The sequence below is a fragment of the Streptomyces sp. KL109B genome (assembly GCF_030766935.1).
Taxonomy (GTDB): domain Bacteria; phylum Actinomycetota; class Actinomycetes; order Streptomycetales; family Streptomycetaceae; genus Streptomyces.
Map to the genome: position 1 here is coordinate 458,094 of NZ_JASERL010000006.1, position 177,946 is coordinate 636,039.

Sequence of the window (177,946 nt, forward strand, 5' to 3'; positions counted from 1 at the left end):
CGTACGGGCGGGTGATGCGCTCGCTGAGCTGTACGACGAGGACCGCGTCGCCGCCCACCATCTGCTGCTGCACCCCGGCCCCCGCCGCCCGCAGCGCGAGCCCCGCCCGGTGCAGACCGGGGCCCGCCGCAGCGGACGACGCCGCGCACAGGAACCGGCCGTCGCCCGCGAATCCGAGGGCGAGCCCCGCGTCGCGCACGACCGTCGGATTGCGGCCCTCGCTCTCCAGGAGCCGCGCGAACCACATCCGCCGCTCGTCCTCCTCGCGGCGCCCCATCTCCAGGACCGTGCGCTGATACGCCGTCATGATCCCGGTGACATGCCCCTCCACCGCCTCCCACACGTGGTACGCGGAACCCGCCAACTCGGCCATGTCCTCCGGCCCTGCCCGGTTCACGAGCGCCTGCCACACCACCCGGAAGTCAAGGCGCGCCGCCTCCAGGAGCGCGTCGAGCGGCACACCCTGCCGGGCCCGTTCCTCGCCCACCCGCTGCGAGACACCCGCGACGTGCGGCGGCACCGGCAGATGCGCCACGGTCCGCAGCAGCAACTCGAAGGCCTGCCACGCCGAACCGCGGAACTGCGCGTCCGGCACCTGCGTCGCGTACGAGGTGCGGACCGGGCCGACCATTTCCAGCCACTCGCCGATCAGGTCGTCGACATTGTCCAGGCACTGCCCGGCGAGCTCGGCGATACGAGGGGACGGGAGCGGCAGGGCGGGGCTCCGGCCTCGGGGATTGTGCATGTGACCAATTCTCCGTGGCACGGTGACGATGTTTCAACGTTGGCCGGCAGCCCGATGCCGAGGATCCTGGTGCGATCCCCTGGGCGGAGCGTCCGGGGCCCACCGACCAGGAGGGCCATCCGACCGTGCACTTGACCCCTCGTGAACAGGAACGGCTCCAGCTGTTCACCGTCGCAGAACTCGCGCGCAGACGGCGCGCCCGCGGCCGTCGCCTCAGCGCCCCCGAGTCCATCGCCCTCATCTGCGACGAAATCCTGGAGGCCGCCTGGGACGGCCTGAGCCTCGACGAGGTGATCGAGGCGGCGCGGCAGGTGCTGACCGTCGACGACGTACTCGAAGGCGTCGCCGACATCGTGACGACCGTGCAGGTGGAGGCGCTGTTCCCGAGCGGTACCTCGCTGGTCGCCGTCGACCGGCCGATCGGCCCCGCGAGCGCCGAGGGCCCGGGAGCCGTCCGCACCGCCGACGTCCCCGTCGAGATCAACGTCGGCCGCCCGCGCACCACCCTCACCATCCGCAACACCGGCGACCGCGTCGTCTACATCTCCTCGCACTACCCGCTGCACGAGGCCAACCAGGCCCTCGAACTCGACCGGGACGCCGCCCGCGGGCTCCGCCTCGACATCGCCGCCGGCACCGCCCTCACCTTCGAACCCGGCGAGAAGCGCGAGGTCGTCGTCATCCCGGCCAGTCACAAGACCCGTACGACCCCTACGCCCCGTACGACCCGTTCGCCCCGTACGCCCGAGGAGCGCGCATGACCAGCCTCGACCGCCGCACGTACCACGCCCTGTACGGGCCCACGACCGGCGACCGCATCCGGCTCGGCGACACCTGCCTGTGGGTGGAGGTCGAGGCCGACGACGGCACCCCGGGCGACGAACTCCTCGGCGGCTGCGGCAAGACGGTCCGCGACGGGCTGCTCGCCTCGCCGCGCTCGGACCGCGAGTCCGCCCTCGACATGGTGGTGGCCGGGGCCGTCCTCATGGACCCGGTGCTCGGTGTGCGCAAGACCGACATCGGCATCAAGGACGGCCGCATCGTTTCCGTCGGCGGCGTCGGCAACCCGGACGTCATGGACGTCGAGTACGCCATCGACTCGCACACCTCCGTCGTGCCGGGGGAGGGGCTCATCGCCACGCCCGGCGTCGTCGACAGCCACGTACACCTCTCCTCACCGGAGGTGGCGCCCGCCGCGCTGTCCGCCGGAGTCACCACGCTGGTGGGCATGGGACTCGGTGGTGTGTGGGAGATCGGCTGCAATCCGACCCACAATCTGCATACGTTGATGAGCGCCTGGCAGGGCACCCCGCTCAACGTCGCCTTCCTGGCCCGGGGTTCGTCGAGTTCGCGGGCGCTGCTCGACGAGATCACCCTCGCCGGGGCCGGCGGCTTCAAGATCCACGAGGACTTCGGGGCGACGCCGCGCATCATCGACACGTGTCTCGACACCGCCGAACAGGCCGACCTCCCGGTCGCGCTGCACACCGACTCCATGAACGAGTCGGGGTATCTGCGGGACACCCTCGGCGCCACCCGTGGCCGCACCGTGCACGCGTACCACGTGGAGGGCGGCGGCGGGCACCCCGACCTCCTGGAGATCCTCTCCGAGCCGAACATCCTGCCCTCGTCGACGACACCCACCGTCCCTTACACCCCCAACACGGTCGGCGAGCTGTTCCCGATGACGATGACCGTGCACCGGCAGAACCACGCCTCCGCGAGCGATGTCGCCATCTCCAAGGGCCGGATCCGCGAGCACGCCATCGCCGCCGAGAACGCCCTGCACGACCTCGGCGCCATCTCCATCGTCAACTCCGACTCCATGGGCATGGGCCGGATCGCCGAGACCGTCCGCAGGACGTGGCAGCTCGCGCACGTGCAGGCGCTCGCGAACGGCGGCGGGGGAGTGGAACGCCCCGACAACACACGGGTGTTGCGCTACCTCGCGAAGATCACCCTCAACCCGGCGCTCGCCCACGGCCTCTCCCACGAGGTCGGCACCGTGCAGGCGGGGCGGATGGCGGACCTGGTGCTGTGGGACCCCAAGTGGTTCGGCGCCAAGCCGGAGTTGGTCATCAAGTCCGGGTTCGTGGCGTGGGGCAACACGGGCTCCGGGTCCGGCTCGACGCGGCTCACCCAACCCCGCGTCTACAAGCCCTACTTCGGCGCGCTCGGCGCCGCGCCCGCCCGGCTCGCCAAGGTCTTCGTCGCCGAGGCCGCGCTCACCGACCGGGCCGCCCGCGCCGCCCTACCGAGCGGACTCACGTACGCCCCGATCCGCGACAGCCGCGGCCTGACCCGCTCCGACATGCTGCACAACACGGCGACACCGCGGGTCGTGGTGCCACGCGAACCCGCGCCCGTCCTCGTCGACGGCGTCGAGACGGGAACGCCGCCCGCCACCGAGGTGCCGCTCGCGCAACTGCACCACTTCGCCTGACCCCGAAGGGCCCGCTCCCATGCAGCTCGACCTGCTCGTCCGCAACGCCCGCATCCGCACCCTCGACCCCGACCACCCCGTGGCCTCGACCCTCGGTGTCCTCAACGGAGCCGTCGTCGGACTCGACGAGGACGTGGCCGGACTCCCCGCGCGCCGGGTCCTCGACGCGGACGGCGCCACCGTCGTCCCCGGCTTCAACGACGCGCACTGCCACACCGCGTGGTTCGGCCTGACCCTCACCCAGCTCGACGTGTCCACGGCCCGCTCGGTCGACGACGTGTACGCCGCCGTCGCCGCGCACGCCGCCCAACTCGCCCCGGACGCCTGGGTACTGGGCGCCGGGCTCGATCACAACAACTGCGGGGGCCAGTGGCCGCACCGCGACGCCCTCGACCGCGCGGCGGGCGGCCGGCCCGTCTGGATCAAGCACACCTCCGGGCACGCCTGCGTCGTCAACACACCCGTACTGCACGCGGCCGGGGCCCTGGCCGACGGCTTCCGGGACCCGGACGGCGGTGTCGTGTCCCGCGACGAACGGGGCCGCCCCGACGGCCTGTTGGAGGAGACCGCGCAACGGCTCGTGCAGCGGCAGGTGCTGCCGTACCCCGTCGAGACCGTCGCCGACGCCGTCGACGCGGCGACCCGGCACTACCTCACCGAAGGCGTCACCAGTTTCACCGAGGCCGGGATCGGCGGCGGCTGGATCGGGCAGACGCCGGTCGAGCTGGCCGCGTACCAACTCGCCCGCGAGAGCGGCAGATTGCACACCCGCGCCCAGCTCATGGCCGCCTCCGACGTGCTGCACCCGCTCACCGCGCACGCCGACGACGACATCACCCTCGGCCTCGACCTCGGCATGCGCACCGGCTTCGGCGACGACAGGCTCTCCCTCGGGCCCGTGAAGATATTCCTCGACGGGTCACTCCTCGGACGTACGGCGGCCGTCACCGAGCCCTTCTGCGGCTGCCCCCACAACGAGGACCGGCCGACGGGGTACTTCCAGGGCGACGCCGACTCCATGACCGACCTCGTCGTCGCCGCCCACCGCTCCGGCTGGACGGTGGCCGCGCACGCCATCGGCGACCGCGCCGTCGATCTGGCCCTGGACGCCTTCGCCCGCGCCCACGAGGAACGGCCGCGGCCCGGCGTCCGCCACCGCGTCGAGCACGCGGGCGTGGTCCGTCCCGAACAGCTCGCCCGCTTCGCCGGACTCGGCGTCGTCCCCGTCCCGCAGCACAACTTCCTGCACACCTTCGGCGACGCCATGGCCGCCGCACTCGGCCCCGAACGCACCGCGTGGTCGTACCGGATGCGCTCCTTCACCGACCTCGGCCTCACCGTCCCCGGCAGCTCCGACCGGCCCGTGGCGCCGGGCGCGCCACTGCCCGCGATCCAGTCCATGGTCGTGCGGCTGACGGAAACAAAGATGCCGTACGGTCCGGACGAAGGCGTTCCGGCCCTCGCCGCGCTGCGCGCCTGGACCGAGGGCTCGGCGCTCGCCACCGGCTTCGGCGGGCGCAAGGGACGGCTCGCCCCCGGCTACCTGGCCGACCTCACCGTCCTGGACGGCGACCCCGTCCGCACGGACCCCGACCGCATCGGCGCGATCGGCGTCCTCGCCACCGTCGTCGGCGGCGACCCCGCCCACGACCCGCACACCCTCACCCGCACCCCCGCACGCTCCGGTCCCCCTTCCGCCCCGGCCACCGCGGCCGCCCCTCCCCAGGAGACCCCGTGAGCACGACACACCAGCCACCGCTCAAGGACATCAGAAGGCTGTTGTTCGCCGCGTTCAGCGGCACCGCCCTGGAGTGGTACGACTACTTCCTCTACGGCACGGCGGCAGCGCTCGTCTTCAACAAGCTCTTCTTCACCGACCTCGACGCCGCCGCGGGCACCCTCGCCTCCTTCGGCACCTTCGCCGTCGGATTCGTGGCCCGCCCCGTCGGCGCCGCCCTCTTCGGCCACATCGGCGACCGCTACGGACGCAAGGTGTCCCTCATCATCACCGTCGTGATGATGGGCGCCACGACGGGCTGCATCGGACTCCTCCCCTCGTACGACACCATCGGCATCTGGGCGCCCGCCCTCCTCACCGCGCTCCGCTTCCTCCAGGGCATCTCCGTCGGCGGCGAATGGTCGGGCGCCATGCTGCTCACCCTCGAACACACCCCGAAGGAGAAGCACGGCAGCTACGCCTCCGTGCCCCAACTCGGCTCGCCGGTCGGCACGTTGATGTCCAGCGGTGCCTTCGCCCTCGTCGGCCTGCTGCCCGACGACGCGTTCTACGCCTGGGGCTGGCGGCTGCCGTTCCTCGCCGCGTTCCCCCTCCTCGGCTTCGCGCTCTACCTGCGCGTACGCATCGAGGAATCGCCCGTGTTCCGCGCCATGCAGGACGACGCGGAGCGCGAAGGGCCGCCGCCCGCGCCGCTCGTCGAGGCGTTCCGCCGCACCTGGGGCCGCATGATCGTCGGAATCGGGGCCGCGCTCCTCGGCGTCGGCGGCTTCTTCCTCATGACCACCTTCATCATCAGCTACGGCACCGGCGAACTCGGCATCGACAAACAGACGATGCTCAACGCCACCGTGGTCGGCGCCGTCGTCGAGATCGTCGTCATCGTCATCGGCGGACGCCTCGCCGACCGCATCGGCTCGTGGAAGGTGTGCGCCATCGGCGCCGCCGTCACCATGGCCGCCGCGTTCCCCGCCTTCTGGCTCGTCGACACCGGGCGGACCCCGCTGGTGTACCTCGGCGTCGCGCTCGGCATCGGCGCGCTCTCCATCCCGTACGGCCCCATCGGCGCGGTCGTCGCCTCGCTCTTCCCCGAGCGGTTCCGGTACAGCGCCGTCGCCATGTCGTACAACCTCGCCGGGGTCCTCGGCGGCTTCATCCCGCTCATCGCGGCCTCGGTCACCGGCGCGGCGGGCGGCGCCTCGTGGGGCGCCGCGCTGCTCCTCGTCGGCGTCGCCGCCTGCACCGTCGCCGGGTCCGTCGCGGCCGGCACGGTGCTGCGTCGGCACGGCTCGCTCCCTTCCAGTGACACCCCGAACGCAAAGGTCCCCGCATGACCTCGCATGCCCATGTGAACCAACCCGCCCGCACCGGTGGCCAGGTCCTCGTCGACCAGCTCCGGGCCCACGGCGTCGACACCGTCCATGGTGTGCCCGGCGAGAGCTACCTCGCCGTCCTCGACGCCCTCTACGACGCGCCCGTCCGCATGGTGGTGTGCCGCCACGAAGGCGGCGCCGGATACATGGCGGAGGCGTACGGCAAGCTCACAGGGCGTCCCGGCGTCTGCCTCACGACGCGCGGGCCCGGCGCCACCAACGCCCTCGTCTCCCTGCACACCGCCCACCAGGACGCCACCCCGCTGGTCCTCTTCGTCGGCCTCGTCCCGCGCGGCCACACCGACCGGCACTCCTTCCAGGAGTTCGACCTGCGGGGCACGTTCGGCGCCCACGCCAAGCTCGTCGAGACGATCGACGACGCGGCCCGCGTCCCCGAATACGTGGCCCGCGCGTTCGCCGTCGCGAGCAGCGGGCGGCCGGGACCCGTGGTCCTCGGCCTGCCGGAGGACATGCTCACCGATGTCGTCGAGGTGGCGGACGCGCGCCCGCTGCCGATACCGGCGGGCGGTGTGACGCCCGATGAACTCGCCGCTTTCGAGCGGCTGTTGGGTGCGGCCGAGCGTCCGCTCCTGCTCCTCGGCGGCAGCCGCTGGACCGACCGGGCACGCGCCGACATACGGGCCTGGGCCGAGGCCTGGTCGCTGCCCGTCGCCGTCGACTTCCGCTGCCAGGACCTCATGGACAACGAGGCCGAGGTCTACGTCGGGAACCTCGGCTACGGTCGCGCCAAGGCGCTCGCCGAGCGGGTGCGGGACGCCGACCTGCTGGTGAGCGTGGGCGCGGCGCCGGGTGATGTGTCGACGGACGGGTTCCGGGCGCTGCCGACCGTGGGGGACGACCGGGCGGAAGGCCCGCAGCTCGTCCAGGTGCTCCCCGAGGCCCAGCCTCCCGGCGTCGTCCACCGCGCCGAACTCACCCTCGTCGCCGCCCCGGAGGCCTTCAGTGCGGCGATACGTGGTGTGTCGCCGGGTGGGCCGGTGCCATGGGCGGAGCGCACCAAACGGGACCGGGCCGCGTACCTGGCCTGGCACACCCCGGAACCGGAAGGCGACCCGCTCGACCTCGGCGCGGTCTTCGCCCACCTCGACACCCGGCTCCCGCAGGACAGCATCATCACGTTCGGCGCCGGCAACCACGCCATCTGGGCGCAACGCTTCCTCACGTACCGCGACGGCATGCGCCAACTCGGCCCGCGCAACGGCTCGATGGGGTACGGCATCCCCGCCGCGGTGTCCGCCGCCCTCACCCACCCGGACCGCCGCGTCGTGTCGGTCGCGGGCGACGGCTGCTTCCTGATGAACGGCCAGGAACTCGCCACCGCCGTCGCCGAGGGCGCCGCCCCGCTGATCCTCGTACTCGACAACGCCCAGTACGGCACGATCCGCGTCCACCAGGAACGCGAGTACCCGGGCCGGGTCAGCGGCACGGCGCTCGGCAATCCGGACTTCGCCGCCTACGCCCACGCCTTCGGCGCGCACGGCGAAACCGTCACCACCACCGAGGAGTTCGCCCCCGCCCTCGACCGCGCCCTGGCCAGTGGCCGCGCGGCGATCATCCAGCTCAAGGTGGCCGAGGGCCGGCTTTCGCCCGGCGTCACCGTCGCCTCCCTGCGCGAGAGGGGACGAGGGCGGGCCTGACGCAGGGCCCGACGCACGGCGTGACCCGGGCCACGAACGAAACGGTTTCGTTTCACGTGGCCCGCGGGTTAGTGTGCCGACGTACGAAACCGTTTCGTTCGGCACACACGCCGTGCGCGAGAGATGTGGACGTGATGCCGCGTGCCCGAGGCCTCCACCGTGCGGCGCAGACGCATGACGGCGGAGCGCGAGGCAGAGCTGTACGACGCCGTGCTCGAACTGCTGCGTGAAGTCGGTTACGACGCGCTGACCATGGACGCCGTCGCGACCCGCACCAGGTCGAGCAAGGCCACGCTCTACCGTCAGTGGGGCGGAAAGGCCGCGCTCGTCGTCAAGGCGATGCGGCACTACAAGCCGGTCGACATCGCCGAGATCGACACCGGCACCCTGCGCGGCGACCTCCACACGCTGGCCCGCCGGCAGGACGACTGCTCGGTGGAGGAGTCGACCGCCCTCATGCGGGGACTCGCCATGGCGATGCACAGCGACCCGCATCTGCTGCGCGCGTTCCGGGAGCTGCTGATCGAACCGGAGCTGGAGGAACTCGATCAGGTCCTCCAGCGGGCCGTCGCCCGGGGTGAGGTCCGCGAGGGCAACCCGGCGATGGGCTTCACGCTGCACATGATGGTCGGCGCCATGGCGACCCGCAGCATGATCGACGAACTGCCGCCCACCCAGGAGTACCTGATCTCATACATCGACGCAGTGGTCCTCCCCGCCCTCTGCGCCTGATTCCCCCCACCACATACATAGATCCAGACACACGCAGACTCTCCCCGCACCTGACGCCACCGCTCACCGTCGTCGGGCCGAAGTCCCCTGCCCAGCACCACATACGACCTGACCGGGAGTACGCCCTCGTGGCACGTTTCCTCTACAAAATGGGCCGATTCGCCTTCCGGCGACGGTACTTCGTCGCCCTCTTCTGGGTGGCGGTCCTCGCCGCCGTGGGAGTGGGTGCCGCACAGGCGCCCACCGCGGCCTCCTCCTCCTTCTCCATCCCGGGCACCGAGGCCCAGAAGGCCTTCGACCTGCTCGAACAGCGCTTCCCCGGCGCCAGCGCCGACGGCGCCACCGCGCGCGTCGTGTTCAAGGCCCCGGACGGCGAGAAGATCACCGCCGCCGACAACCAGAGCGTCGTACGCGACACCGTCAAGGAACTCGGCGACGGCTCCGAAGTGCAGAGCGCCACCGACCCGTTCACCTCCAAGGCCGTCAGCCGTGACGGCACCATCGCGTACAGCCAGGTGTCGTACAAGGTCTCCGGCATGGAGCTGGAGGACTCCTCGCGCGACGCCCTCAAGGACGCCGCGCAGGACGCCCGCGACGAGGGCCTCACCGTCGAGGTCGGCGGCGACGCGCTCCAAGCCGTGCCCGAGACCGGCTCGACCGAGGTCATCGGCGTCGTGGTCGCCGCCGTCGTCCTCGTGATCACCTTGGGTTCGCTGATCGCCGCCGGGCTGCCGCTGCTCTCCGCGCTGTTCGGCGTCGGTATTGGTGTCTCGGCCATCACCGCGCTCGCGAAGCCGCTCGATCTCGACTCCACGACGTCGACGCTCGCGATGATGATCGGCCTCGCCGTCGGCATCGACTACGCGCTGTTCATCGTGTCCCGGTACCGCGCCGAACTCGCCGAGGGGCGCGAGCGCGAGGAGGCCGCGGGGCGGGCCGCGGGCACCGCCGGTTCGGCCGTCGTCTTCGCCGGACTCACCGTCGTCATCGCCCTCGTCGGCCTCGCCGTCGTGAACATCCCGATGCTGACGAAGATGGGCTTCGCCGCGGCCGGGACGGTCGTCGTCGCCGTGCTCGTCGCGCTCACCCTGATCCCCGCGCTGCTCGGCATCGCCAGGCGCCGCGTGCGGCCCGCCGGGGCGAAGAGCAAGCGGAAGCAGCGCAAGGCCGAACGCAAGGCGCAGGAGCAGGGGCCCCACCACGTGCACGGCGAGCACGCCGAGCCCAAGCCCGCCATGGGCACCCGCTGGGCGCGCGTCGTCGTCAAGCACCCGGTCGCCGTGCTGCTGCTCGGTGTGATCGCCCTGGGCGCGGCCGCCGTACCGGCCACCAAGCTCGAACTCGGCCTGCCCGACGACGGTTCGCAGCCGACCAGCACAACCCAGCGCAAGGCATACGACCTCCTGTCGGAGGGCTTCGGGCCCGGGTTCAACGGCCCGCTGATGGTCGTCGTCGACGCCAAGGACAGCGACCGGCCGAAGGACGCGGTCGCCGATGTCACCAAGACGGTCAAGGGACTCGGCGACGTCGCCGTGGTGACTCCGGCGACGTTCAACAAGTCCGGTGACACCGCGATGCTCAGCGTCGTCCCGAAGTCGAAGCCGACCTCGACCGACACCGAGGACCTGGTCCAGAACATCCGCGACGCGGGTGACGGCATCCACTCCGACACCGGCGCCGAACTGATGGTCACCGGCACCACCGCGATGAACATCGACGTGTCGGACAAGCTCAACGACGCGCTCCTGCCGTACCTCGCGCTCGTCGTCGGCCTCGCGTTCCTGCTCCTGATCGTCGTCTTCCGCTCGATCCTGGTGCCCCTGAAGGCCGCCCTCGGCTTCCTGCTGTCCGTCCTCGCCGCGCTCGGCGCCGTCGTCGCCGTCTTCCAATGGGGCTGGCTCGCCGACCTCATGGGCGTCGAGGAGACCGGGCCCGTGATGTCGATGATGCCGATCTTCATGGTGGGTGTCGTCTTCGGCCTCGCGATGGACTACGAGGTCTTCCTCGTGACCCGGATGCGCGAGGCGTACGTCCACGGGGAGAGCGCCAAGGAAGCCATCGTCACCGGATTCCGTTACAGCGCCCGCGTGGTCACGGCCGCAGCCGTCATCATGATGGCCGTCTTCGCCGGCTTCATCGGCTCCACCGAATCCATGATCAAGATGATTGGTTTCGGGCTCGCCATCGCCGTGTTCTTCGACGCGTTCATCGTGCGGATGGCGATCGTGCCCGCCGTGCTCGCGCTCATCGGACGCGGCGCCTGGTGGCTGCCCAAGTGGCTGGACCGCGCGCTGCCGAACGTCGACGTCGAGGGCGAGGGACTGCGCGAACTCGACGAGGCCCGCGCCGCGAGCCCCGCCGACGAGGTGCCGGACGGCGCCGTTCCGCACCCGACCGAGCCGGAGCGCGAGCTCGTCACGGCTTCGGTCGGCGCCGAGGGCTCCGCGGCGCAGCCGCAGAAGCACCTGGTCACGGCGTCCGCCGCCGAAGCCGGGTCCGGCGCCCGCTCGTTCACCCCGAACGGCAACGGCATCCTCGGCACCGTCCGTACGGGCGGCGGCGAGGCCGTGGCCCGCGCCGCGATCACCCTCATCTCGACCGGCGGCCGGCAGATCAGCCGCAACGTCACCGACTCCGGCGGCGCCTACAGCCTGGACGTGCCGGGCGCTGGGACGTACGTACTGATCGTCGCCGCCGACGGGCACCAGCCGCAGGCGTCGACGGTCACTGTGGACGGGGAGCTGCTGTCCCACGACATCCTGCTCACCGGCACCGGCGGCCTCTCCGGACTGGTGCGCGAGGCCGGTGGCCGTCCGGTGCCGGAGGCGATGGTCGTCGTCACCGACGTCCGCGGCGAGGTCGTGGCCACCGCGCGCACCGGACTGCACGGCGACTTCGCCTGCGGCGGCCTGGTCAACGGCCTGTTCACGCTCGCCGTCAACGCGCCGGGCTTCCGGCCGACGGCCCAGCAGGTCGAGACCGGCGCGCAGGGCGTCACCCAGGTCGAGATCGTGCTCGCGGTCGGCCGCCGACTGCGCGGCGTGGTGCGCGCGGGCACGGACGACGGCCCGCTGGCCGACGCCCGGGTCACGCTCGTCGACGCGGCGGGCAATGTCATCGCCTCCACGACGACCGGGGCGGACGGCGCGTACGTCTTCACCGACCTGGACGCGGGCGACTACTCGGTCATCGCGACCGGGTACCCGCCGGCCGCGCAGACGCTGCGCGTCGGCGACGCCGACCCGGGCGAACTCGACATCAGGCTGCGGCACCCGGAGGCGTAGCCACCGTCGATCGCCCGTAGCAGCGAGGGGCGGCACCTGCCGGACCGGCGGGTGCCGCCCCTATGATCTTTCCTCGATCTCCCCGCAAGAGAGAGCGCACTCGATGGACCTGGACACCCGCCGCAGACGGACGGCACTGTTTCTCTTCTTCCTCATACCCGGCCTGTCGGTGGCGTCCTGGGTGACCCGCACCCCCGACGTCCGCGACCAACTGGGCGCGTCGACCGCGCAGATGGGCCTCGTCCTCTTCGGGCTCTCGGTCGGCTCGATGATCGGCATCCTCTGCTCCGGCAGGCTCGTGAGCAGGTTCGGCACCCGGCCCGTCATGGGCGGGGGAACGGTGCTGATCACGGTGAGCGTGGCGGTCATCGGCCTCGGCGCGATGGCCTCCTCCACGCCCCTCGTCACCGCCGGACTCGTCCTCTTCGGCGCCGGAATGGGCGGCGGAGAGGTCGCCATCAACATCGACGGCGCCGAGGTGGAACGCATCACCTCGCGCACGATCCTGCCCACGCTGCACGGCTTCTTCAGCCTCGGCACGGTCGTGGGCGCGGCGATCGGCATCCTGTGCACGGCGGCCGAAGTCCCGGTGCAGTGGCACCTGATCGTCGTCGCCGTGGTCACCACCGTCATGTTCGGGTACGCGATCCGGTCCGTCCCCGCGGGTGTGGGCAAGGCGCCCGGCGGGCCGAAGACGCGGGACACCGCGGACGGCGCGGCGGAGGCGAAGGTGTGGCGGGACCGCCAACTCCTGCTGCTCGGCGGCATCATTCTCGCCATGGCGCTCGCCGAGGGCGCCGCCAACGACTGGCTGCCGCTGCTCATGGTCGACGGCCACGACATGGACCCCGCGCTCGGCTCGGCCGTCTACACCGGCTTCGCCGCCTCCATGACCATCGGCCGGTTCGTCGGGGGCTTCTTCATCGGAAGGCTCGGCCGCAAGCCGGTCGTGCGGGCGAGCGCGATCTCGGCGACGATCGGCATCGCCCTGGTCGTGTTCTCCGACTCCGCCGCGCTCGCCAGTGCGGCCGTGCTGTTCTGGGGACTTGGTGCCTCGCTCGGCTTCCCCGTCGCGCTGTCGGCGGCCGGTGACTCGGGCTCGGGCGAGAACTCGGCGGCGCGGGTCAGCTTGGTGGCGATGCTCGGCTACGTGGCGTTCCTCGTCGGCCCGCCGTGCCTCGGCTTCCTCGGCGACCACTACGGGCTGCGGACGGCCATGGTGGTGGTGCTCGTGTTCACCACGCTGGCGATCTTCCTGGCTCCGGCGGTCGGGTCGCGCTCCTCGTCGAAGGTGGCCGTTCAGCCGGAGGGGGAGCGGTCGCGGGAGCGCTGCGAGTGATGGCCGTGGGCCCCGTCCCGTAGCGGAGACGGGGCCCGTGACGGCGACAGCAGTGCGTGTCGGCCGCTACGGCAGCGTGTGTCCCGCCGCGCGGAACAGGCGGTACCACTCCTCGCGGGTGAGCGGGATCTCCGAGCCCGCCGCGGACTCGGCGACCCGCCCCGGGTTGGTGGTGCCGAGCACGACCTGCATGTCGGCCGGGTGCCGGGTGATCCAGGCGACCGCGATACCGGTCGGTGTCACCTCGTACTTCGCGGCCAACTCCTCCAGCACCGTGTTGAGTTCCGCGTAGTTCTCCAGGTCGCCGATGAAGACGCCGTCGAAGAAGCCCTTCTGGAACGGCGACCACGCCTGCAGCGTCATCCTGTGGAGCCGCGAGTAGTCGAGGAGTCCGTTGTCCCGGCTCACCGACTGGTCGAGGCCCGCCATGTTCGCGGCGACACCGGACGCGATCAACGGGGCGTGCGTGATGCTGAGTTGGACCTGGTTGGCGACGAGCGGCTGGTTCATCGCCGTCTTCAGCAGCTCGACCTGGCCGGGCGTGTGGTTGGAGACACCGAAGTTCACGACCTTCCCGGCCGCGTGCAGCTCGTCGAAGGCCGCCGCGACCTCCTCCGGCTCCACGAGGGTGTCGGGGCGGTGCAGGAGCAGGACGTCGAGGTAGTCGGTGCGCAGCGCCGCGAGCGACTCGTCGACGGTGCGCACGATGTGCTCGCGCGAGAAGTCGAAGAAGCCGGGCCGGATGCCGACCTTGCTCTGGATGACGACCGACTCGCGCTCCGCGGCGCTCAGCGTGACCGCCTGCCCGAACCGCTCCTCGCAGGCGTGCCGGGTCGGCCCGTAGACGTCGGCGTGGTCGAAGGTGTTGATCCCGGCTTCGCGGGCGCTGTCGTAGAGGGTGCGGACGGTCTTGTCGTCGAGCTCGGCGATGCGCATCAGGCCCAGGACGACGTTGGAGGACGGCGTCCTGGCACCGGTGAAGGAGATCGATTTCATGTGCCAATCCTCGCAGAGCGCGCAGGCGTCGCAGGCTCGGCCGTAACGCCTTGCATGAGATTACGTAATTACGTAGTCTCGTGGCATGGATATGGAAGAGCGGGTCGCCGCGCTCGAACGGCGCGTGGCGGATCTTGAGCGCGGGGGCTCCGCCGCGCCACCCGTGGAGGAAGGCGACTTCTGGGCCCTCGACGCGCTCAAGGAGCGGCACCCCGTGACGCCGGAGGCCGACGGCGCCGTCCTGTTCGCCGGAGCGGTGCGTGTGCCGACGGGGCATCGCTACGAGTGGCAGTACGGCCGGCTCACGGAGTCCGTCTTCGAGGAGGACTGGTCGCAGGCCGCCGAGTCGTTCGCCGCGCTCGGCAACCCCGTGCGGCTGAGGCTGCTGCGCGAGATCCTCGGCGGGCTGCGTACCGCGGCCGAACTGACGGCCCTGGAGGGCGTCGGCACGACCGGCCAGATCTACCACCACCTGCGCCAACTGACCGGCGCGGGCTGGCTCCACACACCGGAGCGCGGTCGCTACGAGGTCCCCGCCGGACGCGTGGTGCCCCTGCTCGTGGTGCTCACCGCCGCACGCCCCGTGACCTGACCGCAAGCCATATGCCGTGACCACTGTCCGTACATTCCGTACGTAGGGGGAAACATGTCCGCAGGCCGACGCAAGACAGCCGCCAGGGTGCAGCACGCGCTCTGGGTGATCTTCTTCGTCCAGATCGTCATCGGGTTGTTCACGGAGCTTCCGTACAACTACTGGTTCAGCTGGCTCCCCGCACTCGGCGCGATCGCGATCGGCCTGATGACCTCGCGCTCCGCCCGTACGCGCATCGAGACCCGGCCCCCGGCACCGATCGCGGTCGCGCCCCCGGTCACGGGCCGCTGGACCGCCCTCAACAGCCCGGCGGACAAGGTGCCGAGCCACGGAACGCACAGCCTCGCGCAGACCTACGCCATCGACATCATGGCCGAGCCCGAGAGCGGTCCGACCCGCCCCGCCCCCGTCTGGTTCTGGCCCCCCGCCCACCGCAACCGGGACTACCCCGCCTTCGACGCACCTCTGCACGCGGTCGCCGACGCCACCGTCGTGCACGCCGAGGACGACCAGCGGGACCACCTGAGCCGCAGCTCACTCGCGGGAGTCCTGTACTTCTGGCTGATCGAGGGTGTCTTCCGGACCGTCGGCGGGAGCCGCCGGATCGTGGGCAATCACGTCGTCCTCGACCTGGGCGAGGGGACGTACGCCCTGTACGCGCACGTGCGGCGGGGTTCGCTGGAGGTGCGGGCCGGCGACGCGGTCGTCGCCGGGCAGCCGCTCGCCCGCTGCGGAAACTCAGGCAACTCGACGCAGCCCCATGTGCACTTCCAGCTGATGGACGGCCCGGATCCCGACACCGCGCGCGGACTGCCGTTCAGCTGGCACGGGATCGGGGTGCCGGGCGCCGGTGAGGCGTTCACCGTCCATCCGGGTCCGAAAGCGCGTACAGCTTCGGCAGGTTGACCACGATCGCCTCCTGCGTGCTGCGGGCGATGACGACCACGGCCTCATCGGAGGGGTCGGGGTTCTCCTCGCGGTGCGGCACGTACGGCGGTACGAAGATGTAGTCACCGGGAGAGGTACGCAGCCTGACCTCTTCGCCCTCCTCGCCCTCGCCCGCCGCGTCGAGGAACACGAACTCCGGGTGCCCGCTCACGACGTAGATCGCGGTCTCCGACTCGCCGTGGTGGTGATCGGACGACGAGGTCGACGGGGCGACATGGGTCTGGCCCATCCACAGTTTCTCCGAGCCGACCGTGTTCCCGCTGACGGCGGCGAAGCGCCGCATGCCACCGGACTGCGCGGTGTCACCGTCGAGCCCGTCGGCGCGAATGTGGTGCAGCCGCGAACGCAGCGGCGCGGCCGGGGAGTTCGGGGCGTCGGGGAGGTGGGGGTGGAAGCCCTCACCGGGGGTGGTCAACGGCTCGCTCATGCTCGGACGCTAAAGCGGCGGCCGAAACGGTGTCAAGGGGCGCCCATCGGCTCCCACCTGCGGCAATGTTCCCGCAATACGGCCGCAATTCGGCGCGGTGGGCGGCCTGTTGGGGTCCGTTGACAGTCGAGGAGCGGGCGCGTGAGGATGGGGACATGCTGACGACGCACCCCGACGTGGTGTGCCGCTACGTGGACCTGCGGCGCACGTCCAGCGCACTCTGTCGCTGACGGCCCCCGCCCTCCACGTGTCCCCTTCCGACGCCTGACGTCGCTCCTCGCCCCGGCCCTCCCCGGCCGGGTTCCGCTCCCCGCCCTGCCTTCCGCCCCGCCGCCGGGCGTGCCCGCGCGCACCCGGCGGGGCGACGTGGCGCTCACGAAAGGTCCCACCATGGCCAGCATCCTCTCCGTCTCCGGCAGCCCCTCCGCCACGTCCCGCACCGCCCGCCTGCTGGAACACCTCGACGAACGACTGCGCGGCCACGGGCACGAGGTGACCTCGCTCCAGGTGCGCACACTGCCCGCCGACGCGCTGCTCGGCGCCGAGTTCAAGCACCCGGCCGTCGTCGACGCCGTCGCCCGGTTCGAGCGCGCCGACGGCATCGTCATCGGCACCCCCGTCTACAAGGCCGCCTACTCGGGCCTGTTGAAGTCGCTCCTCGACCTGCTGCCGCAGTACGCGCTGGCCGGAAAGACGGTGCTGCCGCTCGCGACGGGCGGCACCACGGCCCACGTCCTCGCCCTCGACTACGCCCTGCGCCCCGTCCTCAACTCCATGGGCCCGCACCACATCCTGCCGGGCTGGTTCACCCTCGACCGTGACCTCACGGTCGGCGAGAACGGTGAACTCGCCGTGGCGCCCCCGGCCGCCGAGGCGCTCGCCGAGGTCACGGACCGCTTCTCCACGGCGCTCGGCGGGCGGACGGTGGCGCTGGCGCCGGCGGGATGACCCGAAGTCCGGGGCGACTTGAGGCGGCCACCGCCCGATCCGCGGTCGCGCGCACCGGCTAGGGTGAGGCGGCCCCGTACGTGACCGACGAACCGCTGGGAGAGCCGCACCGTGGCCGACAACGCGCAGCCCGACAACCCGCGTTCCCGTATCGACACCAGTAGGCCGCACACCGCCCGGATCTGGAACTACTGGCTGGGCGGCAAGGACTTCTACCCCGTCGACGAGGCCGCGGGCGAACAGATCAGGGCGCTGCACCCGGGCATCGCCGACTACGCCCGCGCGGACCGCGCGTTCCTGGGCCGGGCCGTGCGGTACCTGGCCGATGAGGTGGGGATACGCCAGTTCCTCGACATCGGCACCGGGCTGCCCACGGTCGACAACACCCACGAGGTCGCCCAGCGCATCGCCCCGGAGTCCCGCGTCGTGTACGTCGACAACGACCCGATCGTGCTGCGGCACGCCCAGGCCCTGCTGACCAGCACGCCGGAAGGCCGCACCGCATACCTCGACGCCGACCTGCGCGACGTCGAAGAGATCCTCGAACAGGCGGGAAAGACACTGGACTTGACGCGTCCGGTGGCGCTGATGCTGCTGGGCGTGGTCATCTTCGTCGCCGACGACGAGGACCCGTACGGATTCGTACGACGCCTCCTCGACGCGCTGCCCGCCGGCAGCCACCTCGTCCTCTCGCACACCATCACCAGCCCGGACATGCCGGATGTGGACGAGGCGGTGGCGTTCTGGAACGCGAACGGCACGCCCAGGCTGAACCAGCGCACCCCGGAGCGGATCGGCCGGTTCTTCGAGGGCCTCGAACTGCTGGAGCCCGGCGTCGTCTCCTGTACGCGCTGGCGCCCGGAGGGCGGTGACCCCGCCGCCGTCGCGGAGGTCGCGATGTTCGGCGGGGTCGGCCGGAAGAACTAGGACAGGTCCCGGCTCAGCCGCGCAACTGCCGTACGTACGCGCCGAACTTCTCCAGGCCGTCGACATTGCGGGGCCCGGAGATGCCCTCGTTGTAGTCGAGTACGAAGAAGCGGTCGTTCTTGACGGCGGGCAGGTCGCGGGTGTGCGGGGAGCGCTTCAGGAAGTCGATCTTCTCCTTCGCGGGCTTGTCACCGTAGTCGAGGATCATGACGACCTCGGGCCGCGCCTCGGCGACGGACTCCCAATTCACCTCGGTCCAGCGCTGGTTGAGGTTAGCGAAGATGTTCCTGCCGCCCGCCTTGGAGATGATCTCGTCGGGCGGCACCTGGTTGCCGGCGGTGAACGGCTTGTCGGTGCCGGAGTCGTAGAGGAACACCGGCACCCGCTCGCCGCGCGGCGCCCGCTCGACGACCGCCGCCTCGCGCTTCTTGAGGCCGGCGACGACATCGGCCGCCTTCTTCTCCACGTGGAAGATCCTGCCGAGCCGTTCGAGGTCGGTGTGCAGCGCCTCGAACGGGGCGGTTTTCTCCGGGTACTTGGGGTAGTTGAAGCAGCTCTCGGTGTGCATGAAGCTCTGGACGCCGAGCTTGTCGAGGATCTCCGGGGTGATGCCCCGGTCGTCGGCGAAGCCGGAGTTCCAGCCGGCGAGGACGAAGTCCGACTTGGCGTCCACGACGATCTCCTTGTTGAGGAGGTCGTCGCTGAGCATCTTGACCTTCTTGTACTCCGAGGCCCAAGGGGACTCGCTGACCGGCGGGTTGGCCGGAGGCATCACGTAGCCGTGGACATGGTCGGTGAGGCCGAGCGCGAACAGCTTGTCCGCGCTGCCCGCCTCGTAGGCGACCGCCCGCCGCGGAACGCTGTACTCGACCTTCTCCCCGCAGCGGTCGACGGTGGTCTTCCGCGCCGCCTTGGAGTCCTCGGCGGCGATGTCGGCTCCGCACCCCGTGGTGGCGAGAGCGGTGGCGGCGAGGACGCAGCCGAGGGTGGTGGTGTGTCGGGTCAGGGGCATGACTGGGGGCTTCCTTCTGGGGCCGGAGCGAGGGTGTAGAGCAGTTGGGGGTCGCCGGTGAGGGGGTGCGGGACGACGCTGGCCGGGACACCGAAGACGTCCTCGACGAGCTCTGGTGTGAGGACGTCCTTGGGGGTACCGGAGGCGACCAAGTGGCCCTGGCGCAGCACGCCGAGCCGGTCGCAGGCGGCGGCCGCGAGGTTCAGGTCGTGCAGGACGACCAGGACGGTCGGGCCCGCGCCGCGCAGCAGCGAGAGCAGTTCGACCTGGTGGCGGATGTCGAGGTGGTTCGTCGGCTCGTCGAGGACGAGGATCTCCGGTTCCTGGACGAGGGCACGGGCCACGAGGACGCGCTGGCGCTCCCCGCCGGAGAGCGTGAGGACGCCCCGGTGGGCGAGGTGGCCGATGCCGAGCCGGTCCATGGTGCGGGCGCACAGCTCGTGTTCGTACGCGGAGAGGTGCTGGTTTCCCTTCAGGTGCGGAGTGCGTCCGAGGGCGACGACCTCGGACACGGTGAAGTCCAGGTCCACGGTGCCGTCCTGGGTGAGCGCGGCGACGGCGCGGGCGCCGTCCCGCATCGACAGCCGGGTCAGGTCCTCGCCGCCGACACGGACCGTCCCCCTGGTGGGCCGCAGCGCCCGGTACACGCAGCGCAGGGCGGTGGACTTGCCGCTGCCGTTCGGCCCGACGAGACCCACGACCCGGCCGTCCGGAACGCGCAGGGACAGATCGCGGACCAGGGTGCTGCCGTCGGTGACGACGGTCAGCCCTTCGAGCTCCAGATCCATCTCAACGACCCCCGAACATATAGGACTTGCGGCGCATCAGGGTGATGAAGACGGGCACCCCGATGAGCGCCGTGATGACACCGAGCGGCAGCTCGCGCGGGGCGACGAGCGTCCGCGACGCGAGGTCGACCCAGACCATGAAGACGGCGCCCGCCAGCGGGGCGACCGTGAGCACCAGCCGGTGCGAGGCACCCACCGCCATCCGCACCAGATGCGGCATGACCAGTCCGACGAAGCTGATGGCACCGCTGACGGCGACCAGCACCCCCGTCACCAGCGACACCACGAGCAGCAGCGCCTTGCGGTGCCGGTCCGGGCTGACACCCAGGCTGCCCGCCGTGTCGTCGCCCAGCGCGAGCACATCGAGGGTGCGGCTGCGGCGGTGCAGGACGAGGACGCCGAGCAGCACCGCCGCGACGACGACGGGCAGCACACCCCACGTCGCGGCGCCGAAACCGCCCATCGTCCAGTACAGGACCGTCGACGTGGCCTCGCTGTCCGGCGCCAGATAGACGATGACGCTCATCACCGCCTGGAAGCCGAGCGCGAGCGCGACCCCCGTCAGCACCAGCCGCAGCGGCGAGAGCGCGCCCCGCCGGGAGGCGGCCACGTACACCAGGACGGACGCGGCCACCGCGCCGAGGAACGCCCCGGCCGACATCGCGTACACGCCGAGCGCGGCGAGCGCCCCGGTCACCTTGACGGCGACCGCGCCGACCGACGCCCCCGACGAGACACCAAGCACGAACGGGTCGGCCAGCGCATTGCGCACCAGCGCCTGGATCGCCACACCGACGGCGCTGAGCCCGGCCCCGACGAGCGCCGCGAGCAGCACACGCGGCGTACGGATCTGCCACACGATCTGGTACGTGCTCTCCTCCTCGGCCCCGATCCGCCCGCCGCTCAGCGCCGCCCACAGATAGCGGGCCGTCTCGCCCGGCGCCACCGCCGCCGGGCCGAGCCCGATGGCGACGACGACGGACACGACGAGCGCGGCGAACAGGGCGGCGCAGATGAGCAACAGGCCGGTACGGGAGCCGACGTGACCGGGTCGGCGCGTTACGCCGGAGCCTCGGCGCAGCACGCCGGGGCCTTTACGCATCACTCCGGTTCCTCGACGCCGCACGCCGGGTCCTCCTCGACGGGGCCGCGCCGCGTCACGAGCCACGCCGCCACCAACGCGACCGCGAGCAGCCCCCCGAACGCCGCCGCGATCCCCGGATACCCGGCGACCGCGAGCCCGGCCCCGCCGAGAGCCGCACCCGCGAACACACCAAGGCTCTGCCCCGCCGCGTTCAGGCTCAGCGCGGTGCCTCGCAGCGCGCCGCACCGTCGTACGAGCAGGCTGACGGCGCACGCCGCCACCACCGCGTGGGCGGCCGCGTGCAGGGAGGTCAGCGCCAGGGCCAGCGGCAGCCAGTGCGTGAACCAGAAGCCGACGGCGCTGACCAGCGCGGCCGCCACACCGATGGCGAGGAGCCGTTCGGTCCCGACGCGGGAGCCCTCGGCGTTGGTGACCCGCCCGGTGAGCAGATTGCTGACGAAGAACGAGGCGCCGCTCAACGTCCACACCAGGGAGAACACCTCCGGGTGCAGCCCGAACCGGTCGTCGTAGTACGCCGCCAGATAGGCGAGGTACCCCATGAAGACGGCGGTGCGCAGCACCGAGACGAGGAGGAGGGGCACGGCGCCGGGTACACCGGCGAGGGCCCTGAACGAGGCGAAGTAGCCCGGCAGTTGCTTCCCGTCGGGCCCCTGCGCGCGCCGCACCGAAGGGCCACCCGCCCGGCCACGTACCAGCAGAACGAGCGCGAGCAGCACAGCAAGGCAGGCGACGGCGAGCAGATCGCCCTGCCAGCCCCACACCATCGCGGGCAGCGCGATGAGCGGGGCGGCGAGCATCGACGTCATCGACGTGGTCGCGGACACCAGCGTGGCGGCCCGCCCCGCCGCCCTGCCGTCGCCGAACCGGTCGGCGGCCGCCGTGGCCAGCGCCGGATTGAGCACGGCGGTGGCGGCGCCGGTCAGCAGGCAGAACGCGGCCAGCAGCGGAAAGCCCCCGCCCGCGCCGAGCGCCGCGGCGACGCCGAGCAGGGCGAGGCCCCCGGCCGCGGCCCACGCCCTGGGCACCCGGTCGATCAACGGCGCGAGCGCCGCGCCCACGGCGAGCGCCGCGACACCCCCGAGGCCGCGCAGCCCGCCCACGGTGGCGACGTCCCGCCCGGTCTCCGAGGCGATCGGCACGAGGTACGTACTGAAGACCGTGAACGGCAGCAGCCCGACGGCGGAGGCGAGCAGCAGCGGCCACAGCGCGCGCGTCATGGCGAGGTCGCCGGGTATCGGATCGGAGGAACCGGCCTTCTCCGCAACGGAGTCGGAGGTGTCGGACGCGGTCACGCGGCACCCCCGGCGCGGTACCGGTACATGGGCGTCTCGTCGGCGCTGAACTGCGAGAACGTGAACGGTTCGGCGTTCAGCGCGGTCACTCCCGCGCCGAGGAACGCGCGGGCCACGGCGCTGCCGCTCTGCGCGTACACCACCAGTGGGATGCCGTGGTCGCGGCAGTGGCCGAGGACGAGGTCGAAGGTGCCGTTGCTGAGGGTCATGCCGGTGGCGACGACCGCGTCGGCCTTCTCCAGGACCTCGGTCATGTCGTCGGTGACCGGGTCGCCCCACTGTGTGGACCGCAGGTTGAGGTCGCACGGCAGGCACTCGCCGCCGCGCTCGCGGATCGCCGCGACGAGCGGATTGACGACGCCGATGAGCGCGACCTTCGCGCCTGGTTCGATGTCGAGGAGCCCGGCGATCGACGCGTCGCGGGCCCGCGCCCTGACTTCGGGGGTGCCCGCGGGCAGCACGACGGTCTCGGCGTCCGCCTCGCGGTGCGGGGCGGTGAGCGCGAGATACGCGTCGAGGGCGGCGATCCGCACCGGCGCGGAGTCGCTGCGCAGCAGGGTGTCGAGCGGGTGCCCCGAGGCGTTCTCGCAGAACTCCGGGGCCAGTTCGCCCGCTTCGAAGGAGCAGGCGCCGAAGGCGGCGCCGGCCCGCAGCAGCAGGTAGTGGTTGTGGTACGTCACGGGCCCGCCGGCCAGGCGGGTGGTGTGGTAGAGCCAGAAGGCGCTGGTGACGCTGGTGTCCTTCGGGTCGGGGCCGTGGGCCCCGGCGAGAACGGCATCGGTGAGTTCGGCCACCGTGTGCGGCGCCTGGTGAGACATGACGGTGCTCTCTCGTCTCTCTCGTGGTGAGGTGGTGCGACGGCAGGGGAGTCAGGCGGCCGCGGTGCGGGCGTCGACCGGATCGGCGGGGACCGGCACGCCGGGCCACGACATCGCCGACCACGGCAGGCTCAACTCGCCGAGCGAGCCGATCTCGCGGGGCGCCAGCTCGCTCAACGGGCGGGCGTCACGGTGCCGGGCGTAGGCGTGCTCCACGTACCGGTGGCCGGTGTCGGCGGCGATGAAGACATGATGGCCACCGGCCTCCCCGGCGCCGCCCCGCTCCCGGCTCCGCTCCCAACGGGCCGCCAAATAGGCCGCGCCCGCCGAAAGCCCGGCGAAGATCCCACTGCCGCGCAGCAGGCCGACCGCGCCGGAGAGGGCGGAGTCGAAGTCGATCCAGTGCACGCGGTCGTAGAGCGCGTGCCGCACATTGCGGAACTCGATGGCGCTGCCGATCCCGGCGATGATCATGTCCGGGTCCGAGACATGCTCGGAGCCGAACGTGACACTCCCGAAGGGCTGCACACCGACGAGCCGCACCTGCCGCCCGGCCTCCCGCAGATAGGTGGCCAGCGCTCCCGTGGACGCGCCGGACCCGACGCCGCCCGTCAACGTCACCGCGCCGCCGGGCAGTTCCCTGTCCAGCCGGGCGGCCACGGCCCGGTAGCCGTAGTAGTGGATCTCGTCGTGGTACTGGCGCATCCAGTGGTACGAGGGGTTGGCGTCGAGGATCTCCCCGATGCGCCGCACCCGCAGCTCCTGGTCGAGGCGGAGGCTGCGCGAGGGCCGCACCTGTTCGAGGGTGGCGCCCAGGACCTCCAACTGCACGCGCAGCGTGCGGTCCACGGTCGTCGAACCGACGATGTGACACCTCAGCCCGTAGCGGTGACACGCGAGGGCGAGAGCGTGCGCGTAGATGCCGCTGGAGCTGTCGATGAGCGTGTCACCGGGTCTGACCGTCCCCCTGTCCAGCAGGTGGCGCACGGCGCCGAGCGCCGAGTAGAGCTTCATCGTCTCGAAGCGCAGACAGCTCAAGTCCCCTTCGAGACCGATGAGATGGGGCTCCTTGACCGCTTCCGCTATGTGTTCGTCCACATCGAACCCTTCCCCTGGTTCAGCCCTGCCGGTTCGGCTCTGACAGGGGAGAGACAAACACTAAACGAAAACGATTGTCAATTGCGATAGGGTGCTCGGCGTGATGTTTGATGCGATCGGTGAAACCGTCGGCGCGGGCATGGCCTTCGGAACGTTCGGCGAGCTCCTCCAGGGTCAACTCCCGGAGAAGAACGGCGACTTCCTCGTCACCCTGCCCGTCGCCCGCTGGACCCGCGTGGTCTTCCGTCCCGACCCGCGGCGCGCGGAGCCGCGGGTCTGGCCCGCACACAAGACGAAGGCGCTGCGCCTGCTGCGGATGATCTGCGCGGACGCCGGGCACGCGGCGGGCGGGCAGCTCACCATCCGCAGCGCCATCCCCGAGGGCAAGGGCCTGGCCAGTTCCTCGGCCGACCTCGTCGCCACCGCGCGCGCCGTGGGGCGGGCGCTCGGGATCCCGATGCCGGCCCGCCGGATCGAGAGGTACCTCGCCCGCATCGAACCCACCGACGGCGTGCTCTACCCGGCGATCGTGGCGTACCACCACCGGACGGTGTCCCTGCGCGGCACGCTGGGCTCGCTGCCGAGGATGAGCGTGGTCGGCGTCGACGAGGGCGGCGTCGTCGACACCGTCGACTTCAATCGCGCGCCGAAGCCGTTCACGGGCGCGGACCGGCGCGAGTACGCGCGGCTGCTCGGGGACCTCTCCACGGCGGTACGGCTCGGCGACCTGGCCACCGTCGGTGACATCGCGACCCGCAGCGCGGTCCTCAACCAGCCGGTGAGCCCCAAGCGGTGGCTGGAGCCGATGCGGGAGATCTGCCGCGACGTCGGCGGCCTCGGGATCGCCGTCGGCCACAGCGGCACCACCCTCGGCATCCTGCTCGACGCCTGCGACCCCGCCCACCCGCACCGCGCCGCGGCGGCTTCCCGCGCCTGCGCGGAACTGGCGGGCTCGGCGACGCTCTACCGCACCCTCAGCTTCCGCAGGGGCGAGGCGCGGCCCATAGCAGAGCCCTCCGGCATCGCGCAATCCGTGCGCCGTTGAAGGGCGCGGGCGGGCCTGTGGGGTCCGGCGCCATAGTGACGCGGCGGGCCCGCCCCTACGGTTCCGAAGCACGCCCGGCACTCCGGGTGTGCGTCGAAAACCAAGGAGCATTCGCATGTCGATCCCCCCACAGCATGCGCGGCACCGCAGACGGTGGAGCCGCTGGACCGCCGGTCTCGCCGCCGTCGCCTCGCTCGTACTCGGGGCAGTCCTCATCGGCCCGGCGCCGTCCGCGAGCGCCGCGGTCAGCCTCACACCGGTGAGCAACTTCGGCTCGAACCCCGGCGCGTTGAAGATGTACGTCTACAAACCCGCGTCACTGCCCGACAACGCGCCCGTGGTGGTCGCGCTGCACGGCTGCACACAGAACGCGCAGACGTACGCCGACAACTCGGGCCTGCCCGAGACGGCCGACCGCGACAGGTTCGTGCTCGTCCTCGCCGAGACATCCTCGTCGAACAACATCAACAAGTGTTTCAACTGGTTCCAGTCCGGTGACACCCAACGCGGTCAGGGCGAGGCACTGTCCATCAAGCAGATGGCCGACCACGCGGTGTCGTCGTACGGCGGCGACGCCAAGAAGGTCTATGTGACCGGCCTGTCCGCGGGCGGCGCCATGACCTCGGCCGTGCTGGCCGCCTATCCGGACGTGTTCGAGGCCGGAGCGGTCGTCGCCGGCCTGCCCACCGGCTGCGCCAAGGACGTGATCAGCGCCTACTCCTGCATGAACCCGGGCGTCGACAAGAGCCCGAGCGAATGGGCGAAGCTGGTGCGCGACGCCAATCCCACGTACGCGGGACCGTGGCCGCGCGTCGCCATCTGGTACGGCGATCAGGACACGACCGTCGCACCGCGCAACGCCACCGAACTCCGCGACCAGTGGACACAGGTGCACGGCCTGTCGCAGACACCGACCAGGACCGCGAGCATCGGCCCGAACGCGACCCGGCAGGACCAGTACGCGACCTCCGACGGCACGGTCGCCGTCGAGGTCGACAAGGTGCCGGGCATCAACCACGGCACCCCGGTCGACCCCGGTACCGGAGCCGAACAGTGCGGCAGCACCGGCGCGCCGTACTTCCTGGACTCGATCTGCTCCAGCCACTGGATCAGCACGTTCTTCGGCCTCGCGGGATAGCGCACTGGGGCCTGTCGTTTGGATCAGGCCCCAGGTCCCGGCGCCGTACGGCCCGTTCACACCACGTGACTTGGAGGAGAAGGATGCTCTCGCCCCGAACCCTCGTGGCCCTCTCGCTGGCCGGAGCCTGCTCGCTCGTCATCGCCTCCGCGGCGGCGACGCCCGCGGCGACGCCCGCGGCGACGGCCCCGGCCGGCCACTGCGCGGGCCGCGGCCACCTTCGCGTACCCGGAGCCGAACGCCAACAGGCAGACTGCCTCGGCGAGTTGACGACTGCGGGCACCGTGGGCTCGGGGCACACCGACCCGGCCGACTACAACGGGCTCACCCCGAAGGACCTGCCCACGCCCACGGGCGTCCCCGGCATCCAGATCGACGGCTACTTCCCGGACACGTCCACCACCAACACCAACCACGGCTGGAACCACGACGCCCAGTTCGTGATCCGGCTGCCCGACCACTGGAACGGCGGCCTCGTCGTCGCCGGCACCCCCGCCAACCGCGAGCAGTACGCCAACGACCGCGCCATCGCCGACTGGGTCCTGGGGCGCGGCTACGCGTACGCCGCCACCGACAAGGGCAACACCGGCCTCACCTTCTACCGCGACGGCGAACGCCCCGGCGACGCCATCGCCGAGTGGAACGACCGTGTCACCCAACTCACCCGCGCAGCCAAGGCGGTTGTGGCCCAGCGCTACCACCGCCCGCCCACCCGCACCCTCGCCACCGGCATGTCCAACGGCGGCTACCTGGTGCGCTGGCAACTGGAGAACCACCCCGAGCTGTACGACGGGGGAGTGGACTGGGAAGGCACCCTCTGGCGCCCCGAGGGCCCCCATCTCCTGACCTTCCTGCCGCCCGCCCTGCGCCACTACCCGACGTACGCCGCCGGAGGTGAAGGCGCGGAGGCGGCCAGGCAAGCCATGCGCCGGGCCGGTTTCCCCGCGGGCTCCGAGTTCCTGTGGCCGTACCACCACAAGGTCTACTGGGACCTCACCCAGCGCATCTACCGAGAGGAACTCGACCCGGAGTACGACGGCGCCACCGAAGCCGACTACGACTACGCGAAGCGGCCCGCGCAGGTCCAACAGGCCGTCGACCGCATCGCGTTGACGGGACGTATCGGCAAACCGCTGATCACCCTTCAGGGCACCCTCGACGTCCTCCTCCCCATCAGCCAGGACTCCGACGTCTACGCCGACATGGTCCGCGAGTCCGGCCGCGGCGCCCTCATGAGGTACTACCGCGTCGAGGACGGCACCCACGTCGACTCGCTCGTCGACACCTTCCCCGACAAGCTCCGCCCGATCGTGCCGTGCCACCGCGCGGCCTTCGAGGCGATGGAGAAGTGGGCGGCGGGGGAGGAGCGGCCGCCGGCCGGTCATACGGTGCGGCGCCCGGCCGACGCCGACAGCGCGACGCTGCTCACGCGTTGTCCGCTGGACTGACCGGCGTGTTCCACAGCTCGTCGAGGGTCTCCTGGGTCGGCAGCGGTCCCGCGAGGCGTCCGCCCGGCTGGGCGAGCGCCGGGCCCAGCAATGACGTGAATCGCTGGGTGAGCTGCCCGGCCAGCGGTGCGGCGAGACCGGGCAGCGGGCGCGAGATGAGCGTCAGCAGAAGCAGTACGTCGACGTGGTTCACGTCGGCCTGCAACGCGCCCTCGGCGCGGGCCCGTTCGAGAAGCCGCGTCAGGGCGGCGAGGTACGCGTCGCGCGTGGCGTGCACCTCGTCCGTGGCGCGGAAGCGGCCCGCCGCGACGGGGAGCAGCCCCGCCGAGTGCGTGTCCACGCAGTGGTGCAGGACCCGGACGAGCGCCGTGTACGCGTCCGGCTCCTCGCGCAGCGCCGCCTCGACGGTGTCGGTGACCTCCCGCATGACGTCGAGACAGACCTCGCGGATCAGGTCCTCGCGGGACGGGAAGCGCCGGTAGAGCGTGGCGATGCCCACTCCCGCCCGTTGCACGACGAGGTCGAGCGGGGCCTCTGGGCCCACTTCCTGGAAGACGACCCTGGCCGCCGACAGCAGTCGCTGCCGCGCCTCCTCGCGGTAGCGCGGACCGTGGGTCTTGCCGATCTCAGAACGCGAAGCGGGCATGGGAGGGCTCCCGGTGTCGGAGGGGCGGCCTTGTATCGAAGGGCAGCCCTCCGATACTCTCCCGGAGTGTGATCGGAGGGAAGTCCTCCGATCCAATTCGGTGTGCATGGCGCGGCCGTGCCCGTCCAAGTACCAAGGAGTCACACGACCATGAGTACCTCCGCCGGCCGTCTTCTCGACGGCCGTACCGCCCTGGTCACCGGCGCCAGCCGAGGCATCGGCGCCGCGTGCGCGCGGGCGCTCGGCCGCGCCGGAGCCGCGGTCGCCGTCAACTACCTGAACAGCGCGGGCCCGGCCGGGCAAGTGGTCCGCGACATCGAGGAGTCGGGGTCCAAGGCGATCGCCGTGCGCGGCGACGCCAGTGACGCGGAGGCGGCGACCGCGCTCCACGAGGAGGTCGTCACCATGCTCGGCGACATCGACGTCCTGGTCTGCAATGCCGCCGGGTCCGCGGCCGCCGTGCACGGGTCCGTGGTCGAGGCGGGCGACATCATCGAGGGGCAGATCGTCACCCAGTTCCGCTCGACGATGCTGCTGTGCCGCCTCGTCGTCCCCGCCATGCGGGCCCGCAAGAGCGGCAGCATCGTGTTCATCGGCTCCACCGAGTCCCGGAGCAGCGCCCCGGCCGTCCCGCACGTGGCGGTCGCCAAGGCGACGCAGGACGCCCTGATGCGGGTGCTCGCCGCCGAACTCGGGCCCGAGGGCATCCGGGTGAACACCGTCGCGCCGGGGCTCGTCCCCACGGACGGCAGCTCCGCCGCGATCACCCCGAGCGTCGTCGAGGCCGTCACCGGCAGCACGGCGCTGCGCCGGCTCGGTCAGGCCGAGGACGTGGGCGACGCGGTGCTTGCCCTCGCGAGCGACCTGAGCCGGCACATCACCGGGGCGTACGTGCCGGTCGACGGCGGCCTCGCGATGCACTGAGTTGATGAGTTAAGGACTGGCAAAGTCCGTTCCGGGCGAGCGGAGTTGGCTGCACACTGAATGCGCAGAATGCGACAGGTTCAGCCAATTTCGGACACCCTTGATCGGGTGTCGTCCACGGGGAGGCATGGCTGTGAGTTCGGGTGCTGTCTCGCAAGAAGCCGTTGTGCGGCGCGATGTCCGTCCGGCCGGGGCCCAGCCCCGCTTGTCCACCGCACGCGCGCTGGTCGATGTCATCTCCGGCAAGTGGGACCTCGCCGTCATGATCGAACTGTGGCCGGAGAGCCGCAGGCACGCCGAACTCGGGCGTGCGACCGGCGTCGAGCGCAAGCAACTGACGCGGGTGCTGCGCCGGTTGGAGAGCTCCGGCCTGGTCGACCGCACGGTCGAGGCCGACAGCTCTCCCGTGCGGGTGCGCTACGGGCTGACCACCCGAGGGCGTGAACTCCTGCGCGGCATAGACGAGGTGGCGCGCTGGTGGGCCGCCGGTGGCGGGGTGTCCGGGGGCGCGGTTCCCGGAGTCGGGGGCGCGGTTCCCGGGGTGGGGGCGGCGGCGAAGCTCTGCGGGTAGGCGGCGCGGCGGTCGGCCGGTCACTCCCGGCCGGTTACTCCCTGCCGGTTACTCCCTGCCGGTCACTCCTTGGGTGCGGCCCGGGCTGACCGCCTCGCCGCGTCCTTGCCCGTGCTCCCGCCCCGCGCCGCCGTCTTCCTCGGCGCCGCCTTGCCCGCCGCTGTCTTCTTCGGCGCCGCCTTGCTCCGGGCGCCGCGCGGCGGCTGCGCCCCGCCCGCCGCTGCCGTGACGTCACCGCCGTTCCACAGCGCGTCCAACGCGTCCTGGTCCAGGCGCGGTTCGGCGAGCTCCGCCGCGGCCTCCGCGCCCAACGCCGGTACGAGCAGGTCGAGATAGCGGTGGGCGAGCCGCTGGGCGAGGTCGGTGTCCGCGCCGGGCAGCGGGCGGGAGATCAGCGCCAGCATCAGCAGGATGTCCACGTGGTTGACCTGCGCCCGCAACGCCCCCTCGGCCCGTGCGCCGTCGAGGAGGCCGGAGAGCGCGTCGACGTACTCCGTCCGCGCCCGCAGCACCTCCTCCGTTTTCAGGAAGCGGCCCGCGGCCACGGGCAGCATGCCGGCCGCGTGCGTCGACACGCAGTAGTGCAGCACGCGCACGAGGGCGCTCCACGCGTCGGCCTCCTCCCGCCCGGCGAGCGCCGCCTCCTCGGTGACATCGCGCATCACGTCGAGACACACCTCGCGCAACAGGTCCTCACGGGTCGGGAAGCGCCGGTAAAGCGTCGCGATGCCCACGCCCGCGCGGCGCGCGATGACCTCCAGGCGGGCGTCGTGCCCGTCCTCCTGGAAGACGAGCCGGGCGGCGTCGAGAATCCCCTGGCGCGCCTCGGCCCGGAACCGCGGGCCGCTCTGGGCGGCCGTGTCGTCGGCCGCGGGCGCGCCCGAGCGCGCTGCTGACGTGTGTGCATCGGTCGGCATGCTGGAACCCCTTGTTCGGAGGGTGCCCCTCCGATAGTCTGGCGGCAGAGTTCGGAGGACAACCCTCCGATCGTTTGACTCTACCGTGTCCGCGCCCCGAAGAGGAGATCGCGGGGGAGCGGACCTTCCCGGAATGAGGACTGTGGTCATGGTGACTGTGGGGTCCGGAGCGCCGCGACGGGAGACATTCGCCCGTACCGAGCCGATTCAAGTGGACGCCGAATTGGGTGTGGGCGAGATCCGCGCCCGGCTGGCCGATGTCTCCGAGGTGCTCGTCGAGGTGTGGGCCGGAGCGGGCTGGTACGCGGCGGCCCAGCCCGGCTGCCCGAACGGGGGCGTGTGGCCGCGCGGCGGCTATCAGTGGGGCTGGCACCCGGGACACACGCCGGTGCCGCCGGTCCCCGGCGTTCCCGCGGTGCCGCCCGTGCCGTACGTTCCCGGGGTTCCGCCGGTGCCCGGGAGCGCGGGTGCGGCGGGCGCGCCCGGGGCGGCGGCGGGCTGGGCGTGGGCTCCGGGGCACGGCCCCATACCGCCGGGGCACGGCTACGCCCCCGGCTACGGCGCGATCCCGCCCGGCCACGGCTACGTGCCCGGGTACGGGGCGGTGCCCGGCGGAGCCGTCCCCGCCGGGGAGACGGTGGCCGGGCTCGCGGATCTCGCCGTCTCCTTCGACGAGGCGGGCGGCCGCCTCCTGATCGGCGTACCGCAGGGGCATCCCCTGTGGAGCACCGCGCTCGCCGTCGACATCACCGTCCCGGCCCGCTCCCGCCTCAACCTCCGTACGGGAAGCGGCTCCATCGCCGTCGCGGGCACGGCCGCCGCCGCGTCGCTCACCACCGGGTCCGGCTCCCTCGACGTCGAGCGGTCCGAGGGGGACACGGCCTTGGACACCGGATCGGGCTCCATCGCGGCAGGCCATCTCCTCGGCAACGGCAGGCTGCGCACCGGCAGCGGTTCCGTGGGCGTCGGCACCGTGGAGGGCGAGGTCTCGGTGCAGGCCGGCACCGGTCAGATCGCCGTGGGCCGCCTGGCGTCCGGCGCCCTCGACGCGTTCACCTCCTCCGGGGAGATCCGGATCGGCGTGCGGGCCGGCGTCGCCGCCGAGGTCGACGCCCACTCCGGCTCCGGCGGCGTCCGCAACGACCTGGCCGACGCCCCCGCCCCGGCGGCCGGGACGCCGCCCGTGCGGGTGCGGGCCCGGACCGGTTCCGGGCGCGTCTGGATCGCCCGCGCCGCGTGACGCGAAGCCCCCGCACACCCCGGCGAAGCGTCGGCGGGGCCTCACCCGCCACCGCTCAAGACACCCTCCGTTCAAGAAACCCACCGCTCAAGAATGGGAGCCCTTCGGTGAACGACACTGTCGGCCGCCTCCTCGAAGGCCGTACCGCCCTCGTGACCGGCGGCAGCCGCGGCATCGGTGCCGCGACCGCCCGCGCCCTGGGCCGCAACGGCGCCTCGGTGGCCGTCAACTACCTCTCCAACCGGCAGGCCGCGACCGATGTCGTGCACAGCATCGAGCTCGACGGATCCAAGGCGGTGGCCGTGCAGGGCGACGTCTGCGATCCGCACCAGGCCGCCGAACTCGTCTGGCAGGCGGGCGAGTTGCTCGGCGACATCGAGATCCTGGTGTGCAACGCGGTCGGCGGTCCGCCGGTCTTCCGCGGCACCGCGCTCGACTCCGGACACGAGATCCAGGCCAGGGCCGACGCCCAGCTCCGCGCCACCCTGAACGTGTGCCGGCTCGTCGCCCCCGCGATGCGCGCCGCGCGCAGCGGCAGCATCGTCTTCGTCGGCTCCAGCGAGTCCCGCAGCAGCGGACCCGTCGTCGCCGACATCGCCGTCGCCAAAGCGGCGCAGGACGCCCTGATGTGCGTACTCGCCGCCGAGTTGGGGCCCGCGGGGGTGCGGGTCAACACCGTGGCGCCCGGCTTCGTCCCGACCGACGGCAGCGCCGCCTCCGGGCGGCCCGCCCTGCTCGACGCGCTCATCGAGGCGACGCCGCTGCGCCGCATCGCCCAGGCCGAGGACGTCGCCGATGCCATCGTGGCGCTCTCCAGCGATCTGACCCGCCACATCACCGGTGCCTATCTGCCCGTGGACGGAGGCCAGATCATGCACTGACACGTCGGCCCTTTTGGGCGATCCTTTCCCGTCACCGGAATTTAATGAGCGCGGAGGAGCGGCTGCGGCATGCCTTTTCCGGTGGGGTGTGCCGCTATACCGTACCGATGTTTTCCCCGCCGTAATGTGCGTGTAGTCAAAGGTGGCACGGCGGACAGTCGATGTCCCCTGGTGGCATCAAGTTCCCCCTTGCGGGCCTCCTTTGACGTTTGTTTCGCTAAGGCCACGGACGGACCGATCAAGGAGACTGTCTTGGCCACCATTTGCAGGCCGGCGATAGCGGTGCCGGAGAATGTCATCACCATGGAAGAAACACTGGAGATGGCAGAAGAAGTCCATGCCGGAAGCCGGCATCTGCCGCTCGCACTCCGCCTCATCACCAACACCGGAGTACGTAAACGGCACATCGTCCAGCCACTCGAACGCACCCTGGAACACCCCGGGTTCGAGACCCGGAACAAGATCTACGAGCGCGAGGCCAAGCGCCGGGTGCCGCCGGTGATCCAACAGGCCCTCGCCAACGCCGAACTCACCGCGCGCGACATCGACGCGATCATCTACGTGTCGTGCACGGGCTTCATGATGCCGTCCATGACGGCCTGGCTCATCAACACGATGGGCTTTCGCACCGACACCCGCCAGATCCCCATCGCGCAGCTCGGCTGCGCGGCGGGGGCGGCCGCCATCAACCGCGCGCACGACTTCTGCACCGCCCACCCGCGCTCCAACGTCCTCATCGTGGCCTGCGAGTTCTGCTCCCTGTGCTACCAGCCGACCGACGGCGACGTGGGCTCCCTGCTCTCCGACGGGCTCTTCGGCGACGCCGTCGGCGCGACCGTCGTGCGCGGCGAGGGCGGCACCGGGATCCGTGTGGAGCGCAACGAGGCGTACCTCATCCCGGACACCGAGGAATGGATCTCGTACGACGTCAAGAACACCGGCTTCCACTTCCGCCTCGACAAGCGGGTGCCCGGCACGATGGAACCCCTCGCGCCCGTCCTCAAGGAGGTCGTGCAACGGCAGAACTGGGACGTGCGGAACCTCGACTTCTACATCATCCACGCGGGCGGACCCCGCATTCTCGACGACCTCTGCAAGTACCTCGGAGTCGCCCCGGAAGAATTCCGCTTCAGCCGCACCACGCTCACCGAGTACGGAAACATAGCGAGCGCGGTGGTGCTCGATTCGCTGGCCCGGATGTTCGCCGAGAATGCCGTCACCGAAGGGGCCCGCGGGATCATCGCCGGATTCGGCCCCGGTATCACCGCGGAAGTCGCCACGGGTTCCTGGACGGTGCACGAGCCGGAATTCCAATTCGGCGCCACCCTGCCCGAGGTGGCGGCCGTATGAGCGTAGAAGGGCTCATCGTCCCGCCGGGGCAGGGAAAGAAACTCGTCACCAAGGCGCACGAGGTCACATTCAAAGTGACCGGCGAACATTCCAGGGCGGGATCCAGTTTCGAGGTCATCGTGCCGCCCGGATTCGACGTCGGCGCACACACGCACACGCGCAGCGAGGAACTCTTCTACGTCGTGGAGGGCGAGCTCGACATCCTCGCGTTCGAGCCGCGCGAGCGCGCAGGCCACTGGAGCACCTGGCAGTCGCCCTCCGGCGCCGAACCGGTCAGGGCGGGCGCGGGCAGCGTGCTCTTCGTGCCGCCCGGCTGCCCGCACGCCTTCGCCAACCGCACCGACACTCCGGTGAAGATGTTCTTCCAGGCCGCGCCGCCGCCCGACCACGAGGCGTACTTCGAGCAACTCCTGGAGATCTTCGCGGCCGGCGGCGAGATCGACGCCGACGCCGTGCAGCGGCTGCGCGAGAAGTACGACATCCAACAGATCACGCCGCTGACCTACGGCTGATCCGCGGGCCGGACTCTCCGAAGGGCCACGTCATGCCCCGTATCCTCGCGGTCTCCGGGTCCCTGCGCAGGGACTCCTTCAACACCCGTCTGCTCAAGGCCATCGAGCCCCTCGCCCCCGAGGGCATGGAGCTGGAGCGCTACGAAGGCCTCGCCGAAGTCCCCCTGTTCAACGAGGATGTGGACACGGATCCGGCGCTGCCCGCCGTGGCCCGCTGGCGCGAGGCGATCCGCCGCGCGGACGGAATCGTCATCGCCACGCCCGAGTACAACAACTCGATACCCGGCGTCCTCAAGAACGCCGTCGACTGGGCGTCCCGCCCGCACGGCCGTGGCACGCTCACCGGCAAGGGTGTCTGCGTGCTCGTCGCCACCCTGGGCCGCGTGAAGGGGTTCCGCTGCCTCAGCGACACCAGCAGGATCCTGTCCGGACTCGGCAACCTGGTGATCGCCGAACCCGAAGTCGTGGTGTCCTCGGCGCCCAGCGCCCTGGTCACAAGACCCGACGGGGGAGTACGGCTCACCGACGGGACGGCCGCCGCGCTCATCACCATCCAGCTCGAAGCCCTCGCCGACGTCATCAAGACGCAGGCCGCGACCGCGGCACGCGAAAGCATCGAGCGCAACCAACTCCTGCTGCACCGGCTGCAGTTCTACCCGTACGTCGTCCGTGCCCTCGCCGAGGGCGCCACCGACCGCACGGTCGTGGAACGGCTCACCGCGGCGGGCCTCGCGCCCGGCATCGTCACCGAATGGCTCGCCGAGGCACGCGACGCGCGGCGGCACTGACCGGCGTACGCACCACACCGCGACACACCACACCGCGACACACCACACCGCGACACACCGCACTCCAACGGCATCGACAGCGAAGGACACTCCCCACATGCCCAGCACCACGCACACCCGCGGCCTGCACGACCCCGCCGTCCGCAAGGTCCTCGACCGGCTCTTCGCCGAGGCCGTGGCCGACGAGACGAAGACGCCGAGCGTGGCCGGCACGCTGACCGCCTGGAAGGGCGAGCCCAGCGCGGACGAGCTGCGCCGGATCTCGGACGACGTCGCCCACGACGCGCTGCTGCCCGTACCGCCCGAGGTCGGCACCCTCCTCTACCAGCTGGTGCGGGCCACCGGCGCCACCACGGTCGTCGAGTACGGCACCTCGTACGGCATCTCCGCCATCCACCTCGCGGCGGCGGTCCGCGACAACGGCGGCGGCCGCGTCATCGGCTCCGAACTCAACGAGACCAAGGCGAAGATCGCCACCGCGAACATCGCGGAGGCCGGGCTCGCCGAGTACGTCGAGGTGCGCGTCGGCGACGCCCGCGAGACGCTGCCCCAAGTCGAGGGACCCATCGGCCTGTTGCTCCTCGACGGCTGGACCCCGCTCTTCCACGGCGTCCTGAGGCTCCTCGAACCGAAGCTGACCGTCGGCTCCGTGGTGGTCGCCGACGACACCAGCCTGTTCCCGGAGAAGCTCACGGACTACTTCGCCCACGTCCGGGGCGCCGACAGCGGCTACACCTCGACGCCGCTGCCGATCGGCGACGGACTCGAACTCTCCGTCCGCACCAGCTGACCGCCCCCGCACCACCCCCGGCCGGAGGGCGCCGCCACTCCCCGCGGCGCCCTCCGCGCCCCCGCCCGAGCCAGCAGCCGCTGCGACCCAAGGGAGCACCGTGTCCCGCCGCCTGTTCACCTCCGAATCGGTCACCGAAGGCCACCCCGACAAGATCGCCGACCGGATCAGCGACACCGTCCTCGACGCCCTCCTGCGCGACGACCCCACCTCCCGCGTCGCCGTGGAGACCCTCGTCACCACCGGCCAGGTGCACCTGGCCGGAGAGGTCACGACCACGAGCCGCGCACCCCTCGCCCAACTCGTCCGCGACGCCGTCCTCGACATCGGCTACGACACGTCGGCCAAGGGCTTCGACGGTGCCTCCTGCGGCGTCTCGGTCTCCATCGGCGCCCAGTCGCCGGACATCGCGCGGGGCATCGACACCGCGTACGAGAAGCGGGTGCACGGCGAGGACGACGCACTGGCCGAACAGGGCGCCGGAGACCAGGGGTTGATGTTCGGCTACGCCTGCGACGAGACACCCGAGCTGATGCCGCTGCCGATCCACCTGGCCCACCGGCTCGCGCGCCGCCTCACCGAAGTGCGCAAGGACGGCACGGTCCCCTACCTGCGCCCGGACGGCAAGACCCAGGTCACCATCGAGTACCAGGGCAGCCGGCCCACCCGCCTTGACACCGTCGTCGTCTCCAGCCAGCACGCCGCCGGCATCGACCTGCCCGGACTCCTCGAACCTGACCTGCGACGGCACGTCGTGGACCACGTCCTCGCCGAACTCGCCTACGAAGGCGTCAAGTTGGAGGACGAGGAGTACCGGCTGCTCGTCAACCCCACCGGCCGCTTCGAGACCGGCGGCCCCGCGGGCGACGCCGGACTCACCGGACGCAAGATCATCATCGATACGTACGGGGGCATGGCCCGGCACGGCGGCGGCGCGTTCTCCGGCAAGGACCCCTCCAAGGTGGACCGCAGCGCCGCGTACGCCATGCGCTGGGTCGCCAAGAACGTCGTCGCCGCGGGGCTCGCCGAGCGCTGTGAGGTCCAGGTCGCGTACGCCATCGGAAAGGCGGAGCCGGTCGGCCTGTTCATCGAGACCTTCGGCACCGCGACCGTCGCCCACCATGTCATCGAGAAGGCCGTCCGTGAGGTCTTCGACCTGCGCCCCGCCGCGATCGTCCGCGACCTCGACCTGCTCCGCCCCAGCTACGCCCGGACCGCCGCGTACGGTCACTTCGGCCGCGAACTCCCCGAATTCACCTGGGAGAAGACGGACCGCGTGACCGCGCTGCGCGCCGCCGCGGGGGTGCGGCCGTGAGCTTCGCCGTCACCGGATCCGTCGCGAGCGACCACCTGATGACCTTCCCCGGCCGCTTCACCGACCAGCTCCTGCCCGACCAGCTCGCCCACGTCTCCCTGTCGTTCCTCGTGGACAGCCTCGACGTGCGGCACGGCGGCGTCGCCGCCAACATCGCCTACGGCCTCGCCCGGCTCGGCCACCGGCCGCTGCTCGTCGGTGCCGTCGGTGCGGACTTCGAGCGCCGAGGCGCCGAACTCGCCGCGCTCGGCGTCGACATGACGGCGGTCCGGGTGTCACGCACCCGGCACACGGCCCGCTTCATGTGCACCACCGACACGTCCGGCAATCAGCTCGCGTCCTTCTGCACCGGTGCCATGGCGGAGGCGGCGGACATCGACCTGGAGGGCGTGCTCCGCGGGCACGGAGGCGTCGACCTGGTGCACATCGGCGCCGACGACCCCGACGCCATGGCGCGGCACACCCGCGCCTGCCGAGCCCTCGGCGTGCCGTTCGCCGCCGACCCCGCGCAGCAACTGGCCCGCCTGGACGGGGCCGCGATCCGTCAACTCGTCGACGGTGCCCGGCTGTTGTTCACGAACGGGTACGAGCGTGCGCTGCTTGTGAAGAAGACCGGGTGGCGCGAGCGGGACGTTCTCGAACGCGTCGGTACGTGGGTCACGACGCGGGGCGCCGAAGGCAGCGTCGTCGAACGGCTCGGCCGGCCCGCCGTGCCGGTCGCCGCGGTGGCCGTCGCCGATGCCATGGACCCGACCGGTGTCGGGGACGCGTACCGGGCGGGGTTCCTGGCCGCCACCGCTGACGGCCACGACGCCGTGGCAGCCGCGCGGCACGGCTCCGCCCTGGCGGCGCTCGCGCTGCGACACATCGGTACCCAGACCTACGCGCCCACGGCGGAGGACCTCGACGCGGTGGTCGTCGCGGCCCATGGGGCGCGCGCGAAGGCATCGGCGTCGGCTGCTGGGGTGTCCGGATGACGACGACCGCCGCAGCGCTCGGACGGGCCGCCCGGGCGACACCCGGACCGGCCTCCGCGGCGCGGGCCGGCGCGGGCACCCTCGCCGACACACTGGCCGCCGGAGTGCCCACCGTGTCCTTCGAGTTCTTCCCGCCCAAGACGGCGAAGGGGGAACGCCTCCTCTGGGACACGATCCGCCGGGTCGAAGCCGTGCGCCCCACCTTCGTGTCCGTCACCTACGGTGCCGGCGGCTCCTCGCGGGACCGCACCGTGCGGATCACCCGGCGGATCGCCGCGGAGACCACTCTGCGCCCGGTCGCCCACCTCACCGCCGTCGGCCACTCGGTCGCCGAGCTGCGACACATCATCGGCGCCTACGCGGACGCCGGCATCCGGGACATCCTCGCCGTCCGCGGCGATCCGCCGGGAGACCCGCGCGGCGCGTGGGTCGCGCACCCCGAAGGGCTCACGTACGCCGCCGAGTTGGTGCGTCTGATCCGTTCCTGCGGAGACTTCTCCGTCGGCGTCGCCGCCTTCCCGGAACGCCACCCGCGGTCGGTCGGCTGGGACGACGACATCCGGCATCTGGCAGCCAAGTGCCGGGCCGGGGCCGACTACGCCATCACGCAGATGTTCTTCCGCGCGGAGGACTACTTCAGGCTGCGCGACCGCCTGTCGGCCGCGGGCTGCGACACCCCGGTCATCCCGGAGATCATGCCCGCCACGGACGCCCGCCAGATCCAGCGCTTCGCCGAACTCAGCGACGCCACCTTCCCGCCGGACCTCGCCGAGCGTCTGCACGCGGCCCGGGACACCCCCGCCACCGCCCACCGGATCGGCGTCGACCACGCCACCGGCCTGGCCCAACGCCTCCTGGACGCCGAGGCGCCCGGCCTGCACTACATCACCCTCAACCACTCCACGGCCGCCCTCGACATCCACCGGGGACTGCGCCTGCCCACCGCCCCTTCCCGCCCGGAGGCCGCACGGTGAACGCACCACCACTCCCGGTCCGCGCACGCGAGGCCGCCGCGACCGCCGCAACACACCGCCGCCACGCGGACGAGACGCGGAACCTGCACCCCGACGTGGCCCGAGCCCTCGTGGCGGCCGGCTTCGCCCGCCACTTCGTGCCCGAACGCCGGGGCGGCTGCGCCGGAAGCCACCGGGACACCGTCGAAGGTGTGATCGCCGTGGGCACGGAGTGCGCGTCGGCTGCCTGGTGCGCGGCCATCTTCGCGTACGGCGGCCGAATGGCAGGTCGGCTGCCCGAGCGGGGGCAGGACGAGCTGTGGTCGGCGGGCCCGGACGCCGTGACCGTCGCGGCGTTGCAGCCGACGGGCCGCACCGGGGCCGTGCCGGGCGGGTGGCGGATCACCGGGCGCTGGTCCTACGTCAGCGGCGCCGCGCACGCCGACTGGGCGCTCGTCCAGGCGCCGGTGGACGCGGACGGCGGGGGCGAACCCCGGCGGCGCTTCTTCGCCGTGCCCCGCGCGGAGTTCGACGTCGAGGACACCTGGCACACGCTCGGGATGCGCGGCACGGGCAGCAACACCGTCGCCGTCGACGACGTCCTCGTACCGGCCCATCGCACGTTCGGCGCCGAGGAGTTGGACCACGCGCCCGTGCCGCTGCGCACGACGGCGGGACTCACCTTCGCGCCGCCCTTGGTCGGCGCGGCCCGTGCGGCCCTCGCGGTCTGCGCGCGGGAGCTGCCACCGAGTGTGGACCTGGTGCGGGCGGCGGGTGACACGGAACTCGCGCGCGACGTACTCCTCCGGGTCGCCTCCGCCGCCGACCGGCACGCGGACACCGAACGCCGCGACTGGCAGACCTGGGCACCCTGGGACTGCGCCCGAGCCGCGGAATTGGTCAAGGCCGCGGCCGACCGGCTGATGGAGGCCGCGGGTACCCGGGCCTACGCAGAGGGTCATCCCGTCCAGCGCGCCTGGCGCGACATCCGTACCGGCGCCAGCCATGTCCGCCTCCGGCCCGAACTCGCCGCCGCCCCTTGCCTGGTGGCCCTGAAGGAGCTCCATGACGAGCACTGAGACAGAGCACGGCGACCGCACCCCCGGCGGCGTGGCCGCCCTGCGGGAGGTGCGGGCGCGCGCCGTGGCCGGGCCGAGCGAGCGGGCCACGCGGGCTCAGCACGCCAAGGGGAAGCTGACCGCGCGCGAGCGGATCGAGCTGCTCCTCGACCCGGGCTCGTTCCGGGAGGTCGAGCAGCTGCGGAGGCACCGCGCGCGGGGCTTCGGACTCGAGGCGAAGAAGCCCCATACCGACGGTGTGGTCACGGGCTGGGGCACCGTCGAGGGCCGCACGGTCTTCGTCTACGCGAACGACTTCCGGATCTTCGGGGGCGCGCTCGGCGAGGCCCACGCCACGAAGATCCACAAACTCATGGACATGGCCCTCACCACGCCTCGTACTTCACCATCACGGCCGTGTGCGGCATCGGCATCGGGGCCGGGCTGTTCGCGAGGCGCAGGCCGCTGGGGCGGCTGCCGCACTCGGGGCTCGAGGACTGAGGCGGCGCTCAGGTCAGTTCCTCGGCCAGCAGGTCCATCAGCAGTCCGTCCTGCCAGGCCCCCGTCCGCGGGTCGCGCGCGTACGCCCGCATGATCCCCACCGGCTTGAACCCGACCTTGCGGTAGCTGCGGATCGCGGCGGTGTTGGCCGCGGCGGGGTCGATGGTCAGGCGGTGGTGTCCGCGCTCGTGCACCAGCCACCTGGCCAGCGTGCGCACCGCGTCCGTGCCGAGGCCCTTCCCGTGGTGTCGCTCCGTCAGGAAGACGTCGATGCCGGCGTGGCGGAACTCCGGGTCGGTCTCCTCCTCGTACTGGATCGCCCCGACGACCTCCCCGTCCAGGACCACGGCGAGCATGTCCGCGTAGCCCTCCGGGGGTGACCACCAGGCCGCCACGCCCGGTTCGCGCACGATCCGGTGCAGGATCTCGTCCTCGTCGTCGGCGACGGGGCGCAGGACGACGGTGGCCCCGCGGAGTTCCATGTCCGGCTCCAGGTCCGGCTCCGAGTTCGGTTCCAAGTTCGCCTCCATGCCCCGTATTTTCCCTCCGCCGCCATCGCTCGGTGTGGACTCACTCCCGCGCTTCGGGGGCGTGCTCGTCCAGGAGCTGGAGGAAGGCGCGGGCCGCGGGGGAGGGGGCCGAGGCGCGCCACAGGGCCCGGACCGTGCGGGGTGGCACACCGGTCGTCGGGACGGCGGTCACCCCCGGCATCCGGGCCGCCGTCGCCGCGGAGACGAGGCCGAGGCCGAGGCCGCGGGTGACGAGTTGTTCCAGGAGCGCCATGGTGTCCGCCTCGAAGGCGACCGTGCGGGCGGCGCCGGCCGCGGCGAACGCGGCGTCGTTGTGCTGCCGGATGCCGGAACCCTGGGGCATGTCGACCATGTCCTCGGCGGCGAGGCGGGCGGGGGCGATGTCTGTGGCCGTGGCCAGGCGGTGTCCGTGCGGCACGATCGCCACCATGTCGTCGCGCGCCAGCACCCGCCCCGTCAGACCGCTGGGCGGCGGCCCCGGAGGTGTGTCGACGAAGGCGATGTCGCAGGCGTGCTCCCGCAGTTGGGAGAGCAAATCCCGCACCAGCCAGGCGCGCAGGCCGACACGTACCGCCGGATGCCGCTCCCGAAAGTCCGCCAGCAGATCGGGCAGATCCACCGCGGTGAGCGGGGCGATGGTGCCGATGACGAGGTTGCCGCGCACCTCGCCGGCGTGGGCGAGCGCCTCGTCGCGGGCGCGCTGAGCGGCGGACAGCGCCTCGCGCGCGGGACCGAGGAAGCCCTCGCCCGCGGCCGTGATCCGTACCCGGCGGCTGGTGCGCTCGAAGAGCCGGACCCCCAACTCGCCCTCCAGGCGCGCGATCTGCTCGCTGAGCGCGGACTGCACGACGAAGCAGCGGTGCGCGGCGCGCGTGAAGCTGCCGGTCTCGGCGACGGCTATGGCGTAGGTGAGCTGGCGCAGTTCCATGCGATCGATCGTCATCACCGATGGCTGGCATGGCAACTACCTGTTGGACCGATCCGGGGCGGGCGGAGCAGCATCGACGCGGGCCCTCGCACGTCGAACGCCGCGCCCGGCACCCCGTATGCCGCACTCCGGAAAGGACGCCAGATGGCTTCTCCCTCCCCGTCCACGGCCGCTCGTACCGCACCCCCGCCCGCCGAGCAGGGCCCCGGACGCGGTCTTGTGCTGTTGCTGTCCGTCGCCGTCGGCCTGTGCGTGGCGAGCAACTACTACGCGCAGCCGCTGCTCGACACCATCGCCCGCACGCTGCAACTCTCCTCGTCCTCGGCCGCGTTGGTGGTGACGGTCGCCCAGGTCGGGTACGCGCTGGGGCTCGTCCTCGTGCTGCCGCTCGGCGACCTGGTGGAGCGCCGTCGGCTGATCTGCGCCCTGACCCTGGCCACGGCGGCTTCGCTGGCCCTGACGGCGCTGTCCACGAACGCGGCCCTGCTGCTGACCGGCACCGCCCTCACCGGCCTGCTCTCCGTCTCCGCGCAGGTCCTGGTGCCGTTCGCCGCCGACCTGGCCGCGCCGCACCAACGCGGCCGGATCGTCGGCACCGTCATGAGCGGCCTGGTGCTCGGCATGCTCCTCGCCCGTACGGTCTCCGGGGCGCTCGCCACGCTCGGCGGCTGGCGCACCGTGTACGGGGTGGCGGCGGTGGCCATGGTCGTCCTGACCGCCGCGCTGCGCCGGGCGCTGCCCCGCCACCAGGGTTCGGCGGGTCTCCGCTACCCGGACCTGCTGCGCTCCACCGCCCGGCTGCTGGCCGATGAACCGGTGCTGCGCGCCCGCGCGGCGCTCGGTCTGCTGGCCTTCGCCTGCTTCAGCGTGCTGTGGACCTCGCTCGCCTTTCTGCTCTCCGGCCCCGGCTACGGCTGGTCCGACGGCGAGATCGGGCTGCTCGGCCTGGCCGGGGCCGCGGGGGCCGTCGCCGCGCAGGCCGGCGGCAGGCTGGCGGACCGCGGCCGGACGACGCTGACGACGGGGGTGAGTGCGCTGCTGCTGCTCGTCTCGTGGGGGGCGCTGCTGCTGGGCGCGCACAGCCTGGCCGCGCTGCTCGCCGGGATCGTCCTCCTCGACCTGGCCCACCAAGGCGTACACATCTCGAACCAGTCGCTGATCTACGCGCTGCGCCCCGAGGCCCGTGGCCGCCTCACCTCCGCGTACATGACGCTCTACTTCGCGGGTGGCGCCGTCGGTTCGGCACTGGCGGGGGCGGCGCACGCCCGCGCCGGGTGGGGCGGGGTGTGCGTGCTGGGGGCCGGGCTCGCGCTCGCGCTGTGCGTGGTGTGGGCGGCGGCGCTTCCCGTCGTGCGGGCTTGGTGGGAGCGGCGGGTGGTGGCCAGTGTGTTCTGGTCGATGGTGTGTGCCGTGGTGGGTGGAGCGGTGGTGTTGGCGGCGGTGGCTCTGTTGCTTCGGGTCACGGTGCTCTGACCGGGGTCGGGCGGTGCCCGCCGGGCGCGGTCGGTCGTCCCCGCGCCACGGGGCTCCGTCCCGGACCCCGCTCCTCAATCGCCGGAGGGGCCTGACTGGATCGCGTTGAGCAGTGGGTCGTCGGTCGCCCAGCGGCGGACCTGCTCGACGATCAGGCGCTCGGCGCGCGGCCGGAACGCCGCCGAACCGCCGCCCACGTGCGGGGTGATGAGGACGCCCGGCTGCGCGCGCAGTGGGTGGTCGGCGGGCATGGGTGACGACATGCTCGGCCGGGGGCTGAGGCTGCTGACCACGCTCTCCCGGCACCCCGGGGGCCTCGGTGTCAGCGCCGCAGCCCGCGCCGCCGAACTGCCGGTCAGCAGCGCACACCGGCTGCTCGCCAGGCTGGCCGAGGAGGGCTTCGTCGTCCACGACCCCAGCGCGCGCAGCTACGCGCTGGGGCTGCGCGCCCTGGAGTTGGCACACGGCTTCCACCGGACCTCGGCCGGGTTCAACCATCTCCTCGGCCCCATGCGGCGGTTGGCGGAGCGGACCGGGCTCGTCGCCATCGCGGGCATCCTCGACGGCGACCAGGTCCTCATCGTCCGCTCCGTCCAGGGCAGCCAGCACCTCCAGCTGCGCAGCGACGAGGGCACCCGCAACCCCTGGCACGCCACCTCGCTGGGCAAGGTCCGCGTCGCCGCCCGCCCCGAGGCCGAACAGGAACGCCTGCTGGCCGGACCGCTGCCGCGCATCGCCCCGCACACCCTCACCGACCCGGCCGAGCTCCGCGCCGAGCTGGCCCGCGTCCGCACCCTCGGCTGGGCGGAGGCCGAGGAGGAGAACGAGCGCGGCGTCCGCTCCATCGCCGCCTGTGTCCCCGCCGCCGACCCGGACGGCGGGCCGCCGCAGCTCGCCCTCTCCCTCGGCGCCACCGTCGTCCTCACCGGCCGCGAGGAGCTGCACGACATGGTTCCGCTGCTGGAGACGGCGGCGCGGGAGGCGGCCGCGTACGGCCGGTGAGGGACCGCCCGCTTGTGGACTTCCCACAATCGTGCGTGGCCGAATCGGTCGACTCCTTCCCTGATACCGCTACTGGACGCTGGCATGATCGCCGTGAGAGCAGACATGCGGCTATGTAGTATCTGAACAAGGCAAGGAGGCTGCCGTGGCCCGGAACGGTCAGGTACGTCAGGTACGGGTGACAGGTGTCGGAGCGCTGACACCACTGGGCGCCGACGCGCCCTCGTCGTGGTCCGGACTCCTCGACGGCACGTCGGGGGTGCGGCTGCTGGAGGAGGAGTGGGCGGCCGGGCTGCCCGTGCACGTCGCGGCGGGGCTGACCGTCGACCCGGCGTCCCTGCTGCCGCGCCCCGAGGCCAGGAAGCTGGACCGCGGCGAGCAGATGGCGCTCCTCGGCGCGCGCGAGGCATGGCAGGACGCCGGCGCCCCGCAGGTCGAGCCGGAGCGCCTGGCCGTCGTCATCGGTACCGGCACCGGTGGTGTCCTCACCACGCTGGGCCAGGACGACACCTTCGAGACCTCCGGCATTCGCAAGATGTCCCCGTTCACCGTCCCCATGCTGATGCCGAACGGGCCCGCGGCCTGGGTGAGCATGGACCTCGGCGCGAAGGGCGGCGCCCGGACCCCGGTGAGCGCGTGCGCGTCCGGGGCGGAGGCACTCGCCCTGGGGCAGGACCTCATCCGCAGCGGGCGCGCGGACGTGGTCGTGGCGGGCGGCGTCGAGGCCTGTCTGCACCCCTTCACGCTCGCCGCGTTCGCCCAGATGAAGGCGCTCTCGACGCGGTCCGAGGACCCGGAGGCGGTGTCCCGCCCCTTCGACGTCGGGCGCTCCGGGTTCGTGATGGGCGAGGGCGCGGGCATCATGGTGCTCGAACGCCCCGACTTCGCCGAGGCCCGCGGCGCCCGCTCGCACGGCACCCTCGCCGGCAGCGCCGTGAGCTCCAGCGCGGACCACATCACCGCCTCCGACGCCGACGGCCAGACCGCCGCCATGGAACTCGCCCTGCGCGACGCCGACTTGAGCCCCGCGGACATCGGGGTCGTGCACGCCCACGCCACCTCCACCGAGTCCGGTGACGTGGCCGAGGCCGAGGCGATCGGCCGCGCCATCGGACGGCACGCCGCGGTGACCGCCACGAAGTCGATGACCGGTCACATGCTGGGCGCCTCCGGCACGGTGGGCGCCATGGCCGCGCTCCTCGCGCTCCGCGACGGTGTGCTGCCCGCCACCCGGAACCTCGACGAGCTCGACCCGCGCGTGGACCTCGACGTGGTCCACGGCGAGCCCCGCTCCGGACAGTGGACCGGGGCCCTGGCCAACTCCTTCGGCTTCGGCGGCCACAACGTCAGCCTGGTGTTCACCGGCTGAGCGGGAACCGGCAAGGGCGCTACGCGAGTTCGGGCTGCGGGTCCGCCGTGCCGGTCTTCGGCCGGCTCGGGGACGGGGGCGTGGCCTTCGGCCCCCACTGCCTGATCGTGCGTACGTAGAGCAGGACCACGGAACCCGCGAGCAACAGGAGCAGCGGGCCGAACGCCCAGGGGTGGGCGGCCATGTGGGTCGGGAGGTAGCGGTACGAGACCAGGAGCACGGTCAGGACCGCCGTCCCGTAACTCACCATCAGCGTGGCCGGGCGGTCCCAGCCGCGGGCGAAGGCGCGCATCGCTGTCTCGATGGAGAGCGCGAACACCGCGCCCGCGAGCAGGTCCACCCCGTAGTGGTAGCCGAAGCCGAGGGTCGCGGTGAGCGTGCCGACCAGCCAGAAGGCGCCCGCCCAGCGCATCGCGCGGGAGCCCTCGCGGGTGTGGATGAAGAGGCTGATGGCCCACGCCGTGTGCAGGCTCGGCATGCAGTTGCGCGGGGTGATCTCGTCGAACGGCACCGGGTGCGGGCCGGTGATCGGCGGGAGGGTGTCGGGCCAGATGTTGGCCACCGCCCACTGGCCGCCGTCTGCCCCGTAGGCGTACAGCGGACCGACGACCGGGAAGATCATGTAGATGGCCGGGCCGAGGAGGCCGATGGCCAGGAACGTGCGCACCAAGTGGTGGGCGGGGAAGCGCCGCTCCGACGCCACATGGCGCAGCTGGTAGAGGCCGACGAGCGCGGCGGCCATGGGGAGTTGACCGTAGACGACGGTGAGCAGGCCGCTGCTGATCGGTGACGTGGCTTCCACGAGTTGGCCGACCAGCCAGGACGGGTTCGCGAGGGCGTGGTCGGCGGCGGCCACGTACGGATCGAGCACCGTGGGGCGGGTCTTGGACGTGATGAGCAGCCAGGTGTCACCCGTCTTGTGGCCGAAGACGAGGAGCAGGCCGAGGCCCGAGCCCTTCAGCAGGAGCGATCTCTCCCGGCCCGTGCGGCGTACGACGCCCAGGACCGCGACGCCGAGAATCACCCACAACGCGCCGTTGCCGAAGTTCATGTCGGCGCCGACGATCAACCGCACCAGCCAGAACACGACGTCGATGCCGACCGCCGCGCACGCCGCGATCAGCCGCTGCCGCCACGTCAGCACCACCATCGTCAGCGCGAGTCCGCCGTACAGCAGCGGCCCCGAGTGCGGCGCGAAGATCACCTCCTGGGCCTCTACGGTGATCGGCCCCGGCTGGCCGTAGCCGCGCGCCACGAATTCCAGCGCGATGTGGAAGCCGAGCGTCGCCAAACCGGCCGCGATCCACAAAAGGGTGCGCGGCTGCCGCCACGCGGGTCGCCGGGGCTCGGGGCCGCGTTGGCCGGGCAGGGATATGGGAGGTGGTGTGGTGTTCAATTGTCCGACTTGGTGGTTTCGATCCGGCTGCGGGTGCACTGACCACGATCTGGGTGATCGTTCCAGTTCGAACATGCTAACGGCGGGCCGGGATTGTAGGTAGGGGCACGTCAGGGCTACTGCCGGGGCAGCACCTCGGTCAGCGCGCGCAGCACCGGCTCCCTCCTGATGTCGATGTGGGAGTACGTGAGCGCCTCCGCGAGGCGGGCGCGGCCTTCGCCGATCGCCCGGCAGATCCGCTCGTGCTCGGTGCGGTGCCGCTCGGCGCCGTGCTCGGTCGCCGTGAGCCGGAACAGCCAGTGCATCAGGCCCAAGGAGCGCTGGTACGACGACTGGAGCAGCCGGTTGCCCGTCATCGTGATCAGCTCGGCGTGGAAGGCCGTGTTCGCTGCCGCGATTCCCGCCGCGTCCGCGCGCCGGGTGGCGCTATCCGCCTCGTCCATGACCCTCCGCAGCGGCTCGTGGTCGCCGCCCGCCGCGACGAGTTCCGCCGCGCGGCGCGCCGCGAACACCTCCAGGCTCAGCCGCAGTTCGAAGAGCTCCTCCACGTCGCGCAGCGTGAGGCGGCGCACCCGCGCGCCCCGCCGCGGCTCCACCTCGACGAGCCCCTCGGTCGCCAGCCGCATCAGCGCCTCGCGCACCGGGACCCGCGAGACACCGAGCGCCTGCGCCAACTCCCGCTCCCGCAACCGGGAGTCCGGCGGGTACGCGCCGGAGTGGATGCCGGCCCGGAGCAACTCCACGGCGCGCTCCACCTGGGAGGCGGCGCCGGTCGCGGCCGAGGTCTCGGACTCGGGGTGCGGTGCCGTGAGCGTCACGCGGGCGACCCGCTTCCGGGCGCGCGGAACGCGGGGAACGTCGGCGGGAAGAGCACCTCCGTGGGGCGCCGCTCGGTGTCGTGGCTTTATTCACGAGTAGTGCCGTCAGTTGTTCACGGGTTTGGGAGGCACCCAGATCCACGGTCGGGTGATGTTCACGAGTTTCGACGGCACCGAGGTACTTGCCAGGGCAGCATCGAGATGCTCCTGGTGAAAGGTGCAGGTCATGCCGCAGATGTCTAAGGTCGAGCTCTACGCGGCGATCCGGCGCGACCACCGTGCGGGCATGAAGATGCGGGAGCTTGAGCGCAAGTACAACGTGTCGTGGCGAACGGTCAGGAAGGCCGTGGACTCGGCCTGGCCGGAGCCGAGGAAGAAGCTCCCTCCGCGGCGGACGATGTTGGATCCGTACAAGCCGGTGATCGACGAGATGCTGCGGACGGACCTCGACGCGCCGCGCAAGCAACGTCATTCGATCACCAGGATCTTCCACCGGCTCATCGAGGAACACGGCGCCGATGTCTCCTACCAGATGGTCCGGCGTTACGTCGCCGATCGGAAACCGGAGATCCTTGCGGCCTCCGGCAAGGCTCCGATGGAAGCGTTCGTGCCGCAGACCCATCATCCGGCGATGGAGGCCGAAGTCGATTTCGGCGACGTGACGGTGCGTCTGGCCGGCGAGCTCGTGACCTGCTATCTCTTCTCGCTTCGCCTGTCCTACTCGGGCAAGGCCGTCCACCGAGTCTTCGCGTCCTGCGGCCAGGAAGCCTTCTTCGAAGGGCACGTGCACGCGCTTCGCACGCTGGGCGGGGTCCCGCGGAGCAAGATCCGCTACGACAACCTGAGGTCGGCCGTCGCCCAGGTCTTGGGGCTGAACCGAGCGAGGGTGGAGACCGACCGCTGGATCGCGTTCCGCTCGCACTTCGGCATCGAGAGTTTCTACTGCCGCCCGGGCATCGAAGGCGCCCATGAGAAGGGCGGAGTGGAGGGGATGATCGGCTACTTTCGCCGGAATCACTTCACACCGGTTCCCGAGGTCGACTCGCTCGCCGAGCTGAACGAGATGGTCGACCAGTGGGATCTGCACGACGGACACCGCCGGATCGGCTCGCGTCCGCGGACCGTCGATGAGTACTTCGCTGTCGAACAGCCGCTGCTGATGCCGCTTCCGGAGGAGCCGTTCGAGACGGGCCGGCTGTTCACGCCGCGGGTCGACCGCTACAGCCAGATCAATGTCCGAACCAACCGCTACTCGGCCCGATCCGCTTGATCGGCAAGCGGGTCCGAGTCGTCCTGCACGCCTCTCACCTCGTCGTCTATGAGAACAACGTTGAAGTGGCCCGGCACGAGAGGCTGATCGCGAAGGCCAGCTGCCGCCTGGACCTGGACCACTATCTCGAGGCCCTGATCCGCAAACCGGGCGCCTTCCCCGGCGCGACCGCGCTCGAACAGGCCCGCTCCGCAGGCAAGTTCACGCCAGTTCATGACGCCTGGTGGGACCAGGCCAAGAAGGTCCACGGCGAGCGGGACGGCACCAGGGCCTTGATCGAGGTGCTGTTACTGGGGCGACATCTTGCGCACGAGCACTTGGTCGCTGGTCTTGCCACCGCTCTGCGAGCCGGGGCCCTGACCGCGGATGCGGTTGCTCTCGAGGCCCGCAAGGCTGCCGAGGACGAACCTGCCGCGATCGACAGGGCTCCTGGTTCTTCCGCCCAGACGGCGGCGAGCGTGACCTCGCTGCACGAGTGGCGGCTCGCTCATCTCCCGCCGGACACCAGGCCATTGCCCTCGGTGACCCCCTATGACCAACTGCTCCGACGCCGTCGCGCCAGTGACAGCGAACACCGTGAGGGAGAAGCCCAGTGACCCTGCCCCGCCAGCGAGGCTTGACCGAGCAGGCCGCCGACACCGCTATCGACACCGCCTGCCGCTTGCTGCGACTACCCTCCATCCGGCACGAGTTCAACGAGATCGCCGATCGGGCGATCAAGGATCAGATGACCTACCGCGGCTTCCTGGCTGAGTTGTTGTTGGCCGAGTGCGACGACCGGGCACGGCGCCGCTCGGAACGACGGATCAAGGCGGCCGGCTTCCCGCGGGAGAAGTCGCTGAGGGCCTTCGACTTCGAGGCGAACCCGAACATCGACGCGGCCACCGTCCACACCCTCGCAAGCTGCGAGTGGATCAAGAAAAGTCAGCCCCTCTGCCTGATCGGCGACTCTGGGACCGGCAAGTCTCACATGCTTATCGCGTTGGGCACCGAGGCGGCGATGAAGGGCTACCGAGTCCGCTACACCCTCGCCACGAAGCTGGTGAACGAGCTGGTCGAGGCCGCGGATGAGAAGCAGCTGAACAAGACGATCGCCCGCTACGGACGCGTCGATCTCCTCTGCATCGACGAGCTCGGCTACATGGAGCTGGACCGGCACGGCGCGGAGTTGCTGTTCCAAGTTCTGACCGAGCGCGAGGAGAAGAACAGTGTCGCGATCGCCTCCAACGAGTCGTTCGGAGGATGGACGAAGACCTTCACCGATCCCCGTCTCTGCGCCGCGATCGTCGACCGCCTCACCTTCAACGGCACGATCATCGAGACTGGCACCGACTCCTACCGCCTGGCCACCACCCGCGCGCGGGCCGAACAGCCGGCCGCCGCAGGCTGACCTCCACAGACAGCTCAGCGGCCCGTCGCCCGCAGGGGCGACGGGCCCCATCAGTCATCGAGGGCTCATGCTCTGGGACCAGACTTGCTGGATCGTTCGGTAGTCGATCACGACTATTTCCTCCTGCTGGAGAACCTCACGGGCCTGCGGCGATGTCAGGAACTCGTAGTCCGTCCGGCGCACGGGCCAGCCATTGTCGACGGTCTGCGACTCTTCGTCGCCCAGACTGGGATGCACCGCCCATTCGTTGAGCCCGGCAGGCAGGTCACGCAACCTTTGCGCGTATCGGGCTGCCTTGCCTTCGATGTCGAGCGAGAAGCTGTCCAGGAAGTCGTTGTCGGTGACCGGCAGCCCGCGTTTCCGCATCGTCTGACGCCCGGGTTCGAGCCAGACCCGGACCGCAAGGCCGTACTCCGCTGCCAGCATTACGGTCAGGTCGAGGATGTCGTCGCGGCCACCGTCGGCCAGGCAATGGAAGTCCAGGTGGGTCGGCGCGAGCCCGGCGTCGGCAACGGCATCGATCTGGGCGCGGAACTCAAGTTCGACCTCGCCGAGCCGAGCCTGGCCGAGCAGGGCCGCCCGCCCGGCAGGTGTCGGCGGGAACAGTTCGCCTGTGGGGTCCAGCAGTGAGGCAACTCGTTCCTTGGCGGTCAGGGGCCCCCACGGGATGTCGGGCATCTCGCGGACCAGGGTGAGGTGGATACCGAACGGGATCTGCGGCCGTCGGCTGAGCAGTTCCATGGCCTGCGGCGCCGCGGGACACGGGACCATCAGGCTGCACGAACTGGCGATGCCCTCTTCGACCGACTCGATCACCGCGGCGTTGATCGCTGGATACATTCCGAGGTCATCGCAGTTGACGACCAGCAGCCGAGCATCAGGCGGATGCCCCAGTAACTCACTCGACTGTCCTGAAGGCGTGCCGGTCACGGGAACGGTGACTTCATCCATGCCAGCAGTGTGAGACCTGGCCCAGACGCCCGCACGGAAATTTGACCGCCTCGGAGCGACAGCGCCGTCATTTCTCGTGAACATCCACGAGCTCTCTGATCACCAACTGCCGCCGCAACCAGTGAACAAACGCTGCTACTGAACGTGAATGAAGCCAGTGTCGCGTTCGCTGTATGCCGCGCGCATCTTCTCGAACAACGCCTGGGCATCCCGCGCCAGTTGAGGCAGGTCGACGCCCGGCAGCGCACCGTCGACGAGGACCGGGCGGCCCGCGACGACCGAGTTCGTGGCCTGCCGCGCCGTCCCGTTCAGCAGGAACGTACGCACCGGGTCGTCCAGCACCCCGTCCCGGATGTCGTCGAGGGAGAAGGCGACCAGGTCCGCCTGCGCGCCGACGGCGATCCGGCCCAGGTCCTCACGGCCGAGCGCGCGGGCACCGCCCAGCGTGGCCGCCTCCACGTAGTGCTCGGCGGGCGCCGCGTCCGAGCGCCCGTCGGCGATCTTCGCGAGGTGTACGCCGACGTCCATGCCGCGGATCAGGTCCGGCGGGAACGAGTCCGTGCCGAGGCAGAGGTTGACCCCGGCCTCGCGGTACGCACGGAACGAGTGCAGCATCTCGCTGTAGCGCAGCGAGGTCTGCGGGCAGTGGATCACCGAGATGCCGCTGCACGCGAGCAGCGCCAGATCGCCCCGGTCCTCGCCGTGCACCGCCGGGTGCCGGTCGAGCAGCACCGTGTGCGGGATCAGCAGCTTCGGGCTCAACAGGCCGTGCTTGTCGAGCAGTTCGAGCGGGGTGAGGCCGTCGTGCCGACGCCGGACGATCTCGCGCTCGGCGAGGCCCTGGAGCGCGTGCAGGCGGACCAGGACGTCGCGCTCGCGCGAGATCCGGGCCGTCTCGCCGAGCAGTTCCTCGCTGAGTGTCTCGATGCGGCAGGGGAGGAGTACGCCGGCGAGGAGGGGGTCGTCGAGGCCGTCGAGGTGGTCGAGGAAACGGACCGCGTCGCGCAGGCCCGCGCGTCCCTCCTCCTCGTCGAAGGCCACGTCCCGACTGCCGTCCGGGAGGACGACGTTGACGCCCGAGCGGTAGGCGGGGCCGAGGTAACCGCGCAGGCCGATACGGCGCGCCGTCTCCGCCATGTCGACCAACTCCTCGTAGGGCTCGGCCCAACGGCTGTGCACCTCGGAGGCGATCGGCATGAAGGTGGTGATGCCGTGCAGGGCGAGCTGGGCGAGCGCGTACGCGCGATTGGTGGCCCGCTCGCTCGGCGTGAACAAGTCGTGGCGGCGGTGGGTGAAGTAGTCGAGGGACCACTGCAGTCCCTTGCCCCGCTCCGGACCGGCCCAGGAGTCCAGGACGAGATGGTCGATGTCCGTGAGCGCGTCGAGGTCGATGAGGCCCGGCAGCAGCAGGGACTCGCCCAGGTCGCGCTCGTCGTCGACCTCACCGCCGAAGCCGCCGCGCGGCCCGACGTGGATCACGGTGTCGTCCTCCCACACCACCTCGCCGTCCCGCAGCAGCGCGTGGCCGCCGTCCTGGTGGGCGAGGACGTGCCGGGCGCGCCAGCGGGTGCGCATAAGTGCCTCCTTGGGGGTGGGCCGTCGCGGGAGTGGTGATCGTACGGGTTGGTATACCGGTTGCGGAAGGGTGGGTGGGGGTGAGGGGTACGGGCAGCCACTATGCGTGAAATGTTCCTGAATGAGGGCTGGTTCGAGCTGCCGGTATACCAAAATCCGGTTGCCTCTATCGCGCCGCACCACTCCTGGTATACCGTCCCGCCCACCTTCCCCCCTTCCTCCTTGCGCCGAATGGATCACGCGACGTGACGGATTCCCCAGTGCTGCCCGCTCGGCCGCCCTCCGGCGCCGACGGCGACGAACTCCCCAACCCACCTGCCAACGAGGCGACTTCGGGCCCGCCCGCGATCGCCGCCCGGACGGCGTCAGCTTCTCCGTCGGCGCCGGGCAGACGCTCGGCCTACGCCTCGACGGCCAGGACCTCGGATCGATGAACCGCGCCGAGGCGCAGGAGTACCGCCGCCAGGTCCAGATGGTGTTCCAGAACCCCAGCTCCTGCCTCAACCCCCGCCAGTCCGTTGGCTCCGCGATCGCCGCACCGCTGCACGCCCAGGGCATCGACCCACCAGGAGGCGTCAAGACCCGGGTACGCGAACTGATGGACCGCGTGGGGCTGCGCCCCGACCACTACAACCGGTTCCCGCACGAGTTCTCCGGCGGCCAGAAGCAGCGCGTCGGCATCGCCCGCGCGCTCGCCCTCGAACCCCGCCTCATCATCTGCGACGAACCGGTCTCCGCCCTCGACGTCTCGGTGCAGGCGCAGGTGGTCAACCTCCTCCAGGACATCCAGGCCGACACAGGTGTGTCGTACGTGTTCATCGCCCACGACCTGTCCGTCGTGCGGCACTTCGCGGAGCGGGTCGCCGTGATGTATTTGGGGAAGATCATGGAGAGCGGTGCCACGCGGGACGTCTTCGACGAGCCCCGCCACCCGTACACCAGGGCCCTGCTCTCCGCCGTCCCACAGCCCGATCCTGAAGCGGACCGCGGCCGCCGGATCCGGCTCAGCGGCGACCTGCCGACCCCCGCGAACCCGCCCTCGGGATGCGTGTTCCGTACGAGGTGCCCGCTGCGGCCGACCCTCGGCGAGGCCGAACAGGCGCGGTGCGCGGGGGAGGTGCCGCCGGCCGGGGGACCGGCGTGCCACTTCGCGGACCGGGCCCTCGCGGCCCACTGACCATCAACACACCCCCTACCGAAGGAAGTTGCACCACATGCTCATCCGTGACGCCCGCCCCTGGGGCGGCGAGCGCAGTGACGTCCAGCTCGACGGCGCCCGCATCGCGGCGATCCGCCCGCACGACCCGCAGGCCGAAGCGGCGGGCGACGTCGTCGACGGCCGCGGCCGGCTCCTCTTCCCCTCCTTCAGCGATGTGCACGTCCACCTGGACTCCACCCGCATCGGCCTGCCGTTCCGCCCGCACACCGGAGGCCCCGGCGTGTGGACGATGATGATGAACGACCGCGAGAACTGGCGCGACGCCGAGGTGCCGCTGCCCGAGCGGGTGGCAGGAACCCTGGAGCGCATGATCGCGCGCGGCACCACACGCGTGCGTACGTACGCGCAGGTCGACGTGGACTGCAAGCTGGAGAAGTTCGAGGCGGTCGTCGCCGCGCAGGAGAAGTACGGGCACCTCGCCGACGTACAGATCATGACGTTCCCGCAGGCCGGAATCCTGCGCGAGCCGGGCACCGAGGAGTACCTGGAGGCCTCGCTCAAGGCGGGCGCCGACGTCATGGGCGGCATCGACCCGTGCACCCTGGACCGCGACCCCAAGGGCCACCTCGACGTCGTCTTCGGGCTCGCCGAGAAGTACCAGGTCGAGGTCGACATCCACCTCCACGAGCCCGGCGAGCTCGGCGTCTTCTCCACCGACCTGATCCTGGAGCGGGTCCGCGCGCTCGGCATGCAGGGCAAAGTCACCATGTCGCACGCCTACGAACTCGGCTCCGTGAGCGAGTCCACCAGCATGCGCCTCATCGACGAGTTCGCGGAGCTGGACATCGCCATGGCGACCGTCGCCCCCGCCGGGCGCGGCCACCTCTCGCTCGTCGAACTCACCGAGGCGGGCGTCCGCGTCGGCCTCGGCGAGGACGGGCAGCGCGACTACTGGAGCCCGTACGGCAACTGCGACCTCCTCGACCGCACCTGGCAGTTGGCCTTCACCAACAACTTCCGCCGCGACGACCACATCGAGATGTCCCTCGCCGTGGCGACCATGGGCGGCGCCGCCATCATGAGCCACGACGTCCCGCGCCTCAGGGGAGTCACCGACCGGCCGGGCGTGGCCGTGGGCGATCGAGCGGACCTGGTCCTTGTCGACGGCGAGACCCCGTCGAGCGCTGTCATGGACCGGGGCAAGGACCGCACCGTGCTGCACGACGGGCGGGTCGTGGCGGAGGGATTGGAGCTGGTCGCCGGGGCGTGACGGAAATCCGGGGGACATTACGGGCGTTGGACGGCACACTCGCGGCGGCTCTCCGGCCGGCGAGTGTGCCGTACGGCACGTCGGGCCGGGGGCAAAACGTGTGCTCGTTGTCAGTGGCGCCCACTAGTCTCTTCACATGGCCCCCATACCCGAGCATGGTTCCGCGCGCTCTGCCGAAGAACTCAACGAGCAGATCCGCGCCCTCATGGTGTGCTCCGGCGGCCGGTTGAGCGCCGAGCAGCGTCGTGAGTACGAGGTGCTGGTCGCGGCGTGGGCGGCGGCCGTGCGTGGTGGAATTGTGAAGGTCGCGTGATGTGAGGCGGGCCGAGGAGACCCTGGTCGCGGGGGTGGCGGACGACCACCGTGTCGCCGTCCCCGTCCCAGCGCTCCCCGGCTCGGTGTTCTCCGGCTCGTTGCTCTCCGCCTCAGCGGCCCCCGCCCGCCGCCGCCCGCACCGCGAAGCTCGCCATCCGCACCCCCTTCGGCAACACCACGCACACCGTCCCCCGCCCACCGGGCACCCCGCGCAGCGCCCCCGTCACCGCCGCGTACGCGTACCCCGAGTCCGTCCCGGCGAACGCGACGGAACCCAGCAGCCGCCCCTCGGGCCCGCCGAGACGAATCTGCACCTGGCCCGCGCCGCCCGCGAGGCGCGCCGTGAACGAGCCGCCCCCGTCGACCAGTAGAGCATCCGCGTACGACACCCACGCCCCGTCGGCCGTCGCCGACACCACTGTGCCGCGCGCCTTCGACTCGTCGGCGAGGCGGATCGAGGCGTAGTCGTCGAAGTTCTCGGCGCGCGTGGTGCGGGACAGGTCGCGCGGCGGCACGGTCTCGCCCGCCACCTTCCACGTCGTGCGCGCGCGGATGTCCGAGGACGAGGCGCCGACGAGGATGTCGTACGTGGCGGACTCCACGACCCACTTGTCACGTGTGACGTCCCAGTGGGCGAGGTCGCTCCGGGTGAGCGGGAGCCGGACCGTCTTCGTCTCGCCCGGCTTCAGGGACACCCGGGCGAAGGACTTCAGGCGGCGCAGCGGCTGCACGACGCGCGAGGTGCGCTGACGCACGTACAGCTGCACCACCTCGTCCCCGGCCCGCCGCCCGGTGTTCGTGACCGCGACCGAACAGCCGCCATCGAAGCGCTTCACATCCCCGTACGCGAACGACGTGTACGAAAGCCCGTATCCGAACGGATAGAGCGGCCTGCCCTTGAAGTACCAGTACGTGCGCTCGTGCTTGATGATGTCGTACTCGAGGATGGAGGGGAGGTCGTCCTCCGAGCGGTACCAGGTCTGTGTGAGCCGCCCCGCCGGGTTCGCGTCCCCGAAGAGGAGGTCGGCGAGGGCGTTGCCGGTCTCCTGGCCCGCGTGCGAGATCCACAGCAACGCCGGTACCCGGGCGGCGAGTTCACCGAGCGCGGTCGGGTAGCTGTTCTCGACCACGACGACCGTGCGCGGGTTGGCGGCGGCCACCGCCTTCACGAGCGCCGCCTGCGCCGGGGCGATGTCGAGGCTCGTACGGTCGTGGTTCTCGCGGCCGTTGATCGCGGGCATCGAGCCGATGACGACGATCGCCGCGCCCTTCCCCGTGACCGCAGCCACCGCCTCGTCCGCGCCGGAACGGACCACCTCGCGCGCGTAGCGGGCCGCCGACGCCTTCTCCACCAGGCCCAGCTTCCCGTCCGAGCCCGTCGGGCCGAGATACACCGGAGACGTCCACCAGGAGTCGGCGGTCTCGTACCCCGCGTACTTCAACAGGTACGCGTCGTCCGCCTCCCGCTCCAGAGTGAACTGCTGCTGCACGTACCAACCGTTCGGCTGCGCCTGGTCGTTGACGAATCCGGCGTCGCCGCGACCCACGTACAGGCCGTTCGCCACGGCCCGCAGCGTGACGATGTCGGCGCCCCAGTCGAAGACGTCGAAGTGCGCCGCCGCGTCGTCGTCCGCCGCGTCGCTCTCCCGCAGTGGCGCGCCCGCCGTACCCGCGCCCGCCGTGACCCGCAGGCCCGTCGACGTATTGCGCAGCGCGATCCGGTCCACGCCCTCGCTGCTGGTCACGGCCGCCTCGCCCAGCTTGGCGGCGACGCCGTCGCGCGGTGTCACCGCGTACGGGAGGGTGCCCGCGTACCAGTCCGTGTAGAGGGTGTCGGCGAGCGGGCCGACGACGGCGACCTCGGTGACACGTCCCGGGTCCAGGGGGAGGGTGCGGCCCGTGTTCTTCAGGAGCACGGCCGCCTTCGTCGCGCTCTCGCGGGCGAGCGCACGGTGGGCCGGGGTGTCGATCGCGTCCTTGCCGATCGACCCGTACCGGCCGCCTCCCGGGTCGAACTCGCCGAGCCGCACCCGGATCGCGAGCACATGCCCCGCCGCGCGGTCGATGTCCGACTCCTCCAACAGCCCTTCGGACAGCGCCTTCTTGAGGGCCGTCGTCGTCGGCGCGGAGTTCGTGTCGTCCGTCGTGTAACTGTCGATGCCCGCCTTCAGGGCCGCCGCGTCCGCCTCGGCGAGGGTCGGGTAGTAGTCCTGCACGCCGACGCCGGTGACGAGGTTGTTGGGCGCCCAGGCGTCCGTCACGTTCAGGAGGTCGTGGTCGGTCCAGGAGCGGACGGTGGCGTCGAGGTCCGGATTCACCGTGCAGGGGCGGCCGTTGACCAGGTTGTACGCCGCCATCACGCCGGTCACCGCGCCCGCCTCGACCGCCGGGCGGAACGCCGCCTCGTCGTACTCGCGCAGCACACGCGGGCGCAGATCGCTGGAGGTGGCCGCGCGGTCCGCCTCGTTGTTGTTGGCGAGGTAGTGCTTGATGGTCGGCGCCGTCTTGAGGTGTTCCGGGTCGCCGCCGGTCAGCCCCTTTCCGTACGCCGTCGAGAGCACACCGGTGAGGTGCGGATCCTCCGAGTAGCCCTCCTCGTTGCGGCCCCAGCGCGGGTCGCGCAGCAGATTCGCCACCGGCGCCCACAGGTTGAGGCCCCATCCGGTGGGCCGCTCCTGCTGGAAGCCGCGCGCCTCGTCGCCGACCGCCGAGCCCACCCGTTCGAGCAGCTCGCGGTCCCACGTCGAGGCGAGCCCGATGGCCTGCGGGAACACGGTCGCCTTGCCGAGCCACGCGACGCCGTGGAGGGCTTCGGTGCCGGTGCGGAAGGACTTGATGCCGAGGCTGTCGACGGCCGGCTGGTACTGGTGGAGGAGGGAGATCTTCTCGTCGAGGGTGAGGCGGCCGAGAAGGTCCTTCACGCGGGCGGCGACGGGGTGGGACGGGTTCTGGAAGGGGTGGGCGGCGGACGAGGCCGCGGCGATCCCCACGCCTGGGGCGGCGAGCGCCGCGGTCGCCGCCGCCAGCAACGTACGTCGGCTGATGCCGGGTCTTTCACGGTCGTCGTGCACGGCTGACTCCTCGGGGTGAGTGAGTGACGAAATGCGTTGTGTACGCGGCTACTTGACCGCTCCGACCGCGATCCCGCGCGTCAGCGTCCGCTGGAAGAGCAGGAAGAAGACGATGGCCGGCAGCACACCGAGCAGCGCCGCCGCGTTCGTCATCGTCGCGTCCATCAACCGCTGCCCCTGGAGGACACCGAGGGCCACCGACACCGTCTGATTGGCGTTGGACAGCAGCATGACGAGCGGCAGCAGGAACTCGTTCCAGGTCCAGATGAAGAAGAAGACGAGCAGCACCCCGATCGTCGGCCGGTTCATGGGCACCACGACCCGCCACAGGATCTGCCACTTCCCGGCCCCGTCGATCCGCGCCGCCTCCACCACCTCGCGCGGGAAGCGGCCGAGCACGGAGGCGAGGAGGTAGGTGCCGAACGCCGACTGGATCACCGTGAACACGATGACGACGCTGAGCCGGGTGTCGTACAGGTCGACCTTCTTCGCCAGGAAGTAGATCGGGTAGACGAGGGACTCCTGCGGCAGCATGTTCGCGAGCACGAAGAAGGCCAGCACCCAGGTGCGGCCGCGGACGCGCCCGATGCCGATCGCGTACGCCGTCAGGATCGAGAGCAGCACAGCGAGCACGGCCACGCAGCCGCTGATGAGCACCGAGTTCCACAGCTTCTCGCCGAAGTCGACCCGCTCCCAGAAACCGGTGATGCCATCGGTGTAGAGGCCCTCGGGGAACGCCAGCGGGCCGTTGCTGGAGTACTCATCGGGGGACTTGAAGGCGTTGAGGACGACGATGCCGAACGGGGCGACCATGAACAGCGCCCCGACGACGAGCGCGGCCAGCACGGGATGCCGGCGGATGGCGGTGGTCACGCGGCGCCCCCTGCGCTCTCGGCGTCCTCGGAGCGCGTCTGGAGCCGCAGCCCGACGATCGCGAGGACCAGGATGATGACGGTCAGGACGGTGGAGATCGCTGCTCCGTAGCCGACCTGCGTCTGCTCGAAGAAGGTCGTGTACGAGAAGTAGGACGGCACGTTCGTCGCCCCGCCGGGACCGCCCTTCGTCAGCACGAAGATCGCCCCGAAGACCTTGAGCGCGGCGATCGTGCACCACAGCAGCACGACGTAGATCTCGGCCCGGATCTGCGGCAGCGTCACATGCCACAGCCGCCGCCACCAGCCCGCCCCGTCCAGCTCGGCGGCCTCGTACAACTGCGGGTCCACGTGCTGCAGTCCGGCCATGAAGACGACGAGCGGGAAGCCGATCTGCACCCACACCATCACACCCATGACGGACCACAGCGCGAGATCCGGGTCGCCCAGCCAGTCCTGCTGCCACGACCCGAGCCCGACCGCCTTCAGTGCGGCGTTCAGCGCCCCGCCGTCCGGCGCGAGGATCCAGCTCCACACGATGCCCGCGACCGCGATCGGCAGCACCTGCGGAAGATAGAAGCAGGCGCGCAGCACGGCGGCGAGGCGGCTGCCGTAGTGCTTGGCGACGAAGTCGAAGAGCGCGGCGGCGAGCACGAGGCCGACGACGGTCGGCACGAGCGACATCGAAAGCACCATGAAGAGGCTGTGTCGGAACGACGCCCAGAACTCCGAATCACCCAACAGCTCCCGGTAGTTGGCGAGCCCGGCCCAGTCGATCGGGCCCGCCCCCTGCCAGTGGGCGAAGCTCCACGTCGTGTTCATCGCGAACGGGGCGATGATCACGGCGAGGAAGGCGAGCACCCCCGGCAGCAGGAAGAGGGCGTACGAGTCACGGCGCCGCGGCCCGCGCGGCAGGTGTTTTGCTCTGCCGCGCCGCCGCCCCTCGGCCGTGGATTCCTTACGGAGGACGGTCGTCAGGCTCATCCCTTCGACGCGCCCTTGTCGTACGCCGCCTGCAGCGCGTCGAGGTACTTGTCCGGTGAAGCGCTTCCGGTCATCAGCTTCTGCGTCTCGGAGACGAGCGTCTCGTAGAAGCCGGCCACCGGCCAGTCCGAGTAATAGGCGAGCCCGTTCTTCTCGGACAGTGTGTTGAAGTCCCCGATGAGCGCTTGCGACTTGGGGTCCTTGGCGGCGGAGGCGTCGGCGGCCACCGGCACGCCGCCCTTGCTGCCGAGCAGATTCTGGATCTTCTTCGACATGGTGATGTCGATGAAGTCGTAGGCGAGTTCCTTGTTCTTGGACTTGGCGGGGACGACCCACAGGTTGCCGCCCGAACCCGGGGTGAGTGAGGCGCCGGGGAAGATCCCGGAGGACCACTTGAACTTCGCCTCGTCCTCGAAGCGGCCGAACCACCAGGTGCCGGAGAAGATGATCGGCGACTTCTGCCGCAGCCAGGACACGCCCGCCTTCTCCGCGGTCGCGCTCGTGGTGTCCTTGCTGATGTACCCCTTCTTCACCCAGTCGGCGAAGGTCTCGGCGGCGTACGTCCACGCCTCGTCGTGGAAGTCCGCCTTCCCCTTGAGCTCGTAGTCGTCGACCCAGGCGCGGTCGGCCTTGGTGAGGGCGAGCTGGTAGACGTACTGGTGGGCGAGGTACTCGGCGCCGGAGTTGGCGAGCGGCGTGACGCCCTTCGCCTTGAACTCGCCGAGCGCGTCGGTGAGTTCGTCGAAGGTGGTCGGCACCTTCACCCCGTACTTCTTGAACAGGTCCTCGTTGTAGTACGCCCGCAGGAACTCGCCGTAGTTCGGCACGCCGTACCACTTGCCCGAGCCCATGGCGCCGGTCGGCGAGTACCGGCTGGTCGTCGCGACCGACGGTGACAGCGCCTTGTCCCACCCGCGCTTCTTCACCTCGGCGGACATGTCGGTGAGCAGCCCCTGCTTGGACAGCAGCCCCGCCGTGGCGTTCCCCTTGTTGTACTCCATGAGGTCCGGGGCGTCGTCCGAACCGAGCACCATGGACGCCGTCTTCTGGATCTGATCGAAGCTCTTCTCCTCGAACTTGACCTCTACGCCCGGGTGTTGGGCCTCGAACTCCTTGATCGCGGCGTTCCAGGCGACGCCCATCGCGCTGTTCTGGGCCTCGTAGTGCCACAGCCGCAACGTCTTCCCGTCGCCTCCGCCTCCCGAGCCGTCGTCATCGCCGCTCCCGCAAGAGGTCAGGGCGAGTACGCAGGTCAGGGCGGCGCCGGCGGAGACGAGGGCGCGACGGCGCGGGCCTCCGGTGCGGGTGCGGGTGGCGCTCCGTCTCGTGGGCATCGTGAATCTCGTCAACATCGTCAACATCCGCAGGCTCCCCCAGAGCTCGGCACGGGCATGTCGAAGCGCTTCGACGCGTGACGGTATGGGGCGCGGAGCGGGTGGTCAATGGGTTTGACCGAGGCGCGTGGGGCGGCAATGATCGACCGCGTTCATCCAGAGGACTTGAGGGGCCTGGCCCTGTGACGGTCCGGCAACCTGCGACCCGCGACGCGCGGCGGCAAGGTGCCAACGCCAGGAACGATGAGGAGTGTTACCGCATGCGACCCGCGTTCGACGTCCCACCGCTCAAGGGTGCCCTGGTCCGACCAGAGGCGCTCTCCACCGACCACACGGCCGATCTCGCCCGGGCGGCCGAAGCCGACTGGCGGCAGCTCGGCCCGATGGCCGCGGACCTCCTGGCCGTCAATCCGCCGCAGCGCCCGACCGCGCTCATGCCCGACGTGCCACACGATCAGCGCCACCTGCACGACGGTGGCGGGGCGGACGGTCTGGATGGGATTCGCCTCGTCCTGGCGCACACCACGGCCACGCGCGTGCGGACGACCGCCGCCGCGCCACTGGGGATGGGGGCGCGCCGCTTCGACGGCTGGTCCGCGCCGCGGTCGATCGCCGGGGGCGCGGCTTCCGTACGCGGAGGCATGGCGGGCGCTCGTGCCTGGGCTGCGTGGGCGCGTCGACGTATGGGAGCTCCACAGGGAGCGGTGAACGGGTGGGCGGGCCGGCCGGCTGGCGTGCGATTGACATGCAGCCGGGCGGCTGCCTATCGTCGAATGTGCAGCCGGTTGGCTGCATGTCGAGTCGACCGTGACACCGGAATACCGGAATGAGGGCACGACCTCCGTGGACGCGATATTCAAGGCGCTCGCCGACCCAGGGCGACGGCGCCTGCTCGACAGCCTCAACGAACGGGGCGGGCAGACGCTGGGCGAGCTGTGTGGCGAGCTGGACATGGCGCGGCAGTCCGTCAGCAAGCACCTCGCTGTCCTGGAGGCGGCCGGTCTCGTGACGACCGTGCGGCGCGGGCGCGAGAAGCTGCACTACATCGATGCCGCGCCGCTCAACGCCGTCGCCGACCGCTGGCTCAGCCGCTACGACCGGCACCGCGCCGCCGCCCTCGACGACCTCCGTACCGCACTGGAAGAGGAACCACCCATGAGTGACACCACACCCGGCGCCCCCGCCGCCATGGAGCCCTTCGTTCACACCAGCTACATCCGCACCACGCCCGAACGGCTGTGGGAGGCGCTCACCTCGCCCGCGTTCACCCGCCGCTACTGGGGCGTGGCGTTCGAGACCGACTGGAAGCCCGGTTCGCCGATGGTGTGGCTGGAGGGCGGCGGCCGCACCGAGGACCCCGAGCAGGTGGTCCTGGAGGCCGATCCGCCGCGCCGCCTCGCCTACACCTGGCACACCTTCACGCCCACCTGGGCCGCGTCCGTCGGCGTCGACGAGGAGCTGCGGCAGCGCATCGCGCGCGAGAGCCGCTCCAAGGTCTCCTTCGACCTGGAGGAGATGGGGGAGACGGTCAAGCTGACCGTCGTCCACGACGGTTTCGACCCCGACAGCACCGTCCGCTCCATGATCGGCGACGGCTGGCCCGCCCTGCTGTCCAGCCTCAAGACGCTCCTGGAGACCGGGGAGCCGCTGCCGGAGCCGCAGCAGGCCGAGAGCTGAGCACCGGACGGCGGCCGCGCACCGGGCTCACCGATTCGAGCGCCGCGCCGATCCGCAGCAGCGTCGACTCGTCGTACCACCGGGACACCAGCTGCACCCCCACCGGCAGCCCGCCCTCCGCCACGCCGAACGGCACGGACAGGGCGGGCAGCCCGGTGAGGTTGAACGGAACGGTGGCCCGCATGATGCCGCGCGCCGGCACCGACCTCCCGTCGACCTCGAACGACCTGCGGGCGAAGGGCGGCGCCGGAATCGGGCACACCGGCGCCAACAACACGTCGTAGCGCCGGAAGTAGCCGGCGAAGAGCGCGTTGAGGGAGTCGACCCGCTGCTGGGCCGCCACGTAGTCGGACAGCGTCACGTCAGGCGCCTCCAAGGTGCGCCGGGTCAGCGGATGCAGCTCGTCCTCGCGGCCCGCCGCGACCCGCCGGAAGAGCGGCACCACCTCCGCCGTGAACAGCGTGGCGCTCAACTCGGTGGCGTCGAGAGCCGCGAGACCGTCCAGCGGCGCCGCCTCGACCGCGCAGCCCAGCTCCCGCAGGGCGTCCGCCGCCGCGGACACCGCGGCCACCACCTCACCGGCCACCGGACCGAACTCCGGCTCCGCCGCCCAGCCGACCCGCAGCGCGGTGAGCGGTACCTCCTCCCCGTCGAGCGCGGGCGCGTGCTGGACGTAGCCGTCCACGCCGTCGGGCCCCGACAGCGCGCCGAACGCCGTCGCCACATCCCGTACGCTGCGGGCCATCGGCCCCACATGCCAGTATCGGGCGGGGACTTCGGGCCAGTGGCCGGTGATCGGGACGCGCCCGCGCGTCGCCTTCAGCGCCACGATCCCGGTGTCGTGCGCCGGCCCCCGCACCGAGATCGCGACATCGCTGCCGAGCCCCAGCGGCGACATCCCCGCCGCGATCGCCGCCGCCTCGCCGCCACTCGAACCGCCCGGCGTCCGCTCCAGGTCCCACGGATTGCGGGTGCGGCCGAAGACCGCGTTGTCGGTCTCGGTCCAGTACGAGAACTCCGGCAGGTTCGTCCGCGCCATCACGATCGCCCCGGCCCGCCGCAGCCGCGCCACGGACGTCGCGTCGGCCTCCGGAACCCGCTCGCGAAACAGCGCCGAACCGCGCGCCGTCACGGCCCCCGCCACGTCCAGGGAGTCCTTCACCGTGAACGGCACACCGTGCAGCGGCCCGAGCGGCTTCCCCGCCGCGGCCTGCTCGTCCGCCGCCCGCGCCGCCGCGAGCGCGCTGTCGGCGAGCACGGTCACGACGGCGTTCAACTCCGGGTCGAGCGCCTCGACCCGCTCCAGGTGCGCCCGCAGCACGTCCTGCGCCAAGACCTGCCGGGTGCGGATCAGCTCGGCCAGCGCGGTGGCATCCAGGTGGCACAGTTCTTCGTCGTCCATGGCGGAAGCTCCCTCCGAGGGGCGGTCGGCGCGGACAGTCGAGTCGAGGGCGACGGTACCGGCCGGGGTGGTGCGGGCGCGCCGGGAGGGCGCGCGGCACCGGCAGGGCGCCTATCCTGAAGACCACCGCGTCGACAACCGGGGGGAAGTGACGCCAGATGAACTGGGTTTGGGCGATCCTCATCCTGTTCTGGACAGGAGCCTTCGCCTGGGCGGCGGACACCGGCCGCACCGCCCTGCGCAACCGTCACGAGCGCAGACTGGAACGCCTTGAGGCCGCCAAGGAGGCCCGCCTCGCCGTCGAGGCCGCGCACAAACCGCCCGAGCCGATCTGCGGCTGCACCCACCACCTCGCCAAGCACGACAAGGCGGGCCGCTGCCACGAACGCGTCGAAGTGCCCACGGCCTGGGACGAGAACAAGAAACCGGTGCGTTACGAAGCGGGCCAGTGCAACTGCCAGCAGTACGTGGGGCCCCAGCCGCTGTCCCAGGTGTACGCCGAGGAGCTCACGGACCGGATCTGACGTCGGTGACGCGGTGACTGACCGTTCAACTCCTGGTCAAAAGCTGCCTGTTGAGGATCGATGGCGTACGGTCGCGCATCGAACCTGTGACGGACCGAATGTGCCAGGAGCAAGGAGCGGAGAGTGACGGACATCTTCAACTCGTGGTGGGACCGCGCGGCCTGCCAGGGGACGGACCCCGAGGACCTGTTCGTGGAGGGCGCGGCGCAGTCGCACGCCAAACGGTTCTGCGACGCGTGCGAGGTCAGGACCGAGTGCCTGGCGCACGCCCTCGACGAGCGCATCGAGTACGGCGTCTGGGGCGGCGCCACGGAACGCGAACGCCGCGCCCTGCTGCGCCGCCGCCCCACCGTCACGTCCTGGCGCCGCCTCCTGGAGGCCGCCCGCGCCGAACACGGTCGGGGGTGCGGGCAGGAAAGCGGTCCGGGGCGGGGGCGGGAGAGCGGCCGGTCGGTCGGCTGAGGGCGCGGCGCCCCCGGACCCGACCCGCTGCGCCCCCGGATCCTCAGAAATCAACAAACTTCTACGGCTTCATTGTGTTGGTTGTGTTGCCTTCTTAGGGTGGTGCCGGCTCAACAGGCGTTCCGCACCACACCAGTTGCACGTGTCCACCCCGCAGAAGGGCACAGCCATGCCGCAACCGCACGCCATGCCGCTCAGTCGTCGCCGCCTCCTCCAGGCAGGCGCCGCCGTCGCCGGGGCGCTCACCCTGCCCCTCGCCCTCCCCGCCGCGAGCGCCGCCGCGGCCGAAGCCGAAGGCGACGAGTGGAACGGCCGCGTCGACCTCTTCCGGCTCGGCACCGAACCCCCGCACACCACCCTCATGCCGTACGAGGACGTGCCGCAGGCCCTCGCCGCCGACCGCACCCGCTCCCCGTACCGCCAAAGCCTCGACGGGGACTGGAAGTTCGCGTACGTCGACCGGCCGTCGGAGCGCGACGAGGACTTCCACCGCACCGACCTCGACGACGCCGACTGGGGCACGATCCCCGTCCCGGCCGTCTGGCAGCTGCACGGGCACGACTTCCCGATCTACACCAACATCACCTACCCGTGGTGGGGCGCCAACGGCCTCGGCGAGGACGCGCAGCCACCCGCGTCGCCGACCCGCTACAACCCCGTCGGCCAGTACAGACGCACGTTCACGGTGCCGCGCGGCTGGGCCGGCAGACGGGTCTTCCTGCACTTCGAGGGCGTGAAATCGGCCCACTACGTGTGGGTGAACGGCACGCTCGTCGGCTACCACGAGGACTCCTTCACCCCGGCCGAGTACGACATCACCCCGCACCTCACCGAAGGCACCAACCAACTCGCCGTCGAGGTCTACCGCTTCTGCGACGGCGACTGGATGGAAGACCAGGACATGATCCGGCTGAGCGGAATCTTCCGCCCGGTGTACCTGTACTCGACGCCCGCCACCCACCTGCGCGACTTCAAGCTCGACACCCCGCTCGGCGACGGATACCGCACCGCCGAGCTGTCCGTCACCGCCACCGTGCGGGACTACGTCGGCGACTCCGCGGGCGAGTACGCCGTCGAGGTGCAGCTCTACGACGCCGACCGGCACCCGGTGTGGGCGCGACCGCTCACGCAGAAGGCCGCCCTCACCGACTCCGAAGTGACGGTGAAGGCCGCCAAGTCCGTTCCCTCGCCCCGCCTCTGGTCCGCCGAGAACCCGTACCTCTACACCGCCGTACTGCGCCTGCGCGACCGGGCGGGCAAGGTGATCGAGACACTGTCGCACCGCGTCGGCCTGCGCGAATTCGCGCTCAAGGACGGACTGATGCGGATCAACGGACAGCCGGTGTCCTTCCGGGGCACCAACCGGCACGAGATGCACCCCGACCGCGGCACCGCGCTCACCCGCGCGGACATGGTCAAGGACATCGAGGTCATCAAGCGGATGAACATCAACACCGTCCGCACCTCGCACTACCCCAACAACCCGATCTGGTACGAACTCGCCGACGCGTACGGCCTCTACCTCGTCGACGAGACCAACCTCGAAACCCACGGCGTCCGCGACAACTACCCGGCCAGCAAGCCCGATTGGACGAAGGCGTGCGTCGCCCGCGCCCAGAACATGGTGCACCGCGACAAGAACCACGCCTCCGTCGTCATCTGGTCCCTCGGCAACGAGGCGGGCGCGGGGTCCACCTTCACCGCCATGCACGACTGGATCCGCTCCTACGACACCACCCGCGTCATCCAGTACGAGGGCGACGACAGCCCCGGCGTCAGCGACATCCGCTCCGAGATGTACCCGTCGACGAGCCACGTCGAGGCGAAGGCCAAGGACACCTCCGACACCCGCCCGTACGTGCTGATCGAGTACTGCCACGCCATGGGGAACTCGAACGGCAACTTCAAGGAGTACTGGGACCTGATCCGCCGCCACGACGTCCTCCAGGGCGGCTGGATCTGGGACTTCGTCGACCAGTCGCTGAGCTGGCCGACACCGGCACGGACGCTGCTGACCGAGACGGGACCCGCCGGGCTGAAGGGTGAACTCCGCAATCCGGCAGGCGAGTTCAGCAAGGAGAAGGGGCTGCGCGGCGCCACCGTCTTCGCCCGCGACGACCGCCTCGACCTCACCGGCTCACTCACCCTCGAAGCCTGGGTGACCCCGCACGTCACCGGCTACCACCAGCCGATCCTCGCCAAGGGCGACACCCAGTACGCGCTGAAGCAGAGCGACAGGACCCTGGAGTTCTTCATCCACTCCGGCGGCCAGTGGATCACCGCGAGCTGGACCACCCCCGCCGACGGCTGGACCGGTGCCGAACACCACGTCGCCGGTGTCTTCGACGCGAGCGCCGGAACCCTCACGCTGTACGTCGACGGCGCGGCGAAAGCCACCAAGTCCACGACCCGCAAGCCCAGCGGCAACACCGCGCCGCTCGCCCTCGGCGTGGACGTCGACAACATGACCCGCGAGTTCAGCGGCACCATCCGCCGCGCCCGCGTCTACGCCCGCGCCCTCGGCGTCACCGAACTCGCCGACGACGCCCGCGGCCCGGACGGCGACGGCGTGCGCTTCTGGTTCGACGCCGCGACGGTCGGAGTCGAGGAGAAGCAACCGCGCGACAAGACCTTCTTCGCGTACGGAGGTGACTGGGGCGACAACCCCAACGACGGCAACTTCGTCGCCGACGGCATCGTCACCGCCGACCGCGGACACACCGGCAAGGCCGCCGAGGTCAAACGGATCTACCAGGCGATCCAGGTGTCACCGAAGGAAGGCGATGGCGAAGGCGGGACTCCGGGGGAGGTCACCGTCGCCAACGAGTCCCTGTTCACCAACCTCCGCGCCTACAGCGGCCGTTGGGAGCTGGTCCGCGACGGTGACGTGATCCAGAGCGGGAACCTGAGCCGCTCCCAGCTCGACATCGCACCACTCACCCGCAAGAACATCACCGTCCCCCTGAAACCGCCCACCGCCCCCGCGCCCGGCACCGAGTTCTTCCTCCACCTCTCCTTCCGGCTCAAGGAGGACACCCCCTGGGCCGACGCCGGATTCGAAGTGGCCCGCGCCCAACTCCCGGTCGACGTGGGCAGCCCCGAGGTGACACCCGTACCGCTGCACGACGTACCGGCCCTTCGCCACGAGGACGCGGACACCGCCGTCTCCGTCACCGGCGACGGCTTCACCCTCACCCTCGACAAGGCCACGGGCGTCATCACCACCTACGAAGCCGGTGGCGTCCGGCTCGTCGACTCGGGCCCCGCCCCCAACTTCTGGCGCGCCCCGACCGATAACGACCACGGCAACGGACAGCACACCCGCAACCAGACCTGGCGGGACGCGGGCGCCCGGCGCAAGGTGACCGCGGTGAGTGTGCGGGACCTCGACGGGCGGGCCGTGCGGATCGAGGTCAAGGGCACCCTGCCGACCACCACCGAGTCCACCTACGCCACCACCTACACCGTCTTCGGTGACGGCGCCGTCAAGGTCGACCACGCCCTGCACCCGGGCGCCGCCACCCTCCCGTACCTCCCCGAGGTCGGCAGCATCCTGCGGCTGCCCGCGGCGCTCGACCGGCTGCACTACTACGGGCGCGGCCCCGAGGAGAACCACTGGGACCGCAACGACGGTACGGACGTGGGGCGTTGGGACTCGACCGTGGCCCAGCAGTGGACCTCGTACATCCGGCCCCAGGAGAACGGGAACAAGACGGACGTGCGGTGGGCGGCGCTCACCGACGGGCGGGGGCGCGGGCTGCTCGTCGCCGGGGACCCGACGGCCGACCACCCGCTGTTCGAGTTCACCGCCTCCCACCTCACCCCGGAGGACCTCTCCGTCGGCGCCCGCCACGACTACCAGCTCGACCCGCGAGACGAGGTCGTGCTGCGCGTCAACCACCGGCAGATGGGCGTCGGCGGCGACGACAGCTGGGGCGCCCAGACCCACGCCCCGTACAAGCTGCTCGCCGACCGGGACTACGCGTACACGTACTGGCTGCGGCCGATCACGGACCTGGGGGAGGCGACGGCGCTGGCGCGGCGTCCGGTGGCGGTGGAGTAGCGGGGGACGGGTGGCCGGTGGAGCCTTCGTCCGCCGGCCGCCCGCCGTTCCACCGGAGCCGGACGTCGAGGTGTGCGCTCGCCTTGGCGCTGCTGATGATCGCGCCGAGCCGGGCGTCGAGGGTGACGCCGAACGTCACCTCGATCTCCTCCGGGCGCAGGGCACCGGCCCGGAACTCGGCGATGACCTCGGCGGCGGCGCGGGTGACCGGGGCCAGGGACGTGCGCAGGCTGTTCTGCGCGTTGGCCACGTGCGTGCCGAGGCCCACCTTTCGTACGCCGTCCTCGGGCGCGGGGGAGACGAGGACCGTGGTTCCGTCGGCGAGCTCGAAGCGGACTGCTTGGGACATGGGGCTCCTCGGTCGGTGGCGCGGGCGGTCACGTCGGGTCGGCGCAGATGCTCTGCCGCGGCACCCCGGTACCGCCCAGCTCGTCCTGCACCTTCTGGAGGTCGGCCAGCACGGTGTCGGGGTCCTTGTCGCGGCCCGCGTAGTCGAGGACCGTGCGGTAGAATGCCGCGGCCACGTCGGGACTCATCGCGTCGGCCGCGCTGAAGCACAAGGTGTGCTCGCCGGGCCGCAGCATCCGGGCGATGCGCTGCTGCACCGGGTTGGCGTACCGGGTCACGTTCCGGTGCGCGGAGAAGGCGGCGGTGCCTGCGGCGTCCACCCAGGCTTGCTGCGCCTTCGCGCCCGCGAGATAGCTCACGAACGCGCGGGCGCCCGGGTTGTCCGCGCCGAACATCCCGACGAAGTCCCCCGACACCTCTATCGGTTGGTCGGCCTCGGGCGCGGCGAACGTGAACCGGGAGTCCTTCCGCAGGCCGGGGGCGAGGGCGGAGCGGGCGCCGTGGGCGAGGCGGCACTTCGGCGACCCCTTGGTCATCCCCTTGCTCGCGGCGGCGAAGTCCCGGCCGCCCGCCCCCTTGAGGACCTCACGGCCCACGTCATCGTGCCAGTCCGACCACGCCTTGCGCACCGGCGCGGACGTCCAGGGCAGCTCGCCCGAGACCCACTTCGCGTACGTGTCCGCCCCCGCGTCGGCGAGCAGCAGGTCCGCGATCCAGTCGGCGCCCGGCCAGCCGGACGTCGGGCCCGACTCCAGGCCGAGGCACCAGGTGAGGCCGGTCTGCCGGGTCACGGAGCGCCACGACGCGTCGTCGGCGGGCGCGTCCGAGCCCCGCGGGTCGTACCAGACGAGGCTCTTCACATCGACCTTGACGGGAACCGCGTAGGTGACACCGTCCACCTGGGCGAGCCCGCGGAACGGCTGCTGGAAGTCCCCGACGTCGACGGCCCCGTCCAGGGGGCGCAGCCTGCCGCCGTGCGTCGTCTTCGCCTCCGCGTAACGGATCACCGCGGCAGCGCTGGGCAGCACCGCGAGATCCGGCGGGGCACCGGCCTGCACCGAGGCGTCGAGCTGCTGGGTGAGGGCGCGCGTGACCTGGACGTCGACCGGGAAGCCGGTGGAGTCCTCGAAGTCCTTGACGAGGCGGTAGAAGGCCTGGAACTCCTCCGGCTGGGTCCACGGAACCATGATCGTGACGCTGTCGCGGTGGCCGGGGCCGCCGCAGCCCGCAAGCGCGAAGAGGAGGCCGAGGGCCGCCAACAGGCAGGCCAGGCGCGGACGTCGGGAGCGCGGTGCCGCCTCGCGGGTCGGCTTCGGTGTCGTCATGAGCGCGGGAACCTGTACTCGGCGAGGCGCGGCCGGTAGGCGAAGTGGACCAGGACGCCGGACCCGGTGAGGGCCAGCAGGGTGAAGGCCATGACCAGCGGGGCCCCGGCGGTCGGATGCGCGGCGAGGCGCCCCTCGTCCCAGCCGGTCAGGAAGGCGCAGGCGAGGGTGACGGCGGTGGTGACCGCGAGCGCGGCGGGCAGCAGCCGACCGATGTGACGGTGGAAGTGCCGGAACAGGATGACCGCGGTGAGCAGCGTGAGGGCCAGCATCACGAACAGCGGGGCACAGGTCAGCACCCACAGCTGGACCGGATCGAGCCACCCTTCGTCGCGCTGCTCGTCGAGGCCGGACTGCTGCAGCCGTTCCAGGTCGTTCAGGGAGGCGAGGACGCCGCCGGTGCCGGGGATCGGCTCGTCGGTGTCGGGGTCGCGCATCGGCTTGGCCTCAAGGGTCGCCCGCGCGGCGTCCATCGCGTAAGCGCGGTTGCCCGGGTAGTCGCGGACCGCGGCGGCGGCCTGCTGGACGCAGTCGGTCAACTGGCCCTGCACGAACTGGAACTGGGCGAGCCCGGCAGCTCCCGCCGCGTTGCCCTCCGCCGCCGACGTCAGGAGCGTGCTGATGCGCGCGGTCGCGTTGGTGAACCCCGTGCCCGTGCCGATGATCTGGAGCTGCCCGGTGCGCGCCGCCGTGTCGAGCGAACCGTTCGCGGACTGAGCGGCGACCCGCGCCGCCCTGATGTCGTGCACGGCCGCGTCCACCCGGCGGGCGTCGGTGATCTCCCGCGTGCCGTCGGTGGCCACCAGGATGTAGACGACCGCGACCGCGCACACCATGGCGAGCATGCCGGCGCGGGTCCACCGCAGGACCACCACCGGATGCAGGGCGCGCAGCACGGCGTGCGCCCGTGCCGTGGCCCTCAACTCGGGGCCCCTGGAAGGGGGATGGGCCCGCACACTTCGCAGAACTTCGCGTCGCGGGCGACGAGCGGCCGGTGGCACTTCGGGCACGTGCCGGTGTCGGAACCGGAGCCGCCGTCGCCATGGGGGTCGGCGTCGACGAGGGCCTCTTCGGGCGCGGGACCCGTGCGCGTCGCGTCGAGGCCGATCTGCTGCATGAGGCCGCGCGGGACATCCGGTCGTACGACGGGAAGACCGTCGGGCCCGGCCTGGGCCGCGCCGCGCAGCAGGTTCAACCGGCGGGCGTCGTCGAGCTGTTCGGCGATGCGCAGGGCCTGCCGCAGCATCGCGTCGGCGAGCACCCGCTCCCGCCGCTCGTGCGCGTCGGCGCAGCCCTGCATCGCGGAGCGGAGTTCACGCTCGGACTCCAGGCGGGTGAGATTGGCGGAGGCGGGGATCTCGAACGCCTCGTCCGGCCTGCGCTTGACGATCAGCGCGTGCTCGGCGGTGCAGGCGGGCCGGTCGTCCTGCCCCGGCGCGGCCTCGGCCCGCAGCGTCAGGGTCGCCGCCTGCACCCGCTGGTACAGGGGGAGGCTGTCGGCCTCGAAGGTCAGGGACACCTGGTACTGCCGGGTGTCGGGGGCCCACGCGCCGAGCGGGACGTGGATCTCGGCCCCGCGCCGCTGCCGCTGGTCCGTCAGGTCGACCTGGACGGGGCGGGTCTGCTGGACGGTGCCCAGGTCGAAGCGGTCGGTGAGGTGCAGGCTGAGATAGAGCCGAGGCATCACCAGGCGCTGCGCCTCCCGCATGAGGCCGACGAAGTCCGCCGTGAGATCGGGGATGTCGACCACCGCTTCGGCGCTGCCGTGCAGGCCCTCCGCGACGGCGCGGACCACCTTGTAGTGCCAGTTGTCGCCGAGGCCGCGGGCGTCACATGTGAACCGGTCGGCGCAGCCGCGCACCGCGTCCGCGAGCTGCTCCGGCGTCTCGTGCTCGTTCTTGCCGTCCGTGTAGAGGACGGCGTGGCAGACGGTGTCAGGACCGGCCGAACCGTCGAACAGGTCCCGGGCACGGGTCAGCCAACTGCCGATCCGCGTGCCGCCCTGCGCGACCTGGGCGGCGACCTGATGCTTCGCGTGCTGGCGGACATGCTGGTCGACCGGGGCGAGGGGACGGCCGGCGGGCGGGTAGATCACCGTGGCCGTGTGGTCACCGGCGACGATGCCGAGCAGCGTGCCGTCCCGCAGCGTGTCGATCGCGGCGGTCACGGCCTTCTTGGCCTCGCCCAGCTTGCCGCTCGCCGCCATCGACTGGGAGCGGTCCATGATGAGGACCTCGGCGCGCCCCGGACCCTGCCCCTGCCCCGCCGCCCGGCCCGCGGCCTCCCGCGAGCCGTCCAGGACGTCTCCGTCCGGGACGCCACCGCCCTCCGGGGCCTCGTCCGCGAGGCGGGCGCGCACCGTGAGCAGCGCGTCGGCGCGTGTCGCGTCGACGGGCTGGTCCTCCGGCGCGTCCACTTCCACGGTGAAACTCAGTCGGCGACGCGATGCGTGCTCCATCGCCCTCCCCCTCAACTGCCTGTCGTGCCACGGTCGTTGACCGGATCTCCCTGCCCTGGAGGCTCCGGCGCGGACCAGCGTGAGCGTAGCGTCTGCGGTCACTGTCCGGAACGGCTGGGACGCGCGGAGTCAGCGCCCGGCGGCACCGGTTCGGTCGACCGCGCACGCCGGGGCGCGCTCCACGGCCACCGGGGCAGCGGCCGGACGTGGTTGGCCAGGTCGACCAAGGCCAGGGCCTGTTGCTTGGTGCGGGCCTGCCGTGCCAGGGCGTACACCTCGTCGGAGAGCGCCGACTGCCGGCCGCCGCGCACGAACGCGGCGCGGGCCAGCTCGGCGCTCAGGCCCGCGTGGTCGGCCTCGTCCACATCCAACGCCCCCAGCAGCTCGCGCAGTTGACGCGGACTGCCCGCGCCCGCCTCGTAACGCGCCACACCGAGCCGGAACTCGGCGATCCGCGCCTCCTGGGCCACGGGCAGCTCGTGCGCAAGCGTCCGGACGACACGGACGGACTGCTCCGTCTCCCCGGTCAGATGCAGCACGCGGGCCAGGCCGAAACCGGCCGCGCCGAGCGCCGGAGCCGTGCTGAACACCGTCTCGTAACGCGCCCGCGCGAGGCGGTGGTTGGCGTCGAGCTCGAAGCACAGGCCCAGGGCCAGCTGCGGCACGAGTTCACCGGGAAGCGCGTCGCGCACCTGCTTGAAGTGGGCCGTCGCGTCCGGCACCCGAGCGCGCGTCAACGCGATCAGGCCCGCGTACCAGGCCCGCAGCCAGTGCTCCGCCGGAAGCGGCACCTTCTCCAGCTCCCGCGCGCACTCCTCGGCCGTGTCCGTGCCCAACAGATCCCGGCACACCGTCAGTTGCTCCCGCACGTCCTTGGTGACGAGCCGGTCGTCCGGCTCCCGCACGGGCTTCGGCAGCGCCGCCGCGACGGCCGCCGCCCGCGGTGTCGAGAACAGCGGCGGCAGCGGCAACAGCAGCGCGCGGTCCGCCGGTGTGTCCGTCGGCACGTCGGGCGACCGGTCGGTCCAGTGCGGCAGCGACCGGCCACCGGTCCAGTGGGCGAGCGGCCGGGCCGCCCCCAGGCCGCCGTGCAGCGTCGGGTCGAACTCCCCGAACAGGGCGGAGGGCCTGCGCACCGGGCGGGACGCCGAGGATGCCGCCACGACCTGGCGGAGCACACCGCTGAGCTGCTCCCCGAACTGGCGGGCCGAGCTGAACCGCCGCTCGGGACCGCCGTCGTGCGTGGCCCGCCTGAGCAGCAGGGTGAGTGCCTGCACGCCCGGCGCCGACGTGTTCGGCAACCAGCCCCGGCACAGTTCGCGCAGCGTCACCCCGAACCCGTACAGATCGAATCCCGGCGTCGGGCCGACCGTGTACTCCGCGTCCCCCGGCTTGGGCGCGTACGTGGGGGTGTACTCGACGAACGGCGAGGTGTCGTCCATGGTGCGCACGGCCCCGAAGTCGATGAGCCGCCCCCGGTCGCGCCCGAGGTCCTCGGCGTTCTTCTGCACGCGCGCCGTGGTCGTCTCCCGGAAGCGGATGATGTTCAGCGGCTTCACGTCGCAGTGCAGCAGCCCACGATTGTGCAGATAGTCGAGGGCCTGGAGGATGCGCAGCCCGTGCGCGAGCAGGTTCGCGAGCTCGTCCCCCGGACGGGCCGCGAGCGCGGTCCCGGGAACCCACTCCAGGATCAGATAGCTGCGCAGGTGCTCGCCCTCGCCCTCCTCCTCGTAGCCGAGAATGCGCACGATCGCGTCGTGGCGGAGGTCGACGAGGACGTCGCGCTCCCACCTCGACTTGGACGTGCGCAGTTGCTTGACGACCACGAGGATCCCGAGCCTGCGGTCGTAGGCGAGGTAGGCGGCGCCGTACGAGCCCTGTCCGAGCAGCTGCCGCACCTCGTAGCGGTCCGCGATGACGAGGCCCTCGACGTGCGTGAAGTCGAAGCGCGTCCCGCAGAACGCGCAGAACCCCGCGGTCAGGCCCGCGTTCGCGCCCCGCCCCCGCCCGACGGGTCTGCCGCACCCCGGGTTCGCGCAGAAGCGGTGCGACTCGCCGAGCGTCCCCGCGTCGGGCGTCGGCTCGGTGACGGCGCTCCCGGGCAGCGGGGGATCGTCGACCAGGGTGAGGCCGTACCAGGGGTCGGGGCGCACCCGGCGCACCCCGGCGCGCGGGGCCGGCGCCGGGGCGGGCGGAACCGGCTGCTCGCGCGGCAGCGCCTCCAGGGCGCACACGGTGCAGAAGCCGTGCTCGTTGATGGTGCCCCGACCGCATTCGGGACGGTTGCACTCCGCCATGGCCTCGGCCCTCCTGACGTTCGCCTACTGTCCGTCCCGGCCTTCGACGCGCCGGTCGATCTCCGCGATGTACCGGGGTACGCGGCGATGCGCCGCCGCGAGGTCGATGGGTACGCCGTGCAGGGCGCGCGCGGCGGCGGCGTACAGCTCCAGGAGTCGCAGGTCCTCCTCGCCGATGAGGCGGGTGGCGCGGCCCCGGTGCAGTTCGAGGGTGACGCGCAGCTCCGTGCACGCGCTCTGCATGGCCCGCAGCGCGGCGGTGTACCGCGTCAGGTCGTCCTGCGCCGCCCGCGCGCGGCGCACCACGGCGCCGAGTTCGCCGCCGGGATCCGCGGTGTCGGCGACGGCGAGGCGGACGGCCAGGCGGGGCGCCTGGGCCACCGGAAGCCGCGGCGGTTCGAGGAACCGGTTCGCGGGCAGCTGCTGCGCCCGCACCGCGTGCGCCTCGGCGCGGGCGAGCAGCCTGACCGCCTCATGGGCGGCCTCCGGGGTGACCGTCTCCTCCTGGCCGCCAGGGTCGGTTTGTTCGACGGCGGGCAGCGGGCGCGGGTCGAGCGACGCGTCGTACGGCAGATCGCCCGGCGGCGGCTCCTCGAAGCCGAGGACGAGCCGTATGCCGCGGGCCCGCGCCCGCCGCGCCAGCGGTGCCAGCACCTCCGAGATCAGCCGCTCGGAGTCCACGGCCTGGTCGACGCCGTCCACGATCACGCAGGCGGGCGGCCTGCGATGGGTCAGCGCGTCCACGAGACCCGCGGCGCGGTAACCGCCCCGGGCGATCCCGAAGCGCCGCGCCAGGTACCCGATCACCTCGTCCGTCGTCCGGCCGCGCGCGTCGTACGCGGCGTCCACGGCGCCGAAACCGAGCGAGGTGTCACGGGTGCTCGCGCGCCCGTCGGCGGTGGGCGGGGCCGCAGCGTCCGAGGTGCGGGCGAGGCGCACCAGCCACGAGGAGCCGGGCCCCGTCGCCCGTCCCGTCACCAGCACCACGGCGCCCGACCACGAGCTGTCGCCGCTGAGCATGTGCGCAAGCTCCGTGGTCAGGGCGCGCTGCAGCGGGTCCTTGAGGAGCGCGTCGCCCGAACCGTTCCCGTTCCCAGGGCCGCCGAGCAGCGCGATGCCGGGCTCGCCGTCGCAGAACTCCCTGATCCGCTCCACGTAGTAGAGGATCGTCTCGGTGGGCAGCATCCAGGCCGCCTTGGTGTTCCCGCCCAGGAAGTCCGCGACGACGATGCCGATCACCCGGCGCTCGAACTCCCCGTCCAGGGCCATCACTCCGGCGCCCGAATACCCCGGCTCGATCCACGGACCGTCCGCGTCGATCTTCTTGAGCTGCCCCCACTCGCCCTCCCGGCCGCCCGACCCCGCCAACTCGGCGTCCGCGCCGAGGCCGTGCGGCGCCCTCGCCGGGAAGCCGTAGGCCCGGACCGAACCCCCGGAGATGGGCGCCCGCCACAGCGTGGTGCGCTGCCCGCACCCCGGCGAACCGTCGAGTTCGAGGAGGGCGACGTCACCGCGCTCCGTGCCGTGGTACACCCACGTGTCGGCGACGACGTGGGCGTCGAGCGTCCACTCCGGCACGCACGCCACGCTGCGCACGCGCACCGCGGTGCCCTTCGCGGGGCCGGGTCCCGGCGCGCCACCGGCGTCCTTCACCACGTGCGCACACGTCAGTACGTACCGGTCGTCGAGCAGCACACCGGCCCCGTACCACTGCCCGTCCACCCCGTCGATCCGCACCCGCCACGGTTGTTCGTGGTGTTGATGCCGCGTCATTCCGTCCACGCTACCCACCCGGTCCCGTGGTGCAGGAGTCCTCGTCGCCAGTTCCCGAATTCTTTCAACTATGCGCCGCTCGCGGCTGTTTGGCGTCCGATTGTGCGCGCGGCGGGCGCGCGTGGCCCCGGCCGGCCGACGCCGCGTCCCGGAGCAGGTCCCGGGTGCCGGGCCCGCCACCGAGCGGGCCCGGACGCGGTCGCGTACGTTCGAGACATAGCCATGTCGAAGGGGGAGGCGGAGAGCGAAGGGTTCGTACGACGATGACCTCCGAAGCGGACACGGGAAGCACCACGCCTGCGGGAGGCTACGGGCCCACCCGCGGCGAGCCCGGGCGCAGCCCCTACCACCACCCCACGGCGGGCTGGGGCGCCGCGAAATCCGTCGGGAAGGTGCTCGCCAGGGCGAAGGAGCCGGTCAACAGCCTGCGCCTGATGACCGTCATGAACCACGAGGACGGCGGCTACGACTGCCCGGGCTGCGCCTGGCCCGACGACCAGCACGGACTCAAGCTCGACCTGTGCGAGAACGGCATCAAGCACGCCACCTGGGAGCTGACACCGAAACGCGCGGGCAAGGAGTTCTTCGCCACGCACACCGTGACCGAGCTGTCCACCTGGCCGGACTACGACCTGGAGGACCAGGGACGCCTCGTCGGCCCGCTCTCGTACGACCCGGACACCGACCGCTACGTCCCCGTGTCCTGGGCCGACGCCTTCGCCCTCGTCGGCGCCACACTGCGCGGCCTGGACTCTCCCGACCAGGCACTCTTCTACACCTCGGGCCGGCTCAGCAACGAGGCGACGTTCCTGTACCAGCTCCTCGCCCGCGAGTACGGCACGAACAACCTGCCCGACTGCTCCAACATGTGCCACGAGGCCAGCGGCCGCGCCCTCACCGCCGCGATCGGCACCGGCAAGGGCACCGTCGACCTGAACGACCTCGACCAGGCCGACACCCTCTTCGTGATGGGTGTCAACGCCGCCTCCAACGCCCCGCGCATGATCACCGCGCTCGCCGGTGCCTACCGGCGCGGCGCGCACATCGTGCACGTCAACCCGCTGGTGGAGGCGGCGGCCGGGAGCACCATCGTGCCGCACGAGTTCGCCGCGATGGCCACCTTCAAGTCCACCCGCACCGGCACCATGAACCTCCAGCCCCGCATCGGTGGCGACCTCGCCCTGCTGCGCGGCATCGCCAAGCACGTACTGGAGGCCGCGGAGAAGGACCCGAAGGCCATCGACGAGGAGTTCCTCACCCGGTTCACCGAGGGCTTCGACGCGTACCGCGACCTGTGCGCCGCCACCCCCTGGGAGGACCTCATCGCGGCGAGCGGCCTCACGGAGCACGAGATCCGCGCCGCCGGAGACGTCTACCTCAACTCCTTCCGTACGGTGATCAGTTGGTGCCTCGGCATCACCCAGCAGGAGCACGGCGTCGACACCGTCCGTGAGATCGTCAACGTCCTGCTGCTGCGCGGCAACATCGGCCGCGAGGGCGCGGGCCCTTGTCCGATCCGCGGCCACAGCAACGTCCAGGGCAACCGCACCTGCGGCGTCGACCACCGCCCGAAGCCCGCCTTCCTCGACCGGCTCGCGGCGGCCTGCGGCATCGACCCGCCGCGCGAGCCAGGACTCGACACGGTGCACGGCGTCACGGCGATGGCGAACGGGCAGGCCAAGGTGTTCATCGGCATGGGCGGCAACTTCGTACGCGCCGCACCCGACACGGAGTACACCGAACAGGCCCTGAGGAACTGCGAGTTGACGGTCCAGGTGTCGACGAAGCTGAACCGCTCGCACCTCGTCCACGGCCGCCGGGCCCTCATCCTGCCCTGCCTGGGCCGCACCGAGAAGGACGCGCAGAAGGGCGGCGCGCAGGCGGTGTCCGTCGAGGACTCGATGAGCATGGTGCACCTGTCCCGGGGCATGAAGCGCCCGGCGTCCAGGCACCTGCTCTCCGAGCCCGCCATCATCGCGGGGATGGCGCGGGCCGTGCTCCCGGACTCCGCGACGCCCTGGGAGTCGTACGTCGAGGACTACGACCGGATCCGGGACACCATGGAACACGCACTGGAGGGCTTCGAGAGCTTCAACCGCCGGGTCCGCGGCCCGCACGGCTTCCGGCTGCGCCAGCCGGCCCGCGAACGTGTCTTCCAAACCCCCTCGGGGCGCGCCGAGTTCAGTCTCGCGGCGCTTCCCGACCCGAACCCGGGCGCCGGTCTGCTCACCCTCGCCACGGTCCGCTCGCACGACCAGTGGAACACCACGATCTACTCATCCGACGACCGCTACCGGGGCGTCCGCAACCTGCGCACCCTCGTCTTCCTCAACGCCGCCGACATGCGCGAGCGCGGACTGGCCGACATGGACCTGGTCGACATCACGAGCATCGCCAAGGACGGCACCCGCCGCTCGGTGCGCGGCTACCGCGCGCTCACCTACGACGTGCCGCCCGGCTGCGCGGTCGGCTACATGCCGGAGCTCAACTCCCTGTGCGCCCTCGGCGACTTCAGCCCGCAGAGCGACCAGCCGCTGATGAAGCACCTGACGGTGGAGGTGGTCCCTACCGGCGGTGTCCCTACCGGCGGTACCTCTACCAGCGGTACCTCTACCAGCGGTTCCGCGCCTCCTCGGCCCACCCCGTGAGGCCGTCCAGATCCGTCCGCGTGCCGTCGTCGGTCAGGGCCCAGCCGCTGAAGTGGCCGAAGCACTGGTGGGTCTCGTTCGCGACGACGCCCAGGTTCGTCCGCGCGACCTTCTCGTGGAACGGCTCGAAGCGTACGTCCACGCGGTCCCCGCTGATCCGCCACGGGCGCCGCCAGTCCGACCGGTCGTACTCCCAGCGCAGCTCCTCGCCGATCTTGTGCAGGCGGCCGTCGACGAACAGGGCGTTCTCGGTGACACCGGTCCCGTCGGTCCACTGCCCGCCCAGTTGGAGCGCCCGCCCCGGCGCCGCCCCGGCCGCCCAGTTCCAGGTGACCGCGTAGGGCCACTTCCCGCGACCGTGGTCCAGGACGGCGAACGCGTCAGGACCGCCCACGTCGTACGACCTGTCGCGCAGCGACAGCGTGCCGTGCACCGGGCGGCCGACATCCTTGACCGTGTACTGGAACCGCCTACGGCTCCACGGCACCACGACGCCGAGCGACTCGTGACCCTGCGGCAGCGGCACCTCCACGTCCAGGCGGACACCGGGTCCGGCCGCGTGGAGGATGGTGCCGTCCGGACCCTGCGCGATGTCGATCCCAAGACCGCCCCCGCGCGCCGAGACACCACCCTCCCCGCTGCGCGGCGGCAGCGCCACGCCGCGCGCCAGCGGTACCACGGCGTCGACGCTCGTCTCGCGGCCGCTCGCGCGGTCCAGGACGTAGAGCCCGTGCACACCCGCGTAGTCCAGGGACGACGCGGTGACACCGATGATGTGGTCCGGCGTCACGATGCCCCAGTACTCCCAGCGCTTCGTCCGCCCCCAGCCGCGCAGATTGGCGGTGTGCAGGGGGCGTCGGGTCCAGCCGACCGCCGCCGGGTTCAACCGGCCGTCGGGCAGACAGAGTTCGACGGCGGACGTCAGCTCGCGTTCATGCGTGGCCGGTTCGCGTTCAAGCGTCATCAGCGCGGGCCGGGGGCTCCGAGGCCGCCCACGACGGACACCTCACGGCTGGTGAAGTCGCCGGTGAGCATGGGCATGGCGGTGGCGATGGCCTCCTTGGCCTCGGGCAGCTTGAGGGACGCGTCGTGGTGGCCCTTCGACTCCCAGACCTCGGTGACCACGATCGTGTCGGGGTCGTCGTCGGCCAGGCCCACCACGTAGCTGTGGCAGCCGTGTTGGGCGAGTGTGTCGGCTCCGGACAGCAGGATCGCCGCCACGTCGTCCCGCTTGCCGGGCCGGGTCTTCATGGAGCCGATGTAGCCGTAGGCCATGTCGTGCCGCCTTCCTCGAAGGTGTCCGTGGTCGGGGCGCCGCCAGGGCGCCCCTGCGGACCCTACGTCGCTTCCGGCCGAGTCACCTCCCGTTCCGCCGCCTCCACCACTCCCTGCCTCGGCTGAGGCTCAGTCGAAGACGACCGTGCGGTTGCCGTGCAGCAGGACGCGGCTCTGGCAGTGCCAGTTGACCGCGCGGGCGAGCGCGAGGCGTTCGGCGTCGCGGCCACGTAGGACGAGTTCCTGGGCGCTCTTCCGGTGGTCGACGCGGATCACCTCCTGCTCGATGATGGGTCCTTCGTCGAGGTCGGCGGTGACATAGTGGGCCGTCGCCCCGACGAGCTTCACACCTCGTTTGTGGGCCTGGTGGTACGGCTTGGCGCCGGCGAAGCTCGGCAGGAACGAGTGGTGGATGTTGATGGCCCGCCCCTCAAGGGACTTGCACAGGTCGTCGGAGAGGATCTGCATGTAGCGGGCGAGGACGACGAGGTCGACGGCGTACTCGTCGACCAGACGCAGCAGCCGCTCCTCCGCCTCCGGCTTGGTGTCACGGGTGACCGGCACGTGCAGGAACTCGACGCCCGCCTGCTCCACCTGCTCGCGCAGATCGGGGTGGTTGGACACGACGAGCGCGATGTCGCCGTCGAGGGTGCCGCTGCGCCACCGGTAGAGGAGGTCGGCGAGGCAGTGGTCGAACTTCGACACCATGACGAGCACGCGTGGCTTCGCCGATGCGTCGCGCAGCCGCCAGTCCATCGCGTACGCCTCCGCCGTCGCCGCGAACCGCTCCTCCAGGTGGGCCTGTTGGATCCCGGCGGGCGTGGTGAAGCTCGTCCGTAGGAACACCGTGTCGTTGTCGGTGTCGTCGAACTGCTGGTGTTCGGTGATGTCACAGCCCTCGCCGACCAGGAAGGCGGTGACGGCGTGCACGATGCCGGGGCGGGCCGGGCAGTTGAGGGTGAGGATGTACTGCTCGCTGGTGGTATCCATGGTGGTCACGACAGGTGTCTCCTCAGCATTCGACGACGTTGAGGGCGAGACCGCCGCGCGCGGTCTCCTTGTACTTGTCCTTCATGTCGGCGCCGGTCTCGCGCATCGTCTTGATGGCCTTGTCGAGACTGACGTGGTGCCGGCCGTCGCCGTGCACGGCCATCCGGGCGGCCGTGATCGCCTTGAGCGCGGCGACGGCGTTGCGCTCGATGCACGGGATCTGTACGAGGCCGCCCACCGGGTCGCAGGTCAGGCCGAGGTTGTGCTCGATGCCGATCTCGGCGGCGTTCTCCACCTGTTCCGGGGTGCCGCCGAGCACCTCCGCGAGCCCGGCCGCCGCCATCGAGCACGCCGAACCGACCTCGCCCTGGCAGCCGACCTCGGCGCCGGAGATCGACGCGTTCTCCTTGAACAGGACGCCGACCGCGCCCGCCGTGAGCAGGAAGCGCACGACGGCGTCGGCGTCGGCGCCGCGCAGGAACCGCTCCGCGTAGTGCAGCACGGCCGGGACGATGCCCGCCGCGCCGTTCGTCGGCGCGGTGACGACCCGGCCGCCCGCCGCGTTCTCCTCGTTGACCGCGAGGGCGTACAGCGTCACCCACTCCATGGCGTAGAGCGAGTCCGTCTCGGCGGTGTGCTGCGCGGCGTCGAGTTTCTCTTTGAGGGCCGCCGCCCGGCGGCGCACCTTCAGTCCGCCGGGCAGCGTGCCCTGCGCATCGCACCCCGCCCGCACACACTCCCGCATGACGGACCAGATGTGCAGCAGCCCGGCCCGCACGCCCTCTTCACCGCGCCACGACAGCTCGTTGGCCAGCATGATGTCGCTGATCGGCAGGCCGGTGGCCCGGGTGTGCGCGAGGAGTTCATCGGCGGTGGTGAACGGATAGCGGACCGGGGTGCGGTCGGGCACGAGGCGCGGGCCGTGCGCCTCGTCCTCGTCGAGCACGAAGCCGCCGCCCACCGAGTAGTACGTACGTCGGGACAGGGCTGCCCCGTCGGTGTCCCGTGCCTCGAACGTCATCGCGTTGGAGTGGAAGTCCAGGCGCTTGTCGCGATGGAGCACGACACCGGCGTCGAGAGTGAAGGGGACCGGCTGTTTGTCGAGCAGCCGCAGCAGGCCCGTCTCCTCGACCCGCGCGACGGCCGGCCCGGCGAGCGCCGGATCCACCGTCTCCGGGGTGTGTCCCTCAAGGCCGAGCAGGACCGCCCTGACGCTGCCGTGGCCGTGCCCGGTGGCGCCCAGCGAACCGAACAGCTCGGCGCGGACGTGCCCGGCGCGGGACAGCAGCCCGTCCCGCTCCAGGGCCCGCACGAAGGTGTGCGCGGCGCGCATCGGGCCGACCGTGTGCGAACTCGAAGGCCCGATGCCGACCTTGAACAGGTCGAAGACGCTGATACTCATGGGCTGGTCCACGCGCGATCAGCGCTCGCGTACTCGGTGCACGCGTCCGCGAGCCACGCCCCGACGTACCCGGCGAACGACGACCGGACCAGCAGCCATACGTTCCGCGGCCCCGCCTCCCGGACGACGACCGTCACCCCGGCCTGCGCGAGCAGCGTGGTGTGACAGGCGCCCGCCGGTGCCTTCTCCGGCGCGAGATCCAGGGCACAGCCCTGCGACAGGATCTCCGGCAGGAGAGGACCCGACAGGGCGAGGACCGTGCGCTGCGCCGAGGTGTCGGTCACGGTGGCGAACTCCTCGCCGATCGCCGACCGCAGCCCGCCCACCAGCTCGTCGGCCCGCCCGGCAGGTGCGACCAGGAGCCATTCGTCGGGCCCCAGCCACAACGCCTTCACGTCGGCGTCCAGTTCGGCGCGGCAGGCACCGGGCAGGGCGTACTCGAGGTACCCCTCGACGGCGGAGGCCGCCGCGCTGCCCGGGGTCACCCGGAGGGTGAGCTGGGTCAGGAACGGGAGTTCGTGGGCGGTGAAGCCGGACGGGAGCCGCGGCTCCCAGTCGGCGAGCGGACTGATGCGTACGGGAGCGGGGGAGTGGGTGTCAGCCGTCACGGCGGGCTCCCTCCTTGTCGAAGAGGACGGGTTCGGCGACGGTCACGGGCACGGTGACACCGTCGTCGAGCGGGACGTAGAGGGTCTCGCCGACGCGCTCGGTGCCGGAGCGGACGAGCGCCAGGGCGAAGGGGCGTTGCAGGGCGTCACTGTGGTAGCTGGAGGTGACATGGCCGAGCATCGGCACCGGCGGCGCGGGCACCGTCTCGGTGGCGATGATCTGCGCGCCCTCCGGGAGCAGCGTGTGCTCGTCGGTGGGCAGCAGCGCGACCAGCCGCTTGCGGTCGGCGCGCTGGTTCTCGGGGCGGGCGAAGGACCGCTTGCCGACGAAGTCCGGCTTCTTCTTCGAGATCACCCAGTTCATGCCGAGGTCCTGCGGGGTGACCGTGCCGTCGGTGTCCTGCCCGATGATCGGGTACGCCTTCTCGGCGCGCAGCACGTGCATCGTCTCGGTGCCGTACGGGGTGAGGCCGAGCGGCTGCCCGGCGTCGTACAGCGTCTGCCAGACGTGTGTCCCGTACCAGGCCGGCACGTTGACCTCGTAGGCGAGTTCACCGGAGAAGCTGATCCGGCAGACGCGGGCCTCGACTCCGGCGACGACGGTGTCACGCCAACTCATGAACGGGAACGCCTCGTTGGAGACGTCGAGACCGTCGCCGACGACGGCGGCGAGCACCTCGCGCGAGCGCGGGCCGACGAGCGGGATCGTCGCCCAGTGCTCGGTGACGGACGTGAGGTGGACGCGCAGCTCCGGCCATTCGGTCTGGAGCCACTCCTCCATCCACTCAAGTACCTTGGCGGCGTTGCCCGTTGTCGTCGTCACGAGGAACTCGTCGTCCGAGACACGGATGACCGTGCCGTCGTCGAGCGCCATGCCGTCGACGCCGCACATCACGCCGTAGCGGACCCGGCCGGGCTTCAGGGTGGCCATCATGTTCGTGTAGAGCCGGTTGAGGAACTCGCCCGCGTCGGGACCCTGCACGTTGATCTTGCCGAGCGTCGAACCGTCCATCATGGCCACGCCGTTGCGGGCCGCGTGGCACTCCCGCCGCACCGCCTCGTCCAGGGTCTCGCCGGGGTTCGGGTAGTACCAGGGCCGCTTCCACTGCCCCACGTCCTCGAACAGCGCGCCGTGCCGCTCGTGCCAGCCGTGCAGCGCCGTCACCCGCACCGGGTCGAAGAGCTCGCCCCGGTTGCGGCCGGCGAACGCGGCGAAGGCGATGGGCTGCACGGGCGGCCGGAAGCTGGTGGTGCCGAGGTCCGCCACATCCTGGCCGAGCGCCTCCGCGACGATCCCCGAGGTGAGGATCCCGGACGTACGGCCCTGGTCGTGGGCGGTGCCGATGGTGGTGTACCGCTTGACGTGCTCGACGGAGCGGAGCCCGGCGCGGGTGGCCCGGAACACGTCGCCGGCCAGCGCGTCGCGTTGCAGGTCGACGAATTGCGCCGTGCCGTCCGCGCCGTCCTTCGGGCTCGGCACCCGCCACAACGCCGTTGCAGGAGACGGCAGTTCGGTGGCGGCGGCAGGCACCCCGGTCGGCGCCGCGGTGACACCGAGCGCCTCCAGGGCCGCACCCGTCGCGGCGATGCCCGCGCCCAGGCACTCGCCGAGCGTCCGCAGCCCGTCCGCCGCACCCGCCGTCCGTACGGTCGACAGCGCCGCGGACGGCACGAACGTGGCGAGCCCCGCGTCGTACCGCAGCTTCCCCCGCGCCTGGCTGAACAGGGCCACGGCCGGGTTCCAGCCACCGGAGACGAGCAGCACGTCGCAGTCGACTCCGTGCCGCCGCGCCGCGTCCTTCGACCGCTCGGCGATGTGCACACGCGAGAGACGCTCGACGCCGCTGGTCCCGGTGACGACGTGGTCGAGGTGGAGCGGGATGCCGCGCTCCGCCAGCGCCGCACGCAGTCGCTCGGGGACGCTCGGCCTGGCGTCGACCACGGCCGCGAACTCCGCGCCCGCGTCGGCGAGTTCGAGCACGGCGTCGTACGCCGAGTCGTTCGTCGTGAAGACGGCCATGCGGCGCCCGACGAGGACTCCGTACCGGTTGAGGTACGTACGGGCCGCCGATGCCAGCATGATGCCGGGGCGGTCGTTGTCGTCGAAGGCGATCGGCCGCTCGGTGGCGCCGGTCGCGTGCACGACCTGCCGGGCCCGGATGCGCCACACCCGCTGCCGTGACATGTGGCTCGGGGCGGCGGCGCCGAGGTGGTCGGTGCGCTTCTCCAGGGCGAGGACGAGGTTGTCGTCGTAGTGTCCGAAGGCGGTGGTGCGGGTCAGGACGGTGACGTTCTCGGACGCGGCGAGCCGACGCGTCGCGGCGTCGACCCACTCCTGAGCGGGCCTGCCGTCGATGGTCTCGCGGGTGCCGAGGAGGCTTCCGCCCAACTCCGGTGCGCTGTCGACGAGTACGACGCGGACACCGGCCCCGGACGCGGCGAGCGCGGCGGCGATCCCGGCCGGGCCCGCGCCGACGATCAGCAGCTCGGCGTGCAGGTGCTTCGCGTCGTAGCGGGCGGGGTCGGGCGCCCCGGCGAGCTGCCCCTGACCGCCGAGACCCCGTGCCACCAGGCCGTCGTACAGCTCGACGGTCGTCGCCGTCAGCATCGGCTCGGGGAATGGTGCCTCGATCTGGACGAGGGCGTTGGGCTCCTCGACACCGGCGGCCAGGATGCCGCGCGGGCGGCCGTACTTGATGCTCGTGGCCACCCGGTGCACTCCGTTCGCGAGGAGCGCGGAGGCGAGGGTGTCACCGGGGTGGCCGGTGTAACGCGTCCCGTCGAAGGTGAAGTCCAGCGTGGTGGCGCGGTCGACGCGGCCGTACGCGTCGGAGGAGGTGCGGAAGGGGGTGGCACGGTACGGGGTGCTCATGAGGTCGCCTCCACGGTCTCCACGGTCTCCACGGACAGGAACTCGTAACTCACCGTGTCACGCACGGCGTTGAACCAGCGGCGGCAGCCCGCCGTGTGCGCCCACCGCTCGGCGAAGGGCCCCTTCGGGTTGTCACGGAAGAAGACGTACTGGGCCCACTGCGCGTCGTCGAGCGCGTGCGGGTCCTCGGGGTGCGCGATGTGCGCCTGGCCGCCGTAGTGGAACTCGGTCTCCTCGCGCGGCCCGCACCAGGGACAGGGGATGAGCTGCATGGATCTCTCCTAGGAGGTTGCTCAGTGCGCGACGGCGGCGGCGCCGTGCTCGTCGACGAGGGCGCCGGTCGTGAACCGTTCAAGGGTGAACGGCGCGTTGGTGTCGTGCGGTTCACCGGTCGCGATGGTGTGCGCGTACGCCCAGCCCACCCCCGGCGTCGCCTTGAACCCGCCCGTGCCCCAGCCGCAGTTGAGGTACAGGTCCTCGACCGGGGTGAGCCCGACGATGGGTGAGGCGTCCGGCGTGGTGTCGACGATGCCGCCCCACGTACGCAGCATGTGGGCGCGCGCGAACACCGGGAACAGCTCAAGGGCCGCCGCCATCTGCCGCTCGATGATGTGGAAGGCGCCGCGCTGCCCGTACCCGTTGTAGCTGTCGATGCCCGCGCCCATCACCAGCTCGCCCTTGTGCGCCTGCGACACGTACACGTGCACCGCGTTCGACATCACGACGGTCGGGTGCACCGGTTCGAGGAGCTCCGACACGAGCGCCTGGAGCGGATGCGACTGCAGCGGCAGCCGCAGGCCCACCATGTCGGCGAGCACGGAGGTGTGTCCGGCGGCGGCGAGCGCCACCTTCCCCGCGGCGATCGGCCCCCGCGTCGTCCGCACCCCGGTGACCCGGCCCGCGCTCACATCGATCCCCGTGACCTCGCAGTTCTGGATGAGGTCGATGCCGTACGCGTCGCAGCGGCGGGCGAAGCCCCACGCCACGTAGTCGTGCTTGGCGATGCCCGCGCGCGGCTGGTACGTGGCGCCGTGCACCGGATAGCGCACATCGGGGCTGGTGTTGACGATCGGACACACCTTGGCGACCTCGTCCGGCTCCAGCCACTCGGCGTCGATGCCGTTGAGCTGGTTCGCGTACACGCGGCGCTTGCTGTCCCGTACGTCCTGGAGGTTGTGCGCGAGGTTGAGGACGCCACGCTGGGAGAACAGGATCGGGTAGTCGAGGTCCTGCTCAAGGGTTTCCCACAGCTTGAGCGAGCTCTCGTAGATGCCGGAGCTCTCGTCCCACAGGTAGTTGGAGCGGATGATGGTGGTGTTGCGGGCCATGTTCCCGCCCGCGAGCCACCCCTTCTCCAGGACGGCGATGTTCGTGATGCCGTGGTTCTTGGCCAGGTAGTACGCGGTCGCCAGGCCGTGCCCGCCGCCGCCCACGATCACGACGTCGTAGGACTTCTTCGGGTCGGCATTGCGCCACAGGAAGTCGGGGTGGTCGGGCAGGGCGTCGCCGGGAGTGGTCATCGCCGGCCTCCTTCTTCCATGGTGGTGGCTGCCAGGGTGGGGTACAGGGGGAAGCGCTCCGTGAGCGCGGTGACCCGCTTGCGCAGGGCGCTCGCCGTCTCGTCGTCGAAGCCGGGCAGGAACGCGGTGGCGACGATGTCGGCGACCTCCGTGAACTCCCGCGCGCCGAAGCCGCGCGTGGCGAGCGCCGGGGTGCCGATCCGGACACCGGACGAAATCATGGGCGGGCGTGGGTCGTTGGGCACCGCGTTGCGGTTGACCGTGATGCCGACGCGGTGCAGCCGGTCATCGGCCTGCCGGCCGTCGAGCTCGGACTTGCGCAGGTCCACGAGGACGAGATGGACGTCGGTGGACGTGAGGGCTCCGTCGAGGGTCATGAGGACTCCTTGGAAACCGGCTGTGGGCGCTCTGATATATCAGTGGCGGATCGCCGTCACGGTAGCCATGCGCTCAGGCGCGCGTCAATGGTGTCCGTACGAGGAAATGAGCCCGTAACCGCCAGAGGAAGTGAGTCCGCAACCGCCAGCCGGAAGCGGCCAGTTGTCAGCCCGGCAGCTGGTCCAGGACCTCGTGCATCCGCGAGGCACCGGCCAGGTCCGCGAGCGCCTGCTCCATCACCGACAGCGGCTTGCGCGGCGGCAGCAGCAGGCCGATCCGGGCGCTGCGCCGCGGGCCGTGCAGCGGCACGGCCTCCATCCCGGCGGGGATCCCGAAGACGTGCAGCCAGGTGTGCGGGATGATGCTCGACCACTGCCCGGTGCGTACGTGCGCGATCAGCGAGGCGATGGAGTCGGTCTCCACGCGCGGCGCCACCGACAGCGAAAGCTCCGCGAACACGTCGTCCAGGACCCGCCGCCCCAGCATCCGCGGATGCAGCAGACACAGCGGCAGGGCCGCCGCCTCAGCCCAACTGATCTCCTGCGCCCGCCGGTTGGGGTCCTCCTGGGTGAGCACGACGTACCGCTCCCGGTACAGCGGCACGAACGGCAGGTCAAGGCTCCGGCTGTGGTACGAGACCGCTCCGTGCAGCTCGAAGGCGCGCAGTCGGCGCACGATGTCGTCGGCCTGGAGGTCGGCCTGGACGTTCACCGTGGTGTGCGGGTTCGCCGCGCAGAACGGCTGGGTGAGCAGGGCGACCGCGCCGACCGCCGTGGGCACGGCGCCGAGCCGCAGCTCGCCGCTGAGTCCCTCGCGCAGCGCCGCGAGCCCCGCCCGCATCGCGTCCCGGTCGGCGAGCATCCGGCGGGCCCACAGGACGACCTGCTCGCCCTCCGCCGTGAGCCCTTCGAAGCGTCGGCCGCGCCGCACCAGCGGCACACCCAGCTCCGTCTCCAGCTTGCGGATGCCTTCGGAGAGCGTGGGCTGCGACACGTAGCACTGCTCGGCGGCCTTGGCGAAGTGGCCGGTTCCGGTGAGCGCCACGAGGTATTCGAGCTGGCGCAGGAGCACGGTGCCACCCCTCTTCTGCGGCCGACGTCGGCGGACAAGGACAACGACAAGGACAAGGACAAGGACAAGGCATGATCGTAGCCGCCTATCAACGATCGGACTTTCCGCTTTGACCGTGGCCCGAGCGCCGACGAATGCTGAGCGGCGGGGGCGTGCCGGCTCCCTGTGTGTCGGAAACGTAGAGGTGATGGGCGTGCGCGCCGTCGAAGAGCCCGAAGAAGATCTCTCCCTGAGCAAGCCGAAGACGTGGGCCACCGGAGCGCCCGCCGTGGCCCACGCCCTCCAGTACGCCCTCAGCCAGACCTCCCCGAAGCGCACCGCCCTCACCCTGCTCAACATCAACCAGGACGGCGGCATCGACTGCCCCGGCTGCGCCTGGCCCGAAGGCGCCCCGGACAAGCGGCACCGCAACGAATACTGCGAGAACGGCGCCAAGCACATCGCCGACGAGGCCACCACGCGCCGCGTCACCCGCGAGTTCTTCGCCGAACACACCGTGAGCGAGCTGGCCGAGCGCTCCGACTACTGGCTCAACCAGCAGGGACGGCTCACCGAGCCCATGGTCAAGTACCCGGGCAGCGACCACTACGAGCCGATCGACTGGGACGGCGCGCTCGGACTGCTCGCCGACGAGCTGAACGGGCTCGACGACCCGGACGAGGCGCTGTTCTACACGTCGGGTCGGCTCGCCAACGAACCCGCGTTCCTGTTGCAGCTCTTCGCGCGCGCCTACGGCACGAACAACCTGCCCGACTGCTCCAACCTGTGCCACGAGTCCAGCGGCTCCGCCCTGAACGAGACACTGGGCATCGGCAAGGGCAGCGTCAGCCTCGACGACCTGCACAACAGTGACCTGGTGTTCGTCGTCGGCCAGAACCCGGGAACGAACCATCCGCGCATGCTCACCGCCCTTGAGGAGACGAAGCGGCGTGGCGGGCAGATCGTCGCCGTGAATCCGCTGCCCGAGGCGGGGCTGCTGCGCTTCAAACATCCGCAGAAGCCGCGCGGTGTCATCGGACGGGGTACCGAGATCGCCGACCAGTTCGTGCAGATCAGGCCCGGCGGTGACCTCGCCCTCTTCCAGGCGCTGAACCTGCTGCTCCTGGAGGCCGAGGACAAGGCGCCCGGCACCGTCCTCGACCGGGAGTTCATCGACGCCCACACCTCGGGCTACGAGGTCTTCACCGACAACATCCGCGGCCTCGACTGGGCGGAGGCGCTGTCGGCGACCGGGCTCACGCGGGCGGAGATCGAGCAGGTCCACCAGCGGGTGCTCGGCGCCAAGAACGTCATCGTGTGCTGGGCCATGGGCCTCACCCAGCACAAGCACGGTGTGCCCACCATCCGGGAAGTCGTCAATTTCCTTCTGCTGCGCGGAAACATCGGCCGGCCGGGCGCCGGAGTCTGCCCGGTGCGCGGCCACAGCAATGTGCAGGGCGACCGCACCATGGGCGTGTGGGAGCGGATGCCGCAGTCGTTCCTCGACGCCCTGGAGAAGGAATTCGACTTCGCCCCGCCCACCCGGCACGGGGCCGACGCCGTCGACGCGATTCGGGCGATGCGGGACGGCCGGGCCAAGGTGTTCGTCGGCGTCGCGGGCAATTTCGTCCGCGCCACACCCGACAGCGACGTCACCGAACAGGCCCTGCGCAATTGCCGGTTGACGGCCCACATCTCCACCAAGCTGAATCGCTCGCACGCCGTCTGCGGCGCCACCGCGCTGATTCTGCCGACGCTGGGACGCAGCGACCGCGACCTTCAGGCGGGCGGTGAGCAGTTCATGACCGTCGAGGACTCCATGAGCGATGTGCACGCCACCCGCGGCCGCCTCGCGCCCGCCTCACCCGCGCTGCTCAGCGAGGTGTCCATCATCGGCCGCCTCGCCCGCAGGACCCTCGGCGACCGGTACGGGATCCCCTGGCGGGAGTTCGAGGACGACTACGACACGATTCGCGACCGCATCGCCCGCGTGGTGCCCGGATTCGACGACTTCAACCGGCGGGTGCGGGAACCGGGCGGCTTCAACCTGCCCAACCCCGTCAACAAGCGGATCTTCCCCACGGCGAGCGGCACCGCCGTCTTCACGGCGAACACCTTCACCGGCCTCACCGCGCCGCCCGGCCACCTGATCCTCCAGACGCTGCGCTCGCACGACCAGTGGAACACCATCCCGTACGCGATGGACGACCGGTACCGCGGCGTCAAGGGCGCGCGGCGCGTCGTCCTCGCCAACGCGGACGACCTCGACGAACTCGGCATAGCCGAGGGCGAGTTGGTCGATCTGGTCAGCGTGTGGACCGACGGCAGCGAACGCCGGGCGCCCGCGTTCCGCGTCGTCGGCTACCCGACGCCGCGCGGTTCCGCGGCCGCCTACTACCCGGAGACGAACGTCCTCGTCCCGCTGGACAGCGTCGCCGAGAACAGCAACACCCCCACGTCCAAGGCGGTGGTCGTGCGCCTCGAACCGGCGGACGGGCCCCGCGTGACTCAGTGACTCAGTCCAGGTAACCCATCTTGCGGCTGATGTCCTGCGCGCTGCGCAGCAGCGTGGGGGACAGTTCGTGCATCCGCTCCTCGGTGAACCGGTAGGCCGGGCCCGAGGCGCTGATCGCGGCGATGACCTCGCCCTGCGCGTTCCTGATGGGCGCCGCCATTCCGTGCAGCCCCAGTTCCAATTCCTCCAGAGTCACCGCATATCCGCGTTCAAGGGTCTGTGCGAGATCCTTCTCCAGCTTTCCCTTGGTCGCCAGGGTGTGCGGTGTCATCCTTTTCATGTGGGAGGCCGCGAGCATTTGTGAGCGCTCTTTCTCCGGCACATGAGCGAGCAGTATCTTTCCGCTCGATGTGGCATGCATCGGGGTGAGTTGTCCGACCCAATTGTGCGTACTGACAGCCATCGGCCCGCGCACCTGGAGGACGTTCACCGCGTAATGCTCCTGAAGGATCGCGATGTTGACGGCCTCGCCGAATTCCTCCGCGAGCTGCTCGCAGAACGGGCGGGCCTGCTGGGTCACATCGAAGTTGTCGGTCACCGAGCTGGCCAGGCGTACGATGCCGAAGCCGATCCGGTACTTGCCCCGGTCGCCCGACTGCTCGACGAGGTCGCGCGCCTCCAGCGCGCCCAGCAGACGGAAGGCCGTCGACTTGTGCACGTCGATTTCCGCGGCGATCTCACTCACTCCGGCTTCACCGCGCCGGGCGAGAATCTCCAGAACGCTCACCGCGCGGTCGACGGACTGCACTCCGGCGCCCGACGAGCCCGCCCCCTCGCTGTCTGCCTCATGCTTTCTCATAACGCCCGACTATAGGCGCTGCCGGACGGCGTACGGCAGGGCGATGCGGAAGCACATCTTCGGCTCCATCTCCGCCCTCGTCATCGGCAAGTGGTGCCCCCGAATTCGGGCATGCGGCGCCCGTATTGCCACTGCTGCTACCCGGGGTCACGGCAGTCATGCGCCGCCCGGGTCCCCGGGGCCGGTCCTGACGCGCCCCGGCCCGGTCGTCCGCGGCGTCGGGACGGATCCCCGATTCCCCTTGACACGCGCCCGCGACGGATACGACAGTTTGGGCGTTGCGTAGAACGCGTCAAGGTTCTTCATGCGCAACAGAGTTCGGCTCCCTTGAACAGCTCTGCAGCAAGGAGCTCAACCGTGACCCACGAGGTATGCGCAGTGGTCGCCCGCAAGCCCGGCGCCCCCGTCGCAGTGGAGACGATCCTGGTCCCGGAGCCCGGACCGGGGGAGGCGCTGGTGCGGGTGCGGGCCTGCGGCGTCTGTCACACCGATCTGCACTACCGGGAGGGCGGGATCAATGACGCGTTCCCGTTCCTGCTCGGGCACGAGGCCGCCGGCGTCGTCGAGTCCGTCGGCGACGACGTCACCGACGTAGCACCCGGCGACTTCGTGATCCTCAACTGGCGTGCCGTGTGCGGAAGTTGCCGGGCCTGTCGGCGCGGCCGCCCGTGGTACTGCTTCGCCACCCGCAACGCCGCGCAGCCCATGACCCTCCTCGACGGCACCGAACTGACACCCGCCCTCGGCATCGGCGCGTTCGCCGAGAAGACCCTCGTCGCGGCGGGCCAGTGCACCAAGGTCGACCGGTCCGCACCGGCCGCCGCCGCGGGCCTGCTCGGCTGCGGCGTCATGGCGGGCTTCGGCGCCGCCGTCAACACCGGGGGAGTCGGCCGGGGCGACTCGGTCGCCGTCATCGGCTGCGGCGGCGTCGGTATCGCGGCGATCGCGGGGGCGAAGGTGGCCGGGGCCGCCCGCATCATCGCCGTCGACATCGACGAGCGGAAGCTGGTGCGGGCCGAGCGGTTCGGTGCCACCGACACCGTGAACTCGTCCAGGACCGACCCCGTCGAAGCCGTCCGCTCGCTCACCGGCGGCTTCGGCGCCGACGTCGTCGTGGACGCCGTCGGCCGCCCCGAAACCTTCCAACAAGCCTTCTACGCCCGCGACTTGGCGGGCACCGCCGTCCTCGTCGGCGTCCCCGCACCCGACATGGAGCTGGAGCTCCCGCTCGCCGACGTCTTCGGCCGCGGCGGCTCCCTCAAGTCCTCCTGGTACGGCGACTGCCTGCCCTCCCGCGACTTCCCCGCCCTCATCGACCTCTACCTCCAGGGCCGCTTCGACCTCGGCGCGTTCGTCAGCGAGGAGATCGGCCTCGACGAGGTGGAGTCGGCCTTCGAGGCCATGCACCGCGGAGACGTACTGCGCTCAGTGGTGACTCTCTGAGCGTGCGGGCCCCCGCCCGCACCCGGAAGCCCGCCACGCCACGCCACACCACTTCTCATCACGACACACCACACCACTCGCATCGCTTCGGCACCTGCCGCATGCCCGCACGACATCTACCGAGGTGACATCCGATGAGCATCACCGGCCTGCCCCCGAGCCTGATCTCCACGCTGCCCGGCGACTACTACACCGACCCGCGGATCTTCGCGCGGGAGCAGGAGCACATCTTCGAGAACATGTGGTTCTGCGTGACCCGGGCCGCGGACCTCGCGAGGCCCGGCAGCTTCCGCACCTACCAGGTCGGCCGCGAGAGCGTCCTCGTCTCCCGCTCCCGCGACGGCTCCGTGCGCGCCTTCCTCAATATCTGCCGGCACCGCGGCGCCCAGCTGTGCACCCAGGAGTCCGGCGAGGTCAGGCGCACCTTCCAATGCCCGTACCACGCCTGGACGTACGGACTCGACGGCAGGCTCGTCGCCGCCCCGAACCTCACCTCGATGCCGGACATCGACCGCACCGAGTACGGGCTCGTGGGCGTCCACGTCCGCGAGTGGCTCGGCTATGTGTGGGTGTGCCTCGCCGATCAGCCCGCGCCCTTCGAGGACGAGGTGATCGGCGCCGTCACCGAACGCCTCGGCGCCGCGGAGGCCATCGGCAACTACACCATCGAGGACCTCGACCTCGGCCGCCGCATCACCTACGACGTGCGGGCCAACTGGAAGCTCATCATCGAGAACTTCATGGAGTGCTACCACTGCGCGACCATCCACCCCGAACTCACCGAAGTCCTCCCGGAGTTCAAGGACGGCCTGGCCGCCCAGTACTTCGTCGGCCACGGCGCCGAGTTCGCCGACGAGGCCAGGGGTTTCACCGTCGACGGCTCCGAGGGCCTCGACCGCATCCCCTCCGTCGGCGAGGACCAGGACCGCCGCTACTACGCGATCACCGTGCGCCCCCAGGTGTTCATCAACCTGGTCCCGGACCACGTCATCATCCACCGCATGTACCCCCTCGCCCACGACCGCACCAAGGTCGAGTGCGACTGGCTCTACTTGCCGCACGTCGTCGACAACGGAACCGATGTCGAGCGGTCCGTCGAACTGTTCCACCGCGTCAATCAGCAGGACTTCGACGCCTGCGAGCGCACCCAGCCCGCCATGAGCTCGCGCGCCTACGGCAAGGGCGGCGTCCTCGTCCCCAGCGAGCACCACATCGGCGAGTTCCACGCCTGGCTCCAGGCCAGGATCGGCACACAGCACGCCAACTGACCCACCACCACCCGCTCTTCCGGAGGTTCCCCATGATCCCGGTGTGCCGCATCGAAGATCTGCCCGCTGGCGAGTCCATCCGCGTCACCGAGGGCGTGCCCGCGCCCGTCGCCGTGTTCAACGCGGACGGCACGGTGTACGCCATCGACGACACCTGCACCCACCAGGACGCCTCGCTCGCCGACGGCTTCGTCGAGGGCTGCTACGTCGAATGCCCCCTGCACGAGGCCTTCTTCGACCTGCGCGACGGCCGACCCACCTGCCCGCCCGCCAAGACGCCCGTCCGCACCCACCGGGTCACCGTCGAGGACGGCCAGATCCTGCTGCACGTCACCGTAGGGGAGCCCGCATGACCCGCATGAAGCACATCACCGTCGTCGGCGCCTCGCTCGCGGGCCTCAGCGCCGTCCGCTCGCTGCGCGCCGAGGGCTACGAGGGTGGCATCACCGTCGTAGGAGAGGAACTGCACCGGCCCTACGACCGCCCGCCGCTGTCCAAGGCCTACCTCAAGGGCGACATCACCGCCGACGACCTCGCGCTCGGCGACGCCGAGGAGTACGAAGAGCTGGGCGTGGACTGGGAGTTGGGGGAGCGCGCCGTGCACCTCGACTGCTCCACCACCTCGGTCATCCTCGGCAACGGCCGCCGCGTCGACACCGACGGCGTCGTCGTCGCCACCGGCTCCACCGCCCGCCGCCTCCCGGGCACGGACGGCATCGCCGGAGTCCACACTCTGCGCACCCTCGACGACGCCCGGACCCTGCGCGCCGAGCTGGTGAGCGGGGCGTCCCGGATGGTCGTCATCGGCGCCGGCTTCATCGGCGCCGAAGTCGCCGCCACCGCCCACCACTTGGGCCTCGACGTCACCGTGGTCGAGGCGCTCGACACCCCGCTGGAACGGCAGCTGGGCGCCGACATGGGACGGCTGTGCGCCTCCCTGCACACCGACCACGGCGTCCGCCTGCTGTGCGGGACAGGCGTCGCGGGCCTGGAGAGCGGCGGCGGCCGGGTCACCGGCGTGCGGCTCACGGACGGGCGGCTGCTCCCCGCCGACCTCGTGCTCGTCGGGGTCGGCGCCCGGCCGGTCGACGACTGGCTCGCCGACTCCGGTGTGTGGGTCGACAACGGCGTGGTGTGCGACGCGGGTGGCGCCTCCAGCGTCCCGAACGTCGTCGCCGTCGGCGACGTGGCCCGCCGCCCGCACCCCTTCACCGGCCGGCACGCCCGCATCGAGCACTGGTCGAACGCCGCGGAGTCCGCCACCACCGCGGCCCGCACCCTCCTCACCGGTGAGTCGGCCGTACCCCGGGCCACGCCGCCGTCCTTCTGGTCCGACCAGTACGACGTCCGTATCCAGCTCGCGGGCACGGTCGGCCCCGACTCCGTCGTCGAACTCGTCGACGGCTCCTACGAGGACCGGTCCTTCGCGGCCCTGTACCGGGAGGCCGGAGCACCCGTCGCGGTCCTCGCCATGAACCGCTCGAAGATCTTCAACCGCCTCCGCCGTACGCTGATCCCCGCGGCGGAGAGGATCGCGCCCGCCGCCGTATGACGACCCCGTACAGCAGGACCTCCCTGTCCGCACCACGCCGCACCCCTGATATATCAATCGGGGGATGCGGTACGGTGAGGTCCCATCGCGGACACGTCAAGGGAGGGGCGAGATGGCCGCTGTGCCTGCCGCCGGAGGCCAGTCGCAGTCAGCGACGCTGGCCGACCAGGCGTACCAGGAGATCACGGACCGGCTCGTCACCCTGCAGATCCGCCCCGGCGAACCCGTTCACGACGGGCGCCTCGCCGCCGACCTCGGCCTCGGCCGCACCCCGGTCCGCGAGGCCCTCAAGCGCCTGGAGATCGAGCGGCTCATCGTCGCCTACCCCCGGCGCGGCACCTTCGCCACCGAAGTACAGATCGCCGACCTCGGGCACATCTCCGAGGTGCGCCAGGAACTCGAACCGCTCGCCGCCGCGCGCGCCAGCAAGCGGGCCACGGCGGCCGACCGGGACCGGCTGCGCGAGCTGCTCGCCCGCGTCGAGGAGGAGTCCAAGTCCGCGTCGGCGCACGGCGAGATCGGCCTGCTCCGCCTCGACATGGCCGTGCACCGCGCCGTCTACGCGGTCACGTACAACCCGTACCTCGAAGCCACCCTCGTCAACTACGACAACCTCGCCACCCGCATCTGGTGCCTGTTCATCGACCGGCTCGCCGGACTCGAACAACACGTCCACGAGCACGGGCAGTTGCTGCGCGCCGTCATCGAGGGCGACGCGGCGAAGGCGGCCGCGGTCTCCGCCGAACACGTGGAGAACTTCGAGCGCGCCATCCGCGCCATCATCTGAGGTCACGGACGGATTCCCGCCCGCCCCAACTGGCAGTGACGCGGGGCCCATTGACGCCCCGCCCGCACCGGTTCTAGTGTGCCGAACTCTGATATATCAACCACCCACCATTGCCGTGTCAATTCGACGTGCACCCCGGCCGTTGCACCCCGGCCGTCCCGCCGCACGTGCCCCTCGCGCACCCCTGAACTCCCGGAGGACCCACCATGATCTCGCAGTCTTCGCAGCCCAAGGTGGTCATCATCGGAGCCGGCATCGTCGGCTGCTCCCTCAGCGACGAACTGACCGCGCTCGGCTGGAGGGACGTCACCGTCCTCGAACAGGGGCCCCTCTTCGCGACCGGCGGCTCCAGCTCGCACGCCCCCGGCCTCGTCTTCCAGACCAGCCACTCCAAGACCATGACCGAGTTCGCGCACTACACCGTAGAGAAGGCGAGCGCCCTCGACCTCGACGGCAACTGGTGCTACCGGCAGGTCGGCGGCCTGGAGATCGCCACAAGTCCCGAGCGCCTGGCGGAACTTGAGCGCCGCCACGGCTGGCTCACCTCCTGGGGCGTCGAGAGCCACCTCCTCGGTCCCGAGGAATCCGCGAAGCTCCACCCGCTGCTCGACCCCGGTGCCATCCTCGGCGGCTACCACATCCCCAGCGACGGCCTCGCCAAGGCGCTGCGCATCGGGGAGGCCCAGGCCCGCCGCGCCATCGCCCGCGGCGCCACCTTCCTCGGCCACCACACCGTCACCGACATCGAGACGTCCGGCGGAGCCGTCAGCGCCGTCGTCACCGACCGCGGCACCTTCCCCGCCGACATCGTCGTCTCCTGCGCCGGATTCTGGGGCCCGCGCATCGGCCGCATGGTCGGCCAGGACGTGCCGCTCGTCCCGATGGGCCACCAGTACGCGATCACCACACCGGTCACCGAACTCAAGGGCCGCAACAGCGAGTTGGACGAGGCCAACCTGCCGATCCTGCGCAACCAGGACGCCGGCGTCTACTACCGCGAACTCGTCGACCGCATCGGCATCGGCTCGTACGCCCACCGCCCCATGCCGCTGTCGCCCGACGACGTCGCCCACCCCGCAGACAGCCCCGACCAGCCCTCCAAACTCGACTTCACCCGGGCCGACTTCGAGGGTGCCTGGGCCGACACCCGCACGCTGCTGCCCGCGCTGGGCGACGCGGAGATAGCCGACGGCTTCAACGGGCTGTTCTCCTTCACCGTCGACGGCATGCCGCTGATCGGCGAGTCCCCGACGGTGTCCGGGTTCTGGCTCGCCGAGGCGGTCTGGGTGACCCACTCCGCGGGCGTCGCCAGGGCCGTCGCCAAGTGGATGGTCGAGGGCCGCCCCGGAATCGATGTGCACGGCTGCGACATCAACCGCTTCGAGGACGTCCAGCTCGCCCCCGACTACGTACACGAACGCAGCTGCCAGGCCTTCTCCGAGGTCTACGACATCATCCACCCGCTCCAGCCCCCGAACCGGCCACGCCCGCTGCGCGTCAGCCCCTTCCACACACGTCAGCAGGCGCTCGGCGCCGTGTTCCTGGAAGGCGGCGGCTGGGAGCGCCCGCACTGGTACGAGGCCAACGCCGACCTCCCCGAGGTGTCCCGCATCAGTGGGCGCGGCGAGTGGGCGTCCCGCTTCTGGTCGCCCATCGCGGGCGCCGAAGCACTCGTCACGCGCGAGCGGGTGGCCCTGTACGACATGACACCGCTCAAGCGCCTCGAAGTCACGGGCCCGAACGCCCTCGCGTACCTGCAATCCCTCTCAACCAACCAACTGGACAAGGCGGTTGGCGCCGTCACCTACACCCTCCTCCTCGACGAGGCGGGCGGTGTGCTCAGCGACCTCACCGTCGCCCGGCTCGCCGACGACCGCTTCCAGGTCGGCGCCAACAGCAACCTCGACCTGGCGTGGCTGCGCCGCCACCTGCCCGCCGACGGCACCGTACAGGTACGGGACATCACGTCCGGCACCTGCTGCATCGGTGTGTGGGGCCCGCGCGCCCGCGACCTCGTACAGCCCCTCACCGACGCCGACTTCTCACACGAGAACTTCGGCTACTTCAAGGCCAAGCAGGCGTACATCGGGGACGTCCCGGTCACCGCGATGCGCCTGTCGTACGTGGGTGAGCTGGGCTGGGAGCTCTACACCACCGCCGACCTCGGCCTGCGCCTGTGGGACACGCTCTGGCGGGCCGGACAGGAACACGGAGTGATCGCGGCGGGCCGCAGCGCCTTCAACTCCCTGCGCCTGGAGAAGGGTTACCGCGCCTGGGGCCACGACATGACCAACGAGCACAACCCGTACGAGGCCGGGGTCGGCTTCGCCGTCCGCAAGAAGAAGGGTGACTTCATCGGGCGCGCGGCCCTCGAAGGTGTCACCAAGGACACCGTCGGCCGCCGCCTCACCGCCCTCCTCATCGAGGACGACCGCTCCGTGGTCATGGGCCACGAACCCGTCCACGTGGGCGGCGAACCCCACGGCTACGTCACCAGCGCCGCGTACGGCTACACCCTCGGCCGCCCCATCGCCTACGCCTGGCTCCCCGCCGAGCACGCCGAACCCGGCACCCGCGTGGAGATAGGCTACTTTGGCGACCGGGTGCCCGCGGTGACGGCGGCCGAGCCGCTCTTCGACCCGGAGATGACACGCATCCGCAGGTGACGCATCCGGCGGTGCCCGGTCGTGGGAAGTCCCGGTGACCAGCCACCGGACCAATCCAAGAACGCGCGGGGTCCGGATTACGCCTGGACGATCCCCGACCACGGAGGGCCCCGTGAAAGAAGCCGTACACATCGGCAGAAACCCGTCCACCGAACCGGACCTGGAGGAACTGGTGGGACGCGTCGCGCTCGGCGAGGAGGAAGCATTCGCCTCGGTGTACGACATGGTGATGGGCCCTGTCCTCGGTACCGTGCGCGCCGTCCTGCGCGATCTGTCCCAGTCGGAGGAGGTGGCCCAGGAGATCCTCGTGGAGGTCTGGCGCACGGCTCCCCGCTACCGCACCGACCGGGGCACGGCCATCAACTGGATCCTGACCCTGGCGCATCGCCGCGCGATCGACCGGGTCAGGTCCGTGGAGGCCGCCGCGGCCCGTGACCACAAGGCCGCGCTCCTCGACCGCACACCGGAGTTCGACGAGGTGACCGAGCAGGTGGAGGCGCGCCTCGAACGCGAACAGGTGCGCCGCTGCCTGCGCACCCTGACCGACATCCAGCATCAGGCCGTCACCCTCGCCTACTACCGGGGCCTGACGTACCGCGAGGTCGCCGAGGCACTGACCCTGCCGCTCGGCACGGTCAAGACACGGCTGCGCGACGGACTCATCCGGCTCCGCGACTGCCTGGGGGTGACGACCGCGTGACCATCGCCGAACTGCACACCCTGACCGGCGCCTACGCCCTCGACGCGCTGTCCGAGGACGAGCGGGCCGACTTCGAGCGGCACCTGCGGGACTGCGAGGCCTGCGCCCGCGAAAGCGTCGAACTGGCCGAGACAGCGGCCCGGTTGGGCCTCGCCGCCACGGTCACCCCCCGGCCCGAGCTGCGCGACCAGGTGCTGCGTCGCATCGCCACGGTCCGCCAGGACTCACCCGGCGGGCCGGGCCTGTCGCGGACCGGCCGAACCGCGGCCGTCCGGCGGCGTCCGCTGGCGCGGTGGGCGCTCGCCGCCTGCCTCGCGGCCGCCGCCGTGCTCGGCGGCACCACCGTGTGGCAGCACCAGCGCGCCCAGGACGCCCAGGAGCAGGCCCGGCAGGCGGAGGAGAGCAACGAGCGGATCGCCGCCGTGCTCGCCGCGCCGGACGCCAAGACCGACTCGGCGGAACTGGGCGACGGCGCCAGCGGCACCGTCGTCGTCTCCAAGAGCCGGAACCGGGCGGTGTTCATCGCCACGGGGATGGCACATCCGCCGCAGGGCAAGGTGTACCAACTCTGGTTCGACGACGGCGGAACGATGCGCTCGGCCGGGCTCATGAACACCGACCGCAGCGACCAGACGGTCCTGCTGGACGGTGGCATGGACGGCGCATCGGGCATGGGGATCACCGTCGAGCCCGCCGGCGGCTCGGACCGGCCGACCTCCGACCCCGTGGCGCTGATGCCGCTGCCCGCCTGACCGGTAACAGGGCAGGCGGGAGCGTTGGAGGCCCCGCATCAGCGGGACGGGGCCTCCGCACACGCCGCCACACACGTCAACGGCGAGGTGGCAGCGGGAAGAACCCGCTGGTGCGAGCCGCGTACTCGGCATAACCGGGACGCCCGGCCATGTGCCGCTCCAGCAGCCGTTGCCCGCTGCCCTTCGTGAGCAGCAGGGTCATCACCAGCGGCGACACGACCGAGACGGACGCCGCGGCGAGCGAGTCGCACGTGATCAGGAACAGGCCCCACCAGACGCAGAAGTCCCCGAAGTAGTTCGGGTGACGGGTCAGGCTCCACAGGCCCCGGTCCATGATCCGGCCCTTGTTCGCCGGGTCCGCCTTGAACCGGTCGAGCTGCGCGTCCCCCACCGCCTCGAAGAACACACCGACAACCCACAGCGCGGCGCCGGCCCAGGCGACGGCGCCCATCGGTCCCGGCACGTACTGCGCTGCCTGGACCGGCAACGACACCAGCCACACGAGCGCGCCCTGGAGCAGATACACCATGCGCAGCGCGTACAGGTTCCGGTTGCCGGGGGCCTTGGCCAGCATCCGCTCGTAGCGCGGGTCCTCGCCGTGCCCGCGTCCGCGCCGGGCGATGTGCCCGGCGAGCCGCAGCCCCCAGGCCACCGTCAGTACCGTCACCAGGGCCCGCCGCGCCGGGTCGCCCGTGCCCGCCGACGCCGCCAGGGTCACCACGGCGACCGCCGAGAACCCGAGCCCCCACGCCACGTCGACGATCCGGTGCAGGCCCTTGCGCACGGCCACGGCGAAGGTGACCAGCATGACGGCGAACGCGGCGCCGGCCGACCACACCAGTCCGACCCCGAAGCCGCCCCAGGCGAAGCCGTTCACGGCGCGTCCAGACCGAGGTACCAGTCGCGCGGCGTCGCGGGCGCACCACTCAGCCCGGTCTCCGTCGGCCGGACGGCGAGGATCTGGTCGACGCCCATGCGCCGCTCCTCGAAGGCGAGCGCGCCGCCGACGAGATACAGACGCCACACGCGGGCCGTCTCCTCACCGACGAGTTTCACGAACTCCGGCCAGCGCTCCTCCAGCGTGCGGTGCCAGGCGCCGACGGTGCGTACATAGTGCTCGCGCAGCGACTCCACCGACCGCACCTCGAGTCCGGCGCCCTCCAGCAGGTCGACGGACTCGCCCAGCGGACGCATGTGCATATCGGGCGCGATGTACGCCTCGATGAACGCGCCACCGCCCGGAGCCACCGCGCCGCGTGACATCTGCTGGACCATGACACGGCCGGCCGGGCGGACCATCCGGTGCAGCGCGGCGGCGAACGCCGGGTACTCGGAGTCCCCTACGTGCTCGCCCATCTCGACGGTGGCGACCGCGTCGTAGTCACCGCCGCCGATGTCCCGGTAGTCCTGACACACCACGTCCACCCGGTCCGCGAGACCCCGCTTACGCACCCGCTCGCGGACGTGGGCCGCCTGCTCGCGCGCCAGTGTCACCGCGGTGACCCGCGCCTTGTGGTGCTCGGCCGCGTACAGCGTCAGGGAGCCCCAGCCGCAGCCGATGTCGAGCAGCCGCGACCCCGGTTCCAGGCCGAGCTTGCGGCAGATCAGCTCCAGCTTGGCGCGCTGGGCGTCGGCCGGGGTGAACTCGGGCGCCTCGCTCACCCAGTAGCCGCACGAGTACGCCATCGTCTCGTCGAGAAGCAGCCGGTAGAAGGCGTTGGACAGGTCGTAGTGGTGGCTGATGGCGGCCCGGTCGCGGGACTTGCTGTGCGGCGCGCCGCGCAGCCGGGCCTGCGAGGCGGGCGGCGCCGGGGGAGGACCCACGACGCCGAGCCGGGCGGCGGTACCAGCCGCGCGGACCCGTTCGGTGAGGGACAACTCGGGTGCGTGCAGGCCGCGTTCGGGGGCCGCCGACCACATGGCGCGCAGCCCGGTGGCCAGATCGCCCTCGATGTCGATCTCTCCGGTGACGTAGGCCTGGGCGAGCCCCAACTCGCCCGGATTCCACAGGAGTCGACGCAGCGCGCGGCGGGAGCGGACGACGACCACGGGCCCGTCGGCCGGACCCGTCTCGGCGCCGTCCCAGGTCCGCAGGCGTACCGGGAGCGGGCCACCGAGCGCGGTCTCGGCGAGTGAAGCGAGACGGTGGGCGGCACCGGTCATCGGTCGGTCTCCTCCTTGGTGAGCAAGTACTGCTGTACGTCGAGGTATCCGGAGCGGAAGCCGGCCTCGGAGTAGGCGAGGTAGAAGGTCCACATGCGGCGGAACGTCTCGTCGAAGCCGAGCGCGTCGACGTCGTCCGCGCGCTCGGTGAACCGTTCCCGCCACAGCCTCAGCGTCTCCGCGTAGTGGGCGCCGTAGCCGTCGCGGCGGGCGAGCGTGAGGCCGGTGTGGTCGCGTACGGACTCGGTGATTGCCTCGACGGACGGCAGCAGGCCACCGGGGAAGATGTACTTCTGGATCCAGGTGTACGTGGATCGGCCGGCCAGCATCCGGTCGTGCGGCATCGTGATGGCCTGGAGCGCGGCCCGGCCGCCCGGCGCGAGGCGCGCGTCGAGGGTGCGGAAGTAGGTGGGCCAGAACTCGGCGCCGACGGCCTCGATCATCTCGACGCTGACGACCGCGTCGTACGTGCCCCGCGCCTCGCGGTAGTCGCACAGTTCGACGCCGACGCGGTCGGTGAGTCCGGCCGCCGCGATCCGTTCGAGGGCGAGCTCGCGCTGTTCGGCGGAGAGGGTCAGCGACGTGACACGGGCGCCGCGCGCGGCGGCGCGTATCGCGAGTTCGCCCCAGCCGGTGCCGATCTCAAGGACCCGGCTGCCGTCCCGCACCTCGGCGAGGTCGAGCAGCCGGTCGACCTTGCGGCGCTGGGCGTCCGCCAACAGGTCCCAGTGCGCGGGCAGACCACGGAAGACGGCCGAGGAATAGCTCAGCGTCTCGTCGAGGAAGAGCGCGAACAGGTCGTTCGACAGGTCGTAGTGGTGGCTGATGTTGCTGCGGGAACCGGCCGGTGTGTTGCGCCGCGCCGACGGCTGACGCCGCGCCCACAGGCCGCGCAGCCGCTGCAGGGGAGCGGGCACCAGTTCCGCGACGTGCGCGGCGAGCACGGTCAGGGCGGCCACCGGATCGGGGGCGTCCCACTCGCCGGCCATGTACGACTCGCCGAACCCGATCAGACCGTGCAGGCCGATACGGGCGTGGAACGCGTCGGGCCGGTGGATGCACAACAGCGGTCCACCCAGGCCCAGTTCGGATCCGTCGGCGAACCGTACGCGCAGCGGCAGCCGGCGCAGGGCGTGCCGGACGACGGCCGCGGCGACGGCGGTCCTGGCGGCCGATGCGGTGGGTGTGGCGGCGACGTCGGGCCAGCGGTCCGGGTCCACGGGGGCGGCCGCGGCATGGCGGGCCGGGGCGGGGCGGGGGTCGCCGGTTCTCATGACTCGTACTCCGGGGTGCTGTGTTCGGTGCGGTGCTCGGTGCTCTGGTGGGCGTGGTCGGGGCGGGGCCGCACGGGCAGGCCCCGTAGGTACAGGCGGACGCCGTGCACGCGGATGGCCACGGACACGGCGAGGGTGGACCACGGTCTGCGCAGGGCGAAGCCGACCAGGGTCCGCGTACGTACTTCGTGTCGGGAGCCCCGCACGGTTGCGGTGAAGGGTCTTCCGCCGTCCCGCTCCAGTTGCACGGTGAGGTCGACCCGGTCTCCCGGGGCGGGCAGCCGCATGCGGTAGCGGCCGTCGACCGGGAAGAACGGCGAGACGTAGAACTCCTTGTCCGTCGTGGCCCGTCCCGCGGCGTCGGGGCGCAGCAGATAACTGTGGCGCCCGCCGTACGTGTTGTGGACCTCGGCGACCACGCAGCGCGGCGCGCCGTCGGGGCCGTGGCACCAGTAGAGGGTGAGCGGATTGAACACGTGGCCGAAGACGCGCGCGTGGGTGAGCATCACGACGCCGCCGCCCTCCAGGTCGACGCCGTGCTCGGCGAGGCACGCGTCAAGGCCCGCGCGGATCGAGGGACGGTCGCCGTCGAAGTGGTCGCGGGCGTCGAAACCGGCCAACGGGCGCAGCGCCGCCGGGAGTTCCGGAGGGTGATCGGGGTCGATGAGCCACATGTACGTGCGATGCCGCAGGCTGTAGCGCCGCGGCGCGGTCCGTACGTGCCCGACCGTGACGCGGTACAGGGCGGGGGCCGTGTTCACCACCGCACCCCCAGTGCCGCGGCGGCCGCGACGCCGGAGCGGCAGCCGTCCTCGTGGAAGCCCCACCCGTGATAGGCCCCGGCGAACGCGGTGGTGGACGTGTTCAGTTCGGGCAGCCGCCGCTGCGCGGCCACCGACTCCGGGGTGTAGACCGGGTGTTCGTACACCATGCGGGCCCGCACCCGCGCCGGGTCGACACGGTCCTCGCCGCCCAGCGTGACCACGTACGTCTCGGGGGCGTCCAGGCGCTGGAGCCGGTTCATGTCGTAGCTGACGCGCACCCGGTCGGCGCCCGCCGTGCAGGACGGCATCAGATAGTTCCAGGAGGCGCGGGCACCCCTGGCACGCGGCAGCAGGCTGGTGTCGGTGTGCAGGAGCGTCGCGTTGCGGGAGTACCGGAAGGCGCCGAGCACCTCCTTCTCCGGCACGGTGGCATCGGCCAGAATCCGTAGTGCCTGGTCCGGGTGGGTGGCGACGACCACCGAGTCGTACGAGCGGGTGCGGCCGTCGGCGGCGGTGAGGCTCGCGCCGTCCGGATGCCGGTGCACGGCGCGGACCGGGGTGGCGCGATGCACCTCGTGCACGCCTCGGACCACCCGGTCGACGTACCCGCGCGACCCGCCGGTCACCGTGCGCCAGGTCGGCGAGCCGCCCACCGACAGCATCCGGTGGTGCTCCAGGAACCGGAACAGGTACGCGGCCGGGTAGCGCTGCGCGGTGGCCGCGTCGCAGGACCACACGGCCGACACGAGCGGCGTCATGAAGTGCGTACGGAAGTAGCGGGAGAAGCCTTCGCGGTCCAGGAACTCGCCCAGCGTGAGGTCCTGTTCGGCCTCCCGTGCGAGGTGGTGTCGCGCGGCCCGGTGGAAGGCGGGCACCTGCGCGAGGAGGCGCACAAAGGCGGGGCGCAGGGCGTTGCGGGGCCGCGCGAACAGACCCGCGGGGCCGCGGGCGCCCGCGTATTCGAGTCCGCAGCCCTCGCACCGCACCGACATGCTCATCTCCGACTCCTGTGTGGCGACGCCCAGCTCGGCGAAGAGCCGCAGGAGGTTCGGGTAGGTGTGCCGGTTGTGGACGATGAACCCGGAGTCGACCTGGTGGTCCGTCCCGTCGGGTGCGGTCACGTCGTGGGTGTGGGCGTGTCCGCCGAGCCGGTCGTCGGCCTCGTACAGGGTGACGTGGTGCGTGCGGGCGAGGATGTGCGCGGCGGTGAGCCCGGCCACGCCGCTGCCTATGACGGCGGTGCGCCGCCGCCCGGCACCGTCGCCCGGGCCCCCCGACCCTCCGGCCGCCCTGCCGGTGCCCCTCGGCGCCGTCGACATCGCCTCTCCTCTCACCCGCCGCGAAAGCTGTCTCATGGGTAATCCGGAGCGGGCCGGAGAGCGGATTGGCGAGAGTTGATCTTTTTTCCGGGCCGGGGGCGGGCCCGCCCGCCGTGTCCGCTGGGCCGGGGGCGGGTCCGTCTTCCGGGGTCAGCTCTTGGGCATCAGGACGCTGTCGATGATGTAGACGTTGGCGTTGGCGGTCTTGACGTTGCCGCACACCACGTTGGCCGTCTTGTCGACCTTGTAGGACTCGCCCGAGCCCGACGTCGTCAGCTTCGACTTCTCCAGCGTCTCGAACGAGCCCTTCTCCAGGTCCTTCGGCGTGAGCTTCTCGCCGACCACGTGGTACGTGAGGATCTTCGTGAGCTGTGCCTTGTCGGCCAGCACCTTGTCCAGGTCCGCCTTCGGGATCTTGGCGAACGCGTCGTTGGTCGGCGCGAACACCGTGATGTTCTGGGCGTTGTTGAGCGTGTCCACCAGGCCCGCCTTCTTGACCGCGGTGACAAGGGTGGACAAGTCCGGGTTGTTCGAGGCGGCGGTGGCGACCGGGTCCTTGGCCATGCCGTCGAAGGAACCCTTGCCGTCCTTGGGCACCGACGAACAGGCCGCGCCGAACGGCTTGCTCGTCGTCGCCGTGCCGTCCGACGGACTGTCCTCGTCGCCGCTCTTCGACTTCGACGCGGAGGCGGAACTGCTGTCGGACGCGGAGTCCTTGGAGCTGCTGTCGGAGCACGCGCTCAGTGCCAGCGGCAGCATGGCGGCAGCGGCGAAGGCGACGGCGACACGACGGACGCGAGTCTGCATGGAAATCCCTCAACGATCGGATCCGTGAGAGCCAGGTGCTCTCATCGCCGGTAATCCGGCCCGGCCGTCCGGGCGGATTGGTCGCTTCCACGAACGAGTGAAGAAGGGCGAGCAATGGGCGGCGACGACCAATCCGGATCCGCCACGAGGACGGATTCCCCGACATGGACGACGACGTGACACGGCACCGGCCCCGCGGGATCAAGCGGCTCTCCCTCGGCGCGCTGAGCGGCCTGCTTGCCGGGTACGGGGCCGTCGCGCTCGCGGAACTCGTATCCGCGGCGGTGCGGCCCGAGTCGGGTCCTGTCGTCGCGGTCGGTGGAGCGGCCATTGACCGCACCCCGCCCGCCGTGAAGGACTGGGCGATCCGCCAGTTCGGCACCAACGACAAGCTGGTGTTGCAACTCGGCATCCTCGCCGTGCTGACGCTCCTGGCCCTGACCCTCGGCATCCTCGCGACCCGCCGGCGTCGCATCGGATCGCTCGGCGTCCTGGTCTTCGGCGCGGTGGGCGCGCTCGCCGCCACCGGTCGCCCCGACTCGACGAGCCCGGCCGATGCCCTGCCCTCGCTGGCCGGAGCCGCCGTCGGCGCCGTACTGCTGTACTGGCTGATCGGACGCCTGGACGCGGGCCCGGTGGCACCGGACGCGGGTGAACCGGGCTGGGACCGCCGCCGGTTCGTCCTCGCCGCCACCGCGGCGGCCGCCGCCTCGACCGGAGCCGGAGCGGCGGGCCGGGCCCTGAACGGCTCCGGAGCCCAGAACGCCGTCGCCTCCCGCGAGGAGGTGGTGCTCCCCGCACCGGCGTCGAAGGCCGCCGCCACTCCTCGGGGCGCCGCGCCGCGCATCCGCGGCATCAGCCCGTACGTGACACCGAACGCCGACTTCTACCGCGTCGACACCGCCCTCGTCGTCCCCAAGGTCGACGCCACCACCTGGACACTCCGCATCCACGGCCAGGGCGTCCGCCACGAACGGACACTGACCTACGGCGACCTCCTGACGATGCCGCTGATCGAGCGCACCATCACCCTGACCTGTGTGTCGAACGAGGTCGGCGGCCCCTACGTCGGCAATGCCCGCTGGATCGGCGTCCGCCTGGCCGAGCTGCTGAAGCGGTGCGGCGTGGTGCCCCCGTCCGAGGGCGGACCCGCCGACCAACTGGTGGCCCGGTCGGTGGACGGCATGACCATCGGCAGCCCGGTGGAGGACGTGATGGACGGCCGCGACGCGATGCTGGCCGTCGGAATGAACGGCCAACCGCTGCCCTTCGAGCACGGCTTCCCCGTCCGCATGCTCGTCCCCGGCCTGTACGGATACGTCTCCGCCTGCAAGTGGATCCAGGACATCGAACTCACCACCTTCGACGCCTACGACCCCTACTGGGTCAAGCGAGACTGGGCCCGCCGCGCCCCCATCAAGACCCAGTCACGCATCGACACCCCCAAACCCTTCGCCCGACCGAACACCGGCACCGTGATGGTCGCCGGAGTCGCCTGGGCGCAGCACCGGGGCATCGACAAGGTCGAGCTCCGCGTCGACGACGGCCCCTGGCGGGAAGCCCGCCTCGCCACCGAGGACACCCGCGACACCTGGCGCCCGTGGTCCTACGAGTGGCAGGCCACCAAGGGTTCCCACACCCTCACGGTCCGCGCCACCGACCGCACCGGCACCACCCAGACCGAACAGCGCACTCGTACCGTCCCCGACGGCGCCTCCGGTTGGCATTCCGTGGTGGTCACGGTCGACGCCTGAACCGCGGCTCAGCCCACCAGCGCCCCGCTGAGCAGATGGCTGCCGAGCTGCGTGAGGCTGTGGTGCATGCGGTGGCGCTCACGCGTGCTGGCGATGAGTCCGGCGCGTCGAAGCACCGCCGCGTGCTCGCTCGCCGAGGACAGCGAAACCCCGGCGAGGCGCGCCAACTCCGTGGTCGTACACGGCTCTTGGAGCGCCTCAAGGACCGCCGCGCGCGTGTGCCCGAGCAGTGGGGCGAGCCGCGAGCCAGGACCGGCCACCTCCGGGATCAGCTGCCGGGCCGGGTACACCAGGACCGGCCACAGCGCCTCGTCCAGCAGGGCGACCGGTGTGCGGCGGCAGAAGTAGGAGGGCACGAGGAGCAGGCCGCGCCCCTCCAGGTGGATGTCCCGCTCGACGGGGTAGTCGGCGACCAGGACCGGCGACTGCCAGCGCAGTATCGGCGCGAACGTGCGCAGCATCTCCTCCGTGCCGAGCCGGCACTGCGTTCCCGTTCTGTGCCTGCGGTCGCCCTCGACCCGCGCGGCGATCTCCGGCCAGGCCGGGGCCAGCACGGACGCGTGATAGGCGCGCAGGGCCCTGCCCAGCAGGTGCACCGCGCCCAGCTCGCCGACGGCCAACTGCCTTGTCCAGTCCGGCAGCGCGTTGCGACCCGCCAACAGGGTCATCTCCGCGCGTAGTTGACGCCGAGGAGTCGACAACACCGCGTCGATTCCGCAGTCGAGACCGCCGAGGCCCGCGGCCGGCGTCAGGAAGTCCGGGAAGTAGCCGCGCGCCGGCATCAGCGGCGAGAGCATCCGCAGCGCGCCGATGTCGCGCGAACTCTGCCGCCTGCGCCACGCGTTGAGCACCGGCTCCCGCCGCATCTCCTGGAGTTGGTGCAGGCTCAGCACGATCTCCCAGAGCGGGTCCGGTTCCTCGGCGATCCTGGTCCGGGTCAGATCCCCGGCACTGAAGTGAATACGCAGCACGGCTTCCCCCGAATCCGCCACGGCGTGGGTGTCGCGGACGCGCGCTCCGGGTGGTCAGAAGAACCGGCGCGCGTGCCGTCAGGTGTGTTCTATGCTGGGACCATAGTGGCGAGAACGGCGGTTCTCAAGGCGGCGCGCGAGGCGTGTCGGGCGCTCAAGGGGCGCGCGGGAGCGGTGATTTGACGGTGAAGAAGGTGGAGGGGACGGCCCGTTGATGCAGGACGACCCGCGGGCTCACGTGGTGGAAGTCGCGGACGATCTCTTCTACACCCATGGTGTGCACGCGGTGACGATGCGCCGGGTCAGGGACGAGTCGGGGGTGCCGCTGAAGCGGCTCTATCAGATGTTCCCGTCCAAGGACCTGCTCCTCGCGGCCTGCCTCGACCGGCGTGACCAGGTGGCGCGTACGGCGATCGGGCAGCGCGTCGGCTCGATCGACGACCCCCTCGCGAAGGTCCTCGGCCCCTTCGACTTCCTGCACGACTGGTTCCACCAACCGGGCTTCCGGGGCTGTGTGTTCGCCGGCGCGTTCGGGGAGGTGGGCGCGGCGGCGCCGATCGTCGTCACCGCCGTACAGACCCACAAACAGGCGCTGCGCACCCTGCTCACCGACCTGGTGGAGGGTGCGGGGCTGCGTAACCCGGTGGCGATCGGCGCCCAGCTGGCCGTGCTGTTCGACGGGGCGATGGCGCTCGCGACGTTCGCGGGGGACGTGGACGCCGCGCTGCACGCCCGGCAGGCGGCGCAGGCGGTGCTGCGCGCGGCGGCGTGAGACCGGGCCCGGGGCGTGCGCGCTGACCTGCGTCAAGGGCACTGACCCTGGTGTGAAAGACTCGCCCCCTGGGTTGGGCACGACGTCCGCCTCGAGGTGTGTTCACGCCACCTCGCGCGACGCAACGACGGAACGACGGACATCCCGCCCATGACACAACTGGACTCCCCAGCCGCGCACGCACCGCTCGCCGACAGCGGCGACGACAAGCCGAGCCGCTACGCGAAGAAGGCCGTGTTCGCCTCCTCGCTCGGCTACGCGATGGACGGCTTCGACCTGCTGATCCTGAGCTTCGCCCTCTCGGCGATCTCCGCCGACCTCGGCCTGGACAAGGCCCAGGGCGGCTCGCTCGCCACCATCACGCTCATCGGCGCCGTGGTCGGCGGGCTCGGTTTCGGGATGCTGGCCGACCGCATCGGCCGGGTCAAGGTCCTCACCTACTCGGTGATCTTCTTCGCCGTCTTCACCGGCCTCTCGGCGCTCGCGACCTCGTACGGGGAGCTGTCCGCGTTCCGGTTCCTGGCCGGCGTCGGCATCGGCGGCGAGTTCGGCATCGGCATGACGCTCGCGGCGGAGGCGTGGCCGAGCAAGAAGCGGGCGCGCGCGACGTCGCTGGTCGCGCTCGGTTTCCAGGCGGGCGTGCTGGCGGCGGCGCTGATCTCGGCTCCCGTGCTCGCGGCGTGGGGCTGGCAGGGTCTCTTCGTGATCGGCGCCGTGCCCGCCGTCGTCGCCATCGCGCTGCGCTCGCGGCTGCACGAGCCCGAGCACTTCACGCGCACCCGCGAGCAGGGCGAGCGCATCTCCGCACTCGACTCCCTGAAACTGCTGGTGCACGACGGCTCCACGGCCCGCGCCAGCCTCGGCGTCCTCGTCCTGACCTCGGTCCAGAACTTCGGCTACTACGGCATCATGACGTGGCTGCCGACCTACCTCAGCGAACGGTTCGGCTACAGCCTCACCAAGTCCTCCGGCTGGACCGCCGCCACCGTCATCGGTATGGCCCTCGGCATCCTCCTCTTCGGCGAACTCGCCGACCGGCTCGGCCGCCGCAGGACGTTCTGGCTGTTCCAGGTGGGCGCGGCGGTCTCCGTCCTCGCGTACAGCCAGCTCGTCTCGCCGTGGGCGCTGCTCATCGGCGGCGCCGTCATGGGCCTCTTCGCCAACGGCATGACCGGCGGCTACGGCGCGCTCATGGCCGAGCTGTACCCGACGCGGGTGCGGGCCACCGCGCAGAACACCCTGTTCAACATCGGGCGCGCCGTCGGCGGCTTCGCGCCCGTCGTGGTGGCGCTGTGCGCGGACCGCTGGGGCTTCGCCGTCGCCATCGGCCTGCTCTCCGCGATCTACGTAGCGGACATCCTCGCCATGTTCGTCATCCCGGAACGCAAGGGCGAGCGGCTCGACTGAGCGGGGGAGGCTTCGGGGGCGACGGCCTCGACGCCCCCGACCGGGAGCGCGTGAACATCAAGGTCGACCGGGCCGCGTTCCCGGACCTGACCGGAGACTCGCCGCGCGACTACGCCGCCGTGGACACCGTGCCGCCGCACCCCGGGTACGGGGCTCAGTACTGGGTCTGCGTCGTGAACCCCGGCGAGCGGACCCACGCCACGGTGCTGCGCCTGCCGCGCGCCGCACACGACGCGGCGCGCGCCCGCTTCGAGCGGTCGGCGGGGACTACAGGCCGTACGTCTTCCCGATGATGTCCCGCTGGATCTCGCTCGTGCCTCCGTACACCGTCGACACCACGGTGGAACGCAGCATGGCCTCCATGCCGTACTCGGTGGCGTAGCCGTAGCCCCCCATCATCTGCATGCCCTCCAAGGTGACGTGCTTGGCCAGCTCCGTGCACTTGAGCTTCGCCATGGATGCCTCGCGGGCGAACACGTGGTCCGGCTCCGCGTCGATCGCCGCGGCCACGTCGTCGAGGAGGAGCTGCGCGCACTCCAGTTCCGTCGCCATGTCCGCGATGCGGTGCTTGAGGGCCTGGAAGGAGCCGATGGGGCGGCCGAACTGCTCGCGCTGGCGGACGTACGCCAAGGTGTCGTCGAAGGCGCGGCGGGCCACGCCGAGCATCATCGCGGCGAGGATCATCCGCTCCAGGTTCAGGCCCGCCATCAGCTGCTTCCAGGCCTGCCCCGGGGTGCCGACGACCGCCGAGTCCGGGACGAAGCAGTCCGTGAAGTAGAGGTCGTTGACCTCACGGCCGCCCATCGTGTCGATGCCCCTGATGGTCAGGCCATCGGCGTCCGTCGGCACCATGAACTGCGTGAGCCCCTCGTGCTTCGACGAGCCCGGCTCGGTGCGGGCGATGAGGAGGATGTGGTCGGCGAAGTGGGCGTTGGAACACCATGTCTTCTGCCCGTTGACCAGATAGCCGCCCGCCGTGCGCTCCGCCTTGCAGGTCAGCGCGCCCACGTCCGAACCGGCGCCCGGCTCCGACATCGACACCGACTCGACGCGCCCGTTCACGACACCTTCGAGGACGGTCCGCTTCTGCTCCTCGGTACCGAACTTCTCGTACGCCGCCGCCGTGATGATCGTCGTGCCGAAGCCGCTGATGGGGGCCCGGCCGTACGAGGTCTCCTGGAGGAACAGGGACAGGTCCACCATGCCGCGGCCCGCGCCGCCGTACTCCTCCGGGACGGCGATGCCGAGCCAGCCGAGCTTCGCCATCTTCTCGTACAGCTGCTGGTTGTGGGGCTCCTGGCCGTTGGCCGTCAGCTTGTCGCGCTGCTCCTTCGTGCCGCACTCGCGGCTGCAGAAGTCCGCGATGGCCTTCACCAGGTCACGGCGTTCGTCGGACAGGACTCGGGGCATGGTGTGTCTCCTCAAGGAGGGAAAGGGGGAAGGTGTGTTCAGGCGTTGCGGACCGCGGGGAACACCGTGTGCAGCAGGTGGAGCACCGTGCGCGTGAGGAACACGTGCAGGTCGTCGCGGGTGAGTGTGCCGCGCTCCAGCCACTCCCGGGAGGCCGCCTTGAGCATGGCGCTCTGGGCGCGCATCATCGCCCGCAACTGCTCCCGGCCTTCGGTGACATCGGTCATCATCGCGGCTTCGAGGATCCGGTCGGTGGCGATCTCGTCGGCCTCCAGCATGATCCGATCGACCTCCGGATCGCCCAGCGAGTCCATGCCGATGGCCGCGAGCCACATGTCCCGGTTCCGGTCGACGACTTCGAGCCAGCGGTCGACGCACACGGCGAGCCGCTGCTCGGCCGTGGCCCGCGGCAGCCGCTGGGAGACGGAGGCCGGGATCACCATCATCTGCCGTACGACTTCCAGGTACAGCTGCCGTTTGTCGCCGAAGTAGTGGTTGACCAGGGCGCGGGCCACGCCGGCCTCCGCCGCGATGTCCGAGATCGACACCGAGGCGTAGCCGGCGGACCCGAACCTCTTGCGGGCGACGGCGAGGATCTCCGCGCGGCGCTCGTCCGGTTCCATACGGCGGCGCCGGGCGGCCTGAGGTCGCGTGGCCCGGTTCTGGGCGGCCTGGTGCTGGGCTGCCATCGAGTGCCCTACTCCCCGTCCGCCGACGCGTACAACGACTCGATGGTCTCCGCGTGCAGATCGTCGATGGCCCGGCGGCGCAGGCTCAGCTTCGGTGTCAGCTCGCCGGTCTCCGCCGTCCAGGGCCCGGCGACGACCCGGTACCGCTTGACCTGTTCCACGCGCGCGAGCACCGCGTTGGTCTCCTCGACCGCCCCGTCGATAGCGGTCAACACCTCGGGGTGCACGGCGAGTTCGTCGAGGTCTGTGGCGTCGATGCCGTTGGCGCGCGCCCAGTGCGGGGCCGCCTCCTCGTCGAGGACCAGCAGCGCCGTCACGTAGCGGCGCCGGTCGCCGATCGCGACGGCCTGGCCGATCAAGGGGTGGGCGCGCAGCAGGGACTCGATCCGCGTCGGGGCGATGTTCTTGCCGCCGGCCGTGATGATGAGTTCCTTCTTGCGGTCCGTGACGGTGACGATGCCACGCGAGTCGACGGTGCCGACGTCGCCGGTGGGCAGCCAGCCATCGGCGTCCGTGCCGGAGGCCACCGAGCCGTCCGCCTGGAGGTACCCGGTGAAGACGACCGGGCCGCGCACGAACAGCTCCCCGTCCTGGGCCTCCTTGACCTCGATGCCGGGCCCCGGGCGGCCGACCGAGCCGAGCGCGAACACATCGGGTGTGCTGACCGTGGCCGCGCCCGTCGTCTCGCTCAGGCCCCACACCTCGTACACCGGCAGGCCGACACCCGCCAGGAACTCCAGTACGGCGGTGGGGATCGGGGCGGCGCCGCTGAACGCCCGCAGGCAGTCGCCGAAGCCGATGGCCGCGCGCAGCGGGCGCAGCGCCGCCTCGTCGAACTTCTGCAACTGCTCGGCGAGTTCGGGCGGCACACCCTTGCCGTCGGAGCGCAGCCGGAACACTTCGAGGGCCGTCTTCCGCGCCTGCGCGAGCGCCGTCGCCTGCTCCTCGGGGAGCGCCGCGAGCTGCGCGCGCAGCCCGGTCGAGAGCTTCTCCCACACGCGTGGCACGCCGAAGAAGCCGTGCGGGCGCACCTGTTGGAGGGCGGTCAGGAGCTGGTCGGGGGAGGGGCAGATGGTGACATGGCCCGCGCTGCAGATCGGCATGTAGATGCCGAGGACCCGCTCCGCGATGTGCGCCATCGGCAGATACGCCACCGAGCGCGGATGCTCCGGCAGCGGCACCAACTGCTCCTGCATCACGGATTCGTGGATGACATTGCGGTGCGAGAGCACCACGCCCTTCGGGTCGCCGGTGGTGCCTGAGGTGTAGACGAGGGCGAGCGGATCGTCCGTCGTCACGGCGTCGGTGAGGGTCTCGAACGCCGCGTCGTCGGGCGGCAGCGCGTTGCGCACGGCCGCGTAGCTGACGAAGCGCTGGTCGTCCGCGGGGGCGGCCGACCAGTCGAGGACGACGACGGCGCGCAGGTGCGGCAGGTCGTCGAGGACGGGCGCCCAGCGCCGCACCTGCTCCTCGCCCTCGAGGACGAGCACTGTGGCGGCGCTGTGCCGGGCGATGACACCGATCTGTTCCGTGCTGAGTGTGTCGTACGTGCTGCAGGGCAGCGCCCCGATGTGCGCCGCGGCCAGATCGGTGACCCAGTGCTCGGCGCGCTTCGACATCGCGATGAGGAGGCGCTCGCCCCGGTTCAGGCCGAGTTGGGCGAGGCCGCGGGTGAGCGCGGCGACCTCGGCGCGGAGTTGGGACCAGGTCAGGGTGCCCGCGTCCGGGCCGAGTCCGGTGGTGAGCGCGGGGCGGTCCCCGTGCTCCTGGGCGTTGCGGCGCAATAGCGTGGTGATCGTCAGCCCGTCAACGGACTGGCGCAGCGGCTCTGTTGACGTCACGGCGGCTCCCGAATACGTGCGTCGGCGAACGTGCGGGGGTGGGCGGTGGTACGTGAGCGGTGCCCACCGTGGACCGTTATTGGCGCCGTGTCAATAACTCGCGTCGTCGTCACCGTGTGCCGGGTCGCCGCGCCGCGGCCTACGTCGGCGGCCCCAGCATCGGCACCAGGAACTGCCGCGCCACCTCCCGCATCCGCTCGTCGTCGTCCAGGTCGACGACATGACTCGGCACGACCAGGAACGACGTGCACACCCGCACCATCATCTCGGCCACCACGTCCACGTCCACCGAGGCGGCGACCTGCCCCGCCCGCTGCTCCTGGCGCAGCCGCGCCGCGACGAACTGCTGCACCACGTGCAGCGTGCGGCCCCCGTCGGCGGTCATCGACGGCACCACGGTGTCCGGCTCGACCGCCATCAGGCCGCCGATCAGCCGGTTGTGGCGGATGGCGCGCAGCGAGCCGACGAAGCCGAGCACGACCCGGTCGGCGACCGTGTCCGCGCCCCGGATCTCTTCCGTGAACCGGTCGAAGTAGCGCCGGAACTCACGCCGTACGACCTGCTCCACCAGCGCCTCCTTGGTGGCGAACCGGCGGTAGACGGTGATCCGCGAGACCCCCGCGATCCGCGCAACGTCCGCCATGGTCGAGCGCTTGATGCCCATGCGGCAGAACTGCTCGTAGGCGGCGTCCAGCAGACGGATCGTCACCTCGTCGTCGGGGGTGGTGCCGGAGTCGGTTCCGGTGGCGGAGTCGCTGAAGGCCAGCTCCAGCACGTTCGGTTCCACAGGTGCCTCCCTGATTCCGTGAAGCCTCTGGCGTTCACGCCGCGTCTGTGCTCCCCTTTGGTACAGAGATGCTCAACGTGTTTCATCGTACCAACGCAACTGCCGGATCGGCAGGGCGTGTTGACGGTCGTACGAGTCACGGAACTCAAGGAGGAGTTCGGAGCAATGGATGGCTTGAGCAGGCGGAACATGCTGCTCGCCGGCGGAGCCCTCGGTGCGCTGGGCGCACTGGGCGCGGCCTCCCCGGCGAGCGCCCGGTCCCTGTGGACCTGGTCGCCGGGCGACTCGGTCGCCGGAACGGGTGCGGGGGTCGACCCCGAGTGGGTCTGGGACGACGAAGTGGACAAGCTCGTCGCCTCGGTCATCGACCGCGGCGACGTAGCGAAGGTGAACGAACAACTGCGCACATGGACGCGCAACGACCAGGCGGCGCCCGCCGGACTCCCGCAGGACGTAAGGGAGTTCGTGGACAAGGCGCGGCAACTGCCGTCCTGGGCCGACCGGGGCAAGCTGGAGACCGCGGCCGAGTTCAACAAGACGCGCGGCTTCTACCTCAACGTGCTCAACGGGATCGGTGGCGGCATGCTCAGCACCGCCATCCCCAGGGAAGCGCGCGCCGTGTACTACTCCAAGGGCGGCGCCGACATGGAGGACCGCGTCGCGAAGACGAGCATGCTCGGCTTCGCCGTCGGCGACCTCAACGCGTATCGCGCGGACGGCGATTGCGTCGTGCAGGCCGTCAAGACGCGGATGGTGCACGCGGCGGTCCGGCACCTGCTGCCCAAGTCACCGGGCTGGTCGCAGGTGAGTGGTGGTCAGAAGATACCCATCAGCCAGGCCGACATCCTCGTCACCTGGCACAGCCTCGCCACGTACGCGATGGGCAAGCTCATCGAGTGGAAGGTGCCGGTGTCCGCCGCCGAGTCCGAGGCCTATCTGCACCTGTGGCAGGTCACCGTGCACATGCTCGGCGTACAGGACCAGTACATCCCCAAGACGTGGGACGCGGCCAACGCCCAGTCCAAGCAGGTCCTCGACCCGATCCTCACCTCCACCAAGGAGGGCGTCGAGCTCACCGACATCCTGCTCGGACAGCTCGCGGAGCAGACCAGCCCCGGCGGTATCGACCGGCCGTTGTGCAACGCGCTCGCCCGCTATCTCGTCGGCGACCGCGTAGCGGACATGGACCGCATCCCCGAAGAGCCGTTCTGGGAGAAGACCATCGCGGCCGTGTGGCCCAAGCTCGTCGCGTTCCGGGAGGGGCTGCTGCCGCTCCCGTTGGTGCCGCCGCTCGCCTGGACGGTCGACGAGGCGGCACGCCAGTACATTCTCGCCTTCCTCACCAAGGGGAAGGGCACGGAGATCAGCATCCCGGACACCAACAGGCCCAGCAGCAGCGTCAGTTGAGGAGGCGAGCACAGCGATGAGCAAAGACAGTGGTGCAGGCGGGAACGGCGGGCTCAGCAGGCGGAACATGCTGCTGGCGGGCGGCGCGTTGGGTGCCTTCGGCGCGATCGGACTCGCGTCACCGGCCAGCGCCCGGTCCCTGTGGACCTGGTCGCCGACCACCTCGATCGCGGGCTCCGGCGCCGGCGTCGACCCCGAGTGGGTGTGGGACGAGCAGGCCGACCCGGTGATCGCGGGAGTCCTCAAGCGCGGCGAGGTCGCCAAGGTCAACGAGCTGCTCGCGCAGTGGAAGCGCAACGACCAGCCACTGCCCGACGGACTGCCCAAGGATCTGCGGGAGTTCATGGAGGACGCCCGCAAGCTGCCGTCCTGGGCGGACACCGCGAAGCTCGACCGCGGCTCCAAGTTCAGCAAGACCAAGGGGATTTACGTCGGCGCCCTGTACGGCCTCGGCAGCGGGCTCATGAGCACCGCCATTCCCCGCGAGTCGCGCGCCGTGTACTACTCCAAGGGCGGCGCGGACATGAAGGACCGCATCGCCAAGACCGCCAGACTCGGCTACGACATCGGGGACTTGGACGCGTACAAGCCCGAGGGCTCTATGATCGTCACCGCCGTCAAGACGCGGATGGTGCACGCGGCCGTACGCCACCTGCTGCCGCAGTCCCCGGCGTGGAACCAGGTCAGCGGCGGCCAGAAGATCCCGATCAGCCAGGCCGACGTCCTCGTCACCTGGCACAGCCTCGCCACGTTCGTCATGCGCAAGCTGAAGGAGTGGGGGGTGCGCGTCAGCGACGCCGACGCCACGGCCTATCTGCATGTGTGGCAGGTCAGCGCGTCCATGCTCGGCGTACAGGACGAGTACATCCCGGCGACATGGGACGCCGCCAACGCCCAGTCCAAGCAGGTCCTCGACCCGATCCTCGCGCACACCGACGAGGGCGAGGCGCTGCAGAAGGTTCTCCTCGGCATCGTCGCGGAACTGGACTTGGGCCTCACCCGCCCGCTGATCAGTGCATTCTCCAGGTATACGCTGGGCGACCGGGTCGGCGACATGATCGGCCTGTCCAAGGAGCCGATCCTGCAACCTCTGATCGCTGGTGCCTGGCCATTGCTAGTTGCCTTCCGTGAAGGGATCATTCCGATCCCCGGGGTGCCGGCGGTCATGTGGACGTTGGAGGAGGCGATTCGTCGGTTTGTGCTCCTGTTCCTGGCCGAGGGGCAGCCGATCGCCATCAATCTTCCGGATATGAACCGGCCGGAGTGAGAGGAAGCATGCGCAGACGACAGTTCCTCGGCTACGTACTGGCGGCACCAACGCTGGTCGCGGCGGCCGAGCTCGCACCCGCGAAGGAGGCGGCGGCCACCACCGGCGCCGCCTCGTCGAACCTCCCGTCCCTGGACATCACGGAAGTCGTCGACCTCAACGACGCCCTGACCCTCGCCGCCGCGCCGACCTCCGCGCTCATCACGGTGCAGGTCAACAAGGACGGCACGGTGTCCTTCGCGCTGCCGCGCGCGGAGGTCGGGCAGGGCATCACCACGTCGACGGCCATGCTGATCGCCGAGGAGATGGACATCCCGCTCGACCGGGTGCACGTGACACTCGCCGACGCCCGCCCCGAACTCCTCTTCAACCAGCTCACCGGCGGCTCCAACACGACCATCGCCACCTACACCCCGGTGCGGGTGGCGGCGGCCATCGCGCGTGGCCGGCTCCTCGAAGCCGCCGCCATCGAACTGGGCGCCCTCGTCACCGAGTTGAAGCTGAAGGCGGGCGTCGTCCTCGGCCCGGCAGGCAAGGCGATCGGCATCGGTGACCTCGCGGAGAAGGCCGCCGCCGGAAAGACGCAGAGCGCGAAGGCGGAGCTCAAGTCCGCCGACGAGTTCACCGTCATCGGCACCGCCCAGAGCCGCGTCGACGCCCGCGCCGCCGTCACCGGACGCAAGAAGTTCGCGATGGACCTCGACGTACCCGACGCCCTGCCCACCATGGTGTGCCGCGCGCCCACCATCAACGGCAAGCCCCGCTCGGTGGCGAACCTCGACGCGGTGCGCGACATGCCGGGTGTCACGGACGCCGTGGTCGTCTCCACCGGAGTCGCCGTACGGGCCCGCACCTTCGGGCAGTGCATCGACGCCGTACGCGCCCTGGACGTCGACTGGCGTCCCGGCACGGCGGATGGCAAGTCGGACGACACGGTCCTGAAGGAACTGAAGGCCGCCGAACTCCCCATGGGGCTGCCGCCGTTGAGCAAGACGGTGGAGGCGAGCTTCACCTTCCACTTCCGGGGCAACAGCGCCCTGGAGCCCAACTGCGCGATAGCCGACGTCCGTCCGGGCAGGGCGGAGATCTGGGCGGGCCTCAAGTCGCCGATCGTCGCGAAGCAGACGATCGCAGCCCGCCTCGGACTGCCCGTCTCCGCCGTTACCGTGCATGTCACGGAGAGCGGCGGCTCCTTCGGCCGCAAGCTGTTCTGGGACGCGACGGAGGAAGCCGCCGAGATCTCCCAGAAGATGGGCAAGCCCGTCCGCCTCATGTGGCACCGCGCCGACGACGCCCGCCAGGGCCGCGCCCACCCCATGACGACCTCACGTGTGCGGGTCGCCTACGCCGGTGACAAGGTGCTCAGCTACAAGCAGCGGCACACCGGCGTCGCCACCGACCTGAGCATGGGCTTCGGCGAGGCACTCACCTCCGTGGCGGCCAAGCTGCCCGTCGCCGACCTCACGTTCTCCGAGACGTTCTTCCAGCTCACGCAGTCCATGCCGTACGACTTCGGGGTCTACAGCCGACTCCTCAACGAGACGGACAAGGGCTTCAACACCGGCAGCATGCGCAATGTGTACTCGCCCGACGTGACCTGCGCCCGCGAGCTCATCGTCGACCAGCTCGCCGCGAAGATGGGCAAGGACCCGCTCGCGTTCCGCCGCGACATGCTGGACCACGACCGGGCCCGCGCCGTCCTCGACAAGGTCGCCGAGGTCGGCGACTGGGGGCGGGAGCTGCCCGAGGGCATCGCGCAGGGCATCGCCCTGCACACCGAGTACCACTCGGCCAACGCGGTCCTCGTCGAGCTCGACTGCCGCCCCGAGACGGTCAAGCGGCCCATCCGCGACGGTGTCACCGGGCCACGGGTCACCAAGGCGGTGTGCGCCGTCGATGTCGGCCTCGCCGTCAACCCGCGCGGACTCGAAGCCCAGATGATGGGCAGCCTCATGGACGGCATCGCCCAGACCCTGACCTCCAGCCTGCACCTCAAGGACGGCCACTTCCTGGAAGCGAGCTGGGACAACTACGCGTACACCCGGCAGTGGAACACCCCGCCCGAACTCGACATCATCGTCATGCCGAACACGAGCGAAAAGCCGGGCGGGGCAGGGGAGTTGGGGGTCGCCGCGTCCATGGCCGCGGTCGCCTGCGCCTACGGGCGGGCCACCGGCACGATGCCGACGACCTTCCCCATCAACCACGGCACCACCTTCTTCATCCCGAAGCCGACCGTCCCGCCGGTGCCGCAGTCGCCGACGGACGGCCTCAGCCACGCCATCTGACTTGCCCGTACGAATCAGGGAGACTGGAAACCCCGTGCCCAAGCACACTTTTCGCGTCAATGGCGAGCAGGTGACGGTCGACGTGGAGGACGACGTACGCCTCCTGTGGGTGCTGCGCGACATCCTCGGCGTCACAGGCCCGAAGTACGGCTGCGGCATCAACGTCTGCAAGGCCTGCACGAGCCACCTCAACGGCAAGGCCGTCAACCCCTGCTCCATCCCCGTCAAGGAGCTCGCCTCCGACGACGAGGTGACGACCATCGAGGGCCTCGCCGACACCGTCGACGCCGACCTGCACCCCATGCAACAGGCCTGGCTCGACCAGGACGTGGCCCAGTGCGGCTACTGCCAGCCCGGCCAGATCATGGCCGCGGTCGCCGTGGTCCGCCGCGCCAAGGAGGAGGGCCGCGCCATCACCGACGCCGACCTCGACGGCATCCGGAACGTGTGCCGGTGCGGCACGTACTTCCGGATCAGGGAGGCGATCCGGGAAGGGGCGGCGAAGATGTAGCGCCAGGAGAAGAAGGCGGTGGGTCCGCACGGAGCAGACCCACCGCGCGTACGAGGGTGTTCACCAACACGTCGGCGCGCTTGCGGTCGCAGCCGACGACGTACTGCAGGGTGATCCCCTCCATGCCCGCGATGACGAGGCGCGCCAGCGTCTCCGCCTCCGGGAGCGGGCCCTCGCCGGCCCGCTCCGCCGCGGCCGTCAGGATCTCCGTCATCGCCGCCGCGTACGCCTCGTACGCGGCGCCACTCTTTCCCGCCTCGCCGGGCAACCGCAGCCAGTGCAGCACGAGTTCCCACGTCGCGACCTGCTCCTCGGGGTCCTCGCCCATCCGTGCCCAGGCCGCCCGGCAGGCCGCGCCCACCGCGTCCGCGACGCCGACGCAGTCCGCCGTCGCGGACCTGACGGCGCCGATGAAGTCGCCGACGACGTAGTCGTACACGGCCTCCATCAGCTCGTCCTTGCCCGAGAAGCAGTAGTGCAGGCTGGCCAGCGGGGCGCCCGCCTCCTCGGCGATCCGGCGGGTCGTCGCCCCGGACACACCATGCTCGGTCACGACCTTCGTCGTGGCACGGACGAACTGGCGGCGGCGCTCGGCCACCGGTACATGAGCCATGATCCAACCTCTTGACGGTCGACTTGGTCGATTGACATGGTCAACCGACCAACTCAACGTACCAACTCAACGCAGCGCGTGAGAAGGGGAGTTAGGCATGACCGTCATTCAGGACTTCGCGGACGCCGTCACCGTCGCCGACCTGGAGCGCGACCCGTATCCCGTCTACCGAAGGCTGCGCGCCGAGGCGCCCGTCTGTTACGTGCCCGCGGTCGACCTGTGGCTGGTGACCCGGCGGGCCGACGTCGCCGCTGTCGGCAACGACCCGGACACCTTCACCGCCGCCCTGCCCGACGCGCCCGTCAACCGCGCCTTCGGCGAGCCCAACATCCTCACCGCCGCCGGCGCGACACACCGCGAGCTGCGCGGCAGTCTTGAGGGGAAGTACAAGCCGCGCGAAGTCGCCCGCTACATCGACGACTTGGTCGAACCGATCGTGGCCGAGCGGCTGAAGGCGCTGGAGGGGAAGGGAGAGGTCGACCTCCTGGCCGAGTTCTTCGAGCCGGTCTCGGTGCGCGCTCTCGCCGAGGTCCTGGGCATGGGGGAGTTCGACTCGGAAACACTACGGCGCTGGTTCCGGGGCCTTGCCGAGGGAGCCATCAACTTCGAGCACGATCCGGCGCGGCAGGAGGTCTCCGATGCCACTGTGCGGGAGATGCTGGGCGCCGTGGGGCCGCTGCTCGACCGGATGGAGCGCGAGCCGGACGACAGCACCCTCGCCCACATGCTCTGGTCGGGGCGCGAAGGCGACGGCGCGGCGGGGGAACGGGGGCCGCGCGAGCGGTCGGCCGTGCTCCCTTCGCTGCTTGTCATCATCCTCGGTGGCATGCAGGAACCGGGACACGGCGCCGCGTCCACCCTCTACGGGCTGTTGTCGGAGCCTGAGCAACTCGCCGACGTGCTGGCCGATCCGGAGGGGCGGTGCGGGACGGCCGTGGAGGAGGGGATCCGCTGGGTGTCACCCATCGGGACCCAGGCCCGGTTGGTGACTCGGGCGGCCGAACTGGGTGGTGTGCGGCTGCCCGCCGGCGCCAAGGTCAGCGCCGTGCTCGCCTCCGCCAACCGGGACGAGGCGGTGTTCGAGGAGCCGGAGCTGTTCCGGCTCGACCGGCGTTCGCGGCGGAGCATGCCCTTCGGGTTCGGGCCGCACTTCTGCGTCGGGCACGCCTTCGCGCGCTCGCAGATGCGGATCGCGCTGACCCGGCTGCTCGGGCGGTTCCCCGGGCTGCGGCTGCTGCCGGAGCGGCCGGTGGAGTTCCGCGGGTGGGAGTTCAGGGCGCCGACCAGTCTGTGGGTGAACCTCGACGGGCGTGGGTGAGGGCCGGTCCCGCGACGAACCGGGGCGAAGGGGAGTCGAAGGGAGCGGAAAGGGCTTCGAGGGGGAGGGCGGCGCGAGTTTTCCGTGCCGGACCCTTGTCGGGAAGTCGTTTGGGCCCGCATGATCTCCCTGCCGGTCCCGGCGGAGCTGTACGTCCCCGGGGTGCCGCCGCGCCGCGGCACGCCCTGTTCCGCCCCGAACTCCCCCGGCTCTCCCGGCTTCCCGTACGTGAGGAGCGCGACATGGCCGTCGGCCCGATCGCCGAAACCGCCGACCCACCCCGTACCACCGCCGCGGAAGGGGGACGCCTGGGCACCGCGTCGATCGTGTTCTTCGTCGTGGCCGCCTCCGCGCCCCTCACCGTCGCGGCCGGCGGGCTCCCGCAGTCCCTCGCCGTGACCGGCGTGCTCGGGCAACCGCTGATCTACCTGGGGCTCGCCGCCGTCCTGATGGTGTTCGGCTCCGGGTACGCCGCGATGAGCCGCAGGATCAGCGGGGCCGGCGCGTTCTACGCCTACATCGCGGCGGGCCTCGGCCGCGCCGCGGGCACCGGCGCGGCCTTCGTCGCGCTGCTCGCCTACAACGCCATGCAGGTCGGCATCGCCGGGCTCTTCGGCTTCACCACGGCCGACTTCATCCACGCCAAGACCGGCGTCGATGTGCCGTGGTGGGTGATCCTGCTGGTGACCGTGGTCGTCGTCGGAGTCCTCGGCTTTCTGCGGATCGACCTCAACGCGCGCGTCCTGGTGACCCTGCTCAGCATCGAGACACTGACCGTCCTCGTCTTCAACATCGCCGAGATCGTCACCACCCACCAACCGCTCAGCACCGAGCCGTTCACCTGGGGCGCCGCCACCACCGGCGGTGTCGGCTCGGCCGCCTGCTTCGCCATCGCCGGCTTCATGGGCTTCGAGTCCGGTGCCATCTACGGTCAGGAGTGCAAGGACCCGCGGCGTACCGTCCCGCGAGCCACGTACCTCGCGGTCGCGCTCATCGGTGTCTTCTACGCCTTCACCAGCTGGGCCATGGTGGTGGGCACCGGCACCGACAACGCGGTGCCGATGTCCGCGAAGTACGGCCCCGACCTGCTGTTCGTACTCTCCCGCGACAGCCTCGGCGGGCTCTTCGCGGACTTCGCCCACCTGTTCCTCATCACCAGCATGCTGGCCGCACTCATCTCGTTCCACAACGCCGTCGCCCGCTATTTCCAAGTGCTCGGCCAGGACCGCGCCCTGCCCGCACGCCTCGGCCGCACCCATCCGCGCTTCGGCTCCCCGTACATGGGCTCCCTCGCCCAGAGCGCGCTCGCGGCCGTCGTCGTCATCGTCTTCGCCGCCCTCGGCCTCGACCCCGTCGCCACGCTCTTCACCTGGCTGACCAACGTCGGCGCGCTCGGTGTCATCCTGCTGCTCGCCGCCACGTCCTTCGCCGTCGTCGTCCACTTCCGACGGCACGACGCGAGCGGCACCACGCTCTGGTCCCGCGCGATCGCCCCGGTGGTGTCGGGCGTGCTGCTCGCCGTGGTGTTCGTGGCGATCTGGGACAACTTCCCGGTGCTGCTCGGCGCCGAGAGCGATTCGCCGCTGGCGTGGGTGCTGCCGGGTCTCGTGGTCGTGTGCGGTGTGCTGGGAGTCGCGTACGGGCTCGTGCTCAAGGTGCGGCGGCCCGAGGTGTACGCGGTGCTGGCGACCGGGGCGGCGGATCCGGTCGAGACGCGCTGAAGGCGGTTGGTGCCGGGCGGTCGGGTCACTGGGCGGTGTGTACGACTTCTCCCTCTACGAGGGTCATGTCGACCTGGAGCGTGGGGAGTTCGGGCGGCGGCGTGTTCAGGAGTGAGCCGCCGAGCACGCACAGGTCGGCGACCTTGCCGGGCTCAAGGGTGCCCTTCCAGTCCTCCGCGTGGTCCTGCCACGCCGCCGTGGCGGTGCAGGAGCGGACGGCCTCGGCGAGGGAGACACGCTCGGCGGGGCCGACCGGGGACGAGTCGTCGCGGGTGTCGCGGAGCATCGCGGAGGAGAGACCGCGCAGCCAGTCCGGTGCCACACACGGAGCGTCGGAGCCCGTCGTCGTGCGCACACCCGCCGCGAGCGCCGAGCGCAGCGGGAACGCCCGCTCGGCGTGGTCCGCGTCCAGGATCTTCGTGATCATGTCGGAGGCCGGCCAACGGAGTCCGGGGTTCATGCTGGCGCCGATGCCGAGTTCGGCCATGGTGTGCAGCGCGGCAGGGGACGGGAAGTTGCAGTGGATGAGAGAGTGCCGCGCGGCCTCCTCGCGTGGCTGTTCCCGAAGGGCGTCGGCCAGCGCCTCCACGGCCGCCTCGATCGCCCGGTCACCGGTGACGTGGATGCCCGCCTGCAACCCCGCCGCGTGCACCGTACGCACCATCTCGGCCAGCTCCGCCGCCTGTTCGGCCGTGGTGTCACCGTGCAGGCACAGGCCGCCGTGGCCGCTGCCGTCCGCGTAGGTCCGGTTCATCCACGCCGTGCCGTGCGCGGGCACCCCGTCGGCGAAGATCTTGACGCCGAGCAATCGTGGGCGGCGCGGGTCGGCGGACTCCGGCACCCGGAAGTGGGCGCCCCACGCCATCGCGAACATGCCGACCACACACGCCCACCAGGTGCGGCTGCGCAGCATCCCGCGCAACTCCACGCCGGCCATGCCCCGGCCGGGGCGTGGCGCGGGAGCCGTCGCGTACGGGCCGACGCCACCCAGCGTCAGCCACAGCGCGAGCCACACCGCACCGGCGACGGCCAGCACCGCGAACACCGCGCGCCAGCCGTGGTGTTGGGCCACCCACGTCAGCGCCGGCCTCGCCACCATCGCGGAGATGGCACCGGTGCGGCAGCGCTCGGTGGCGCTGCTCACGGGCTTCGGGCTCGGCCAGCTGTCCGCGCTCATCGGCCCGTGGCTGGTCGGCGTCCTCGTCGACGCGGCACCCGACGGCAACACCGGCCTGTACGCGGCGTTCGCGCTCACCGGGGCGCTGCTCCTGGTCGGCGCGGCGGCGATGCTCTTCCTGGCCCGCCCCGACCGGGACACCTGGCCGGCCAGGTGACGGCGGACGCCGCGTCAGCCGACGAGCCGCTCCACCTTCCGTACGACATCCCGGCAGAACGCCCCCACCGCGTGCGGATCGTCCGTGAACTGGGACGGCTTTACGCAGAAGTTGGTGAACCCCTCCGCCCACTGCTCGGGCACGGCCGCGAGTGCCCGGTCCAGGTCGGCGGTCGCGTCGGGGGAGGGGAACACGGCCCGCGTCCCGCCGATGAGCTCCAACTCCCTGATGTCGCGGCCCGCTTCTGCCATGGCGGCGGCCAGCTTCTCCATCTCGCCGGGGGCGGGCCGGCCCAGCGGATTGAAGCCGTGTCCGTGGCGGACGATGCGGCGCAGCAGCGCGCTGTGCAACGTACCGCCGCCGAACCACAGTTGGGGTCCGTTCTCGCGGTACGGGCCCGGCTCCAGGTATGCGTCCTCGAAGCGGTAGAAGTCGCCGTGGAAGGTGGTGGGGCCCGGCTTCCAGAGCTCCGACCACGCCTCCAGATGCTCGTCGAGGAGCTTGCCCCGGTGCTCGAACGGGACTTGGAGCGCCGCGTACTCGTCGCGGCTCCAGCTCACCGTCGGCAGCACCACGAGGCGGCCGTGCGAGAGCAGGTCGAGCGTCGCCAACTCCTTGGCGAGCAGCAGCGGGTGGCGCAGCGGGGCCAGGATCGCGGCGGCCGCGAGCCGGATACGCTCGGTGACCGCGGCGATCGCGGAGAGCAGGACCAGCGAGTTGGGCCACGGGGTGTCCGGCGGCTGATTGCCGGGGAGGGCGTACTCGCGGGGGTTCGGCATGACACCCTTCGCGCCCGAGTCCGGGCCGAGCACGATGTGTTCGCTGAGCATCACCGCGTCGAACCCGGCGTCCTCCGCCTCGCGCGCCCAGCGCACCAGCGCGTCGAGGTCGCAGAGGCCGCCGGTCATCGTCCAGTTCTCGGACAGGACGAGGGTCAGGCGCGGGCGCCGCCCCTGGTCGGGATGGGTCGGCTCAGACAAGGGTGACCTCCACCGGCAGCTTCTTGATGCCGTTGACGAAGTTGGAGCGCACGCGCGGCACGTCGCCCGTCAGGCGGATCGAGGACAGGCGCGGGATCAGCTCCTCGAACATGATGCGGACCTCGGTGCGGGCCAGGAGATTGCCCAGGCACAGGTGCGGGCTGCCCTTGCCGAAGGTGACATGGTCGTTGTCGGCGCGCGTCACATCGAAGTCGTACGGGTTGGTGAACACGGCCTCGTCGCGGTTGCCGGACGCGTACCACATCACCACCTTGTCGCCCTCCTTGACCCGCTTGCCGCCGAGCTCGACGTCCCGGGTCGCCGTGCGGCGGAAGTGGTAGACGGGCGAGGCCCAGCGCAGGAACTCCTCGACCGCCGTCGGGATGAGCGAGGGGTCCTCCTGGAGGCGGGCCAGCTGCTCCGGGTGCTGGAGCAGGGCCAGCATGGAGTGCGTGATGGTGTGTCGCGTCGTCTCGTTGCCCGCCACCACCAGGAGCAGGAAGTAGTTGTCGAAGTCCTGGGAGGAGAGCGGCACTCCGTCGCGCGGCGTCTGGTTCACGAGGCGGGAGACGAGGTCCGTGCCGTCGCCACCGCGCCGCTGCCGCGCCAACTCCCGCCCGTACTCGAAGACTTCGAGCGAGGCGGGGGAGCGGAAGGGGAGGTCGCGGTACTTCTCGCTCTCCTCGCTCTCCAGGAGGACGTCGGCGTAGTCCGGGTCGGTGTTGCCGATGATCCGGTTGCCCCAGTCGATGAGCTGCTGGTTGTCCTCCGGCGGCACGTCGAGGAGACGGGCCAGAACGTTGATGGGGAAGTCCGCCGACACCTCCTTCACGAAGTCGAAGCGGCCCTTCGCGAGCGCCGCGTCGAGCGTCCTCGCGGTCAGGCCGCGCAGGAAGTCCGTGTAGCTGTTGATGACCTTCGCGCCGAACTGCCGCTGCAGCAGGCTGCGCATGGCGCGGTGGCGTACGCCGTCGAGCTCCAGGATCGAGGCCCGCTTCTTGATCTGGTCCTCGTCGACCTCTTCGAGGTTGGTGAACTTGGTGGACGTGAAGGTCTCCGCGTCACGGTCCACGCGGGCGATGTCGGCGTGCCGGGTGACCGCCCAGAAACCGGAGTTGGGGGCCTCCTCGTCCTGCCAGTGCACCGGGTCCTCGTGGCGCAGGGTGTGGAACATCCGCCACGGTGTGACGCCGTCGGTGAAGTTGTCCAGGTCGGCGAGGTTCACGTCGGCGAGCGGCAGCGGCTCGGCGGCGGCGCCCGCGATGGGGGTGAGGGTCATGGTGTGCGGCCTCCGTGGCATCACAGGTGGTAGGCGTACTCGGTGAACTCCCAGTCGGTGACGTGCCGTTGGAAGCGCGCTACCTCGTCGCGCTTGTACGCGAGGTAGGAAGCGGTGAAGTCCTTGCCCAGCACCTCGGTGAGGGCGGTGTCGGCCGCCAGGGCGTCGAGCGCCTCGGGCAGCGTCTGCGGCAGCGGCGCCGACTTGGCGGTGTCGTAGCCGTAGCCCTCCAGCGGCGCGGGCGGCTCGTCGGCGGCCAGCACGCCGAGCAGGGCGGCGGCGAGCGCGCCGGCGATCAGCAGGTACGGGTTGGCGCTCGCGTCGCCGAGACGCAGTTCGAGGCGCGATCCGCTGCCCCGCTCCGGCGGGATGCGGACCATGGCGCTGCGGTTGTCCAGACCCCAGTCGATCAGCCACGGCGCGAGTGTGTCGGGGCCGAACCGCTTGTAGGAGTTGACCGTCGGGTTGGCGAGGGCGGCGAGCGCCGGGGCGTGCGCGAGGATTCCGGCGATGGCGTGCCGGGCCGTGGCGGACAGTCCGTGCGGGCCTGACGGGTCGTCGAAGGTGTTGCCGCCCTCCGTGTCCGTACAGGAGAGGTGCAGATGGAAGCCGGAGCCGCCGACGCCGTTGAACGGCTTGGCCATGAATGTCGCCAACCGGCCTTCCCTGCGCGCCAGTTCCTTGACGGCCGACTTGAACCGGAAGGAGCGGTCGGCGGCGTCCATGGCGGCGGAGTGGGTCAGATTGATCTCGAACTGTCCGCCGTCGAATTCGTGGTTCCCGTTGCTGACACCGATGTCGAGATCGCGCAGGAGGCGGAGGGTGCGGAGCAGGTGGTTGTCGCCGTCCGCGCGCAGGCCCGCCGTGTAGACGACGCCCTCCGCCTCGCTGTAGCGGCGCCAGCTCTGCGGCGATTCGGCGCTCGGCTCGCACAGGAAGTATTCGAGTTCGGGGCCGACGACCGGGCGCAGTCCGTGCTCCGCGCACCGGTCCACGACGGCGCGCAGGAGGTCGCGGGGTGACTCGGGCGCGGGCCCCGCGGTCGCCGGGTCGGTGACATCGCCGAGGCACGTGGCGACGCCCGGCTCCCACGGCAGCGCGGTCAGGGTGTCGAGGTCGGGGCGTACGCAGATGTCGGGCAGGCCCGCGTCGAGACCGCCGGACACATCGACGACATCGCCCTGCGGGCTGGTGTGGTAGACGGCGCGGCAGAAGGCGAGACCGTGGTCGCAGGCCGCGGGAAGGTGGTCGAGGAGGACGTCACGGGCGCGGTCGGTGCCGATGAGATCGGGATACGTCACCCGGACCACGTCGATGCCATCGGATGCCAGTCGCTCCATGTGCTCGCGGACGGGCGGCGGGGTGTCGGTTGAGCTCACCGTTGTCTCCTCTGCGGGAGTGGAGGGGGAGGGGCGGCCTCGAACTGCGCTGTGGCGGCGGGCCGTTCGCTCGTTTGGTTGCAAACGGTATGGAGGCCGGTGCGCATCCCGCAAGGGTTCCGTCCCGGAAATTTATCCAGGTGGATAGGTATTGACCAGGGGGTGCTCGGTTCCTATGTTGTTTGAAGCCAAACGAGCCACTGCGAAGCCCCTCGGTATCAGGAGGATCCGCCATGAAGGTCGTCGTCGACATGAACAAGTGCCAGGACCACGGCCAGTGCGTCTTCGCGGCCCCGGACGTCTTCAGCTTCGACGACGCCGGACGCCTCGCCTACGTCCCCGACCCCGACGACGCGCTCCGCGACGACGTCGAGGAAGCGGCCGACGTGTGCCCGCTCCAGGCCATCCGGATCGAGGGCTGAGCCGGTGACAGCGTCGAGGGCTGAGCCGGCGACCGCCCCGATCGTCGTCGCCGGCGCTTCCATGGCCGGCCTGCGCGCCGCCGAACAACTGCGGGCGGCGGGGTGGCAGGGCCCCGTCACCCTCGTCGGGGACGAGCCCCACATGCCGTACAACCGGCCGCCCCTGTCGAAGGAAGTCCTCGCCGGCAAGGCCCCGTTCGAGTCGCTGGCGTTCCGGCCCCGTGCGGCCGTCGCGGACGTCGAATGGCGCCTGGGAACCAAGGTCGTACGCGCCGACCTCGACCGCCGCGCCGTCGCCCTCGACGACGGCGACACCCTCACGTACAGCGGTCTCGTCGTCGCGACCGGTATGCGCCCGCGCCGCCTGCCCTGCCCGGGACCGTCCGCCGGGCGGCACACCGTACGTACGCTCGACGACGCCCGAGCGCTGCGAAGTGACCTGAGCCGTCCGGGAGTTCGCGTGGTCGTCGTCGGTGCCGGGTTCATCGGGTGCGAGGTGGCGGCGACGGCCGTGGCGCTGGGCGCCGCCGAGGTCACGGTCGTCGATCCGTTGCCGTTGCCGATGGTGGGGCCGCTCGGGGAGCTGCTGGCGCGGGCGTTGCTCGCGCGGCACGAGGAGCGCGGCGTGCGCTTCGCGCTCGGGGCCGGTGTCACCGGGTTCGAGGGAGCGGGCCGGGGTGCTGGTGGCGCGGGGGAGGAGCGGGTCACCGGAGTCGCCCTCGCCGACGGCACCGTGCTGCCCGCCGATGTCGTCGTGGAGTCCGTCGGCTCCGTCGCCAACACGGAGTGGCTCGACAGCAACGGCCTCGACCTTGCCGATGGTGTCCTGACCGATGAGCACCTGCGCGCCGGGGGCCGCCCCGACGTGATCGCCGTCGGTGACGTCGTCCGCTTCCCCAATGCCCGCTACGACGGCGTGCCCCGCCGCGTCGAGCACTGGTCCATCCCGACGGACACCGCGAAGCACGCGGCCAAGGTGCTCGCCGCCCACCTCGACGGCACCGAGGCCCCGGTCGGCCCGTTCGCTCCGCTGCCCACCTTCTGGAGCGACCAGCACGACTTCCGGCTCCAGTCCTTCGGCGCCCCCGCCCTCGGCAAGGACGACGTGCGCGTCCTCGACGGCGACCCCGAAGGGGACGTACTCGCCGGATACCACCACGGCGGACGCCTGGTCGGGGTCGTCGCGCTCGGCGGCAAGGCGGTCGCGGCGGCCGCCGCCAAGTACCGCGCCGAACTGATGAAGCAGCCCGTACTCACCGCGTAAGGAACTCCAAGTGGCCAGTGTCCGTGGATACTTCACCCCCAAGACGGCGACCGGTGACTCCTCGCTGATCCCGTCCCCGCCGTGGCGCTACTCCGGCGATCTGCTCACCGTCGAGTACCGCACCGATCCCGCTCGCGTTCGGGAACTCCTGCCGCAGCCGCTGGAGTTGGCCGACGACGACCCCGGTGCCGTCGCGCTCATCTGGGCCGACTGGCAGTCCTGCTCCACCGACGGGCACGAGCTGCTCGACCCGGTGCTCGCCCAGTACAAGGAGGCCTTCGCGGTCGTCCGGTGTCAGTACAAGGGGCAGGTGTACACACGCTGCGTGTACATCTGGGTCGACAAGGACTTCGCCGTCGCCCGCGGCATCCATCAGGGCTACCCGAAGAAGCTCGGCTCCATCCACCAGACCCGCCCCCACCCCTACGGGCCCGCTCCGCGCATCGAGGCGGGTGCGCGTTTCGGTGCGACGCTGGCTGCCGCCGACCGGCGTCTCGCCCAGGCCGTCGTCACCCTGCGGGAGCCGTCCGAGACGAACGGGTTCGTGAACGGTCACCCGATGGCGCACCATCGCTGGTTGCCCTCCATCGAGAAGGGCAAGGGGCTCGCGCTGGACGAGCTGATCGAGTCCGGGGCGGCGGCCTTCGAGGGCGGTCAACCGTGGGTTGGCGACGCCGAGTTGGAGCTGTTCGAGGCGCCTACGGAGGAGTTGGCGCGGCTTGAGGTGCGGGAGCCGATCGCGGCGTACTACCGGCAGGTGGGGGTCGTGTGGGACGGGGGGCGGCTTCTGGAGTCGGGGACGTCGGGGACGTCGGGGGCGGAGTAGCCCTGAGCGGTCGTCCGTTCCTACCGCCGGGGCTCCGCCCCGGACCCCGCTGCTCGATCGCCGCAGGGGCTTGACATACCCGCCACATCCTCAGGAGCCCGTACATGCACACCATCACGGTCGCCGGCGTCCCCGTCGACACCCGCCACTACATCGGTGGCGAACGCCTCGCCTCCGCCGACACCTTCACCGACGTCTCGCCCATCGACGGCGCCGTGCTCGGCGAGATCGCGCGTGGCACGAAGACGGAGGCGGACGCCGCCGTCGCCGCCGCCAAGGAGGCCTTCCCGGGCTGGGCGGCCACCCCGCCCGCCGAGCGTGCCCGCCTCCTGCGTGCCCTCGCAGACGGTGTCGAGAAGCGGGTCGAGGAGCTCGCCCTCGTCGAAACCACCGACAACGGCGCGCTGTTGCGCTCGCACCGGCGCGGCGTGATGCCTCGCGTCGCGCACAACTTCCGGTTCTTCGCGGACTGGCTGACGGACAGCCTCGGCCACGACGACTTCGAGACACGCGGACACACCAACCGCGTCAGCTGGGACCCGGCGGGCCCCTGTGTCCTCATCACGCCGTGGAACGCCCCGCTGATGCTGTCCAGTTGGAAGCTCGCCCCGGCGCTCGCCGCCGGGAACACGGTCGTCCTCAAGCCCGCCGAGTGGACCCCGCTCACCGCGTCCCTCTTCGCCGACATCGCCGAGGCGGCGGGCCTGCCGCCCGGCGTCGTCAACATCGTCCAGGGGTACGGCTCCGAGATCGGCGACGCCCTCACCTCGCACCCCGACGTGCGCCGCGTCAGCTTCACCGGCTCCGTGCCCACCGCCCGGCACATCGCCGCGCAGGCCGCCCCGAACCTCACCCCGCTCAGCCTCGAACTCGGCGGCAAATCGCCCCTGTTGGTGTTCGCCGACGCCGACCTCGACCTCGCCGTGGACCTCGCCGTCGAGCAGTACGACAACGCGGGCCAGGTCTGCCTCGCCGCCACCCGCGTCCTCGTGGACGAATCGATCGCCGACGAGTTCACGCGGCGGTTCGTGGAGAAGGCGGAAGGGCTGCGGCAGGGTGACCCGCGCGACGAGGCCACGGACATCGGCCCGAACATCCACCCCCGCCAACTCGACAAGATCGACGGCTTCGTGCGGCGCGCCCTCGACGCCGGAGCCCGCGCCGTCATCGGCGGCCACCGCGGTGAGGGCAACTACTACCCGCCCACTCTCCTCACCGACGTCGCCCAGGACTCCGAGATCGTCCAGGAAGAGGTCTTCGGCCCCGTCCTCACCCTCCAGACCTTCTCCTCAGGAGACGAGGTCGAGGCCGTCCGCCTCGCCAACGACACCCGCTTCGGCCTCGCCGCCACCGTCGCCACCGGCGACCCCGAACGCGCCGACCGTGTCACCGCGCGGCTCGTCGCGGGCACCGTGTGGGTCAACTGCTTCTTCGTACGCGACCTCCAGGCACCCTTCGGCGGCTCCCGCCAGTCCGGTGTCGGACGCGAGGGCGGCACGTGGAGCTTCGACTTCTACTGCGACCTCAAGAACACCGTGACCGCGCCGAAGGGGTGGACCAACCATGGGTGAGATCGTCGGAGCGGGCCTCCTCGCCCACGTCCCCACCATCGTGCTGCCGGAGGCCGACCGCCTGGAGCTGAACGAGGGCAAGGAGATCACCCTCGTCACCGGCCTCCGCCAGCTCCGTGAAGAGGTCTTCGGCCGCGAGGACTACGACACCGTCGTCGTCCTCGACTCCCACTGGGCGACCACCGTCGAATTCGTCGTCACCGCGCAGAGCCGGCGGGCCGGACTGTTCACGTCGGAGGAGCTGCCGCGCGGCATGTGCCGCATGCCGTACGACTTCGCGGGCGACCCCGAACTCGCCGAGAACATCAGCCAGTTCGCCGACAAGCACGGCACCTGGATCACCCCGATCGACGACCCGTACCTGCCGATCTACTACGCCACCATCAACCTGTGGAAGTTCCTGGGCGAGGGCCTGCCCGACAAGCGCTGGATCACCGTTGGTGTCTGCCAGACCGGTGACACCGAGGACCATCTGCGGCTCGGCCGCGCGCTCGCCGACGGCATCGCCGCCACCCCAGGACGCCGCGTCCTCCTCATCGCCTCCGGCGCCCTGTCGCACACCTTCTGGCCGCTGCGCGAACTGCGCGACCACGAGTCGAGCGACCCCTCGCACATCTTCACGCCCGGGGCCCGCGCCGCCGACGAGGAGCGCATCGCGTGGTTCAAGGAGGGCCGCCACGACCGGGTTCTCGACACCATGGACGAGTTCGCCGCGTACAAGCCGGAAGCCAAGTTCTTCCACTACCTGATGATGGCAGGCGCCCTCGGCGAGCGCGCCTGCACCGCCCCGGCCCGCCAGTACGGCGCGTACGAGAACTCCGTCGGCACCGGACAGGTCCACCTCTGGTTCGACCGCCCGGCCGACGGCTGGACCCGCTGACTTCCCAAGGAGACGTCCCATGCCCGAATACCGCCGCATCCTCCTCGAAGGCGCCGCCGTCCAGGTCACCGTCGACGGCGACGAACTCGTCGCGGGCGACGGCCGCCGCGTCAAGACCGAGGAGGCCCACCACCTGCCCCCGGTGGTCCCCTCCAAGGTGATCGCCGTGCACCTCAACCACCGCAGCCGCGTCGACGAGTTCCGGATCGGTCTGCCCGACACACCCACGTACTTCCACAAGCCGACCTCCGCCCTCAACTCCCACCAGGGCGCCGTCGTCCGCCCCGAGGGCTGCAAGTGGCTCAACTACGAGGGGGAGGTCGCGATCGTCATCGGCAGGACCGCGCGCAACATCGCCCCCGCCGACGCCGGTGACCACATCGCCGGATACACCGTCGCCAACGACTACGGCCTGCACGACTTCCGGGACACCGACGCCGGTTCCATGCTCCGTGTGAAGGGCTCGGACACCCTGTGCCCGCTCGGCCCAGGACTCGTCACCGACTGGGACTTCCACGGCAAGCGGCTGCGCACGTACGTCAACGGGGAGGTGGTGCAGGACGGTTCGACGGACGAGATGAAGTGGGACATGCACTACCTCGTCGCCGACATCGCCCGCACCATCACGCTCCACCCGGGCGATGTGCTGCTGTCCGGTACGCCCGCCAACTCCCGCCCCGTCCAGCCCGGTGACGTCGTCGAGGTGGAGGTCGAGGGCCTCGGCCGCCTCACGAACCACATCGTGACCGGGCCGACCGCCATCCGTACCGACGTCGGCGCCCAGCCGACCGAGTCCGAGGAGGTCCTGTCCACGGCGCTCGGCGGTGACTGGGAGTTCCGTGGCATCAGGCCGCCGAAGCGCTGACATGGGCGGCGCCGTCCGGGCCGGTAGGCTCGACACCATGTCCGACTCCGTCGAGCCGACCGGTGACCAGAGCCGGTCCCGTAAACGCGTCAAGAACTACGGGACCGGCCGCACCGCCCTGCTCGACGCCGCCGTCCGCGTGGTGGCCCAAGGTGGGCTGCGGAAGCTCACCTACCGGGCCGTCGCGCAGGAGGCCGGAGTCACCCACGGGCTCGTCGTGCACCACTTCGGCTCGCGGGACGCGCTCATCGAGGAGGCGGTCAGCCACGCCGTGCACTCCTCGCTCGGCAGCAGCTCCCTCGACGTCGGCACGGGAGACCCCGAGGACTTCTCCGCCGGCCTCGTCGACATGGTCGAATCGGACCCCGAACTCCAGGCGTTCCAGTACGAGTTGCTGCTCGAAGCGCGCCGCAGGCCGGAACTCCTCCCGCACCTGCGCGACCTGTACGAGGAGTACTTCGAAGCCACCCGTCGCGAACTCGACCGGATGCTGCCGACGCCCGTCGACCGCGGCACGTACCGCCTCGTCTTCGCCGCCCTCGAAGGACTCGTCCTGCACCAGCTCGTCTTCGGCGAGCGCGAGGTCACCGAAGAGGCCCTGACCCGGCTGCGCGGACTCCTGTCGGACCTGGCGCGCGGCTGACACCCATGGATACATCGACCTCAAGATGACATGGAACCACTAGTGAGCGAACTGCCTTACGCACGACGTCCGTTGATCGCCATACCGGCCCGCTTCTCCGCGACGACCTCCGCCCTCCGCCACGCCGCCGAGGTCAACGCCCGCGCCCTCGTCGAGGCCGTGTGGCGGGCGGGCGGCGAACCCGCCACCATCCACCCGCACGCCCCCGGTGGCACCGCCGACCCCGCCGAGGTCGCGGCCCGCCTCACCCGCTTCGACGCGCTGCTCCTGCCCGGCGGCGGCGACCTCGCCCCGCACCGCTACGGCGCGTCCCACGCGCACGAGGCGGTGTACGACGTGGACGACGAACAGGACGCGTTCGACCTGGAGTTGGCGCGCCAGGCGCTCGCCACGCGGACGCCGCTGCTCGCCGTCTGCCGCGGCCTGCAAGTCGTCAACACGGCCCTCGGCGGCACCCTCCACCAGGACATGGGCGGCCCCGACCGCGAACACCGCCACGTACGCCACCCGGTGGCCCTCGCTCCCGGCTCGGCGATCGCCCGGGCCACGGAAGCGGAGAAGGCCGAGGCGTCCTGCTACCACCACCAGCACGTGGACCGGCCGGGCGACGGCCTGCACATCACGGCCCGCGCCGCCGACGACACCGTAGAGGCCCTCGAACTGCCCACCCACGACAGCCTGTTCCTGGCGGTGCAGTGGCACCCCGAGGACACGGCCCACGAAGACCCGACCCAGCAGCGGCTGTTCGACGCGCTGGTGGCGGCGGGCGCGGCGCGGGTGGGTTAGCCCTTGGCGGGGCGGCGACCGCTGCGGCGGGGCGCCGGCTCCGCGCCGTCGAGGAGTGCGAGCCTGCGCTCCTCGCCGTGCTGCTCCACCTGCATCACGACGCGGCGCAGCGCGTCCGCGACGGAGCGGCACTCGGCGTCGTCCAACTGCCCGGCGACGAACGCCTCCTCGTCGTTGAAGCGGGGGAACAGCTCCGTCATCATCTCCTCGCCCGCGTCGGTGAGGCTGAGCAGCACGAGGCGGCCGTCCTCGGGGTGGCCGGTGCGGCGCACGAGCCCGCGCGACTCCAGGGTGCGGACGACACCCGTGAGCGTGCCCTTGGAGATTCCGGCCTCCTCCGCGACGTGCCGGGTCTCCGACTCGCCCCACACCCAGACCACCCACAGCACCACGAACGCGGTCCAGGTGAGGTCGGACTCGCGCAGCACCGAGTTCTCCAGGTGCTGCCGCACGGCCGCGGCGGCGCGGTGGATATTGGCCACCACGGCCATCTGTTCATGCCGGATCGGCAGCCCGCCGAGCTTCGCCTCGGCCAGCTTCTCGGCCGCGCTGATGGATCGTTCGCCGGGCACGCTCACACTCCTTCGCCGCCGCCGAGGTGCGAGCCGGGCGGCCATACGTTCGGGCTCAAATTATAGGGAGCGTCACAGGGAGCGCCGACCCTCCGTGGTGAACAGTGCCAGGAACGCCGTGCGGACCTGCCCGGCGACCGCGTCCGGGGATGAGGCGTCGAACTTGCCGTCCAGGTACAGGAACGCCAGGCCGTGGACGAGCGCCCACACCGAGGTCCACAGCGCGTCCGGGTCGGCGTCGGGGAAGGCGCGGCGGGCGGTCTCGCGGACGTAGTCCTCGATGGCGGCGGTCGCGGCCACCCGCTCCTCGTTGCCCGGGTCGCAGGGCTCCGCGAACATCGCGCGGAACAGGGCGGAGTGGTCGAGCGCGAAGCGGACGTAGGCGACGGCGACGTCCGCGATCTCGTCGGCGGTCGTGGGGGAGGGGTGGGCGGCGGCGAGCTGCTCGGCCAGCTCGCGGTAGCCCTCGGCCGCGACCGCCGACACCAGCGCCTCACGGTCCGCGAAGTGCCGGTACGGCGCGGTCGGGGACACCCCGGCACGCCGCGCGACGGCCCGCAGCGACAGCGCGGCGCTGCCGTCCTCCTCAAGCAGCTCGCGGGCCGCCCGCAGACAGGCCGCGCGCAGGTCGCCATGGTGGTACGCGGTCGCTTGTGGCACAGGTCACGCCCTTTCATGTATGCACCGCTTACATTCTCCGCTTAATGTGAGCGGTGCACACATCGTACGGCAGAGTCATTGAGGCGGATGACTCGGATGAGACAGATGAGAGAGGGATTCGGATGACCAGCGAGCTGTTCTCGCCGTTGTCCCTGCGATCCGGCCAGGTCCTGGGCAATCGCATCGCGAAGGCGGCCATGGAGGAGAACCTGGCCGACGACGGCCAACTCCCGGGACCGCACCTCCTGGCGCTGTACCGGCGCTGGGCCGCGGGCGGCACCGGACTGCTGATCACCGGCAACGTCATGGTGCACGCCGAGGCCCTGACCGGACCCGCGGGCGTCGTGCTCGACGAGGCCGCGCCGCTGGAGCCGTTCGCCGAGTGGGCCGAGGCCGGCAAGTCCGGCGGCGGCGCGATGTGGATGCAGATCAACCACCCCGGCCGGCAGGTGCAGTCCGGCATGCCCGGCGTGGTGTGGGGACCCTCCGACGTCGGCGTCGACCTGGGCAGGCACAGCGGCCGGTTCGGCCGGCCCGTCGCCATGACGCCCGAGCAGATCGACGCCACCGTGCAGCGCTTCGCGGTGACGGCCCGCCGCGCCGAGGAGGCCGGCTTCGACGGCGTGGAGATCCACGCCGCGCACGGCTATCTGCTGTCGCAGTTCCTGTCGCCGCTGGTCAACAAGCGGACGGACGACTGGGGCGGCTCGCTGGAGAACAGGGCCCGGCTGCTCCTCGACATCGTCCGCGCGGTGCGCGCCGCCGTCTCGCCCGCCTTCGGCGTCGGCGTGAAGCTCAACTCCGCCGACTTCCAGCGCGGCGGCTTCGACGCCGACGACGCACGCCAGGTCATCGAGATGCTCGCACCCCTCGGTGTCGACCTCGTCGAACTGTCCGGAGGCAGCTACGAGAGCCCCGCCATGACCGGCCGCCCCGCCGACGAGCGCACCCGCTCCCGCGAGGCCTACTTCCTCGACCTGGCCGAGGACCTGGTCGGGTCGAGTCCGGTGCCGCTCATGCTCACCGGCGGTATCACCCGCCGCGAGACGGCGGAGCGGGTCCTCGACAGCGGCGTGGCGCTCGTCGGCATCGGCACCGCCCTCTCCGTCACCCCCGACCTGCCCGAACGCTGGCGCGCGGGCCGCGAGGCGGACCGGGACCTGCGGGCGGTGACCTGGTCCGACAAGGCGCTCGCCTCGGCCGCGAGCATGGCGCAGGTCCGCCACCAGATGCGCCGCATCGCCCACGGCCGGACGCCCGCGCCGGGCACCCACCCGGCGCGCGCCCTGCTCTGCGAACAGGGCCGCCAGCGCCGGGCGTTGCGCCGCTACCGCACCTGGCTCACCACGACACGGCACACCGACGCGCCCGGCGGCGAACCCGGGAGGCGGGTTGCGCGCCAGCGGTGAGGCACCACCATGAACGCATGACCCGAGCACCGATGCAGATCACCGCCCTCGTCATCGACGCCGAGGACCCCGAGCGGCTGGCCGCGTTCTGGTCCGAGCTGCTGGACCGGCCCATCGACAGCCGGCCGGGCCCGTACATCTGGCTGCGCCGCACCGACGGCCTGGTCCTCGGGTTCCAGCGCAACCCGCACCCCACGCCCGGCAAGGACCGCATGCACGTCGACCTCACCTCGCCGGACCTGCCCGCCGAGCAGCGAAGGGTCGAGGCGCTGGGCGGGCGGCGCCTGGAGGAGTACGACGAGGGCGGATTCCTGGTGATGGCCGACCCCGAGGGCAACGAGTTCTGCATCCTGCCCGAGGAGGGCGACGTCGGCATCGACGACGAGGGGCGCGCCCACTACCAGGACTGACCGCCTACGCGGGGAACTCGGACCGATCCGTTACCCGGACCGGTCCGCCCGTGTCGTCCCGTCCGCCGGTGCCCGCGTACCCGGCACCACGCCACGCTCCGCCGCCGTACTGTCCGGCAGCGCCGCCGCCGTCTCGTACCGGCGCGCCCCGAACCGGTACACCAGCACAAGCACCGCGAAGAACGGCAACCCCGCCTTCCAGGAGTCCTCCAGGCCCTCGATGAACACGGTCGACACGAGGATCGCCGCAAGGGCGAGCGCCGCCGCGACGGTGGTGAAGGGCGCGCCGCGCAGCCGGGCCGGGGAGGCGGGCAGGGCGTGCCGGACGCGGTGGCGGCGGAAGGCCACGTGGCTGGCGAGGATGAGGATCCACACCACGAGCGCGCCGAACACCGAGATGCCGAACAGCATGATGTACGCCGTGTCCTCGGAGTGCACCGACAGCAGCGCCGCCGCGCCGAGCCCGACGCCGGAGACGGCGAGCGCCCGGTGCGGGACACCACGTCGCCCGACCCGCGCGAACGGCCGCGGCGCGTGCCGGTCCACCGCAAGCGAGTGGATCATGCGGGTGGCCAGGTAGGTGTTCGCGTTGGCGCTGGACAGGGCGGCGCTGAGCACGACGAAGTTCATGATTCCGGCCGCCGCAGGGATGCCCGCCACGTCGAAGAGTTGGACGAAGGGGCTCGCCGTGACATCGCCGCCCTTCGCGGTGCGCGTCCACGGCACGACGGTGACGACGACCGCCATCGCCAGGACGTAGAAGAGCGCCAGGCGGACCACCATCCGCCGGGCCGCGCGCGGGATGTCGCGCACCGGGTCCTCGGACTCGGCCGCCGTCACCGCGATGATCTCGGTGCCGATGTAGCTGAAGATGACGAAGACGAAGGCGGTCGCGAGCCCGGACATGCCGTGCGGCAGCAGGCCGCCGTGGCCGGACAGGTTCGTGGTGCCGACCGCCGCGTGACCGGGCAGGCCGAGGAACACGTACGCGCAGCCGAGCAGCACGAAGACACCGATCGCGGTGATCTTGATGGTGGAGAACCAGTACTCCAGGCGCCCGAACACCCCCACGCTCAGCGCGTTCGCCGCGAGGATGAGCAGTGAGAACGCCACCACCGGTAGCCAGAGCGGGAGTTCGGGCCACCAGAAGCGCACATAGATGCCGGCCGCGATCACCTCGCCGCCGATCGCGATCACCTGGATCGTCCAGTACGTCCACCGGATCACGAACCCCGCGAGCGGGCCCAGATAGTGCCGGGCGATGCTGCCGAAGGACCCGGCCGCCGGATGCACCGACGTCATCTCGGCGAGCGCCCAGCCGATCACCAGGGCGATCAACGCACAGACCACATAGGCGATGACCGTGGCCGGGCCCGCGGCGGAGATGGCGAGGCTCGAACCGAGGAAGAGGCCCGTGCCGATGGCACCGCCCAGGCCGATCATGCTGAGCTGACGACCGGTCAGCGCACGCTTCAGGCCGTGGTCCTGAGGTGGCGGCGTGGGTGGCGGCGCCGAGCCGGGGCCGGGGGCGTCGGGCATGTCAGTGGCCCTTCGCGCGTATCTCGGCGAGCGCGGCGATCAGCGCGTCGACGTCGGCAGGGGTGTTGTAGTAGTGGAACGAGACGCGCAGCAGGGTGCCGCGCGGGCTCGTGACGATGCGCCGTTCGGCGAGCGCGGCGGCCAGCGCGTCCGGCGCCGGATCGGCGAACGCGACCTGCGGGCCACGGAGTTCGGGGTCGGCGGGCGAGGCGAGGGCCTCGCCCGCCGCGGAGAGCCGCTCGTGCGCGTACGCGGTGAGCGCGCGGACATGTGCCTCGACGTCCTTGGCGTCGACCTCCGCCAGCGTACGAAGGCCGGCCGCGGCGGCGTACGCGGACGGGATCGAAGGGGTGCCGGTCTCGAAGCGCCGCGCGGTGTCCGGGAAGTCGAGCGTCCGCGGATCGAAGCCGAACGGATCGACCCGCCCGAACCACCCCGTCAGCTGCGGCGCCACCTCGTCGCGCACACCCTCGCGCACGTACAGGAAGGCCATGCCGGGGACACCGAGGAGATACTTCAGGGCGCCGCACACCAGGTAGTCGCAGTCCAACTCCCTTACGTTCACGGGGAGTACGCCGAGTCCCTGGTACGCGTCGACGAAGACACGCGCCCCGGCGGCGCGCGCCGCGCGGACCGTCTCGGCCACCGGGAGCCGGACGCCGTTGCGGTACGACACCAGGGGGACGGAGACGAGGTTCGTGGAGTCGTCGATCGCGGCCGCGTACCCGGCGGCGGGCACGACCCCGTCCTCGTCCGGCACGTGCCGCACCCGCGCGCCGCGCCGCTCCTGCGCCAACCACACATGCGCGACGGACGGAAACTCCATGTCCGTCGTGACCAGGCCCGGTCGGCGCGACCAGTCCAGCGTCGACGCCACCTGGTACGCGCCCTCGGAGGCGCAGCCGACCACCGCGACCTCGTCCGTGGTGGCACCGATGTGCGCGGCGAACGCGGCCCGCGCGGCGTCGACCTGCCCCATCCATACACCCCACGGCGCCCCGTGCTCGCGCATCGACCACTGGAACTCCTGGAGAGCCGTCAGTGTGTGCTCGGACATCGCGCCCTGGCTGCAACTGGCCAGGTGGACCGTGTCCTTGAGGGAGGGGAAGCGTTCGCGGAAGTGCTCGGGGGCGGCGATCGGCACGGGGTGACTCGCATTCAGTCCCGGTGAACATGTTCAGTGCGGGTGATGGAACCAGCCGGGTGTGTGCCGCGTCAATGGGTGTGTCGTGTCAGCGGCTCGGTGGAGTCACGCTCACCAGGAACTGCGCCGTGCCCTCGCCCTCGTTGACGTACCGGTGCGGCACGCGGGAGTCGAACGTACAGCTGTCGCCGGGTCCCAACTCGTGGCGCCCGCCGCCCGCTTCGACGACGAGGCTGCCGCTGAGCAGCAGCACGCACTCCTCGGAGGGATGGCTGTAGGGGCGTTCCGAGGACGCCCCGCCGGGCTCCAGCGTCCCCTCCAGGACTTCGAGGCGCGCCGAGCCGGCCGACACCCGCGTGTACTCGATCCCGCCCTCCGGCGACCGCACTTGAATCCGGCGCTCGCGCCGCACCACCGCGACCTCGTCCGGCTCGTCCTGCCGGAAGAGGTCGAAGAGCGGCATGCCGAGCGCGGTGGACAGGCGGCGCAGGCTCTCCAGGCTGGGGTCGGTGAGTCCGCGTTCGACCTGGCTGACCAGCCCGGTCGACACCCCGGCCCGCGTCGCCAGCTCCCGCACCGTCATCTTGTGGGCCTTGCGCAGCTCGCGTATCCGATTGCCGATCACGGGGGCGAGATTAGTGGATGCGCCGCCCCGCATCAGTTGATGCGCCGCCCCGCCCCGGCCCACGCCTTCTCCCGCAGCACATACTTCTGGATCTTTCCGGTCGAGGTCTTGGGGAGCTCGCCGAAGGTCACCGTCTTCGGGGCCTTGAAGCGGGCGAGGCGCTCGCGGACGTGCTCGATGATCTCCGTATCGGTGGCCGTGGCGCCCTCCCGGAGGGTGATGTACGCGGCCGGCACCTCGCCCCAGCGTTCGTCGGGGACCGCGATCACCGCCGCTTCGAGGACCGCCGGGTGGTCCATGATGGCCTGCTCGACCTCGACCGACGCGATGTTCTCGCCGCCGGACACGATGACGTCCTTGGAACGGTCCCGCAGCTCCACATAGCCGTCGGGGTGCACGACGCCGATGTCACCGGTGCGGAACCAGCCGTCGGGCGCGGCCGCGGCCGTGGCCTCCGGGTCGTGCAGGTAGCCGAGCATGACGTTGTTGCCGCGCAGCGCGATCTGGCCGGTCGTCGTGGCGTCCGCCGGGACATCGGAGCCGTCGTCGGCGATCACGCGGGCCGTGCACGAGATCATGTTGCCGACGCCCTGGCGGGCCTTCAGGCGGGCCTGCGCGGCGGCGTCCAGGGAGTCCCACTCGGGGCGCCAGTCGCACAGCATCGCCGGACCGTACGTCTCCGTGAGCCCGTACAAGTGCGTCACGTCGAAGCCCAACTCGGCGGTGCGGCGCAGGATCGCGGGCGACGGCGGGGCGCCGCCGGTCGCGATGCGGATCGTGCGGGACTCGGGGAGCGGGGCCGCCTCTTCGGCGTAGGCGATCATCGACAGGACGGTGGGCGCGCCGTTCAGGTGCGTGACACCCTCCTCGCGGATGAGCCGCCATACCTCCGCCGGGTCCAGCTTCGGCAGGCACACATGGGTGGCAGCCGCCGCGGTCACCGCCCACGGGAAGCACCATCCGTTGCAGTGGAACATCGGCAGCGTCCACAGGTGCACGGCGGAGGGGCTGAGGCCCGTGTGGCCGACCATGGCCACCGACTGCAGATAGGCGCCCCTGTGGTGGTACATCACGCCCTTGGGGCGGCCCGTCGTCCCCGACGTGTAGTTGACGGCGAGGAGGGAGCGCTCGTCGGCGGGCGTGCGGTGCAGCGGCTCGGCGCCGGACAGCAGCGCCTCGTACTCGGCGCCCGCCCGGATCCGGTGCGGCGCCGGCCCGTCGAGGCGGGCGAGCGCGTCGTCGACCAGGACGTCGTACACCGGGTCGTGGATCAGCACCGCCGCTTTCGAATGCCCCAGGATGTACGCCACCTCGGCCGCCGCGAGGCGCGTGTTCACCGCCACGAGCGGCACCCCGGCCCACGGCACCCCGAAGTGCGCCTCCAGGAGTACGTGGGTGTTGGGCGCGAGCACCGCCACGGGCCGCCCGTCGGCCAGCGGCGCCAGGCCGCCCGCGAGGCGCACGCAGCGCTCGCGCAACTCGGCGTAGGTCCAGCGCCGTTCACCGTCGACGACACCGATCCGGTCGCCGTGCGCGGCGGCGGCGCGGTCCAGGTACGCGGTCGGGCTCAGCGGCTCGTACGACAGGCCGTCGAGGGCGGCGACGGATGGCGGCGCGGCGTCCGTGGAGTGTGCCGCGGCGTTCGTGGAGTGCGCGGCGTCGTCCGTGGAGTGCATGTCGTCCTCCTTGCGGGAGAGCGGGGTCCCGAGACCCGCCCTACCCCGTCCGGTGCCGCCCAAGCCGCGGGAACAGCGCGCGCCGCGCCTCGCCCGCGAGGTCGTGCACGAGCGGCGCCAATTCCTTGAAGTCCACCGCCTGACGGTCCCCGCACAGCGACAGCGCCGCCGTGGCGGGGCCGCAGCCGCGTAGCGGGGAGGCGACACAGCGGATGCCGGACAGCGTCTCCTCGTTGTCGACGGCCAGGCCCTCGCGCGCCCGGATCCGGGCCAGTTCGTGCCGCAGCTCGGCCGCCGTGCGCAGGCTGCGCGCCGTGCCGAGCGGCAGCGCGCCCCGGTACGCCGAGTCCACCAGGCCCGGTTTGAGGGTCGCGAGGATGGCCTTGCCGACGGCCGTCGTGTGCGCGGGCAGCCGGGCGCCGAGCCGCGTCGGCAGCCGGGCCGCGCTCCGCCCACCCGCCTTGTCGAGGAAGACCACCTCGCGCCCGTCGAGCACGGCGAGGTGCCCGGCGAGCCCGGTGCGCCGGCACATCTCGTGCAGCAGGGGTGTCACCACGTCCCGGATCTCGTGATGCCCCGCCGCCCGCCGAGCTCCAACGGGCGCATGCCGAGCCGGTATCCGCCCGTGGGGTGGGTGAGCCAGCGCAGCCGGATCATCTGGTCGAGGATGCGGTGCAGCGTCGAGCGCGGCAGGCCGGTGCGGTCGGCGAGGTCGAGCAGGGACAGGCTCGGGGTGTGCGGGTCGAACGCGTCGAGGATGACCGTCATGCGCTCGATCATCGAGACCGGGGCGGGGCACGGCCCCTGGGTGTCGGCCGTGGCCGGTGTCGTCATGGTGGTCGCCTCCCTGGCGGGCGTGCTGACCGGGAGCGCCAAGTGTGGTGCGTACGACGTGCGGTGGGGGAGATCCATGCGGGGCCGGTCCGGAGAAGCGGCGCGGCGCGGCGCGCCGCGCACCCGCACGCTGCTGTGGCATCAGCTCCTCACCGGGGCCGTCGCCGTCGCGGCGACGGGCGGCATGGCGACCGCCACGGTCTGGCAGCTGGCCGACCTGTCACCGTCGAAGCCCAGCCTGCCCAGCGACCTGCCCACCCTCCGGCTGCCCACGGCGAAGCACACGCCTTCGCCGCTGTTCCCCGGGCCGGACCGGACGTGAACCCGGGCGGCTCAGGCGCTCGCGAGCTGCGTGTCCAGCGCCGCGAGGAGCCAGTCGTGGGCCGTGCCCGGAGTCGGCTCCGGGCGCGCCCCCTCGGCGGTGGTCAGCCGCGCCACCTGGTCCCAGTACGGGTCGAGCCGCGGATCGGCGGAGAGCTGCCGCGCGAGGCCGCGCCGGAACGCCAAGGTGTCACGGTGGTGCGCCACGCTCGCGTACGTCGTGACGAAGCAGTCGAGGGCCTCGCCCGGAACGGGAGCGTCGCCCGCCCGTATTCGATGGGCCGCCAGGTCGTACGACTCGGCCAGCCCCGCGTACAGCACGGCGGACTCCCGCGCGCCCGCCGTGTGGTGTGCGGCCGGCTGGGTGGGGCCGGTGTCGGGCGTGCAGGGCCGTGACACCAGCGCGCACAGCCGGGCGAAGGCGAGCACCTGAGCTGGGGAGGGTGACTCGGGCAGCACGGGAACGGCCGCTTCCAGGAAGGCCGTTCGCGACGCGGCCGGCATCCGGGGCGGCAGCCACGCCCGCCAGAACCGGGCCAGCGGCGCCGTGCTCGGCGGTGTGTCCAGGGCGCCGACGAGCCGCAGCCGGTCCGCGCGCTCGTCCGGCGGGCACTCCTGGACAAGCCGCAGCGCCGCCTCCTGCCAGCGCAGCGCGGTGAGACGCGAGCCCAGCGTGCGCAACTGCCCCGCGACGGCGTCCTCCAACGCGCCCTGCGCCCCGGCCCGTTCGTCGACGATGCGGCGCACCTCGGGAACGGGCAGGCCGAGCCCGCGCAGCGAGCGGATCAGCCGGAGCCGGTCCAGGGCCTCGCCGCCGTACCGCCGGTGTCCGCCCGTGCTGCGGGTGCGCTCGGGCAGCAGGCCCTTGTCGGAGTAGAAGCGGACCGTCTTCACGGTGGTGTTCGCCCGCGCGGCGAGCTCACCGATGCTCCACAGGCCGTCGGACGACGCCGACACGGACACGGAGACGGACACGGACACGGACTCTGGCACTTGAACCTCCCTCAAGGGGAGTTCCTAACGTACCCGCCACCACTGACAACCACCGATGGAGGGCGTGGAGATGACGGAGTTCGTGCTGGTACCTGGCCTGTTCACGGGCCCGGAGGTGTGGCGTGAGACAGCGGGGGCACTGGCGGCCGAGGGCGCGAGGGTGCACGTGGCGGATCTCGGAACCGCTACGAGCCTGGAGGCCCACATCGCTCGGGTCGTCGAGGCCATCGACACCGCTGCCGCTGACACTGTCGAGGGGCAGGACATCGTCCTCGTCGGACACGACTACGGCGTGTACCCGGCGTTGGGCGCCGCAGACCGGCGGGCCGAGCGGATCGCGCGCATCGTGTACGTCGACTCGGGCCTGGTGCAGGACGGCGCCCTGGGCCTCGCGGCGGTACCCGACCAGGAGCTGCGCGAACGCCTCGCCGCCGAAGGCGACACCGACGGTGACACCGACGGGGGCACCGAGGGCGCGCTGCCGGTCCCCGCCCGGGAGGAGTGGCAGCGCTGGGGGAGCACCGCGGGGCTGTCCGACGAGGCCCTGACCCGGCTGACCGCGCACGCCTCGCCCCACCCCCTCGGCACCCTGCTGCAACCGCTGCGGCTCACCGGCGCGGCACAGAAGCTGCCGACCACCGGCGTGCTCTGCGCGGAGAGCGGTGCGACCATCGATGCCGTCCGCATGCTGCTGAGCTTCGGCGACCCGGCGATCCAGGCCCTCGTCCGCCCCGACGTCACCTTCTTCGAACTGCCCACCGGGCACTGGCCGATGCTGTCCTGCCCCGCCGAACTCGCCGACGTACTGCTGCGCGCGGCAGCCGACGAAGGGACCCGCCTCGAACCCGTGGCGGAGGACGAGTCCGCCGAGCCCGCCGGGTCCGGATACCTGCGGCCGTTCCTCCTCGACGTACCGGAGATCCCCCGCGAACGGCACGGCACCATCGACCTGTACGTGCCCGAGGGTGCGGCGGCCGGGGAGCCGCGCCCCGCGATCGTCATCGTGCACGGCGGGCCGGTGCCGGAGGCCGCGCGGCCGACACCCCGTGACTGGCCGACCATGGTCGGCTACGCGCGCCTCGCCGCGTCCCACGGCGCGATCGGTGTCACCCTCGACCACCGGCTGCACGCGGTCACCGCGTACCCGGCGGCGGCCGATGACCTGGCCGCCGCGGTCGCCGAGGTGCGCGCCGATCCGCGGGTGGACGCGGACCGGATCGCGCTGTGGTTCTTCTCCGGCGGCGGACCGTTGACCGCGCCGTGGCTGAGCGAGGCGCCCCCGTGGCTGCGCTGCGTGGCGGCGAGCTACCCCATCATGGCGCCGCTGCCCGGCTGGGGCGTGAACGATCCCCGGTTCCGGCCCGCGGACGTCGTGGCACGCGGTGGCACCCTGCCGTTCGTGCTCATCCGCGTCGGGCGCGAGGCCTCCGCGGTCGCGGCGACGGTGGCCGAGTTCGTCGCGGCGGCCGCGGCGGGCGGCGCGCCGGTCGAGGTGATCGACGTACCGGACGCGCCGCACGCCTTCGAGGGCCTCGACCACAGTGACCGGGCACGGGAAGCGGTGCGGGAGGCGATGGGGCGGGTGCTGGATTCCCTCGGGCTCACCCTCAAGCTCACGCCGAAGCTCCGTACAACTCGCTGAGCAGGGCGATCGCCGCGTGCGTGCTGGGGTGCGGCTCCCGCTCGTCCCATATCACCCGCACCGGCACCGGATCCGCGCCCGACACCGGGCGGTAGACGACCCCCTCGCGCCGGTACTGGGCGAGGGTGGCCTGCGGCGTGACACCGACGCAGCGGCCCGTGGCGATGGCCGCGAGCCAGTCGTCGACGTCGGCCGTGTACTCGATGGCGCCGTGCGGATCGCCCGGCCACAGGTCGGCGGTGGTCGTGCCGGTGCGCCGGTCCACGGCCACCGTGCGCTCGCGGATGTCCGCGAGGGGGATGCGGCGGCGCCTGGCCCAGGGGTCGTCCGTGGCCATGACCACATAGCGGGGCTCGTGGCCGACGACGGCGGACGCGTACCGGCGGCGCAGATCGGCCCGGTGACGTACGACGGCCAGATCGCACACCGCCTCCGCGAGGCCTCCCGTGGGACTGTTGTGCCGCACCAACAGCAGCTCGACATCGGGGTGGCGCTCGTGCCAGCGGCGCTGGAACTCCGTGGTGTGCCGCCCGAAGGCGCCCCAGGCGTGCCCGATCCGCAGCCGGGAGTGGCCCGTCGTCGCCTCGCGCACCAGATTCTCGGCCTCCGACAGCAGCTGCCTGGCGCGGTGCACGACGCGGACCCCCACGGTGGTGGGCGTGACACTACGACTCGTGCGGTGCAGGAGGCGTACGTCGAGCACCGTCTCCAGGGCGTGCAGGGTGCGCGACACCGAGGCCTGGGAGACGCCGAGTTGGATCGCGGCGTCCGTGAAGCCGCCCGTGTCGACGATCGCGAGCAGGCACCGCAGATGCCGCAGTTCGAGGCCCGCCAGGCCGCTGCCTTCATCCATACGCTCAGCGTATGCGAGAGACGTGAGATGCATTTTGCGTATCCGCCGGGTGCCGCGAATCTCGCACCATGGCGACGACCCCCACACCACCGACACCACCGACACCACCGACACCACCCCATTCCACGCGGCCCGCGACCGCACCCGCCCCCGCCACCGTCCGCGCCGGCGGTGTCGCCCTGATGCTCGGCAGCGGCCTCTCGAACCAGGTCGGCGCGTCCCTGGGGGCCCTCGCCTTCCCCGTGATCGGGCCCGTGGGCGTCGTGGCCGTACGTCAATGGGTCGCCGCCGCCGTGCTGTTGGCGGCGGGGCGGCCACGGCCGCGCTCCTTCACCGGCGCCCAGTGGCGCCTCGTTCTCGCGCTGGCCGCGGTCTTCGGCACGATGAACCTGACGCTGTACGCGGCCGTCGACCGGATCGGCCTCGGCCTCGCGGTCACCCTCGAATTCCTCGGGCCGCTCACCGTCGCCCTCGCCGGTACGCGGCGCCGCGTCGACCTGCTGTGCGCGTTGGCCGCCGCGGCGGCGGTCGTCGTGCTCACGCGGCCACGGCCCAGCACGGACTACGTCGGCATCGCGCTCGCCCTGGTCGCCGCGGCGTGCTGGGGCTGCTACATCCTGCTCAACCGGGCGGTCGGCCACCGCCTGCCCGGAGTTCAGGGCTCGGCCGCCGCGGCCGTGGTCTCCGGACTCCTCTACCTCCCGGTCGGCGTCGCGGTGCTGTGGCTGCACCCGCCGACGGTCGCGGCGCTGCTCTGCGCCCTTGCCGCCGGAGTGCTCTCGTCGGCCGTGCCGTTCCTGTCCGACCTGCTGGCGCTGCGCCGCGTGCCCGCCCGCTTCTTCGGCGTCTTCATGAGCGTCAACCCGGTCTTCGCGGCCCTCGTCGGGATGCTGGTCCTCGGCCAACACCTCGACCACCTCGCCTGGTCCGCGATCGCCGTCATCGTCGTGGCCAACGCGGTCGCGGTGGGCACTACCCGTCCGCGGCCGCACGCTCCCGATGGGCGTGGATCTCTTCGTGGTGCTCGGCCGCCCACTCGATCAGCCGCGTCACGATGTCCCGCAGGCCACGACCCATCGGCGTGAGTTCGTACTCGACGCGCGGCGGCACCTCGGCGTACGCGGTGCGGCTGATCAGGCCGTCCTGCTGGAGCTGGCGCAGGGTGAGGGTCAGCATCCGCTGCGAGATGCCGGGGATCTGCCGCTGGAGATCCGTGTAGCGCAGCGGCCCCGCCTCGACCACGGCGATCACCAGCAGGCTCCACTTGTCGCCGACGCGGTCGAGGATCTGCCGGATGGAGGCCACCTGCTCGACGGGGATCCCGGCGCAGGGGCCGGCGACCGCGACCGCGAGCGGGGTGGCGGCGGGGCTTTTCGTGGCCTTCATGGCGCACATTCCTCTCTTCTACGCACACCCGTGTGCCTTTTGTAGCGGCTTCCATACTCACCCATCATGGGGCTGCGCACAAAACGTAGGAATTGAGCCCTGCAAGGAGAACGAGCACCATGCCCGCAGCCAACGCCACGTCCGTAACATCCGCCAAGTCCGCCAAGTCCGCCACGTCCAAAGTGATCGCGATCTTCGGCGCGGGCCCCGGCCTCGGCGCCTCCGTCGCCCGCCGGTTCGCCCGCGAGGGCTTCCGCGTCGCGCTGGTGGCCCGTCGCAAGGACCGCCTCGACGCGCTCGTCGAGCAGCTCACCGCCGAAGGCATCGAGGCCGCGGGATTCACCGCCGACCTCTCCGACCCCGAGCGGATCCCGGCGCTGATCGAGGCCGTCCGCGCGCGCTTCGGCCGCATCGACGTCATCGAGTACGGGCCGATCAGCGGCGACCAGGCCTTCTCGCCCGCCACCAAGGTGGACGCCGCCATGCTCCGCAAGGACGGTCCGCTGCTGCTGCTCACCCCGGTCGAGGTGGTTCGAGCCGTGCTGCCTGAGTGGACCGAGCGCGGTGACGGCGCGTTCCTGATGACCACCGGGCACACCGCCGTGGAGCCGCGCCCGTACCTGAGCGGTATCGGGGTGCTGATGGCCGCCGCCCGCAACTGGCTGTACGCCCTGAACGGCGAGCTGGCCGACGTCGGCGCCTACGCGGGCACCCTCTCCGTCGCCGCGCTCATCGACCGCAGCGAGATCAGCGAGAACGCCGCCGAGTCCCTGCCTGCGGGCTTCGCCGTCGTCGACCCCGACGACCTGGCCGCGCACTACTGGGACATGTACACCGCGCGCGACCGCGTCGAGCAGGTCCACCCGGAGCAGCAGGCCGCCTGAGCCACGGGACAGGCGCGTCCGCCGCGTCCACCGCATCCACCGCATCCACCGCATCCGCGAGGGCGCGTACGTAAGCTGGCTTGCATGCGTACCCGACCCACCCTGACCTGGGAACCGTCCGGAGACCTGCCGCCCGCCACCACCGACCTCGCGCCCGTCGTCGAGGCCGTGCGGGCGGGCGGCGTCGTCGTACTGAGCGGGGCCGGGCTCTCCACCGAGTCGGGCATCCCGGACTACCGCGGGGAGCACGGATCGCTGCGCCGGCAGCACGTCCCCATGACGTACCAGGAGTTCACCGGCAGCGAGCAGGCCCGGCAGCGGTACTGGGCGCGCAGCCAGCTCGGGTGGCGGGCCATGATCAGGGCGCGGCCGAACGACGGGCACCTCGCCGTCGCCGAACTCGCCGGAGCGGGCCTGGTCACCGGCGTGATCACGCAGAACGTCGACGGGCTGCAGCAGGCCGCGGGCGCCCGGGACGTCGTGGAGCTGCACGGCAGCCTGAGCCGTGTGGTGTGCCTGAACTGCCGCACCTTCACCACCCGCGCCGAGGTCGACCGGCGGCTGCGCGAGGCCAATCCGGGCTTCGAGGCGGAGGCCGAGCGGCACCGGTCCGCGCGCGTCAACCCGGACGGCGACGTCGACCTCCCCGACGAGGCCGTCCGCGAGTTCCGCGTCGCGCCGTGCGCGGCCTGCGGCGTCGGGGTGCTCAAGCCGGACGTCGTGTTCTTCGGCGAGAACGTGCCGCCCGAGCGCGTCGACGTCTGCCGGGGGCTCGTCGAGGGCGCCGACTCGCTGCTCGTCCTCGGCTCCTCGCTGACCGTGATGTCCGGGCTGCGCTTCGTGCGCCAGGCCGCGGCGGCCGGCACCCCGGTGCTGATCGTCAACAACCAGCCCACGCGCGGCGACCGTTGGGGCGTGCGCGTCGAGCTGCCGCTGGGGGAGGCGCTGCGGGATGTGGTGAAGCGGGTGCGGGACCCCGACCCGGGTGACGGACGTCAGACCGTGTAGCCGCCGTCCACCGCCAGGTGCTGCCCCGTGATGAACCCCGCCCGGTCCGACGCCAGGAACGCCACCGCCTCCGCGATGTCCCGCGCGCTGCCGAAGCGGCGCAGCGGGATGTTGCGGCGGGTCACCTGGAGGGCGGCGTCGTCGAGTTCGCCGTCCTCGATGAGGCGGGCGGCGATGCCGTCGGTGAGCATGCCGGGTCCTACGCAGTTGAAGCGCACCCCGTAGCGGCCCTCCTCGGCGGCGAGCGCGCGGACCACGGCCTCGACCGCGCCCTTGGTGCCGGAGGACAGTCCGTCGCGGACCGGGTAGCGGTGGGTGGCGGCGGTGGTGACCGCGACGACGTTCCCCGCCGTCTCGCGGAGGGGTTCGAGGGCCGGGTGGGTCAGGTTGTAGAACGCCTGGGCCTCGGTGTGGAGTTGCCGGCGGTACTGGGACGGCGGCACGCGGCTCAGGTGCACCATCGGGACGTGCGCCCCCGCCGCGTGGATCAGGGTGTGCAGCGCGCCGAACCGGTCGACCGCCGAGCGGACGGCGGCCGCCGCTTCGTCCTCGTCCGTCAGGTCCGCTCGTACGGACTCCACCTGGGCGCCGCCCGCGCGGAGTTCGGCGGTGAGGGCTTCGGCGGCCTCCTGGTTCGAGCGGTAGCTGAACAGCACCGTGCTGCCGCGCGCGGCGAGCGTACGGACGATCTCCGCGCCGATGCCGCCGGTGCCGCCCGCGACGAGCGCGGCGCCTTTACGGGTGGCGAAGTCCATGTCCCTGGCCGTGTCCCTGTCCCTGTCCGTGTCCACGGCCCTGTCCGTGACGCTGTCCGTGTTCGTCATGCCTGCGTATATATCCGTAGCGGCCGAAGAGTTGAAGGGATGTATCTTGCGACCCCAGGACGAAGGAGCGGATGTGGAGCCCCCGACGAGCGGCGTGGCGGAGCGTGTCGAAGGCCCGTCCAAGGGCGGCCGTCCGCGTGCCACGTCCCGGGCCGACCTGGAACGCATCGGCTTCGAACTCTTCGCTCGGCAGGGCTTCGACGACACGACGGTCGACGACATCGCGGGCGCGGCCGGTATCGCCCGGCGGACCTTCTTCCGGTACTTCGCGTCGAAGAACGACCTCGTGTGGGGCGACTTCGAGCAGCAACTGGCCGGGTTCCGTGCGCTGTTGAGCGGCGCGGACCCGAACGTCCCGATCATGACGGAGCTGCGGGCGGCCGTCGTCGAGTTCAACCGGTTCGACCCGTCCGTGGTGCCCTGGCACCGGCAGCGCATGCGCCTCATCCTGACCGTGCCCACACTCCAGGCCGACGCCACGCTGCGGTACGCCTCGTGGCGCGCCATCGTCACCGACTTCGCGGCCCACCGCCTGGGCCTCGCCCCCTCCGACGTACTGCCTCGCCTGTACGGCCACACGGTCCTCGCCGCGGCGGTCACGGCGTACGAGCACTGGCTGGCGGTGCCCGGATCGGAGCTCGGCGAGTTGCTGGACGCGGCGATCCGGCACCTGGAGGACGGACTCGGCCGCTGAGCCGCAGTGCAGGAGTCACGGCAGCTCGCGGCGCATCGCGTCCGCGATCAGCTCGCCGATCAGCACGGCCGTCGCCGCCGGTCCCCGATGCGGGGTGTGCGGCAGCACGGACGTGTCCGCCACGCGCAGCCCGCGCACCCCGTGCACCCGCCCGAACTGGTCGACGACCGACCCCATGGGGGCGGTGCCGCACGTGTGCTGGGCCGTGCCGAGGTGGTCGTGGATCCAGGTGTCGAGCGCGCGGTCGTGGTCGAGGACGGCCGGGCCGGGGGCGAGCGGGCCGCCGCCCAGCTTGCCGAACGCGGCCGTCCCGAGCAGGTCGGCGGTCGTCCGGACGGCCACGCGCAGGCGGCGCGCCACCTCGCCGTCGCGCAGGTAGTCGTAGTCGACGGCGGGTGGGACCTTCGGGTCGGCGGAGCGCAGCCGCAGCCGGCCGGTGGGGCGAGGCGTCTGGACGGAGGCGAGGAACGACAGCGGCGCACCGGGCACGCCCACGGTCCCGCCGACGAGCCCCGCCATCGGCACCAGGGACTGCAGAATCTCGATGTCACCCGGGGAACGCCCGTCGCCTGAACCGGAGTTGAGGTGCAGGCAGCCGCCCAGCCATGTGGTGGCGGGCGGGGCGAGGTCGTCGTGGGGCTGCCAGTCCAGGGCCAGTTGGGGGTGGTCGGCGAGGTGGGCCCCGACGCCGGGGGAGTCGTGGACGACGGGGACACCGGCCCGTACGAGATCGGCGCGCGGACCGATACCGGAGAGCAGCAGCAGGTGCGGTGTGGCCAGCGCCCCGGCGCTCAGCACCACGCACCCGGCGTCGTACGCCTCCAGCACCCCGTCGCGCTCGACCACGACACCCGTGGCGCGCCGCCCGCCCCCGACGACCACCCGACGCGCCGAACACCCGGCGAGAAGCGTCAGGTTGGGGCGCGCGAGCACCTCCGGCGACAGGTAGGCGAGGGCCGTATTGCGCCGTACCCCGTCCACGGAGTTCGAGGGCACGGGCCCGAAACCGGGCGGACCCTGGTCGTTCTTGTCGGGCTCGGCGGGGAAACCCAGTTCGGCGGCGGCGTCACGGAAGGCCGCGGCGGCGGGGTGCGGCCGGGTGCCGGGCGCGCCACGGCCGACCTGCATCGGACCGCCGTCCCCGTGCGCCTCGCCGCCACCGAAGTCGAGATCGTGCTCCAGGCGGCGCAGCAGCGGCAGCACCCGTTCGTACGCCCAGGCCGGGTGACCGGCCGCGGCCCACCGGTCGAAGTCCGCGCGCCTGGCCCGCACGAAGTAGCCGCCGTTGACCGTCGTCGAGCCGCCCAGCACCCGGCCGCGCGGCACCGACCACGGCCGTCGCGGGGTGAGCCGCACCGGGTGGGAGGTGGTTGCGGGGTGGTCCGGCTGGGCGCCCGGAACGAGACGCGCGTCCAGCAGCGCCGGGTCGAAGGCGGTCGGCGGGGGAGCGGGGCCTGCCTCCAGGAGCAGCACGTTCCGGTCGGCGTCCTCGCTCAGCCGCGCCGCCAGCACGGCGCCCGCGCCACCGGCGCCGACCACCACTACATCGGGCCGGGCGCGCCTCATCGGATCCGTCCCCCTTTCTTTTGGCATCGCATGCCAATACCCTCGACCACGTTCGCGCACACTCTCAACCCGCCACAGTTGAACGGGAGTTCCGCATGAACGAACTGCTCGAAGCCACCGCCGCCGCTCCCGAGGAGACCATGACCACGGCCTCGGACGTCGCGGACGAACCCCTCATCGAGGCCGACGAACTCGTCGAGGAGGTCTCCATCGACGGCATGTGCGGCGTGTACTGACCGTGGCCGCCACGCCACCCGTCCCCACCCCCGGCCCCACCCTCGACCTGGACCGCGCCTGGGACGTGCACCCCCAGGTGTCGGTCAGGCCCGAACCCTTCGGCGCGCTCCTCTACCACTTCGGCACCCGCAAGCTGTCCTTCCTCAAGGACCGAACCCTGCTCGCCGTCGTCCAGGAGCTCCCGACGTCCCCCACCGCCCGCGCGGCCTGCGCGCGTGCCGGTGTGAGCGAAGCCGGTACCGAGCGGTACGCGCGCGCCCTCGCCGTCCTGGCCCGCTCCGCCATGCTGGTCGAAAGGAGCCCGGCACCGTGACCCGCCTGGTCGACCTGTTCGAGCACGGCCTCGACGCCCCGATCTGCCTCACCTGGGAACTCACCTACGCCTGCAACCTCTCCTGCGCCCACTGCCTCTCCAGCTCCGGCCGCCGCGACCCCCGCGAGCTCACCACCGCCGAGGCCAAGGCCGTCCTAGACGAGTTCAAAGCCATGCAGGTCTTCTACGTGAACATCGGCGGCGGCGAACCGACCGTCCGCCCCGACTTCTTCGAACTCCTCGACTACGCCACCGCCCACCACGTCGGCGTCAAGTTCTCCACCAACGGCGTGCGCATCACCCCTGACGTCGCGCGCCGCCTCGCCGCGAACGACTACGTCGACGTACAGATCTCCCTCGACGGCGCCACCGCCGACGTCAACGACGCGGTGCGCGGGGCGGGTTCGTACGACACCGCGCTGCGCGCCATGGGCCACCTCGCCGACGCGGGCATGAAGAACTTCAAGCTGTCCGTCGTCTGCACCCGGCACAACATCCCGCAGATGGACGACTTCAAGGCCCTCGCCGACCGGTACGGCGCCCAACTCCGCCTCACCCGCCTGCGGCCCTCCGGACGCGGCGCCGACGTGTGGGACGAGCTGCACCCGCTGCCCGCACAGCAACGGCAGCTGTACGACTGGCTGGTGGCGCACGACGGCGAAGTCCTCACCGGTGACTCGTTCTTCCACCTCTCCGCGTACGGGGAGCCGCTGTCGGGCCTCAACCTGTGCGGCGCCGGCCGCGTGGTGTGTCTCATCGACCCCGTCGGTGACGTGTACGCCTGCCCGTTCGCCATCCACGACGAGTTCCTCGCGGGGAGTGTGCGTGACGCGGGCGGCTTCGCGGGTGTGTGGCGCACCTCCGACCTCTTCCAGCGGCTGCGCCAACCGCAGCACGGCGGGGCCTGCGCCTCCTGCGCCTTCTACGACACCTGCAAGGGCGGCTGCATGGCCGCGAAGTTCTTCACCGGCCTGCCGCTCGACGGGCCCGACCCCGAGTGCGTACGCGGATACGGCGAGCAACTCCTGGCCGACCGCACACCCGGGCACGTACCGAAGCCGTCCGGCGACCACTCCCACCGCACGGGCCCGGTGCTCGTGCCGCTCACGCGACGCCCACCGGTCAGCGAATGCGACGAGAACCCCGTCGCGGGACTCAGCCCAGCCGCCCCCTGACGAGGAGACAGCCCGCCCATGGCGCGAAACCCCTGGTTCGAAACGGTCGCCGAAGCGCAGCGGCGCGCCAAGAAGTACCTCCCGGGCAGCGTCTACGGCGCGCTCGTCGCCGGGTCCGAACGCGGCCGCACCCTCCACGACAACATCGGCGCGTTCGGCGAACTCGGCTTCGCGCCAAGGGTGGTGGGCCACCACGCGGAACGGAACCTGAGCACGACCGTGCTCGGCGTCGAGTCCGCGTTCCCGGTGGTCGTCTCGCCGACCGGCGTGCAGGCCGTCCACCCCGAGGGCGAGGTGGCGGTCGCGCGGGCCGCCGCCAACCGGGGCGTCATCATGGGCCTCAGCTCCTTCGCGAGCCGCTCCGTGGAGGACGTCGCCGCCGCCAACCCGAACACCTTCTACCAGATGTACTGGATGGGCAGCCGCGACTCGATGGTCCAGCGCATGGAGCGTGCCAGGGCCGCCGGGGCGAAGGCGCTCATCGCGACGCTCGACTGGTCGTTCTCGAACGGCCGCGACTGGGGCAGCCCCGCCATCCCCGAACGCCTCGACCTGCGTACCGCCGTGAAGTTCGCCCCCGACGTGCTGCCGCACCCGCGCTGGCTCCTCGCCTTCGCCAAATCCCGCCGCATCCCTGACCTCACCACCCCCAACCTCCAAGCCCCCGGCGGCGAGGCACCCACCTTCTTCGGCGCGTACGGGGAATGGATGCAGACTCCGCCGCCCACCTGGGAGGACGTGGAGTGGATGCGGAAGGAGTGGGGCGGCCCGTTCCTGCTCAAGGGCGTCAGCAGGGTCGACGACGCCAAGCGGGCCGTAGACGCCGGAGTCACCGGCATCTCCGTCTCCAACCACGGCGGCAACAACCTCGACACCACCCCCGCCACCATCCGCCTCCTGCCGTCCGTCGCCGAGGCCGTCGGAGGCGACATCGAGGTACTCCTCGACGGCGGTGTGCGGCGCGGCGGCGACGTCGCCAAGGCCCTCGCCCTCGGCGCCCGCGCCGTCCTCATCGGCCGCGCCTACCTGTGGGGCCTCGCTGCGGGCGGGCAGGCGGGCGTGGAGAACGTCCTCGACATCCTGCGCGGCGGCCTCGACTCCGCCGTCCTCGGCCTCGGCCACGCCTCCGTCGACGAACTCGGCCCCGACGACCTCGTGATCCCCGACGGCTTCACCCGCACCCTCGGAGCCCCGCCGCAAGGGGCCGCATCTCAAGGGCGCGCATGACCCTCCCGCACGGCTTCGCCGTCGTCCTCGACCGGCACACCCGGGTCCTCGACGGCGGGCGCGCCCTCCTCGGCGGGCAGCCGACCCGGCTGCTGCGGCTCACACCACGGGCCCGCCCGCTGCTGACCGGACGCACCGTGCGCGTGCACGACCGCGCGGGTGCGCTCCTCGCCGACCGGCTGCTCGCCACGGGCCTCGCCCACCCGCTGGTCACCGCACTCCCACCCCACCGGCGCGACGTCACGTACGTCATCCCCGTACGCGACCGCGCCGCCCCACTCGACCGCCTCCTGGCGAGCATCCGCGCCACCACCCCCGACGCCCCGGTCCTCGTCGTCGACGACGCCTCGCACGACCCGGCCCCCGTCGCCGCGGCCGCCGCCCGCCACCACGCGCGCGTCGTCCCGCTCACCGCCAACCTCGGACCGGCCGGCGCCCGCAACGCCGGCCTTCGCCAAGTCACCACTCCGTACGTGGTGTTCGCCGACTCCGACATCGTGCTCGCGCCCGACACGGTCGACGTCCTGCTGCGCCACTTCGCCGACCCGGCCGTGGTCATGGCCGCGCCCCGGATCACCGGACTGCCGGGCCCCGGAGCCGACCGCTGGCTCGGCCGGTACGAGAACGCCCGCTCCTCCCTCGACCTCGGCCGGGACCCGGCCACCGTGCGCACCGGCAGCCCCGTCTCCTGGCTCCCCGCCGCCTGCCTGCTCGCCCGCACCGACGCGCTCACCGAGGTCGGCGGCTTCGACGCCGGGATGCGTGTCGGGGAGGACGTCGACCTGTGCTGGCGGCTGACCGCGGCCGGGGGCCGGATCCGCTACGAACCCGCCGTGCACGCCGCCCACGAACACCGGACCGACCCCACCGACTGGTTCCTCCGCAAGGCCGCCTACGGCACCGGCGCGCACCCCCTGGCCCGCCGTCACCCCGACAACATCGCGCCCGCGGTCCTCGCGCCGTGGAGCGCGGCGCTGCTCGGCACGGTGCTCGCGCAGCGGCGCTGGTCGCTGCCGGTGGCGGGCGGGCTCGCCGCCGTCGCCACCCTCCGCAACGCCCGCAAACTGCGCGGCATCGAGCGGCCACTGCCGCACGCCGCCCGCCTCACCGCCCTCGGCACGCTCGCGACGCTCACGCAGGGCGCGGCGCTGCTGACCCGCCACTGGTGGCCGCTGACGGCGGTGGGGTGTCTGGCCTCGCGCCGGGTGCGCCGCGCCGCGGCCGTCGCGGCGGTCGCCGACGTCGCGCTGGAAGTCCTCGGCTCCCCGCCCAGCGGCCTCGACCCCGTCCGCTACGCCGCCGCCCGCCGCCTCGACGACCTCGCGTACGGCTCCGGGGTGTGGCTTTCGGCGCTCAAGGGCCGGTCGACGGCCGCACTCCGTCCCCGGATCGTGCTGCGGACCCGACGGACCCGACGGACCCATCCGCCCCGCCCTCCGCTTCCTCGCCCGCCCGCAGCTCACCGTGCAGCCGAGCCACCCCCGCGCACACCAGCGGCATGACCAGCGGCGGCAGGAGCAGCAGAGCCACCACCGTGGGCAGCACCTTCACCAGTACGCCGGTCATCCACACGTTGTCGTCGCTGAGCCACAGCATGCCGAGCCCGGTGTAGTGGGTGAGGGGCCCGGCCGCGTACCGGGCGAGCACGAACACGAGCACCGCCGCCGCGCAGCACACCACACCGAAGCCGAGCGTCCGCCAACGCGCGCGACGCGTCAGCACCCACGAACGCCACACCGACACAAAGGGGTTGCGGCGTTCCAGCACCGTCTCGGCCGTGGCGCCCGACAGCCGGAACCACAGCACCGGGCCGAGACACCAGATGACGATCGGCAGCACCCAACCCACCACCGCGTACTGCCACGTCGCGGTCTCGCCGATGCCCGTGGGCTCGACACCGGGCACCCGGCGCCGGTTGGCGAGGTCGAACAGGACCAGACCCGCCAGCACCACGGCGCACATGACGATGCCGGTCAGCAGATTGGCCACGACGGCGGCGGGCAGCCGCTTCCGGGTGCGCCGCCACAGCGCGCCGACGGACAGCGGCCCGTCGCCGCGCCGCGCATGCGAGGCGCCGACGGCGTACGCGCTGTGCAGCACGGACACGACGAGCAGCGCCAGCACGAACACCACCGGCATCACCACGGCGCCGACCCTGACCAACGGATCCAAGCCACCGTCCGCGTACGCCGCGTAGGAGTCCTCGTTGGCGATGTTCCTGTCCGCGTACCGCCGCACGCTCTCGAAGCCGTCCCACGCCGCGGCGAAGGCGCCCGCCAGGACCGCGAGGCCGAGCACGGCGGTCACCAAGGACACCCACAGGGTGAGGCGGTACACCGTGCCTCGATAGGGCCTGACGTCGATTCCCATGGTCCGGCCCTACCTCCGTCGTGCGCTCGCGTGCTCAGGTGCGTGCTCAGGTGCTGACGGCACTCAAGACGTCACGCGGGGCGTTCGGGGTTCCCTTCCGCGTACGTCGCGCCGAACGCCTCGAGGAACTCCAGCGTCGCCGCCCGCGAGCGGTTCGGGCACGACACGGCCGTCCACGTCACCCCGGCCTTCTCCAGCGCGGCGAACGCCTCCCGGTGTCGGTCCGCGGCCACGGCCGGATCCGCCAGGCCCTCGTCGCGGTACGAGTGCAGCACGTCGACACCGACGCCGCGCCCGGCGGCGGCCTTGGCGTCCCGCAACTCCGCGATCGCACCCGCGAGTTCGGGCAGCGGGCCGAGCGTCGGGGTGCGGGCGGTGGCGCTCAGCTCGGCGCCTCCGGACATCGGCATCCAGCCCTGCGCCCGCTCTGCCACCCGGCGCCGGCTCAGCCGTGAATTGCCGCCGATCCAGACCGGTACCGGCCGCTGTGCCGGGCGGGGCAGGGTCCGCGCGTCCCGCACGTTGAAATGCCGCCCCGCATAGCTGAACGGCTCACCGCTCCAGCACAGCGGCAGCACGTCGAGCACCTCCTCGAACAGCGCGTTGCGCTCCTCGAAGTCGACGCCCAGCGCGTGGAACTCGCCCTTCAGATACCCGGCACCGAGCCCCAGGACCAGCCGCCCGCCCGACAGCCGGTCCAGCGTCGCCGCCTGCTTCGCGAGCAGCAGCGGATTGCGGTACGGGGCGACCGCCAGATACGTGAAGAGCCGCAGCCGGCTCGTCACGGCCGCGGCGTGCGAGAGCGCGACGAACGGGTCCAGCGTCTGGTGACCACCGCGGTCCAGCCACCGCGCCCCCGGCGCGGGGTGCTCACTGAAGGACAGCCCGGAGAACCCGAACTCCTCGGCCGCGCGCGCCACTTCGTCCAGCGGCCCCGCGTCCAGCATGTCACCGTCCGGTCCGTGCGCCTCCGGGTAGTGAAACAGAAATCGCATCGCCACGCGTCCTCCGGTCCTGTGCGGAACTCTCGGCCCCGACGGGCCCGGTGCCGGTCCCGTCCGAGAGGGCGTACCCGCGCGAGCCGCAGAACACAAGGGTGAGACCGTGGAGAGGTACAACACACGCATCGAGGAACGACACATCAAGAAGCACGGAGCGACACTGTGAACGGCGACACACCTCGCACCTCCCGGGCCCTGGTCCTGGACGAGTTCGGCACCCTCCCGCGCCTGGAGGAGCGCGAAGTCCCCGCGCCGCGCCCCGGACACACCCTGGTACGGCTGCGCGCCGCGCAGGTGTCACACCTCGACCTGAACATCATCGACGGCGCGTTCGGCGTCCTGCCCGAGCTGCCCTTCGTGCCCGGTACGACGGGCAGCGGCACCGTCGTCGCCTCCGGCACCCACCCCGAGGGCACGCTCGTGTCGCTGCGCGGCGCGGACACCGGCATCCGCGCCGACGGCGCCTGGCAGGAGCACATCCTCGTACCCGACGACGCGGTCACGCCGGTGCCCGAGGGCACGGACCCGGCGATCGCGTGCAGCTACTGGTCGCCGGTCGGCACCGCTCTGGCCGCCGTGCACACGGTGGGGCGGGTCCAGGAGGGCGAGCGGGTGCTCGTGACCGGCGCCGCGGGCTCGGTCGGCGCGATGGCCGTGCAGATCGCCGCGCGGGCGGGCGCCGAGGTGATCGGCGCGGTCGGCCGCGAGTCGAAGCTCGCGCACGTCCCCGGCGCCGCGAAGCCGGTGCTCGCCGGGGAACTCTCCGCCGAGACCGTCGGCGGGCCCGTCGACCTCGTCGTCGACACGGTCGGCGGCCCGGTGCTGCGCGCCGCGCTGCCGCTCGTACGCGGCCGCGGCCGGGTCGCGCTCGTCGGGTACACGGCGGGCCGCGAACTCACCGTGGACCTCGCCGACTTCCTCCTCGCCGATGTGTCGCTGCTGCCCGTGAACCTGATGACCCGCGGCGACGAGGTCAGGGAAGAGGCACAGAGCCTGCTCCCCGCCCTGAACGCGGGCGAACTGACCCTCTCCATCGAGCGGTTCGGCCTGGAGCGGCTCCCCGAGGCCATCGACCGACTGCGCAGGGGCGAGCTGGTGGGGAAGCCGGTCCTCGAACTTCCCTGACCTCAGGAGGGTCACCCCCGGTCAGGTTCCGGGCGCCGCCGGGTCCCGGAGCGTGATCGCCCCGGACGGGCAGGACCCCACGGCGAGGCGGGCGGCGGCGTGTTCGGACGCCGGGGGTTCGCCGTCCACGAGGAGTACGAGCCCGTCGTCGTCCTGGTCGAAGACGGCGGGCGCGGACAGGGCGCACATGCCCGCGCCGATGCAGACGTCCCGGTCGGCGCGCAACCGCAGCGCGGCGCTCATGCCCTGTCCCAGGTCACCGGCAGGCTCTTGAGCCCGAAGATGTCCGCGCTCTCCGGGCGCAGCGGGACCTCGTCGGCCGGTACGGCGAGCCGCAGCGTCGGGAAGCGGTCGAGCAGCGCGGGCAGGGCGACGCGCATCTCGACGCGGGCGAGCTGCTGGCCGAGGCACTGGTGGATGCCGTGGCCGAAGGCGAGATGGCTGGTGCCCTTGCGGCGGATGTCGAGGGTGTGGGGATCGTCGAAGCGCTCGGGATCGCGGTTCGCGGCGTGGTACGAGATCACCACCGTGGTCCCGGCCTCGACGGTGACGCCGTCGAGCTCGACGTCCTCGAGTGCCGTGCGCATGAACGACTTCGCGACGCTCAGATAGCGCAGCAACTCCTCGACGGCGCCGTCCACGAGCGAGGCGTCGGCGCGCAGCGCGGCGAGCTGCTCCGGGTTCTCCAGGAGCGCGAAGGTGCCCAGGGCGAGGGTGTTCGCTGTCGTGTCGAGGCCGGCCGCGAGCAGGGTGAGGCCGACGCCCTTGAGCTCCTCGTCGCTCAGGTCACCGGTGGTGAGCTCGCTGAGGATGTCGTCGGTGGGGTGCGCGCGCTTGGCGGCGACGAGCTGCGCGATGTAGTCCTGCACGGCGGTGTAGGCGGCGAGCAGAGCCGTCTCGTCCAGCTCACCGTCCATGAGCGACTCGGCCTGCCGCTGGAAGGAGTCCCGGTCCTCGTACGGCACGCCCAGCAGTTCGCAGATGATGACGGCGGGGATCGGCTTGGCGAACGCGGAGACCAGGTCCGCCGTCGGCCCCGCCTGCTCCATCGCGTCCAGGCACTCGGCGGTGATCTGCTCGACGCGCTCGGTCAGTTGCCGCATCCGGCGGACGGTGAACTTGCCGACGAGCGGCTTGCGGAAGCGGCTGTGCTCCGGTTCGTCGGTGAGCAGGAACTCGCCGGGGGCGGCGGGCGGGATCTCGAAGTCGACCACGTTCAGGAGCTCTTTGCGCGAGCTGAAACGCGGGTCGGCGAGGACCGCGCGCACCTGCTCGTAACCGGTGATCATCAGGCCGGACTTGCCGCCGGGGATGGCGTGGACGTAATGACTGACGGGCCCGCGGCTGTGGGCGTCGAGCAGTTCGGCCGGCGGGTCGAAGGGGCAGCCGGGCCGACGCTGCGCCGGCAGCGGCGGCACCGTGTGCAGGGTGTGCCGTGGGTGTGGGGCATTCTCGGTGTGCTCGGACCCGGCCATGACCGCTCCTCCGCCTCGTGGCTGTCTCGCGATAGTACGCGTTCGACGCCTGCTGAACGCTACGTTGCGTTCGAGGGGCGGTCAATCACGATATTGCCGAACTCCCAGCTGGAGAGCGGGAAATTGATGCAATGACGGAGACGTGAAAAGCAACGTTGCGTTGCAATGGCCAGCCGTGAAGCCCCCGTCGCGACTAGGGGGGCGGGAATCGATCAGGAACGCGGCCAGGGCGCGCCGCTGAGCCGCTCGATGCTCGTGTTGAAGCGCTGCAGATACTGGGCGAAGTTCTCGACGTCGGCGGCGGACCAGTCCTCGAAGACCTTGTCCAACTCCTGGATGTGCGTCGCGCGTTCGTGGTCGAGGCGCTGCTCGCCCTCCTCGGTGAGCCGGAACTTGCGCGCCATGCCGCCCTCCGGATCCGGGATCCGCTCCAGGAGACCGGCCCGCACCGCGCTCGCCGTCTGCCGGTTGAGAGTGGACGCGTCGAGCAGCAGCGCCTCGCTGAGCTGCCCGATCGACATCGGGCCCTGGACCCGGATCCGGCTCAGCAGGATGTACGCGCTGCGCTCCATGCGCTCCGCCTCGCGGCGCCGCTTCTCACTGCCGAGCTGATGACGGCCGAGCACCATGTGCTCGAACTCGACCAGGTGCGATGGCTTGTCCATGTACGTGCGTCCTCCCAGGTCGACCGTATCGCAGGGGGCCGGGCCGCCGTGTCTGTGCGTCATGCATGGAATATGTACGATACATAGTGTGTGTACGATGCACACCGTCACACCATGACACCGTTTCGAGAATTTGAAGAGATTGAGGAGTCCTTCATGGATGCGCCCCAGTCGAGCAGCCGGGCGGGCGCCGTCGTCGCCACCCTCGCGCTCGCCGGAACCGTCGCCGCGATCATGCAGACGCTGGTGACCCCGCTCATCGCCGAACTGCCCCGGATCCTGGACACGTCCGCGTCGAACGCGGCATGGGTGATCACGGTCACCCTGCTCGTCTCCGGCGTCTGCGTGCCGGTCTCCGGCCGCCTCGGCGATCTGCTGGGCAAGCGCCGCATGATGCTCTGCTGCGCCGTGCCGCTGGTCATCGGCTCGGTGGTGTGCGCGCTCTCGTCGTCCGTCGTGCCGATGATCATCGGGCGCGGGCTTCAGGGCATGGGCATGGGGATGGTGCCGCTCGGCATCGCGCTGCTGCGCGACGTCGTACCCGCGGAGAAGCTCAGCGGTTCGATCGCGCTGGTCAGCGCCTCCATGGGGATCGGCGGTGCGATAGGCCTGCCGATCGCCGCCGCGGTCGCCCAGTACGCGAACTGGCGGGTGCTGTTCTGGGGCGCCGCCGCGCTCGCCGTGATCATCGCCGTCATGATCTTCCTGATCGTGCCGGACGTCCCGGCCGCCGCCAAGGGGCAGCGCTTCGACGCCCCCGGCGCGATCGGGCTCGCCATCGGTCTCGTCTCGCTGCTGCTCGCGATCTCCAAGGGCGCCGACTGGGGCTGGGCCTCGGGCACCACGCTGGGACTCTTCGGCGTCGCCGTCGTGGCGCTGCTCGTGTGGGGCCGCTATGAACTGCGTACGCGCGAGCCGTTGATCGACCTGCGGACCACCGCGCGGCCCCGCGTGCTGTTCACCAACGCCGCCTCGATCCTCGTCGGCGTCGGCATGTACTCCTTCATGCTGATCGCGCCGCAGGTCCTGCAGTTCCCCGAGGCCACCGGCTTCGGCCTCGGCCAGTCGATGCTGGCGGCCGGCCTGTGGCTGGCGCCCGGCGGCGTCATGATGATGCTGATCTCGCCGCTCGGCGGAAAGCTGATCAACGCCCGCGGCCCGAAGTTCGCCCTCATCAGCGGCGCCCTCGTGATCGCCATCGGATATGGTGCCGCGCTGCCGCTCATGGGCACGGCCTGGGGCATCATGCTCGCCGGAATCGTGATCAACAGCGGTGTCGCCCTCGCCTACGGCTCCATGCCCGCGCTCATCATGGGCTCGGTGCCGCTCTCCGAGACGGCCGCGGCCAACGGCTTCAACACCCTCATGCGTTCACTCGGCACCACCATCGGCTCCGCCGTGATCGGCGTGGTGCTCGCGCAGATGACCGTCTCCATGGGCGGCCACACCTTCGCCTCCGAAGACGGGTTCCGCACCGGCCTGATGATCGGCTGCGGTGTCGCCCTGGTCTCCGCCGCCGTCGCGACGCTGATCCCCGCCCTGCGCGACAAGGCGGACGACGAGCAGGTCACCGAGGCCCGGCCAGCCGGCGACGACCAGGCCGCGGCACGCGCCTGAGCGTGCCCGATTCCCGCCCGAGTCCCGCCCCGGCACGAACTGCCGGGGCGGCTCTGGCAGTTGCCCCATGCATACGTAATTGCTCGGTTGCCCTGTGCGTAGGCGGGCAGGAGTGGTAGAAGCGAACTCGGGTTCCGTTTCCGGGTACGGCACTTGTACGGCACTTGGAGGTGCGTCGTGATGCTTCCGGCCCGTCGACGCGCGCAGGGTGCTGCCCGCGAGGAGGCCGCCCGGGTGGCCGATCTGGAGGCCAGGATCGAGCAGTTGAGGGAGGCCGTGACCGCGCACGCCGAGGTCGACCAGGCCATCGGGGTGGTGATCGTCGTCGGCGGCTGTTCCCCGGCAGAGGCCTGGGACGTGCTGCGTGAGATCTCCATGCGGACCAATACCAAACTCCGCCTCGTGGCCCGCAGGCTGATCGACTGGCCGCGCTCCCATGAACTCGATCCGCTGATCCGCGCCGAACTGGAGCGCCAACTCGCCCGGCGCGGCCGGCCGGCGGCGCGGCGTTTCACATCGCAACCGTACTGAGGACCCGCTTCCCGGCCCGCGCCGGGAAGCGGGTACGGGCTCACTGCCGAACCCGACACGGTCACCACTGACCGCTCCCGCCGGGGGAGTAACACGCGAGAGCGCTCACTAACGCAAACGTGCCCGGAATCTTCACGCGAAGCTGTGGAACCGGTCACCCTCGCCGTAGGGCCCCGACTCCGAACAGCTAGATTCCGGAGGGCAGAACACTCGGAGGCCGTCCATGGACAAGCAGCTCAAGACCCCGCCCTCGTACACCATCGCCAGCGTCGACCACGCGCTGCGCGCCGCGACGATGCTCCAGCTCGAAGGCGGCCTGACCGTCTCCCAGATCGCCGAGCGGCTCGGCGTGGCCCGCTCGACGGCGCACCGGATCCTCGCGATGCTCGTCTACCGGGACTTCGCCGTGCAGGACGACCACCGGGTGTACCACGCGGGCCCCGTGCTCGAACTCGCCGCGCACTCGCGCTCCCGCGCCGCCCGGCTGCGGGCCGCGGGGCTGCCCCATCTGCGGCGCCTGGTCGACCTGTTGGACGAGACGGCCAACCTCGCGATCCGCACGGGCGACACCACCCGCTTCATCGCCAGCGTCGAATGCGCGCAGGCCCTGCGCGTCAGCTCCCGCGAGGGCATGGTCTTCCCCGCTGATCGCACCACGGCCGGGCTGCTCCTGCTCGCCGGGCTCGGCGAGCGCGAACTCGCCGACGTGTACGCGACCGAGCGCGACCGCGAAGGACAGCCGGGCCGCCCGGACCTCGCCGACCTGCGCCGCGAGCTGGCGAAGGTACGGCGCAACGGCTTCTGCGTCAACCGCGAGCGGTCCGAGCGCGGCCTGGTGGCCGTGGGCGTACCGGTCCACGACCCTGAGGGCGCGGTGATAGCGGGCCTGTCGGTCTCCATGCCGAGCGTGCGCTACAGCCCCCGCGGGCTGCGCTCCCTGGTGGCGACCCTGAGCGCGGCGGCGCGGGCGCTTGAGGCGGAACTGGGCGCGTAGCGCGCCCGCACGCCGGTGGCCGGCGACCGATCCACCCGCCACAGCCACGCGGCCGCGCACCCGGCGCCCACCGCGACCGCGCCCAACCCGCCGACCGCCACCCCGAGCCCGGCCCCCGCCCCCAGCCACCCCGCCAATGGATACGTCACCAGCCAGCACGCGTGCGAGAGCGAGAACTGCGCGGCGAACGCGGCCGTACGATCCCGCTCCGGCGCCGCCCGCCGCACCAGCCGCCCGGTCGGCGTCAGCACCATCGAGCACGCCCCGCCGAACGCCGCCCACAGCACCAGCAGCGCGGGCACCCGCCAACCCCCGCCCTGCGCCGCCGTGACACCCCCGAGCCCCGCGAACACCACCCCCAACGCCAGCGCCCCACGCACCATCACCGCCCGCTCACCCGCCCGTTCGAGCACCCGCGGCACCACCAGCGCCACGGCCATCGACCCGGCCCCGTACGCACCGAGCGCCACCGGCACCGCTCCGGACGACAGACCCAGGAAGTCCCTTACGTAGACGACGGTGTTGACGGTCACCAGCGCGCTCGCCGCCGCCACGGCGAGGTTCAGCGCCAGCAGCCCCCGCAGCGGCGGGACCGCGAGGAAGAGCCTGACCCCGGCCGTCGCCTTGGCGAACACCCCGCCCGCGCGCGGGAGCGAGGGCGCCCGCACGGGCAGCGCCGTCGTGACGACCAGCGCGGCCGAGGCGAGAAAACCGACGACCGTCCCCAGGAACAGCCGGTTGTACGAGACCACGGACAGCAGCGCCGCCGCGAGCGCGGGACTGAACAGGCTCTCCATGTCGTACGCGAGCCGGGCCAGCGACAACGCGCGCGTGTAGTCGCGTTCTTCGGGCAGCACGTCCGGGATCAGCGCCTGGAAGGTGGGCGTGAAGACCGCCGAGGCGGACTGGAGGGCGAACACGAGGACGTAGACCTGCCACACCTGGTCCACGAACGGCAGCGTCAACGCGACGGCGGCCCGCAGCATGTCGGCCCCGACCAGCACCGCGCGCCGCGGCAGCCGCTCGGCGAACGCCCCGACGACCGGGGCGACCAGCACGTAGGCCGTCATCTTGATCGCCAGCGCGGTGCCCAGCACGGCCCCCGCGTCCGCCCCCGCGATGTCGTACGCGAGGAGCCCGAGGGCGACGGTGGCGAGGCCGGTGCCGACGAGGGCGACGACCTGGGCGCCGAACAGCCGGCGGTAGGCGCGGTGACGCAGAACCGTGAGCATGCGGGCCCCTCCCGAAGACGTCCCGAAGACGGCGACGCCAGCATACTCGTCATGTGCGCAGATGCGCACATGACGAGTATGCCTCATCCGTCAGGAGGGCTCTAGGGTGAGGACATGCCCGCAAGCGACCCGACCCCCACCGCGACCCCCTCCGCCCCCGCGCATCCGAGCGAGCCGGACGCCGCCCGACTCGCCGAGGCGACAAGGGTGTTCGCCCTGCTGTCGGACACCACGCGGCTGCACGTGCTGTGGCTGCTCGCGCTGGAGGAGACGGACGTGGGCTCGCTGGCGGAGCACGTCGCCGCGTCGCGCACGGCGGTCAGCCAGCACCTGGCGAAGCTGCGGCTCGCCGGTCTGGTCGAGGCGCGCCGCGAAGGGCGGCACATGCACTACCGCCTTACCGACGGGCACTTGAGGCGCCTCGTGACGGAGGCGCTCAGCCACGCGGACCACCGGGTGACCGGCGAGGCCCCGCACGACTGAGCCGCGGCCCGGCCCGCGTCACGTACGGTCGCGGACCGAGGTGAGCAGGCCGTAGAGGACGACGTTGCCCGCGTAGCCGCCGCTCTTGCTGTACGTGCCGCCGCACGTGATGACCCGCAGTTCCGGTAGCCCGGTGCTGCCGTAGACGCGGCGCGAAGGGAAGCGCTTCTTGTCGACGACGTCGATGCCGTGGATCTCGAACACGGCCGTCTTCCCGTCCGCGCGGTCGATCTCGATGTGCTCGCCCTTCTTGAGCGCGCCGAGCCCGTAGAAGACCGCCCGCCCCTCCGCGTTGTCCACGTGCCCGTCGATCACCGCCGTACCGCGCTCGCCCGGCGTCACCGCCCCCGTGAACCAGCCCGCCAGATTCGCCCGCTGCGGCGGCGGCGCGTCCAGCCAGCCCTCCGCGTCCCTGCCGACCCGGGTGAGCGGCGCGTCGACGCCTATCTCCGGGATGCGCACGCGCTGCGGGACGGCCGCGGCCAGCGGGTCGGCGGGCGGGGTGTCCGTGCCGAGTTCCGCGGCCCCCGCCTCCGGCTGCGGCGGCCCCTCGCCGGATATCCCGTGGTGCACGAGCAGCACCCCGGCCAACAGCGTCGCCGCGAGGAACGACCACGTGGGGCGGCGCCGCACCGGAGCCGCGGCCTCGGCGGCGTCGGTCATCAACGGCCGCCCTGCCGCCGCCGACGCAGCCGCCTGCCGATCAGCACCGGAACGCACGCGAGCGCCAGCAGCCCGGCCGCCGCCCCGAGGTGCCGGGCGAGCCCGCCCGACGCCTCCTCGGGCTCGGCACTCACCGCGGCCGGAGCCGCCGCCGCCAACCGCTGCGGAGCCGATGGCCCCCGGGACGCCGCCGCCTGCCGCGCGTGCAGCGGCGCCGCGACCGCGCCCCAGTCGAGCAGCGCACGGCTCTCCTCGTACACCGCGTTGAAGTCCTCGGCCCGCGGATTCATCACGGTCACGAGCACCGTGCGCCCGTCATGGGTCGCGGCGGACACCAGCGTGCAACCCGCCTTGGACGTATAGCCGTTCTTGACGCCGATGAGACCGGGATAGGGCTCCACCCCGTGCGAGCCCACGAGGAGCCGGTTGGTGTTCTCGATGCCGTACGCGTCCGGGCCGCCGGCCGCGGGGAACCGGGCCGACTTCGTACCCATGTACCGCCGGAAGTCGTGGTTCTTGAGGCCCTCCCTGGCGATCAGCGCCAGATCGTGCGCCGAGGAGTGCTGGCCGCGCGCGTCATAGCCGTCGGGGGAGCGCACCTCGGTGTCGAGGGCGCCGATCCGGCGGGCGGTCTCCTGCATCTGCGCGACGGTGCGGTCGACGCCACCGTTCATCCGCGCGAGCGTGTGCACGGCGTCGTTGCCGGAGCTGAGGAACACGCCGCGCCACAGGTCGGCGACCGTGTACCGGTTCCCCTGGTCGACCCCGACGAGGCTGCTGCCCGCGGCGACATCGGCGAGATCCCCGTACGTGGCCCGGTGCACCTCGTCCTGACGCAGCTTCGGCAGCACGGTCAGCGCGAACAGGGTCTTCAGCGTGCTCGCGGGCGGCAGCCTGCGGTGCGGCGCCTTCGCGGCGAGCACATCCCCGGTCCGCGCGTCCATGACCTCCCACGACAGCGCGGACACGGACGGCGGCGCGGGCGGATCCGGCGCGGGCGGGTCGGCGCTCGCGGGGCCCGCGGCGGTGCCCGCGGCCACCGCCGCGCACACGCCGCACGTCAGTGCCGCCTTGCCGAAGGCGGGGCGAAGGCGAAGGCGTGGGCGAAGAGGAGAGCGAAAGCGGAGGAAAGGCGCCATGCCGGAAACGTAGGTCCGGCACCGCCCGATCGCGCTCCACGTACGCCATACGGCCGCCGCGCGCGGGGCATGGTCGCTCCAGGTGCGCGCCATATGGCCACGAATTAGGCTGTTCGAGCGACAGGCGTCCCGGAGCGGCAGCGGTGGAGGTGGTCCTCGATGACGGCCCAGATACGACTTCTGAACCGGCTCTCGCACGCGGACCGGGACCGGCTGATGCCGCTGGCCACCGAGGTGTCCTTCGCGCAGGACACCCGGATCTTCGAGGAAGGGGACCGGGCGGACCGGTTCTGGATCATCAGGACCGGCATGGTCACCCTCGACGTCCGCGTCTCCGACCGCGCCCTGCTGCCCATCGACCCGCTCGGCCCCGGTGATCTGCTGGGCTGGTCCTGGCTGTTCCAGCCGTACGAATGGGACTTCGGCGCGGAGGCGTTCAGCCCGGTGCGGGCCTACGAGTTCGACGGCGCGGCCGTCCGCGCCCTGTGCGAGGAGGAGCCGAGGCTGGGGGTGGCGGTGCTGCACGCGGTGGCCGAGGTGATGGCGCACCGGCTGGAGTCGGCGCGGGTCAAGCTCGTCGAGGCGCATCGGGCGCACGGGCGGATCTGAGGGCTCCGCCGAGCCGGTGGTGTCACCCGACTCGACGCCTCGACAGGCGGTCGGCGTGCCCACGCGATGGGATCGGACGCGGAGTACCCCCGCACGCGCGCCGTCGCGCCCGGGAGGCGTGAGGTTCCCGGACGCGGCGGCTGCTTCGAATTCCCTGAACTCC

General features: G+C 71.6%; 157 protein-coding genes, 7 pseudogenes and 1 riboswitch (1 of these 165 running past the window's edge). Of the genes and pseudogenes, 89 read left to right on the forward strand and 75 right to left on the reverse strand.

The genetic code is table 11. The annotated features are described in order from the left end of the window. Positions 1 to 745 carry the 5' portion of a CdaR family transcriptional regulator gene (locus RBJ65_RS22830; protein WP_306319014.1) on the reverse strand. Its footprint begins 446 nt before the window's first position, so the window shows 745 of its 1,191 coding nt (coding positions 1–745); it begins with the start codon at positions 743 to 745; its stop codon lies beyond the left edge, outside the window. 125 nt (positions 746 to 870) lie between these two features. Here RBJ65_RS22830 and ureA point away from each other — a divergent pair, with 125 nt between their 5' ends. From ureA to RBJ65_RS22875, 9 genes and pseudogenes are all read left to right on the forward strand, one after another. Further along, entirely contained in the window at positions 871 to 1,506 is a 636-nt protein-coding gene (ureA, locus tag RBJ65_RS22835) for an urease subunit gamma (protein ID WP_306319015.1), read from the forward strand. Further along, the gene (locus RBJ65_RS22840) at positions 1,503 to 3,188 is read left to right on the forward strand and encodes an urease subunit alpha (protein WP_306319016.1); all 1,686 of its coding nucleotides are present in this window, start codon (positions 1,503 to 1,505) and stop codon (positions 3,186 to 3,188) included. The genes ureA and RBJ65_RS22840 overlap by 4 nt, the downstream gene beginning before the upstream one ends. A 19-nt stretch (positions 3,189 to 3,207) precedes the next feature. After that, positions 3,208 to 4,926 carry an amidohydrolase gene (locus tag RBJ65_RS22845; protein WP_306319017.1) on the forward strand — a complete coding sequence of 573 codons (1,719 nt, stop codon included), beginning with the start codon at positions 3,208 to 3,210 and terminating at the stop codon, positions 4,924 to 4,926. Then, positions 4,923 to 6,257, forward strand: coding sequence for an MFS transporter (locus RBJ65_RS22850; RefSeq protein ID WP_306319018.1), 1,335 nt, complete (start codon positions 4,923 to 4,925; stop codon positions 6,255 to 6,257). Before RBJ65_RS22845 ends, RBJ65_RS22850 begins: the two co-directional genes overlap by 4 nt. After that, positions 6,254 to 7,954: a thiamine pyrophosphate-dependent enzyme gene (locus RBJ65_RS22855; protein WP_306319019.1), complete on the forward strand. Its 1,701-nt coding sequence runs from the start codon at positions 6,254 to 6,256 to the stop codon at positions 7,952 to 7,954. The genes RBJ65_RS22850 and RBJ65_RS22855 overlap by 4 nt, the downstream gene beginning before the upstream one ends. Before the next feature lie 141 nt (positions 7,955 to 8,095). Further along, positions 8,096 to 8,686: a TetR/AcrR family transcriptional regulator gene (locus tag RBJ65_RS22860; RefSeq protein WP_306319020.1), complete on the forward strand. Its 591-nt coding sequence runs from the start codon at positions 8,096 to 8,098 to the stop codon at positions 8,684 to 8,686. Positions 8,687 to 8,814: 128 nt separating this feature from the next. Then, positions 8,815 to 11,052, forward strand: a pseudogene (locus RBJ65_RS22865) (MMPL family transporter); the annotation flags it as partial. Then, the gene (locus RBJ65_RS22870; protein ID WP_306319157.1) at positions 11,053 to 11,970 is read left to right on the forward strand and encodes a collagen binding domain-containing protein; all 918 of its coding nucleotides are present in this window, start codon (positions 11,053 to 11,055) and stop codon (positions 11,968 to 11,970) included. 103 nt (positions 11,971 to 12,073) lie between these two features. Beyond that, positions 12,074 to 13,309: an MFS transporter gene (locus tag RBJ65_RS22875; RefSeq protein ID WP_306319021.1), complete on the forward strand. Its 1,236-nt coding sequence runs from the start codon at positions 12,074 to 12,076 to the stop codon at positions 13,307 to 13,309. 66 nt (positions 13,310 to 13,375) lie between these two features. On the opposite strand, the gene RBJ65_RS22880 is transcribed toward RBJ65_RS22875, so the two are convergent. Next, a complete protein-coding gene (locus RBJ65_RS22880; protein WP_306319022.1) occupies positions 13,376 to 14,305 on the reverse strand; it encodes an aldo/keto reductase family oxidoreductase in 930 nt (309 codons plus the stop codon). Positions 14,306 to 14,390: 85 nt separating this feature from the next. Here RBJ65_RS22880 and RBJ65_RS22885 point away from each other — a divergent pair, with 85 nt between their 5' ends. Beyond that, the gene (locus tag RBJ65_RS22885; RefSeq protein ID WP_306319023.1) at positions 14,391 to 14,897 is read left to right on the forward strand and encodes a helix-turn-helix transcriptional regulator; all 507 of its coding nucleotides are present in this window, start codon (positions 14,391 to 14,393) and stop codon (positions 14,895 to 14,897) included. 54 nt (positions 14,898 to 14,951) lie between these two features. After that, positions 14,952 to 15,803, forward strand: a complete 852-nt coding sequence (locus tag RBJ65_RS22890) for a M23 family metallopeptidase (RefSeq protein WP_306319024.1) — start codon at positions 14,952 to 14,954, stop codon at positions 15,801 to 15,803. On the opposite strand, the gene RBJ65_RS22895 is transcribed toward RBJ65_RS22890, so the two are convergent. Next, positions 15,757 to 16,272, reverse strand: coding sequence for a cupin domain-containing protein (locus RBJ65_RS22895; protein WP_306319025.1), 516 nt, complete (start codon positions 16,270 to 16,272; stop codon positions 15,757 to 15,759). The two genes, RBJ65_RS22890 and RBJ65_RS22895, sit on opposite strands and share 47 nt — an antisense overlap. Positions 16,273 to 16,662: 390 nt before the next feature. Between RBJ65_RS22895 and ssuE the strand changes: the two genes are divergently transcribed. Beyond that, entirely contained in the window at positions 16,663 to 17,220 is a 558-nt protein-coding gene (gene ssuE, locus RBJ65_RS22900) for an NADPH-dependent FMN reductase (RefSeq protein ID WP_306319026.1), read from the forward strand. Positions 17,221 to 17,331: 111 nt separating this feature from the next. Further along, positions 17,332 to 18,147: an SAM-dependent methyltransferase gene (locus RBJ65_RS22905; RefSeq protein WP_306319027.1), complete on the forward strand. Its 816-nt coding sequence runs from the start codon at positions 17,332 to 17,334 to the stop codon at positions 18,145 to 18,147. Between the two features lie 13 nt (positions 18,148 to 18,160). Here the strand turns inward: RBJ65_RS22905 and RBJ65_RS22910 are convergent, their stop codons facing one another. From RBJ65_RS22910 to RBJ65_RS22935, 6 genes are all read right to left on the reverse strand, one after another. Beyond that, complete coding sequence (locus RBJ65_RS22910) at positions 18,161 to 19,159, reverse strand: ABC transporter substrate-binding protein (RefSeq protein ID WP_306319028.1); 999 nt, start codon at positions 19,157 to 19,159, stop codon at positions 18,161 to 18,163. Next, positions 19,150 to 19,947 carry an ABC transporter ATP-binding protein gene (locus tag RBJ65_RS22915; protein ID WP_306319029.1) on the reverse strand — a complete coding sequence of 266 codons (798 nt, stop codon included), beginning with the start codon at positions 19,945 to 19,947 and terminating at the stop codon, positions 19,150 to 19,152. The genes RBJ65_RS22910 and RBJ65_RS22915 overlap by 10 nt, the downstream gene beginning before the upstream one ends. A gap of 1 nt (position 19,948) precedes the next feature. After that, on the reverse strand, positions 19,949 to 20,968 hold the full coding sequence (locus tag RBJ65_RS22920) for a FecCD family ABC transporter permease (RefSeq protein ID WP_372341276.1): 1,020 nt from the start codon (positions 20,966 to 20,968) through the stop codon (positions 19,949 to 19,951). Between the two features lie 80 nt (positions 20,969 to 21,048). Next, positions 21,049 to 22,344, reverse strand: coding sequence for an MFS transporter (locus tag RBJ65_RS22925; protein ID WP_306319031.1), 1,296 nt, complete (start codon positions 22,342 to 22,344; stop codon positions 21,049 to 21,051). After that, positions 22,341 to 23,162, reverse strand: coding sequence for a Rossmann-like domain-containing protein (locus RBJ65_RS22930; protein WP_306319032.1), 822 nt, complete (start codon positions 23,160 to 23,162; stop codon positions 22,341 to 22,343). The genes RBJ65_RS22925 and RBJ65_RS22930 overlap by 4 nt, the downstream gene beginning before the upstream one ends. A 51-nt stretch (positions 23,163 to 23,213) precedes the next feature. Beyond that, positions 23,214 to 24,260 (reverse strand): pyridoxal-phosphate dependent enzyme, encoded by a 1,047-nt coding sequence (locus RBJ65_RS22935; RefSeq protein ID WP_306319033.1) that lies wholly within the window; start codon positions 24,258 to 24,260, stop codon positions 23,214 to 23,216. A 103-nt stretch (positions 24,261 to 24,363) separates the two neighbouring features. Here RBJ65_RS22935 and RBJ65_RS22940 point away from each other — a divergent pair, with 103 nt between their 5' ends. From RBJ65_RS22940 to RBJ65_RS22950, 3 genes and pseudogenes are all read left to right on the forward strand, one after another. After that, the gene (locus tag RBJ65_RS22940) at positions 24,364 to 25,305 is read left to right on the forward strand and encodes a kinase (protein ID WP_306319158.1); all 942 of its coding nucleotides are present in this window, start codon (positions 24,364 to 24,366) and stop codon (positions 25,303 to 25,305) included. Between the two features lie 115 nt (positions 25,306 to 25,420). Further along, a pseudogene (locus RBJ65_RS22945) lies at positions 25,421 to 26,440 on the forward strand (PHB depolymerase family esterase); the annotation flags it as partial. Positions 26,441 to 26,526: 86 nt separating this feature from the next. Then, on the forward strand, positions 26,527 to 27,891 hold the full coding sequence (locus RBJ65_RS22950; RefSeq protein WP_306319034.1) for a tannase/feruloyl esterase family alpha/beta hydrolase: 1,365 nt from the start codon (positions 26,527 to 26,529) through the stop codon (positions 27,889 to 27,891). Here RBJ65_RS22950 and RBJ65_RS22955 read toward each other — a convergent pair. After that, positions 27,869 to 28,537 carry a TetR/AcrR family transcriptional regulator gene (locus tag RBJ65_RS22955; RefSeq protein ID WP_306319035.1) on the reverse strand — a complete coding sequence of 223 codons (669 nt, stop codon included), beginning with the start codon at positions 28,535 to 28,537 and terminating at the stop codon, positions 27,869 to 27,871. The two genes, RBJ65_RS22950 and RBJ65_RS22955, sit on opposite strands and share 23 nt — an antisense overlap. A 150-nt stretch (positions 28,538 to 28,687) precedes the next feature. On the opposite strand from RBJ65_RS22955, the gene RBJ65_RS22960 reads away from it, so the two are divergent. Both RBJ65_RS22960 and RBJ65_RS22965 read left to right on the forward strand, forming a co-directional pair. Beyond that, positions 28,688 to 29,461, forward strand: coding sequence for an SDR family NAD(P)-dependent oxidoreductase (locus tag RBJ65_RS22960; protein ID WP_306319036.1), 774 nt, complete (start codon positions 28,688 to 28,690; stop codon positions 29,459 to 29,461). Between the two features lie 205 nt (positions 29,462 to 29,666). Beyond that, on the forward strand, positions 29,667 to 30,032 hold the full coding sequence (locus RBJ65_RS22965) for a helix-turn-helix domain-containing protein (protein ID WP_306319037.1): 366 nt from the start codon (positions 29,667 to 29,669) through the stop codon (positions 30,030 to 30,032). A gap of 62 nt (positions 30,033 to 30,094) precedes the next feature. On the opposite strand, the gene RBJ65_RS22970 is transcribed toward RBJ65_RS22965, so the two are convergent. Continuing rightward, entirely contained in the window at positions 30,095 to 30,949 is an 855-nt protein-coding gene (locus RBJ65_RS22970; protein ID WP_306319038.1) for a TetR/AcrR family transcriptional regulator, read from the reverse strand. 211 nt (positions 30,950 to 31,160) lie between these two features. Here RBJ65_RS22970 and RBJ65_RS22975 point away from each other — a divergent pair, with 211 nt between their 5' ends. The 11 genes and pseudogenes from RBJ65_RS22975 to RBJ65_RS42150 all read left to right on the forward strand — a co-directional run. Next, the gene (locus tag RBJ65_RS22975) at positions 31,161 to 32,189 is read left to right on the forward strand and encodes a DUF4097 family beta strand repeat-containing protein (RefSeq protein WP_306319039.1); all 1,029 of its coding nucleotides are present in this window, start codon (positions 31,161 to 31,163) and stop codon (positions 32,187 to 32,189) included. A 107-nt stretch (positions 32,190 to 32,296) separates the two neighbouring features. Beyond that, on the forward strand, positions 32,297 to 33,070 hold the full coding sequence (locus RBJ65_RS22980) for an SDR family NAD(P)-dependent oxidoreductase (RefSeq protein ID WP_306319040.1): 774 nt from the start codon (positions 32,297 to 32,299) through the stop codon (positions 33,068 to 33,070). Positions 33,071 to 33,322: 252 nt separating this feature from the next. Further along, positions 33,323 to 34,420 (forward strand): type III polyketide synthase, encoded by a 1,098-nt coding sequence (locus tag RBJ65_RS22985; protein ID WP_306319041.1) that lies wholly within the window; start codon positions 33,323 to 33,325, stop codon positions 34,418 to 34,420. Further along, positions 34,417 to 34,932: a cupin domain-containing protein gene (locus RBJ65_RS22990; RefSeq protein ID WP_306319042.1), complete on the forward strand. Its 516-nt coding sequence runs from the start codon at positions 34,417 to 34,419 to the stop codon at positions 34,930 to 34,932. Before RBJ65_RS22985 ends, RBJ65_RS22990 begins: the two co-directional genes overlap by 4 nt. Positions 34,933 to 34,964: 32 nt before the next feature. Then, positions 34,965 to 35,720, forward strand: coding sequence for an NADPH-dependent FMN reductase (locus RBJ65_RS22995; RefSeq protein WP_306319043.1), 756 nt, complete (start codon positions 34,965 to 34,967; stop codon positions 35,718 to 35,720). A gap of 97 nt (positions 35,721 to 35,817) precedes the next feature. Next, positions 35,818 to 36,510: an O-methyltransferase gene (locus tag RBJ65_RS23000; protein ID WP_306319044.1), complete on the forward strand. Its 693-nt coding sequence runs from the start codon at positions 35,818 to 35,820 to the stop codon at positions 36,508 to 36,510. Between the two features lie 100 nt (positions 36,511 to 36,610). After that, positions 36,611 to 37,825, forward strand: coding sequence for a methionine adenosyltransferase (gene metK, locus RBJ65_RS23005; RefSeq protein ID WP_306319045.1), 1,215 nt, complete (start codon positions 36,611 to 36,613; stop codon positions 37,823 to 37,825). Continuing rightward, the gene (locus RBJ65_RS23010) at positions 37,822 to 38,802 is read left to right on the forward strand and encodes a carbohydrate kinase family protein (RefSeq protein ID WP_306319046.1); all 981 of its coding nucleotides are present in this window, start codon (positions 37,822 to 37,824) and stop codon (positions 38,800 to 38,802) included. Before metK ends, RBJ65_RS23010 begins: the two co-directional genes overlap by 4 nt. Next, positions 38,799 to 39,776, forward strand: coding sequence for a methylenetetrahydrofolate reductase [NAD(P)H] (metF, locus tag RBJ65_RS23015; RefSeq protein WP_372341272.1), 978 nt, complete (start codon positions 38,799 to 38,801; stop codon positions 39,774 to 39,776). The genes RBJ65_RS23010 and metF overlap by 4 nt, the downstream gene beginning before the upstream one ends. Next, a complete protein-coding gene (locus tag RBJ65_RS23020) occupies positions 39,773 to 40,834 on the forward strand; it encodes an acyl-CoA dehydrogenase family protein (RefSeq protein ID WP_306319047.1) in 1,062 nt (353 codons plus the stop codon). The genes metF and RBJ65_RS23020 overlap by 4 nt, the downstream gene beginning before the upstream one ends. Beyond that, positions 40,821 to 41,381: pseudogene (locus RBJ65_RS42150) on the forward strand (carboxyl transferase domain-containing protein); the annotation flags it as partial. The gene RBJ65_RS23020 and the pseudogene RBJ65_RS42150, both read left to right, overlap by 14 nt. Here RBJ65_RS42150 and aac(6') read toward each other — a convergent pair. Together aac(6') and RBJ65_RS23035 are read right to left on the reverse strand one after the other, a co-directional pair. Beyond that, positions 41,323 to 41,796, reverse strand: coding sequence for an aminoglycoside 6'-N-acetyltransferase (aac(6'), locus tag RBJ65_RS23030; RefSeq protein WP_306319160.1), 474 nt, complete (start codon positions 41,794 to 41,796; stop codon positions 41,323 to 41,325). The pseudogene RBJ65_RS42150 and the gene aac(6') overlap by 59 nt on opposite strands. 88 nt (positions 41,797 to 41,884) lie before the next feature. After that, the gene (locus RBJ65_RS23035; RefSeq protein ID WP_306319048.1) at positions 41,885 to 42,787 is read right to left on the reverse strand and encodes a LysR family transcriptional regulator; all 903 of its coding nucleotides are present in this window, start codon (positions 42,785 to 42,787) and stop codon (positions 41,885 to 41,887) included. A 129-nt stretch (positions 42,788 to 42,916) separates the two neighbouring features. On the opposite strand from RBJ65_RS23035, the gene RBJ65_RS23040 reads away from it, so the two are divergent. Further along, on the forward strand, positions 42,917 to 44,245 hold the full coding sequence (locus RBJ65_RS23040; protein ID WP_306319049.1) for an MFS transporter: 1,329 nt from the start codon (positions 42,917 to 42,919) through the stop codon (positions 44,243 to 44,245). Between the two features lie 74 nt (positions 44,246 to 44,319). Here the strand turns inward: RBJ65_RS23040 and RBJ65_RS23045 are convergent, their stop codons facing one another. Further along, positions 44,320 to 44,496 carry a hypothetical protein gene (locus RBJ65_RS23045; protein WP_306319050.1) on the reverse strand — a complete coding sequence of 59 codons (177 nt, stop codon included), beginning with the start codon at positions 44,494 to 44,496 and terminating at the stop codon, positions 44,320 to 44,322. On the opposite strand from RBJ65_RS23045, the gene RBJ65_RS23050 reads away from it, so the two are divergent. Together RBJ65_RS23050 and RBJ65_RS23055 are read left to right on the forward strand one after the other, a co-directional pair. Continuing rightward, positions 44,495 to 45,247 carry an IclR family transcriptional regulator gene (locus tag RBJ65_RS23050; protein ID WP_306319051.1) on the forward strand — a complete coding sequence of 251 codons (753 nt, stop codon included), beginning with the start codon at positions 44,495 to 44,497 and terminating at the stop codon, positions 45,245 to 45,247. The genes RBJ65_RS23045 and RBJ65_RS23050 overlap by 2 nt on opposite strands. A 145-nt stretch (positions 45,248 to 45,392) precedes the next feature. Then, positions 45,393 to 46,616, forward strand: a complete 1,224-nt coding sequence (locus tag RBJ65_RS23055; RefSeq protein ID WP_306319052.1) for a beta-ketoacyl synthase — start codon at positions 45,393 to 45,395, stop codon at positions 46,614 to 46,616. Positions 46,617 to 46,635: 19 nt separating this feature from the next. On the opposite strand, the gene RBJ65_RS23060 is transcribed toward RBJ65_RS23055, so the two are convergent. Next, on the reverse strand, positions 46,636 to 47,907 hold the full coding sequence (locus RBJ65_RS23060) for a phosphatase PAP2 family protein (protein WP_372341273.1): 1,272 nt from the start codon (positions 47,905 to 47,907) through the stop codon (positions 46,636 to 46,638). A 221-nt stretch (positions 47,908 to 48,128) separates the two neighbouring features. After that, positions 48,129 to 48,830: a GntR family transcriptional regulator gene (locus RBJ65_RS23065; protein WP_372341274.1), complete on the reverse strand. Its 702-nt coding sequence runs from the start codon at positions 48,828 to 48,830 to the stop codon at positions 48,129 to 48,131. Between the two features lie 235 nt (positions 48,831 to 49,065). Between RBJ65_RS23065 and istA the strand changes: the two are divergent. Together istA and istB are read left to right on the forward strand one after the other, a co-directional pair. Beyond that, positions 49,066 to 50,696 (forward strand): annotated as a pseudogene (gene istA / locus RBJ65_RS23070) (IS21 family transposase). Beyond that, positions 50,693 to 51,490 (forward strand): IS21-like element helper ATPase IstB, encoded by a 798-nt coding sequence (istB, locus tag RBJ65_RS23075; RefSeq protein WP_306319053.1) that lies wholly within the window; start codon positions 50,693 to 50,695, stop codon positions 51,488 to 51,490. The pseudogene istA and the gene istB overlap by 4 nt, the downstream one beginning before the upstream one ends. A 54-nt stretch (positions 51,491 to 51,544) precedes the next feature. Here the strand turns inward: istB and RBJ65_RS23080 are convergent, their stop codons facing one another. After that, positions 51,545 to 52,441, reverse strand: coding sequence for a polysaccharide deacetylase family protein (locus RBJ65_RS23080; RefSeq protein WP_306319054.1), 897 nt, complete (start codon positions 52,439 to 52,441; stop codon positions 51,545 to 51,547). A 135-nt stretch (positions 52,442 to 52,576) separates the two neighbouring features. After that, positions 52,577 to 54,016 (reverse strand): chlorohydrolase family protein, encoded by a 1,440-nt coding sequence (locus RBJ65_RS23085; RefSeq protein ID WP_306319055.1) that lies wholly within the window; start codon positions 54,014 to 54,016, stop codon positions 52,577 to 52,579. A 355-nt stretch (positions 54,017 to 54,371) separates the two neighbouring features. Here RBJ65_RS23085 and RBJ65_RS23090 point away from each other — a divergent pair. The 3 genes and pseudogenes from RBJ65_RS23090 to RBJ65_RS23100 all read left to right on the forward strand — a co-directional run. Further along, positions 54,372 to 55,193 (forward strand): annotated as a pseudogene (locus RBJ65_RS23090) (ABC transporter ATP-binding protein); the annotation flags it as partial. A gap of 37 nt (positions 55,194 to 55,230) precedes the next feature. Continuing rightward, a complete protein-coding gene (locus tag RBJ65_RS23095) occupies positions 55,231 to 56,445 on the forward strand; it encodes an amidohydrolase (protein WP_306319056.1) in 1,215 nt (404 codons plus the stop codon). A 136-nt stretch (positions 56,446 to 56,581) separates the two neighbouring features. Then, entirely contained in the window at positions 56,582 to 56,758 is a 177-nt protein-coding gene (locus RBJ65_RS23100) for a hypothetical protein (RefSeq protein WP_306319057.1), read from the forward strand. Between the two features lie 112 nt (positions 56,759 to 56,870). Here RBJ65_RS23100 and RBJ65_RS23105 read toward each other — a convergent pair whose 3' ends face one another. The 4 genes from RBJ65_RS23105 to RBJ65_RS23120 are packed head-to-tail and all read right to left on the reverse strand — an operon-like array spanning position 56,871 to position 63,021. Beyond that, positions 56,871 to 59,831, reverse strand: a complete 2,961-nt coding sequence (locus RBJ65_RS23105) for a glycoside hydrolase family 3 protein (protein ID WP_306319058.1) — start codon at positions 59,829 to 59,831, stop codon at positions 56,871 to 56,873. Positions 59,832 to 59,879: 48 nt separating this feature from the next. Next, positions 59,880 to 60,704, reverse strand: a complete 825-nt coding sequence (locus tag RBJ65_RS23110; protein WP_306319059.1) for a carbohydrate ABC transporter permease — start codon at positions 60,702 to 60,704, stop codon at positions 59,880 to 59,882. After that, positions 60,701 to 61,687, reverse strand: coding sequence for a carbohydrate ABC transporter permease (locus RBJ65_RS23115; protein ID WP_306319060.1), 987 nt, complete (start codon positions 61,685 to 61,687; stop codon positions 60,701 to 60,703). Before RBJ65_RS23115 ends, RBJ65_RS23110 begins: the two co-directional genes overlap by 4 nt. Next, positions 61,684 to 63,021, reverse strand: a complete 1,338-nt coding sequence (locus tag RBJ65_RS23120) for an extracellular solute-binding protein (protein WP_306319061.1) — start codon at positions 63,019 to 63,021, stop codon at positions 61,684 to 61,686. Before RBJ65_RS23120 ends, RBJ65_RS23115 begins: the two co-directional genes overlap by 4 nt. Before the next feature lie 149 nt (positions 63,022 to 63,170). After that, positions 63,171 to 63,271: riboswitch (SAM riboswitch) on the forward strand. A gap of 593 nt (positions 63,272 to 63,864) precedes the next feature. Here RBJ65_RS23120 and RBJ65_RS23125 point away from each other — a divergent pair. Further along, entirely contained in the window at positions 63,865 to 64,698 is an 834-nt protein-coding gene (locus RBJ65_RS23125; protein WP_306319062.1) for a metalloregulator ArsR/SmtB family transcription factor, read from the forward strand. On the opposite strand, the gene RBJ65_RS23130 is transcribed toward RBJ65_RS23125, so the two are convergent. Next, positions 64,640 to 66,100: an amidase gene (locus RBJ65_RS23130; RefSeq protein WP_306319063.1), complete on the reverse strand. Its 1,461-nt coding sequence runs from the start codon at positions 66,098 to 66,100 to the stop codon at positions 64,640 to 64,642. The two genes, RBJ65_RS23125 and RBJ65_RS23130, sit on opposite strands and share 59 nt — an antisense overlap. Before the next feature lie 158 nt (positions 66,101 to 66,258). Between RBJ65_RS23130 and RBJ65_RS23135 the strand changes: the two genes are divergently transcribed. The 3 genes from RBJ65_RS23135 to RBJ65_RS23145 all read left to right on the forward strand — a co-directional run bounded on the left by RBJ65_RS23135 (position 66,259) and on the right by RBJ65_RS23145 (position 71,149). Further along, on the forward strand, positions 66,259 to 66,624 hold the full coding sequence (locus tag RBJ65_RS23135) for a hypothetical protein (protein ID WP_306319064.1): 366 nt from the start codon (positions 66,259 to 66,261) through the stop codon (positions 66,622 to 66,624). A 132-nt stretch (positions 66,625 to 66,756) separates the two neighbouring features. Next, entirely contained in the window at positions 66,757 to 67,086 is a 330-nt protein-coding gene (locus RBJ65_RS23140; protein WP_306319163.1) for a WhiB family transcriptional regulator, read from the forward strand. A gap of 169 nt (positions 67,087 to 67,255) precedes the next feature. After that, complete coding sequence (locus RBJ65_RS23145) at positions 67,256 to 71,149, forward strand: glycoside hydrolase family 2 TIM barrel-domain containing protein (RefSeq protein ID WP_306319065.1); 3,894 nt, start codon at positions 67,256 to 67,258, stop codon at positions 71,147 to 71,149. Here RBJ65_RS23145 and RBJ65_RS23150 read toward each other — a convergent pair. From RBJ65_RS23150 to RBJ65_RS23175, 6 genes are all read right to left on the reverse strand, one after another. Next, a complete protein-coding gene (locus RBJ65_RS23150) occupies positions 71,094 to 71,498 on the reverse strand; it encodes a CU044_2847 family protein (RefSeq protein ID WP_306319066.1) in 405 nt (134 codons plus the stop codon). The genes RBJ65_RS23145 and RBJ65_RS23150 overlap by 56 nt on opposite strands. Before the next feature lie 28 nt (positions 71,499 to 71,526). After that, positions 71,527 to 72,822 carry an ABC transporter substrate-binding protein gene (locus RBJ65_RS23155; protein ID WP_306319067.1) on the reverse strand — a complete coding sequence of 432 codons (1,296 nt, stop codon included), beginning with the start codon at positions 72,820 to 72,822 and terminating at the stop codon, positions 71,527 to 71,529. Further along, positions 72,819 to 73,745, reverse strand: a complete 927-nt coding sequence (locus RBJ65_RS23160) for a hypothetical protein (protein ID WP_306319068.1) — start codon at positions 73,743 to 73,745, stop codon at positions 72,819 to 72,821. Before RBJ65_RS23160 ends, RBJ65_RS23155 begins: the two co-directional genes overlap by 4 nt. Further along, entirely contained in the window at positions 73,742 to 75,280 is a 1,539-nt protein-coding gene (locus RBJ65_RS23165; protein WP_306319069.1) for a VWA domain-containing protein, read from the reverse strand. The genes RBJ65_RS23160 and RBJ65_RS23165 overlap by 4 nt, the downstream gene beginning before the upstream one ends. A 98-nt stretch (positions 75,281 to 75,378) precedes the next feature. Continuing rightward, the gene (locus RBJ65_RS23170; protein ID WP_306319070.1) at positions 75,379 to 77,577 is read right to left on the reverse strand and encodes a tetratricopeptide repeat protein; all 2,199 of its coding nucleotides are present in this window, start codon (positions 77,575 to 77,577) and stop codon (positions 75,379 to 75,381) included. Between the two features lie 24 nt (positions 77,578 to 77,601). Then, positions 77,602 to 79,350, reverse strand: a complete 1,749-nt coding sequence (locus RBJ65_RS23175; RefSeq protein ID WP_306319071.1) for a serine protease — start codon at positions 79,348 to 79,350, stop codon at positions 77,602 to 77,604. Positions 79,351 to 79,613: 263 nt separating this feature from the next. Here RBJ65_RS23175 and RBJ65_RS23180 point away from each other — a divergent pair, with 263 nt between their 5' ends. Further along, positions 79,614 to 81,998 carry an FdhF/YdeP family oxidoreductase gene (locus RBJ65_RS23180; RefSeq protein ID WP_306319072.1) on the forward strand — a complete coding sequence of 795 codons (2,385 nt, stop codon included), beginning with the start codon at positions 79,614 to 79,616 and terminating at the stop codon, positions 81,996 to 81,998. Here the strand turns inward: RBJ65_RS23180 and RBJ65_RS23185 are convergent. From RBJ65_RS23185 to RBJ65_RS23225, 9 genes and pseudogenes are all read right to left on the reverse strand, one after another. Beyond that, positions 81,961 to 82,962: a DUF2804 domain-containing protein gene (locus RBJ65_RS23185; protein WP_306319073.1), complete on the reverse strand. Its 1,002-nt coding sequence runs from the start codon at positions 82,960 to 82,962 to the stop codon at positions 81,961 to 81,963. The genes RBJ65_RS23180 and RBJ65_RS23185 overlap by 38 nt on opposite strands. Beyond that, positions 82,962 to 83,273, reverse strand: a complete 312-nt coding sequence (locus RBJ65_RS23190) for a putative quinol monooxygenase (RefSeq protein ID WP_306319074.1) — start codon at positions 83,271 to 83,273, stop codon at positions 82,962 to 82,964. The genes RBJ65_RS23185 and RBJ65_RS23190 overlap by 1 nt, the downstream gene beginning before the upstream one ends. 129 nt (positions 83,274 to 83,402) lie before the next feature. Then, a complete protein-coding gene (gene purU / locus RBJ65_RS23195; protein ID WP_306319164.1) occupies positions 83,403 to 84,263 on the reverse strand; it encodes a formyltetrahydrofolate deformylase in 861 nt (286 codons plus the stop codon). A 22-nt stretch (positions 84,264 to 84,285) separates the two neighbouring features. Next, positions 84,286 to 85,665, reverse strand: a complete 1,380-nt coding sequence (locus RBJ65_RS23200) for an L-serine ammonia-lyase (protein WP_306319075.1) — start codon at positions 85,663 to 85,665, stop codon at positions 84,286 to 84,288. Further along, the gene (locus RBJ65_RS23205; protein ID WP_306319076.1) at positions 85,662 to 86,273 is read right to left on the reverse strand and encodes a sarcosine oxidase subunit gamma; all 612 of its coding nucleotides are present in this window, start codon (positions 86,271 to 86,273) and stop codon (positions 85,662 to 85,664) included. Before RBJ65_RS23205 ends, RBJ65_RS23200 begins: the two co-directional genes overlap by 4 nt. After that, positions 86,263 to 89,417 (reverse strand): annotated as a pseudogene (locus RBJ65_RS23210) (sarcosine oxidase subunit delta family protein). The gene RBJ65_RS23205 and the pseudogene RBJ65_RS23210 overlap by 11 nt, the downstream one beginning before the upstream one ends. Positions 89,418 to 89,438: 21 nt before the next feature. Beyond that, positions 89,439 to 90,665 (reverse strand): sarcosine oxidase subunit beta family protein, encoded by a 1,227-nt coding sequence (locus RBJ65_RS23215; protein WP_306319077.1) that lies wholly within the window; start codon positions 90,663 to 90,665, stop codon positions 89,439 to 89,441. Beyond that, a pseudogene (locus RBJ65_RS23220) lies at positions 90,662 to 91,015 on the reverse strand (serine hydroxymethyltransferase); the annotation flags it as partial. The pseudogene RBJ65_RS23220 and the gene RBJ65_RS23215, both read right to left, overlap by 4 nt. 193 nt (positions 91,016 to 91,208) lie before the next feature. Beyond that, positions 91,209 to 92,114 (reverse strand): LysR family transcriptional regulator, encoded by a 906-nt coding sequence (locus RBJ65_RS23225; RefSeq protein ID WP_306319078.1) that lies wholly within the window; start codon positions 92,112 to 92,114, stop codon positions 91,209 to 91,211. A gap of 193 nt (positions 92,115 to 92,307) precedes the next feature. On the opposite strand from RBJ65_RS23225, the gene RBJ65_RS23230 reads away from it, so the two are divergent. Continuing rightward, the gene (locus RBJ65_RS23230) at positions 92,308 to 94,608 is read left to right on the forward strand and encodes an FdhF/YdeP family oxidoreductase (RefSeq protein WP_306319079.1); all 2,301 of its coding nucleotides are present in this window, start codon (positions 92,308 to 92,310) and stop codon (positions 94,606 to 94,608) included. A gap of 1 nt (position 94,609) precedes the next feature. On the opposite strand, the gene RBJ65_RS23235 is transcribed toward RBJ65_RS23230, so the two are convergent. Beyond that, the gene (locus RBJ65_RS23235) at positions 94,610 to 95,407 is read right to left on the reverse strand and encodes an IclR family transcriptional regulator (protein WP_306319080.1); all 798 of its coding nucleotides are present in this window, start codon (positions 95,405 to 95,407) and stop codon (positions 94,610 to 94,612) included. 357 nt (positions 95,408 to 95,764) lie between these two features. Here RBJ65_RS23235 and RBJ65_RS23240 point away from each other — a divergent pair, with 357 nt between their 5' ends. The 8 genes from RBJ65_RS23240 (at position 95,765) to RBJ65_RS23275 (ending at position 104,575) form a co-directional block, all read left to right on the forward strand. Then, on the forward strand, positions 95,765 to 96,850 hold the full coding sequence (locus RBJ65_RS23240) for an S-(hydroxymethyl)mycothiol dehydrogenase (RefSeq protein ID WP_306319081.1): 1,086 nt from the start codon (positions 95,765 to 95,767) through the stop codon (positions 96,848 to 96,850). Positions 96,851 to 96,984: 134 nt separating this feature from the next. Beyond that, the gene (locus RBJ65_RS23245) at positions 96,985 to 98,118 is read left to right on the forward strand and encodes an aromatic ring-hydroxylating dioxygenase subunit alpha (protein WP_306319082.1); all 1,134 of its coding nucleotides are present in this window, start codon (positions 96,985 to 96,987) and stop codon (positions 98,116 to 98,118) included. 32 nt (positions 98,119 to 98,150) lie between these two features. Next, on the forward strand, positions 98,151 to 98,471 hold the full coding sequence (locus RBJ65_RS23250) for a bifunctional 3-phenylpropionate/cinnamic acid dioxygenase ferredoxin subunit (RefSeq protein ID WP_306319083.1): 321 nt from the start codon (positions 98,151 to 98,153) through the stop codon (positions 98,469 to 98,471). A 5-nt stretch (positions 98,472 to 98,476) separates the two neighbouring features. Continuing rightward, positions 98,477 to 99,670, forward strand: coding sequence for an NAD(P)/FAD-dependent oxidoreductase (locus RBJ65_RS23255; protein ID WP_306319165.1), 1,194 nt, complete (start codon positions 98,477 to 98,479; stop codon positions 99,668 to 99,670). Between the two features lie 112 nt (positions 99,671 to 99,782). Further along, positions 99,783 to 100,457 (forward strand): GntR family transcriptional regulator, encoded by a 675-nt coding sequence (locus RBJ65_RS23260; RefSeq protein ID WP_306319084.1) that lies wholly within the window; start codon positions 99,783 to 99,785, stop codon positions 100,455 to 100,457. A gap of 206 nt (positions 100,458 to 100,663) precedes the next feature. Next, positions 100,664 to 103,123, forward strand: coding sequence for an FAD-dependent oxidoreductase (locus RBJ65_RS23265; RefSeq protein WP_306319085.1), 2,460 nt, complete (start codon positions 100,664 to 100,666; stop codon positions 103,121 to 103,123). 112 nt (positions 103,124 to 103,235) lie between these two features. After that, complete coding sequence (locus RBJ65_RS23270) at positions 103,236 to 103,823, forward strand: sigma-70 family RNA polymerase sigma factor (protein ID WP_306319086.1); 588 nt, start codon at positions 103,236 to 103,238, stop codon at positions 103,821 to 103,823. Further along, positions 103,820 to 104,575, forward strand: a complete 756-nt coding sequence (locus tag RBJ65_RS23275; protein WP_306319087.1) for an anti-sigma factor — start codon at positions 103,820 to 103,822, stop codon at positions 104,573 to 104,575. Before RBJ65_RS23270 ends, RBJ65_RS23275 begins: the two co-directional genes overlap by 4 nt. Before the next feature lie 76 nt (positions 104,576 to 104,651). Here the strand turns inward: RBJ65_RS23275 and RBJ65_RS23280 are convergent, their stop codons facing one another. The 6 genes from RBJ65_RS23280 to RBJ65_RS23305 all read right to left on the reverse strand — a co-directional run bounded on the left by RBJ65_RS23280 (position 104,652) and on the right by RBJ65_RS23305 (position 110,902). Continuing rightward, complete coding sequence (locus RBJ65_RS23280) at positions 104,652 to 105,452, reverse strand: DUF1295 domain-containing protein (protein WP_306319088.1); 801 nt, start codon at positions 105,450 to 105,452, stop codon at positions 104,652 to 104,654. Beyond that, on the reverse strand, positions 105,449 to 106,738 hold the full coding sequence (locus RBJ65_RS23285) for a cyclopropane-fatty-acyl-phospholipid synthase family protein (RefSeq protein WP_306319089.1): 1,290 nt from the start codon (positions 106,736 to 106,738) through the stop codon (positions 105,449 to 105,451). Before RBJ65_RS23285 ends, RBJ65_RS23280 begins: the two co-directional genes overlap by 4 nt. Then, positions 106,735 to 108,012: a class I SAM-dependent methyltransferase gene (locus RBJ65_RS23290; RefSeq protein WP_306319090.1), complete on the reverse strand. Its 1,278-nt coding sequence runs from the start codon at positions 108,010 to 108,012 to the stop codon at positions 106,735 to 106,737. Before RBJ65_RS23290 ends, RBJ65_RS23285 begins: the two co-directional genes overlap by 4 nt. After that, on the reverse strand, positions 108,009 to 108,773 hold the full coding sequence (locus tag RBJ65_RS23295) for a DUF1365 domain-containing protein (protein WP_306319091.1): 765 nt from the start codon (positions 108,771 to 108,773) through the stop codon (positions 108,009 to 108,011). Before RBJ65_RS23295 ends, RBJ65_RS23290 begins: the two co-directional genes overlap by 4 nt. Beyond that, on the reverse strand, positions 108,770 to 110,095 hold the full coding sequence (locus RBJ65_RS23300) for an NAD(P)/FAD-dependent oxidoreductase (RefSeq protein WP_306319092.1): 1,326 nt from the start codon (positions 110,093 to 110,095) through the stop codon (positions 108,770 to 108,772). Before RBJ65_RS23300 ends, RBJ65_RS23295 begins: the two co-directional genes overlap by 4 nt. Positions 110,096 to 110,245: 150 nt before the next feature. Further along, a complete protein-coding gene (locus RBJ65_RS23305) occupies positions 110,246 to 110,902 on the reverse strand; it encodes a fasciclin domain-containing protein (protein WP_306319093.1) in 657 nt (218 codons plus the stop codon). A gap of 164 nt (positions 110,903 to 111,066) precedes the next feature. Between RBJ65_RS23305 and RBJ65_RS23310 the strand changes: the two genes are divergently transcribed. Beyond that, a complete protein-coding gene (locus tag RBJ65_RS23310) occupies positions 111,067 to 112,656 on the forward strand; it encodes a molybdopterin-dependent oxidoreductase (RefSeq protein ID WP_306319094.1) in 1,590 nt (529 codons plus the stop codon). Positions 112,657 to 112,664: 8 nt separating this feature from the next. Here the strand turns inward: RBJ65_RS23310 and RBJ65_RS23315 are convergent, their stop codons facing one another. Beyond that, entirely contained in the window at positions 112,665 to 113,627 is a 963-nt protein-coding gene (locus tag RBJ65_RS23315) for a helix-turn-helix domain-containing protein (protein WP_306319095.1), read from the reverse strand. 214 nt (positions 113,628 to 113,841) lie between these two features. Here RBJ65_RS23315 and RBJ65_RS23320 point away from each other — a divergent pair, with 214 nt between their 5' ends. The 3 genes from RBJ65_RS23320 to RBJ65_RS23330 all read left to right on the forward strand — a co-directional run bounded on the left by RBJ65_RS23320 (position 113,842) and on the right by RBJ65_RS23330 (position 116,099). Continuing rightward, the gene (locus RBJ65_RS23320) at positions 113,842 to 114,399 is read left to right on the forward strand and encodes a TetR/AcrR family transcriptional regulator (protein WP_306319096.1); all 558 of its coding nucleotides are present in this window, start codon (positions 113,842 to 113,844) and stop codon (positions 114,397 to 114,399) included. Between the two features lie 150 nt (positions 114,400 to 114,549). Next, positions 114,550 to 115,806: an MFS transporter gene (locus RBJ65_RS23325; protein ID WP_306319097.1), complete on the forward strand. Its 1,257-nt coding sequence runs from the start codon at positions 114,550 to 114,552 to the stop codon at positions 115,804 to 115,806. Further along, the gene (locus tag RBJ65_RS23330) at positions 115,692 to 116,099 is read left to right on the forward strand and encodes a DUF6194 family protein (RefSeq protein WP_306319098.1); all 408 of its coding nucleotides are present in this window, start codon (positions 115,692 to 115,694) and stop codon (positions 116,097 to 116,099) included. Before RBJ65_RS23325 ends, RBJ65_RS23330 begins: the two co-directional genes overlap by 115 nt. Here the strand turns inward: RBJ65_RS23330 and RBJ65_RS23335 are convergent. The 4 genes from RBJ65_RS23335 to RBJ65_RS23350 all read right to left on the reverse strand — a co-directional run bounded on the left by RBJ65_RS23335 (position 116,074) and on the right by RBJ65_RS23350 (position 120,533). Further along, positions 116,074 to 117,216, reverse strand: a complete 1,143-nt coding sequence (locus RBJ65_RS23335) for an acyl-CoA dehydrogenase family protein (RefSeq protein WP_306319099.1) — start codon at positions 117,214 to 117,216, stop codon at positions 116,074 to 116,076. The genes RBJ65_RS23330 and RBJ65_RS23335 overlap by 26 nt on opposite strands. A 38-nt stretch (positions 117,217 to 117,254) precedes the next feature. Next, positions 117,255 to 117,905, reverse strand: a complete 651-nt coding sequence (locus RBJ65_RS23340; protein WP_306319100.1) for a TetR/AcrR family transcriptional regulator — start codon at positions 117,903 to 117,905, stop codon at positions 117,255 to 117,257. 8 nt (positions 117,906 to 117,913) lie between these two features. Next, a complete protein-coding gene (locus RBJ65_RS23345) occupies positions 117,914 to 119,746 on the reverse strand; it encodes a long-chain fatty acid--CoA ligase (protein WP_306319101.1) in 1,833 nt (610 codons plus the stop codon). Positions 119,747 to 119,885: 139 nt separating this feature from the next. Then, positions 119,886 to 120,533 carry a TetR/AcrR family transcriptional regulator gene (locus tag RBJ65_RS23350; protein ID WP_306319102.1) on the reverse strand — a complete coding sequence of 216 codons (648 nt, stop codon included), beginning with the start codon at positions 120,531 to 120,533 and terminating at the stop codon, positions 119,886 to 119,888. Between the two features lie 165 nt (positions 120,534 to 120,698). Between RBJ65_RS23350 and RBJ65_RS23355 the strand changes: the two genes are divergently transcribed. The 4 genes from RBJ65_RS23355 to RBJ65_RS23370 are packed head-to-tail and all read left to right on the forward strand — an operon-like array spanning position 120,699 to position 126,006. Next, positions 120,699 to 121,940, forward strand: a complete 1,242-nt coding sequence (locus RBJ65_RS23355; protein WP_306319103.1) for an oxygenase MpaB family protein — start codon at positions 120,699 to 120,701, stop codon at positions 121,938 to 121,940. A gap of 16 nt (positions 121,941 to 121,956) precedes the next feature. Then, complete coding sequence (locus RBJ65_RS23360; protein WP_306319104.1) at positions 121,957 to 123,207, forward strand: oxygenase MpaB family protein; 1,251 nt, start codon at positions 121,957 to 121,959, stop codon at positions 123,205 to 123,207. An 8-nt stretch (positions 123,208 to 123,215) separates the two neighbouring features. Then, positions 123,216 to 125,495, forward strand: a complete 2,280-nt coding sequence (locus RBJ65_RS23365) for a xanthine dehydrogenase family protein molybdopterin-binding subunit (protein WP_306319105.1) — start codon at positions 123,216 to 123,218, stop codon at positions 125,493 to 125,495. A 34-nt stretch (positions 125,496 to 125,529) separates the two neighbouring features. After that, the gene (locus RBJ65_RS23370) at positions 125,530 to 126,006 is read left to right on the forward strand and encodes a (2Fe-2S)-binding protein (RefSeq protein ID WP_306319106.1); all 477 of its coding nucleotides are present in this window, start codon (positions 125,530 to 125,532) and stop codon (positions 126,004 to 126,006) included. Here the strand turns inward: RBJ65_RS23370 and RBJ65_RS23375 are convergent. Next, positions 125,969 to 126,619 (reverse strand): TetR/AcrR family transcriptional regulator, encoded by a 651-nt coding sequence (locus RBJ65_RS23375; protein ID WP_306319107.1) that lies wholly within the window; start codon positions 126,617 to 126,619, stop codon positions 125,969 to 125,971. The two genes, RBJ65_RS23370 and RBJ65_RS23375, sit on opposite strands and share 38 nt — an antisense overlap. Before the next feature lie 97 nt (positions 126,620 to 126,716). Between RBJ65_RS23375 and RBJ65_RS23380 the strand changes: the two genes are divergently transcribed. Together RBJ65_RS23380 and RBJ65_RS23385 are read left to right on the forward strand one after the other, a co-directional pair. Continuing rightward, positions 126,717 to 127,937: a cytochrome P450 gene (locus RBJ65_RS23380; RefSeq protein WP_306319108.1), complete on the forward strand. Its 1,221-nt coding sequence runs from the start codon at positions 126,717 to 126,719 to the stop codon at positions 127,935 to 127,937. 242 nt (positions 127,938 to 128,179) lie between these two features. Further along, entirely contained in the window at positions 128,180 to 129,658 is a 1,479-nt protein-coding gene (locus RBJ65_RS23385; RefSeq protein WP_306319109.1) for an APC family permease, read from the forward strand. 25 nt (positions 129,659 to 129,683) lie between these two features. Here RBJ65_RS23385 and RBJ65_RS23390 read toward each other — a convergent pair whose 3' ends face one another. Then, positions 129,684 to 130,757, reverse strand: a complete 1,074-nt coding sequence (locus tag RBJ65_RS23390) for an amidohydrolase family protein (RefSeq protein WP_306319110.1) — start codon at positions 130,755 to 130,757, stop codon at positions 129,684 to 129,686. Positions 130,758 to 130,764: 7 nt separating this feature from the next. Between RBJ65_RS23390 and RBJ65_RS23395 the strand changes: the two genes are divergently transcribed. Further along, positions 130,765 to 130,992, forward strand: a complete 228-nt coding sequence (locus RBJ65_RS23395; RefSeq protein WP_306319111.1) for a hypothetical protein — start codon at positions 130,765 to 130,767, stop codon at positions 130,990 to 130,992. A 14-nt stretch (positions 130,993 to 131,006) separates the two neighbouring features. Here the strand turns inward: RBJ65_RS23395 and RBJ65_RS23400 are convergent, their stop codons facing one another. From RBJ65_RS23400 to RBJ65_RS23410, 3 genes are all read right to left on the reverse strand, one after another. Continuing rightward, positions 131,007 to 131,900 (reverse strand): TIGR03619 family F420-dependent LLM class oxidoreductase, encoded by an 894-nt coding sequence (locus tag RBJ65_RS23400; RefSeq protein WP_372341277.1) that lies wholly within the window; start codon positions 131,898 to 131,900, stop codon positions 131,007 to 131,009. Between the two features lie 64 nt (positions 131,901 to 131,964). Then, positions 131,965 to 133,251: a cytochrome P450 gene (locus RBJ65_RS23405; RefSeq protein ID WP_306319113.1), complete on the reverse strand. Its 1,287-nt coding sequence runs from the start codon at positions 133,249 to 133,251 to the stop codon at positions 131,965 to 131,967. Positions 133,252 to 133,271: 20 nt separating this feature from the next. Then, positions 133,272 to 134,630, reverse strand: coding sequence for a glutamine synthetase family protein (locus RBJ65_RS23410; RefSeq protein WP_306319114.1), 1,359 nt, complete (start codon positions 134,628 to 134,630; stop codon positions 133,272 to 133,274). A gap of 233 nt (positions 134,631 to 134,863) precedes the next feature. Between RBJ65_RS23410 and RBJ65_RS23415 the strand changes: the two genes are divergently transcribed. The 8 genes from RBJ65_RS23415 (at position 134,864) to RBJ65_RS23450 (ending at position 141,887) form a co-directional block, all read left to right on the forward strand. Then, on the forward strand, positions 134,864 to 135,052 hold the full coding sequence (locus tag RBJ65_RS23415; protein WP_306319115.1) for a ferredoxin: 189 nt from the start codon (positions 134,864 to 134,866) through the stop codon (positions 135,050 to 135,052). A 40-nt stretch (positions 135,053 to 135,092) separates the two neighbouring features. Continuing rightward, entirely contained in the window at positions 135,093 to 136,316 is a 1,224-nt protein-coding gene (locus RBJ65_RS23420) for an NAD(P)/FAD-dependent oxidoreductase (RefSeq protein WP_306319166.1), read from the forward strand. Positions 136,317 to 136,326: 10 nt separating this feature from the next. Beyond that, positions 136,327 to 137,142 (forward strand): acetoacetate decarboxylase family protein, encoded by an 816-nt coding sequence (locus tag RBJ65_RS23425; protein ID WP_306319116.1) that lies wholly within the window; start codon positions 136,327 to 136,329, stop codon positions 137,140 to 137,142. Positions 137,143 to 137,246: 104 nt separating this feature from the next. Beyond that, complete coding sequence (locus RBJ65_RS23430) at positions 137,247 to 138,713, forward strand: aldehyde dehydrogenase (RefSeq protein ID WP_306319117.1); 1,467 nt, start codon at positions 137,247 to 137,249, stop codon at positions 138,711 to 138,713. Next, positions 138,706 to 139,593 (forward strand): 3,4-dihydroxyphenylacetate 2,3-dioxygenase, encoded by an 888-nt coding sequence (locus RBJ65_RS23435; protein ID WP_306319118.1) that lies wholly within the window; start codon positions 138,706 to 138,708, stop codon positions 139,591 to 139,593. The genes RBJ65_RS23430 and RBJ65_RS23435 overlap by 8 nt, the downstream gene beginning before the upstream one ends. A gap of 19 nt (positions 139,594 to 139,612) precedes the next feature. Further along, positions 139,613 to 140,458, forward strand: a complete 846-nt coding sequence (locus RBJ65_RS23440) for a fumarylacetoacetate hydrolase family protein (RefSeq protein WP_306319119.1) — start codon at positions 139,613 to 139,615, stop codon at positions 140,456 to 140,458. Between the two features lie 37 nt (positions 140,459 to 140,495). Next, positions 140,496 to 141,101 carry a TetR/AcrR family transcriptional regulator gene (locus RBJ65_RS23445; RefSeq protein ID WP_306319120.1) on the forward strand — a complete coding sequence of 202 codons (606 nt, stop codon included), beginning with the start codon at positions 140,496 to 140,498 and terminating at the stop codon, positions 141,099 to 141,101. Positions 141,102 to 141,143: 42 nt separating this feature from the next. After that, positions 141,144 to 141,887, forward strand: coding sequence for a gamma-glutamyl-gamma-aminobutyrate hydrolase family protein (locus RBJ65_RS23450; RefSeq protein WP_306319121.1), 744 nt, complete (start codon positions 141,144 to 141,146; stop codon positions 141,885 to 141,887). On the opposite strand, the gene RBJ65_RS23455 is transcribed toward RBJ65_RS23450, so the two are convergent. Then, the gene (locus RBJ65_RS23455; RefSeq protein WP_306319122.1) at positions 141,884 to 142,459 is read right to left on the reverse strand and encodes a MarR family winged helix-turn-helix transcriptional regulator; all 576 of its coding nucleotides are present in this window, start codon (positions 142,457 to 142,459) and stop codon (positions 141,884 to 141,886) included. The genes RBJ65_RS23450 and RBJ65_RS23455 overlap by 4 nt on opposite strands. Before the next feature lie 72 nt (positions 142,460 to 142,531). After that, positions 142,532 to 143,119 (reverse strand): TetR/AcrR family transcriptional regulator, encoded by a 588-nt coding sequence (locus RBJ65_RS23460; protein WP_306319123.1) that lies wholly within the window; start codon positions 143,117 to 143,119, stop codon positions 142,532 to 142,534. Positions 143,120 to 143,241: 122 nt separating this feature from the next. On the opposite strand from RBJ65_RS23460, the gene RBJ65_RS23465 reads away from it, so the two are divergent. Both RBJ65_RS23465 and RBJ65_RS23470 read left to right on the forward strand, forming a co-directional pair. After that, a complete protein-coding gene (locus RBJ65_RS23465; protein WP_306319124.1) occupies positions 143,242 to 144,528 on the forward strand; it encodes an NADH:flavin oxidoreductase/NADH oxidase family protein in 1,287 nt (428 codons plus the stop codon). 17 nt (positions 144,529 to 144,545) lie between these two features. After that, complete coding sequence (locus RBJ65_RS23470; protein ID WP_306319125.1) at positions 144,546 to 144,938, forward strand: VOC family protein; 393 nt, start codon at positions 144,546 to 144,548, stop codon at positions 144,936 to 144,938. 30 nt (positions 144,939 to 144,968) lie between these two features. On the opposite strand, the gene RBJ65_RS23475 is transcribed toward RBJ65_RS23470, so the two are convergent. From RBJ65_RS23475 to RBJ65_RS23500, 6 genes are all read right to left on the reverse strand, one after another. Beyond that, positions 144,969 to 146,477, reverse strand: a complete 1,509-nt coding sequence (locus RBJ65_RS23475; protein ID WP_306319126.1) for an amino acid permease — start codon at positions 146,475 to 146,477, stop codon at positions 144,969 to 144,971. Position 146,478: 1 nt separating this feature from the next. Beyond that, on the reverse strand, positions 146,479 to 147,621 hold the full coding sequence (locus RBJ65_RS23480) for an aminotransferase class V-fold PLP-dependent enzyme (protein WP_306319127.1): 1,143 nt from the start codon (positions 147,619 to 147,621) through the stop codon (positions 146,479 to 146,481). 88 nt (positions 147,622 to 147,709) lie between these two features. Beyond that, entirely contained in the window at positions 147,710 to 148,246 is a 537-nt protein-coding gene (locus RBJ65_RS23485) for a helix-turn-helix domain-containing protein (RefSeq protein WP_306319128.1), read from the reverse strand. 32 nt (positions 148,247 to 148,278) lie between these two features. Continuing rightward, positions 148,279 to 149,922 carry an AMP-binding protein gene (locus tag RBJ65_RS23490; protein ID WP_306319129.1) on the reverse strand — a complete coding sequence of 548 codons (1,644 nt, stop codon included), beginning with the start codon at positions 149,920 to 149,922 and terminating at the stop codon, positions 148,279 to 148,281. A gap of 40 nt (positions 149,923 to 149,962) precedes the next feature. After that, entirely contained in the window at positions 149,963 to 150,478 is a 516-nt protein-coding gene (locus RBJ65_RS23495; RefSeq protein ID WP_306319130.1) for an IclR family transcriptional regulator, read from the reverse strand. Then, the gene (locus RBJ65_RS23500; protein WP_306319131.1) at positions 150,472 to 150,690 is read right to left on the reverse strand and encodes a helix-turn-helix domain-containing protein; all 219 of its coding nucleotides are present in this window, start codon (positions 150,688 to 150,690) and stop codon (positions 150,472 to 150,474) included. Before RBJ65_RS23500 ends, RBJ65_RS23495 begins: the two co-directional genes overlap by 7 nt. On the opposite strand from RBJ65_RS23500, the gene RBJ65_RS23505 reads away from it, so the two are divergent. Beyond that, positions 150,689 to 151,078: a hypothetical protein gene (locus tag RBJ65_RS23505; protein WP_306319132.1), complete on the forward strand. Its 390-nt coding sequence runs from the start codon at positions 150,689 to 150,691 to the stop codon at positions 151,076 to 151,078. The genes RBJ65_RS23500 and RBJ65_RS23505 overlap by 2 nt on opposite strands. Positions 151,079 to 151,089: 11 nt before the next feature. Here the strand turns inward: RBJ65_RS23505 and RBJ65_RS23510 are convergent, their stop codons facing one another. After that, complete coding sequence (locus RBJ65_RS23510; protein ID WP_306319167.1) at positions 151,090 to 152,034, reverse strand: MerR family transcriptional regulator; 945 nt, start codon at positions 152,032 to 152,034, stop codon at positions 151,090 to 151,092. Between the two features lie 106 nt (positions 152,035 to 152,140). Between RBJ65_RS23510 and RBJ65_RS23515 the strand changes: the two genes are divergently transcribed. Next, positions 152,141 to 153,712, forward strand: a complete 1,572-nt coding sequence (locus RBJ65_RS23515) for an alpha/beta hydrolase (protein WP_306319133.1) — start codon at positions 152,141 to 152,143, stop codon at positions 153,710 to 153,712. Here the strand turns inward: RBJ65_RS23515 and RBJ65_RS23520 are convergent. After that, complete coding sequence (locus tag RBJ65_RS23520) at positions 153,684 to 154,565, reverse strand: LysR family transcriptional regulator (protein ID WP_306319134.1); 882 nt, start codon at positions 154,563 to 154,565, stop codon at positions 153,684 to 153,686. The genes RBJ65_RS23515 and RBJ65_RS23520 overlap by 29 nt on opposite strands. Before the next feature lie 68 nt (positions 154,566 to 154,633). Here RBJ65_RS23520 and RBJ65_RS23525 point away from each other — a divergent pair, with 68 nt between their 5' ends. Then, on the forward strand, positions 154,634 to 155,650 hold the full coding sequence (locus RBJ65_RS23525) for a DMT family transporter (RefSeq protein WP_372341275.1): 1,017 nt from the start codon (positions 154,634 to 154,636) through the stop codon (positions 155,648 to 155,650). Here the strand turns inward: RBJ65_RS23525 and RBJ65_RS23530 are convergent. Beyond that, the gene (locus RBJ65_RS23530; RefSeq protein WP_306319135.1) at positions 155,538 to 155,951 is read right to left on the reverse strand and encodes a helix-turn-helix domain-containing protein; all 414 of its coding nucleotides are present in this window, start codon (positions 155,949 to 155,951) and stop codon (positions 155,538 to 155,540) included. The genes RBJ65_RS23525 and RBJ65_RS23530 overlap by 113 nt on opposite strands. A gap of 119 nt (positions 155,952 to 156,070) precedes the next feature. Here RBJ65_RS23530 and RBJ65_RS23535 point away from each other — a divergent pair, with 119 nt between their 5' ends. Next, positions 156,071 to 156,835, forward strand: a complete 765-nt coding sequence (locus tag RBJ65_RS23535) for an SDR family oxidoreductase (RefSeq protein ID WP_306319136.1) — start codon at positions 156,071 to 156,073, stop codon at positions 156,833 to 156,835. Positions 156,836 to 156,919: 84 nt separating this feature from the next. Continuing rightward, complete coding sequence (locus RBJ65_RS23540) at positions 156,920 to 157,843, forward strand: NAD-dependent protein deacetylase (RefSeq protein ID WP_306319137.1); 924 nt, start codon at positions 156,920 to 156,922, stop codon at positions 157,841 to 157,843. Here the strand turns inward: RBJ65_RS23540 and RBJ65_RS23545 are convergent. Further along, positions 157,831 to 158,598 carry an SDR family NAD(P)-dependent oxidoreductase gene (locus RBJ65_RS23545; protein WP_372341278.1) on the reverse strand — a complete coding sequence of 256 codons (768 nt, stop codon included), beginning with the start codon at positions 158,596 to 158,598 and terminating at the stop codon, positions 157,831 to 157,833. The two genes, RBJ65_RS23540 and RBJ65_RS23545, sit on opposite strands and share 13 nt — an antisense overlap. Before the next feature lie 142 nt (positions 158,599 to 158,740). On the opposite strand from RBJ65_RS23545, the gene mftR reads away from it, so the two are divergent. After that, positions 158,741 to 159,361, forward strand: coding sequence for a mycofactocin system transcriptional regulator (mftR, locus tag RBJ65_RS23550; protein ID WP_306319139.1), 621 nt, complete (start codon positions 158,741 to 158,743; stop codon positions 159,359 to 159,361). A 15-nt stretch (positions 159,362 to 159,376) separates the two neighbouring features. Here the strand turns inward: mftR and RBJ65_RS23555 are convergent, their stop codons facing one another. Then, positions 159,377 to 160,927, reverse strand: a complete 1,551-nt coding sequence (locus tag RBJ65_RS23555; RefSeq protein WP_306319140.1) for a GMC family oxidoreductase — start codon at positions 160,925 to 160,927, stop codon at positions 159,377 to 159,379. 95 nt (positions 160,928 to 161,022) lie between these two features. Between RBJ65_RS23555 and mftA the strand changes: the two genes are divergently transcribed. Genes mftA through mftF form a run of 5 tightly spaced genes read left to right on the forward strand, consistent with a single transcriptional unit; the run spans position 161,023 to position 165,381 of the window. After that, on the forward strand, positions 161,023 to 161,163 hold the full coding sequence (gene mftA, locus RBJ65_RS23560) for a mycofactocin precursor MftA (RefSeq protein ID WP_306319141.1): 141 nt from the start codon (positions 161,023 to 161,025) through the stop codon (positions 161,161 to 161,163). After that, positions 161,148 to 161,477, forward strand: coding sequence for a mycofactocin biosynthesis chaperone MftB (gene mftB, locus RBJ65_RS23565; RefSeq protein WP_306319142.1), 330 nt, complete (start codon positions 161,148 to 161,150; stop codon positions 161,475 to 161,477). Before mftA ends, mftB begins: the two co-directional genes overlap by 16 nt. Continuing rightward, complete coding sequence (gene mftC / locus RBJ65_RS23570) at positions 161,474 to 162,652, forward strand: mycofactocin radical SAM maturase (RefSeq protein WP_306319143.1); 1,179 nt, start codon at positions 161,474 to 161,476, stop codon at positions 162,650 to 162,652. The genes mftB and mftC overlap by 4 nt, the downstream gene beginning before the upstream one ends. 18 nt (positions 162,653 to 162,670) lie before the next feature. Beyond that, the gene (gene mftD / locus RBJ65_RS23575) at positions 162,671 to 163,879 is read left to right on the forward strand and encodes a pre-mycofactocin synthase MftD (protein ID WP_306319144.1); all 1,209 of its coding nucleotides are present in this window, start codon (positions 162,671 to 162,673) and stop codon (positions 163,877 to 163,879) included. Beyond that, complete coding sequence (mftF, locus tag RBJ65_RS23580; protein WP_306319145.1) at positions 163,876 to 165,381, forward strand: mycofactocin biosynthesis glycosyltransferase MftF; 1,506 nt, start codon at positions 163,876 to 163,878, stop codon at positions 165,379 to 165,381. The genes mftD and mftF overlap by 4 nt, the downstream gene beginning before the upstream one ends. Positions 165,382 to 166,320: 939 nt before the next feature. Here mftF and RBJ65_RS23585 read toward each other — a convergent pair. Then, positions 166,321 to 167,244 (reverse strand): LLM class F420-dependent oxidoreductase, encoded by a 924-nt coding sequence (locus RBJ65_RS23585; RefSeq protein ID WP_306319146.1) that lies wholly within the window; start codon positions 167,242 to 167,244, stop codon positions 166,321 to 166,323. 168 nt (positions 167,245 to 167,412) lie between these two features. Here RBJ65_RS23585 and RBJ65_RS23590 point away from each other — a divergent pair, with 168 nt between their 5' ends. Beyond that, positions 167,413 to 168,375 (forward strand): zinc-binding dehydrogenase, encoded by a 963-nt coding sequence (locus tag RBJ65_RS23590; RefSeq protein WP_306319147.1) that lies wholly within the window; start codon positions 167,413 to 167,415, stop codon positions 168,373 to 168,375. 21 nt (positions 168,376 to 168,396) lie between these two features. On the opposite strand, the gene RBJ65_RS23595 is transcribed toward RBJ65_RS23590, so the two are convergent. The 3 genes from RBJ65_RS23595 to RBJ65_RS23605 form a co-directional block, all read right to left on the reverse strand. Then, complete coding sequence (locus tag RBJ65_RS23595; protein WP_306319148.1) at positions 168,397 to 168,618, reverse strand: ferredoxin; 222 nt, start codon at positions 168,616 to 168,618, stop codon at positions 168,397 to 168,399. Next, complete coding sequence (locus RBJ65_RS23600; protein ID WP_306319149.1) at positions 168,615 to 169,850, reverse strand: cytochrome P450; 1,236 nt, start codon at positions 169,848 to 169,850, stop codon at positions 168,615 to 168,617. Before RBJ65_RS23600 ends, RBJ65_RS23595 begins: the two co-directional genes overlap by 4 nt. Positions 169,851 to 170,062: 212 nt before the next feature. After that, positions 170,063 to 170,515, reverse strand: a complete 453-nt coding sequence (locus RBJ65_RS23605) for a MarR family winged helix-turn-helix transcriptional regulator (protein WP_306319150.1) — start codon at positions 170,513 to 170,515, stop codon at positions 170,063 to 170,065. A 156-nt stretch (positions 170,516 to 170,671) separates the two neighbouring features. Here RBJ65_RS23605 and RBJ65_RS23610 point away from each other — a divergent pair, with 156 nt between their 5' ends. The 3 genes from RBJ65_RS23610 (at position 170,672) to RBJ65_RS23620 (ending at position 173,657) form a co-directional block, all read left to right on the forward strand. Beyond that, on the forward strand, positions 170,672 to 172,132 hold the full coding sequence (locus tag RBJ65_RS23610; protein ID WP_306319151.1) for an MFS transporter: 1,461 nt from the start codon (positions 170,672 to 170,674) through the stop codon (positions 172,130 to 172,132). A 180-nt stretch (positions 172,133 to 172,312) separates the two neighbouring features. After that, on the forward strand, positions 172,313 to 172,663 hold the full coding sequence (locus RBJ65_RS23615; protein WP_306319152.1) for an ANTAR domain-containing protein: 351 nt from the start codon (positions 172,313 to 172,315) through the stop codon (positions 172,661 to 172,663). Positions 172,664 to 172,886: 223 nt separating this feature from the next. Further along, a complete protein-coding gene (locus tag RBJ65_RS23620) occupies positions 172,887 to 173,657 on the forward strand; it encodes an IclR family transcriptional regulator (RefSeq protein WP_306319153.1) in 771 nt (256 codons plus the stop codon). On the opposite strand, the gene RBJ65_RS23625 is transcribed toward RBJ65_RS23620, so the two are convergent. Continuing rightward, positions 173,576 to 174,889: an MFS transporter gene (locus RBJ65_RS23625; RefSeq protein ID WP_306332166.1), complete on the reverse strand. Its 1,314-nt coding sequence runs from the start codon at positions 174,887 to 174,889 to the stop codon at positions 173,576 to 173,578. The genes RBJ65_RS23620 and RBJ65_RS23625 overlap by 82 nt on opposite strands. Before the next feature lie 114 nt (positions 174,890 to 175,003). Between RBJ65_RS23625 and RBJ65_RS23630 the strand changes: the two genes are divergently transcribed. Then, complete coding sequence (locus RBJ65_RS23630; protein ID WP_306324357.1) at positions 175,004 to 175,372, forward strand: helix-turn-helix transcriptional regulator; 369 nt, start codon at positions 175,004 to 175,006, stop codon at positions 175,370 to 175,372. 18 nt (positions 175,373 to 175,390) lie between these two features. Here RBJ65_RS23630 and RBJ65_RS23635 read toward each other — a convergent pair whose 3' ends face one another. Then, positions 175,391 to 176,035 (reverse strand): class F sortase, encoded by a 645-nt coding sequence (locus tag RBJ65_RS23635; RefSeq protein WP_306324356.1) that lies wholly within the window; start codon positions 176,033 to 176,035, stop codon positions 175,391 to 175,393. Next, complete coding sequence (locus tag RBJ65_RS23640; RefSeq protein ID WP_306324355.1) at positions 176,035 to 177,174, reverse strand: D-alanyl-D-alanine carboxypeptidase family protein; 1,140 nt, start codon at positions 177,172 to 177,174, stop codon at positions 176,035 to 176,037. Before RBJ65_RS23640 ends, RBJ65_RS23635 begins: the two co-directional genes overlap by 1 nt. Positions 177,175 to 177,333: 159 nt before the next feature. Between RBJ65_RS23640 and RBJ65_RS23645 the strand changes: the two genes are divergently transcribed. Then, positions 177,334 to 177,783: a Crp/Fnr family transcriptional regulator gene (locus RBJ65_RS23645; protein WP_306324354.1), complete on the forward strand. Its 450-nt coding sequence runs from the start codon at positions 177,334 to 177,336 to the stop codon at positions 177,781 to 177,783. Positions 177,784 to 177,946: the final 163 nt, after the last annotated feature.

Bases quoted from the DNA above. Each gene is read 5' to 3' on its own strand.
- RBJ65_RS22840 (WP_306319016.1), top strand. From the start codon at position 1,503: ATGACCAGCCTCGACCGCCGCACGTACCACGCCCTGTACGGGCCCACG.
- RBJ65_RS22845 (WP_306319017.1), top strand. From the start codon at position 3,208: ATGCAGCTCGACCTGCTCGTCCGCAACGCCCGCATCCGCACCCTCGAC.
- RBJ65_RS22855 (WP_306319019.1), top strand. From the start codon at position 6,254: ATGACCTCGCATGCCCATGTGAACCAACCCGCCCGCACCGGTGGCCAG.
- RBJ65_RS22875 (WP_306319021.1), top strand. From the start codon at position 12,074: ATGGACCTGGACACCCGCCGCAGACGGACGGCACTGTTTCTCTTCTTC.
- RBJ65_RS22880 (WP_306319022.1), bottom strand. From the start codon at position 14,305: ATGAAATCGATCTCCTTCACCGGTGCCAGGACGCCGTCCTCCAACGTC.
- RBJ65_RS22885 (WP_306319023.1), top strand. From the start codon at position 14,391: ATGGATATGGAAGAGCGGGTCGCCGCGCTCGAACGGCGCGTGGCGGAT.
- RBJ65_RS22890 (WP_306319024.1), top strand. From the start codon at position 14,952: ATGTCCGCAGGCCGACGCAAGACAGCCGCCAGGGTGCAGCACGCGCTC.
- RBJ65_RS22895 (WP_306319025.1), bottom strand. From the start codon at position 16,272: ATGAGCGAGCCGTTGACCACCCCCGGTGAGGGCTTCCACCCCCACCTC.
- ssuE (WP_306319026.1), top strand. From the start codon at position 16,663: ATGGCCAGCATCCTCTCCGTCTCCGGCAGCCCCTCCGCCACGTCCCGC.
- RBJ65_RS22910 (WP_306319028.1), bottom strand. From the start codon at position 19,159: ATGCCCCTGACCCGACACACCACCACCCTCGGCTGCGTCCTCGCCGCC.
- RBJ65_RS22915 (WP_306319029.1), bottom strand. From the start codon at position 19,947: ATGGATCTGGAGCTCGAAGGGCTGACCGTCGTCACCGACGGCAGCACC.
- RBJ65_RS22930 (WP_306319032.1), bottom strand. From the start codon at position 23,162: ATGTCTCACCAGGCGCCGCACACGGTGGCCGAACTCACCGATGCCGTT.
- RBJ65_RS22940 (WP_306319158.1), top strand. From the start codon at position 24,364: ATGTTTGATGCGATCGGTGAAACCGTCGGCGCGGGCATGGCCTTCGGA.
- RBJ65_RS22950 (WP_306319034.1), top strand. From the start codon at position 26,527: ATGCTCTCGCCCCGAACCCTCGTGGCCCTCTCGCTGGCCGGAGCCTGC.
- RBJ65_RS22955 (WP_306319035.1), bottom strand. From the start codon at position 28,537: ATGCCCGCTTCGCGTTCTGAGATCGGCAAGACCCACGGTCCGCGCTAC.
- RBJ65_RS22960 (WP_306319036.1), top strand. From the start codon at position 28,688: ATGAGTACCTCCGCCGGCCGTCTTCTCGACGGCCGTACCGCCCTGGTC.
- RBJ65_RS22970 (WP_306319038.1), bottom strand. From the start codon at position 30,949: ATGCCGACCGATGCACACACGTCAGCAGCGCGCTCGGGCGCGCCCGCG.
- RBJ65_RS22990 (WP_306319042.1), top strand. From the start codon at position 34,417: ATGAGCGTAGAAGGGCTCATCGTCCCGCCGGGGCAGGGAAAGAAACTC.
- RBJ65_RS22995 (WP_306319043.1), top strand. From the start codon at position 34,965: ATGCCCCGTATCCTCGCGGTCTCCGGGTCCCTGCGCAGGGACTCCTTC.
- RBJ65_RS23000 (WP_306319044.1), top strand. From the start codon at position 35,818: ATGCCCAGCACCACGCACACCCGCGGCCTGCACGACCCCGCCGTCCGC.
- metF (WP_372341272.1), top strand. From the start codon at position 38,799: ATGACGACGACCGCCGCAGCGCTCGGACGGGCCGCCCGGGCGACACCC.
- RBJ65_RS23035 (WP_306319048.1), bottom strand. From the start codon at position 42,787: ATGACGATCGATCGCATGGAACTGCGCCAGCTCACCTACGCCATAGCC.
- RBJ65_RS23040 (WP_306319049.1), top strand. From the start codon at position 42,917: ATGGCTTCTCCCTCCCCGTCCACGGCCGCTCGTACCGCACCCCCGCCC.
- RBJ65_RS23050 (WP_306319051.1), top strand. From the start codon at position 44,495: ATGGGTGACGACATGCTCGGCCGGGGGCTGAGGCTGCTGACCACGCTC.
- RBJ65_RS23045 (WP_306319050.1), bottom strand. From the start codon at position 44,496: ATGCCCGCCGACCACCCACTGCGCGCGCAGCCGGGCGTCCTCATCACC.
- RBJ65_RS23080 (WP_306319054.1), bottom strand. From the start codon at position 52,441: ATGGATGAAGTCACCGTTCCCGTGACCGGCACGCCTTCAGGACAGTCG.
- RBJ65_RS23085 (WP_306319055.1), bottom strand. From the start codon at position 54,016: ATGCGCACCCGCTGGCGCGCCCGGCACGTCCTCGCCCACCAGGACGGC.
- RBJ65_RS23095 (WP_306319056.1), top strand. From the start codon at position 55,231: ATGCTCATCCGTGACGCCCGCCCCTGGGGCGGCGAGCGCAGTGACGTC.
- RBJ65_RS23100 (WP_306319057.1), top strand. From the start codon at position 56,582: ATGGCCCCCATACCCGAGCATGGTTCCGCGCGCTCTGCCGAAGAACTC.
- RBJ65_RS23115 (WP_306319060.1), bottom strand. From the start codon at position 61,687: ATGAGCCTGACGACCGTCCTCCGTAAGGAATCCACGGCCGAGGGGCGG.
- RBJ65_RS23120 (WP_306319061.1), bottom strand. From the start codon at position 63,021: ATGCCCACGAGACGGAGCGCCACCCGCACCCGCACCGGAGGCCCGCGC.
- RBJ65_RS23130 (WP_306319063.1), bottom strand. From the start codon at position 66,100: ATGGACGACGAAGAACTGTGCCACCTGGATGCCACCGCGCTGGCCGAG.
- RBJ65_RS23135 (WP_306319064.1), top strand. From the start codon at position 66,259: ATGAACTGGGTTTGGGCGATCCTCATCCTGTTCTGGACAGGAGCCTTC.
- RBJ65_RS23145 (WP_306319065.1), top strand. From the start codon at position 67,256: ATGCCGCAACCGCACGCCATGCCGCTCAGTCGTCGCCGCCTCCTCCAG.
- RBJ65_RS23150 (WP_306319066.1), bottom strand. From the start codon at position 71,498: ATGTCCCAAGCAGTCCGCTTCGAGCTCGCCGACGGAACCACGGTCCTC.
- RBJ65_RS23155 (WP_306319067.1), bottom strand. From the start codon at position 72,822: ATGACGACACCGAAGCCGACCCGCGAGGCGGCACCGCGCTCCCGACGT.
- RBJ65_RS23165 (WP_306319069.1), bottom strand. From the start codon at position 75,280: ATGGAGCACGCATCGCGTCGCCGACTGAGTTTCACCGTGGAAGTGGAC.
- RBJ65_RS23170 (WP_306319070.1), bottom strand. From the start codon at position 77,577: ATGGCGGAGTGCAACCGTCCCGAATGCGGTCGGGGCACCATCAACGAG.
- RBJ65_RS23175 (WP_306319071.1), bottom strand. From the start codon at position 79,350: ATGACGCGGCATCAACACCACGAACAACCGTGGCGGGTGCGGATCGAC.
- RBJ65_RS23180 (WP_306319072.1), top strand. From the start codon at position 79,614: ATGACCTCCGAAGCGGACACGGGAAGCACCACGCCTGCGGGAGGCTAC.
- RBJ65_RS23185 (WP_306319073.1), bottom strand. From the start codon at position 82,962: ATGACGCTTGAACGCGAACCGGCCACGCATGAACGCGAGCTGACGTCC.
- RBJ65_RS23190 (WP_306319074.1), bottom strand. From the start codon at position 83,273: ATGGCCTACGGCTACATCGGCTCCATGAAGACCCGGCCCGGCAAGCGG.
- purU (WP_306319164.1), bottom strand. From the start codon at position 84,263: ATGGATACCACCAGCGAGCAGTACATCCTCACCCTCAACTGCCCGGCC.
- RBJ65_RS23200 (WP_306319075.1), bottom strand. From the start codon at position 85,665: ATGAGTATCAGCGTCTTCGACCTGTTCAAGGTCGGCATCGGGCCTTCG.
- RBJ65_RS23215 (WP_306319077.1), bottom strand. From the start codon at position 90,665: ATGACCACTCCCGGCGACGCCCTGCCCGACCACCCCGACTTCCTGTGG.
- RBJ65_RS23235 (WP_306319080.1), bottom strand. From the start codon at position 95,407: ATGAGAAAGCATGAGGCAGACAGCGAGGGGGCGGGCTCGTCGGGCGCC.
- RBJ65_RS23245 (WP_306319082.1), top strand. From the start codon at position 96,985: ATGAGCATCACCGGCCTGCCCCCGAGCCTGATCTCCACGCTGCCCGGC.
- RBJ65_RS23250 (WP_306319083.1), top strand. From the start codon at position 98,151: ATGATCCCGGTGTGCCGCATCGAAGATCTGCCCGCTGGCGAGTCCATC.
- RBJ65_RS23255 (WP_306319165.1), top strand. From the start codon at position 98,477: ATGAAGCACATCACCGTCGTCGGCGCCTCGCTCGCGGGCCTCAGCGCC.
- RBJ65_RS23260 (WP_306319084.1), top strand. From the start codon at position 99,783: ATGGCCGCTGTGCCTGCCGCCGGAGGCCAGTCGCAGTCAGCGACGCTG.
- RBJ65_RS23265 (WP_306319085.1), top strand. From the start codon at position 100,664: ATGATCTCGCAGTCTTCGCAGCCCAAGGTGGTCATCATCGGAGCCGGC.
- RBJ65_RS23285 (WP_306319089.1), bottom strand. From the start codon at position 106,738: ATGACCGGTGCCGCCCACCGTCTCGCTTCACTCGCCGAGACCGCGCTC.
- RBJ65_RS23290 (WP_306319090.1), bottom strand. From the start codon at position 108,012: ATGAGAACCGGCGACCCCCGCCCCGCCCCGGCCCGCCATGCCGCGGCC.
- RBJ65_RS23300 (WP_306319092.1), bottom strand. From the start codon at position 110,095: ATGTCGACGGCGCCGAGGGGCACCGGCAGGGCGGCCGGAGGGTCGGGG.
- RBJ65_RS23305 (WP_306319093.1), bottom strand. From the start codon at position 110,902: ATGCAGACTCGCGTCCGTCGTGTCGCCGTCGCCTTCGCCGCTGCCGCC.
- RBJ65_RS23310 (WP_306319094.1), top strand. From the start codon at position 111,067: ATGGACGACGACGTGACACGGCACCGGCCCCGCGGGATCAAGCGGCTC.
- RBJ65_RS23320 (WP_306319096.1), top strand. From the start codon at position 113,842: ATGCAGGACGACCCGCGGGCTCACGTGGTGGAAGTCGCGGACGATCTC.
- RBJ65_RS23325 (WP_306319097.1), top strand. From the start codon at position 114,550: ATGACACAACTGGACTCCCCAGCCGCGCACGCACCGCTCGCCGACAGC.
- RBJ65_RS23335 (WP_306319099.1), bottom strand. From the start codon at position 117,216: ATGCCCCGAGTCCTGTCCGACGAACGCCGTGACCTGGTGAAGGCCATC.
- RBJ65_RS23340 (WP_306319100.1), bottom strand. From the start codon at position 117,905: ATGGCAGCCCAGCACCAGGCCGCCCAGAACCGGGCCACGCGACCTCAG.
- RBJ65_RS23355 (WP_306319103.1), top strand. From the start codon at position 120,699: ATGGATGGCTTGAGCAGGCGGAACATGCTGCTCGCCGGCGGAGCCCTC.
- RBJ65_RS23360 (WP_306319104.1), top strand. From the start codon at position 121,957: ATGAGCAAAGACAGTGGTGCAGGCGGGAACGGCGGGCTCAGCAGGCGG.
- RBJ65_RS23365 (WP_306319105.1), top strand. From the start codon at position 123,216: ATGCGCAGACGACAGTTCCTCGGCTACGTACTGGCGGCACCAACGCTG.
- RBJ65_RS23375 (WP_306319107.1), bottom strand. From the start codon at position 126,619: ATGGCTCATGTACCGGTGGCCGAGCGCCGCCGCCAGTTCGTCCGTGCC.
- RBJ65_RS23380 (WP_306319108.1), top strand. From the start codon at position 126,717: ATGACCGTCATTCAGGACTTCGCGGACGCCGTCACCGTCGCCGACCTG.
- RBJ65_RS23385 (WP_306319109.1), top strand. From the start codon at position 128,180: ATGGCCGTCGGCCCGATCGCCGAAACCGCCGACCCACCCCGTACCACC.
- RBJ65_RS23390 (WP_306319110.1), bottom strand. From the start codon at position 130,757: ATGGTGGCGAGGCCGGCGCTGACGTGGGTGGCCCAACACCACGGCTGG.
- RBJ65_RS23395 (WP_306319111.1), top strand. From the start codon at position 130,765: ATGGCACCGGTGCGGCAGCGCTCGGTGGCGCTGCTCACGGGCTTCGGG.
- RBJ65_RS23400 (WP_372341277.1), bottom strand. From the start codon at position 131,900: ATGACCGGCGGCCTCTGCGACCTCGACGCGCTGGTGCGCTGGGCGCGC.
- RBJ65_RS23405 (WP_306319113.1), bottom strand. From the start codon at position 133,251: ATGACCCTCACCCCCATCGCGGGCGCCGCCGCCGAGCCGCTGCCGCTC.
- RBJ65_RS23415 (WP_306319115.1), top strand. From the start codon at position 134,864: ATGAAGGTCGTCGTCGACATGAACAAGTGCCAGGACCACGGCCAGTGC.
- RBJ65_RS23430 (WP_306319117.1), top strand. From the start codon at position 137,247: ATGCACACCATCACGGTCGCCGGCGTCCCCGTCGACACCCGCCACTAC.
- RBJ65_RS23435 (WP_306319118.1), top strand. From the start codon at position 138,706: ATGGGTGAGATCGTCGGAGCGGGCCTCCTCGCCCACGTCCCCACCATC.
- RBJ65_RS23440 (WP_306319119.1), top strand. From the start codon at position 139,613: ATGCCCGAATACCGCCGCATCCTCCTCGAAGGCGCCGCCGTCCAGGTC.
- RBJ65_RS23445 (WP_306319120.1), top strand. From the start codon at position 140,496: ATGTCCGACTCCGTCGAGCCGACCGGTGACCAGAGCCGGTCCCGTAAA.
- RBJ65_RS23465 (WP_306319124.1), top strand. From the start codon at position 143,242: ATGACCAGCGAGCTGTTCTCGCCGTTGTCCCTGCGATCCGGCCAGGTC.
- RBJ65_RS23470 (WP_306319125.1), top strand. From the start codon at position 144,546: ATGACCCGAGCACCGATGCAGATCACCGCCCTCGTCATCGACGCCGAG.
- RBJ65_RS23475 (WP_306319126.1), bottom strand. From the start codon at position 146,477: ATGCCCGACGCCCCCGGCCCCGGCTCGGCGCCGCCACCCACGCCGCCA.
- RBJ65_RS23490 (WP_306319129.1), bottom strand. From the start codon at position 149,922: ATGCACTCCACGGACGACGCCGCGCACTCCACGAACGCCGCGGCACAC.
- RBJ65_RS23505 (WP_306319132.1), top strand. From the start codon at position 150,689: ATGCGCTCGATCATCGAGACCGGGGCGGGGCACGGCCCCTGGGTGTCG.
- RBJ65_RS23500 (WP_306319131.1), bottom strand. From the start codon at position 150,690: ATGACGGTCATCCTCGACGCGTTCGACCCGCACACCCCGAGCCTGTCC.
- RBJ65_RS23515 (WP_306319133.1), top strand. From the start codon at position 152,141: ATGACGGAGTTCGTGCTGGTACCTGGCCTGTTCACGGGCCCGGAGGTG.
- RBJ65_RS23520 (WP_306319134.1), bottom strand. From the start codon at position 154,565: ATGGATGAAGGCAGCGGCCTGGCGGGCCTCGAACTGCGGCATCTGCGG.
- RBJ65_RS23525 (WP_372341275.1), top strand. From the start codon at position 154,634: ATGGCGACGACCCCCACACCACCGACACCACCGACACCACCGACACCA.
- RBJ65_RS23530 (WP_306319135.1), bottom strand. From the start codon at position 155,951: ATGAAGGCCACGAAAAGCCCCGCCGCCACCCCGCTCGCGGTCGCGGTC.
- RBJ65_RS23535 (WP_306319136.1), top strand. From the start codon at position 156,071: ATGCCCGCAGCCAACGCCACGTCCGTAACATCCGCCAAGTCCGCCAAG.
- RBJ65_RS23540 (WP_306319137.1), top strand. From the start codon at position 156,920: ATGCGTACCCGACCCACCCTGACCTGGGAACCGTCCGGAGACCTGCCG.
- RBJ65_RS23545 (WP_372341278.1), bottom strand. From the start codon at position 158,598: ATGGACTTCGCCACCCGTAAAGGCGCCGCGCTCGTCGCGGGCGGCACC.
- RBJ65_RS23555 (WP_306319140.1), bottom strand. From the start codon at position 160,927: ATGAGGCGCGCCCGGCCCGATGTAGTGGTGGTCGGCGCCGGTGGCGCG.
- mftA (WP_306319141.1), top strand. From the start codon at position 161,023: ATGAACGAACTGCTCGAAGCCACCGCCGCCGCTCCCGAGGAGACCATG.
- mftD (WP_306319144.1), top strand. From the start codon at position 162,671: ATGGCGCGAAACCCCTGGTTCGAAACGGTCGCCGAAGCGCAGCGGCGC.
- mftF (WP_306319145.1), top strand. From the start codon at position 163,876: ATGACCCTCCCGCACGGCTTCGCCGTCGTCCTCGACCGGCACACCCGG.
- RBJ65_RS23585 (WP_306319146.1), bottom strand. From the start codon at position 167,244: ATGCGATTTCTGTTTCACTACCCGGAGGCGCACGGACCGGACGGTGAC.
- RBJ65_RS23595 (WP_306319148.1), bottom strand. From the start codon at position 168,618: ATGAGCGCCGCGCTGCGGTTGCGCGCCGACCGGGACGTCTGCATCGGC.
- RBJ65_RS23600 (WP_306319149.1), bottom strand. From the start codon at position 169,850: ATGGCCGGGTCCGAGCACACCGAGAATGCCCCACACCCACGGCACACC.
- RBJ65_RS23605 (WP_306319150.1), bottom strand. From the start codon at position 170,515: ATGGACAAGCCATCGCACCTGGTCGAGTTCGAGCACATGGTGCTCGGC.
- RBJ65_RS23610 (WP_306319151.1), top strand. From the start codon at position 170,672: ATGGATGCGCCCCAGTCGAGCAGCCGGGCGGGCGCCGTCGTCGCCACC.
- RBJ65_RS23615 (WP_306319152.1), top strand. From the start codon at position 172,313: ATGCTTCCGGCCCGTCGACGCGCGCAGGGTGCTGCCCGCGAGGAGGCC.
- RBJ65_RS23620 (WP_306319153.1), top strand. From the start codon at position 172,887: ATGGACAAGCAGCTCAAGACCCCGCCCTCGTACACCATCGCCAGCGTC.
- RBJ65_RS23625 (WP_306332166.1), bottom strand. From the start codon at position 174,889: ATGCTCACGGTTCTGCGTCACCGCGCCTACCGCCGGCTGTTCGGCGCC.
- RBJ65_RS23630 (WP_306324357.1), top strand. From the start codon at position 175,004: ATGCCCGCAAGCGACCCGACCCCCACCGCGACCCCCTCCGCCCCCGCG.
- RBJ65_RS23635 (WP_306324356.1), bottom strand. From the start codon at position 176,035: ATGACCGACGCCGCCGAGGCCGCGGCTCCGGTGCGGCGCCGCCCCACG.
- RBJ65_RS23640 (WP_306324355.1), bottom strand. From the start codon at position 177,174: ATGGCGCCTTTCCTCCGCTTTCGCTCTCCTCTTCGCCCACGCCTTCGC.
- RBJ65_RS23645 (WP_306324354.1), top strand. From the start codon at position 177,334: ATGACGGCCCAGATACGACTTCTGAACCGGCTCTCGCACGCGGACCGG.